193 protein-coding genes, 5 tRNA genes, 1 other RNA gene and 1 pseudogene (2 of these 200 only partly in view) are annotated in these 230686 nt (G+C 34.3%); 121 read left to right on the top strand and 79 right to left on the bottom strand.

Annotated features, from left to right (window positions below):
• Window positions 1-76, bottom strand: the 5' portion of a protein-coding gene (locus P178_RS0119940) for a hypothetical protein (protein ID WP_027067892.1). It extends 317 nt beyond the left edge of the window; the window shows 76 of its 393 coding nt (coding positions 1-76); it begins with the start codon at window positions 74-76; its stop codon lies beyond the left edge, outside the window.
• A gap of 2 nt (window positions 77-78) precedes the next feature.
• A complete protein-coding gene (gene pyrE, locus P178_RS0119935; RefSeq protein ID WP_027067891.1) occupies window positions 79-723 on the bottom strand; it encodes an orotate phosphoribosyltransferase in 645 nt (214 codons plus the stop codon).
• Between the two features lie 7 nt (window positions 724-730).
• Between pyrE and P178_RS0119930 the strand changes: the two genes are divergently transcribed.
• Window positions 731-1321, top strand: a complete 591-nt coding sequence (locus P178_RS0119930; RefSeq protein WP_027067890.1) for an NUDIX hydrolase — start codon at window positions 731-733, stop codon at window positions 1319-1321.
• 2 nt (window positions 1322-1323) lie between these two features.
• Here P178_RS0119930 and P178_RS0119925 read toward each other — a convergent pair whose 3' ends face one another.
• The 6 genes from P178_RS0119925 to P178_RS0119900 form a co-directional block, all read right to left on the bottom strand.
• The gene (locus tag P178_RS0119925; protein ID WP_027067889.1) at window positions 1324-3066 is read right to left on the bottom strand and encodes a M14 family metallopeptidase; all 1743 of its coding nucleotides are present in this window, start codon (window positions 3064-3066) and stop codon (window positions 1324-1326) included.
• 65 nt (window positions 3067-3131) lie between these two features.
• Window positions 3132-3536: a response regulator gene (locus P178_RS0119920; protein WP_027067888.1), complete on the bottom strand. Its 405-nt coding sequence runs from the start codon at window positions 3534-3536 to the stop codon at window positions 3132-3134.
• A complete protein-coding gene (locus tag P178_RS22810) occupies window positions 3523-5376 on the bottom strand; it encodes a PAS domain-containing protein (RefSeq protein WP_027067887.1) in 1854 nt (617 codons plus the stop codon). Before P178_RS22810 ends, P178_RS0119920 begins: the two co-directional genes overlap by 14 nt.
• 114 nt (window positions 5377-5490) lie before the next feature.
• Window positions 5491-7332, bottom strand: a complete 1842-nt coding sequence (locus tag P178_RS0119910; protein WP_197026825.1) for a PAS domain S-box protein — start codon at window positions 7330-7332, stop codon at window positions 5491-5493.
• Between the two features lie 123 nt (window positions 7333-7455).
• Window positions 7456-7908 carry a pantetheine-phosphate adenylyltransferase gene (gene coaD, locus P178_RS0119905; protein ID WP_027067885.1) on the bottom strand — a complete coding sequence of 151 codons (453 nt, stop codon included), beginning with the start codon at window positions 7906-7908 and terminating at the stop codon, window positions 7456-7458.
• Window positions 7909-7939: 31 nt separating this feature from the next.
• Complete coding sequence (locus P178_RS0119900; protein ID WP_027067884.1) at window positions 7940-8914, bottom strand: D-alanine--D-alanine ligase; 975 nt, start codon at window positions 8912-8914, stop codon at window positions 7940-7942.
• 172 nt (window positions 8915-9086) lie between these two features.
• On the opposite strand from P178_RS0119900, the gene P178_RS0119895 reads away from it, so the two are divergent.
• The 4 genes from P178_RS0119895 (at window position 9087) to P178_RS0119880 (ending at window position 11968) form a co-directional block, all read left to right on the top strand.
• Window positions 9087-9677 (top strand): PASTA domain-containing protein, encoded by a 591-nt coding sequence (locus P178_RS0119895; RefSeq protein ID WP_027067883.1) that lies wholly within the window; start codon window positions 9087-9089, stop codon window positions 9675-9677.
• Window positions 9678-10706, top strand: a complete 1029-nt coding sequence (locus tag P178_RS0119890) for an RluA family pseudouridine synthase (RefSeq protein ID WP_027067882.1) — start codon at window positions 9678-9680, stop codon at window positions 10704-10706.
• Between the two features lie 90 nt (window positions 10707-10796).
• Window positions 10797-11558 carry a peroxide stress protein YaaA gene (gene yaaA / locus P178_RS0119885; protein WP_027067881.1) on the top strand — a complete coding sequence of 254 codons (762 nt, stop codon included), beginning with the start codon at window positions 10797-10799 and terminating at the stop codon, window positions 11556-11558.
• 47 nt (window positions 11559-11605) lie between these two features.
• The gene (locus P178_RS0119880; RefSeq protein WP_027067880.1) at window positions 11606-11968 is read left to right on the top strand and encodes a hypothetical protein; all 363 of its coding nucleotides are present in this window, start codon (window positions 11606-11608) and stop codon (window positions 11966-11968) included.
• Window positions 11969-11972: 4 nt separating this feature from the next.
• Here the strand turns inward: P178_RS0119880 and P178_RS22995 are convergent, their stop codons facing one another.
• Window positions 11973-12101: a 30S ribosomal protein THX gene (locus tag P178_RS22995; protein ID WP_081819477.1), complete on the bottom strand. Its 129-nt coding sequence runs from the start codon at window positions 12099-12101 to the stop codon at window positions 11973-11975.
• An 83-nt stretch (window positions 12102-12184) separates the two neighbouring features.
• Here P178_RS22995 and P178_RS22445 point away from each other — a divergent pair.
• Window positions 12185-12852 (top strand): annotated as a pseudogene (locus tag P178_RS22445) (uracil-DNA glycosylase family protein).
• Window positions 12853-13136: 284 nt separating this feature from the next.
• On the top strand, window positions 13137-15683 hold the full coding sequence (locus P178_RS0119865; RefSeq protein ID WP_027067879.1) for a phosphoenolpyruvate carboxylase: 2547 nt from the start codon (window positions 13137-13139) through the stop codon (window positions 15681-15683).
• Window positions 15684-15822: 139 nt separating this feature from the next.
• On the opposite strand, the gene P178_RS0119860 is transcribed toward P178_RS0119865, so the two are convergent.
• Entirely contained in the window at window positions 15823-17319 is a 1497-nt protein-coding gene (locus P178_RS0119860; RefSeq protein ID WP_027067878.1) for a M20/M25/M40 family metallo-hydrolase, read from the bottom strand.
• A gap of 197 nt (window positions 17320-17516) precedes the next feature.
• On the opposite strand from P178_RS0119860, the gene P178_RS0119855 reads away from it, so the two are divergent.
• Entirely contained in the window at window positions 17517-19256 is a 1740-nt protein-coding gene (locus P178_RS0119855; RefSeq protein ID WP_027067877.1) for a RagB/SusD family nutrient uptake outer membrane protein, read from the top strand.
• A gap of 8 nt (window positions 19257-19264) precedes the next feature.
• On the opposite strand, the gene trpA is transcribed toward P178_RS0119855, so the two are convergent.
• The 10 genes from trpA to P178_RS0119805 form a co-directional block, all read right to left on the bottom strand.
• Complete coding sequence (trpA, locus tag P178_RS0119850) at window positions 19265-20029, bottom strand: tryptophan synthase subunit alpha (protein ID WP_027067876.1); 765 nt, start codon at window positions 20027-20029, stop codon at window positions 19265-19267.
• 7 nt (window positions 20030-20036) lie between these two features.
• Entirely contained in the window at window positions 20037-21221 is a 1185-nt protein-coding gene (gene trpB, locus P178_RS0119845; RefSeq protein ID WP_027067875.1) for a tryptophan synthase subunit beta, read from the bottom strand.
• A complete protein-coding gene (locus P178_RS0119840; RefSeq protein WP_027067874.1) occupies window positions 21218-21844 on the bottom strand; it encodes a phosphoribosylanthranilate isomerase in 627 nt (208 codons plus the stop codon). Before P178_RS0119840 ends, trpB begins: the two co-directional genes overlap by 4 nt.
• On the bottom strand, window positions 21844-22629 hold the full coding sequence (trpC, locus tag P178_RS0119835; RefSeq protein WP_027067873.1) for an indole-3-glycerol phosphate synthase TrpC: 786 nt from the start codon (window positions 22627-22629) through the stop codon (window positions 21844-21846). Before trpC ends, P178_RS0119840 begins: the two co-directional genes overlap by 1 nt.
• A gap of 51 nt (window positions 22630-22680) precedes the next feature.
• Window positions 22681-23676: an anthranilate phosphoribosyltransferase gene (trpD, locus tag P178_RS0119830; protein ID WP_027067872.1), complete on the bottom strand. Its 996-nt coding sequence runs from the start codon at window positions 23674-23676 to the stop codon at window positions 22681-22683.
• Between the two features lie 52 nt (window positions 23677-23728).
• Window positions 23729-24292, bottom strand: coding sequence for an anthranilate synthase component II (locus P178_RS0119825; RefSeq protein WP_027067871.1), 564 nt, complete (start codon window positions 24290-24292; stop codon window positions 23729-23731).
• Window position 24293: 1 nt separating this feature from the next.
• Complete coding sequence (locus P178_RS0119820; protein ID WP_027067870.1) at window positions 24294-25691, bottom strand: anthranilate synthase component I family protein; 1398 nt, start codon at window positions 25689-25691, stop codon at window positions 24294-24296.
• A gap of 252 nt (window positions 25692-25943) precedes the next feature.
• Complete coding sequence (locus P178_RS0119815; protein ID WP_027067869.1) at window positions 25944-26525, bottom strand: YceI family protein; 582 nt, start codon at window positions 26523-26525, stop codon at window positions 25944-25946.
• A 31-nt stretch (window positions 26526-26556) separates the two neighbouring features.
• Window positions 26557-27189, bottom strand: a complete 633-nt coding sequence (locus tag P178_RS0119810; RefSeq protein WP_027067868.1) for an NAD(P)H-dependent oxidoreductase — start codon at window positions 27187-27189, stop codon at window positions 26557-26559.
• Window positions 27190-27200: 11 nt separating this feature from the next.
• Window positions 27201-27647: a MarR family winged helix-turn-helix transcriptional regulator gene (locus P178_RS0119805; protein ID WP_027067867.1), complete on the bottom strand. Its 447-nt coding sequence runs from the start codon at window positions 27645-27647 to the stop codon at window positions 27201-27203.
• A 139-nt stretch (window positions 27648-27786) separates the two neighbouring features.
• Here P178_RS0119805 and P178_RS0119800 point away from each other — a divergent pair, with 139 nt between their 5' ends.
• The 25 genes from P178_RS0119800 (at window position 27787) to P178_RS0119685 (ending at window position 49708) form a co-directional block, all read left to right on the top strand.
• Window positions 27787-28095 carry a rhodanese-like domain-containing protein gene (locus tag P178_RS0119800; protein ID WP_027067866.1) on the top strand — a complete coding sequence of 103 codons (309 nt, stop codon included), beginning with the start codon at window positions 27787-27789 and terminating at the stop codon, window positions 28093-28095.
• A 57-nt stretch (window positions 28096-28152) separates the two neighbouring features.
• Window positions 28153-29430, top strand: a complete 1278-nt coding sequence (locus tag P178_RS0119795) for a DUF2851 family protein (protein WP_027067865.1) — start codon at window positions 28153-28155, stop codon at window positions 29428-29430.
• 11 nt (window positions 29431-29441) lie between these two features.
• Window positions 29442-29669, top strand: a complete 228-nt coding sequence (locus P178_RS0119790; protein WP_027067864.1) for a PspC domain-containing protein — start codon at window positions 29442-29444, stop codon at window positions 29667-29669.
• A gap of 3 nt (window positions 29670-29672) precedes the next feature.
• Window positions 29673-30680, top strand: coding sequence for a potassium channel family protein (locus P178_RS0119785; RefSeq protein ID WP_027067863.1), 1008 nt, complete (start codon window positions 29673-29675; stop codon window positions 30678-30680).
• A gap of 88 nt (window positions 30681-30768) precedes the next feature.
• Window positions 30769-32379: an alanine/glycine:cation symporter family protein gene (locus P178_RS0119780; RefSeq protein WP_027067862.1), complete on the top strand. Its 1611-nt coding sequence runs from the start codon at window positions 30769-30771 to the stop codon at window positions 32377-32379.
• Between the two features lie 12 nt (window positions 32380-32391).
• On the top strand, window positions 32392-33270 hold the full coding sequence (locus tag P178_RS0119775; protein ID WP_027067861.1) for a ComEA family DNA-binding protein: 879 nt from the start codon (window positions 32392-32394) through the stop codon (window positions 33268-33270).
• Window positions 33271-33280: 10 nt separating this feature from the next.
• Window positions 33281-34450, top strand: a complete 1170-nt coding sequence (locus tag P178_RS0119770; protein ID WP_027067860.1) for an acyl-CoA dehydrogenase family protein — start codon at window positions 33281-33283, stop codon at window positions 34448-34450.
• Window positions 34451-34550: 100 nt separating this feature from the next.
• Window positions 34551-34745 carry a 30S ribosomal protein S21 gene (gene rpsU / locus P178_RS0119765; protein ID WP_027067859.1) on the top strand — a complete coding sequence of 65 codons (195 nt, stop codon included), beginning with the start codon at window positions 34551-34553 and terminating at the stop codon, window positions 34743-34745.
• Window positions 34746-34834: 89 nt separating this feature from the next.
• Window positions 34835-35725 carry a tyrosine-type recombinase/integrase gene (locus tag P178_RS0119760; protein WP_027067858.1) on the top strand — a complete coding sequence of 297 codons (891 nt, stop codon included), beginning with the start codon at window positions 34835-34837 and terminating at the stop codon, window positions 35723-35725.
• A 46-nt stretch (window positions 35726-35771) separates the two neighbouring features.
• Complete coding sequence (hpf, locus tag P178_RS0119755; RefSeq protein WP_027067857.1) at window positions 35772-36074, top strand: ribosome hibernation-promoting factor, HPF/YfiA family; 303 nt, start codon at window positions 35772-35774, stop codon at window positions 36072-36074.
• Window positions 36075-36177: 103 nt separating this feature from the next.
• Window positions 36178-36251, top strand: a tRNA-Thr gene (locus tag P178_RS0119750).
• 27 nt (window positions 36252-36278) lie between these two features.
• Window positions 36279-36360: transfer RNA gene (locus tag P178_RS0119745), tRNA-Tyr, on the top strand.
• Between the two features lie 47 nt (window positions 36361-36407).
• Window positions 36408-36480 (top strand) — tRNA-Gly (locus P178_RS0119740).
• A 70-nt stretch (window positions 36481-36550) separates the two neighbouring features.
• Window positions 36551-36622, top strand: a tRNA-Thr gene (locus tag P178_RS0119735).
• Between the two features lie 55 nt (window positions 36623-36677).
• Window positions 36678-37865, top strand: a complete 1188-nt coding sequence (gene tuf, locus P178_RS0119730; RefSeq protein ID WP_027067856.1) for an elongation factor Tu — start codon at window positions 36678-36680, stop codon at window positions 37863-37865.
• A gap of 98 nt (window positions 37866-37963) precedes the next feature.
• Window positions 37964-38039: transfer RNA gene (locus tag P178_RS0119725), tRNA-Trp, on the top strand.
• A gap of 55 nt (window positions 38040-38094) precedes the next feature.
• Window positions 38095-38283 (top strand): preprotein translocase subunit SecE, encoded by a 189-nt coding sequence (gene secE, locus P178_RS22990; RefSeq protein WP_081819476.1) that lies wholly within the window; start codon window positions 38095-38097, stop codon window positions 38281-38283.
• Window positions 38284-38291: 8 nt separating this feature from the next.
• Window positions 38292-38843 carry a transcription termination/antitermination protein NusG gene (gene nusG, locus P178_RS0119720; RefSeq protein ID WP_027067855.1) on the top strand — a complete coding sequence of 184 codons (552 nt, stop codon included), beginning with the start codon at window positions 38292-38294 and terminating at the stop codon, window positions 38841-38843.
• 78 nt (window positions 38844-38921) lie between these two features.
• Window positions 38922-39359 (top strand): 50S ribosomal protein L11, encoded by a 438-nt coding sequence (rplK, locus tag P178_RS0119715; protein ID WP_027067854.1) that lies wholly within the window; start codon window positions 38922-38924, stop codon window positions 39357-39359.
• 18 nt (window positions 39360-39377) lie between these two features.
• Window positions 39378-40067 carry a 50S ribosomal protein L1 gene (gene rplA / locus P178_RS0119710; protein WP_027067853.1) on the top strand — a complete coding sequence of 230 codons (690 nt, stop codon included), beginning with the start codon at window positions 39378-39380 and terminating at the stop codon, window positions 40065-40067.
• A gap of 25 nt (window positions 40068-40092) precedes the next feature.
• Window positions 40093-40608: a 50S ribosomal protein L10 gene (rplJ, locus tag P178_RS0119705; protein ID WP_027067852.1), complete on the top strand. Its 516-nt coding sequence runs from the start codon at window positions 40093-40095 to the stop codon at window positions 40606-40608.
• A gap of 51 nt (window positions 40609-40659) precedes the next feature.
• Entirely contained in the window at window positions 40660-41034 is a 375-nt protein-coding gene (gene rplL / locus P178_RS0119700) for a 50S ribosomal protein L7/L12 (RefSeq protein ID WP_027067851.1), read from the top strand.
• A 132-nt stretch (window positions 41035-41166) separates the two neighbouring features.
• Window positions 41167-44976, top strand: a complete 3810-nt coding sequence (rpoB, locus tag P178_RS0119695; protein ID WP_027067850.1) for a DNA-directed RNA polymerase subunit beta — start codon at window positions 41167-41169, stop codon at window positions 44974-44976.
• A gap of 62 nt (window positions 44977-45038) precedes the next feature.
• Window positions 45039-49337 (top strand): DNA-directed RNA polymerase subunit beta', encoded by a 4299-nt coding sequence (gene rpoC, locus P178_RS0119690; RefSeq protein WP_027067849.1) that lies wholly within the window; start codon window positions 45039-45041, stop codon window positions 49335-49337.
• Window positions 49338-49393: 56 nt separating this feature from the next.
• Window positions 49394-49708 carry a DUF3467 domain-containing protein gene (locus tag P178_RS0119685; RefSeq protein WP_027067848.1) on the top strand — a complete coding sequence of 105 codons (315 nt, stop codon included), beginning with the start codon at window positions 49394-49396 and terminating at the stop codon, window positions 49706-49708.
• Between the two features lie 30 nt (window positions 49709-49738).
• Here the strand turns inward: P178_RS0119685 and P178_RS0119680 are convergent, their stop codons facing one another.
• Window positions 49739-51328, bottom strand: coding sequence for a peptide chain release factor 3 (locus P178_RS0119680; RefSeq protein ID WP_027067847.1), 1590 nt, complete (start codon window positions 51326-51328; stop codon window positions 49739-49741).
• Window positions 51329-51839: 511 nt separating this feature from the next.
• Between P178_RS0119680 and P178_RS22805 the strand changes: the two genes are divergently transcribed.
• The 12 genes from P178_RS22805 (at window position 51840) to P178_RS0119620 (ending at window position 85075) form a co-directional block, all read left to right on the top strand.
• Window positions 51840-55169 carry an Ig-like domain-containing protein gene (locus tag P178_RS22805; RefSeq protein ID WP_155941674.1) on the top strand — a complete coding sequence of 1110 codons (3330 nt, stop codon included), beginning with the start codon at window positions 51840-51842 and terminating at the stop codon, window positions 55167-55169.
• A 13-nt stretch (window positions 55170-55182) separates the two neighbouring features.
• A complete protein-coding gene (locus P178_RS0119670; RefSeq protein ID WP_036147216.1) occupies window positions 55183-56136 on the top strand; it encodes a type IX secretion system membrane protein PorP/SprF in 954 nt (317 codons plus the stop codon).
• Between the two features lie 15 nt (window positions 56137-56151).
• On the top strand, window positions 56152-58092 hold the full coding sequence (locus tag P178_RS0119665) for an OmpA family protein (protein WP_027067844.1): 1941 nt from the start codon (window positions 56152-56154) through the stop codon (window positions 58090-58092).
• Between the two features lie 327 nt (window positions 58093-58419).
• Window positions 58420-62877, top strand: a complete 4458-nt coding sequence (locus tag P178_RS0119660) for a Calx-beta domain-containing protein (RefSeq protein WP_027067843.1) — start codon at window positions 58420-58422, stop codon at window positions 62875-62877.
• Between the two features lie 239 nt (window positions 62878-63116).
• The gene (locus tag P178_RS0119655; RefSeq protein ID WP_197026824.1) at window positions 63117-68153 is read left to right on the top strand and encodes an FG-GAP-like repeat-containing protein; all 5037 of its coding nucleotides are present in this window, start codon (window positions 63117-63119) and stop codon (window positions 68151-68153) included.
• 390 nt (window positions 68154-68543) lie between these two features.
• Window positions 68544-79685, top strand: a complete 11142-nt coding sequence (locus P178_RS0119650; protein WP_027067841.1) for a beta strand repeat-containing protein — start codon at window positions 68544-68546, stop codon at window positions 79683-79685.
• A 32-nt stretch (window positions 79686-79717) separates the two neighbouring features.
• Window positions 79718-81739, top strand: coding sequence for a gliding motility-associated C-terminal domain-containing protein (locus P178_RS0119645; protein ID WP_231500575.1), 2022 nt, complete (start codon window positions 79718-79720; stop codon window positions 81737-81739).
• 5 nt (window positions 81740-81744) lie between these two features.
• Window positions 81745-82698, top strand: a complete 954-nt coding sequence (locus tag P178_RS0119640; protein ID WP_036147213.1) for a type IX secretion system membrane protein PorP/SprF — start codon at window positions 81745-81747, stop codon at window positions 82696-82698.
• A gap of 70 nt (window positions 82699-82768) precedes the next feature.
• Window positions 82769-83299, top strand: a complete 531-nt coding sequence (gene idi / locus P178_RS0119635; protein ID WP_027067838.1) for an isopentenyl-diphosphate Delta-isomerase — start codon at window positions 82769-82771, stop codon at window positions 83297-83299.
• On the top strand, window positions 83299-83706 hold the full coding sequence (locus P178_RS0119630) for a 6-pyruvoyl trahydropterin synthase family protein (protein ID WP_027067837.1): 408 nt from the start codon (window positions 83299-83301) through the stop codon (window positions 83704-83706). The genes idi and P178_RS0119630 overlap by 1 nt, the downstream gene beginning before the upstream one ends.
• A gap of 79 nt (window positions 83707-83785) precedes the next feature.
• Window positions 83786-84748 carry a type I phosphomannose isomerase catalytic subunit gene (locus P178_RS0119625; RefSeq protein WP_027067836.1) on the top strand — a complete coding sequence of 321 codons (963 nt, stop codon included), beginning with the start codon at window positions 83786-83788 and terminating at the stop codon, window positions 84746-84748.
• Between the two features lie 57 nt (window positions 84749-84805).
• Complete coding sequence (locus tag P178_RS0119620) at window positions 84806-85075, top strand: hypothetical protein (protein WP_027067835.1); 270 nt, start codon at window positions 84806-84808, stop codon at window positions 85073-85075.
• A 79-nt stretch (window positions 85076-85154) separates the two neighbouring features.
• Here P178_RS0119620 and P178_RS0119615 read toward each other — a convergent pair whose 3' ends face one another.
• The 7 genes from P178_RS0119615 to P178_RS0119585 form a co-directional block, all read right to left on the bottom strand.
• Entirely contained in the window at window positions 85155-85850 is a 696-nt protein-coding gene (locus P178_RS0119615) for a DUF4369 domain-containing protein (RefSeq protein ID WP_027067834.1), read from the bottom strand.
• A gap of 81 nt (window positions 85851-85931) precedes the next feature.
• Complete coding sequence (locus P178_RS0119610) at window positions 85932-87206, bottom strand: DUF819 domain-containing protein (protein WP_027067833.1); 1275 nt, start codon at window positions 87204-87206, stop codon at window positions 85932-85934.
• A 34-nt stretch (window positions 87207-87240) separates the two neighbouring features.
• A complete protein-coding gene (locus P178_RS0119605; protein ID WP_027067832.1) occupies window positions 87241-88044 on the bottom strand; it encodes a Cof-type HAD-IIB family hydrolase in 804 nt (267 codons plus the stop codon).
• Window position 88045: 1 nt separating this feature from the next.
• Complete coding sequence (locus P178_RS0119600) at window positions 88046-90244, bottom strand: DUF5916 domain-containing protein (protein WP_027067831.1); 2199 nt, start codon at window positions 90242-90244, stop codon at window positions 88046-88048.
• A 62-nt stretch (window positions 90245-90306) separates the two neighbouring features.
• Window positions 90307-90474 carry an Arc family DNA-binding protein gene (locus P178_RS22985; protein ID WP_081819475.1) on the bottom strand — a complete coding sequence of 56 codons (168 nt, stop codon included), beginning with the start codon at window positions 90472-90474 and terminating at the stop codon, window positions 90307-90309.
• Between the two features lie 57 nt (window positions 90475-90531).
• Window positions 90532-91383, bottom strand: a complete 852-nt coding sequence (locus P178_RS0119590; protein WP_027067830.1) for an SPFH domain-containing protein — start codon at window positions 91381-91383, stop codon at window positions 90532-90534.
• An 85-nt stretch (window positions 91384-91468) separates the two neighbouring features.
• A complete protein-coding gene (locus tag P178_RS0119585; protein ID WP_036147508.1) occupies window positions 91469-93730 on the bottom strand; it encodes a transglycosylase domain-containing protein in 2262 nt (753 codons plus the stop codon).
• An 88-nt stretch (window positions 93731-93818) separates the two neighbouring features.
• Here P178_RS0119585 and P178_RS0119580 point away from each other — a divergent pair, with 88 nt between their 5' ends.
• Window positions 93819-94592, top strand: coding sequence for a S1/P1 nuclease (locus P178_RS0119580; protein WP_027067828.1), 774 nt, complete (start codon window positions 93819-93821; stop codon window positions 94590-94592).
• Between the two features lie 7 nt (window positions 94593-94599).
• On the opposite strand, the gene P178_RS0119575 is transcribed toward P178_RS0119580, so the two are convergent.
• Window positions 94600-94878, bottom strand: coding sequence for a TIGR03643 family protein (locus P178_RS0119575; protein WP_027067827.1), 279 nt, complete (start codon window positions 94876-94878; stop codon window positions 94600-94602).
• Window positions 94879-95020: 142 nt separating this feature from the next.
• Window positions 95021-95893 (bottom strand): AraC family transcriptional regulator, encoded by an 873-nt coding sequence (locus P178_RS0119570; RefSeq protein WP_027067826.1) that lies wholly within the window; start codon window positions 95891-95893, stop codon window positions 95021-95023.
• A 214-nt stretch (window positions 95894-96107) separates the two neighbouring features.
• Here P178_RS0119570 and P178_RS0119565 point away from each other — a divergent pair, with 214 nt between their 5' ends.
• The gene (locus P178_RS0119565) at window positions 96108-96692 is read left to right on the top strand and encodes a hypothetical protein (protein WP_027067825.1); all 585 of its coding nucleotides are present in this window, start codon (window positions 96108-96110) and stop codon (window positions 96690-96692) included.
• A 43-nt stretch (window positions 96693-96735) separates the two neighbouring features.
• Here the strand turns inward: P178_RS0119565 and P178_RS0119560 are convergent, their stop codons facing one another.
• The 5 genes from P178_RS0119560 to htpG form a co-directional block, all read right to left on the bottom strand.
• Entirely contained in the window at window positions 96736-97095 is a 360-nt protein-coding gene (locus P178_RS0119560; protein ID WP_027067824.1) for a MauE/DoxX family redox-associated membrane protein, read from the bottom strand.
• Window positions 97096-97118: 23 nt separating this feature from the next.
• Window positions 97119-98912: a DUF885 domain-containing protein gene (locus P178_RS0119555; RefSeq protein ID WP_027067823.1), complete on the bottom strand. Its 1794-nt coding sequence runs from the start codon at window positions 98910-98912 to the stop codon at window positions 97119-97121.
• A 17-nt stretch (window positions 98913-98929) separates the two neighbouring features.
• Entirely contained in the window at window positions 98930-99565 is a 636-nt protein-coding gene (locus P178_RS0119550) for an MOSC domain-containing protein (RefSeq protein WP_027067822.1), read from the bottom strand.
• A 163-nt stretch (window positions 99566-99728) separates the two neighbouring features.
• Window positions 99729-101138, bottom strand: a complete 1410-nt coding sequence (locus P178_RS0119545) for a hypothetical protein (RefSeq protein WP_027067821.1) — start codon at window positions 101136-101138, stop codon at window positions 99729-99731.
• A gap of 97 nt (window positions 101139-101235) precedes the next feature.
• Window positions 101236-103125: a molecular chaperone HtpG gene (htpG, locus tag P178_RS0119540; protein WP_027067820.1), complete on the bottom strand. Its 1890-nt coding sequence runs from the start codon at window positions 103123-103125 to the stop codon at window positions 101236-101238.
• Window positions 103126-103495: 370 nt separating this feature from the next.
• On the opposite strand from htpG, the gene P178_RS0119535 reads away from it, so the two are divergent.
• The 4 genes from P178_RS0119535 (at window position 103496) to P178_RS0119520 (ending at window position 107359) form a co-directional block, all read left to right on the top strand.
• Window positions 103496-104149: a TetR family transcriptional regulator C-terminal domain-containing protein gene (locus tag P178_RS0119535; protein WP_027067819.1), complete on the top strand. Its 654-nt coding sequence runs from the start codon at window positions 103496-103498 to the stop codon at window positions 104147-104149.
• A gap of 15 nt (window positions 104150-104164) precedes the next feature.
• Window positions 104165-105475 carry an ABC1 kinase family protein gene (locus P178_RS0119530; protein ID WP_027067818.1) on the top strand — a complete coding sequence of 437 codons (1311 nt, stop codon included), beginning with the start codon at window positions 104165-104167 and terminating at the stop codon, window positions 105473-105475.
• A 117-nt stretch (window positions 105476-105592) separates the two neighbouring features.
• Entirely contained in the window at window positions 105593-106603 is a 1011-nt protein-coding gene (locus P178_RS0119525; RefSeq protein WP_027067817.1) for a 3-oxoacyl-ACP synthase III family protein, read from the top strand.
• Between the two features lie 396 nt (window positions 106604-106999).
• Entirely contained in the window at window positions 107000-107359 is a 360-nt protein-coding gene (locus P178_RS0119520) for a CoA-binding protein (RefSeq protein ID WP_027067816.1), read from the top strand.
• Here the strand turns inward: P178_RS0119520 and P178_RS0119515 are convergent.
• A complete protein-coding gene (locus P178_RS0119515) occupies window positions 107356-108843 on the bottom strand; it encodes a sodium:solute symporter (protein WP_027067815.1) in 1488 nt (495 codons plus the stop codon). The two genes, P178_RS0119520 and P178_RS0119515, sit on opposite strands and share 4 nt — an antisense overlap.
• A 173-nt stretch (window positions 108844-109016) precedes the next feature.
• Between P178_RS0119515 and P178_RS0119510 the strand changes: the two genes are divergently transcribed.
• From P178_RS0119510 to P178_RS0119440, 15 genes are all read left to right on the top strand, one after another.
• Window positions 109017-110327, top strand: coding sequence for a M20/M25/M40 family metallo-hydrolase (locus P178_RS0119510; protein ID WP_051638374.1), 1311 nt, complete (start codon window positions 109017-109019; stop codon window positions 110325-110327).
• Between the two features lie 155 nt (window positions 110328-110482).
• Window positions 110483-111103 (top strand): recombination mediator RecR, encoded by a 621-nt coding sequence (recR, locus tag P178_RS0119505; RefSeq protein WP_027067813.1) that lies wholly within the window; start codon window positions 110483-110485, stop codon window positions 111101-111103.
• A gap of 90 nt (window positions 111104-111193) precedes the next feature.
• A complete protein-coding gene (locus tag P178_RS0119500) occupies window positions 111194-112576 on the top strand; it encodes a dihydrolipoamide acetyltransferase family protein (protein WP_027067812.1) in 1383 nt (460 codons plus the stop codon).
• Between the two features lie 226 nt (window positions 112577-112802).
• Entirely contained in the window at window positions 112803-113579 is a 777-nt protein-coding gene (locus P178_RS0119495; protein ID WP_027067811.1) for a 3'-5' exonuclease, read from the top strand.
• 3 nt (window positions 113580-113582) lie between these two features.
• Complete coding sequence (locus P178_RS0119490; RefSeq protein ID WP_027067810.1) at window positions 113583-114497, top strand: carboxypeptidase-like regulatory domain-containing protein; 915 nt, start codon at window positions 113583-113585, stop codon at window positions 114495-114497.
• Window positions 114498-114504: 7 nt separating this feature from the next.
• Window positions 114505-115116: a fumarylacetoacetate hydrolase family protein gene (locus tag P178_RS0119485; RefSeq protein ID WP_027067809.1), complete on the top strand. Its 612-nt coding sequence runs from the start codon at window positions 114505-114507 to the stop codon at window positions 115114-115116.
• Complete coding sequence (locus tag P178_RS0119480) at window positions 115116-115454, top strand: Hpt domain-containing protein (protein WP_027067808.1); 339 nt, start codon at window positions 115116-115118, stop codon at window positions 115452-115454. Before P178_RS0119485 ends, P178_RS0119480 begins: the two co-directional genes overlap by 1 nt.
• Window positions 115454-116704, top strand: a complete 1251-nt coding sequence (locus tag P178_RS0119475; protein ID WP_027067807.1) for a competence/damage-inducible protein A — start codon at window positions 115454-115456, stop codon at window positions 116702-116704. The genes P178_RS0119480 and P178_RS0119475 overlap by 1 nt, the downstream gene beginning before the upstream one ends.
• Window positions 116705-116773: 69 nt before the next feature.
• Entirely contained in the window at window positions 116774-117013 is a 240-nt protein-coding gene (gene rpmB / locus P178_RS0119470; RefSeq protein WP_027067806.1) for a 50S ribosomal protein L28, read from the top strand.
• Between the two features lie 21 nt (window positions 117014-117034).
• Window positions 117035-117217, top strand: coding sequence for a 50S ribosomal protein L33 (gene rpmG, locus P178_RS0119465; protein ID WP_027067805.1), 183 nt, complete (start codon window positions 117035-117037; stop codon window positions 117215-117217).
• A gap of 36 nt (window positions 117218-117253) precedes the next feature.
• Entirely contained in the window at window positions 117254-117406 is a 153-nt protein-coding gene (locus tag P178_RS22980; protein WP_071340023.1) for a DUF4295 domain-containing protein, read from the top strand.
• Between the two features lie 86 nt (window positions 117407-117492).
• Entirely contained in the window at window positions 117493-118449 is a 957-nt protein-coding gene (ftsY, locus tag P178_RS0119455; RefSeq protein ID WP_027067804.1) for a signal recognition particle-docking protein FtsY, read from the top strand.
• A 2-nt stretch (window positions 118450-118451) separates the two neighbouring features.
• Window positions 118452-119333, top strand: coding sequence for a DUF2911 domain-containing protein (locus tag P178_RS0119450; RefSeq protein WP_036147206.1), 882 nt, complete (start codon window positions 118452-118454; stop codon window positions 119331-119333).
• Between the two features lie 5 nt (window positions 119334-119338).
• On the top strand, window positions 119339-121018 hold the full coding sequence (locus tag P178_RS0119445; protein WP_027067802.1) for an amidase family protein: 1680 nt from the start codon (window positions 119339-119341) through the stop codon (window positions 121016-121018).
• Between the two features lie 14 nt (window positions 121019-121032).
• Window positions 121033-121878, top strand: coding sequence for a metallophosphoesterase (locus P178_RS0119440; protein ID WP_027067801.1), 846 nt, complete (start codon window positions 121033-121035; stop codon window positions 121876-121878).
• 11 nt (window positions 121879-121889) lie between these two features.
• On the opposite strand, the gene P178_RS0119435 is transcribed toward P178_RS0119440, so the two are convergent.
• Both P178_RS0119435 and P178_RS0119430 read right to left on the bottom strand, forming a co-directional pair.
• Window positions 121890-122492 carry an NAD(P)H-dependent oxidoreductase gene (locus tag P178_RS0119435; RefSeq protein WP_027067800.1) on the bottom strand — a complete coding sequence of 201 codons (603 nt, stop codon included), beginning with the start codon at window positions 122490-122492 and terminating at the stop codon, window positions 121890-121892.
• A 77-nt stretch (window positions 122493-122569) separates the two neighbouring features.
• Window positions 122570-123760, bottom strand: a complete 1191-nt coding sequence (locus tag P178_RS0119430; RefSeq protein WP_231500574.1) for a serine hydrolase domain-containing protein — start codon at window positions 123758-123760, stop codon at window positions 122570-122572.
• A gap of 51 nt (window positions 123761-123811) precedes the next feature.
• On the opposite strand from P178_RS0119430, the gene rimO reads away from it, so the two are divergent.
• Window positions 123812-125113 (top strand): 30S ribosomal protein S12 methylthiotransferase RimO, encoded by a 1302-nt coding sequence (gene rimO, locus P178_RS0119425; RefSeq protein ID WP_027067798.1) that lies wholly within the window; start codon window positions 123812-123814, stop codon window positions 125111-125113.
• Between the two features lie 51 nt (window positions 125114-125164).
• Here the strand turns inward: rimO and P178_RS0119420 are convergent, their stop codons facing one another.
• The 4 genes from P178_RS0119420 to P178_RS0119405 form a co-directional block, all read right to left on the bottom strand.
• The gene (locus tag P178_RS0119420) at window positions 125165-126391 is read right to left on the bottom strand and encodes a DUF3999 family protein (protein WP_027067797.1); all 1227 of its coding nucleotides are present in this window, start codon (window positions 126389-126391) and stop codon (window positions 125165-125167) included.
• The gene (locus tag P178_RS0119415; protein ID WP_027067796.1) at window positions 126375-128738 is read right to left on the bottom strand and encodes a DUF2339 domain-containing protein; all 2364 of its coding nucleotides are present in this window, start codon (window positions 128736-128738) and stop codon (window positions 126375-126377) included. Before P178_RS0119415 ends, P178_RS0119420 begins: the two co-directional genes overlap by 17 nt.
• Before the next feature lie 171 nt (window positions 128739-128909).
• A complete protein-coding gene (locus P178_RS0119410; RefSeq protein WP_027067795.1) occupies window positions 128910-129104 on the bottom strand; it encodes a DUF4177 domain-containing protein in 195 nt (64 codons plus the stop codon).
• Between the two features lie 8 nt (window positions 129105-129112).
• Entirely contained in the window at window positions 129113-131566 is a 2454-nt protein-coding gene (locus P178_RS0119405) for a M14 family metallopeptidase (RefSeq protein ID WP_027067794.1), read from the bottom strand.
• Between the two features lie 171 nt (window positions 131567-131737).
• On the opposite strand from P178_RS0119405, the gene bshC reads away from it, so the two are divergent.
• Entirely contained in the window at window positions 131738-133342 is a 1605-nt protein-coding gene (gene bshC / locus P178_RS0119400) for a bacillithiol biosynthesis cysteine-adding enzyme BshC (RefSeq protein ID WP_027067793.1), read from the top strand.
• A gap of 2 nt (window positions 133343-133344) precedes the next feature.
• Window positions 133345-134718 (top strand): ArnT family glycosyltransferase, encoded by a 1374-nt coding sequence (locus P178_RS0119395; protein ID WP_027067792.1) that lies wholly within the window; start codon window positions 133345-133347, stop codon window positions 134716-134718.
• Here P178_RS0119395 and P178_RS0119390 read toward each other — a convergent pair.
• Entirely contained in the window at window positions 134715-135260 is a 546-nt protein-coding gene (locus P178_RS0119390) for a pyridoxamine 5'-phosphate oxidase family protein (RefSeq protein WP_027067791.1), read from the bottom strand. The two genes, P178_RS0119395 and P178_RS0119390, sit on opposite strands and share 4 nt — an antisense overlap.
• 408 nt (window positions 135261-135668) lie before the next feature.
• Window positions 135669-136394 carry an SIMPL domain-containing protein gene (locus P178_RS0119385; RefSeq protein WP_027067790.1) on the bottom strand — a complete coding sequence of 242 codons (726 nt, stop codon included), beginning with the start codon at window positions 136392-136394 and terminating at the stop codon, window positions 135669-135671.
• A 73-nt stretch (window positions 136395-136467) separates the two neighbouring features.
• On the opposite strand from P178_RS0119385, the gene guaA reads away from it, so the two are divergent.
• Genes guaA through P178_RS0119365 form a run of 4 tightly spaced genes read left to right on the top strand, consistent with a single transcriptional unit; the run spans window position 136468 to window position 141115 of the window.
• Window positions 136468-138000: a glutamine-hydrolyzing GMP synthase gene (gene guaA / locus P178_RS0119380; RefSeq protein WP_027067789.1), complete on the top strand. Its 1533-nt coding sequence runs from the start codon at window positions 136468-136470 to the stop codon at window positions 137998-138000.
• Between the two features lies 1 nt (window position 138001).
• A complete protein-coding gene (locus P178_RS0119375) occupies window positions 138002-140188 on the top strand; it encodes a LysM peptidoglycan-binding domain-containing protein (RefSeq protein ID WP_027067788.1) in 2187 nt (728 codons plus the stop codon).
• Window position 140189: 1 nt separating this feature from the next.
• A complete protein-coding gene (locus P178_RS0119370) occupies window positions 140190-140594 on the top strand; it encodes an OsmC family protein (RefSeq protein WP_027067787.1) in 405 nt (134 codons plus the stop codon).
• On the top strand, window positions 140582-141115 hold the full coding sequence (locus P178_RS0119365) for a DUF922 domain-containing protein (protein WP_231500573.1): 534 nt from the start codon (window positions 140582-140584) through the stop codon (window positions 141113-141115). The genes P178_RS0119370 and P178_RS0119365 overlap by 13 nt, the downstream gene beginning before the upstream one ends.
• A 72-nt stretch (window positions 141116-141187) precedes the next feature.
• On the opposite strand, the gene P178_RS0119360 is transcribed toward P178_RS0119365, so the two are convergent.
• The gene (locus tag P178_RS0119360) at window positions 141188-142057 is read right to left on the bottom strand and encodes a hydroxypyruvate isomerase family protein (protein ID WP_027067785.1); all 870 of its coding nucleotides are present in this window, start codon (window positions 142055-142057) and stop codon (window positions 141188-141190) included.
• Window positions 142058-142105: 48 nt separating this feature from the next.
• Here P178_RS0119360 and P178_RS0119355 point away from each other — a divergent pair, with 48 nt between their 5' ends.
• The 3 genes from P178_RS0119355 (at window position 142106) to yidC (ending at window position 145958) form a co-directional block, all read left to right on the top strand.
• Window positions 142106-142339 carry a DUF3820 family protein gene (locus P178_RS0119355; protein ID WP_027067784.1) on the top strand — a complete coding sequence of 78 codons (234 nt, stop codon included), beginning with the start codon at window positions 142106-142108 and terminating at the stop codon, window positions 142337-142339.
• 59 nt (window positions 142340-142398) lie between these two features.
• Window positions 142399-144036, top strand: a complete 1638-nt coding sequence (locus P178_RS0119350; RefSeq protein WP_027067783.1) for a CTP synthase — start codon at window positions 142399-142401, stop codon at window positions 144034-144036.
• Between the two features lie 68 nt (window positions 144037-144104).
• On the top strand, window positions 144105-145958 hold the full coding sequence (gene yidC / locus P178_RS0119345) for a membrane protein insertase YidC (protein WP_027067782.1): 1854 nt from the start codon (window positions 144105-144107) through the stop codon (window positions 145956-145958).
• A 541-nt stretch (window positions 145959-146499) separates the two neighbouring features.
• Here the strand turns inward: yidC and P178_RS0119340 are convergent.
• Window positions 146500-148371 (bottom strand): fasciclin domain-containing protein, encoded by a 1872-nt coding sequence (locus tag P178_RS0119340; protein WP_027067781.1) that lies wholly within the window; start codon window positions 148369-148371, stop codon window positions 146500-146502.
• Between the two features lie 343 nt (window positions 148372-148714).
• Here P178_RS0119340 and mnmA point away from each other — a divergent pair, with 343 nt between their 5' ends.
• Window positions 148715-149905 (top strand): tRNA 2-thiouridine(34) synthase MnmA, encoded by a 1191-nt coding sequence (gene mnmA / locus P178_RS0119335; RefSeq protein ID WP_027067780.1) that lies wholly within the window; start codon window positions 148715-148717, stop codon window positions 149903-149905.
• Window positions 149906-149967: 62 nt separating this feature from the next.
• Entirely contained in the window at window positions 149968-150909 is a 942-nt protein-coding gene (locus tag P178_RS0119330; RefSeq protein WP_027067779.1) for an NAD(P)H-dependent flavin oxidoreductase, read from the top strand.
• Here the strand turns inward: P178_RS0119330 and P178_RS22435 are convergent.
• Window positions 150904-154332, bottom strand: coding sequence for a HEAT repeat domain-containing protein (locus P178_RS22435; RefSeq protein WP_051638372.1), 3429 nt, complete (start codon window positions 154330-154332; stop codon window positions 150904-150906). The two genes, P178_RS0119330 and P178_RS22435, sit on opposite strands and share 6 nt — an antisense overlap.
• Before the next feature lie 195 nt (window positions 154333-154527).
• Between P178_RS22435 and P178_RS0119320 the strand changes: the two genes are divergently transcribed.
• Entirely contained in the window at window positions 154528-155463 is a 936-nt protein-coding gene (locus P178_RS0119320; RefSeq protein ID WP_027067778.1) for a DUF1080 domain-containing protein, read from the top strand.
• 56 nt (window positions 155464-155519) lie between these two features.
• Here the strand turns inward: P178_RS0119320 and P178_RS0119315 are convergent, their stop codons facing one another.
• From P178_RS0119315 to P178_RS0119295, 5 genes are all read right to left on the bottom strand, one after another.
• A complete protein-coding gene (locus P178_RS0119315; RefSeq protein WP_036147200.1) occupies window positions 155520-155738 on the bottom strand; it encodes a DUF2007 domain-containing protein in 219 nt (72 codons plus the stop codon).
• A 5-nt stretch (window positions 155739-155743) separates the two neighbouring features.
• Window positions 155744-157936 carry a transferrin receptor-like dimerization domain-containing protein gene (locus P178_RS22430; protein ID WP_036147197.1) on the bottom strand — a complete coding sequence of 731 codons (2193 nt, stop codon included), beginning with the start codon at window positions 157934-157936 and terminating at the stop codon, window positions 155744-155746.
• A gap of 24 nt (window positions 157937-157960) precedes the next feature.
• Window positions 157961-159061 (bottom strand): Gfo/Idh/MocA family protein, encoded by a 1101-nt coding sequence (locus P178_RS0119305; RefSeq protein ID WP_027067776.1) that lies wholly within the window; start codon window positions 159059-159061, stop codon window positions 157961-157963.
• 45 nt (window positions 159062-159106) lie between these two features.
• A complete protein-coding gene (locus tag P178_RS22800; protein ID WP_027067775.1) occupies window positions 159107-160423 on the bottom strand; it encodes a sensor histidine kinase in 1317 nt (438 codons plus the stop codon).
• Between the two features lie 246 nt (window positions 160424-160669).
• Window positions 160670-161383, bottom strand: coding sequence for a pirin family protein (locus P178_RS0119295; RefSeq protein ID WP_027067774.1), 714 nt, complete (start codon window positions 161381-161383; stop codon window positions 160670-160672).
• Window positions 161384-161577: 194 nt separating this feature from the next.
• Between P178_RS0119295 and P178_RS22420 the strand changes: the two genes are divergently transcribed.
• Window positions 161578-162039, top strand: coding sequence for a hypothetical protein (locus P178_RS22420; protein WP_051638371.1), 462 nt, complete (start codon window positions 161578-161580; stop codon window positions 162037-162039).
• A 4-nt stretch (window positions 162040-162043) separates the two neighbouring features.
• Here P178_RS22420 and P178_RS0119285 read toward each other — a convergent pair whose 3' ends face one another.
• From P178_RS0119285 to P178_RS0119260, 6 genes are read right to left on the bottom strand one after another with little or no spacing between them, the layout of a single operon-like run.
• Complete coding sequence (locus P178_RS0119285; RefSeq protein ID WP_027067773.1) at window positions 162044-163378, bottom strand: DUF58 domain-containing protein; 1335 nt, start codon at window positions 163376-163378, stop codon at window positions 162044-162046.
• 6 nt (window positions 163379-163384) lie between these two features.
• Window positions 163385-164383: an AAA family ATPase gene (locus tag P178_RS0119280; RefSeq protein ID WP_027067772.1), complete on the bottom strand. Its 999-nt coding sequence runs from the start codon at window positions 164381-164383 to the stop codon at window positions 163385-163387.
• Window positions 164373-165593 carry a DUF4350 domain-containing protein gene (locus P178_RS0119275; protein WP_027067771.1) on the bottom strand — a complete coding sequence of 407 codons (1221 nt, stop codon included), beginning with the start codon at window positions 165591-165593 and terminating at the stop codon, window positions 164373-164375. Before P178_RS0119275 ends, P178_RS0119280 begins: the two co-directional genes overlap by 11 nt.
• Window position 165594: 1 nt before the next feature.
• Window positions 165595-166317 (bottom strand): hypothetical protein, encoded by a 723-nt coding sequence (locus tag P178_RS0119270; RefSeq protein WP_027067770.1) that lies wholly within the window; start codon window positions 166315-166317, stop codon window positions 165595-165597.
• A 1-nt stretch (window position 166318) separates the two neighbouring features.
• Window positions 166319-167257, bottom strand: a complete 939-nt coding sequence (locus P178_RS0119265; RefSeq protein ID WP_027067769.1) for a hypothetical protein — start codon at window positions 167255-167257, stop codon at window positions 166319-166321.
• On the bottom strand, window positions 167220-168206 hold the full coding sequence (locus P178_RS0119260; RefSeq protein ID WP_027067768.1) for a stage II sporulation protein M: 987 nt from the start codon (window positions 168204-168206) through the stop codon (window positions 167220-167222). The genes P178_RS0119265 and P178_RS0119260 overlap by 38 nt, the downstream gene beginning before the upstream one ends.
• Before the next feature lie 33 nt (window positions 168207-168239).
• Here P178_RS0119260 and P178_RS0119255 point away from each other — a divergent pair, with 33 nt between their 5' ends.
• Window positions 168240-168965: an RDD family protein gene (locus tag P178_RS0119255; protein WP_027067767.1), complete on the top strand. Its 726-nt coding sequence runs from the start codon at window positions 168240-168242 to the stop codon at window positions 168963-168965.
• A 3-nt stretch (window positions 168966-168968) separates the two neighbouring features.
• Window positions 168969-169580 carry a trimeric intracellular cation channel family protein gene (locus tag P178_RS0119250; protein ID WP_027067766.1) on the top strand — a complete coding sequence of 204 codons (612 nt, stop codon included), beginning with the start codon at window positions 168969-168971 and terminating at the stop codon, window positions 169578-169580.
• Between the two features lie 19 nt (window positions 169581-169599).
• Here the strand turns inward: P178_RS0119250 and P178_RS0119245 are convergent, their stop codons facing one another.
• Window positions 169600-170319 (bottom strand): peptidylprolyl isomerase, encoded by a 720-nt coding sequence (locus P178_RS0119245; protein WP_027067765.1) that lies wholly within the window; start codon window positions 170317-170319, stop codon window positions 169600-169602.
• On the opposite strand from P178_RS0119245, the gene P178_RS0119240 reads away from it, so the two are divergent.
• Both P178_RS0119240 and P178_RS0119235 read left to right on the top strand, forming a co-directional pair.
• Window positions 170318-170959 carry an NUDIX hydrolase gene (locus tag P178_RS0119240; protein ID WP_027067764.1) on the top strand — a complete coding sequence of 214 codons (642 nt, stop codon included), beginning with the start codon at window positions 170318-170320 and terminating at the stop codon, window positions 170957-170959. The two genes, P178_RS0119245 and P178_RS0119240, sit on opposite strands and share 2 nt — an antisense overlap.
• 26 nt (window positions 170960-170985) lie before the next feature.
• On the top strand, window positions 170986-171792 hold the full coding sequence (locus P178_RS0119235; RefSeq protein WP_027067763.1) for a lysophospholipid acyltransferase family protein: 807 nt from the start codon (window positions 170986-170988) through the stop codon (window positions 171790-171792).
• Here P178_RS0119235 and P178_RS0119230 read toward each other — a convergent pair.
• From P178_RS0119230 to P178_RS0119220, 3 genes are all read right to left on the bottom strand, one after another.
• On the bottom strand, window positions 171789-172439 hold the full coding sequence (locus tag P178_RS0119230) for a hypothetical protein (protein ID WP_027067762.1): 651 nt from the start codon (window positions 172437-172439) through the stop codon (window positions 171789-171791). The genes P178_RS0119235 and P178_RS0119230 overlap by 4 nt on opposite strands.
• A 4-nt stretch (window positions 172440-172443) precedes the next feature.
• Window positions 172444-172938 carry an RNA polymerase sigma factor gene (locus P178_RS0119225; protein ID WP_027067761.1) on the bottom strand — a complete coding sequence of 165 codons (495 nt, stop codon included), beginning with the start codon at window positions 172936-172938 and terminating at the stop codon, window positions 172444-172446.
• 125 nt (window positions 172939-173063) lie between these two features.
• Window positions 173064-174491, bottom strand: a complete 1428-nt coding sequence (locus tag P178_RS0119220) for an amidohydrolase (protein WP_027067760.1) — start codon at window positions 174489-174491, stop codon at window positions 173064-173066.
• A gap of 99 nt (window positions 174492-174590) precedes the next feature.
• Here P178_RS0119220 and P178_RS0119215 point away from each other — a divergent pair, with 99 nt between their 5' ends.
• Window positions 174591-175883 carry an NAD(P)/FAD-dependent oxidoreductase gene (locus P178_RS0119215; RefSeq protein WP_036147192.1) on the top strand — a complete coding sequence of 431 codons (1293 nt, stop codon included), beginning with the start codon at window positions 174591-174593 and terminating at the stop codon, window positions 175881-175883.
• A gap of 135 nt (window positions 175884-176018) precedes the next feature.
• Window positions 176019-176534 (top strand): hypothetical protein, encoded by a 516-nt coding sequence (locus P178_RS0119210; RefSeq protein ID WP_027067758.1) that lies wholly within the window; start codon window positions 176019-176021, stop codon window positions 176532-176534.
• Here the strand turns inward: P178_RS0119210 and xerD are convergent.
• Window positions 176531-177433 carry a site-specific tyrosine recombinase XerD gene (gene xerD / locus P178_RS0119205; protein ID WP_027067757.1) on the bottom strand — a complete coding sequence of 301 codons (903 nt, stop codon included), beginning with the start codon at window positions 177431-177433 and terminating at the stop codon, window positions 176531-176533. The genes P178_RS0119210 and xerD overlap by 4 nt on opposite strands.
• Before the next feature lie 209 nt (window positions 177434-177642).
• On the opposite strand from xerD, the gene P178_RS0119200 reads away from it, so the two are divergent.
• Window positions 177643-178161, top strand: coding sequence for an outer membrane beta-barrel protein (locus tag P178_RS0119200; protein WP_027067756.1), 519 nt, complete (start codon window positions 177643-177645; stop codon window positions 178159-178161).
• 81 nt (window positions 178162-178242) lie between these two features.
• Window positions 178243-178659: a type II 3-dehydroquinate dehydratase gene (aroQ, locus tag P178_RS0119195; RefSeq protein ID WP_027067755.1), complete on the top strand. Its 417-nt coding sequence runs from the start codon at window positions 178243-178245 to the stop codon at window positions 178657-178659.
• Window positions 178660-178771: 112 nt separating this feature from the next.
• On the opposite strand, the gene P178_RS0119190 is transcribed toward aroQ, so the two are convergent.
• From P178_RS0119190 to P178_RS0119175, 4 genes are all read right to left on the bottom strand, one after another.
• Complete coding sequence (locus tag P178_RS0119190; RefSeq protein ID WP_027067754.1) at window positions 178772-179059, bottom strand: DUF3817 domain-containing protein; 288 nt, start codon at window positions 179057-179059, stop codon at window positions 178772-178774.
• Window positions 179060-179080: 21 nt separating this feature from the next.
• On the bottom strand, window positions 179081-180472 hold the full coding sequence (lpdA, locus tag P178_RS0119185) for a dihydrolipoyl dehydrogenase (protein ID WP_036147187.1): 1392 nt from the start codon (window positions 180470-180472) through the stop codon (window positions 179081-179083).
• 196 nt (window positions 180473-180668) lie between these two features.
• Complete coding sequence (gene msrB / locus P178_RS0119180; RefSeq protein ID WP_027067752.1) at window positions 180669-181166, bottom strand: peptide-methionine (R)-S-oxide reductase MsrB; 498 nt, start codon at window positions 181164-181166, stop codon at window positions 180669-180671.
• Window positions 181167-181317: 151 nt separating this feature from the next.
• Window positions 181318-181905, bottom strand: a complete 588-nt coding sequence (locus P178_RS0119175; RefSeq protein ID WP_027067751.1) for a collagen-like protein — start codon at window positions 181903-181905, stop codon at window positions 181318-181320.
• A gap of 172 nt (window positions 181906-182077) precedes the next feature.
• On the opposite strand from P178_RS0119175, the gene glgB reads away from it, so the two are divergent.
• The 4 genes from glgB (at window position 182078) to P178_RS0119155 (ending at window position 188708) form a co-directional block, all read left to right on the top strand.
• Window positions 182078-183973, top strand: coding sequence for a 1,4-alpha-glucan branching protein GlgB (gene glgB / locus P178_RS0119170; protein WP_027067750.1), 1896 nt, complete (start codon window positions 182078-182080; stop codon window positions 183971-183973).
• A gap of 84 nt (window positions 183974-184057) precedes the next feature.
• Window positions 184058-186460, top strand: a complete 2403-nt coding sequence (locus P178_RS0119165) for a glycoside hydrolase family 31 protein (protein WP_027067749.1) — start codon at window positions 184058-184060, stop codon at window positions 186458-186460.
• Window positions 186461-186496: 36 nt separating this feature from the next.
• Complete coding sequence (locus P178_RS0119160) at window positions 186497-187306, top strand: M48 family metallopeptidase (protein ID WP_027067748.1); 810 nt, start codon at window positions 186497-186499, stop codon at window positions 187304-187306.
• A 61-nt stretch (window positions 187307-187367) separates the two neighbouring features.
• The gene (locus P178_RS0119155; protein ID WP_027067747.1) at window positions 187368-188708 is read left to right on the top strand and encodes an MFS transporter; all 1341 of its coding nucleotides are present in this window, start codon (window positions 187368-187370) and stop codon (window positions 188706-188708) included.
• Between the two features lie 45 nt (window positions 188709-188753).
• On the opposite strand, the gene P178_RS0119150 is transcribed toward P178_RS0119155, so the two are convergent.
• Genes P178_RS0119150 through P178_RS0119135 form a run of 4 tightly spaced genes read right to left on the bottom strand, consistent with a single transcriptional unit; the run spans window position 188754 to window position 191696 of the window.
• Window positions 188754-189479, bottom strand: coding sequence for a head GIN domain-containing protein (locus tag P178_RS0119150; RefSeq protein WP_027067746.1), 726 nt, complete (start codon window positions 189477-189479; stop codon window positions 188754-188756).
• Window positions 189480-189506: 27 nt separating this feature from the next.
• Entirely contained in the window at window positions 189507-190598 is a 1092-nt protein-coding gene (locus tag P178_RS0119145; protein WP_027067745.1) for a hypothetical protein, read from the bottom strand.
• A complete protein-coding gene (locus tag P178_RS0119140) occupies window positions 190579-191142 on the bottom strand; it encodes a hypothetical protein (protein WP_027067744.1) in 564 nt (187 codons plus the stop codon). Before P178_RS0119140 ends, P178_RS0119145 begins: the two co-directional genes overlap by 20 nt.
• Window positions 191142-191696: an RNA polymerase sigma factor gene (locus P178_RS0119135; RefSeq protein ID WP_027067743.1), complete on the bottom strand. Its 555-nt coding sequence runs from the start codon at window positions 191694-191696 to the stop codon at window positions 191142-191144. Before P178_RS0119135 ends, P178_RS0119140 begins: the two co-directional genes overlap by 1 nt.
• Window positions 191697-191959: 263 nt before the next feature.
• Here P178_RS0119135 and lon point away from each other — a divergent pair, with 263 nt between their 5' ends.
• Together lon and cmk are read left to right on the top strand one after the other, a co-directional pair.
• Entirely contained in the window at window positions 191960-194410 is a 2451-nt protein-coding gene (gene lon / locus P178_RS0119125; RefSeq protein WP_027067742.1) for an endopeptidase La, read from the top strand.
• Between the two features lie 28 nt (window positions 194411-194438).
• On the top strand, window positions 194439-195134 hold the full coding sequence (gene cmk / locus P178_RS0119120) for a (d)CMP kinase (RefSeq protein ID WP_027067741.1): 696 nt from the start codon (window positions 194439-194441) through the stop codon (window positions 195132-195134).
• Between the two features lie 50 nt (window positions 195135-195184).
• On the opposite strand, the gene P178_RS0119115 is transcribed toward cmk, so the two are convergent.
• Window positions 195185-195565: a LysM peptidoglycan-binding domain-containing protein gene (locus P178_RS0119115; RefSeq protein WP_027067740.1), complete on the bottom strand. Its 381-nt coding sequence runs from the start codon at window positions 195563-195565 to the stop codon at window positions 195185-195187.
• A 262-nt stretch (window positions 195566-195827) separates the two neighbouring features.
• Between P178_RS0119115 and rpsA the strand changes: the two genes are divergently transcribed.
• Window positions 195828-197663 (top strand): 30S ribosomal protein S1, encoded by a 1836-nt coding sequence (gene rpsA / locus P178_RS0119110; protein ID WP_027067739.1) that lies wholly within the window; start codon window positions 195828-195830, stop codon window positions 197661-197663.
• 169 nt (window positions 197664-197832) lie between these two features.
• Here rpsA and P178_RS0119105 read toward each other — a convergent pair whose 3' ends face one another.
• Together P178_RS0119105 and P178_RS0119100 are read right to left on the bottom strand one after the other, a co-directional pair.
• Window positions 197833-199086, bottom strand: coding sequence for an OmpP1/FadL family transporter (locus P178_RS0119105; protein WP_027067738.1), 1254 nt, complete (start codon window positions 199084-199086; stop codon window positions 197833-197835).
• Window positions 199076-200416, bottom strand: a complete 1341-nt coding sequence (locus tag P178_RS0119100; RefSeq protein WP_081819474.1) for a DUF4270 family protein — start codon at window positions 200414-200416, stop codon at window positions 199076-199078. Before P178_RS0119100 ends, P178_RS0119105 begins: the two co-directional genes overlap by 11 nt.
• A gap of 239 nt (window positions 200417-200655) precedes the next feature.
• Here P178_RS0119100 and P178_RS0119090 point away from each other — a divergent pair, with 239 nt between their 5' ends.
• The 11 genes from P178_RS0119090 (at window position 200656) to ppk1 (ending at window position 209981) form a co-directional block, all read left to right on the top strand.
• Entirely contained in the window at window positions 200656-201648 is a 993-nt protein-coding gene (locus P178_RS0119090) for a Kelch repeat-containing protein (protein WP_036147183.1), read from the top strand.
• A gap of 74 nt (window positions 201649-201722) precedes the next feature.
• On the top strand, window positions 201723-202064 hold the full coding sequence (locus P178_RS22790; protein ID WP_051638368.1) for a DUF4907 domain-containing protein: 342 nt from the start codon (window positions 201723-201725) through the stop codon (window positions 202062-202064).
• A gap of 7 nt (window positions 202065-202071) precedes the next feature.
• On the top strand, window positions 202072-203106 hold the full coding sequence (locus tag P178_RS0119080; RefSeq protein ID WP_027067735.1) for a sensor histidine kinase: 1035 nt from the start codon (window positions 202072-202074) through the stop codon (window positions 203104-203106).
• Window positions 203103-203831: a LytR/AlgR family response regulator transcription factor gene (locus tag P178_RS0119075; protein WP_027067734.1), complete on the top strand. Its 729-nt coding sequence runs from the start codon at window positions 203103-203105 to the stop codon at window positions 203829-203831. The genes P178_RS0119080 and P178_RS0119075 overlap by 4 nt, the downstream gene beginning before the upstream one ends.
• Window positions 203832-203942: 111 nt before the next feature.
• Complete coding sequence (gene pyrR, locus P178_RS0119070) at window positions 203943-204482, top strand: bifunctional pyr operon transcriptional regulator/uracil phosphoribosyltransferase PyrR (protein WP_027067733.1); 540 nt, start codon at window positions 203943-203945, stop codon at window positions 204480-204482.
• A gap of 4 nt (window positions 204483-204486) precedes the next feature.
• On the top strand, window positions 204487-205413 hold the full coding sequence (locus P178_RS0119065) for an aspartate carbamoyltransferase catalytic subunit (RefSeq protein WP_027067732.1): 927 nt from the start codon (window positions 204487-204489) through the stop codon (window positions 205411-205413).
• A 1-nt stretch (window position 205414) separates the two neighbouring features.
• Window positions 205415-205747 carry a hypothetical protein gene (locus P178_RS0119060; protein ID WP_027067731.1) on the top strand — a complete coding sequence of 111 codons (333 nt, stop codon included), beginning with the start codon at window positions 205415-205417 and terminating at the stop codon, window positions 205745-205747.
• A gap of 35 nt (window positions 205748-205782) precedes the next feature.
• Entirely contained in the window at window positions 205783-206688 is a 906-nt protein-coding gene (locus P178_RS0119055) for a ribonuclease Z (RefSeq protein WP_027067730.1), read from the top strand.
• Window positions 206689-206766: 78 nt separating this feature from the next.
• Window positions 206767-207414, top strand: a complete 648-nt coding sequence (gene pdxH, locus P178_RS0119050) for a pyridoxamine 5'-phosphate oxidase (protein ID WP_027067729.1) — start codon at window positions 206767-206769, stop codon at window positions 207412-207414.
• A gap of 9 nt (window positions 207415-207423) precedes the next feature.
• On the top strand, window positions 207424-207912 hold the full coding sequence (locus P178_RS0119045; RefSeq protein ID WP_027067728.1) for a SixA phosphatase family protein: 489 nt from the start codon (window positions 207424-207426) through the stop codon (window positions 207910-207912).
• Window positions 207909-209981 (top strand): polyphosphate kinase 1, encoded by a 2073-nt coding sequence (gene ppk1 / locus P178_RS0119040; RefSeq protein WP_027067727.1) that lies wholly within the window; start codon window positions 207909-207911, stop codon window positions 209979-209981. The genes P178_RS0119045 and ppk1 overlap by 4 nt, the downstream gene beginning before the upstream one ends.
• Before the next feature lies 1 nt (window position 209982).
• Here ppk1 and P178_RS0119035 read toward each other — a convergent pair whose 3' ends face one another.
• Window positions 209983-210564, bottom strand: a complete 582-nt coding sequence (locus P178_RS0119035; protein ID WP_027067726.1) for a tRNA-(ms[2]io[6]A)-hydroxylase — start codon at window positions 210562-210564, stop codon at window positions 209983-209985.
• A gap of 120 nt (window positions 210565-210684) precedes the next feature.
• Here P178_RS0119035 and P178_RS0119030 point away from each other — a divergent pair, with 120 nt between their 5' ends.
• Genes P178_RS0119030 through P178_RS0119000 form a run of 7 tightly spaced genes read left to right on the top strand, consistent with a single transcriptional unit; the run spans window position 210685 to window position 217447 of the window.
• Window positions 210685-211533 (top strand): EboA domain-containing protein, encoded by an 849-nt coding sequence (locus P178_RS0119030; protein WP_051638367.1) that lies wholly within the window; start codon window positions 210685-210687, stop codon window positions 211531-211533.
• 4 nt (window positions 211534-211537) lie between these two features.
• Entirely contained in the window at window positions 211538-212446 is a 909-nt protein-coding gene (locus P178_RS0119025; protein ID WP_027067724.1) for a TatD family hydrolase, read from the top strand.
• A gap of 1 nt (window position 212447) precedes the next feature.
• Window positions 212448-213347, top strand: a complete 900-nt coding sequence (eboC, locus tag P178_RS0119020) for a UbiA-like protein EboC (RefSeq protein WP_027067723.1) — start codon at window positions 212448-212450, stop codon at window positions 213345-213347.
• 6 nt (window positions 213348-213353) lie between these two features.
• A complete protein-coding gene (locus P178_RS0119015; RefSeq protein WP_027067722.1) occupies window positions 213354-214514 on the top strand; it encodes a 3-dehydroquinate synthase in 1161 nt (386 codons plus the stop codon).
• Between the two features lie 4 nt (window positions 214515-214518).
• Complete coding sequence (gene eboE, locus P178_RS0119010; RefSeq protein WP_027067721.1) at window positions 214519-215712, top strand: metabolite traffic protein EboE; 1194 nt, start codon at window positions 214519-214521, stop codon at window positions 215710-215712.
• 1 nt (window position 215713) lies between these two features.
• Window positions 215714-217087 carry an alkaline phosphatase family protein gene (locus tag P178_RS0119005; protein ID WP_027067720.1) on the top strand — a complete coding sequence of 458 codons (1374 nt, stop codon included), beginning with the start codon at window positions 215714-215716 and terminating at the stop codon, window positions 217085-217087.
• A gap of 6 nt (window positions 217088-217093) precedes the next feature.
• Window positions 217094-217447: a transmembrane 220 family protein gene (locus P178_RS0119000; protein WP_027067719.1), complete on the top strand. Its 354-nt coding sequence runs from the start codon at window positions 217094-217096 to the stop codon at window positions 217445-217447.
• Here P178_RS0119000 and P178_RS0118995 read toward each other — a convergent pair.
• Window positions 217436-219298, bottom strand: a complete 1863-nt coding sequence (locus tag P178_RS0118995) for a DNA polymerase III subunit gamma/tau (protein ID WP_027067718.1) — start codon at window positions 219296-219298, stop codon at window positions 217436-217438. The genes P178_RS0119000 and P178_RS0118995 overlap by 12 nt on opposite strands.
• A 109-nt stretch (window positions 219299-219407) precedes the next feature.
• Here P178_RS0118995 and rnpB point away from each other — a divergent pair.
• An RNA gene (rnpB, locus tag P178_RS22835) (RNase P RNA component class A) lies at window positions 219408-219715 on the top strand.
• An 84-nt stretch (window positions 219716-219799) separates the two neighbouring features.
• On the opposite strand, the gene P178_RS0118990 is transcribed toward rnpB, so the two are convergent.
• Genes P178_RS0118990 through P178_RS0118980 form a run of 3 tightly spaced genes read right to left on the bottom strand, consistent with a single transcriptional unit; the run spans window position 219800 to window position 221800 of the window.
• Complete coding sequence (locus P178_RS0118990; protein WP_027067717.1) at window positions 219800-220336, bottom strand: RsmD family RNA methyltransferase; 537 nt, start codon at window positions 220334-220336, stop codon at window positions 219800-219802.
• Window positions 220336-221172 carry a DUF3822 family protein gene (locus P178_RS0118985; RefSeq protein ID WP_036147178.1) on the bottom strand — a complete coding sequence of 279 codons (837 nt, stop codon included), beginning with the start codon at window positions 221170-221172 and terminating at the stop codon, window positions 220336-220338. The genes P178_RS0118990 and P178_RS0118985 overlap by 1 nt, the downstream gene beginning before the upstream one ends.
• Window positions 221150-221800, bottom strand: a complete 651-nt coding sequence (locus P178_RS0118980) for a hypothetical protein (protein ID WP_027067715.1) — start codon at window positions 221798-221800, stop codon at window positions 221150-221152. Before P178_RS0118980 ends, P178_RS0118985 begins: the two co-directional genes overlap by 23 nt.
• Before the next feature lie 101 nt (window positions 221801-221901).
• Here P178_RS0118980 and P178_RS0118975 point away from each other — a divergent pair, with 101 nt between their 5' ends.
• The 7 genes from P178_RS0118975 to P178_RS0118945 form a co-directional block, all read left to right on the top strand.
• The gene (locus P178_RS0118975; protein WP_027067714.1) at window positions 221902-223335 is read left to right on the top strand and encodes an ATP-dependent RecD-like DNA helicase; all 1434 of its coding nucleotides are present in this window, start codon (window positions 221902-221904) and stop codon (window positions 223333-223335) included.
• 61 nt (window positions 223336-223396) lie between these two features.
• Window positions 223397-223966 carry a DUF4126 domain-containing protein gene (locus P178_RS0118970; RefSeq protein ID WP_027067713.1) on the top strand — a complete coding sequence of 190 codons (570 nt, stop codon included), beginning with the start codon at window positions 223397-223399 and terminating at the stop codon, window positions 223964-223966.
• Window positions 223967-223992: 26 nt separating this feature from the next.
• A complete protein-coding gene (gene kdsB, locus P178_RS0118965; RefSeq protein ID WP_027067712.1) occupies window positions 223993-224706 on the top strand; it encodes a 3-deoxy-manno-octulosonate cytidylyltransferase in 714 nt (237 codons plus the stop codon).
• A complete protein-coding gene (locus P178_RS0118960) occupies window positions 224697-225395 on the top strand; it encodes an HAD family hydrolase (protein ID WP_027067711.1) in 699 nt (232 codons plus the stop codon). The genes kdsB and P178_RS0118960 overlap by 10 nt, the downstream gene beginning before the upstream one ends.
• Before the next feature lie 23 nt (window positions 225396-225418).
• Window positions 225419-226528 carry an iron-containing alcohol dehydrogenase family protein gene (locus P178_RS0118955; protein WP_051638366.1) on the top strand — a complete coding sequence of 370 codons (1110 nt, stop codon included), beginning with the start codon at window positions 225419-225421 and terminating at the stop codon, window positions 226526-226528.
• 51 nt (window positions 226529-226579) lie between these two features.
• Window positions 226580-227110, top strand: a complete 531-nt coding sequence (locus P178_RS0118950; protein ID WP_027067709.1) for a 1-acyl-sn-glycerol-3-phosphate acyltransferase — start codon at window positions 226580-226582, stop codon at window positions 227108-227110.
• Between the two features lie 239 nt (window positions 227111-227349).
• Window positions 227350-230686, top strand: the 5' portion of a protein-coding gene (locus P178_RS0118945) for a PQQ-dependent sugar dehydrogenase (RefSeq protein ID WP_197026823.1). Its footprint extends 1514 nt past the window's final position; 3337 of the gene's 4851 nt are visible here — the first part of the coding sequence; the start codon lies at window positions 227350-227352; the stop codon falls past the right edge of the window.

Here is a 230686-nt window from a genome sequence, read left to right as displayed (position 1 = left end):
TAGATAGGTCATTTAAAAAATTAAATGTTTCCTCTTTACTTTTTGATACTTGTGCTTTTGGCGTTTCTATAAGCATAACTATTTATTTGTCCATTGAGATGGATCTTTTCTCCACTCCATTAATGTTAATAATTGCTCTTCTTTTACATAGCCGGTATCTGAAGCTTGTTCAATTAAATACTCATAACTACTTAAGGTGTGCAATTCTGTATTTTTTTCTTTAAAATTTTTGGTTGCAGTTTCAAAACCATAGGTAAATACTGCCAACATGCCTTTTACATTGGCATCGATTGCTCTTAAAGCATCAACAGCATTTAAACTACTTTTTCCTGTGCTTATCAAATCTTCAATAACAACCACTGTTTGGTTTGCTTCAAGATGACCTTCTATTTGATTTTGTCGACCATGAGATTTAGGTTCGGGTCTAACATAAACAAATGGTAGATTAAGTTTATCGGCGACCAAAGCGCCTATTCCTATTGCTCCTGTAGCCACACCAACAATGCAATCTGGCTTGCCATATAATTGTTCTACCTGCTTTGCCATTTCATCTCGAATGTAGTTTCTAATGATAGGATAAGAAAGTAAAATTCTATTATCGCAATATATTGGAGATTTCCAACCGGAAGCCCATGTAAAAGGATTTTCCGGTTTCAATTTTATTGCATTAATTTGCAGGAGAAGCTCTGCTGTTTTTTTTGCAGTGTTTTTGTCTAAAACCATGACGCAAATGTATAAAGTTTTTGTTAATGAATTGCCTTTGATTTTAACAAATAAACTCTCTGATACTACAAACGGAGAGTATTTTTCGCTAAAAAAGGAATCTGTACAAGAGGCAATAAGTTCTTTGAAGAAGGGGAAGTTGGAAGAAGCGTTCATTTACCACCCAAACGGCAGCGAGATTTTAGATAAGTTTACTAAAGAAATTCCTTTGGTTAGTGCCGCCGGCGGTGTGGTAACCAATAAAGAAGGAAAAGTCCTTTTTATTTATAGAAATGACAAATGGGATTTACCTAAGGGGAAGCTAGATAAAGGCGAAACTATAGAGGAATGTGCTATGCGTGAGGTTGAGGAAGAAACGGGAGTAACGGGTCTTAAAATCGATAATTATCTACAAACTACTTATCACGTTTTTAAGCATAACGGTATTAATAAACTTAAGCAAGTTCATTGGTATGCAATGAGTACCGAATTTGATGGCAAATTAAAACCAGAAAAGAAAGAAGGCATTTTCAAAGTTAAATGGAAAGGTCCTGCTAAGATTAAGAAAGCCCTTCAAAATTCATATATAAATATTAAGATTTTGTTTCACGAAGCATAGTCTTAATTCATGATTCTAAAGACTGGGTATTGCAAATGAGCTTCTTCGTATAGCGAACTTCGTTTAAAAAGCCAGTCTAACTGTTGATACCAGTTATCATTAAAATCTGAATTCAGTTTCTTTTCATTTTCAAATTCTTTTTTTAAAATAGAATCGTTTTTCAGCATTTCAAGAGCCGTGTCTTCAAAAACATAAGGGGAAAAACCTTCTTTTTGTTGAAGTATAGTGTCAAAGAAATTCCAGTTAAAAAACGAATCTACTGCCGCTGGTTCTAAAGTTTCTAAGAGATATCTAAAACCAGGTTGATTTACAGGTATTATAATATCACCAGCCTTGAACTCCTTTGTAATGTTTTTTGCATTTACGGTAGTATTGTAATGAGGGTAGTGCCCTTCGTAAGGTGAACTATACGTTTGGTAATTATCTATTTTATAGGATTCTATATTGAATACGGAGTCTTTTTTAAGCGTAGTATAAGTGATATTGTTTATATCAAGTTTGTTGATTATATTTTCCCACTGCTTACCAATAACGTATGCTTTTGGAACTTTAACAGAATCTGACGGGGTATAAAAATCTTTATATGCTACTTTTGTTTCTATTGGTATCTCTCGGTTATATTTTAAGCGTGTAAGACCTGTTACTTCACTAGTTATAGTATCTGCTTTATATCCTTTAAATAGATAATTAGTAGCCTTGGTAGAATCTATTTTCCAAGCTGTAGTATAATATTCTTTAGTGTTTATAGATGCAAAAGCAGTATCTCGCATAGTTCTAATTTCATTTCCATCTTTTTCGGCAATTGCAATCATTTTATGCAGGAGCTCGTAAGTACCTTCAACGCGTTTATCATAAGGTTTTAGCATATGTGTTTCTACCATCATCCCAACAGTATTCCACAATGTGGTGTAACCAGTAGAATATCTAGGGTGATCCATAAATTGCTGAAAACCATTTTCAGGAGGGGAGTTAAATACATTTACATAAGGTGTAATATCCCAACCAGAATTGAAGAGTGAATCATGTAGTTGAGGCATTAATGCTTCATGAACATATTCTCCTAATTCTCCACCTAGTTTATTATGTTGTGTAAAAAGGTGTGTTAGCGTATACTGGTAATCGGCACCATTACTAACATGGTTGTCAATAAATACATCGGGATTTATGAGATGAAAAATTTCAGCAAAGGTTATAGCGTTTTTGGTATCGGTTTTAATGAAATCCCTGTTAAGATCATAATTTTTAGCATTACCTCTAAAACCATATTCGAGAGGTCCATTTTGGTTAGCTCTAGAAGTACTATTTCTGTTTAATGCGCCACCAATATTGTATATGGGTATAGTACAAATTATGGTTTCATTGGGTGAGTCTATTTCATTGCTTGCTAAATCACGAAAAAGCAACATGGTAGCATCTATTCCATCACTTTCTCCAGGATGAATACCGTTGTTGATCAACATCATGGTATTATCCTTGCCTAATTTTTTAAAATCAAAATCACCTTTTGCGCTATAGGTTACCACATGAAGTGGTTTGCCGCTGTCTGTGGATCCAATGGTTTGAATATTAATCGTAGAAAATTCTTTAGACAGTTTTATGTAAAAGTCAATTACTTGATCGTAAGTGGCGGTTTCTGTTTTGTTGGATATTTCAAAAGGAGTGGGGAAATCGGTTTTAGTATTTTCAACTTTATCTTGACAAGATATTAATAGAAGTACCGATAATAACAGGAATGGCGTTTTCATTTACAAACAATTATGGTGGCTATTGTTGCCAGAATTGATTGTAAAAATAATGATTACTTCAAAGCTTACGCTACTTTGGTAATTTCTGTTATTGTATTTCTATCAATAGGTTTCTGATTGAAGGTTATTAAGTGATGACTTTTGCTTTTAAAATATTCCCATTGTTTTTGATCACGAGGGTCAATAGAAGAGGTTACTATATTTATTCTAATCTTTTCTGTAATTGGAAGTTCAAGAAATGCCTCTAAAAATTCCCACCCATCCATAATTGGCATATTAATATCCAAGAATATAATTTGTGGTATTTGATGATCATTGTTATAGAAATCTGTTAGTGCATCTATGGCAATCTTGCCATTAGCATAAGCTTCAATTGAGTTACACTCAATACTAGAAGATATTAATTTACGTAGACCGAACACTGTAATAGCATCGTCATCAATTATAGTGATGTCACTAATTTTTTTCATTAAAGAAAATTTTAAATTCTGTTCCTTTTCCTATTTCACTGGTTACTTCAACCTTGCCGTTCATGGCATCAATTTGATTTTTAGTAAGATATAAACCAATACCTCTTGCATCTTTATGGTCATGGAAGGTTTTATACATGCCAAATAATTTTTCACCATATTTCTCCAAGTCTATACCAAGACCATTATCCGTAATGGTTAAAATAGAATAATCACCTTTCTTTTCGGCACTAAGTACTACTAATGATTCCCGTTCAGGATCTCTATACTTTACAGCGTTAGTAATAAAGTTCGTTAAAATACTATCTAAATATGCAGGAACGGACTTTACGCTGAAATCTACCGGAATGTTGTTCTTAACTTTAGCTTTACTGTTAGAAATAAAGGCTGATAGGTTTTTAGTTGCATCAACTACTTTATCATTTAAATTAATCTCTTTAATTTCTATGTTTGTGTTGGTATTGATAGATACCACTTCATTTAAATTATCTAATGTTTCTAATAAGTTATTTGAAGCTTGAGTTAGCATACCTATAATATTCTTCTTTTCATTTTCATCCTTTTCACTTTCTAAAAAGTTTAAAAGCATAGAAAAATTTGCGGAATGTGAACGTAGATTGTGAGAAACAATATGGGCAAAGTTCAAAAGTTTTTTGTTTTGAACCGATGCAATATTTATAATATTTCTAAGCTCTTTTTCTTTTTCCTTTAATTTAGAAATATCTAAACTTATACCGACTAGGCCATATGCAATGCCTTTATTGTTTAGTAAAGGTATTTTAGAGCTAAGAAAAGAGGTTTCTTTACCGTTTAATCTAGTATTAACTGTTTCTTTTCCTATTACTGGTTTTAAAGTGGTCATTACCCTTAAATCTTCAGCTCTAGATTTTTCGGCAGATTCGTATGGGTAAAGTTCAAAGTCGGTTTTACCTATTATTTCTTTTGGATCTTTAACACCCAAATATTCACACTCGGCTTTGTTTATAAGAACCTTTCTAGATTCTGTATCTTTTATATATACATTAACTGGTAAATTATCAATTAACGTTCTTAATAGTTTTTCGTTATCAACGGTTTTAATACTGGCTTCTACTTGCTCATGTATATCTTGAAAGGTACCAATTAAACCAACCATTTCCCCTTTATTGTATATAGGTTTACCCCCGGCCATTACCCATTTTTCTTTACCGGTATCTGTAATTATTTGCAACTTTAAGTTGCTATAGGCCTTTCCATTATTTTGAGCTTCAAAAAGTGCCATGGATATTGCATTTCTGCTATGCCCTTCCTTAAAATAATAGATGGCATTTTCAATATCTGGAGAAAAATGTTCAGGTACTTCATGAATAGCCTTTGTTGTTGAACACCAAAAAAGTTGGTTGTCAACTATATTATATTCCCATCTACCAATTTTGGTAATTTCAGTCTGCTGTTGAAGCAGTAAATTTTTCTTATTAAGTTCTAATTCATTATTAACGGCATCGGTAATATTGCTTAATTGTATAATAGCCCCAATGATGTTCTCATTAGTGTCATACCATGGTGCATTTGTCCATTCAAACCAAAGCTCTTGACCCCTCGTATCAATAACTTGGTGTATGCCCATAGGTTGTGGATTGCCGTTAAAACAATTATCTAATACCATTTTCCATTTATGGCTTAATTTTGGAAAAACAGCAAATAAACTTTTAGATTTATAACTCTCGCCATTTTTATTAAAAATACTCGTCCAAGTGTCAGATGTCTGAACAATATTATGATCAGTGTCTATAAAAGCCGTTGGTGTTGGCAATTGTCTAATTATGTACGAGGTATTGGATACTAGGGGAACTTTTATCATACCGATGTAATTTCTTACGAATTTAGCGGGATTGCTGTATTTTACTACAAAATTGTTGTGAATGTTATCATTTACGTTGTAAAAGATTCAAAAAGCTACTTTATCAATTATTTTCTACTTCTTATTGAAATGAAACCTGAAAGTAGTTCCTTGGTTAGGTGTGCTTTCTACTGTAATTTTACCCTTCATAGCATCCATCTGGTTTTTAGTAATGTAAAGACCAATTCCTCTAGAATCTTTATGTCTATGAAAAGTTCTATAAAGACCAAAAAGCTGCTTGCCAAATCTATCTAAATCAATACCTAAACCATTATCTTCTATACTTAATATGGTGTAGTTCTTATCTTCTTCCACACTTAAAATGATAATTGGCTTTTTATCTTCGCTTCTGTATTTAATTGAATTGGTAATGCAATTTGTTAAGATGCTATTTAGATAGGCGGGTAATGCTTTTACTACTGTCGTATCGGGAATTTCGTTTATAATTTTTCCGTTCGTTTCCTTTAGAAGTCCGGCAATATTTTGTTCAACAACAAATAAGCTTTCATTTAAAGAAAGTGGTTTCTTTTCTTCGTTAATACTAGATTTTACAGCAACAATTTCTCTTAAACCTTTTATAGTTTCAGATAAATTATCTGAGGCACTGAACAACATGCTCATGAATTTATTTCGCTGTACTTTACCCGTTTCGTCATTTAAGAAGTTAAGCAATAGCGAAAAATTGGTTGCATGCGTTTTTAGATTGTGAGAAACCATGTGTGCAAAATTTAATAGTTGCTCATTTTTCTCTCTTGATGATGATATAGTGTCTTTCAAGTTTCGCTCTAACTTAGCTTGTGTCGTAATATTCTCTACGGTGCATAAAAGACCTTTAACACCATCTTTATTTTCAATTAAAGTACCTGTTATTTTAATATTTAAATTATGATTTTTCTGATTTGTATAAGTACATTTTATAGGTTTAAAAGAACCATGTTCTGTTAATTGCGCTTTTAAATCAGCAATTTTATTTTTGATTTGACCATTAATAAATTTTTTATAATTATGTCCTAAAAAATGCTCTTTATTATAACATGTAAGCTTACTGAAGTTTTGGTTGACATCTATAAATTTACCTGTGGTCATATCTATAATTGCCATACCTAATGGCACTTTTTCAAATAATGGATACTCAGATGAAATCTCGTTTACATTATTCTCTTTCTTTAATCTACTTTCATTAATGTTTTGAATTGTACCAATAATTCTAGTGCATTTACTCCCTTTAAATTTTGGTCTACCAATGGTATTTACCCATATAACCTCTCCATCAGATTTTTTTAACTGTAATTTTTCATTCCAAGGTTTGCCAGAATTTATTGCTTCGGAAACTAGTTTTTTGATAATTTCTTGAGATTCTTCTACATAGAAATTAATAGAATTTTCTAGTGTAGGTTTAAAATCTGAAGACAGCCCATAAATTTTGTTAACGATCGGTGTCCAATTTAAAGTTTCATTTTGCACATCATAATCCCAACTTCCAATTTTTGCGACAGAACTTTTTTGATTTAGTATAAGTTTTGTCTTATGAAGTTCAATTTCAAGTTCTTGAGTTTTAGAAATAGGTTCTACTTTAATAATGACTCCTATAATATTTCCGTAACCATCTTTCCATGGGTTTAAATGCCAGATAGAATCTTTAGAAGAATATTGACAGTTTTTTGCATTGTATTTGAACTTAATATCTCGTAATCCGTCTAAACTATATTTTAAACGGGCTTGTAAATCTTGTGATAATTCAGGGAACAAATCAATGAAATTCTTACCTTCTATATCGTTTAATTCAAGTCGATAATTAGCCTGCCATCTTGGAGATGCACTAATTAGATTAAAATTTGTATCAATAATTACAATAGATGATGGAATTTGATTAATCCAATCTAATGAAAAAGACGAGTTATTTTGTGATTTAAACATAGGTAGAAAGAATTTTCCTACGAATTTATAGGAATATTCCATCTTACGTATACAAATTGTTGTGATTTTGCGAAAATGTGTTGTTGAAATGGCCAAAGTTGTTGTGTGGCCGATGAACTACATCTATTTTCTTACAGAATCTGGTACTAAGCCCGTATAATCACCGCCATTGCGAATTACGTCTCTTACAATAGAGGAACTTATATATGATTTACCCGATGAGGTCAATAAAAACACGGTTTCTATCTCAGATAATTTTCTATTTGTATGGGCAATTGCCTTCTCAAATTCAAAATCTCCTGGGTTTCTTAATCCTCTTAAAATAAAGTTTGCGTCTACTTTCTTACAAAAATCCACTGTAAGGCCTTCATATGACTTTACAGATATGGAAGGTACATCTTTAAAAGACTCTTCTATAAAAGCAATACGCTTTTCAAGACTGAACATGTATTTTTTGTCGGCATTTTTACCTATTGCAATAATTATTTCATCGAACAGCGTTATACCACGCATAATAATATCATGATGACCTAAGGTTAAAGGATCAAAAGAACCTGGAAATATTGCACGTCTCATAGATGGGTTTTACTTTTTAAATATAGGTATTTTAAGACAATGCCTCTGTAATTGCATGCTCAAATAACATACTTAGTTCAATGCCAGCTTCTTTAGCTTGTTGTGGTAATATACTCGCTGTAGTTAAACCAGGTGTTGTATTCATTTCTAATAAGAAAGGCTCATCGCCAATAAATATAAATTCGCTTCTAGAAAAGCCGGTCATCTTTAATACATCGTATATTTTTTTTGCTGCGATGGTGACGTTCTTTAATTGAATAGGGTTTATTCTAGCAGGAGTTATTTCTTGAGATTTTCCTTCATATTTAGCTTCGTAATCAAAGAAGTCGTTTTCGGTAACTATTTCTGTAATAGGTAAAACAGTAGTGATTCCTTTTAATTTTAAAACACCAACAGAAACTTCGGTTCCTTCGAGGAAGCCTTCAATTATAATTTCATCATCTTCTTTATAAGCGGTTTCAATGGCACCCTTTAGTTCAGAAGACTTATATACTTTAGTGATACCATAGCTGCTTCCAGATTTGTTTGCTTTAACGAAACAGGGGAGTTTTACTTTATCTATAATTTCTATTTCATTGATAGTATCACCCAAATTTAGATAGTAAGATGGTGCAGCTTTAATTCCGTAAGGTTTTAAAACACTTAGTAAATCTCTTTTATTGAAAGTTAGCGCTGCTTGGTAGAAATTACAAGTAGTATGCCTTATTCCTAATAATTCAAAATAAGCTTGCATTAGTCCATCTTCACCAGGAGAACCATGTATGGCATTAAAAACACAATCAAATGTTATTGAATTACCATCTTTAGGTATTGAGAAATCGTTTCGATCTATAGGGGTTTCATTATCTGCATCATCAACATAAACCCATTTGTTTTTGAAAATATGTATTCTATATAGATTAAATTTTTCTTTGTTCAGGTAATTATAGACCACATTACCACTTTTAAGCGATATTTTATATTCACTAGAATAACCGCCCATTATAATTGCTATATTTTTTTTCATTTATGGTCTATTAAGAATGTAAAAGCAAAGATGAAGCATTGAAATAAAATAAAAAAGAAAACAATCAGCATTAATACAAATAGAATTAATTTTTAAGGATGAAGTAACTATAAACCGAAGCCGTAGAATGGTATGGGGGCATTTACTATATTTGTCGGGTCAAATAATAAGTATGAAGAATTTTTTCAATTTTTTAAAAAGTAAAACCTTTTTTATTCAATTAGGTCTTGCGTTGTTGGTGTTGATTGTTGTGATTTTTGTCACATTAAGATACCTGAACAGTACCACCAACCACGGTGAGTTCGTAGAAGTGCCAGATTTTTCAAAAAAATCGGTTATGGATATGAGAAAATCAATTGAAGAAGCCGGCTTAAGATATGAAGTATTGGATTCTGCGAATTATAACCCAGACTACCCAAGATTTTCTATTATTGAACAAAACCCTTCTGCAGGATCAAAAGTAAAAGAAAATAGAAAAATATATTTTACGGTTAATCCATCCGGATATAAAAAAGTTACCGTTCCAAAAATCATTCAGGTTACCAAGCGTAATGCCTCTTCAATGTTAAAAGCTGTAGGTTTAGATGTGCAAAGGGTAACCTATGTAGATGAATTAGGAAAGGATATGGTATACCAAATAAAATACAAAGGCAAGTATATTAAGCCTGGCGATAAATTACCTAAAACATCCAAAATAGAATTGATCTGTGGTAATGGTAGTATTACGGAAAGAGCAGTAATTAAATCGGAATCTGAAGATTAGATGGAGAATATTGAGCAGCCAGAGAATGAAGATGGAGAGCTTTTTGAGCATCATAAAATAGTAGCATCAAAAGGTCAAGAACCGTTAAGGGTAGATAAATTTTTAATGAATTTCATTGAAAATGCTACTCGAAATAAAATACAACAATCTGCAAAAAACGGACATGTTTGGGTCAATGATCAGATTGTGAAATCTAATTATAAGGTAAAAGCAGGTGATGAGGTTAAGGTGTTATTTGAACATCCGCCACATGAATTTTTATTAGTACCAGAAGATATTCCTTTAGATATCGTCTATGAAGACGATGTTTTGTTAATTGTGAATAAACCCGCTGGGATGGTAGTACACCCTGGTCATGGAAATTATTCTGGGACATTGATAAACGCACTTATTTTTCATACCGATAATTTACCATCTAACAGTAATGAGAGACCAGGTTTGGTTCATCGTATAGATAAAGATACTTCAGGCCTTTTAGTAGTGGCAAAGACAGAAGCCGCTATGACGCATTTGGCAAAGCAATTTTTTGATAAAACTTCTGAACGTGAATATATAGCTCTGGTTTGGGGAAATATTGAAGAAGACGAAGGTACAGTTGTAGGTAATGTGGGTAGAAACCCAAAGAACCGTCTACAAATGCATGTTTTTCCAGATGGTGAAGAAGGTAAAGAAGCGGTTACACATTTTAAGGTTTTGGAAAGGTTGGGTTATGTTACTCTAGTGTCTTGTAAATTAGAGACAGGTAGAACCCACCAAATTCGTGTGCATATGAAATACATAGGGCATACGTTGTTTAATGATGAGCGTTATGGAGGTGAAAAAATCTTAAAAGGAACAACATTTACAAAATACAAGCAATTTGTAGATAATACCTTTAAGTTACTGCCAAGACAAGCATTACACGCCAAGACATTGGGCTTTATACACCCTGTAACCGGAGAGCATATGAGTTTTGATTCAGAAGTGCCAGAAGACATGACAAATGCTATTGAAAAATGGCGTAGTTACAGTAAAAATAGCACAGAATAAGATTTCTCAATACCGCTATTTAAACTCTTTTTTATCTTTTGTAGGTCTTCCAATTTATCCTTTTTATTTTTGGGCTATTAAAATTGCACTATGAAAATTGTTATTTCTCCGGCTAAGTCATTGAATTATGAAGCTGAGCTTCCTACAGCAACATATACCTCTCCAAAATTTATAGAGGATGCGGAAAAACTGAATAAGATATTAAAGAAAAAGAAGCCTAAAGCTCTTTCAGAATTAATGTCCATCTCAGATAATCTTGCACAATTGAACTGGCAAAGAAATCAAGATTTTAGTATTCCGTTTACACCGGAAAATTCAAGACCTGCAATTTTTGCGTTTAGCGGAGATGTGTATCAAGGTCTAGATGCCTATACGTTATCTGAAAATAAAATTGATAAACTTCAACAAACGCTTCGTATTTTATCCGGTCAATATGGTATTTTAAAACCGTTGGATTTAATGCAGCCCTATCGTTTGGAAATGGGCACTTCCTTAAAAATTGGTAGAAATAAAAATCTATATGAATATTGGGGCAGTAGGCTTACCGATCATTTAAATAATGAAATGGTTGAGGGTGAGTTGTTGGTTAATTTAGCAAGTAATGAATACTATAGTGCTTTGCAGCCAAAGAATATCAAAGCAGAAATTATTACACCAATTTTTAAAGATTGGAAGAATGATAAATTAAAGATAATCAGTTTTTTTGCAAAAAAAGCTAGAGGAGCTATGGTAAGGTATATTATTGACGCCGATGCAAAAACACTGTCAGATATAAAAGGGTTTAATTTAGATGATTATGAATTTAGTCAAGAGCATACCCTAAAAGAAAATCAACCCGTCTTTATAAGATAAAATATTATCTACTCTTTTTCGTTCTTAAGTATATATAAAATACGTTTATGAAAAGGGTTCTTTTACTTGCAGTTATTTGTGTTGTAACGTTATTATCTTGTACAGATAGAGATGATGAATTTAACTTTGTAAATATTCGCATTCAGAATAGTACAGAGCTCTTATTCACAGAAGTGCGTATTGCGCAGAAAGATACTGTTTTTGAAAATGTTGAGGCAGGTAAATTCTCTGAATATATGGAATTTGAAACTGCATCTTCAAATATGGCAATAAGTATTCAGACAGATTCTACCAGCTTAAATTATGTTCCAACTGAAGTTGCTTATGACTCATTGCCAATGGGTTTTTATACTTATGAAATTTCTTTAGATGAAGAAAATCAAGTAGACGTCATTTTTAGGATTGACTAAATGATTATTTCTTTTTATTAATTTTTATTTTTTCTTCAATTGTAGGTCTTTTTTTGATTTTACGAGGTCTTCTTGCTCCGTAAGAATTGTTTGATATTTTCCCTTTTTTCGATTTCTTATCTCCCTTACCCATATCTCTATTTCTTTACTTTCTTTTAAAGTTAGTAATTTAGTAACGATTTGTCTACTGAATGGGCTCAAGAGAATTAAACTATAATGCAAAACGTTTTTGAACACACTCACCCATACACTCCATTTATTGATAACACTACCTTAAAGCTTATTGTTGGCACCTTACCACCGCCACGTTTTACAACAGGAGAATTGAAGGATGGCGATGTTAATTTTTGTTATGGTAGTAGAGATGGGCAGTTGTGGCCAATTTTAGATAAGATTTTCAATTTAAATCTTAAGTATGAAACAACAGCAAGCGCAATAGAGCAGCGCAAAGCTTTTTTAAAATCTAGACGTATAGGTGTCTGTGATATTGTAGCTTCGGCAGAACGCCATAAAATGGACGCATCTGATATTGGAATGCAGAATGTAGTTTTAAGAAATGTATTATGTTATTTAGAAAAATACCCTAATGTAAATACACTTCTTTTTACAGGAGGAAACAGCAAGAACGGACCTGAGTATTTTTTAGAAAACACTTGAAGGAAAATTCTGTTACACTAAAGAACGTTTCTAATGTTGTACCTAGAATTCATGAATTTACTCATCCTTCTACAGATAAAATAATAAAAACAGTATCTTTAATTGCACCCTCAGGTGCGGCAAATAGAGCAGTGGGTAGTCTAGAAAGTTATAAGAAAATGAAAAAAGAAAACCCTACTTTTAACACAGTAGATTTCAGGGTACTTCAGTATAGCGCTTATTTCTAGTCTTTAAAACCTTTATAAACTAAAAAGAGTCTTGTTTTTAAACAAGACTCTTTTACGAGAACACTATATGAAAATGAAAAAATTTATTATTTACTAACATTGTAAATGTAGATAGCTTTAGGTGTTTTGCGGAATATTTGTTGCCAATACAGAGAATTTTGTGGTATACTTCGTTGAATATGATATTTCACAAAAATGATTCTCTAAGTTCCCTAGGATTAGCGATATTTATGTTCGAATTTTATCGAGTTAACCATAATGGTACGCTCAAAAGTTTTTGATATATGCAACAACAAGAAAGATTGGCGGAGTTTAAGAAATCTGTCCAAAATAAATTTAATGTCTATAACAGTCTATTTCTTAATCTTCCCTACGAGAACATTGAAAATGTAGGCATGTTAATTCCATTATTGCTTAATCAATCTGAAAAGGGATTGAGCAACGGTCTTAACCCGAAGGAGATTCTTGAGAATTTTTTCGAGAATTTTGTAGAAATAAAATCTGAAAAGGAACAAATAGATTTTATGTTCCGTATCATACAATACGTAGAGCGCCAAGTAGTTCTTTATGATAGTGTAGAAGATGCGGCATTTCCAAAATTGCACAAACATTCTAGTTCATTGTCTTTGAAAGATTATTTTCAATTAGTTGAAAAGAATAATTCATGGGATACAATTTGGGATAAGCTAAGCAACTTTAGTGCAAGGATAGTTTTAACCGCACACCCAACACAATTCTACACACCAGCTGTTTTAGATATTATTACGAACTTAAGAACATTGATTCTAGAAGATAAGATTGATGAAATTGATGTAGGGTTACAGCAGTTGGGCTTAACATCTTTAGTCAATGCAAAAAAACCTACACCATTAGATGAAGCTAAGAATATAATCTACACACTAAGACATGTGTATTATGACGCTATTGGCGAGATGTATGCATATATTAAGGGCAGCGTAGGTTCTAAGCAGTTTGAAAACCATGATATTGTAAAGTTAGGATTTTGGCCTGGAGGTGATCGTGATGGAAACCCATTTGTAACTGCCGATATTACTAGAGATGTAATGAACGAGTTACGTTTAACTTTAATGAAATGTTATTATAATGACCTTAAAGGTCTTGTGCATAAACTGACTTTTAAAGACGTACAAGAACCGTTGCAAAAATTGCGCTCAAACTTGTATACGGCTATGTTTGATAGTTCTAAGGATATTGGATATGAAGATTTAATCTTACCGTTAGAGGAGATTAGGTTAATACTTATTGAAAAATATCAAGGACTTTACTTAAAAGACTTAGAGAAATTTATTGATAAAGTAAAGATTTTTAAAGTCCATTTTGCTACCATAGATATAAGACAAGACCATAGTATGCACACTAAGGTAATGGTAGAGGTTTTGAAAAAGAACTCTTTAATAAAAGAAGACCTAAGTGAATTAACCGAAGAGCGATTAATTGATATTCTTTTACATGAGAATTTACAGTTAAATGCAAATGATTATGAAGAGGAAATTGTAAAGGATACTATCAAGAATATTCTTCAATTACAGACTATACAGGATAAAAATGGTGAAGAAGGTTGTAATAGGTATATCATTAGTAATTCAGAAGATATATTTTCTATCCTCTTTGTTTACGCATTGTTTAGATGGTGTGGTTGGGCAGATAAAGAAATAACCTTTGACATTGTACCATTGTTTGAAACCATGAACGGTATGGATAATGCGCAGGCTACAATGCAATTCTTATTTAATTTACCAGAATATAAAGCACATTTAGAGAGCAGAAATAAAAAACAGACCATTATGCTAGGTTTTTCTGACGGAACCAAAGATGGTGGCTATTTAAAAGCAAACTGGTCTATTTTGAAAACCAAAGAAGAATTATCAGAGGTTTGTGATGAACATGATATTGCAGCTGTGTTCTTTGACGGTAGAGGAGGACCACCAGCAAGAGGAGGTGGTAAAACACACCGTTTTTATGCAGCACAGACTAATAAGGTTGCAAATAATGAAATTCAATTAACAATACAAGGTCAGACCATTACCAGTACCTACGGAACAAAAGAGCAGTTCATTTATAATAGTGAACAGTTGTTAACGGCAGGTTTGTCTAATACTATTTTAGATAAGGAAATTGTTATTTCTGATGCGGATAGAGATTTAATAGAAGAATTATCTGAATTAAGTTTTAAGAAGTATGATGATTTAAAACATCATGATAAGTTTATGCCGTACTTAGAAAATATGAGTACGCTAAAGTATTACACTAAAGCCAATATTGGTAGTAGACCAGGTAAGAGAGGTAATAAGGCTAAATTAGAATTATCAGATTTAAGGGCAATTTCTTTTGTAGGTTCTTGGAGTCAATTGAAGCAAAATGTGCCAGGTTATTATGGTATAGGTACTGCTTTAAAGAAAATGGAAGATGACGGGCGTTTTGCAGAGGCACAACGATTGTATGAGGAAGTACCATTTTTTCAAGCTTTAATGATGAATAGTATGATGAGTCTTTCTAAATGTTATTTTGAACTGACAAGTTATATGAAGGAGAACGAAGAGTATGGTGCTTTTTGGGAAATTCTACATGCAGAATACAAGCTGTCAACCGCAATGCTTTTGAAGTTATCAGGAATGGAGTTTTTAATGCAGAAAGAAGCTATCTCTAGAGAGTCTATTAAAATTCGTGAGAACATTGTGTTGCCATTATTGGTGATTCAACAATACGCACTTCAAAGAATAGGTGAAGGTACCGAGTATAAAGAGTTGTATGAGAAAATTGTAACAAGGTCTCTTTATGGTAATATTAATGCAAGTAGAAATTCTGCTTAATAGTTAATGATTTTAATGTAAAATGGCTCTGTAAATTATATACAGAGCCATTTTCTATTTTAGGGTTTATTTTTTGCCTTATGTGGAATAACTAGCAAGAACATTAATTCTATATCTTATTCATGTTGTTTTGGCTAGTTTATTCTTTTGAGGTACTTAAAATGGCATAAAATGTTTCAATACCATAAGCTATTTGCCCAATTTTTAAATTCTCATTAGGGCTATGTTGATTGTTGTCAGGGTTAACCATAGGAACGATAAATGCCGGAATTTTCAATTCATTGATGAAAGGAGATATAGGAACTGTACCACCCATAATTCTAATTTGTACAGGCTTTTCTCCAAATTTATTTTCCATAGTTTTTACAATACTATTTCCAAAAGGGTTATTTAAATCTGTGCGGAAAGCATCGGTAACAGAACCTTCTTTAATAGTAACAATTCTGTCATATTTTAAACGGTCTTCTTTGGTAGGCTCAGTAGCCATAACATGATAACCTTGATTTTTAATATGGTCTTTTACTAAGTTTTTAAGTCTGGTACCATCAGATTCTGGTACTAATCTTAAATCTAATTCTGCAGTAGCCGTTGCCGGTACTATTGTTCTTGCTTTCTCGCCAATCCATGCAGATCCTAATCCCCTAATGTTTAAGGAAGGATACTGTAAAGCTTCTTGATAAAAGCTACCTACTTTCTCAGGATTGGCAATTGCTAGGTTGGTGTTGATTTCTTCCACATTGTCTGGTACACTTTTTAATATTTCTAGTGTAGCTTCATCTAAAGTAATACCGTCATAATATCCTTTAACTAAAACTCTACCATCAACATCTTTCATGGTGGCTAGTAATTGAGCTAATTGAAAACCAGGGTTTGGTGCATAGTTGCCATAATGACCACTGTGCTGAGGTTTTATTGGACCGTAAGTAGTTATAGATAATGTTGTGATACCTCTACAGCCATACACGATAGTCGGTTTCCCAGACACATGTACGGGTCCGTCATTAATAACTAGAAAATCTGCCTTAAGTAAATCTTTATAGGTACGCACAGCTTTTGGTAATGGTGCGCTACTCTTTTCTTCTTCACTATCTAAAATAACTTTTACATTATAAGGTAAGTCTACTTTGTCTTTTTTAAGCGCATCTATAGCATTTAGGAACATCACAATAGGTCCTTTATCATCAGATGTTGACCTTCCAAATAGTCTCCAATCATAATTAATATCATCGGTTAAATCTGAAAAGGATTCTTTTTTCCAACCATCTTCGGTTTTAGATTTCAATTCTATTTTGTATGGATCTGATTGGTCCCATTTTGTAACATCTACAGATTGCCCATCTAAATGCATATAAAATAGAATCGTTGGTTTATTGTCATCTATTGGTAAGTTGGCAAAAAATAGGGGTAAACCTTCGGTTTCAAGAATGGTGCTATTGAATCCTCTCTCAGTAAACTTTTTTCTAAGCCAATACAAGTTTGTGTCTATATCATCTGCATTTAAAGCATCATTTGGTATGGCTACAAATTCTCTTAGTTCAGTTATTGCATTTGCAACCTTAGATTTTATAAGAACTGAATCTTGTGAGTAGGCAGAATAAAGTGATAAGAATAATAGAAGGGTAAGAAATTTTTTCATTTTCGTTCTCGTGAATATATTCTTTAAATGTAAGGAAAATAGAGTAAAAAATACGCATTAGGGACAATAACGTAAATTATGGCAAGTCATAAACTTTAATATAAAAATAGATACATAATATTATTATTTATTGATGCGAATTTTAATTTTTGAATTAAAAAATTCTATTACTTTGATAGGTTTATAAATTGTAAAAAATGAAAAATTATATTCAATATTTCTTGTTGTTTTTTGTGCTTTATTCATGTTCTGATGATAATACAATTTCTGAGGTTGAAGAGATTGATTCTGGAAATATTGAAGTTACTGTTTTACTGGGGTCTGAAGCTGCAATTGGTGCAGTGGTGACTACAAATCCAGAAACTAGAACATTGGTAGTTGGAGAATCTGGTGTAGTGGTTTTTAATACTATTGATTCAGGTAATTATGTAGTCAACGTGGTGTTGAACCAAAATCCTGATTTTGTATATTTTCAAGAAATTGTACTTACTAAAAATGAAACTGAAAAGATTATTTTCAATATCCCTGAAATACCAGTTGTAACTGAGCAAGAATTGGATGTTGATTTTTTATTAAATGCATCATATGATAATTTGCGATCAATATTTAATGCAGATGCATATTTATCATATTGGGGAGATACTGGTACGGATATATTAAAAGCTAATCCAAATTTTGATAGTAATCTGGTTGATTTAGATGCCTATTCTTTCAATGCTCAATCTACTATAGTAAATCAGGTTTGGACAGAACATTATATTCAAATAAGGGGCGTGAATTTGGGTATTGACTATTTATTGGACTCTTCAAACGTTGTAACAAGTGAGATTGACAGAAAAGAATTAGAAGCGAATTTTAAATTTTTAAGAAGTTTATTGTATTTCAATCTAATTAAAATTTATGGTAATCCGCTTTTAAGTATAACAGCCGAAATAGATTTAAGCGGTCCGCCAAACTATCCTCAAAATCCAAATACCACCTTTGCTCAAATAGAAGACGATTTGCTTTATGCAATTGAAAATTTACCAGTTTCAAATAGTAATGAGCGTGGCAATCAGTTGAGTGCAAGATTGTTATTGGCCAAGGTCTATATGACCATGGCCGGCTTTCCTTTAAATGAATCCAGTAAATACAGTAATGCTTTAGAACAGTTAAAAGTACTTCAAGGTCAATATGAATTAATGGTAGGTTATAATTCTATTTTTAACGAAGAAAATGAATCTTCTAATAGTGAAATTATATTTAAAATTACTTTTGATGGAGGTGAAAATTCTAAAAGTTCTTTTAACGATTATTGGGGCCCCTTGGGTATTTCTTCGAAAGATGCTTTGTTACTTGTTTCTGGTTTTGAAAATTCATTCAATAAAGCATTATCATTTGAGAACCCTGTAAGTTTTCCGATAGAAATTGAAGACAATCGGTTTAAAAATACAATAGCGACATTCTCTATATCTGGGGGTAGTATTGTTAATGAAGAAGATCCAAAGAATTGGAGACCTTTAAAATGGTATAATGGAGAATTACCAGATGCAAATTTTGAGTCTATATCGTTTGACTATCCTCTTTTAAGATATGCTGATGTATTGTTGTTATTAGCTGAAGCTGAGAATGAAGTAAATGGGCCAACTCCTTTAGCTTATGCAGCAATCAATCAAGTTCGGGAAAGAGCATTTGGGAATACCGAGAACAATGTTCCCGGTAATCTTAATAAAGAACAATTCTTTAATATAATTTATTTAGAGCGAAAATTAGAATTATGTTTTGAAGGCTATAGACGAGATGACTTAGTTAGATGGAATAAGCTTCAAGATGTTATCGATAATTTTAACTCTACTAATGACTTTTCTAAAGACTACCAACCGCATGAGTACATTTGGCCTATACCGCAATCGGAAATAGACTTAAATCCAAATGCAATACAAAATCCAGGTTATTAGAAGGTTGATCATCGAATTGTCTTAACAAACTCAGCAACAGCGTTAGGTCCATTAGTCGTCAAATGTTTAATAAAAGCCGAACCAATTATAGCGCCTTTCGCAGTTTTTGTAGCTTGTTGAAATGTTTCTTCGTCTTTAATACCAAAGCCTACAATTTGCGGGTTTTTTAAATTCATGGCTGAAATACGCTCAAAATAGTTTTCTTGTTCTTGACCAAAACCAGATTTAGAACCTGTAACACTTGCTGAACTAACCATGTAGATAAATCCGTCAGAAGCACTGTCGATCTGATCAATACGTTCATCACTAGTTTGTGGTGTAATCAAGAATACATTTATGAGTCCGTATTTTTTAAATGTGGCTTCGTAATCTTCTTGATAAACATCTAGTGGAAGATCAGGTAAAATGAGTCCATCAATACCAATTTCTTGACATTTTTTACAGAATGCCTCAACACCATACTGTAGAACAGGATTAAAGTATCCCATAATAATTAAAGGTATCGAAACAGATTTACGAATATCTTTTATTTGATTGAATAGTATTTCTGTAGTCATTCCATTTTTCAGTGCAGCTGTAGAGCTTTCTTGAATTGTTGGTCCGTCGGCTAATGGGTCACTAAATGGTAAACCTATTTCAATCATATCAACCCCATTCTTTTCCAAATCTTGAATAATTTGTACAGTGTCTTTCAGTGAAGGGTAACCGGCGGTAAAATATATAGAAAGAAGTTTTTTATCCTCTTTTAATTTCGATGTAATTCTATTGCTCATAATAAGGTTATGCTAACTTAAAGTAATCAATATAAGTGTTCAAATCTTTATCTCCACGACCAGAAAGACTAATAACGACAACATCGTCTTTTTTGAATTTCTTATGTTCAAAAATGGCAAATGCATGTCCTGTTTCTATAGCCGGAATAATACCTTCTAATTGAGAAAGCTCTAATCCTGCAGCCATAGCTTCATCATCTGTTGCCGAATAAAACTCTGCACGACCAGATTTAAATAAATGGGAGTGCATTGGTCCTACGCCGGGGTAATCTAACCCTGCAGAAATAGAATATGGTTCTGTAATTTGACCATCAGTAGTTTGCATCAACATGGTTTTACAACCGTGAATAATACCTACTTTTCCAAGAGCGGAGGTAGCTGCGCTTTCTCCAGAATTAACACCTTTACCTGCAGCTTCAACAGCAATAATGCCAACTTCAGGCTCGTGTAGAAAATGGTAGTATGTACCGGCGGCATTACTGCCACCACCAATACAAGCTATTACATAATCAGGATTTTCGCGACCTTCCTTCTCTTTTAATTGCCATTTTATTTCCTCGGAAATAACAGATTGAAAACGAGTAACCATATCAGGGTAGGGGTGTGGTCCAATAGCTGAACCAATAATATAATGTGTGTCTACCGGATTGTTGATCCAATCTCTAATTGCTTCGTTTGTAGCATCTTTTAAAGTTCTACTACCAGATTTAGCAGGGCGTACTTCGGCACCTAGCATTTTCATACGAGCGACATTTGGAGCCTGGCGGGCAATGTCAATTTCACCCATGTAAACGATGCATTCCATTCCCATTAATGCACAAACAGTAGCAGTGGCAACACCATGCTGACCTGCACCTGTTTCGGCAATAATTCTAGTCTTGCCTAATTTTTGAGCCATTAGAATTTGACCTATGGTGTTGTTTACCTTGTGCGCACCAGTATGGTTAAGATCTTCTCTTTTTAGATAAATTTTACATCCGTGCTTTTCAGAAAGGCGTTTAGCAAAATATAGGGGAGAAGGTCTACCAACATAGTCTTTTAAAAGCTGATTAAATTCTTTCTGAAAAGAATCTTCATACATCAGTTTTAAATAATTCTGTCGTAGCTCTTCTACATTTGGGTACAACATTTCAGGTATAAAGGCACCACCAAATTCTCCGTAGTATCCTTTTTCATCAGCATTATAATTCATAGCGCTTCTTTAAACTTTTGTAGTTCATCAATATTTTTTAATCCTGGTTCCAATTCAAACTGGCTATTTACATCAATAGCATAACAATATTTAGATTCAGGCAACTTCATGAATTCAGTAATCTTATCAAGATTGTTTAATCCAATACCTCCGCTTAAAAAATAAGGTTTGGTAGAAGGGTAATTTTTTAAAACGGACCAATCAAAAGTATAGCCATTGCCACCAGGTAGTTTCCCTTTAGTGTCAAAAAGGAAGTAATTGCAAACACCTTCATAAGGTTTTAAAATTCCGAAATCAAATTCCTCTTTAATAGAGAAAACTTTTATGATATCAACTTTCTGATTTTCTTTCTTAAGGTCAAAAGCAATCATAGTACAGTATTCTGGACTTTCGTGACCGTGTAATTGTAATCCCTGCAATTGATGCTGTTTTACCATCTCAACAACATAAGTATGGTCAGCATCAACAAATACTCCTACTTTACTAATTGTATGTGGAAGGTTTGGCATTTCACCTTCAAAAAATCTTGAAGAATGTTCCCAAAATATAAAGCCTAAATAGTCTGGTCGCAATTGTGCAACTTCAGTCGTATTCAGTTTCATTCCACAAATTTTAAGCTTCATTAGTTCTTTAGGTTTTTAATGAATTCAATTGCACTCTCACCAGGGTTGTTCGTTTTCATAAAATTCTCCCCAATTAAAAAGCCTTCATAACCATATGGTTTTAATTCTTTAATAGCCTCTACAGAACTAATACCACTTTCAGAAACTTTGACGAAATCATTGGGAATCAGTTTTGATAACTTTTTACTAGTTTCTAAACTAACCTCAAAAGTCTTTAGATTTCTATTGTTTACACCAAGCATATCTAAACTGGGCATAATAGATTTATGTAGTTCATCTTCGTTATGTACTTCTAACAATACATCTAAACCTAAACTTTTAGCAAGCTCTGAAAAGGTTTTTATTTCTTGTTTTGTTAAAATAGCGGCAATTAATAGAATTACGTCAGCACCATATGCTTTAGCCTCAATTATTTGATATTCACTGACAATAAATTCTTTTCGTAATAATGGTAACTGTACAGATGCTCTTGCTAATATTAAATCCTCAATAGAACCACCAAAATATTTAATGTCGGTTAAAACACTCATGCCACATACACCAGCTTTCTCATAACCTTTAGCCACCTGACCTACGTTTGCATTTTGGTTGATGCTTTCTTTGGACGGAGACCTACGTTTAAATTCGGAAATAATTCCCGTATCACTATTTCTTAGTGCTTGAGCTAAAGAAAAAGTATCCCTTTCAAAAAGTATAGAATGTTCAAATTGAGAAGGAGGAAAAATCAATTTTTTTAAATCGACTTCCTTACGTTTATCGGCTACTATTTTATCTAGAATATTCATATACTATATGTTCTTTATAATCTCGTTATAGCGAGATACGAAGCATTCTCTTTAATTTTTACTTAGTTCCTGTATTTTCTTCAATGCTATCAATCCTTTTCCACTTAGCAAAGATTCTTTAGCTCTTTCAAAACCTTGAAGTGGTGTCAAATCTTCTACCGTTGCAATAGCAATACCTGCATTGGCACACACCACATTATTTTGGGCTTCGCTACCTTTGCCTTGTAAGACGTTTAAGAAAATTTGAGCAGAAGTATCAATAGAATCTCCTCCAATAATATCACTTTGCTTAATTTGTTTCACACCAAAATCTGATGGTTTTAGCATACTCTCTGTATGGTTAGAAATAGTTTTGGTATTTCCTGTCAAAGAAATTTCATCATAACCATCTAATGCATGAAGTACAGTGAAATTTTTATCGGTCTTTTGATATAAGTATCCGTACATACGTGCCAGTTCTAAGTTGAAAACACCAACCATTTGGTTCTTTGGAAATGCAGGATTAACCATAGGACCTAACATATTAAAGAATGTTTTAACGCCTAAATCTTTTCTGATCGGAGCAACATTTTTCATGGCAGGATGAAATAAGGGAGCATGTAAAACACATATACCAGCTTCATCAATGCATTTTTCTAAAAAGCCAGCATCATTACTGAATTTTATTCCAAGAAACTCCATTACGTTGCTACTACCACATTTAGAAGAAACTCCGTAATTACCATGCTTAGTAACTTTTACGCCTGCACCTGCAGTGACAAATGATGCTAGTGTAGAAATATTAAAAGTATCTTTACCATCACCACCAGTACCACAAAGGTCAATAGGGTTGTAGGCAGATAGATCTACCGCCAAACATAAATCTAGCAAAGCATCTCTAAAACCTTCTAATTCTTCAATGGTAATACTACGCATCATGTATACGGTTAAAAAGGCCGCTATTTGACTAGTGTTGTATTCACCTTTTGCAATATTCACGAGAATACGTTTTGCATCTTCCTTTGAAAGTATTTCGTGATTTATAAGTTTATTTAGTGTCTCTTTCATTCTCTAAGTTGTATTACATAAAACCTTAAGCCTTATTATATGATAATTAAGCTTAAGCGTTTAACCAATTTTCTAACATCTTTTTCCCTTGCGGTGTTAGAACAGATTCTGGGTGAAATTGAACAGCTCGAACATCGTACGTTTTATGTCTTAGCGACATTATCTGTCCATTTTTATCAACGGAGGTAGCTTCTAAACTATCTGGTAAATTTGGGTTCACCACCCATGAATGGTAACGACCAACTTCAATTTCATTTGGAATACCTAAAAATAAAACATCTTCTTTTGTGATATTTATTTTCGTTGCAATACCATGATAAACTTCATCTAAATTTATGAGAGATCCACCAAATACTTCTGCAATGGCTTGTTGACCAAGGCATACACCAAAGATACTTTTGGTAGGTGCATACTTTTCTATAATTTGTTTCAGTAAACCAGCTTCGTCAGGTATACCAGGACCGGGTGAGAGTACAATTTTATCAAATGCATCAACCTCTTCTAATGTAAGTTGGTCGTTTCGTTTTACAATAACCTCGCAACCTAATTCCTCTAAATAATGCACTAGATTGTAGGTGAAACTATCGTAATTATCTATGACTAATATTTTCTTCATTTTAAATATCTTCAGCTATTTCTAATGCTTTGGTCAATGCGCCCAATTTATTAAATGTCTCTTGTAATTCACTTTCTGGATCAGATGCAGCAACTAAGCCGGCACCCGCTTGGTAATGTAATTTGTGATTTTTACTTAAAAAAGTTCTAATCATTATGGCATGGTTAAAGTTTCCTGTAAAATCCATGAAACCAATAGCGCCACCGTAATAACCGCGACTTGTTTTTTCATATTTTTCAATAAGCTGCATGGCCATATGTTTTGGTGCACCACTTAATGTACCTGCGGGGAAAGTATCTGCTACCACTTTCATAGTAGGGATATCACTTTTCTTCAATCCCGTAACCTTAGAAACTAGGTGAATAACATGCGAGAAAAACTGCACTTCTCTATAGTTTTCAACTTGTACAACACTACCATTTCTACTAAGGTCGTTACGTGCAAGATCTACCAACATAACATGCTCGCTATTTTCTTTATCGTCTGTTTTTAATTCTTTTGCCAGTTGCGCGTCTTGTTCGTCATTACCCGTTCTTTTGAATGTACCTGCAATAGGATGTATTTCTGCTTTACCATCACTGACAATTAATTGTGCTTCTGGAGAACTACCGAATATTTTAAAATCGCCATAGTCAAAATAGAATAAATAAGGAGAAGGATTTACTGATCGTAAAGCTCTATATACATTAAACTCATCGCCTTTAAAACCTTGAGAAAAACGTCTACTTAGCACAAGTTGAAATACATCTCCGCGTTGGCAATGTTTCTTAGCTAGAGCAACATGCGCTCTATATTCTTCATCCTCTAAATTAGACTCTCTTTCACCATCAATTTTAAAATTGTAAGTTGCAAAATTTCTAATATTTAATAGCTGTTCTAATTCTGGAATATTGTTTTCAGTTTCATAACAATGAGCAAAAAGATATGCTTCATTTTTGAAATGATTTATGGCTATAATGTTTTGATATACCGCATAGTAAATATCTGGAATTTGAATAGAATCATCTTTTACAGATAATTTTACATCCTCAAAATAACGAACGGCGTCATACGCCATGTACCCGAACAACCCGTTGTTAATAAATTTATAGTCATTGTCATCAGCTTTAAAAGCCTTGCTGAAAGAATCTATAATGTCAACAACGTTTGTTTGTGGGGTAATTTGTATTTCTTCAGTAACACCATCTGGAAATTGCTTGGTAATAACTTCGTTTTCTACTTTAATTGACGCAATAGGGTTGCAGCAGATATATGAAAAGCTATTATTGTTGGCGTGATAGTCACTACTTTCTAATAAAATACTGTTTGGAAAACGGTCTCTTATTTTTAAATAAACACTTACCGGCGTAACAGTGTCGGCAAGAATTTTTTTATGATATGTCTTAAATTGATAGGTCATAGGTACTTTTATAAAATAAAGAAGGCTTGTCGTGATGACAAGCCTTTATATAGTTTTACTACAATGATGCTTTGCTCACGATGTTTTTCGTAAGTTGTTCCACCACCAAGTATTTACATTTAAATTTTTCATTGAGCTCAAATATAAAAAGGAAATTTAAACTATCAAACTTTACCTTGTCAAAAATAAAAATCCCTTTGTATTTATATCAAAGGGATTTTAAATTGTTGTAATATGAATGTTTTAAAACAATTATAGTGCTAAATCAACCACTAAGTCAAAATCATCATAGATTGCTTTATCTCCAAGATTGTCAAAAAAGCTTCCAGAACCATATTTAATATCAAATTTAGTTCTATCTACTTTCATAGTTGCTGAAGCTTTGTTTTCAAACATAGATACTACTAAAGTTACTGGTTTTGTAATTCCTTTTATAGTTAAATCTCCAGTAACTGTGTATGAGTTATTGTTCATTGCCTTAACAGAAGTAAAAACCAATTTAGAAGTTGGGTTACTTTCTACGCCAAAGAAATCAGCAGATTTCAAATGACCCTCAAGTTTTTCTTTTCCTTTTCCTGCTTCTAGGTCATTACACGAAATTGATGTCATATCTATAACAAATTCACCACCTGTTAATTTCTTGCCGTTCATTTCTAAATGACCAGATTTTAGATTAATGTTACCATTGTGTTCTCCTGTAACCTTGTAACCTTTCCAAGTAACTGTGCTTTCGCTAACTTTTATTTGTTTTTTTTCTCCATCAATTGGTGTAGATGCTGTTGCGCTAAAACCGAATATAGCTACGAATGCTAAACTTAATAATGACTTCTTCATGTTCTTTAATTTTAAAATGATTGTGTTTAATTTATATATGGGTAATAATTTGTTCTTTAGAATATCTAACCTTAGGGTAGTGCTGTGTTGTGTCGTCAGCAGATCTATAACCAACTGCCAAAACTACGGCAGCATTTAAATCTTTGTCGGTTAGACCTAAAATTTCATTGTATTTAGCTTTATCGAAACCTTCCATTGGGCAGGTGTCAATTTTCATTTCAGAAGCTACGGTCATTAAATTCCCTAAAACAATGTACGCTTGGTTAGATGTCCAAGTATTCTTATATGCATCGGGTAAAACTAAAAGTGTAGATTTCATAGTTTGAGAAAAGCCTTCAAGGTCTTCTTTTGAAACTCCACGTATAGCCATAATATTAGCTATGTAATCGTCGATTATGGTTTCATTAAAAGTTGGTTTATTTGCAAGTACTATTAAATAAGATGCATCTGTTATTTGAGGCTGGTCATAAGAAGCTTTTCTTAGTTTTTGTCGTACGTCTGTATCTTCAATAACATAAATTTCATATGGTTGTAAACCATAAGAAGAGGCAGTTAATCTTGCAGCTTCTAAAAGAGTTTCTAAATCTTTTTCGCTTACCTTTTTTGAGCTATCAAATTTTTTGGTGGCATAACGCCAATTCAATTTATCTACTATTGAGTTCATTTATTTTTAACTTAAAATTTATTTAATAATTCATTTAGTTCATGTAATTCTGCATCGCTAAAGTTTTTAAGTATTTTCTTCTCAGCTTCAAAAAGTATTCCATCAATTTCATTTAGAAAATTTAAGCCAGCTTCAGTGATGACAATTTCAACCTTTCTTCTGTTTTTTAAACAGATTGTTCTGTTGACGAAATTTTTTAAAATTAGTTTATCGACTAATCGTGTAGTGTTGCTCATTTTGGTAACCATTCTATCATTTATGGTAGAAAGATTGGCAGGTTTACCATTTTGACCCCTTAAAATTCTTAAAACATTAAACTGTTGTATAGAAATATCATAAGGTTTAAGAACCGCAGATACTTCCTCATCTAGTTTATTGGCAACTAATGCTACATGTATTAATGTCCGTTTTACCAACGGCATTTTTTTATTTGTTTTAATAACTTCCTCTACATTCATGTCGATACAATAATTGTATATACAAATGTATGTTTAATACATGGTTTAAAATTATCTTTAAGATTAATTATTTGTTAAAATTATCGGAGACCAACAATTACAGAAAAATCAATTATTTTTACCATATATAATTTATACTATGGCAGATTTATCACAACAAGATTGGGAAGAGCAGTTAGCGAAAGATTCTAATGCTATCATACTCGATGTAAGAACAGAAGAAGAAATAGAAGAAGGTATCATTCCAAATTCTATTAACATTGATATTTATAAGGGTCAAGAGTTTGTAGAAGAAATTGAGAAATTGGACAAAACTAAAAATTATTACGTTTACTGTAGGTCAGGTAATAGAAGTGGACAAGCTTGTGCAATAATGAAAAACCTAGGGTTTGATACTGCATATAATCTTCAAGGAGGTTTTATGAACTGGGAAGGAGAAACAGCTTAATTTTTATTTATTTCAGAAAATATGCCCGCTTTACAGCGGGTTTTTTATTTTTATAAAATGAAGGAAGACTTGCTTCATTTTATCTGGAAGTTTAAAAAATACCCCATTAATGGACTTGTGACCACATCTGGCGAAGCTATTAACGTGGTATCTACAGGAATACATAATCATTTAAGTGGACCGGATTTTTTTAATGCTCAATTAGAATTGAATCAACAATTATGGGCAGGAAATGTTGAAATTCATATAAAATCTTCTGACTGGTATGCTCATAATCATCAAGAAGATTCAAATTATGATAATGTAATACTGCATGTTGTCTGGGAAGATGATTTATCGGTCTTCAGAAAAGATGGTAGTCAAATACCTACATTAGCTTTAAAAGAATATATTCCATTAAAAATTTTAGATACCTATCAAAATCTCTTTGACGCCAGAAACTATAAATTCATTAATTGTGAAAATGAGTTTATTAAAGTAGATGAATTTATTAAGGATAATTGGATGGATCGGTTGTTTGTAGAACGGTTAGAACAAAAGAACGTCATAATAAATAAGTTGCTCGAAGAAACAAATAATAACTGGGAACATGTTTTGTTTCTAATGCTGTTAAAAACCTTTGGCTCTAAAATTAATGGAGAAACTTTCGTGGAAATAGGAAAATCTATTAATTTTTCAATCATTAGAAAGTTATATAACAAACCACTGGAAATGGAAAGTTTGCTTTTTGGGCAAGCCAATTTGTTAAATGGCGCAGATGAAGGTGACAAGTATTTTAATGATTTAAAAAAAGAGTATGCATATTTCAAGCATAAGTATAATTTAAACTCGGTTTTTAAGTCTCCAGAATTTTTTAGACTAAGACCTTCAAATTTTCCTACCATTCGTATAGCGCAACTAAGTGCCATTTATGTTAAGAATAATAATTTGTTTCATTTATTAATAGAGAAAGATGAGCCTAATGTTTCTGGGGTATTAAATGCAGAAATAAGCGAGTATTGGGAAGACCATTTCAATTTTGGTAAAACTTCTAAAAAAAGTAAAAAGAGAGTTACTGATTCTTTTTTAGATTTACTTATGATCAATACCATAATACCTTTAAAATTTGCCTTTCAACGTTATAAGGGCAGTGTAGATAATGATGCATTGTTAAAATTAATGAAAGATATCAAAAAGGAGGAAAATAATTTAATATCTAAATTTGGAAAATTAGGCGTGATAGTTAAAAGCGCTAAAGATTCTCAAACATATTTACAATTGTATAATAATTACTGTAGTAAAGACAAATGTTTAGATTGTGCTATAGGGGCATCTTTAATGAATATAAAAGTCTAATTTTATACTAAATGAATGTATTCTATAAATTATTACTCTATTTTCAGAAAAGAGGGTTTGAGGTTTGTGGTAGAATTGCCGAGCGTTTGGGTATAAGGGCTAGGGTGGTTAGAACCTCTTTTATTTACCTCACTTTTGTTACTGTTGGTTTTGGATTTGCATTATATCTATTTTTAGCATTCTGGCTAAGAATAAAAGATTTAATTTATACAAAACGGAATTCTGTTTTTGATTTATAAAGTATGATACAATTATTTAAATCTAAAATTTATTTAGCATTGACATTAATGCTAATGGTTTTAGCTTTTGGTGTGCTTGGGTATCGATTTGTTGCAGATTATTCGTGGGTTGATGCTCTTTATATGACCATTATTACGGTCACCACTGTTGGCTTTTCTGAAGTAAGACCAATGGGTCCCGAAGGGAAAATATTTACAATTATCCTTATAGTTACTAGCGTATTTATAGTTGGTTTTGCCATATCTATAGTTACGGAATACCTACTCTCCAGAAATTCAGTAGAACTGCTAAAAAAGAAGAAGATGAAGAATGCAATTGAAAATTTAAATCAACATGTTGTTGTTTGTGGCTTTGGACGTAATGGTATGCAGGCAGCAGAAAAATTGAAAGCATACAAGCGCCCATTTGTAGTTATTGAAAAAGAAAAAGAAGTAATAGAGAGGTTTAGTGAAGATATTTTGTTTGTTGAAGGCGATGCTAACGACGATGATGTATTGTTAGAAGCAGGTATTGAAAGAGCACAATACCTTATTGCTACTTTGCCAGATGATGCAGCAAACTTGTTTGTGGTTTTATCTGCTAGGCAAATGAAAAAAAATCTATTTATAATAAGTAGGGCATCTTTGGTTAACTCTCAAAAAAAGTTGTTTTTAGCCGGTGCCAATAAAGTTATTATGCCAGATAAAATTGGAGGTGATCACATGGCTTCGTTAGTGGTGATGCCAGACCTGATTACTTTTATGGATAAGCTCTCGATGGAAGGTGAGAATACCACAAACTTGGAAGAGGTAGCTATAGAGGATTTTGCAAATCAAATTGATTGTAATTCGTTGAGAGATTTAGATTTACGAAGAAAAACAGGTTGTACCATAATAGGGTATATCTCTCCAGATGGTGATTATACCATAAACCCCGAAGCAGATATGAAACTACAGCCAAAAAGTAAGGTTATAGTATTAGGTAGACCGGAACAAATAAAGAAATTAAATGAAATGTTCAATATAGAATAATCATCTTTCTGTCATATATATTTGATTGCATCCATTATTTTTAGGATATTGCTAGATTAACTAACTAATTCAAAAAAAATTTAAACTTATGAAGTATAAACTTCTAACTCTATTAACACTGTTAATACCGTTTTTAACCATTGCTCAAGAAAAAGGTTTGGATGAAATAGTAAATGATGCTTTTATGCCCTTTGCAACTTGGTGGGAAGCAACTGTTTTGACATCCGTTCCAATAGCTGGTTACAACATTCCAATAGTTTTAATATTGTTGATAGCAGGGGCAACTTTCTTTACCATTTATTTCAAATTCCCTGGTATTACTAAATTTCCTTTGGCTATTAATGTAGTTAGGGGTAAATATGAGGAAATTGAAAAGTACGGACTTGAAAAAGTTCAGTTACACATGACCGATGATGGAGATATTCCTGATACAATTAGAGATGAGAGTGAAGAAGGAGAAGTAAGTCACTTCCAAGCTTTGGCTACAGCCGTTTCAGGTACAGTTGGTTTAGGTAATATAGCAGGTGTTGCAGTAGCTATTGCATTAGGTGGTCCTGGGGCAACCTTTTGGATGATTGTATGTGGATTAATTGGTATGTCAACAAAGTTTGTTGAATGTACGTTAGGTGTAAAATATAGAGATGTAGGTCCTGATGGAACAGTATACGGTGGACCAATGTATTACCTGTCAAGAGGTCTAAGTGAGAGTAATTTTAAAATTTTAGGAAAAATTCTAGCAGGTGTTTTTGCTGTTCTTTGCGTAGGGGCATCATTCGGTGGTGGTAATGCATTTCAATCTAACCAAGCTGCTGTTCAGTTAACTTCTATGTTCAATTTAGAAGGCGGTGCAACTGGAGTTATTATAGGTGTTATTCTTGCGATTCTAGTAGGGATTGTTATTATTGGTGGAATTAAAAAAATTGCAAGTGTTACAGAAAAGATAGTTCCGTTTATGGCGGGTATTTATGTTTTAGCTTCTTTAGTTATCATTTTTGCTAATATTAAATATATAGGTGATGCCTTCGGTATGATTTTTTCTGGTGCATTTTCACCAGATGCTGCTCTTGGTGGTGTTATTGGTGTTATAATTGTTGGTTTCCAAAGAGCTGCATTCTCTAATGAGGCTGGTGCTGGATCTGCTGCAATTGCGCACTCGGCAGTAAAAACAAGATACCCTGCAAGTGAAGGTATCGTAGCATTACTAGAGCCTTTTATTGATACTGTTGTTATTTGTACTATGACAGCCTTGGTTATTATATTCTTTAATATGGATGCAGGCGCTTTTGAGTATGGTAATGGTGTTGGTAGTACCGTAATGTTAAATGAAACTGGTGCTTATATTGGTGGTGTAGATTTAACTTCTATGGCATATGATTCTGTAATACCTGGTTTTAGATATGTATTAACAATTGCAATTATATTGTTTGCTTTTTCTACAATGATTTCTTGGTCTTATTACGGACTTCAATCTTGGAAATATTTATTTGGTAGAGGTAAAACTGCAGATATCGCTTACAAAGTATTGTTTTTAATGTTTGTTGTAATTGGTGCGGCAGCTACGTTAGATGCTGTTATTAAATTTTCAGATGCGATGATTTTAGCATTGGTTTTTCCAAACATGATAGGTCTTCTAATTCTTTTTCCTAAAGTGAAGAAAAGTTTGGTTAGATACTTAAATGCTATTAAAGAGGTATACTAATAAATTTAGATTTTGATAAATTTTAAATCCCACTTCAAGTTCAATAAACAAGAACGAAGTGGGATTTTCTTTTTATTATTTTTTATCATAATTATTCAGTTAGGGTATTATGCATATGAATCTAATGCTGTTAGTCAGCCATATCCTTTAGTGGTTGATAATGATGAGCAAATCAAAATTGATTCATTAAAGAACATTACTGCTACAAAAGATACGGTAACTTCCTATCCGTTCAACCCTAATTTCATTACAGATTATAAAGGCTATACTCTAGGGATGTCGGTAAATGAGATAGATAGGTTGCATAGTTTTAGAGATGAAAATAAATATGTGAATTCTGCTAAAGAATTTCAAAATGTAACTAATGTTTCAGATTCGTTATTAAATGCGATTTCTCCAAATTTTAAGTTTCCGGCTTGGACTCAAAACAAAGAGAAAAATTCATCTAAAAAAACAAACATATATGTAGTTAAACCTGAGAACAGTAAAATCGTCTACAAAGATTTAAATACAACTACGGCAGAAGAATTACAAGAGATTAATGGAATTGGAGAGAAATTATCTGCTAGAATTATAAAATTTCGAGATAGGTTAGGGGGCTTTGTAATAGATGATCAATTATTTGATGTCTATGGTCTTGAAAAAGAAGTTGTAAATAAGACTTTGAGGAAATTTAAAGTGATTTCTAAACCAGAAATTATAAAAATAAATGTAAATACAGCAACTGCTGCAGAATTGTCTAAATTGATATATCTTCAAAAACACGTAGCTCAGAGCATAGTAAATTATCGTAATCTCAACGGAAGTATCAATTCTTTGAACGAATTATTAAAAATAGAGGATTTTCCGGCAGAGCGTATTAATAGAATTACTTTATATTTGTCATTATAAAAAAAACGCTATGCAAAGTATGTACTTCACTGAAGAACATCAATTATTTAGGGCCAGCCTAAAGGATTTTTTACAAAAAGAAGTTGTTCCTCATATAGATAAATGGGAGGAAACTGGAACAATTGAAAGATTCATATGGAAGAAATTTGGAGATATGGGTTATTTCGGTTTGTTAACTCCAGAAGTAGATGGTGGTCTTGGTCTTGATCTTTTTTATACAATTATTCTACTAGAAGAATTACAAAAAGTTAATTCTGGCGGATTTGCAGCTGCAATTTGGGCACATGCCTATTTGGCTATGACGCATTTAAATAAGGAAGCAGATTCATTTCTAAAAGAAAAGTATTTGAGACCTAGTGTTGATGGCGATAAAATTGGTTGTCTTTGTATATCAGAACCTTTTGGAGGAAGTGATGTGGCCGCAATGAGAACAACTGCAGTTAAACAAGGTTACCATTATATTTTGAATGGTTCGAAGACCTTTATTACAAATGGTGTATATGCTGATTATATGATCGTAGCGGCAAAAACTAAACCTGAGCTAGGTAATAAGGGTATTAGTATTTTTGCTGTTGATAGAAAGAGTGAAGGCGTTACGGCTAGTAAATTAAATAAATTAGGTTGGAGAGCTTCAGATACCGCAGAATTGGCATTTGATAATGTAAAAATACCTGTGGAAAATTTAATGGGTGAAGAAAACATGGGCTTTTCATATATAATGGAGCACTTTTCATTGGAAAGATTGATAATGGGAGTTAATGCTCATGCACGATCAGAGCATGTTTTAGATTATGCTTTAAATTACATGTCAGAAAGAGAAGCTTTTGGGAAGTCAATCAACCAGTTTCAGGCTTTGAGGCATAGAATTGTTGATCTTCATGCAGATATAGATATGTGTAAAGAGTATAACTATTCTGTTGCTTATCGTTTAGATAAGGGGCAGTACGTGGTTAAAGAAGCTACGATCTCTAAATTAAAATCAACAAAGGTTGCAGACGAGGTTGCTTATGAGTGTTTACAATTTTTAGGGGGCTACGGGTATATAGAAGATTATCCTATGGCACGTAACTTTAGAGATAGTAGATTGGGGCCTATTGGTGGAGGAACGTCAGAAATATTAAGAGAAATAATTTCTAAAATTATCATCGATAAGAAAGAATATAAGCCGGCTACAGTATAGTTTGGAATATAAAAAGTTTTAAAAACACATTATAGGTTGCCTATTTAAATATAGTTAGTATATTTGCAGCCTTAATCACAAAAGAGAGGAGGTTTAGCCCATGTTAATAATACCAGTAAAAGAAGGAGAAAACATCGATAGAGCTTTAAAGCGTTTCAAACGTAAGTTCGATAAGACAGGTACAATGAGACAGTTACGTAAGCGTCAACAGTTTAATAAGCCGTCGGTTGTTCGAAGAGCACAGATACAAAAAGCAGAATATATTCAAGGTCTTAGAGATCAAGAAGAAATCTAAACTTTGTTTTGATAAATTTAAAATCCCGCTATTTGCGGGATTTTTTTTGCTCAAATTTCAACTAGTTTTAAACTTTAATATCTTAGTGTATGTTTTTAACTGAATTTATATCATATCTAGCTCTAGAGAAAAATTATTCTGCGCACACAATAAAAGCGTATGAGAATGATATTTTAGAGTTTAGCGGATTTTGTAAATCTAATTATGATATTGAAAGTATTGATAGTGTAGAGTACAGTGTTGTGAGGTTATGGGTGGTAGATTTGTCTGAAAGACAAATAAATAATCGTTCTATTAATAGAAAAATATCTTCTTTAAAAGCTTATTTTAAATTCCTAAAGAAATTAGGTGTGTCCCAAATTAATCCATTGGTAAAACATAAAGCGTTAAAAACCGCAAAAAAAATTGAAATACCATTTTCAGAATTAGAAATGGAAAATGTATTGTCTAAAATTGAATATGCAAATGATTTTGAGGGTGTTAGAGATGAGTTGTTAATTCATGTGTTGTATGTTACGGGTATAAGAAGGGCAGAGTTGATTGAGTTGAAAGTTTTAGATGTGGATTTTGAGAACATGACTTTAAAAGTATTGGGAAAGAGAAACAAGGAGAGGGTCATACCTATGTTGGCTGAAACTAAAGAAAAATTTAATAGATATCTCAGCTTTAGAGAAGGGCTACCTGAGATAATAGATGAAAGAAATATATTCTTAACAAAGTCTGGTAATAAATTATACGAAACACTTGTTTATAGGTTAATAAAAAAGTACTTTAGAGAGGTTTCCTCAAAGGTAAAGACGAGTCCTCATATTTTAAGGCACACCTTTGCCACGCATCTTCTAAATAAGGGTGCAGATTTAAATGCGGTCAAAGAGTTGCTTGGTCATTCCAGTTTAGCTTCTACGCAAGTATATACGCATAATAGTATAGCGGAGTTAAAAAAGGTTCATGCAAAGGCTCATCCAAGAGGAGGAAAATAATAATTGTATAATCTGGCTAAGTAAATAAGCCATAAATTTTCTGACTATGAAGGTAAATACACAATCGGTGAATTTTAATGCGAATAGTAAATTGATTAATTTTCTTCAGAATAGACTTGATAAGGTGGAAACCTTTTATTCTAAGGTAATTAGCTCTGATGTTTATATGAAGGTTGAGAATACAAGTGCAAAAGAAAATAAGATAGTTGAAATAAAAATTACGATACCTAAAGATAAATTTGTTGTTAAAAAACAATGTAAATCATTTGAAGAGGCTGTGGACTCAGCCTGTAGTTCGCTGGAACGTAGGCTAATAAAGCAAAAAGAGAAATTAAGATTACAAGCTTGATTAAAAATTTTTAAAAATTTGTTTTGAATAAACAAAAAATACTATACATTTGCAGTCCGTTAGAAATAGCGGGCTTTTTTATGACAGAAAAGTCGTGAAATAAGCCGATGTAGCTCAGCTGGCTAGAGCAGCTGATTTGTAATCAGCAGGTCGTGGGTTCGAGTCCCTCCATCGGCTCTTAAGTTCTTTAAAATATTAGTTTGAGGGGAGATACTCAAGCGGCCAACGAGGGCAGACTGTAAATCTGCTGACTACGTCTTCGCAGGTTCGAATCCTGCTCTCCCCACAAAACTATTTAGAAAAGAATTTTATTGAAATATTGTAATATTATAAGCGGGAGTAGCTCAGTTGGTAGAGCGTCAGCCTTCCAAGCTGAATGTCGCCGGTTCGAACCCGGTCTCCCGCTCTATAAATTTGACAGAAATGTCATTCCTGCGAAGGCAGGAATCTATCCTTGGGTAGATTCAACACTTTACGCCGGTGTAGCTCAGGGGTAGAGCGTTTCCTTGGTAAGGAAGAGGTCACGAGTTCAATTCTCGTCATTGGCTCAATTAAGGTATAAATTTGTACACTAATATAAACTAAGAATAAAATACATTAAACATGGCAAAGGAAACTTTCGATCGTTCCAAACCGCACTTAAATATAGGTACTATTGGACACGTGGATCACGGTAAAACTACATTGACTGCTGCTATTACTACTGTTTTGGCAAATGCAGGTCTTTCTGAATTGAGAAGTTTCGATTCTATCGATAACGCTCCTGAGGAAAAAGAAAGAGGTATTACAATTAACACTTCACACGTAGAGTATTCTACAGCTAATCGTCACTACGCACACGTTGACTGTCCTGGTCACGCGGATTACGTAAAGAACATGGTTACTGGTGCTGCTCAAATGGATGGTGCTATATTAGTTGTTGCTGCTACGGATGGTCCTATGCCACAAACTCGTGAGCATATCCTTTTAGGTCGTCAGGTTGGTATTCCAAGAATAGTTGTATTCATGAATAAAGTGGATATGGTTGATGATGAGGAATTGATCGAGCTTGTTGAAATGGAAGTAAGAGAATTGCTTTCTTTCTATGAGTATGATGGTGATAATGGTCCTGTAATCGCTGGTTCTGCTTTAGGTGCATTGAACGGTGAGCAAAAATGGGTTGATACTGTTATGGAGTTGATGGATGCTGTTGATGCGTGGATCGAACTACCTAAAAGAGATGTTGAAAAGGATTTCTTAATGCCTGTTGAAGATGTATTTACTATTACAGGTCGTGGTACTGTTGCAACTGGTCGTATAGAAACTGGTATTGCAAATACGGGTGATCCAGTTGAGATCATTGGTATGGGTGCTGAAAAATTAAACTCTACTATTACTGGGGTTGAAATGTTCCGTAAGATTTTGGATAGAGGTGAGGCTGGAGATAACGTAGGTATCTTGTTAAGAGGTATTGAAAAATCTCAAATTAGCCGTGGAATGGTAATCTGTAAGCCAGGTTCTGTTAAGCCACACGCTAAATTTGAAGCTGAGGTTTATGTATTGAAAAAAGAAGAAGGTGGTCGTCATACGCCATTCCATAATAACTATCGTCCTCAGTTTTATGTAAGAACAACTGACGTAACAGGTAACATTGCACTTCCTTCAGGAGTTGAAATGGTTATGCCTGGTGATAACCTTACTATTACGGTTGAGTTGATTCAGCCAATCGCATTAAGCGTAGGTCTTCGTTTCGCTATCCGTGAAGGTGGTAGAACAGTGGGTGCTGGTCAGGTAACTAAGATTATAGATTAATTTCAATCTAATAAGAGTATTGTATTTAAGGGTGTCTCGCTCAAGCGGGACACCTTTACATGCAAAAAATAGAATTGGTGATTAAGTTCATCGTTCATACGGGTGTAGCTCAGTTGGTAGAGCACTGGTCTCCAAAACCAGGTGTCGGGAGTTCGAGTCTCTCCTCCCGTGCCATAATAGAATTTGGATTAATTATCCTACTTTGTTGAAATTGTAAAATAGAATTTAAATGTTCACATATATAAAAGAATCCGTTGAAGAGTTAAGGAATAATGTTACTCTTCCTTCACGTGCAGAGTCATCTAATTTGATGGTTATTGTAGCTGTGTTTTCTATCCTTTTCGCTTTAGCGACATGGGGTGTGGATACGGTCTTTAGTAAAGTGATTAAATCATATTTCAACTACGTTTTAAACTAATAAGGACTATGTCAGAGGTATTGGAAAAGAAATGGTACGTTGTCAGAGCTGTCAGTGGTCAGGAGAATAAAATCAAGGGATACATAGAGAGTGAGGTAGAGCGTCATGGTTTTTCAGACTATTTAGAAGATGTTCTTGTTCCTACCGAGAAGGTTGTTCAAATCAGAAATGGAAAGAAAATAAACAAAGAAAGAGTTTATTTTCCTGGTTATATTATGATTAAAGCCAATTTAGGTGGTGAAATGGTTCACATTGTTAGGTCTATAACTAATGTTATAGGATTTTTAGGGGAAACTAAAGGGGGTGACCCGGTTCCTTTAAGAAAAAATGAAGTGAATAGAATGCTAGGTAAAGTAGATGAGCTAGCTGTTAATACTGATAGTGTAGCAATTCCATTTGTATTTGGTGAAACGGTTAAAGTTATTGATGGTCCTTTTAATGGCTTCAATGGTACTGTTGAGAAGATTAATGAAGAAAAGCGTAAGCTTGAAGTTATGGTTAAGATTTTCGGAAGAAAAACTCCGTTAGAGCTTAGCTATATGCAAGTAGAAAAAGTATAAATATTATAATAAGTGTTACATACATATAATTAAAGTAGTGTTGCTTCCGTAAACACACTTTCAATTTAATTTTAAACAATGGCAAAAGAAATAGGTAAAGTAGTTAAACTACAAGTTAAGGGAGGTGCAGCGAATCCATCGCCACCGGTTGGACCTGCCTTAGGTGCTGCTGGTGTTAACATAATGGAGTTCTGTAAGCAGTTCAATGCTCGTACACAGGATAAACCAGGTAAGATATTACCAGTTGTTATCACCGTTTACAAAGATAAGTCTTTCGACTTCGTTGTAAAAACACCACCGGCGGCAATTCAGCTATTGGAAGCGGCTAAGATTAAGAAAGGATCTGGCGAACCTAACCGAGTAAAATTAGGTAGTGTTACTTGGGACCAAATCAAGGCTATAGCCGAAGATAAAATGGTTGACCTTAATGCGTTTACAGTAGAATCAGCTATGAGTATGATAGCGGGTACTGCACGTTCTATGGGTATGAAGGTAGCAGGAAAGAAACCTTTTTAAAATCTTAAAAGTAATTAAATGGCAAAGTTAACTAAGAAGCAAAAGGAAGCGCATTCTAAAATAGAGAAAGATAAATTATACTCTGTTACAGAAGCTTCAGCTTTAATAAAAGAGATAACCAATACAAAATTCGATGCATCTGTTGATTTAGCAGTTCGTTTGGGTGTAGATCCAAGAAAAGCTAATCAAATGGTTCGTGGTGTGGTAACATTACCTCATGGAACTGGTAAAGATGTTAAAGTTTTGGCTTTGGTAACACCAGACAAGGAAGCAGAAGCTCAAGAAGCGGGTGCTGACTATGTTGGTTTAGATGAGTATTTGGAAAAAATCAAAAACGGTTGGACGGATGTTGATGTTATCATCACTATGCCAAGTGTAATGGGTAAATTAGGTCCTTTAGGTCGAGTATTGGGGCCAAGAGGTTTAATGCCGAATCCAAAGACAGGAACTGTAACTATGGATGTAGCTAAGGCTGTATCTGAAGTTAAGGCAGGTAAAATAGATTTCAAAGTTGATAAAACAGGTATCGTACATGCTGCGATAGGTAAAGCTTCTTTTTCTGCAGATAAAATTGCAGATAATGCTAAGGAGTTGTTGGATACTTTGAATAAGATGAAGCCAACTGCGGCAAAAGGTGTTTACATGAAATCAATTTTCATGTCTAGTACTATGAGTCCTAGTTTGCAATTAGATCCAAAGTCAGTTTAACAGCTGGTAGTTAAAAATTAAAAGTATGACAAGAGAAGAAAAAGCAACGGTTATAAAAGATTTGACTACGCAGTTGGCAGATAGTACCACTATTTATGTGGCAGATATCTCAGGTTTAGATGCAGGTACAACTTCTGATTTAAGAAGAGCTTGCTTTAAAGCTAATATAAGACTGGCTGTAGTTAAGAATACTTTGCTTGCAAAAGCAATGGAAGCTTCGGAAAAAGAATTTGGTGAATTACCAGAAACATTGAAAGGGAATACTTCTCTTATGTTTTCTGATGTTGCCAATGCTCCTGCAAAATTAATAAAGAATTTTAGAAAAAAATCTAATAAGCCTTTATTGAAAGGAGCTTTTGTAGAAGAAGCAATTTACATAGGTGATGAAAATTTAGATGCTTTAGTTAGCATTAAGTCTAAAGAAGAAATGATTGGTGAAATTATTGGATTGTTACAATCTCCAGCCAAGAATGTTATTTCTGGACTTAAATCTGGTGGTGGTAAACTAGCAGGTATTCTAAAAACATTATCTGAAAGATAAGTACGCACAATTAACTAAGTATATTTTAAAAATTTTATTAAACGATAGAAAATGGCAGATTTAAAAGATTTCGCAGAGCAATTGGTTAACCTTACTGTAAAAGAAGTAAATGAGTTAGCTGATATATTAAAAGATGAGTACGGTATCGAGCCTGCAGCAGCAGCAGTTGCAGTAGCAGCTGGTGGTGGTGAAGCTGGTGAAGCAGTTGAAGAGAAAACTGAATTCGATGTAATTTTGAAAGCAGCAGGTGCTTCTAAATTAGCTGTAGTTAAATTAGTAAAAGAATTAACTGGTTTAGGTTTGAAAGATGCGAAAGATATCGTTGATAGCGCGCCAAAAGCTGTTAAAGAAGCAGTTTCTAAAGATGAAGCTGAAGGTATTAAAAAATCATTGGAAGAAGCTGGAGCAGAAGTTGAGCTTAAATAATAGCAACAACCATATTACTTTTGGTTTAGGTCTTTTCGCTTTTGGCGGTTAGACCTAAGCCATTTTATAGATTTAGGTATATTAAGATGTATACTACTCATTTAGTACTCACGATCAAAACACTGTCCGTAGATGTTCACAAATAATACTGAAAGAATAAGCTTCGCTTCCGCAAGAAACACACCGGATTACCCGGATTTCTTAGATATTCAGATTAAATCTTTCCAAGACTTTTTTCAACTAGAGACTAAATCAGATGAAAGAGGTAATGAAGGTCTTTATAATACCTTCATGGAAAATTTCCCAATTACTGATACAAGAAATCAGTTTGTATTGGAATTCCTTGATTATTTTATAGACCCACCAAGATATTCTATACAAGAATGTATTGAACGTGGTCTTACTTATAGCGTCCCTTTAAAAGCACGTTTAAAATTATATTGTACTGATCCAGAACATGAAGATTTTGAAACGATTGTACAGGATGTGTATTTAGGTACAATTCCATATATGACTCCAAGTGGTACTTTTGTGATCAATGGTGCAGAGAGAGTTGTGGTTTCTCAGTTGCATAGATCTCCAGGGGTATTCTTTGGTCAATCTTTCCATGCAAACGGAACAAAATTATATTCTGCTAGGGTAATTCCTTTTAAAGGTTCTTGGATAGAATTTGCTACCGATATTAATGGCGTTATGTATGCTTATATCGATAGAAAGAAAAAATTACCGGTTACAACTTTATTCAGAGCTATTGGTTTTGAGCGTGATAAGGATATTTTAGAAATTTTCGATCTTTCTGAAGAAGTGAAAGTTTCTAATGCCGGATTAAAAAAAGTTCTTGGTCGTAAATTAGCGGCAAGAGTATTGAACACTTGGCATGAGGATTTTGTTGATGAGGATACTGGTGAAGTTGTATCAATAGAACGTAATGAGATTGTTTTAGATAGAGATACTATTCTTGAAAAAGATCATATTACTGAAATTATAGATGCTGATGTAAAAACTATTCTTTTACATAAAGAAAATAATGCGCAATCTGATTACGCAATTATTCATAATACATTACAAAAGGATCCAACGAACTCTGAAAAAGAAGCCGTTGAACATATCTATCGTCAATTACGTAATGCTGAGCCGCCAGATGAGGAAACAGCACGTGGTATTATTGATAAATTATTCTTTTCTGATCAACGTTACAACTTAGGTGAAGTTGGTCGTTATAGAATGAATAAGAAATTACAGTTGGATATTGGAATGGATAAGCAGGTATTAACCAAAGAGGATATCATAACTATAATAAAATATTTAATTGAGTTAATTAACTCTAAGGCGGAGATTGATGATATTGACCACTTATCTAACCGTCGTGTTAGAACAGTAGGGGAACAGTTATCATCTCAGTTTGGTGTTGGTCTTGCTCGTATGGCAAGAACAATTCGTGAACGTATGAATGTTCGTGATAATGAAGTATTTACACCTATAGATTTAATTAATGCGAAGACATTGTCTTCTGTTATTAATTCTTTCTTCGGAACAAATCAGTTGTCTCAGTTTATGGATCAAACGAATCCATTAGCTGAAATTACGCACAAAAGAAGATTGTCTGCATTAGGGCCAGGTGGTTTATCAAGAGAGCGTGCTGGTTTCGAAGTACGTGATGTTCACTATACACACTATGGTCGTTTATGTCCTATTGAAACTCCAGAAGGTCCAAACATTGGTTTGATTTCTTCATTATCTGTGTTTGCTAAAGTAAATCCAATGGGGTTCTTAGAAACACCATATAGAAAGGTTACTAATTCTGTTGTTGATTATAAAAATTTCACTTATTTAAGTGCTGAAGAAGAAGAAGGAATGAAAATTGCGCAAGCAAACATTCCAATGAAAGAAGATGGTACTATTGATGCTGAAAAGGTTATTGCTAGAGAAGAAGGTGATTTCCCAGTTGTAGATCCATCAGAAATTCAGTATACGGATGTAGCTCCTAATCAAATTGCATCTATTTCTGCATCTTTGATTCCATTCTTGGAACATGATGATGCGAACAGGGCTTTGATGGGATCTAACATGATGCGTCAGGCAGTTCCTTTATTGAAACCACAATCACCGATTGTAGGAACAGGTTTAGAGCGTCAAGTGGCTTCTGATTCTAGAGTATTGATAAATGCTGAAGGTGATGGTGTTATTGAATATGTAGATGCTCAAAAAGTAACTATCAAATATGATAGAACTGATGAGGAGAGATTAATTAGTTTCGAGGAGGATAGTAAAACATATTTCTTAGTTAAGTTCAGAAAAACGAATCAAGGAACAAATATTAACCTTAAACCAATTGTACAAGTTGGTGATAGAGTTAAAAAAGGACAAGTTCTTTGTGAAGGTTATGCAACTGAAAAAGGGGAATTAGCATTAGGTAGAAACTTAACAGTGGCATTTATGCCGTGGAAGGGTTATAACTTTGAGGATGCAATTGTAATTTCTGAAAAGGTTGTTCGTGAAGATATTTTTACGTCTATTCATGTTGATGAATATTCTTTAGAAGTAAGAGATACAAAATTAGGTGCAGAAGAGCTTACTCATGACATACCTAACGTTTCAGAAGAGGCTACAAAAGACTTGGATGAAAATGGTATGATAAGAATTGGTGCCGAGGTTAAGCCTGGTGATATTCTTATTGGTAAGATTACACCAAAAGGTGAGTCTGATCCTACACCTGAAGAAAAATTATTACGTGCCATTTTTGGAGATAAAGCGGGTGATGTAAAAGATGCTTCTTTAAAAGCTTCACCTTCTCTTAGAGGTGTTGTAATTGAAAAGAAATTATTCTCAAGATCTGTAAAGGATAAGAGAAAACGTTCTGAAGATAAAGAAGAGCTTTCTAAGTTAGAATTGGAATACGAAGTAAAATTCCAAGAATTAAAAGATGTACTTGTAGAGAAATTATTTACAATAGTAAATGGTAAAACTTCTCAAGGTGTGCTTAATGATTTAGGAGAAGAAGTTTTACCTAAGGGTAAAAAGTATACCATGAAAATGTTAAACTCTGTTGATGATTTTGCACACCTAGTAGGTGGTAGCTGGACAACAGATAACGATACTAATGGATTGGTTGCTGATTTACTTCATAACTATAAAATTAAACTTAACGATTTACAAGGAAACTTGAGAAGAGATAAGTTTACAATTTCTGTAGGTGATGAATTACCTGCAGGTATTATGAAATTAGCTAAAGTTTATATTGCTAAGAAGCGTAAGCTGAAAGTTGGTGATAAAATGGCAGGTAGACACGGTAATAAAGGTATTGTATCTAGAATAGTACGTCATGAAGATATGCCGTTCTTGGAAGATGGAACTCCTGTTGATATCGTACTTAACCCACTGGGTGTACCATCGCGTATGAACATTGGACAGATTTATGAAACTGTATTAGGTTGGGCAGGTCTTAAACTTGGTAGAAAGTATGCAACTCCAATTTTTGATGGTGCTACATTGGATCAAATTAATGCTTATACTGACGAAGCAGGTATTCCAAGATTTGGACATACATACTTATATGATGGTGGAACAGGTCAGCGTTTTGATCAGCCTGCAACAGTAGGGGTGATTTATATGTTGAAACTTGGTCACATGGTAGATGATAAAATGCACGCACGTTCTATAGGACCATATTCATTAATTACACAACAACCTTTGGGTGGTAAAGCTCAATTTGGTGGTCAAAGATTTGGTGAGATGGAAGTTTGGGCACTTGAAGCATATGGTGCATCTGCAACTTTACGTGAGATTTTAACGGTTAAGTCTGATGATGTTATCGGAAGAGCTAAAACCTATGAATCAATTGTTAAAGGCGAAACAATGCCAGAACCTGGTTTACCAGAATCTTTCAACGTTTTAATGCACGAACTTAAGGGATTAGGTTTGGATATTAGACTTGAGGAATAGTTCAATATTTTATATTGAAAACTATTAAGTAAAACAAATTAAAACATTATCAGCACGCTATTATGGCTAGAATAAAAGATAATAACCCAATAAAAAGGTTCGATAAAATTTCAATAGGATTAGCTTCGCCAGAATCTATTTTGGCAGAGTCTAGAGGTGAAGTTTTAAAGCCCGAAACAATTAACTATAGAACTCACAAACCAGAACGTGATGGTTTGTTCTGTGAGCGTATTTTCGGTCCTGTAAAAGATTATGAATGTGCTTGTGGTAAATATAAGCGTATTCGTTACCGTGGTATCGTATGTGACCGTTGTGGAGTAGAAGTAACGGAGAAAAAAGTACGTAGAGACCGCGTAGGTCATATTAATTTGGTAGTACCAGTTGCTCATATATGGTATTTCCGTTCTTTACCTAACAAAATAGGTTACCTATTAGGTTTGCCGTCCAAGAAATTGGATATGATTATTTACTATGAACGTTATGTAGTAATTCAACCTGGTATAGCTAAAGGTCCTGAAGGTGAAGAAATCCAAAAAATGGATTTCTTAACTGAGGAAGAGTATTTGAATATTTTAGATACTATTCCACAAGAAAATCAATATTTAGAAGATTCTGACCCAAATAAGTTTATTGCTAAAATGGGAGCGGAGTGTTTAATTGATTTATTAGGTAGAATAAATCTTAAAGAACTTTCTTTTGAGCTTAGACATAAAGCAAATACAGAAACTTCAAAGCAACGTAAAACGGAAGCTTTAAAGCGTTTACAAGTTGTTGAAGCTTTAAGAGAATCTCAAGAAAATAGAGAAAATGAGCCGGAGTGGATGATAATGAAAGTAATTCCGGTTATACCACCAGAATTACGCCCATTAGTACCATTAGATGGTGGTCGATTTGCAACATCTGATTTAAATGATCTTTACAGAAGAGTAATTATTCGTAATAACCGTCTTAAAAGATTGGTAGAGATTAAAGCTCCAGAAGTTATTTTACGTAATGAAAAACGTATGCTTCAGGAAGCTGTTGATTCTTTATTCGATAACACGAGAAAAGCGTCAGCTGTAAAAACAGAATCTAACAGACCTTTGAAATCTCTTTCTGATTCATTGAAAGGTAAGCAAGGTCGTTTCCGTCAAAACTTACTTGGAAAGCGTGTTGATTATTCTGCACGTTCGGTAATTGTTGTTGGACCAGAATTGAATTTATTTGAATGTGGGCTTCCAAAAGACATGGCAGCTGAATTGTACAAACCATTTGTAATCAGAAAACTGATTGAAAGAGGTATTGTAAAAACAGTAAAGTCCGCTAAGAAGATTATAGATAAAAAAGAGCCTGTAGTTTGGGATATTTTGGAAAATGTATTGAAAGGTCACCCAGTATTATTGAACAGGGCACCTACTTTGCACCGTTTAGGTATCCAAGCATTCCAACCTAAATTAATAGAAGGTAAAGCGATTCGTCTTCACCCATTAGCATGTACTGCATTTAATGCGGATTTTGATGGGGATCAAATGGCGGTTCACTTACCATTAGGACCAGAGGCAATTTTAGAAGCTCAGTTATTAATGCTTGCTTCTCAAAACATATTAAACCCTGCGAATGGATCACCTATTACGGTACCATCACAGGATATGGTCTTGGGTCTGTATTACATGACCAAAGAGCGTAAATCAACACCAGAAGTTCCGGTGATTGGTGAAGGTTTAACTTTTTATTCGGCTGAAGAGGTAGAAATTGCTTTCAATGAAGGCATGGTAAATCTTAATGCAGGTATAAAAGTTAGAGCAAAAGATTTCAATGAAGAAGGTGAGTTGGTTTATAAAATTATACCTACTACTGTTGGTCGTGTATTATTTAATAATCACGTGCCAGAAGCTGCAGGTTATATTAACCAAGTTCTTAATAAGAAAGCCTTAAGAAATATCATTGGTGATATTTTAGCAGTTACAAGTGTTCCAGTAACGGCTGCTTTCTTGGATAAGATTAAAACCATGGGTTATGATTTTGCCTTTAAAGGCGGATTGTCATTCAGTTTAGGTGATATTATTATACCTGCTGAAAAAATGGATATGATCGGTGAGGCCAATGGTCAAGTTGATGGTATTATGGCTAACTACAACATGGGTCTTATTACCAATAACGAGAGATATAATCAGGTTATTGATGTTTGGACATCAACTAACGCTCAATTGACAGAGTTGGCTATGAAACGTATCCGTGAGGATCAGCAAGGTTTCAACTCAGTGTATATGATGCTTGATTCTGGTGCAAGGGGTTCTAAAGAGCAAATTCGTCAGTTAACTGGTATGCGTGGTTTGATGGCTAAGCCTAAAAAATCTACTGCCGGTGGTGGTGAAATTATTGAAAACCCAATTCTTTCTAACTTTAAGGAAGGTCTTTCTATCCTAGAATACTTTATTTCAACACACGGTGCTCGTAAGGGTCTTGCAGATACCGCTTTGAAAACAGCAGATGCTGGGTATTTAACAAGAAGATTGGTTGATGTGTCTCAAGATGTTATAATTAACACTGAGGATTGTGAAACTCTTAGAGGAGTTGAAGTACAGGCGCTTAAGAAGAATGAAGAGATTGTTGAAAGCTTAGGGGAAAGAATTTTAGGTCGTGTATCATTACATGATGTATATAACCCTATGACAGAAGAATTAGTTCTTCAGGCTGGTCAGCAAATCATGGAAGTTGATGTGAAGAGAGTTGAAGCTTCTCCGATAGAAAAAATCGAAGTACGTTCAGCACTTACATGTGAGGCGGATAAAGGAATATGTGCTAAATGTTATGGAAGAAACCTTTCTACCAATAAAATGGTACAAAGAGGTGAGGCTGTGGGTGTTGTTGCTGCGCAATCAATAGGTGAGCCAGGTACACAACTTACATTAAGAACATTCCACGTAGGTGGTATTGCAGGTAACATTTCTGAAGATAATAAGTTAGAGGTAAGATTCTCAGGTATAGCTGAAATTGAAGATTTAAGAACAGTAACAGGAGAAGGTTCAGATGGTAAACCAGCTGAAATTGTAATCTCTAGAACAAGTGAGATAAAAGTTGTTGATGGTAAAACAGGTATAACTTTAAGTACTAGTAACATACCTTACGGTTCTCAGTTATTTGTTGAGAATGGTGCTAAAGTTACTAAAGGAGATGTTATTTGTTCTTGGGATCCATATAACGGTGTAATTGTATCTGAATTCCCTGGTAAGATTGCTTATGAAAATATAGAGCAAGGTGTAACTTATCAAGTTGAAATAGATGAACAGACAGGTTTCCAGGAAAAAGTAATTTCTGAATCTAGAAACAAGAAGTTGATTCCAACTTTATTGATTCAAGATGCAAAAGGAGAAACTTTACGTTCTTACAACTTGCCGGTAGGTTCACACATTATGGTAGATGATGGTGACAAGATTAAGGAAGGTAAAATTTTAGTTAAGATTCCACGTAAGTCTGCTAAAGCAGGTGATATTACTGGTGGTCTTCCTAGAGTTACAGAATTATTCGAAGCAAGAAACCCATCTAATCCAGCTGTTGTTTCTGAAATTGACGGTGTTGTTTCTTTCGGTAAAATCAAAAGAGGAAATAGAGAAATCATCATAGAGTCGAAATTGGGCGAAGTGAAGAAATATCTTGTAAAGCTTTCTAATCAGATTTTAGTACAAGAAAATGATTATGTTAGAGCTGGTATGCCATTATCAGATGGTTCAATTACTCCAGAAGATATCTTGGCTATTAAAGGTCCGTCTGCTGTACAACAGTATTTGGTAAACGAAGTTCAAGAAGTTTATAGACTACAAGGTGTGAAAATTAATGATAAGCACTTCGAAGTAGTTGTTAGACAGATGATGCGTAAAGTAAGAATTCAAGATCCGGGTGATACCATCTTCCTAGAGAATCAATTGATTCACAAAGATGATTTCATAAAAGAGAATGATGAAATATTTGGTAAGAAAGTAGTAATGGAAGCAGGTGATTCTGATAACCTAAAACCAGGTCAAATTGTTACTCCTCGTGAGTTAAGGGATGAGAATTCTTTATTGAGACGTGGTGATAAGGCTTTGGTTGAAGCAAGAGATGCTGTATCGGCGACTGCAACTCCAATACTTCAGGGTATTACTAGAGCATCGTTACAGACGAAATCATTTATTTCTGCTGCATCTTTCCAAGAAACTACTAAAGTATTAAATGAAGCTGCTGTAAGTGGTAAGATTGATACGTTAGAAGGTCTTAAAGAAAATGTAATTGTTGGTCATAAGATTCCGGCTGGTACGGGTATGAGAGACTACGATAGTATTATCGTTGGTTCTAAAGAAGAATATGATGAAATTATGGCTCGTAAAGAGGCACTAAGATTCTAAATTTATTATAACCCTCAAATTCTATTTGAGGGTTATTTTTTTATAAAATTTTAAATATGAGTGACAGCAAAAATCCTAATCAAAAACAGATTAATATTGAGTTAGATGAAAAAATGGCAGAGGGTATATATTCTAACCTTGCAATTATAAATCATTCAGTATCTGAATTTGTAGTTGATTTTATAAGTATGATGCCAGGTGCACCAAAAGCAAAAGTGAAGAGTAGAATAATTTTAACTCCTCAACATGCTAAGAAATTTTTAAAAGCGCTAAACGATAACGTTCAGCGTTTTGAAAAAGCAAATGGTACTATAAAGGATTATGAACAACCATCCATACCAATTAATTTTGGTCCAACTGGAGAAGCATAAAAAAAGCCCAACTTTTAAGTTGGGCTTTTTTTATTCAAATTCAGAAGTGAAATGTAGTTTTACTGATGGATATTTTTGCTGTGTCATTTGAAGTGAGAATGAAGAATCTGCTAAAAATACCAATTGTCCCTTTTTATCCTTTGCTAAGAATTTTTGCTTTACACGTTCAAATTCTTTGAATTCATCCGTTTTTCTATTTTCGGTACCTACCCAACAAGCTTTGTATACATTAAAATTTTCATAGCTACATTTAGCTCCATATTCATGTTCAAGCCTATATTGTATAACTTCAAACTGGAGTGCTCCAACAGTTCCGATTACTTTACGTCCATTAAGTTCTAAAGTAAATAGCTGGGCAACACCTTCATCCATAAGTTGATCAATACCCTTGTTAAGTTGCTTAGACTTCATTGGGTCAGCATTGTTTATATATCTAAAATGCTCAGGGGAAAAGCTAGGTATACCTTTGTAATGTAAGCTTTCTCCTTGTGTAAGCGTGTCTCCAATTTTGAAATTACCTGTATCATGTAAACCAACAATGTCTCCGGGATATGAAATATCTACAATTTCTTTTTTCTCCGCAAAGAAGGCGTTCGGACTAGAAAATTTTAGATTCTTTCCTTGTCTAACATGTAAATAAGGTTTGTTTCTTTCAAAGGTACCGGATACAATTTTTATAAAAGCAAGTCGATCTCTGTGCTTAGGATCCATGTTGGCATGAATTTTAAAGACGAATCCTGTCATTTCTTTTTCATTTGCTTCAACTAATCGCTCTTCAGCTTTTTTAGAACGTGGAGTAGGGGCGATTTGAATAAAGCAATCAAGTAATTCTCTTACTCCGAAATTATTTAATGCGGAACCAAAGAAGACAGGTTGCTGATCTCCTTTTAAATATAATTCTTTGTTGAATGGAGGGTAAACGCCCCAAACTAATTCTAGATTATCTCTTAATTCGGAAGCAGCTTTGTTACCAATGATTTTATCTAATTCAGGATTGGTTACATCGTCAAAGGCAATCGTTTCTTCTATATTCTTTTTACTATCACCGCTAAATAGGTTGATGTTTTTTTCATAGATATTGTAAATTCCTTTAAAGTCGTATCCCATTCCAATAGGGAAACTTAGTGGAGTTACAGAAAGACCTAATTTTTGTTCTAATTCATCTAGTAGATCAAAAGCATCTTGACCTTCTCTATCTAGTTTATTAATGAATACCAGCATTGGTATTTTACGCATGCGGCAAACTTCAACTAGTTTTACGGTTTGTTCCTCCACACCTTTTGCAACATCTATAACGACTATTACGCTATCTACAGCTGTTAAAGTTCTAAAAGTATCTTCAGCGAAGTCCTTATGACCAGGAGTATCTAATATATTTATTTTTTTATCTTTATAAATAAATGCAAGAACTGAGGTCGCAACAGAAATACCTCTTTGTCTTTCAATCTCCATAAAATCACTTGTAGCTGTTTTTTTTATTTTATTATTCTTAACAGCTCCAGCTTCTTGTATGGCACCACCAAAAAGTAATAATTTTTCAGTTAATGTAGTTTTACCTGCATCTGGGTGAGAAATTATTCCAAAGGTTCTTCTGCGTTCTATTTCTTGCTTAAAGGTCATATACAAAATTTGTGCAAAAGTAAGATAATTTCAATTCTTAACATTTAAGATTACTAAATGATAGTTTTAGGTTTTCAATAGTTTTGAATGTTTCACATCAATTGAATGAATATTATTTTGAAATTAATAAGATATTTTTCAAGTAGAATGGTCTTTAAGTTCATAATTATCGTAGATAGTTCAAATGTTAAATATTATAAAGTAATTGACCTAATTTTTTAACCGATTGTCTTTTGAATTTGATGGTTAATCGAAAAAGAATTTGAGTTGATTCATTTATAATATATCTTAGCATCGTTTTAATAAGACTGCCCCACTTTCTTATATATTACAATAAAAACTCTACCCTTGTGCCATGGTGATTAGTAAAACACTAACACTTATGGGTAAAATTACTTTTATAAAAATTAACAGATTAATTTTAAATAGTTCTAACTATTTATTTTTTTGTTTCCTTGTATTTTTCTGTGGCCTAAATTTATTTGGTAGTCAAAACAAAGCGCTTAATGTATTGTCTGTCAAATCAATAGATGCTGAAGTTGATTGTACGGTTTATGATTCCAAAGAGATTCGTTCAGAAGATTTAGGTGTTCAGAATGGTGTTGATAATGGAACCCTAATTGTCAGCAATATAGATGTTAGTTATAAATGGGGATTGCCAGAAGGCAGTATTCTTGTTAGTATGACCGGTGGTAGTACGTTTAATTCTGGATTGTTCATGGTTCAGAATGATAAGAGAATAAATTTTTCTATAACAGGGTCGGTACCTGTTATAATCACGGCAAAACACTCTGAGTTGGTCGGTGGTAATAGTTCAGATGGTATAACTGCTTTAGATGGTGTTGTTTATAATTTTACGAATACCATACTTGCAGATGGCTTAACTTCAGGAACAAATGGTAATAATTATTTTGTACAGAATAGTAGCAATAGTTTAGTTGATGAACATGAAAGATTTACATGGGAATCTACAGAAGTAGCTAATCAAATTGAATTCTATACAACTTCGCATTTTAAAAGTGCTGTAATTTTATTTTTGAAGCCGATTGTTTGTCAAAATGAAATTGATACAGATGGTGACGGAGTTCCTGACAGTGCCGATCTAGATGATGATAATGATGGTATATTGGATACGGTTGAAGACCCGAACCTGGATGGTGACAACGACCCGTTGACCGATCCGTTGGATAGTGATAATGACGGTAAGCCAAACCATTTGGATATTGATTCGGATAACGATGGTATACCTGATAATGTAGAGGCACAGACCACATCGGGCTATATAGCTCCAAATGATGACGATGCCGCAACATATGCTTCCAACGATGGCGTTAACAGTGCATATCCTTCCGGACTTACACCTGTGAATACTGACGGTACGGATAATGTGGATTATTTGGACAATGACAGTGATAATGACTCCGTACCTGATAACAACGAGGGCAACGATTTCAATTTTGATGGTATTGCCGACCAGACCTATACAGGGATAGATACGGACGGAGATGGTCTTGACGATGGTTACGAAGGTTCGGATGTAAATGACGGATTCGACGTTAACGACGAGATCGACGACCCGGCGAACGATCTACCTGATACGGATGGCACCGAGGATGTGAACTATAGGGACCTGGACGATGACGGTGATGGAATAGAAACACCAGACGAGGATGCGAACAATGATGGCGATCCAACCAATGACGATAGTGATAACGATGGTACTCCGGATTATTTAGATCCTGATAGTGCTATTGAATTAGATGTACTTGATGATTTTGTATCCACTCCGGTTGATACACCTATAGATATCGATATATTAGAAAATGACCTTGGAGTTCCAAGTGATGGAACATTGACCGTAACGGACCCATCAAATGGAACGGTTGAAATCAATGATGGAGGTACACCTGACGATATTTCTGATGATACCATTATTTATACACCAAACGATGATTTTGAAGGAACTGAAGTAATAGAATATACGGTATGTGATGCAGAAGGTAACTGTGATACAGCGACTGTTACCATTACTGTAGGTGACCCAATAGCTTTAGATGTAGTTGATGATTTTGTCTCCACACCTATAGATACACCAATCAACATCGATATATTGGAAAATGACTTTGGAGTACCAAATGATGGGATATTGATCGTAACGGACTCATCAAATGGAACGGTTGAAATCAATGATGGCGGCACTCCTGAGGATATTTCTGATGATACTATTATTTACACTCCGAACGATAGTTTTGAAGGAATAGATATTATTGAGTATACTGTATGTGATGCAGAAGGTAACTGTGATACTGCGACTGTTACCATTACTGTAGGTGAACCAGTAGCTTTAGATGTTGTTGATGATTTTGTCTCTACACCAATTGATACACCAATCGATATCGATATTTTAGAAAATGATCTTGGAGTTCCAAATGATGGGACATTGACCGTAACTGACCCATCAAATGGAACAGTTGAAATCAATGATGGCGGCACACCCGACGATATTTCTGATGATACTATTATTTATACTCCGAACGATGGTTTTGAAGGAATAGATATTATTGATTATACTGTATGTGATGCAGAAGGTAACTGTGATACTGCGACTGTTACCATTACTGTAGGTGAACCAGTAGCTTTAGATGTTGTTGATGATTTTGTCTCTACACCAATTGATACACCAATCGATATCGATATTTTAGAAAATGATCTTGGAGTTCCAAATGATGGGACATTGACCGTAACTGACCCATCAAATGGAACAGTTGAAATCAATGATGGCGGCACACCTGACGATATTTCTGATGATACCATTATTTATACACCAAACGATGATTTTGAAGGAACTGAAGTAATAGAATATACGATATGTGATGCAGAAGGAAACTGTGATACTGCGACTGTTACCATTACTGTAGGTGACCCAGTAGCTTTAGATGTTGTTGATGATTTTGTGTCTACACCTATTGATACACCAATCGACATCGATATATTGGAAAATGACCTTGGAGTTACAAGTGATGGAATATTGACCGTAACGGACCCATCAAATGGTACAGTTGAAATCAATGATGGCGGTACACCTGACGATATTTCTGATGATACTATTATTTACACTCCGAACGATGGTTTTGAAGGAATAGATATTATTGAGTATACTGTATGTGATGCAGATGGTAATTGTGATACTGCGACCGTTACCATTACTGTAGGTGATCCAATAGCTTTAGATGTAGTTGATGATTTTGTGTCTACACCTATTGATACACCAATCGACATCGATATATTGGAAAATGACCTTGGAGTTCCAAATGAAGGGACATTAACTGTAACTGACCCATCAAATGGAACAGTTGAAATCAATGATGGCGGCACACCCGACGATATTTCTGATGATACTATTATTTATACTCCATACGATGGTTTTGAAGGAATAGATATTATTGAGTATACTGTATGTGATGCGTTTGATAATTGTGATTCTGCAACAGTTGAAATAACAGTTGTTGATAATGATTCTACAGATATTGACGACAATCCCATAGAGGTAAATCAAATGGTTACGCCGAACGGGGATGGTAGAAATGAATTCTTGTTTATAAGAGGAGTTGATAAAATTCGTAGCAGTACATTGAAAATTTTTAATAGATGGGGTGTAGCTGTATATGAAGGCGAGAATTATAATAATCAAAATAATGTATTTGATGGTCGATCAAGAGGTAGGTCTACATTAGGGGTAGATGAATATCTTCCTGCAGGAATATATTTCTATATTTTTGATTATACTACCTTTGAAGGAGAAAGCAAAGTTGATAGTGAATATCTTTATATTAGTAGATAATAGTTGATAAAATATGAATATTAAAAATAAGTTTTTAATCCTGTTTGGAGGTTTGTTGCTCGTTTGTAGTAGTGCCGTTGCCCAACAAGATGCTCAGTATACCCAATATATGTTTAACACAATGAGTGTAAACCCTGCTTACGCAGGATCAAGGGGGCAATTAAGTATCACCGGATTATATAGATCTCAATGGGTTGGCCTTGAAGGAGCTCCTAAAACCCAAACATTAAACATTCAATCCCCAATTAGAAATAGTAAGCTTGGGTATGGAGTTTCAATTGTAAATGATGAGATAGGTAACGGTGTTGTACAGGAAACATATTTCGATGCTGTTTTATCTTATACTATAGACGTTTCGGCAGAAGGTAAATTATCATTTGGATTAAAAGCAGGCGGGAATTTACTAAACCTTGATTTTAACCAACTACGTAATTTTGATTCGGAACCTGTAGATTCAGATAATATTGAAAATAAGTTTTCACCGAATGTAGGTGTTGGTCTGTATTATCATTCAAATGAATTTTACGCTGGTCTATCAGCTCCAAATTTATTTCAAACAGAGCATTTTGATAATTCTCAACAAAGTGCAAACAGTGTTAAGTTTTTATCTAAAGAAAGAATCAACTTTTATTTAATTACGGGATATGTTTTTGATTTAAACGGAAACTTGAAATTTAAACCCGCATTGCTAACGAAAGTTGTAGGAGGTGCTCCTTTACAGGTTGATGTATCTGCCAATTTTATGTTTAATGACAAATTTACTTTTGGAGCAGCGTACAGGTGGGATGCTGCTGTAAGTGCTATGGCCGGATTTCAAATCTCAGATCAATTCATGATAGGCTTAGCATATGATAGGGAAACAACAGATTTGGGAGGAACTCAGTTTAATGATGGGTCATTTGAAGTACTTTTAAGATATGAATTGGTAAAATCATTTCAAAGACTGGTTTCACCACGTTTTTTCTAAATGGCAAACTTATATATGAAACATAAAGTAAAGTTTATTTTAGTGATGTTATTGTTTGTTCATGGGTTGACAAAAGCCCAAGAACGCCTAATTCAAAAAGGGAATGAAAAGTTTGAATCATATTCTTTTAGTCCGGCAATCGATATTTATAAAAAGGTATTGGATAAGGGGTATGTATCAGCAGATTTGCTAAGAAAATTAGGTAATTCTTACTATTATAATGCTGATTACAAAGAAGCTGCTGAAACTTACAAACAACTCGTTACAGATTATTCGGAAGAAGTTACTGCCGAGGACTACTTTAAGTATGCTCAATCTCTTAAAACCTTGGGAGATTATGATGCTTCTAGTGGTGTAATGAACAAATTTATCGAGATAACTAAGAGTGATGGTCGTGCTACTGCATTTAATGATGATCGTAATTTTATGTCGGAAATTGAAGAAAATTCAGGAAGGTATAACTTAGGTTCTTTTGAATATAATTCGCCTTATTCCGATTTTGCACCTTCATTTTATAAAGAAGGATTAATATTTTCATCTGATAGAGATACTGGTAATTTCGCAAGATATCGTCATACCTGGAACGCAAAAGATTTTTTAGACCTGTATGAAGTTAACGCAGATAGTTCTTCTATAAATCATGTCAAAAAACTTGGAGAAAATGTAAATACTCGCTTTCATGAATCTACTTCAGTTATCACTAAGGATGGTCAGACCATGTATTTTACACGAAACAATTCTGAAAAAAGAAAAACAGTAAAAGATGATAAAGGTATTGTAAGACTAAAGATTTTAAGAGCTGTACTAACGGATAAAGGTATTTGGGGGGAAGTTGAAGAATTACCTTTTAATAATAATTCTTATTCTGTAGCTAACCCTGCTTTAAGTCCTGATGAGAAAACCTTATACTTTGTTTCAGATATGCCAGGTACATTTGGTGAATCAGATTTATTTAAAGTGTCTATCAATGAAGATCGTTCATTTGGAACTCCCGAAAATTTAGGTTCAAATATTAATACAGAAGCAAGAGAAACCTTTCCTTATATTACTAGTGAAGAGATATTGTATTTTTCTTCTGATGGTCATCCAGGGCTTGGTGGTTTGGATGTGTTTGCTACTAAAATTAAGAGGCAAGATTTTACTGGAAAAGTTTTAAATGTTGGTAAGCCAGTAAATAGTAACAGTGATGATTTTACTTTTATTTTTAATGAAGAGCTAAGAACTGGATATGTAGCATCAAATCGTGAAGAAGGTTTAGGCTTCGATGATATTTACAGCTTTACAGAAACGAAACCTTTGGTTTTTGACTGTCTTCAGAAAATAACTGGTACCGTAAGAGATAAAATTACTAATGAATTATTAGTTGGGGCTACTATTAAAGTCATTGATGAAAAGAATGAAGAATTATTATCTACAATAACTGACTCTGATGGTACGTATAGTTTGGAATTAGATTGTACTAAAGGTAATTTTGTCAGAGCTTTAATGGAAGGTTATGTTCCATTTGAAGAGTATATCGGAGTGTCTGATGGGAAGCCAAAGATTATTGATTTTTATTTGGAAAGGGATAATATAACTGCCGGTTTTGGTGATGATTTAGCAAAATTACTCCAATTGAGTACTATCTATTTTAATTTTGATAAATATGATATCCGAAAGGATTCTGAAGTAGAAATTGAAAAGGTTATTGCCGCTATGGAAAAATATCCAAGTTTAAAATTAAAAGTAAATTCTCATACAGATAGTAGAGGTCCAGCTGCTTATAATTTATGGCTATCACAAAAGAGAGCCGAATCTACTGTTAATTACATGATAAAAAAAGGAATATCTAAAGACAGACTGGTTAGTGAAGGTTTCGGTGAAACTAAATTGCTCAATGAGTGTTCTGATGGAGTTAAATGTTCAGCTGCTAAGCATGATATTAACAGGAGATCAGAGTTTATTATCCTAGAGTAATTTTAAAATAAATTTGTAATAAAAAAGCGACCAATTATATTGGTCGCTTTTTTTATTATGATAACGCAATGTATAAAAATTTATGATGTAATATATTTTAAAACTCTGATAGTGTCCTATTTTTAGGTGTACAATAGATGAAATGCAAGAAAAAAAAGCAATTTAAACAGTAATTTTAAAAGGCTAAACAGCAGTATTTTAAGCGTTCACTTGCTAATAGCCTTACTTCACAACAAATTTTAGGGATGACCTGAACTCCTAGCTATTTTTACAGATGATATGTAATGCAGAATTTTTTCTGTAAAGTTATATCACTTACATATATTTATGAGTTTAAAGCATTTCTGTTATTTATTAGTTCTAATGTGTGCCACAAGTTTCTATGCCCAAGAAACTTATTTGGATACGTTTACCAGTACTTTTTACGGTAGTAATGAAGGTACTCAAAATTTTAGTTCTGACTGGTTCGAAAGTGGTGACGACGGTAATGCTTGGGGAGGGAGAATACAAATCACTGGAGGTAGGTTGCGTTTCAGAAATCTTGATAACAGATATATTTATCGATTTGTTCCTTTAGCGGGAGCTTCATCCGCAACTTTGACATTGGATTACGATGCAAATTCTGCAGGGGGTGAGGCAATAGATGTGTACATATATAATGCAGATAATAACCAGTGGAATTTTGTAGAGAGAATAGATGGTGGAACTGGAACATTGACATATAATTTGACTAATGCACAAATAGATTCAAATCCTGCAGTTATTTTTTATCGAGGTGATACCAATTGGGGAAATAATGATACCATTTATATTGATAATGTACAATTCTCGGCAACATTTGGATCTGAAGTATTGGTAGATGATGTTACTGTAAACGAAAATGCTGGTACTGCAACCTTTACAGTAAGGCACAGTGGTAGTGCTGCGAGCGGACCTTATAGTGTTAATTATACAACTTCGAATATATCTGCGATTGCGGGCCAAGATTATACAGCATCAAGTGGAACTTTAAATTTTGACGGTACCATTTGGGATACCGAAACTATAACCGTTTTTATTACAGATGATACTATATTTGAAGGTGACGAAACCTTTAGTTTTTCCTTTGTTTCAACTACTGACCCTAATATAGATATTACAGATACAGCTACAGGTACCATCTTGGCAAATGACGCTTTGATTATAACTGATGGAGGCTCTGCAACTACCTGTGATGATATATTTTTAGATTCTGGAGGAATTAGTAATTATTCTGATAACGAAGACCTGGTTTATACTATTTGTCCAGATACAGCAAATAATTATACACAGGTAAATTTTGATCAGTTTGATGTAATTCCCGGTGATATATTATACGTATATGATGGTAACAGTACTGGTGCTACATTAATTGGGCAATATGATAATGATAATATACCTACCCAAATTTTTGCCACTAATACCAACGGTTGCTTAACTTTTAGGTTTACATCAAATAACAATACAACGGGTAACGGTTGGCAGGCTAGTGTTAGTTGTTCACCACCTGGACCTAAAATTGTTGTAAATGATGTGTACGTAGATGAAGATTCTGGTAGTGCAATTTTTACAGTAACACACGTACGTGATCGTCATGGATATAGCTGGTTATTTGGTTTTATTGAAACACCGTTTACCGTAGAGTATATGGTTAGCGATGGTACGGCTAATAATGGTAGTGATTATATATCAGTAAATGGTACACTTACTTTTACAGGTGAGGTGGGCAATGTTCAAACTTTTTCGGTACCTATTGTAGATGATGGAGTGCCTGAATTAGTGGAGTATTTTACAGTAGGGTTTTCAGATGCCACTGCTCAATATGCTTCGGTAGATTATAGTGATACGGCTAACGGTTACATAAATTCTCAAATTTTGGCAAATGACCCATTAACGCTTTTTCAAGAATTTGATGGGTATTACGATTATTCAACCACAGGAGGTTCTTTAAGAACAAATGATAATAATACCGATGCTTGTTCTATCACTACATCATCTTCAAATACGTTGATTGCACCAATACCAAATACAGGTACTATTAAAAAAGCATATTTATACTGGGCACATTCAAGTACAGTAGTTGATGGTACGGTCACTTTTGAAGGTCAGACTGTTAATGCAAACTATCAATATCAAACAACATTGACCAATAGGAATTTTTATGGTTATGTAAGTGATGTTACAGATATAGTGGCGGGTGTAGCAAATCCATCCACCAATGTTTTTGATTTTTCTGGATTGTCTATAGATAACTCAAATACGTATTGTTCATCGGCAACTGTATTAGGAGGTTGGACGCTTTTTGTCTTTTATGAAGATCCTAATCTTCCTGCAGTAAATATTAATTTATATCAAGGTTTTGATGGTTTAAGTAATGATGGAAATTCATTTACTTTAGATAGTTTTTATGCAATTGCAGGTGCAGGTGCAAAAGCATCATTTTTATCATGGGAAGGAGATTCCACCTTAGATGGTAATAGCTCTGGTACAACTAACCCTAACGGTGAACGACTCTCGATTACGAATCAGGCAAATCAAGATTTTACATTATCTGGAGATGGTGGTCAAACAGGAAATAATGCCTATAATTCAACTATGTATGATAATACCACAACACCAGATTATAATGTAAATACAACATATGGTGTAGATTTAGATACTTATGATATTTCTACTTATATCTCTCCTGGAGATTCTCAGGTAACGGCAAATGTAGATGTGGGTCAAGATTTCTTGATATCTGCAGCAGTGGTATTAAAGGTTCCTTCTAATCTAATTGCGGGTACCGTTTTTGAAGATGTTAATTATGGTGGTGGTCAAGGTAGAAATATGACCGATGCCAATGGTGTAGGTATATCTAGCGCTATTGTAGAATTATACGAAAGCGATGGCACCTTTGTAAGAAGAACGACTTCAAAAGTAAGTGGCGATTATAGTTTTGGTGGTATGGCAGATGGTGATTACTATGTTAAATTGGTGAATTCTACGGTTAGGTCTAATAGAGATAATGGTATTAACTGTACGACTTGTGTACCGATACAAACATTTAGAAGTTATGGTGATGTTACCAATACAATTGAAGTGTTGACCGAAATTGGGGGAACAGATCCAACAGCCTTTAGCGATTCGGCTTTAGGTGTTTTTGACGATTCACAAAGTTTATCATTGGTAAGTATAGCTAGTAGTGGTGTTGCTAATATAGATTTCGGATTCAATTTCAATACTATTGTAAATACAAATGAATTTGGTCAAGGTTCTCTCGAACAATTTATTTTGAACAGTAATACGCTAGGTGAAACTGGTCTTGATATTGAGGCTAATTCAATTTTTGACCCAGCAGTGGAAGAAGATGTATCTATTTTCATGATACCACCAACTGGTGATAGTTTTGGTAGAACGGCAGATGTAAATTATAATGCTGCAGGCTATTTTAATATTTTAATTGATGATTCAAATGAATTATCAACAATTACAGGTACAAATACAATAATAGATGGTAGAACCCAAGCAGCTTATTCTGGTGATGTTAATTCGGGTACAGTTGGTGCTGGTGGTACATCTGTTGGGGTTTCTAATATAGCATTGCCAAATTATGAGAGACCTGAAATACAGGTGCATAGAGACAAAGGTGATGTATTTATCTCAGAAGGGAATAATGTTACCATTAGAAATTTAAGTGTATTTGCAGATAAGAATTCAGCGATAGTAGCGGAACAAGGCTCTTTAAATGTTGTTCAAAACATAATAGGTGTTGATGCTACAGCTAACAATTCGGGCGATTTAAAAGTAGGAGTAGAAAATAAAGGAGCGGATATTAATGTAGATGGAAATTATCTTTCGACCATAACAGAGTCAGCTATTTTAATAGATGGTGGTAATTCAAGTATCATCCAGAATAATCATTTTATAAATAATGGTAGTACAGCTTGTGATGATTCTATTTTGCTTGCAGATGGTTCTGGTGTAATTATTAGGCAGAACTATATTGAAGCATCGGCATCCACTGCTATTGATGGTGAAGATAAAGTAGATAGCATTATTATTACTGAAAATTCTTTAACAACATCAGGGCAAGATGGTGGTAATTGTCAAGGAAATCCACAGCAAATGGCTGTGAAATTGGCTGGTAATGGTTCTTCGGTAACAAATAATAAAATATATCAAAATGGTGGGGCCGGTATTGCTATTGTTGACGGTTCATCAAACTTAATTAGTCAAAATTCTATTTATGCTAATGGAACGGTAATTCCAAGTTTAGGTATAGATTTGGATATGGATGGTGTAACTCTAAATGATACAGCAGATTCGGATTCAGGACCTAATAATTTAGAAAACTTCCCTGTTATTAATTCTGCATTTATTTCTGGAACCAATCTAGTAGTAACCGGGTGGACTTCACCAGGGTCAACCGTTGAGGTATTTTTTACTGATATAAATGAAGGCACAGCTACATTAGGTGATAATCAATTGGGGCTGACCCAAGATTATGGTGAAGGTCAAATTTATATAGGTACAGCGGTAGAAGGTAGTTCAGATGATCAAGATGCAACATCATCATCATTATATCTTGATAATGACGGAAATACTGATAATACAAATAAATATAAGTTCGTATTCCCTTTACCATCAGGTACGGCTGTAGGAGATCTAATAACCACCACAGGAACAAGGTCAAACTCAACGTCTGAATTCTCACCAGAAGTTGTAATTAAGACTTACACGGTAATTACTAATAGAAATATTACGTATCGTATAAAAAGTAATTAAAATTATTACAGATGATTCTTACAAAAAAAAAGCTTGTTAGCTCTGTGTTTTACTGGTGTTTAATGTTTAAACCACATTTTTTGATTAGTTAACCTTACCCTTGTCATTATTGGCAACATTAATTTCTTAGCCTTCTAAAATCAGCGGATTTTTATAATAAGAAATCATGCTAAATAATTCCCCCTTATTGGCATTATAAAAATTTTTCCATGGGGGTTTCTCTTATAAAGAGGATAAACTTGAGTTATATAGGCTTTATTGGTATAGCCTTATTATCAAGTTCAAAAATAATTTCACAAACAACTTTTACTGAAAGTGCAGCTTCGTTTGGTTTAAATTTAGGCCAACCAAAAGATGGTGGTCATGCTTGGTCAGATTTTGACAATGATGGAGACCTAGATGTTCTTGTTCTAGAGAATAACAATAGCCAAAACATAAAAAGTTTTTTAATGCGTAACAATGGTAACAACACGTTTACCAATGTACAACCAACCTTGGTACCTGGTATGCCAGGAGACTGGGCAGAAAGACAAGCCGTTTGGGGAGACATAAATAACGACGGCAAACCAGATTTTATGATTAACTCTTCTGGTAATACTAATTCTAGACATGCAATTCAAATTTTTATTCAGAACGCTAATGGTACCTTTGGTAATGGTATAGGTGGTACAGCTCCTATAACTATTGGTAGAACAGGTGCTACTATTAATGTGCCAAATGTAAATTCTGAAGGAACCGGGTTTTTCGATTTTGAAGGAGATGGTGATTTAGATATTTTCTTTGATAATCATGATATGGGTATAGAATTATTACGAAATAATTTTATTGATCATACAACCCATACAATAGCCAATCCAGCCCCTAATGTTTTATTTACTCATATTACAACAGGTAATGGAAGTGGGGTCACTGAGTTTGGGTTAAATCAATTTGCTACAGATGGTGATTATGGTACTGCGGCAGATGTTAACGATGACGGTTGGGTAGATATTTTTATGCGTAAGCGAGATGAGAACGATTTTTTCTTAAACCAAGGAGGGAATTTTTCTAATGGTGCAGATTTAGGGCAGGCAGCAAATAACAACAAAGGAGGTAATGGACTTTGGGATTTGGATAATGATGGAGATTTAGATGCGGTCTGGACAGAAAACGGTCAAACACAAATACACAGAAATGATGGAGGAGGGGTATTTACAGCCTTAGGTGCTTCATCTTTTCCAGGATTGCCGCAACCTGGTAATGTAAATAATGGTAGTTCTGGTGCTCGCATAGATGCTTTGGCTGGTGGAGATATAGATAATGATGGTGATATAGATATTATTCTTGTAGGTAACAGTAGAAGTTATTTATACATAAATCAATTGAACAGTCCCACACCGGCACCAGGTGTAATTGGCAGTGGATTAGCAATGAATTTCTCTTTAGATTCTCAACAGTTTAATACAGGTAGAGATGGTGAAGGTACTACCATGGTTGATATTGATGATGATGGGGATCTTGATATTTACATCAGTATTAATAATAATAGCAATCAACTTTACATAAATAATTTACCGGCAGCCAACCGAAATAATCACTTGTTAATAGATGTTACAGAAGATAGAGGTGCAGATGGTTCCACAGGCGGCTTTTTAGGGAGGGTCGCTATTGGTACTAACGTGTTAATTAGAGATTGTTCCGGTAATATAATTAGTGGACTAAGGCAGGTAAATGGAGTGTACGGGCATGGTACACAACAATCGGAAGAAGTGCATTTTGGTTTGCCCTTAGGAGAAAATGAAACCTATATTATAGAAGTTCATTATCCTAATTTCTATGATGCTTCTGAGCCAAGTGGTTATTCAAGGTTAATAGCAACGGCAATAGCGCAACCAAGTACAATTGCGGGTACAAATCACTATACTTTAACAACAACAGATGCAGAGTTAATCGAAAATCCTAATGCTCCAATTGCAGAGGATGATGAGGTGCGAGTGGCTTATGGAAATTCGGTTTCTGTTCAAATCCATTTATTTACTAACGATTCTGAACCAGATGGAGAAAATTTTTCAATAGAAAATGTTACTCAACCAGCTATTGGTACTGTTGTTATAGATGATGCTGAAAACGGAATTGTATCCTATACATATAGTGGCGCAACACCTTTTCCTGGTACAACATCTTTTGATTATACTATTACAGATTCTACAGATTCTCTTTGTCCCTCCTTGGGTAAAAGTGATACTGCTACTGTGCGTATTATTGAACGTTGTACAGATCCTTCTGGAATAAATACCGATGGTGATGGAATAAATGACGTTTGTGATGTTGATAATGACAACGATGGTATTCTTGATTACGATGAAGGTTGTGGTAATCTAATAATCAACCCTTCTTTTGAGATGCAAGATTTTACGGATCCGGCAACTTTTCCCGACGGATTTACAGATGGATCGGGAACGTTTATAGGAGCAACTTATAATTCAAATCAATTAACAGGTTGGAACTATACTACGAATTTAGATGGTTGGGTAGGTTTAGGAAGTCCATCTTGGACAACAGATATCTATGCGCCAGCATATCATGGAAATCAATATGTAGATATTACAGGAAATAATAACGTTACTGGAGGAGTGAACAATACGCTTTCTCAAGAAGTTAATACTGTAATAGGTGTTACCTATATGGTATCTTTTTATTGGGGAGAAGATATTGGTCATGAAGTTGGAGCACCGGTAATATTAGATATCGATATTATAGATGCAAGTAATAACCATCTTATTGATGAAACGCTAAACTTTACGGCAGAGGGGTTGGTAAGTGGTATAAGAGGACCTAAGCAGTGGTTTTATTACGAACGTAATTTTGTAGCAACCACTACCACCTCAACAATACAATTTTATGCCACTCCAGATGGCACGTCAAATGGTGCAGCTGTAGATTTGGTAAGTATAGCGGCCACTACACAATGCTTAGATACTGATGGTGACGGTACTCCAGATGCTTTAGATTTAGATAGCGATAATGATGGTTGTTTTGATGCTTTGGAAGGAGCAAGTAATTTAGGTTTTCCAGATCTAAATAGCGATGGTAGTATAGCAGGTGCTGTAGATGAAAATGGTGTGCCCATAGCAGTAAGTGGTGGACAAGGTAAAGGCAGTAGTGTAGATGATTCTGTTACTTCGGGTCTTTGTGATGATGACAATGATGGAGTAAATAATGCAAATGACAAATGTGAAGGATTTGATGATGCAATCGATAATGATAATGATGGAGTTCCTGATGGTTGCGATTTAGATAATGACAACGATGGTATTTTAGATACCATAGAATGCTCTAAATCTTCCGGTACGGTAAATAACTACGATTTTGGGTATTGGATATTTAACTCCCCCGGTTGGACAGGTTCTGGACAACAATGGAATAGAAATGCCAATAGAGCTTGGTTTCCAGAATGGAACGGAACTGGTACCGCAAGTTTTTATCAAACTATAAATGTAACATCAGGTGCGGTCAATACAATTACTTTTGATCTAGGAGCAGATAATAACTATGGTAAAGAAGTTACCCTAAATGTATTAATTGAAGGTGTTCAGCAATTTACGGAAACTTCAAATCAGATAGTAACAAATAACGGTGGTCGTTCTCAGAATGATAATGAAACATTGAACATGACTACACGGTCATTTTCATTTGTTCCAACTAGTAATACGGTAGAGCTTCGTTTTAACGGTGTTGCCATACAGACAAATCACGACAGAATGTACATTGATAATGTTACATTGAATACTGGTTGCGGCGATTTGGATGGTGATGGAACTTCAGATATTTATGATCTGGATAGTGATGGCGATGGTTGTTTTGATGCTCTGGAAGGAGCTGATAATTTAGATTTTTCAAATTTAAATGGTAATGGTAGTATTTCAGGCAGTGTTGATGTAAATGGAGTGCCCGTAATAGTAAACGGTGGTCAAGGAAAAGGAAGTAGTGCAGATTATACAGTTACTTCAGAGTTGTGTGATGATGATGGAGATGGTGTTAATAATGCAAATGACAAGTGTCCTTATTTTGATGATGCTATAGATAGTGATAATGACGGTGTACCAGATGGGTGTGATGTTGATGATGACAATGATGGGGTGTCAGATTGTGATGAATCTATAGATAGTGTAACCAATGAATTTGCATGGACGTTGAATACACCTGCAGGAAATTTAGAAATGGATACCGAATATGATTCAAAAATTGAAGATTGGGTATTAAGTGATACGGAGACTATGATAACGAATGGTTCTCAATTTTCGGTATCCGGTAGTAATATGAGAATAGAATCTTTTTCTTCTGAAACTAAAGAAGAGGCAGTTCAGAATGGAGATTATATTGAGATATCTTTTACAACCAGTTCAGTGGTTTCTTCTTTGGCTTTAAATGAAATACGTTCTGGTTGGTATAGACCAGACCTAGGTGATTCTTATTACTCTGCTACAGCTTTTACAAGAGCTGGTACTACTGTTTGGACCACGTTGTCAACAGATGTTTTTCATACCGATAATGGCGGTGTATATGCTACTTTTCAGCATTTAGCTAATGGTCCGGTTTATTTGGATGGGAATACGGAATATACATTTCGTTTTTATGTATACGGTCAAGTAAATGATTCATCTCAAGACTACTCAATAATTGATGATATTGCATTTGGTATTACTGCTTGTAGAACAGATGATTTAGATGGAAATGGAAACCCTAATCATTTAGATTATGATAGTGATGGCGATGGTTGTAATGATGCCGATGAAGCATATGCAGATAGAAATACAGACTTGGACAATAATGGAATGTATGGCTCAGGAGTACCAACGGTAAATACAGATGGGTCCGTGGTAGCAGCTTCTTACGCTGCACCGGCAGATGGTGATAGTAATGGCGATTATGATTTTTTACAAGTTACGGCCGCTCTAGTTATTACAGATCAGCCACAAGATCAAATGGTATTAACAGGTGATGATGCTACTTTTACAACGTCAGTTACAAATGCAGACACCTATCAATGGCAAGTGAGTGTAGATGGTGTAAGTTTTACTAATGTAGTTAACGATAGTGATCATACTGGAGCTCAAACAGCATCTTTGACAGTGTTGAATTCCCCAAAACAAAAAGAAGGATATTCGTATAGAGTATTGGTTTCAAATAGTAGTAACACGTGTACTGTGATAACTTCAAATGCAGCGTTACTCTCTATAAAAGTTAGAACTGTTATTACAAATAAACGAATTACATATCGTATAAAACCCAATTAATTATAGTTCGCTATTTTGAGTAATTATAATACAAAAATGCATGCTATCCGTGGGTTTAAATTATCAACGTAAGATTGAAAATATATAAAAAAACCAACATTTTAAGATGTTGGTTTTTTTATATATAATTTGAAAATTTTTTGGTTTTTTATAGTAGCAATAACTTCCCGTATAACAACGCATCTTCGACGAACAACAATCAAAATTTATAAATATTTAACAAACCCAAACCTCACCTTTATAGAAGTATATAGCGTAAATATTGGTCTACACAACATTTATTTTAGGGTGCAGTACTTATAATGAATATTTGTGTAATGTGAATACCAGTGATCCGTCTTGTTCAAAATAGATAGAATACTTCTGGAGCTAACATTTTGAAAAACCTATATGACCAACGAATTATTGAAGGTGGAATTGAATAATAAAAGTATGAAGAGTCAAACTACTACAAACCTAAGTAATGCCATTAAATTTATAATGGTACTATTTACTTTACTAATATCTGGTATCTCTATGGCACAGACAACTGTGACTTTAGAAGATCAATGTAATTGTGAAGTACTGCAAGGTACAGATGTTTCTGCACCAGGGGTAGGTACACCGGCAGGTGCCGATTTAGGAGATTTGTATGTTAATACAGATACCGGAACCATTTACTATTGGAATGGAACCACTTGGGAACTGACAACTACGGATGATCAGCAATTGCAAAATTTCACTTTTGATATATCTACAAATATTCTGTCATTAGAAATTGAAGATGGAAATATAGTTACAGTAGATTTAGCTTCTTTAGATAGAACTGCTGCTGAAATTGAATATGACAATTCCATATCGTTATTGACCGCAACAAATGTTCAGGATGCGATCGATGAGATCAATGCATCTGCAGGAACGGTTGCCTTGGTAGATAATTTGGACGGAACATATACGTTCACGAATGCTGCAGGTGTAGATACAACGATCAGCGATACTTCGATATCCACGATGTCACCAGCGGTTGACGGAGTATATACATATATGGATGAAACAGGTGCGGTACAAACCATCGACACGAACGCGAATGCAAATCCGTATGATAACTCCACATCGTTATTGACCGCAACGAACGTTCAGGATGCAATCGATGAGATCAATGCATCAGCAGGAACAGTTGCCTTGGTAGATAATTTGGACGGAACATATACGTTCACGAATGCTGCAGGTGTAGATACAACGATCAGCGATACATCTATATCCACGATGTCACCAGCGGTTGACGGCGTATATACATATATGGATGAAACGGGAGCGGTACAAACTATCGACACGAACGCGAATGCAAATCCGTATGATAACTCCACATCGTTATTGACCGCAACGAATGTTCAGGATGCGATCGATGAGATCAATGCATCAGCAGGAACGGTTGCCTTGGTAGATAATTTGGACGGAACATATACGTTCACGAATGCTGCAGGTGTAGATACAACGATCAGCGATACATCTATATCCACGATGTCACCAGCGGTTGACGGCGTATATACATATATGGATGAAACGGGAGCGGTACAAACTATCGATACGAACGCGAATGCAAATCCGTATGATAATTCCACATCGTTATTGACCGCAACGAATGTTCAGGATGCAATCGATGAGATCAATGCATCAGCAGGAACAGTTGCCTTGGTAGATAATTTGGACGGAACATATACGTTCACGAATGCTGCAGGTGTAGATACAACGATCAGCGATACATCTATATCCACGATGTCACCAGCGGTTGACGGAGTATATACATATATGGATGAAACAGGGGCGGTACAAACCATCGACACGAACGCGAATGCAAATCCGTATGACAATTCCACATCGTTATTGACCGCAACGAACGTTCAGGATGCGATCGATGAGATCAATGATGCGGCAGGAACAGTTGCCTTGGTAGATAATTTGGACGGAACATATACGTTCACGAATGCTGCAGGTGTAGATACAACGATCAGCGATACATCTATATCCACGATGTCACCAGCGGTTGACGGCGTATATACATATATGGATGAAACGGGAGCGGTACAAACTATCGACACGAACGCGAATGCAAATCCGTATGATAACTCCACATCGTTATTGACCGCAACGAATGTTCAGGATGCGATCGATGAGATCAATGCATCAGCAGGAACGGTTGCCTTGGTAGATAATTTGGACGGAACATATACGTTCACGAATGCTGCAGGTGTAGATACAACGATCAGCGATACATCTATATCCACGATGTCACCAGCGGTTGACGGCGTATATACATATATGGATGAAACGGGAGCGGTACAAACTATCGATACGAACGCGAATGCAAATCCGTATGATAATTCCACATCGTTATTGACCGCAACGAATGTTCAGGATGCGATCGATGAGATCAATGCATCTGCAGGAACAGTTGCCTTGGTAGATAATTTGGACGGAACATATACTTTTACGAATGCTGCAGGTGTAGATACAACGATCAGCGATACATCTATATCTACGATGTTAGATAATGGTAACGGAACTTATACGTATACCGATGAAGCTGGCGTTACAAGTATAATTAATACTAACGGTATAGTTGTTAGCAACCTAGTTGCAGGTAACAGAATAGCAACCTTAACGGAAGCAGATGGTACTTTTTCTGATATCAATGAAACGATAACAAGTATAGCAGATAATGGAGATGGTACAGTAACATTTACAAGAGAAGATACCAGTACACAAACTATTTCTAAATCTCAATTAACTGATAATGGAAATGGAACATTTACATTCAATAATGGCGATGGTACACCTGTATCTTTTGTAGGTACAGACGATCAAAATGCGGATGAAGTTAATTTAGCTACACCATTAGATGTTGACGGAGATGCTGTAAATGAAACAACTGTAGAAGAAGCTATTGCTGATATTGTTGCTAATAGTAGTGATAATCAAGATTTAACGGGAGCTAACTTAAATGGATCAAATCAACTTCAAATAGATATTCAAAGAGGAGCTTCTACGACAGTAGATTTATCTTCTTTGAGCGAAACAGTAATTGCTGGTTCAGGTGCTGTTACTGTTAATGATGATGGTAATGGAAACTATACGGTTAATTCTACAGATACAGATGAAGATGAAACCAACGAATTAGCGGTTTTGGCATCTGGAGCACCAAGCACAAACGGTGTTAACTCTGGTGATACTTATGTTGATACAGACAATGGTCAATTATATGCATGGGATGGAACAACTTGGCAACAGGTTGGTGGTAGCGCAGCACCAGATGCTGATCCAGATCCAGAAAATGAACTTTCAGATATATCATTAACAAATACTACGTTAGAACTTACTAACCCTGCACCTGGTGCAACAGGTGTAGATTTAAATAATACGTTCGCTACGGACACGGAATTATCAGATGCTATCACAGCAAGTGAGGCATTAGATTTAGATAAAGATGATCAGAACGAATTACAAGATTTAGAAGATGTATTAACTAGAGACCCTAGTGCAGGAGGTATTGTTATTACAGATGTAGGTACACCTGTAAATGCAAACGATGCTGTTAATAAGGCATATGTAGATAATCTTGCTGATGATGATGTTAGTGTAACTAACACGGCTGCGGGTAATAGAATTGCTACAATTTCTGAGCCAGGTATAACAGCTGTAGATATTAATGAATCGGTTACGACATTAAGCGATGCTGATGCTGATGGAATTTTCGAATATGTATCTGAAAACAATACCACCACTTCTTTTGATGGTACTGATGACCAAAATGCTACTGAAGTTAATTTAGCTAATCCATTAGATGTTGATGGAGATTTGGTTAATGAAACTACGGTAGAGGAAGCTATTGCTGATTTGGCGAATAATAGTAGCGACAATCAAGATTTGGAGCTAAATAGCAGTACAAATATTTTAAGTTTGACCAATGATGCTTCTACAGTTGATTTAACTCCATACGTAAACGATGATACTAACGAGATTCAAGATTTAGAATTAACTGGAGATAATCTTACGCTGACCAACGACCCAACTGCAACTGCAATTGACTTATCGAATTATAGTGAAACAGTAGTTGGAGCAAATGACATCACGGTAACCGATGATGGAAGTGGAAACTTTACCGTTGATTATTTAGACGGTGATAAGAGTGATACTAACGAAATTCAAAATGCGGCAGAAGTAAATTTAGCAACTCCTATTGACGTCGACGGAGATACTGTAAACGAAACAACAGTTGAAGAAGCTATTGCAGATTTAGCTAATAATAGTAGTGATAATCAGAATTTGACAGGAGCGACATTAAACGGGTCAAATCAACTACAAATAGATATAGATAGAGGAAGTTCTACAAATGTAGATTTATCATCACTTAGCGAAACAGTAGTTACAGGTACAGGAGCTGTAACCGTTGATGATGACGGTAACGGTAATTACACAGTGAACTCTACCGATACAGATGAAGATGAGACCAACGAGTTAGCGGTATTGGCATCAGGAGCACCTAGTACCAATGGTACAAATTCTGGTGACACTTATATTGATACGGATACTGGGCAACTTTATGCTTGGGATGGAACTATATGGCAACAAGTAGGGGGTAGCGCAATTCCTGGCGATGCAAGTGATACAAATGAGCTAATAACTTCTTTTGGAGTTGTGGGTACCAATCTTCGTATTACTGAAGCGGGTACTGATTTTGATGTTCCTTTGAGTGATTTAGGAACAGACAGTCAAGATCTTTCTTTAACTGGAGATGACCTAACATTAACAAATGACCCAACTGCCACTGCAATCGATTTATCTGATTATAGAGAAACAGTAGTAGGTACAAATGACATCTCGGTAACTGATGATGGAAGTGGAAACTTTACTGTTGATTATGTAGATGGAGATAAGAGCGATACCAATGAGATTCAGGATTTACAACTAACTGGAGATGACCTAACATTAACGAATGACCCAACTGCTGCTGCAATCGATTTATCAGATTATAGAGAAACAGTAGTAGGTGCAAATGACATCACGGTTACCGATGACGGTAGTGGAAACTTTACAGTTGATTATGTAGATGGAGATAAGAGTAATACCAATGAGATTCAAAATGCCGCACAAGTTGACATTGCGGATGGTGCAGATAATTTCACATCGACAGATGTAGAAGGGGCATTGGCAGAACTGGCTACAAAGACAGATGACGACATTACTGGTGCTGTATTAGACGGTAGTAACGAATTGACCATAAGTGAAGGAACTACAGATGTAACAGTTGATTTATCATCTTTAAATGAAACAGTAGTAGGTACAAATGACATCTCGGTAACTGATGATGGAAGTGGAAACTTTACAGTTGATTATATTGATGGTGATAAGAGCGATACCAATGAGATTCAAAATGCAGCTCAAGTTGACATTGCGGATGGTGCAAATAATTTCACATCAACAGATGTGGAAGGTGCTTTAGCGGAATTGGCATCAAACAGTACAGATAATCAAGATCTTTCTTTAACGGGAGATAACCTAACATTAACAAATGACCCAACTGCAACTGCAATCGATTTATCAGATTATAGAGAAACAGTAGTAGGTACAAATGATATTACGGTTACCGATGATGGTAGTGGAAACTTTACTGTTGATTATGTAGATGGAGATAAGAGTGATACCAATGAGATTCAAGATTTAGAATTAACGGGAGATAACCTTACACTGACCAACGACCCAACTGCAACTGCAATAGATTTATCCGATTATAGAGAAACGGTAGTCGGAACAAATGATATTTCTGTAAGTGATGATGGCAACGGTAATTATACAGTTGATTATGTTGACGGCGATAATGATTCCACAAACGAATTAACACAAAGAGGAACAGGTGGTCCAACAGGAACACCAGCTGAGGGTACAACCTATGTAGATACAGCAAGTGGTCAGTTATATGTTTATGATTCTGGAGCTTGGCAGCCGGTAGGTGGAAGTGCAGTACCTGGCGATGCAAGTGATACCAACGAGTTAATAACCTCTTTTGGAGTTGTAGGGTCGAACCTAAGAATTACTGAAGCCGGTAACGATTTTGATGTGCCGTTAAGTAGTTTAGGAACCGATGAACAAGATTTAGAATTGACAGGAGACAACCTTACATTAACAAATGATCCAACCGGTGCGGCGATAGATTTATCAGATTATAGAGAAACAGTGGTTGGTACAAATGACATTACCGTAACTGATGATGGTAGTGGGAACTTTACTGTTGATTATGTTGATGGAGATAAGAGTGATACTAATGAGATACAGGATTTAGAACTAACAGGAGATAATCTTACATTAACAAATGACCCAACTGCAACTGCAATCGATTTATCTGATTATAGAGAAACGGTAGTTGGAGCAAATGATATTACCGTAACCAATGATGGTAATGGAAATTACACTGTTGATTATGTTGATGGAGATAATGATTCAACGAACGAATTAACAGTAACTGGTTCAGGAGGTCCTTCAGGAACAGCAACAACTGGAACTACATATGTAGATACTGTTACAGGTCAATTATATGTTTATGATGGAACTTGGCAACAAGTTGGTGGTAGTGCTACTCCAGCTGCAGATATAGTAACAACATTATCTACAGCAGATAACATTACATACACATATATATCAGAGAATAATACATCGACATCTTTTGATGGTACTGATGACCAGAATGCAGCTCAAGTTGGCATTGCAGATGGAGCTAATAATTTTACATCAACAGATGTGGAAGGTGCTTTAGCGGAATTGGCAACAAACAGTACAGATAATCAAGATCTTTCTTTAACAGGAGATAATCTTACATTAACGGATGACCCAACAGCAACTGCAATCGATTTATCAGATTATAGAGAAACAGTAGTAGGTACAAATGATATTACGGTTACCGATGATGGTAGTGGAAACTTTACTGTTGATTATGTTGATGGAGATAAGAGTGATACCAATGAGATACAAAATGCAGCTCAAGTTGGCATTGCGGATGGTGCAAATAATTTCACATCAACAGATGTAGAAGGAGCATTGGCTGAACTTGCTACAAAGACAGATGACGATATTACTGGTGCTGTACTAGACGGCAGTAACGAATTAACCATAAGTGAAGGAACAACAGATGTAACAGTTGATTTATCTTCATTGAATGAAACAGTGGTTGGTACAAATGACATTACCGTAACTGATGATGGTAGTGGAAACTTTACTGTTGATTATGTTGATGGTGATAAGAGTGATACTAATGAGATACAGGATTTAGAACTAACAGGAGATAATCTTACATTAACAAATGACCCAACTGCAACTGCAATCGATTTATCTGATTATAGAGAAACAGTAGTAGGTACAAATGACATTACCGTAACTGATGATGGTAGTGGAAACTTTACTGTTGATTATGTTGATGGTGATAATGATTCCACAAACGAATTAACACAAAGAGGAACAGGTGGTCCAACAGGAACACCAGCTGAGGGTACAACCTATGTAGATACAGCAAGTGGTCAGTTATATGTTTATGATTCTGGAGCTTGGCAGCCGGTAGGTGGAAGTGCAATACCTGGCGATGCAAGTGATACCAACGAGTTAATAACCTCTTTTGGAGTTGTAGGGTCGAACCTAAGAATTACTGAAGCCGGTAACGATTTTGATGTGCCGTTAAGTAGTTTAGGAACCGATGAACAAGATTTAGAATTGACAGGAGACAACCTTACATTAACAAATGACCCAACTGCAACTGCAATCGATTTATCTGATTATAGAGAAACGGTAGTTGGAGCAAATGATATTACCGTAACCAATGATGGTAATGGAAATTACACTGTTGATTATGTTGATGGAGATAAGAGTGATACCAATGAGATACAAAATGCAGCTCAAGTTGGCATAGCAGATGGAGCCAATAATTTCACATCAACAGATGTAGAAGGAGCATTGGCTGAACTGGCTACAAAGACAGATGACGACATTACTGGTGCTGTAATAGACGGCAGTAACGAATTAACCATAAGTGAAGGAACAACAGATGTAACAGTTGATTTATCTTCATTGAATGAAACAGTAGTAGGTACAAATGACATTACCGTAACTGATGATGGTAGTGGAAACTTTACTGTTGATTATGTTGATGGAGATAAGAGTGATGCCAATGAGATACAGGATTTAGAACTAACAGGAGATAATCTTACATTAACAAATGACCCAACTGCAACTGCAATCGATTTATCTGATTATAGAGAAACGGTAGTAGGTGCAAATGATATTACCGTAACCAATGATGGTAATGGAAATTATACTGTTGATTATGTTGATGGAGATAATGATTCAACTAACGAATTAACTCAAACGGGTTCAGGAGGTCCTTCAGGAACAGCAACAACTGGAACTACATATGTAGATACGGATACAGGTCAAATGTATGTTTATGATGGTTCTTGGCAACCAGTAGGAGGAAGTGCTACTCCAGCGGCGGATACAGTGACAACATTATCTTCAGCAGATAATATTACATACACATATACATCAGAGAATAATACAACGACATCTTTTGATGGTACTGATGACCAGAATGCAGCTCAAGTTAGCATTGCAGATGGAGCCAATAATTTCACGTCGACAGATGTAGAAGGGGCATTAGCTGAATTAGCAGGAAATAGTACAGATAATCAAGATCTTACTTTAACGGGAGATAATCTTACTTTAACGAATGACCCTACTGCAACTGCAATTGATTTATCCGATTATAGAGAAACGGTGGTAGGTACAAATGATATTACTGTTACTAATGATTCAAATGGTAATTACACTGTTGATTATATAGACGGTGATAAGGATGATCAAAACGAAATAGAATTACCTACAGGTGGAAATAATGGTCAAGTACTTTCTACTGATGGTTCAGGGACATATACATGGGTTGACGCAGATTCTGGTCCAGCAGGTGCTGATGGTGCAGACGGAAACGGAATAGCCTCAACAACCGATAATGGAAACGGGACATTTACGTTGACTTACGATGACGGTTCTACATTTACGACATCAGATTTAACGGGTCCAACAGGAGCTAATGGCGCTGATGGAAATGATGGTACTAATGGAACAGATGGAGCAGACGGAAACGGAATAGCCTCAACAACCGATAATGGAAACGGGACATTTACGTTGACTTACGATGATGGTTCTACATTCACGACATCAGATTTAACGGGTCCAACAGGAGCTAATGGCGCTGATGGAAACGATGGAGCAGACGGAAACGGAATAGCCTCAACAACAGATAATGGAAATGGAACATTTACATTAACTTATGATGACGGAACAACATTTACGACATCCGATTTAACAGGTCCTCAGGGAACTGCCGGAACAAACGGTACTAATGGAACGAATGGTACTAATGGTACAGATGGAAACGATGGAGCAGACGGAAACGGAATAGCCTCAACAACCGATAATGGAAACGGGACATTTACGTTGACTTACGATGATGGTTCTACATTTACGACATCAGATTTAACGGGTCCAACAGGAGCTAATGGCGCTGATGGAAATGATGGTACTAATGGAACAGATGGAGCAGACGGAAACGGAATAGCTTCAACAACCGATAATGGAAACGGGACATTTACGTTGACTTACGATGACGGTTCTACATTTACGACATCAGATTTAACGGGTCCAACAGGAGCTAATGGCGCTGATGGAAATGATGGTACTAATGGAACAGATGGAGCAGACGGAAACGGAATAGCCTCAACAACCGATAATGGAAACGGGACATTTACGTTGACTTACGATGATGGTTCTACATTTACGACATCAGATTTAACGGGTCCAACAGGAGCTAATGGCGCTGATGGAAATGATGGTACTAATGGAACAGATGGAGCAGACGGAAACGGAATAGCTTCAACAACCGATAATGGAAACGGGACATTTACGTTGACTTACGATGACGGTTCTACATTTACGACATCAGATTTAACGGGTCCAACAGGAGCTAATGGCGCTGATGGAAATGATGGTACTAATGGAACAGATGGAGCAGACGGAAACGGAATAGCCTCAACAACCGATAATGGAAACGGGACATTTACGTTGACTTACGATGATGGTTCTACATTCACGACATCAGATTTAACGGGTCCAACAGGAGCTAATGGCGCTGATGGAAACGATGGAGCAGACGGAAACGGAATAGCCTCAACAACAGATAATGGAAATGGAACATTTACATTAACTTATGATGACGGAACAACATTTACGACATCCGATTTAACAGGTCCTCAGGGAACTGCCGGAACAAACGGTACTAATGGTACTAATGGTACAGATGGAAACGATGGCGCCGACGGAAACGGAATAGCCTCAACAACCGATAATGGAAACGGGACATTTACGTTGACTTACGATGACGGTTCTACATTTACGACATCAGATTTAACGGGTCCAACAGGAGCTAATGGCGCTGATGGAAACGATGGAGCAGACGGAAACGGAATGGCATCAACAACCGATAATGGAAATGGAACATTTACATTAACTTATGATGATGGTTCTACATTTACGACATCCGATTTAACAGGTCCAACAGGAGCTAATGGCGCTGATGGAAACGATGGTGCTGACGGAGCAGACGGAAACGATGGTGCTGACGGAGCGGACGGAAACGGAATAGCTTCAACAACCGATAATGGAAACGGGACATTTACGTTGACTTACGATGACGGTTCTACATTTACGACATCAGATTTAACGGGTCCAGCGGGTGCTCCAGGAGCAACAGGTCCTGCAGGTGATCCGGCAACGGATGATCAAACATTGGCAACAACTGGTGCTGCTGGCCAAATATCAATTACAGGAGGTAATGCTATTACTTTAAATGTAAATGATGCCGATTCAAATGCATCAAACGAGCTTCAAACACTATCTAAGTCAGGTACGAATATAACTTTGTCTAATGGTGGTGGTACAGTTTCTATTGCTGATAATGATAACAATTCTAATAATGAAATACAGACAATTACATCAACAGATGGTTCTGTAACAGTGACTCCAACAGGTATTAATTATAACTTATCTGTACCAACAGCAAACGGTGCAGAAACGATTGTAGAAGCTGCGCCAGACACAGATATTAGTGTAAGTGGTACAGGTACATCAGCTGATCCATATTTGATTGCTAATACAAGACCTGATATTTTCTATCCGCCTTCTATAGAGGTAGATGTGGCAACAACGGGTACTGGTAGAACAATAGATTTACATGCAGAATACTTATCTCAATATGGTACGCCTTCAGTAGTTAGTGCAGGAGCACCAGCAGCAATACCAACGTATGCCAATACTGAATTATATTATTATGTTACGTATTTTGATCCTACTGTTTTTGCTAACGTTAGTGTTGATGCATTAGGTGAAATGACTTATGATGTTATTGCTGCACCAACGGATTATAATACATTGATTAATGTAGTTTTTGTAGCCAAATAATTAGCTTAATAAAGCTTAGATCCCAAATCGATTTGAAAAAAACGCATATATATAAAACCATATTTCTCAGTATCGTTACTACGATACTGGGGGTATTGGTATCTAATGCCCAGTTCTTACTTCAGGCACCTACGGATAGTGATCAAAATAACTTTCGTTGGTATGAAGCTTCAGACACGGTAACGGTACTTGGTACAGATTCTTTTTACGAAGTAACCCAACCAGGTATTTATTTTGCAACATATGATGGTACCTTGTGTGGTTCTAATGCTACCGGTTATTTCATTGTAACGGATTGTAATAATCCAGACAATGAAGTAACGATGGATATTACTTCTAATGTGCCCAGTACAGCCTCGGTAAGCTGGAGTCCACCTTTAGTAGGTGATCAGCTAAGACCAATGGTCATTGCAACAGATGCTGTGGTAAAGTATACGGCACTTGTTACAAAAGCGGGTAATACGTTCAGTCTTCCTAATTTTACGGTAGTGTGTTTACCACAAGCGGCAGATTTAGAAGATGATTTGGTTACAACAGACGAAGAAGTTCCTGTCGTTATTGATATTTATGATAATGATGCAGATTTACCAGATGTAGGTGCTTTAACAACTACAGATCCAGCTAATGGTTCGGTAACAATTGATGATGGTGGTACACCAAACAATCCAATGGATGATATTGTTACTTATACTCCAGATGTAGATTTCAATGGTACTGATAGTTTTGACTATACTATTTGTAATGCCTACGGAGATTGTAGTACGGCAACCGTAACTATAGAAGTATTACCAATATTAGATACTAACGATGATTCAATTGCAATTGATATCAATGCAATTACAGCTATTGATACATGGCAAGTAAACGATAATGATTTACCTACAGATGGTACATTTAGCGTAACGCAACCAACAAATGGTTCGGTAACTGTTGATGATAATGGTACACCAAATGATCCATCTGACGATATTCCAACATACTTCCCTAATAATAATTACTTAGGCACAGATGCTTTTGATTATACGGTTTGTGATGCAGTTGGTAATTGTAGCACATCTACCATAACAATTCTTATTAATCCTTTAGGTGTTGATATGGATAGTGATGATGATGGTATCGTTGATAGTTTTGAAGATCTGAATTTAGATGGTGATAATGACCCATCTACCGACCCAACAGATTCTGATGGTGACGGCTTCCCAGATTATTTAGATATCGATGCTGACGGCGATGGTATACCAGATAATGTTGAAGCTCAGGCGACGGCAGATTACATTCCGCCTTCAGGGATCGACGCGAATACCAACGGGTTAGATGATGCGTATGAAGCTAATGGTTTAACTGGATTGTTTCCTGTGGATACAGACGGAGATAACCTACCTGATTATTTAGATGAGGATAGTGATAATGATAATGTATTGGATGCTATTGAAGCTCATGACTACAATCACGATGGTATTGCAGATGTAGTAAGAATAGGGTCTGATAAAGATAATGACGGACTTGATGACGGATATGAAGGTGCTATTTCAGTTGATATAGATGTCAATGATGAAATTGATGATCCTTACGCACAATTGCCAAATACCGATGGTGATGAGGAATCTGATTACAGGGATACCGATGATGACGATGATGGCATTGAGACCCGTGATGAGGATATTAACCTGAACGGTGACTATGTAGACGATGATTCTGATGGTGACGGCATACCTAACTACTTAGATTCAGATTTAGGTCAGCTAGAAGAAGAAATCGAAGTTTTCAACGTTATTACACCTAATGGTGATGGTATACACGATGTTCTAAGAATAGACGGATTACAGAACTATCCGAATAATACATTGAAAATCTATAACAGATGGGGTGTATCAGTCTATATGACAAGGGCGTATAATACAGAGGGTAATGTGTTTGACGGAACATCCGAAGGAAGAGTTACGGTAGATGTTGATCGTAAGTTACCAGTAGGTACATATTTCTATATTCTAGATTATGAACTACCTAATGGAGAAACAGAAACGCTTTCTGGTTACATATATATAAATAGATAAGAACAATGTTTTCAAAATATATATTCAATAATAAAATACAGGTACTTAAGCAAGTTGTCGCTATTGTGGCACTTTGCTTTGGGGTATTTTCTTATGGACAGCAAGACGCACAGTATACGCAGTACATGTATAACACCATAAGTGTAAACCCTGCTTATGCCGGTTCTAGAGGACATATTAGTATTGGTGCCTTACATAGATCGCAATGGGTAGGTTTAGATGGTGCGCCAACAACACAGACTTTTAATGCACACTCACCCATAGGGTATAGGGGGGTAGGTTTAGGTGTGTCTATAGTTAATGATGAAATAGGGCCAACATCAGAAACTAATTTTGATATTGATTTTTCTTATACCGTTTATACTTCAACGGAAGGCAGATTAAGTTTTGGTTTAAAAGCGAGTGCTAACTTGTTGGATGTTAGGTTTTCAGAATTAAATCAATATACTACAGATCCTACTTTGCAGCAAGATATAGATAACAGGCTTTCTCCTAACATTGGGGCTGGTGTATACTATCATACCGAAAGATTCTATTTAGGATTGTCAGTACCTCGTTTTTTAGAAACAACACATTTTCAAGAAACCAACCTCTCTACAGCTAAAGAACAAATGAACTTGTATTTAATTACGGGGTACGTTTGGGATTTAAATGAGTCTTTAAAATTTAAACCGGCACTACTTACCAAAGTGGTAAAAGGTGCACCGTTACAAGTCGACTTATCTGCAAATTTCATGTTTAATGATAAATTTATTTTAGGAGCAGCCTACAGATGGGATGCCGCTTTTAGTGGTATGGCAGGCTTTAATGTGTCCAATAAATTCTTAATTGGTATTGCTTACGACAAGGAAACTACCGAACTAGGTAATGCAGCTTTCAACGATGGTTCATTTGAAGTAATTTTCAGATATGATTTTATTACGACCAAGAACAACCTCAAATCTCCACGTTTCTTCTAATTTTTCCTATTAACGTATTATTATATGTTCTACTTTTCGTAAAATAAGTTAAACGCCTTATTTTTACCTAATGAAGGAAGAACAGGTAATTCTCGTAAACGAAAATAACGAGCAAATAGGAACTATGCCCAAAATGGAAGCCCATGAAAAGGCTGTCTTACATAGAGCATTTTCTGTATTCATAACCAATGATAAGGGTGAGATCATGTTACAACAACGTGCGGCATCTAAATATCATTCTCCATTATTATGGACAAATACATGTTGTAGTCATCAACGTGTTGGCGAATCTAATATTGAAGCCGGTAAAAGAAGACTGCAAGAAGAAATGGGTTTTCAAGCGGAGTTAAAAGAATTATTCTCCTTTATTTACAAAGCTCCTTTTGATAATGGATTAACCGAGCATGAATATGATCATGTTATGTTGGGTAGTTTTAATTCAGAACCAAATATAAATCCAGAAGAGGTAGAAGCTTGGAAATGGATGTCTCCGCAATTGGTTAAAGAAGATATTGCTAATAACCCTGATGATTACACAGCTTGGTTTAAAATTATATTTGAGAAATTTTACGAACACTTATTTAATATACCAGCGAAATAATGAAGGTAAAAGTTAGTAGGAAAGCACATTTTAATGCTGCCCACCGTTTGTATAGAAAAGATTGGGACGATAGTAAAAACACTGAAATATTTGGAAAATGTAACAATCCTAATTTTCATGGGCATAACTATGAATTGATAGTAAGTGTAACCGGAGAGATAGATCCTGAAACTGGTTTTGTTATGGATATGAAGGTGTTAAAAGATCTGATCAAATTAGAGATTGAAGACTATTTAGATCATAAAAATTTAAACATTGAGGTGGAGGAATTTAAAAGCTTAAACCCAACTGCAGAAAATATTGCCGTTATTATTTGGAAGAGATTAAGACAGCACATAACAAAGTCACATGATTTAGAAGTGGTGCTATATGAAACTCCAAGAAATTTTGTAACGTTCTCGGGATAAATTAATTACATTACTGAAAGAATAATCTCGAATTTACGTTTTTAACCTAATCAAATTGACCAATAAAAAATACACGATGATACATCCTTTAAAATTTAGACCAATCTTAAAAGAAAGACTTTGGGGAGGAACCAAGTTAAAAGAGGTTTTTGGTAAACCTATTGAAAGTGATATTACCGGAGAAAGCTGGGAATTGTCTACTGTTAAAGGAGACATTTCTGTAATTGCAAATGGTAGCTTAGAAGGCAAATCACTCCAAGAACTTATAGATTCTAATGCAGAAGAGTTATTGGGAAAAAGTGTTGTTGAGCGTTTTGGAAAGGAATTTCCGATTTTAATTAAGTTTATTGATGCTAAACAAGATTTATCTATACAACTACACCCAAATGATGCGTTGGCAAAAGAGCGTCATGATTCTTTTGGTAAAACGGAGATGTGGTATATTATGGATGCAGATCCTAAAGCTGAACTAATTGTTGGTTTTAACAAAGATGTTACCAAAGAAGAATATGCTGAAAGTATTGCTAATGATACTTTGCTTGATCTTCTTAATTATGAGCAAGTTAAAGAAGGAGATACTTTTTTTATAAATACAGGTAAAATTCATGCTATTGGAGCAGGGGTAATGTTAGCAGAAATTCAACAGACTTCAGATGTTACTTACCGTGTTTTTGATTTTAATAGAAAGGATAAAGATGGTAATCTTCGTGAATTGCATACTGAGTTAGCTTTGGATGCAGTCGATTATGAAAAGAAAGATGATTTTAAAGTCTCTTATGGTCATAATAAGAATGAGGTAAATACAATGGTGGATTGCCCATACTTTAAAACAAACTTCATAGAACTTACAGAAAATTTAGAATTAGATACAACGCAAAGAGATTCTTTTACCATATTTATGTGCGTTGGTGGTGAAGCGTCAATTCATACAGCAGAAGGGGAAGTATCTATTAAAAGTGGTGAAACAGCCTTGTTACCGGCTTCTACCAATAAAATAACATTACAATCTACGGGAGCTAAACTGTTAGAAGTTACTATTTAAGGCTTAATTAACCGTATGGCAATTCAAAAATTGTATTTTTGCAAAAAATAATTAGAGATGGCAAGTATTAAAAATTTAAAGAAAGATATTAATAATGTTCTTGGTGACATTATAGAAGGTGTTTATATAGTTGAGGCTGCCAATGGTACTACTCATTCAAAAGAAGGTACTGCTATCATAGATGAGGCAATTGTTTCATTTGATGAGTTAGTAGCTAAAGTCAACAAAAATGATGTTGAGAATAAAAAAGCACATTTTAAAGAAGTAAGAATGGACTTAGAGAAAAAAGCAACTAAATTGGTTGAAGACCTAAACAAGTTAGCTTAGTCTTAAGACTATTTAAAAACTAAAAAAGCATCCTAAGTTTAGGATGCTTTTTTTATTGTAACAAAGTGGTCTTCTCTATTTAATTCTTCTTTAATAGCGTAGCCAATTCCTTACCATATTTAGACGCTGCTACCTCTGGTGATAAAACACTGTAGATTGAATCTAAGTATTTAACATTTGCATCCGGTATTTCTTTTAAAGCAATATATGGTGCTATGAAAGATGATTTATTGTTAAGTGCAAAGTTGATGGCAAAAGCATAACCACGTTGTGTATTTCTATTACTAATATTTTGTAAAGAATCTATGCTCACTTGGCTAAGTTGATTTTCTGACTGAGCGGCTTTCATCATTATTTCAATATTTCTCTTATTGATCCCAGTCATGTTCTTTCTAAATTCCTCAAGTTTTTCTTGAGTTTCAGAGCCACTAATTTCCGCTGTAGTATCAAAAGTGTTCCAATCGGTATTGATAGTTATGGTTCCTGGTTCGGCAAAAAAAGTAATACGGTCGTTAATATCGTTGTTATCCTTTTTATTTAAGTATAAGTAAAATACCTCAGGACTCAATAATTTGGTTTTGAAAGAAAAATTACCATCTCCATTTATAGCAACAGAATCAACGGTAACTAAAACACTGTCAGGCACATGCTGTAAATAAAGCATTCCTTTTTTTAGACCTTTTACTTTTCCGTTTACAATTAATGTTTCATCTGGGTTATCGCCGCAAGAACTTAATGCCAATAATGCAGTAACAACAAATAATATTTTTTTCATTCTTTTTATTTAGGGCGCAAATATCTATAAAATTTGATAATAAAGAACGCCAAGCCTTATTTTCTTAGTAACAATGAATACTTATAGACTTGAAGCTACTTCCATTAGGTAAGCACAAAGTAATGCTCCACCGGTACCTACAACGTAGCCTAATACCGCTAAAAGTACTCCCACAGATGTTAATGATGGGTGAAATTCAGCAGCCACTACTGGAGCTGATGCGGCACCACCAACATTGGCTTGGCTACCTACCGCTAAAAAGAAGTAAGGTGCTTTAATAAGTTTAGCCACTAATATCATTAAACCTGCATGTATGGTAATCCAAATAAATCCTACGGCTATCAATCCTGGATTTTCTAGTACTTTTCCTAAATCCATTTTCATACCTATTGTGGCAACTAAAATATAAATGAACATTCCGCCAATTTTACTGGCGCCTGCACCTTCATAATTTTTTGCTTTGGTAAAAGAAAGTGCTATCCCTAAACATGTAGCAATAACAACCATCCAAAAGAAAGCAGAACCTAAGAAGGAAAGGAAACTTTTTTGATCACTTACCGCGTCAAATGTACTGGTAAGAAATGTACTGATATGGTCGCCAAAAAAATGCGCTAATCCTACGGCGGCAAAAGCTAATGACAACATTATCATATAATCATTTAACGTAGGTACACGTGTAATTTTATCAGTAAACTTGGTTACTTTTATTTTTAAGGTTTCAATGGCAGAGGTATCTGCTTTCAACCATTTATCAATCTGTTTTGTTTTACCTACACCTAATAATACTATGGCCATCCAAACATTAGCTACAACGATATCAATTAATACCATGCCACCATATTTTTCAGGATTGTATTGAAAAATTTCTAACATAGCAGCTTGGTTTGCTCCACCACCGATCCAGCTTCCTGCAATAGTAGATAACCCTCTCCAAATAGCATCAAAATCATTACCGCCTACAGTATCGGGAGAAAAAATAGATACAATTAATATAGCTATAGGTCCACCTATGATTATACCCATACTACCTGTCAAAAACATGATAATTGCTTTTGAACCTAAATTAGAAATGGCCTTAATATCTATGCTAAGTGTCATTAGAACTAGGGCAGCTGGCAGTAAGTACCTGCTAGCCATAAAATACAGATTAGATATTTCATCAGAAATAATACCTGTACTGGTTAGTATGGCAGGTAGTAAGTAACACATAAGTACTGCAGGTACAATAGCGTAAAATTTACTCCAAAATCCGGTTTTTAAACTTGATGTATAAAAGATGAATCCTAAACAAAGAGCTAACAGTCCAAAGACTACCGTATCATTTGAAATTAATGGTTGTACAAAAAGGTATGGCATAAATATTTTGATAAGTTGCTAATTTCAAATATAGTTAAATAACCAAGTTTTCTGCAATATAATGGGCTACACCATCTTTTGTATTTTCTAGAGTGATGTAATTAGAAATGGCTTTTACTTCTTCTCTAGCATTGGCAACGGCAACTCCGAAGCCAACATTTTCAAGCATTTCAATATCATTGTAATTGTCGCCAAAAGCGATAATATCATTTAAAGTCTCATCTTCTTTCATCAGCGCTTTAATTGCCGAGAGTTTTGATACCGATTTTGGTGCGATTTCAATAAGCGTATCATTAGAGCGATATAGGTTGAGAGCTACACCTAATTCCTTTTGAAGAGCAGGCATTAAACTATCGGCACTTGCTTTGGTACACATGAGCATAATTTTATGGGCACCTATGTTACGTTTTTCCCAATTACTTAATGTATGCTCGGTATCTTGAAATACAGGCGTAGATTTTGTGTATTTGATTTCTTTTTCAACCCTTAAAGAAGTTTTTGGTACATACCATTCATTATTGAAGTATAATCCTAAATCCGCTTCAAGTTCGCTGCACAGCTTGTAAATTTCTTTTAAAATATCCGTAGGAATAAAAACTGAAGTGAGTTCTGTGTTTCCAGATAAGACTAGAGCTCCATTGTAACAAATAATAGGTTGTTCGGTAATACCTAAGTCTTCTTGAATATACCGCATACCACTTGGCATTCTAGCAGAAACAAGTATGATCTTAGTCTCGTTTTTTATTTTATTAATTTGTTCAATTGCATTTTTAGAAACATCACTTTTAGTAGAAAGTAAAGTTCCGTCTAAATCTGAACACAAAATTTTATACTTCATTCTAGATATTTAACCAGTAGGTGAGTTTTAAATTTATGGAACGATATTTTGGCTCAAATGAGTTGACGAAATAATTATCATTATACACGATAAATAAATCGGATAGGGGAGCAAAACGCCATTGTAGACGAGAGTTGAACCCTAAATTATCTCTTTGATTACTATACTGTACCAGTGTAGACCAAAATATAGATTTGCTAAAGGTAACATCTATTTTTGGGCTAATAAGCCAAATATCGGTGCTTGAATATGGTTGCGGTAGTGATATTCTGTCATAATTCATAGCTAGAGATAAAAATACCTTTGGTTGAAACCTTAGAAACATTTCAGCACTTAATGAAAATCTATCGCCATTATAAAAACTACCCATGGTGGGCGCAACAGAATATGCAAACCTTTTTCTACTGTCTGATTGATATTCTAATGAAACATAGTTATAATGGTAACCTAATAGACCAGGTAACGGTATAGCATCATCCAAATCTGTTGGGTCAAATTCTTCAAAGAGATAGGTGTATGAATGTGTGAAGGAAACATTGATTTCTGACTGATCATTGAATTTAGATTCCCAAGCACCCATTAAATCATAATCTGTATGTAAAAAGTCATTTTCCGGACTCCATGTCATAACTGGGAAAAATTGAAAACTATGACTTTGTAGAGCACTATCTTCCGGCCAAAATACACGTTCTGCCATGGTGGCTGCTTTAAAAATATCGGTTCTACGAATAAAACCAAGATCAGATCTAAAATCTTCACCAATATACACCATGTCTTCAAAAAAGTTCCAGTTTCTAGAGTTGTATTGCATAAACGCCCCGGATGAAAGATTTGCTTTTCCTGCATTATGGGCAAATGATTTATGCAGATAGAATTTACTGTTCCAAATATTGTTATTTGAAATTAGATTGTAATCTATACCAGCTACTCTATTATATCGGTCTTCGGGATCTTGAAATTCGTAATCTCCAAAAGTTTGTCTATTAATAAAGAACATACCAATGTTAGAACGACCAAAGATAGATTGCTGTAGAGCTAGCATGGTATTGTTGTTGGAGGCAATATTTTCCTCTAGGTCTTCACCAGTTTGCAGGTTTAGAAAGCCTAGTCTTAGGCTCTTGGTGACTTTACCACTTAAACGAACACCACCAATAATTTTGTTCTCAATAGAATTGTCGGCTGTATCTTTAGCAATTCCTATACGCCTAGAGAAAAAAGGATTGGCATCTCTACCGCCACCAAAACTGCCAAATAGGTCGCTATTATCGATAAAAAATTGTCTTTTCTCAGGAAGAGAAACCTCAAAACGCGTTAAGTTAGTTATTTGGTCATCTACTTCTACCTGAGAAAAATCTGGGTTGACCGTAATATCTAAGTTCATACTATTACCAATAGCAACCTTGGCATCTCCACCAGCTTTTATATTGGTGTTGCCATCGTTTAATTCATAATCTTTTTGGGAAATCATATTCACATAAGGAATAACGGTTAGGGGAGTACTGTATTTTCCTAAAGGCTTTTCAAAAACCATATCTCCCATGAAGGTTAGACCATAGATATTCTGGTTTTGAGGAATATTCATCCAAGTACTGTTCTCGTTAGATTGGGTGTCAAATCTATAGCTATTAAATCTCCACTTTTTTTCACCTTCTTTGAATTTGAAAGCAGTTAAGGGTATAACCATTTCCGCGGTGTAGTAATCATCATAAATTTTAGAATCCCCACGCCATTTTACATCCCATGAGATAGTAAATCCGTTTAAATTTAATCCACCACCAGAAACAAGACCTTCACGGCGAACTCCGTATGGGTTTATACCAAAAAGAAAAGCATTGTTACCATCATTAAACGTGTCGAAAAGTAACGTAATGTTATCACTGTTACCAGCTCTAAAATCTCGCTTTAAAGATTGAATGGAATAATCTTTACCAGCTGTATAGACAGTAATGCCAACATAAAGGTTGTCATCATCATACAACATTTTAATTTCAGTCTGTTTTTTGGACTGTACGGTGTCTAAGGGAAAGTATTGCCAAAAATCATTAGCCTGATCTGCTGTAGACCAACTCTGTTCATCTAAGATTCCGTCTGGTGTTATTTCAACATTAACTTTTTTAACAACGAATGATTTATTTTTCGTTTGGGTATGTGCAGAAAAGCAAAGAAGCACAAGTACAAGTGTACTTAAATATTTGGTCATTTTGGTCATAGTCTGGTAGTTGACCAAATTTAACATTTTGTTTGATTAAATACGTGCTAAACTCATTTTGGTTTATTTTGCTTAGGTTCTCTCTTTGCTTCTTTTAAAGTTTTCATCAACATCCATTCAATTTGCCCATTAGTGCTACGAAATTCATCTGCAGCCCATTTCTCAATAGCTTGCAGCATCTCTTCGTTAACACGTAATGCAAAAGGTTTTTTCTTACTCATTTAGAAATTAAACTTTTCAATATTATTAATTCGGAACAATTAGGTTAAGAAATCTGATCAATGATTTAAAGTCCCAGTATTAACAATAGGAGCTACATCTTTATCAGAACAAAGAACAACCATTAGGTTACTAACCATCGCAGATTTTCTTTCATCGTCTAAAGCTACCAAATTTTTCTTGCTCAATTCTTCTAAAGCCATTTCTACCATACTTACGGCTCCTTCAACAATTTTGTGTCTTGCGGCAACTATAGCGGTAGCTTGTTGTCTACGTAACATGGCATTTGCAATCTCTTGAGCATATGCTAAATATCCTATTCTAGCTTCCAAAACTTCTATGCCGGCCATCGATAAACGTTCTTGTACTTCTTGTTCTAATGCTTCGCTTACTTCATTAACACTTGATCTTAAGGTTATATCTTCATCTAAACCTTCATCGGCAAAATTATCATAAGGGTACATGCTCGCTAATTTACGCACAGCTGCATCTGTTTGTACGCGAACGAAATTTTGGTAATCATCTACGTCAAAGGCAGCTTTATAGGTATCGGTAACACGCCAAACCAATATAGTACTTATCATTATTGGGTTACCTAACTTGTCGTTTACTTTTAGGCGCTCACTATCAAAGTTACTTGCCCTCAAAGAAATTCTTCTTTTAGTATATAGAGGATTCGTCCAAAAAAGACCGTTTTCTTTTATTGTACCCACATATTTGCCAAATAATAGCAAAACTCTTGAGCTATTTGGATTTACCAATACAAAACCTGCACACATAATCAATGCGGCAACAATCATAAAGGCACCAACATAAATTCTTAATAGTGCTATTCCTCCAATTAATAATGCTAAAGCAACAAAAAGCATTAAGTAACCATTTTGAGCTTTGTGGGTTTTTTCTATTTTCATAATTTATGATATTAAATTGATATCATAAATATATCAAATTAAATAACACGAATTACAGTTTAATTGAAATTGATTAATAAATCGATCAACCATTAAACTTTTTACTTTTCTTTTTATTCGGATTTTTAAAGAGGCGTTTAAAGAATCCATCTCGTTTTACGGGGTCGCAATTCAATGATTCTAATACTGAAGATGATGGGTTTGGAAAATTAGATTTTGTATAGTTATAAAAATCTTTGTCTTTATTCAGTTCTTTCATCCAAAGTCCAAATAGGGGTAAGGCAGCATTTGCACCTTGTCCTATACTAGTATTACTAAATCCTATTTCGTGTTGATCCAAACCAACCCATGTTATATGCACTAGTTTAGGGGTAAGGGCTACAAACCACGCATCTTTATTATTTTGAGTTGTTCCGGTTTTACCGGCAATGTCATTTTTAAGTCCGTACGTAGTTCTTAGCCTAGATGCCGTACCATCATTAATTGTGGATTTCATCATTTCAATCATAATTTGACCAGTTTCTTTAGAAAAAGCGGATTTTTTACTCAATTCTGATTGAAATTCGACTAAAACTGAGTCCTTATGATTAGAAATACTCTTTATCAAATAGGGTTTAATGTGCTTGCCATTATTTGCATAGCTTGTGTATGCTTGGGCTAAATCGATAATTTTTATTTCTCCCGTACCTAAAGCAATAGACGCTTCGTTGGGTAATTTATCTTCAATACCCATTGCCGCTGCCATTTCTAAAACATTTCCAATACCGGCTTTTTCTAAAACTTTTACTGCAATGGTATTTATGGAATTACTAAGACCCTCTTCCATAGAATAGTTGAGGTAAGCTTCGTCTTTACTTCCAGAATTAGAAGGAGACCAACCTTTTAAATTATCATATTCAATTTCTTCTGCAGAAAAATATGTGCACGGAGAAACGCCTTGCTCTACGGCAGTGGTGTAAACGATTGGTTTAAACGTTGATCCAACCTGCCGTTTGCTTTGAGAAATATGGTCATATTTATATTGTTCAAAATTTATACCGCCAATCCAAACTAAGATGTCTCCATTTGTTGGGTCTACGGCTAAAGAACCTGTATTTAAGAATTTGGTATAGTGCTGTATACTGTCCATTGTGCTAGCAGTAACTTCTTCATCACCTTCCCAAGAATTAAAAGTTCTTTTTTTCTTGTCTTTAGATAAGCTGTCAATAATTTGTTCATGAGATAACCCAGATTCTTGCAATCTTTTGTAGGAAGGAGTTCGTTTGGCTATCTTTTGCATTAGGTTCTTATCTTTTAGCCAGGGCGCATTTTTACCATAACTCTTTTCAAAACTATTTTGCAATTTAGTCATATGGTCTACCATAACTTCTTCTGCCAGTTTTTGCATTTTATAGTTTAGGGAAGTGTAAATTTTTAATCCAGATGTATAGATATTGTAATCAGTATCATTTTCATTTTGTTCTTTGATCCAACGTAACATTTCTTTACGCACCTCTTCTCTAAAATATGGTGCAATACCCGCATTATAGTCAAACTCTCGGTAGTCAAGATTTAAATCTTCTTGAGAGAATTGAGCAACTTGCTCTTCTGAGATAAAGTTGTTGTTATACATTGCTCGTAGTACCAAATTACGTCTGCCCAAACTTTTATCCGGAAATACTCTGGGGTTATACCCATAAGTTGCTTTAAGCATGCCCACTAAGGTAGCAGCTTGTGGCGCGGAAATATCTGTAGTACGAGAATTAAAGAATTTTAAAGCGGCACTTTCAATACCAAAAGTATTATCGCCGAAAGAAACTGTATTTAGGTAATTGGTGAGAATTTCATCTTTTGTAAATATTTTCTCGAGCCTTTTGGCAATAATCATTTCCTTGATCTTATCTACAATGATATTTGTTTTGTTTCTTTCTTTCCTCGGATAAAGGTTCTTCGCCAATTGTTGGGTTAATGTACTACCGCCACCAGAAGAATTGTCTCCTAAAAGAATGGTTTTAAAGCCTACACGAATAAGACTTCTAATATCAATACCATTATGTTCATAGAAGCGTTCATCTTCAATAGCGATTAAAGCATGTTTTAAATGTTCAGGAAAATCATTGAAAGTAATTGGCTGTCTATCATATAAATAATACTTGCCAATAAGAACACTATCTGCAGTAAAAACCTCAGATGCCATTTGATATTGAAAGCTAGAGAGTTCTTTTTTAGATGGTATCTTTCCCCATAATCCGAGGTTTACACTACCAACAAAAATTAAAAATAGAGCAAATAGGCATAGTACTCCTATACCTAATACCTTAAAAATACTTCTTTTTCGTTTAGATGGTTTTCTCGTCTTCTTCTTCATATGTGCAAGTTCAGATATAAATTCAATCTTACCAAGTTTTAACAATAGCTTAAAATTTGTTGTACTATTTTTGGGCAAAATTTTAGAGATGAAGATTAGTATTATTTTATTGTTTTTAGTGACGAATTTTGCCTTTGCAAATGATATGTATTGGTCAAAGACAGGACATAGGGTAGTAGGGGAAGTTGCTGAACAGCATTTAAGTAAGAAAGCAAAACGTGCTATATCAGAGCTATTGGATGGAGAAAGCTTGGCTGCGGTTGCTAATTTTGGAGATGAAATAAAATCTGATCGTGCATATCGTAAGTTCAGCGCTTGGCACTATGTAAATATTCCTTTTGGTAAAACATACGCAGAAATAGAGAAGAACGAATATGGCGATTTGGTACAAGGCGTTAATACCTGTTTAGAAATTATAAAGGATAAAAATAGTAGTAAGGAGGATAAAGCTTTCTATTTGAAATTTCTAGTGCACTTAATTGGTGATTTACACCAGCCTATGCACGTAGGTAGGGAAGAAGATAAAGGCGGAAATGATATACAATTACAATGGTTTGGTAGTGGAACCAATTTGCATAGAGTTTGGGATTCTAACCTTATCAATGAAAACGGTATGAGTTTTACTGAACTTGCCTCAGAATATCCAAAAATGTCCAAGCAACAGATAAAATTTTTACAAGACGGCAGTTTATTGGACTGGGTGGAAGAGTCGCATTTATTGGCAGAAAAACTATATGCTTCAGTTGAGCCGGGCGAAAAATTGAGTTACCGTTATAGTTATGATTGGTGGGATACTGCTGCCAATCAATTGCAAAAAGGCGGAGTTCGTCTTGCAGCGGTACTAAACGAAGCATTTAAGTAATTCTCAATTACCGTTTAGAAATTTTATTGCCGCTTATATTTCGTTGTCTAGAACATCTAAAACGGTCCATTTCATCTGATCTAAGTTTGGCATGTTTAGTAGCACGGCCTTGAACGCGTTTACGCCACATTCTAAAACTACTTGGTTTCATTTCGCGACGCATGACTTCGATAGTCTCTTGTTCGCTAATACCAAATTGGAAAGTAATGGCTTCAAATGGTGTACGGTCTTCCCATGCCATTTCAATAATACGGTCTAATTCTCTTTCTGTAAATTCTTTAATCATAGCGATATAAAGGTACTAAATGAACATAAATAGGCAATAATACATATCAACTTTTTTGTACCTCAAAAAAAGCTTCTAATTAGTATGTGTAGATACCAACTAGAAGCTTACTATTGTTTAATGCTATATATAAGGTAAAAACTTATACCAATATAGTTTTTAGTTCATTTCTATATTCCGACGGATTTTGACCGGTAAATGCCTTGAACGATTTATTGAAGTGCGAAAAGTTATTGAATCCGCATTCAAAACAAACTTCTGTAATGCTCATTGGTTTTTCTGCCAAAAGTTTAGAGGCATGTACTAAACGATACTCGTTTACAAATTGTATAAAGGTTTTATTCGTCATTTTTTTAAAATATCTACAGAAAGACGGTATGGTCATACTTACCATAGTTGATATTTCTTCTAGCGTTAATTCTTCACGAAAGTTACTCTTTACGTGATTGAATACTATATTAATACGATCATTGTCTTTTACATCGGTAGTAAAAGAAAATCCTTCAGCATTCAATAAGCGCATATCATCAGAATTGCCCAGGTCATTTAATATATTAAGGATAGAAAGAAGACGTTGAAAATCTGTTTGATATTCTAACACTTCCATTTTATCGCCGATCTTTCTTTTCGTTTTACCAGAAAAGGCAATTCCGCCACTAGCTTTATTAAAAAGACTTTCAATTTTCCTCATTTCAGGAATCTTAAAGAAATCGGTGCCTAGAAAATCGGTTTTCATCTGTACAACAGTTTCACTGGTATTACCGGTAAGGGCATCAGTGAATCCGCAATGTGGAAGATTACTTCCTATTAATATAAGGTCTCCATTTGTATAATAAGATACATGACTACCAATTTGTCTTTTACCAGAACCACCATTTACATAAACCAATTCTAGTTCTGGGTGGTAATGCCAAAGATTATTTTTATTCAGTTTATGCTCATCAAATTTCTGATAAGTGAAAGAATGACCAAAGTCTGGCTCAATAGCTTCGAATGTAGGTTTATTTTTTAGCATAATACTTAGGGGTTACAGTATAAAATTAAACATCTAATTTTAGTTGTTCTTTGCAAAATTAACTAAAATCTATGTAATCTTAACATAGGGGTAAGAAAGGTTATGTGAAGTGGTTAAAATAGCACATAAATTGGGAAAATATGATGTAGTGAGAGCTTTACATCGGCTGTATGTTTGCAGTGTAAATTATCATTAACCCTTAAAATAATTTATTATGAAAAACCTAGTAAAATTCACAACAGTTGTTGCCTTTATGTTAGCTACAGTAGCAGGCATGGCAAGAGAGCCAAAATTAAACCTATTATCTGCAGGTAAAGCCAAAAGTGTGGTTTTAACAATGGATGCTTCAGTAAATGGCGTTCAGGTTAAGTTAATGGATTCTGATTTAAATGTTATTTATTCAGAAAAAATGAGCGAGGGACAATTTAGCAAGAAACTAAACCTTAAAGATTTAACAGATGGTGTTTATTTCCTATCTGCCGATAATAACATGACAGAATATTCATATACAATTGTTTTAGATAACAATGATGTGAGAATCGTAGAGTCTGATGAAGATATCAAGCCTTTCTTTAGAAAGACTGATAATATGATCTTCATGAACTACTTAAACTTAGATAAATCTAAATTGTCTATTAAGATATACGATACAGAAAGTAGAACAGTATTTACACAAGAAGTAGCAGATGAAATGATTGTTGAAAAAGCATTCAATTTCACAGATGCTTTTCCAGGAACTTACACAGTAACAGTGAAGTCTGCTGGTAAAACATATACTGAAGAGTTTGTTGTTAATTAAGTTGATTTTAAAAAGGGGACGGGAGCGTCCCCTTTTTTGTTTTCTATACTTTTAAATATATAAATGCCCAATACATAAGAGCAAACTGTAATGGTAGTCTTAGAAGTAAAACCCATTTTGGAAAACCTGCACCTGCTTTCTCACTAGACAACATATAAAAGTGTACTAATAAAAATACCGCGAGCATAGCTATAATACCATAAATGGAGAAGTCTTTAGTTACTTTGAAAAAAAGACCAAAACCCAAAATGATTTCTGCTAAACCGCTTAATAAGACTAAAGGTTTGTGAAAAGGCAGGTACTGTGGCATAATTCTTAAATATACCTTGGGTTTAATAAAATGCAAGATGCCGCCAATTATATAAATTGTGCCCATTAGATATAAATGCCAAGGATATGCCATAAGTTATTTTTGGAAAATGGAATTTAAGCTTTAGTGTTCGCTGAAATCCATTTCATTAATTGTTCTTCAAGTAGCGCTAATGGTACACAACCAAGTTCAAGTACTTTTTCGTGAAAAACCTTTATGTCAAAATCGCTACCTAAATTAGCTTCGGCTTTTGCGCGTAACTCCATAATTTTAAGTTGACCAATTTTATAGGATAACGCCTGACCTGGGTTTGCCATATATCTTTCTATTTCAGCAGTTATACTAGCTTCAGATTCTGCTTCGTTGTCTAAAGAATATTGAATAGCTTTTTCTCTAGACCATCCTTTAGAATGAAGACCTGTGTCAACAACCAAACGAACGGCACGATGCATTTCTGCACCCAACATTCCAAAATATTGGTAAGGATCTTTATAAAGACCTAATTCTTTACCTAAAGATTCTGTGTACAAAGCCCATCCTTCGCCATAAGCACTATACCATAAAGATTTTCTAAACTGTGGTAAATCTTCGTTCTCTTGAGTTAGGGAAATTTGAAAGTGATGTCCAGGAATTGCTTCATGTAAAAATAAGTCCTCATCAGAATAAGTGTTATACGAAGTAACATCTGGTATAGGAACATAAAAAATACCAGGTCTGGTACCGTCTAAGGAGCCGGGGTTATATTCTGCACTAGCAGAAGCTTCTCTAAAAGCTTCGGTACGTCTTACTTCGAAAGGCGTTTTAGGTTGTTTGCTGAATAGCGCATTTACCTTGGGCATCATTCTTTTATGAATATCATTGAAATTTGCAATAACCTGCTCTGGATCGGTAAAAGGCATTAGTTCTTTTTTATTGCGAACCTCCCCAAAAAATGCTTTCAAATCTCCTTTAAAACCAACTTGTTTTTTTACGGCTTCCATTTCAGCACTAATTCTTGCAACTTCTTTTAGTCCAATTTCATGAATTTCATCGGCAGACATAGTAGTTGTCGTATACAGTTTAATTTGGTGAGCGTAGAATGCATCGCCATTGGGTATACCTTGTATGCCACTGGTTTTTCTACCGGCATTAAGATATTCGGTAGCCATAAAATCATGAAGCTCTTTATATGCAGGAATAATTTTGTTGTTGATAATGTTCGTATAAACTTCTATCAATCTTAATTTATCTGATCCAGAAAACTCAGCAGGAAAGTTTTTAAGAGGAGAATAGAACAAGTTTTCTTCCAACTTAACGTCTGCCACACTTGCTAATTGCGGTAATACTTTTTTGATAAGAGATTTTGGAAGTACATTTTTAACTTTTATACCTTCTTGCATTTTAGTTTTTGCAGAATGTAACCAAACTACATAGTCTTCTAAACGCTTACTCCAGTTAACATAATCTTCTGTTGTATTAAATGGTTGAGCACTTGTACCACCAGCTAATTGACCCATCATCAAATTCATAGACCACATTTGGTCAATAGGAGTATATTGCTCAAAAGCAAGACCTTCTAAATTTACTTGACATTCCCATTTTAATATAGATTTGGACATTTGCTCACTTTCAGAAAGTTGGGCGTTGTCAAATTTTTCAGCTTTTTTTAAATAACTGGTGTAATAATTTTTCAGCTCTTTATTATAGTCATCTGAAAGAAAGTTAGGTAAGGTGTCATTGTAACTATTATTACCTTGAAAAGTGGCGATTAGGGGATTCAATTTTAATCCATCTTCATAATAATGCGCCAATAGCGTAATAAAGCCAATGTTATGAATAGTAGGGTTGGTAGTAACCTCAGAATTGGGTTTTAATTGCGCTTCGGTATTTAGCCCAGTAATTAAGGCAAATAATATAAATAGCTTTTTCATTAAATTATATATTAAAATTAAGATAGGTATTTTAAATATCTGTCCTTTTTGTATTGAGGGACAGATTCATTTGTCATGAACAAGTCTAGCAAGTCTTTAGATTTATCTTTTGCGAACATTAGTTCATAAAATTGCTGAGAAGTCAATGCATTTGTAGACCGCTCAACTAAAGTTATTTCATCGCCTGCGTTTACATGACCTTCTTCTAAAACTTTCACGTATGTGCCGGGGTGATTATGGGTAATAAATTCTTTAAGTATTTTCTGAGTGCCAAAACGGATGCCTAATTTATAACAAGGCTCACGGGGTTGCGATACTTGAACAAGTACGTTTCCGATTTTATAAATATCGCCTACGCGAATTTTAGATTCATCAAGACCTTCTACGGTTAGGTTTTCACCGAACATACCCCAATCCCATTCTAAATCTGGATATAAATTCTTCCAATAATCGTAATAATCGGCAGAAAATAAATAGCATGCTTTATTAACACCACCATGATGAACACGGTCAATTACAGTGTCATCTTTCACATCATTTTTGGTTAAGAATAAACCTTTAGAAGTAGGGTATTTGAAGATACCCGTTTGTTCTTTTTCACCGTTCCATTCAAAAGTTACAGCGTCCCCTATATTCGTTGAAATCACCTTCATATGGTGAAGATAAAAAAAGCACTAGTATTTTAAGTTATGGGTCTTACTAAAGTTGACCAAACTATTGTTAAATCGGTTAAAAATGTATGGTATTTATTAGTAACCTATGATTTATTCGTCTGTTTGTTACTTATTTCTAAATTCAGTAGTTAGCTTATGGGTCTTAGTTGGTTGTCAAGGTGTCTTGTAATACACCGTTATGTTGGTTAATTGATGAGGTTCTGTTTTCAGGAAAGTACCAGAATGGGATGGTAACTAGTACTTCTTCTTTAGTTTTAGATTTTGGGTCCATTTTATTTTCTTTAGTAGGACCGGTAATAGTCAAAATGTGTTTGCCTTCACTTAGATTTTTAATATTTAGATAGGTTTCAAAACCTATTCTCTCTTTGGCATTTGAGCTTATTATAAAATCACTTACATATTTCTTTGAATCTATTTTTAAAAGATAGATTTCATTAACAGTTTCAAGATATCCTTTTAAATTCATTACATTTTTCTTGCCAGAAGCATCGTCTAAACCTTTTTTGAAATCAACAGTTAAGGAAGATTTTATACCTCTTTTATCTTCTTCAGGTTTAAGGGTGTTGTTTTTATCAAAAATAAAGTCTTCCATTTCTTTATTATATAATAGAAAAATAGGAAGGTATTTAGTTTTAATAATTTTGGAAGGTATTGATGCTATACTAATGAACTTATCTTCTTCTGTTGATAAATTATCATAATGGTCACTTATTATTTGATACTCAGATGAGTCATTAGTAGAAATCAAATAATTTGAATTCTGATAATTTAAGGAAGAAATAATAGCAATTAAAATATAAATAGGTAGTAAGATAAAACTTAGGCGTTTTCCTAATTTATTATCTAGAAAGTTATATGCTAAAGGACGATATAAAAAGGATAACGTTAATTTACTAAATACCCAGTATATGGGGAAGTAAATAGTTGATATCCACTTTTTCTTTTTTAAGATACCTTGACCTAAAAAGTCAATGAACACAACAATTGAAGAAAGAAGAAACGGAATTACTAATGCAAGAATTATAATTCGTATTACCCATTTAGGAAGAAAAATTAATAGTTCGAAACTTTGAGTAATTAATATTAGACTGAAAATTACAGAGAAGAAACCAATAACATAGAAAATCATTAAAAATGAAACTGCAAATATGATACTACAATAGGTTTCGAGGTTGGCAATATATTGATCAAACGAACCAACTTTTCTTTTTAGGTACGAAGTAAATTTCTCGGAATAATTAAGAGTTGAGTAGTTAATATCACCAGATACATATCTTAAGCCTATTGCACCTATCCATAGCCCTCTTAATAGTACATGTACAACCAAGTTAAATGTGAATATTTGACAGCATATTAGAATAACTGCCCAAAATAATCCAAACTCATCCGTTCCAGCAACAGTACCCGCCGCAACTTTCAACTCTATTGGTTCATATGCAGCAAATAGACCGTAAATAGCAAAACCAGAAATAATTAATTCTAATTGCCAGCTTTCTTGCTGTAGCTTATCTAGTAATTTTTTAAAATTGACGCTTCTGTAGTTGGTGCTCATTTAATTCTTAGTTTCTCAACTGAAAGATAACCACATTTAACAAAAAAGCCACTACATTTTTTGTAGTGGCTTTTTAAAAGATTAGAGGAAATGTAATTTATTTTACCATCTCATAGCTACGTTTAATAAACTCCGTCAAAGCTTTACCTTTAAGTAAGCCTTTAGATAACTTCGCCAAGTCTAGTGATTGATTGATCAATCGCTCTTTTTTCTTCGCAGTTTTCGTGTTTAAGAATTCACTTACCAATGGGTGATTTGTATTTACAATTAAGTTGTACATATCTGGCATAGATCCCATACCAAACATACCACCGCCACCGCCGGTCTGTTGCATCTCTTTCATACGACGCATAAACTCAGGTTCTGTGATAGTAAATGGTGATGCATCGCTATCCATAGCTTCTAATTGTACAGTAAAGCTTTTGTCAGTGATTGCTTCTTCCAACTCTTTCTTTAAAGTCTCTTTTTCCTCATCAGATAATTTAGAGATTTGAGTTTCTTCTTTTTGTATTAACTTATCAATATGATCAGCATCAACACGTGCAAAAGAAATATTCTCTTTAGAACTTTCTAGCTTCTGCATTAGGTGACCAATGATTGGAGAGTCTAATAACAGAACTTCATATCCTTTAGCTTTAGCAGTTTCAATATAACTGTGCTGCGCTTCTTTATCAGATGCGTAAAGAATAACTGTCTTACCGTCTTTATCTGTTTGGGTGTCCTTAATTTTTTCCTGTAACTCACCAAAAGTAAAGTAACTACCGTCTACTGTTGGATAAAGAGCAAATTTGTCTGCCTTATCAAAGAACTTATCTTCAGAAAGCATACCGTACTCAATTACGATTTTAATATCGTTCCATTTCGCTTCAAATTCCTCACGGTTGTTCTTGAAAAGTGAGTTCATTTTATCGGCAACTTTTCTAGTGATGTAAGAAGAAATTTTCTTTACGGCACCATCTGCCTGTAAGTAAGAACGTGATACGTTCAATGGAATATCTGGAGAGTCAATAACCCCACGTAGCATCGTTAAGAATTCAGGTACTATACCTTCAACGTTATCTGTAACAAATACTTGATTTTGATATAATTGTATTCTATCTTTCTGCTGATTTAAATCGTTAGAAAGCTTTGGAAAATAAAGAATACCGGTAAGGTTAAAAGGATAATCTACATTTAAGTGAATATGAAATAAAGGCTCCTCAAACTGCATTGGATAAAGCTCTCTGTAAAAACTCTTGTAGTCTTCTGGCTTTAAATCTGCAGGTTGCTTTGTCCATGCCGGGTTTGGATTATTAATAATGTTATCTACCTCTTTAGTAGGTGCAGGATCTTCCTCTTTTGCGCCTTCTGGTTTTGGTAAGGTCTCAGTTTTCATTCCAAATTTAATTGGAATAGGCATAAACTTGTTGTACTTACTTAGTAGACTGTTTATTTTACCATCTTCTAAAAACTCTGTGGAATCATTTGCAATATGAAGAATGATTTCTGTACCACGAGTATCTTTTTCAGCAGGCTCCATGATAAATTCAGGAGAACCATCACAAGACCATTGTACAGCTGGCTCATCTTTGTAACTCTTGGTAATAATCTCAACTTTATGGGCTACCATAAATGCAGAATAGAAACCTAGACCAAAATGACCTATAATTCCTGAGTCTTTTGCAGAGTCTTCATATTTGTTCAAAAACTCTTCAGCACCAGAAAACGCTACTTCGTTAATGTATTTTTTAACTTCTTCTTCAGTCATACCAAGACCTTGATCAATGATATGAAGTTTTTTGCCTTCTTTATCTACCTTGATCTCAATGATAGGATTGCCATATTCAACCTTAGCCTCGCCAATAGTGGTCAAATGCTTCATTTTTAAGGTTGCATCTGTTGCATTCGAAATTAATTCTCTTAGAAAAATTTCATGGTCACTGTACAAGAATTTCTTGATCAGTGGAAAAATGTTGTCTACCGACACATTAATTTTACCTGTTGCCATTTTTTATATTTTTTACGCCACTTTTAGTGTGGCTATTGTTAATATGATTGTTTGTTGCTATTGGTCAAAAAAAATACCACAATAGGTTATCGTGACAAACTGACAGTTATCTGACTTTTTAAAGTTTAACATATATTTTTGTTTATGAATTATGTAAAAAAGTTAAACATAATGTATATTTGTATTGTGGTTATGAAAAAGTGCTATGAAAAAGAATTTTAAGCATAATCACATGTTGATTATTTATTGGTTAGGTTGTTTGAAAACGTGCTATTATTCAATAGCACGTTTTTACTAAATAAAAGCTAATGTTTTATAAAAACGGCTAACTATGAAATCTACATCGTACCTTTTTGTAAAATAAATTGTTATGTCTGCTAAAGCTAAAAAAGTAACTAAAGATTCAATTATTACCATGTTCATGGATTATGTTTTGGAGAATGAAAAACTACCCAAAACGGTCTATAAATTTTGTAAAGTAAATGCTATTGAAGAATCGGACTTTTATCTCTATTTCGGTTCTATAGAGGCATTAAAAAAAGGAATTTGGAATACCTTTTATGAGAATACGGTTAATGTTATTGAAAAGAATAAGGAATATCAGGATTTTACGAACAGAGATAAAATGCTCACATTCTTCTATACTTTTTTTGAGGTGCTAACATTAAATAGAAGCTATGTATTGTTTATAATGGAGAATGCCCCTAGTCCATTGAAAAATATGGAGCAATTAAAAGGGCTTCGAAAAAATATTAAAGAATTTGCGAAAGTATTGATTGCTAATGGTAATCAAAATAAAAGTTCAAAATTAACCAAACATAATCCACAGTTGTTTTCAGAAGGGGCTTGGTTACAGACCATGTTTTTATTGAACTTTTGGAAGTCTGATGATTCTGCCGGGTTTGAAAAAACAGATGTAGCTATTGAGAAATCGGTTAACACCATATTTGATGTCTTTGATAATACCCCTTTAGAGAATATTCTAGATTTCGGAAAATTTCTATATAAGGAAACCTTTGCCTAATCTAAATTCTGCAATTTGAAAACACTAGATAAAATACCTACAGGGAAAATAGAACGCGCAAGTAAGCTTGTGAAAACAGGCGCTAAAATTGGCGGTAATTATGCCAAATATTTTGGTAAAAAAATTATCAATCCAGATACTACTAAAGACGAGTTAAATGAAGATAATGCCACAGATATTTATGATGGGTTGAAGTCTTTAAAGGGTAGTGCGCTCAAAGTTGCCCAGATGTTAAGTATGGAAAAGAATCTACTACCCAATGCGTATGTAGAAAAATTCTCTCTATCTCAGTTTTCAGTTCCACCATTATCTGCACCTTTGGTGAGAAAAACATTTAAAAAATACTTAGATAAATATCCTGAAGAGGTTTTTGACACTTTTGACAAAGATTCTATAAATGCTGCTAGTATTGGGCAGGTTCATAAAGCAACAAAAAATGGAAAAAATTTAGCCGTTAAAATTCAGTATCCTGGGGTAGCACAAAGTATAAGTAGCGATTTGGCAATAGTAAAACCAATTGCCATTCGTATGTTCAATCTAAAAGGAAAAGATTCAGAAAAGTATTTTAAAGAGGTTGAGAATAAATTGGTTGAAGAAACAGACTACATTTTAGAAGTTGCCCAAAGCCAAGAGATTACTAAAGCTTGTAAAGTAATACCGAACATTAAATTTCCAGAGTACTATACTGAACTTTCAAGTGAGCGTATAATTACAATGGACTGGATGACCGGTATGCATTTAAGTGAATTTGCGAAAACTAATTTCTCGCAAGCCACTGGTGATAAGTTAGGTCAGGCGTTATGGGATTTTTACATGTTTCAAATTCATGGGTTACGTAAGGTGCATGCAGATCCACACCCAGGTAATTTTTTGGTTAACGATGATAATGAACTAATTGCAATAGATTTTGGGTGCATAAAAGAAGTACCAGACTCATTCTATGTTCCTTATTTTGAGTTGGCTAGACCTGAAATCATATCAGATGATGAGAAATTTACAGCTAAGTTATATGAACTTGAGATTTTAATGGATTCAGATACGCCAGAAGAAATTTTATTTTTTAAATCAATATTTCATCAATTGCTAAGTTTATTTACTTCACCATTTCATAATGAACGTTTTGATTTTGGCGATGAGGTGTTTTGGGGTAAAATTGCGGCGTTAGGAGAACAGTTTTCTTCAGATAAACAAATAAGAAAAATGAATGGTAATAGAGGTTCAAAGCACTTTTTGTATATGAACCGTACTTTTTTTGGTCTTTATAATCTTCTTCATGATTTAAAAGCTAATATTATAGTGAATGACTATAAGAAATATCTAGATTAAGTATGCAGCTATTATTCTTTTAGGTAGCCTATGTTACATTTTTAAATAGAATTCTTAATAGTTGTTTATATTGCAACACTAATTATACCTGAACTTTATCAGGGTTAAAATATTACTATGTATAATTCAAAAATAATTGGCTTAGGTCATTATGTACCTGATAACGTAGTGACAAACGATGATTTGTCAAAGGTGATGGATACAAATGATGCTTGGATCCAGGAACGTACCGGTATAAAAGAAAGAAGGCATGTAGTTAAAGGTGATGGTGATACAACTACGACCATGGGTGTAAAAGCCGCTAAAATTGCTATTGAAAGAGCAGGTATTGATAAAGATGATATTGATTTTATAGTATTTGCAACTTTGAGTCCAGATTATTATTTCCCTGGTCCTGGAGTTTTGGTTCAGAGAGATTTGGGAATTAAAACGGTAGGAGCATTAGATGTCCGTAATCAATGTTCTGGTTTTGTATATGCAATCTCAATTGCTGATCAGTATATTAAGACTGGTATGTATAAGAATGTACTTGTTATTGGTTCTGAACTTCATTCTCATGGTTTAGATATGACCACAAGAGGCAGGGGAGTTTCCGTAATTTTTGGTGATGGTGCCGGTGCGGCTGTTTTATCTAGAGAAGAAGATAATACAAAAGGTATATTATCTACTCATTTACATTCAGAAGGTCAGCATGCCGAAGAACTTTCTTTAATTGCTCCAGGTATGGGTAAAAGATGGGTTACAGATATCATTGAAGATAATGATCCTCAAGATGAATCTTACTTCCCGTATATGAATGGTCAATTTGTATTTAAGAATGCAGTTGTTCGTTTTAGTGAAGTTATTATTGAAGGTTTAGAAAAGAATAAACTGAAGTCTACTGATATTAATTTATTAGTGCCACATCAAGCCAATTTAAGAATATCTCAATTTATTCAAAAGAAATTTCAGTTGAGTGATGACCAAGTTTTCAATAATATTATGAAATATGGTAACACTACGGCAGCTTCTATTCCTATAGCACTTACAGAAGCCTGGGAAGCCGGTAAAGTAAAAAGCGGAGACTTAGTAGTTTTAGCTGCATTTGGTAGTGGTTTTACTTGGGGCAGTGTAATTATAAGATGGTAAAAATAAAGCACCCATAGTTTTTGCTATGGGTGCTATATAGTTTACCTAATAAGAAAAAACCAACCAATCTTCTATATCAAATATCACTATATAAAGTAATAGACGCAATTAAGTTCTTATTGTTACTTTAATGATTCAACTTTTGAATTATAAAGAAAAATTGTTGTGGAAGTAATGTCTTTTATAAAAAGCATAAAAAGAAGAAACCCGAACATTCCAAAATGAATTGGAAGTCGGGCTTCAAATGCTGATAGGCTATACTAAACACTAACCATTAACTATAAACATATAGCGTTACCAACAATATTTTTATACTCAGAGAGTATCTAACTTTACTAATAGACGAAATATTGCCTTATTAGTTACATGTTAGTGAACTTTTAACATTTATTTATCATGAAAAAGACCCTAGTATTTGGAGCCTCGTTAAAACCAAATCGATATAGTAACATAGCTATACATCGACTGGTAGATTCGGGGGTAGAAACTTTAGCCTTCGGGTTAAAGGAAGGAACGGTTTCTGGAGTCAATATCACTAATAGATTAAGCGAAATTAGTGATATTCACACAATAACCCTATATATAAATCCAAAAAGACAAGAAGAATATTATAATAGTATTATTTCTTTGTCTCCAAAACGTGTAATTTTTAATCCTGGTACTGAAAATCCTAATTTCTATAAATTATTGAAAAACAATGGCATAGAGGTAGAGGTAGCATGTACCTTAGTGTTGTTGAGCACCAGTCAATATTAAACAATATCTTTTTTGCCGGTTGAGGTGTTTTTCTTGCGAATGAGCCATAAACCTATAAAGGTCAATAACCCGTTTAACGGTAAAAGCTCATATCCAAAAATATAGCCACCTAAATATTCACTTGGTAGCTTCGCTAAAATTAGAATAAAGGACACACAAACAAGGGCGACAATCCATACATATTTATCCTTTACTTGATGTTTGGTGAATATGCCAAAAGAGAATAGTCCAAGTAAAGGACCGTAAGTATATGAGGCTACAGTTAAAAGACCGTCAATGACATTTCTATCTAGAATGTATTTAAAGGATATTACCACTAATATAAGTAGTATGCTCATACCAATATGTGTAACTCTACGAGTCTTCTTGGCTACATGCTCAGGTTTCTTTTCTGTATTAAGAAAATCTACACAGAATGATGTTGTTAAAGAGGTAAGAGCACTATCAGCACTACTATAAGCTGCAGCAATTAAGCCAAGCATAAAAGTAACGGCAACCGTTATACCCAAACCGCTATTTAAAGCAATTTCTGGAAACAATAAATCAGATTTTGGAGAACCGTCCATAAGAGGGATAGCGATATTGTGAGCATCTGCATAGATGAATAGTAATGCACCAAGTAGCATAAATACGAAAGTGACAATGACTAATACGATACTAAAACTGACCATATTCTTTTGAGCTTCCCCTAGATTTCTGCAAGTCAAGTTCTTTTGCATCATATCTTGATCAAGTCCCGTCATACAAATAGTAATGAACATTCCGCCTAAAAATGATTTTACCAAATGGTTTTTTGAAGAAAGGTCATCTGTAAAAAACGTTTTGCTGTACTGACTTAATTCTTGGGAGTTTAAAAATTCAATGAACGTCCAATCCATTTTATCCAATATAAAATAAATGGAAAGTCCTACGGATATCAGCATAAACAACGTTTGTAAAGTATCTGTCCATACAATTGTTTTAATACCACCTCTAAAGGTATACACCCATATAAGTAAAATAGAAAGAATAACGGTGATTTCAAAGGGAACGTTCCAAGCGTCGAATACAAATTGCTGAAGAACGATAGCTACTAAAAACAATCTAAAAGCTGCGCCAAGAACTCTTGATATAAAAAAGGAAATTGCCCCTACTTTATAACTTACAAAGCCAAACCTGTCGTCTAAGTATTCATATATAGAAGTTACATTTTGTTTGTAATAGATGGGAAGCAGAACGAAAGCAGTTACCATGTAACCTAAGAAATATCCAAAAACTACTTGCATGTAGCTAAACTCAGATGCTTCTACCCAACCAGGAACGGAGATGAACGTTACCCCGGATAAAGACGCGCCCACCATACCAAATGCAACCAAGTACCAAGGGGATTGTTTTCCTGCCTTGAAAAAATCTTCGTTAGAATCGTTTTTGCCGGTGAAATAGGAGATAATTAATAGCAAAACAAAGTAACCAGAAATTAATAGTAAAATATGAGAGGCGTTCATGTTGTAAAATTTGCGGCAAATTACAAAAAGTTATAGGAGGTAGAACGATTACTTAAAATCTTAGAGTTTAATTTGAGAATACTTTAATTAGTAATTGAAAAGCTAATAGAACATTTCTTTACCCATTAAAATTTGATACCTTTTCAGGTATTAAATTTTAAATAAAAATAATCATGCTACAAGAATTCCTCTTAAAGAATAGGGCTTTATTTCATTTAATGATAATTAGTTTATTGGTCAGTAATATATTGGTTGGTCAGGAAAGTCTAACTGCAGACAAGAAAATTAATAAAGAGGTTGGTAAACTTTTGAAAGATAAAAGTATTAAAACTGCTTTTGAATTTATAGATGAAATAGAAAATGAAACGGAGAGAGATCTAATTACGTTGACCGAAATACCAGCTCCGCCATTTATGGAAGCAGATAGAGCAGAGGCTCTTAAAAATATGTTTGTTAAAGCAGGTTTGGTAAACGTTTCTATAGATGAGGTTGGTAATGTTATTGGAATTAGAAAAGGAACAGAAGGAGGCATGGTAGTTGTTTTAGATGCGCACTTAGATACTGTATTTCCTGAAGGAACGGATGTAAAAGTGGTGAAAAAAGGTGATACTTTATTTGCGCCGGGCATTGGTGATGATACCAGAGGGCTTTCTATGTTGTTAGCTATTTTTAAGGCAATGAAAAAGGCTAATATAAAAACCAAAGCAGATGTTTGGTTCGTTGGTACAGTAGGTGAAGAAGGTATAGGAGATTTAAGAGGTGTTAAACATTTATTTAAAGATGGTGCACCAAAAATAGACTCTTGGATTTCCATTGATGGCGGTGCTATTGGCAGAGTAAATAATGCAGGATTAGGTTCTGTTAGGTATAAAGCTTTGTTTACGGGAAAAGGAGGTCACTCATGGGGAGCTTTCGGGTTGGCAAATCCTCATCATGCGCTTGGTTTTGCCATAAAAGAATTTACAGAGAATGCAAAAGCTTTTACAGACAAGGGTGCTAAAACAAGTTTTAATATAGGTAGAATGGGAGGTGGTACTTCTGTAAACTCAATACCTTTTGAGTCTTGGATGGAAGTTGATATGCGGTCTGTTGATAGTGGTAGATTAAAGGAGGTAGAAGCTATTTTTAAACAATCAATGCAAACGGCTTTAGAAGAGTATAATAATACAGGGGTAGACAATAAAATTTCATTAGAGCTAATAAAGATAGGGGACAGACCATCTGGAGAACTTTCGCTAGATACCCCGTTGGTACAGCGAGCTATTAGCGCCACTAATTTATTTGGATATGAACCTAGCCTTACTAGAGGATCTACAAATGGTAATATTCCTATTTCCTTAGGTGTTCCGGCAATAACAATTGGTAGAGGTGGTATTGGCGGTGGGGCGCATTCTCTTCATGAATGGTGGCTTAATGAAAATGGGGCAGAGGCTATTAAATTAGCAATGTTACTTACGGTTATTGAAGCTGGTCTTCATAAATAACTAATAAAGTTTTAGTTTGTCATATATAGTTAGCAGCCATGGTTGTTGGCGAAACGTAATTTTTTTTTCTAAACTTTTTAAATGTTAAATAATTTTGTGAAAACCGTGGGGCATGCTTTTCAAGTTTAGTTGTAAATTTATACCGAATAAAAGCTATGGATTTTTCATCTAAATTATTAGAAAACGCAGTGTACGAAGTCTCACAATTGCCAGGTATTGGCAAGCGTACGGCTTTGCGATTGGTACTTCATTTATTGAAGCAACCAGAACAGCGTACAGAAAACCTTTCTACATCATTAGTAAATTTGCGGGGCAAAATTCAATTTTGTCAAAATTGCCATAATATTTCTGATACTACTATGTGCGAAATATGTGTCAATCCTAAAAGAGATGATGCTTTGGTTTGTGTAGTTGAAGATATTAGAGATGTAATGGCTATAGAAAATACAGGACAATTTAGAGGTAAGTATCATGTTCTTGGAGGTAAAATTTCTCCTATGGAAGGCATAGGTCCTCAAAATTTGAAAATTGGAACCTTAGTGGATAAAGTGAGAAAAGGCGTAATAAAGGAATTAATTTTTGCGTTGAGTTCTACCATGGAGGGCGATACTACCAATTTTTATATTTTCAGACAAATAGAAGGATTGGAAGTCAAGACCTCTACAATTGCAAGAGGAATAGCGGTAGGCGATGAACTGGAATACGCTGATGAAGTCACTTTAGGTAGAAGTATTTTAAATAGAGTACCGTTTGAAGGTTCTTTGCGTCAAGATTAGTTATTGTATTTAAGGTAAATATCAATAAAAAGGTATTTATTTTATTATTTTTGCAAAAAATATAAATAAAACAAGCTTTAAATTATCGATATGTCAAAATTTGAATTAAAACTACCACGTATGGGAGAGAGTGTTGCGGAAGCAACATTAACGTCATGGTTGAAAGAGGTAGGTGATACAATTGAGATGGACGAAGCCATTTTTGAAATTGCTACAGATAAGGTTGATAGTGAAGTGCCAAGTGAGGTAGATGGTATTCTACTGGAGAAATGCTATAATGTTGATGATGTTGTCAAAGTTGGTCAGACTGTGGCTATCATTCAAGTTGGAGATGATGTTGATGTTAGTGAAACTTCAAATACCCAAAATGATGTTGTAGAAGAAGAGCCTGTTCTTGAGGAAATGGTTTCTGCGGCAGAATCTGCTGTGGTACATGCGAAAGCAGAAACATCTTCGGTTCATGTAAATGGAAGTTCAGACAGATTCTATTCTCCTTTAGTTAAAAATATAGCCAAAGAAGAAGGTATTTCTTTTGAGGTGCTGGATCAAATTGCTGGTACGGGAAAAGATGGAAGAGTAACCAAAGATGATATCTTAAGTTATGTAAAAAACGGAGTATATGAACCTGTTGCTAAAGAAGTTGCTTCAAAAACGGTACAACCAGTACAAAAAGTGGAAAGTTCAGAAGACGCTTCGCAGGAAAAAGTGAAAGAGGAAACTACGAATACAGCGGTTGCCGAAAAACCTAAAATGCAGGTTGCTCGTGGAGACGAGGTTATTCCAATGACAAGAATGGGCAAGTTGATTGCCAAGCATATGACAGATAGTGTTTCTACTTCTGCTCATGTACAGAGTTTTATAGAAGTTGATGTTACTAATATTGTTAAATGGCGTAATAAAATAAAAGATGGGTTCTTTAAAAGAGAAGGTGAGAAATTTACCTTTACACCAATTTTTATGGAAGCCGTAGCGAAAGCATTGAAGAAATATCCTATGATGAATATTTCAGTAGAAGGTGATACTGTTGTTAAGAAGAAAAACATCAATATTGGTATGGCAGCTGCATTGCCAGACGGTAATCTTATTGTTCCAGTAATTAAGAATGCAGATCAATTGAATTTAATGGGTATCGCTAAAGTTGTAAACGACTTGGCAGACCGTTCTAGAAATAATGCATTAAAACCAGATGAGGTTCAAGGTGGAACATATACAGTAACCAATGTTGGTACATTTGGCAGTGTATTTGGTACTCCTATTATTAATCAACCACAAGTAGGTATTATGGCGTTAGGTGCAATACGTAAAATTCCTTCTGTAATAGAAACATCTGAAGGAGATGTAATAGCTATTCGAAGTAAAATGTATTTATCTCATAGCTATGATCACAGAGTGGTTAATGGTGCTTTGGGTAGTATGTTTGCAAAAGCTGTTGCAGATTATCTTGAAGGATGGGATGTTAACCGAGAGGTGTAAATTCAAAAAAATAAAATTACCAGATACCCCATAATACTTTAAGTATTAATGGGGTATTTTTTTTGTTGCATTTTGATTTGCAGTTATTTAACTGTGACATATTTTTTGTTCCAGTAATTAATTTGTTTCATAATTTTTCAAATTTCTGTCCTTTGAATAAATTAAACAAGGGTAACTTTGTGCGTCTAAAAAACGAAAAGGTATCTTTGTTAAAAGTAGAACACGTATGGAATTAAAGCTTACCAGACCTATTTGCTTCTTTGATTTAGAAACAACTGGCATCAATGTAGCAAAGGATCGTATTGTAGAAATAGCAATACTTAAGGTATATCCTAATGGAAACAAGGAAAGTAAAACATGGCTTGTTAATCCTGAAATGGTAATACCAGAAGAGGTAATTGCAGTGCATGGTATTACCAATGAAAAGGTAGCGAACGAACCTACATTTAAAGAACTTTCTAAAGAAATTTATAAGATAATAAAGGATAGTGATTTGGGTGGTTTTAATTCTGATCGATTTGATATTCCTTTATTGGCTGAAGAATTATTACGTGCCGATATTGATTTTGATATGAAAAATACAGTGTCTGTTGATGTGCAAACAATTTTTCATAAGATGGAAAAACGGACGCTAGAAGCTGCATATAAATTTTATTGTGATAAAGATTTAACCGATGCCCATAGCGCAGCTGCAGATACAAATGCAACCTATGAAGTGTTGCTTTCGCAATTAGATAGGTATCCTGATTTAGAAAACAATATTAAAAAGCTATCTGAATTTTCCAGAAGAAAACAATCCGTTGATTTTGCAGGCTTTATTGCATTGGATGAAGAAGGTGAAGAGGTGTTCTCATTTGGTAAGCATAAAGGGAAAAAGGTACATGCGGTTTTAGAAAAAGAACCAGGTTATTTTGGTTGGATGCTTAATGCCGATTTTCCATTGTACACAAAAAAGATTCTTACTCAAATTAAATTGAGCAAACTCAATAATAAACTTGGTTAATAAATGCGCATTTTTTTAGTAATATTTTTTTTGATAGTAGGGGTAGGGCATGCTCAAGAGGTTTTGGTAGAGGGGCATGTGTTCGATGAAAAATCAAAGACATCTGTACCATATGCAAATATTAGTTTTCTAAAAACCCTTAAAGGTACTTCAAGTGATGAGGACGGTTATTTTTATATAGATGTTCCAGAATCATATTTAGAAAGAGACGTTCATATTTCAGCATTGGGTTTTAAAGACACTATAATGTCAGCCAAAGTTATTTCTGAAAATAAAAAGATATACTTAAAAGAAGAGTCTTTTGAGCTTGAGGAGGTTGTGGTATCTCATAGTTTAGGAGATTCACAAGTATTAAATCCAATAAGTTCTTATAGTATTAAAAGCGGATTTTCATCGGCAGAAACCCCTTGGGTATTGGCTTTGTACTTCCCTAACATTGGAGCGGCAAAAAAGTATTTGGAGAGAATTACCATCTATGTGCAAAAAAATAGCAAATTCAAAAGAGAGTCATCTAAATTTAGACTTCGGTTGTATGATGTGGATAAAAATACCCGAAAACCAAATCACGATTTAATTCGCAAGAGCATTATTTTAGAGAGCTCTAAGACCGAGGATTTTGTTTCTATTGATTTGTCTAGCATGGGTATAAGAATTCCGGAAGAAGGTATTTACGTAGGCTTAGAGTGGCTCTTTCTTCCTTATAATTGGTATACAAATACCTATAAGCATGCTATTACCAACAAGAAAGTTATAGAAGATAGGTTTGCACCCACCTTTGCTGCCGTTTATCAAAAAAACCAAAATTTTAAAACGATGGTTTATGGAATGGGAGAATGGAGTGATTTTGCTATAAAGGCACCGGGAAATAATGAGAACTTAATACCTGCCATAAGTTTGAAAATGTCTAAGAAAAGATAAAATCAATATGAAGATTATATGTATTGGCAGAAATTATACTGCACATATCGATGAACTTAAGAACGAAAGACCAGAAGAACCAGTTGTTTTTATAAAACCAGATTCTTCGGTGCTGCCGAAACAACAAGATTTTTATATACCAGAATTCTCGAACGACATACATTATGAAGTTGAGGTTTTAGTGAAAATAAAAAAAGTAGGTAAGCATATTAGCGAAGAATTTGCACATACATACTATGATGAAATTGGACTCGGTATAGATTTTACTGCAAGAGATTTGCAATCAAAATTGAAAGAAAAAGGATTACCTTGGGAAAAAGCCAAAGGGTTTGATGGTGCTGCTGTAATAGGTGAGTGGCTTCCTAAAACCGATTTTAAAGATATTAATGACCTAAATTTTAAGTTGTTAAAAAATGACGAGGTGGTTCAAAATGGTAACACTAGTTTAATGCTTTGGAAAATTGATGAAATTATAGCCTATGTTTCAACTTTTTTCATGTTAAAAAAAGGAGATATTATTTTTACAGGAACTCCTGCCGGTGTTGGGAAAATAAGTCCAAATGACTATCTTTCGGGGAGTTTGGAAGATAAAGAGCTTTTTACCTTAAAAATTAAATAATGATTTATAACCTGGATAAGATTAACGAGATGGCAGAGGGGGATCAGGATTTTATAAATTCTGTAATATCTGTTTTTTTGGAAGAAGTGCCTGAAGATCTAGATGCTTTAGAAAAAGCCCTGTTGGCAAAAGACCATGATCAAGTATACAAACTTGCCCATAAAATAAAGCCTAATGTTGATTTGTTGGGTATGGAACAAACACGAGCCATTGCTTTAGAATTGGAAACATTGGGTAAGCAAGAGGCGAATATGGCAGAAATAGAGGAGAAATTTCCAATGCTAAAAACCGATATAAATCAGGTTGTGGCAGAATTGAAAAATGATTTCCATTTATAATGCTTGCAGAAATAATTACCATTGGCGATGAAATCCTCATCGGTCAGGTCATTGATACCAATTCCGCATTTATAGCCAAAGAACTTAATAAGATAGGTGTCTCTGTATATCAGATTACATCTATACAAGATGAGCGAGTTCATTTATTAAATGCTTTTAAAGAAGCGTCAGATCGTGTAGACGTTGTATTGATAACTGGCGGGCTAGGTCCTACAAAAGACGATATTACCAAACATACGTTGTGCGAATATTTCAATGATGAACTTGTGGAAAATGCAGAGGTTCTCGCTCATGTGGAAGAATTATTTGCGAAGTATATTAGTAATACACCTATATCGGATATTAATAGAATGCAAGCCTTGGTGCCTAGTAAGGCAGAGGTCTTACATAACGCAAACGGTACAGCGCCCGGTATGTTGATTAGGCAGGGTGAAGTTACTTTTATTTCCATGCCTGGCGTCCCTTTTGAGATGAAGCATTTAATGACGGATTCTGTAATTCCAAAATTAGCGGCTTACTATAAACGCCCTCATATTATTCATAAGACCATAGTAACTTATGGTATGGGAGAAAGTGCTATAGCGAAACGTATTGAAACTTGGGAAGATGAACTGCCTTCAAATATTAAACTGGCGTACCTCCCTAATTTAGGGAAAGTAAGATTACGGCTGTCTGCAAAAGGATCCAATTATGATGAATTAGCAAGTGCAATGGAAGCGGAATCTGAAAAGCTATATCCACTAATTAATGATATAGTTTTTGGTTTAGAGGATGATGAAAGTTTAGAAGAGATTGTTGCTAAATTATTGACCAGTAAAAATTTAACCTTATCTACTGCCGAAAGTTTTACAGGGGGTAAAATTGCTGAAAGAATAACTTCTGTACCTGGTGCCTCTAGCTATTTTAAGGGTAGTGTGGTAAGTTATGCAACAGAAGCTAAAATTAATGTTTTAAAGGTGCCTGAAGAGCTGGTTGAAAAGTATTCAGTAGTAAGTGCAGAAGTTGCTACGGCTATGGCAAAAGGCGCAAGAGAGTTGATGAAAACCGATTTTGCAATTGCTACTACAGGTAATGCGGGACCTACAAAAGGAGACTCAAATGCAGAAGTAGGAACAGTGTTTATTGCAATTGAAGGAACCACGTCGCATTTTGTACAAGAATTTCAGATGGGAAGCACCCGTGAGCGTGTTGTGGAAAAGTCTGTAAATAAGGCTTTTGAGCTTCTTCAAAAAGAAATTTTAAAAATGTGATCTTTATTGTTGTTGGAACGATAAAAAAGATATAAATTTGCACCCTGTTTAAAAGAAAAAGTCAGCACGATGTCAAAAGTATGTGAAATTACGGGGAAGAAGGCGATGTTTGGAAACAATGTTTCGTTTTCAATAAATAAAACGAGAAGAAGATTTGATGTAAATCTATCTAAAAAACGTTTCTACATTCCTGAAGAAGACCGTTGGATTACTATTAAAGTTTCTACAAGAGCTTTAAAGAGTATCAATAAAAAAGGAATATCTGCTGTTTTGAAAGAAGCAAAAGCAAAAGGATTCGTTATTAAGTAATCTGGAAAATAGAGCATTAAGATGGCAAAGAAAGGTAATAGAATACAAGTTATATTAGAGTGCACAGAGCATAAAGAATCTGGTCAACCAGGTACTTCAAGATATATCACAACAAAAAATAAGAAGAACACTCCTGAGAGATTGGAAATTAAAAAATTCAATCCTATTCTTAAGAGAATGACCCTTCATAAAGAAATTAAATAGATTCTTACTTTAAGAGAATCACAAAAAACATAAGACATGGCTAAGAAGACCGTAGCAAGTTTACAGACAAGTTCTAAAAGATTGACAAAAGCTATAAAAATGGTTAAGTCACCAAAATCAGGTGCTTACGTTTTTGTAGAGCAAGTTATGCCACCAGAATTGGTAGATGCTTGGATTGCCAAGAAATAAGAATTATAACTTTTAATAGTTATTGAGCCCCTTTCCTACGAAAGGGGCTTTTTAATTTTTATATTTGAATAACCATATGATTAACAATGAGCTTATTTAAAAAAATATTTTCTTCCCAGAAAAAAGAAACCTTAGATAAAGGTTTGGAAAAAACCAAGACCAACTTTTTTTCTAAGTTAGGAAAAGCGGTTGCCGGTAAGTCTAAAGTAGATGATGATGTACTAGATAATTTAGAAGAGGTTTTGGTTTCTTCTGATGTTGGTGTAGACACTACTTTGAAAATTATTCAAAGAATTGAAGCCAGGGTTGCTAAAGATAAGTACGTAGGTACAGACGAACTCAATGCTATATTAAGAGCTGAGATTGCCGGTCTATTATCTGAAACAAATGATAGCGATGATGCCGATATTCAGATACCTAAAGATAAAAAGCCGTATGTAATTATGGTTGTTGGGGTGAACGGTGTAGGTAAAACAACTACAATTGGTAAATTGGCATATAGATTTAAAAATCAAGGCTTAAAAGTTGTCTTAGGTGCTGCAGATACCTTCAGGGCTGCCGCGATAGATCAGTTACAAGTTTGGGCGGATCGTGTAGATGTGCCAATAGTTAAACAACAAATGGGTAGTGATCCTGCTTCTGTTGCTTTTGATACATTAAGCTCGGCGGTTACTCAAGATGCCGATGTTGTGATAATTGATACTGCTGGGCGATTACATAATAAAGTTAATTTGATGAACGAATTGACCAAAGTAAAACGTGTAATGCAAAAGGTAGTTGAAAACACACCGCATGAAGTTCTTTTAGTGCTAGATGGTTCTACGGGTCAGAATGCATTTGAGCAGGCCAAACAATTCACTAAAGCTACAGAGGTTACTGCTTTGGCAATTACCAAATTAGATGGTACTGCAAAAGGTGGGGTAGTAATAGGTATTTCAGATCAATTTAAAATACCGGTTAAGTATATTGGTGTTGGTGAGGGTATTGAAGATTTACAGGCATTTAATAAACACGAATTCGTAGATTCATTCTTTAAAATTTAAAATTGAAGTATAGCTGGTTCATTTTATCCTTTATAATTTATAATATAAGTTGGGGACAAATGAGTCACCCTAAAGCTAGTCCGTTTTCTAGGATAGAGCAAGAAGTGGGGCTTTCAAAAATTTCCATTGAATATTCAAGACCATCGGCTAGAGGACGAATATTGTTCGGAAATCAAGAAAATGGTGAACCTGGGTTGGTACCTTATGGTCGCATTTGGCGAGTTGGCGCTAATGAATCCACGAAAATTTCTTTTGATTCTGACGTTGTAATTGATGGACAAGAATTAAAAAATGGAACTTATGCTCTATATGCTTTTCCTGAAGAGAATAAATGGCAAATAGTATTTCATAACAATAGCACACATTGGGGTGATGGCAGAACAAATTATAATCCTGAAGAGGATGCACTTCGTATTTTAGTTCTACCTACCAAAACACATGATTTTCAAGAGAGTTTTCTAATTTCATTTGATAATTTAGACCATAATAGTGTATCGATGATTTGGAATTGGGGGAATACTCAGATTTCTACGCCCATTCAATTTGATACAAAATCTATTATGCAAAGGCAGATAGATAAAGAATTATCAAAGACTCCTACACCACAAACATTTTATGAAGCTGCACGATATTATCAAGAGCAAGGTATTTACTTGATAAAAGCGCTTAGTTATGTAGATTTAGCAATTGAGAAAGGTGGCGACACTTATTATTATCACAGAGTACGGTCTTTAATCTTAGCGGATTTAAATAGATATGCTGAAGCAATTAAAGAAGCTAAACTATCTTTAAAACTAGCAAAAAAAGAGGATAAAGATGAGTTTGTACGCTTAAATGAAGATAATATCAGAAAATGGAAAACCTTGTTGTTTCAAAATAAATAACAGTTATGATAAAGCATGTTTTATTAATATTTGTGATTTTGTTAAGTGCATGTAAGAACGAGCAGGAATCAAAAAAAGAAGAAGTAATTCTTTGGACACCCTATAATGATTCTATTGAAGTTGCAGACAATACCGATCATGAAAATGGTCGTATGCAATACAGGTTAATTCAATCAAAAGTTCTTGATAAAAATGAAGTGTTTGTGCCTTTATATGATGAAGTTTCAAAACTTACTAAATCTGAATATGAGAAGTTGGTTCCTTTAATATTGGAACAAGATATTTTTACAATTAGAAATCATATAAAAGAAGATAGGCTCACGTATGAAAATCTTGTGTTATTTTATTTGTACCGTATTTATAAATATGAGTTGAATAATGCTACTACTCTAAATACCATTATAGCACTTAATAAAGATGTAGTTGAACAGGCGAGAGAATTAGATAAGCAGAATCAAATGGGTGTGGCAACTCAAATTCAGCATCCAATTTATGGCATGCCAATTTTGTTAAAAGACAATATTAATGCATTAGGCATGAAAACGACCGCTGGGTCAATAGCATTAATGAATAATGAAGTAGACGATTCCTTTATTGTTCAGCAATTAAAAAAGAATGGAGCTTTAATTTTAGGAAAAGTAAATTTAAGCGAATGGGCATATTTTCTATGTACGGGCTGTCCGGTTGGGTATAGTGCATATGGTGGTCAAACACTGAATCCTTATGGTCGTAGAATATTTGAAACGGGAGGTTCAAGCTCCGGCAGTGGAACAGCTGTTGCTGCCAATTATGCTGTTGCTGCAGTAGGTACGGAGACATCTGGCTCTATTTTGTCTCCTAGTAGTCAAAACTCAGTCGTTGGTTTAAAACCGACAATAGGCTTGTTAAGTAGAACAGGTATTGTGCCCATTTCAAGCACTTTAGATACTCCTGGACCTATGACTAAAAATGTAAAGGATAATGCAATTTTATTATCTGCAATGCTAGGGTTTGATGAATTTGATGCAGCGTCTGTAGAAGATAATTATCCAGGTATATTGTCTTCAGGCTTGCATCCAAAAGATTTTTCGGAAATTAGATTGGGTGCTATTAAAGATTTATTGGAAACTGATAGTATTTATAAACAAACAGTTGAAAATTTTAGTGAGGCAGGTGCAACCATAATTGAATTTACACCACCAGAAGTATCCATGGATGGGTTTTTGAGTATATTAAATATTGATATGCGTAACGATTTAAAGGCATACCTAAAAGAGTATGCAAATCCAGATGTTATAAAAATTACCTCAATTGAAGATGCAGTAGCATTTAATAATGCAGATTCATTGATTAGAATTCCGTACGGGCAAGCATTGTTTGAAGGCATGTTATCAGATACTACCACAACTACAGAGTTAGAAGAAATAAAAGCTAATCTTGAAAAAAATGGACGCGCTTTCTTCGATACAGCGATGGATAAGTACAAACTAGATGCTGTTTTATCTATTAATAATTACCACGCTGGTTATGCTGCAGTAGCTAAATATCCTGCTTTGACAATACCTATGGGGTATAAAGCATCTGGTGAGCCGTTAAGTTTGACATTTATTGGAAAACAATTCTCAGAAGCTAATTTATTGCAAATAGGAAAAGCTTATGAAGAAAAATTTCCTAACCGGGCAATACCTTCAGATTATCGGAATTAATAAGTTTGGCTAAAATGAAAAGAAGAAGCTTTGTAAAAAGAACTTTTCAGTGGGGAGCTGGGTTGGGTTTGTTGATTGGACTATATAGTTGGCAAATTGAACCGTTTTGGATGGAATTTGTTCGTTTAAAAATGCAATTAAGAAATTTACCAGAAGGGCTAATTGGTAAAACGGTAATGCAAATCAGTGACATTCACATAGGAAATTCATTTGACTATCAATATATAATAGATTCATTTAAAGAAGCTCAAGAATTAAAACCTGATTTCGTTGTCTATACCGGCGACTATGTAACCTATGAAGACAATGAACAATTAAATCAATTGCAAGAGGTTTTAAAGTTTGTAGTTAAAGGTGCTATGGGTACCATTGGCATATTGGGAAATCATGATTACGGAATTGATTTTGTCGAAGATGAAGTCGCACAAAAAATCACGAAGAGTTTAGAAGAAGTAGGGGTGACCATGTTACGAAATGATGCCGTGGAAATTAACGGACTCAATTTTTTAGGAATGGACGATTTTTGGGGAAGTAATTTTTATCCTGAAAAAGCTACAGCAAAATATAATTCTGATAAAGCAAATATTACCCTATGTCACAATCCGGATGTATGCGATCTGCCAGTCTGGAATAATTTTAAAGGCTGGATACTTTCCGGTCATACACATGGTGGACAAGTAAAACCACCATTTTTGCCTGCACCTTTATTACCAGTAAAAAATAAAAATTACGATGCTGGTATAAAAGATTTAAAAGATGGTAGAACTCTTTATATCAATAGGGCATTAGGCTGTCTACGTCAAGTACGTTTTAATGTAAGACCAGAAATTACGGTTTTTGAACTTACTAGAGAGGTTTAAGTTATAAGTGCCTAGTCAATAGATTGAATCACTTTATTAGCTGATAACCTAGATTTTCCGATTATATTAGGTTGAGTATTATCCTCGGAATGTCGGTAACCAATAGCGACTGAAAATAGTACTTTGTGGTCATTGATTTTAAGAATATCCTTATATTTTTCAGGTTCTATGCCTTCCATAGGTGTAGAGTCAATTTCCATAGCAGCACAAGCGGCTAAAAAGAATCCAAGGGTAATATATACTTGTTGAGATAACCAGTTAATAGTTTTTTCCGCTGGTTGCGGTTTTACAAATTGCTTGAAATATCTTATTGCTCCTTCGTTCAAATTTTCTTCAACACGTTTTTCAAACTCTATTAGATTGTCCATAACACTGAATACAACCAAATGACTAGCATCTTTTATTTTGGTAGCATTAAAATATGAAGCGTCAGCTAAATCATTTTTAACTTGTTCATTTGATACAAATGTGAAAAGCCACGGTTGGCTATTAATAGAGGACGGACTAAGTTTAAGAATATCTTTTAAATCTTGAATATCAGAATCCAAAACCTTTCGGGTAGTATTATATTTTTTAGTGGTATATCTGTTTTCTGCAAATTGCTTAAAGTTCATATTGTATTAATTTAACTATTCTCGGTTTTATAGTCTCTATAACTAATAAGAAGAATTTTTATTATTATCGATAAATTTTAATTTTCTATAATAGCATTGATCAATCCCCAAATTTCATTATCGAAACTTGAAGGACCTAAAAGGTCTTCATTACTTGCCCCGCCCATGCGTACAATAACCAAATCTAAACTTGGCACCATGTATAATTTTTGGTCATTTAAGCCTAAACCAGCATAAAGATCAGCTGGAGCATTAGGTATTAAACTACCTGTAAATTCATCTTCAGAATTAGGTAATCTAAAACTGCTTTTACCATTTAACCAATACAGATATCCATAAGCAAGATTATAGTTTTGAGATGAGTTCGTCATGGCATTAAAATAATTTTGATCAGAGAGAATAGATAAACCATCCCAATTTCCTTGGTTTAAGTTTAAAATTCCAAAGCGGGCCATACTTCTGGCGGAACTATAAAATACATTGTTATAGCCTACTTTAATAAATAAGCCTTGCATTCCTATTGGTTCTTTAATTTTTTCAGAGAAATACGAATTAAAATCTTGTTGTGTAGCAAAGGCAATTACATCGTCCAATAAAGTGTACGGTGCGTTATGATAATACCAAAAAGTACCAGGTTCGTTTAAATAAGTTAAACAATTGGGGTCTGTACAGAAAATATTTTCAACAGTATAATCTAAACCAGTAGTCATAGTAAGCTGGTTTTCTATCGTAATATTAAGTTCTTTTTCACTCGGTAAACTTGACCAACCTTCACCTAAGTAGTTTGATGTTGTATCGGTTATTTTAAGAAATTCTTCTTCCTGAGCAATACCGGTAAGCATTGCAGTTAAATTCTTTCCGGCAGAATTCCATGCATGGTTATCATCTGAGGTAAAATCGCCAAAATATTTTTCTATTACCATGCGCCCGTCTTTTAAAACGATAAATGCATCGGTGTTGTTATCCTCTAAAAAATTATAAAGATTATCTACTTGATCTTCGTTCCATCCCAAGGTTTCCATTGATATAGTTTCCCATTCATTGGTTCTGGAAATAGGAGGGAAGTAGGTATCCGTAGGTATAGGAGCCAATGCTGGTGGAGTCCCGCTCTTATCGGTTTCTGAAGTAGGTTCAGAATCACTTGAGCATGAGATGAGAATAGATAGTATGGCAAGCAGGCTGAAATATTGGGAGAATTTCATGGTTAATTTAAGGTTTGGGTATTTATAAACAGTAATCAAATAAAGATTACGAGTAAATTTGTCCATATCTAACGTTTTTAAATACCCAAATCGTATTTTTGCACCCCAATTTAAATTATGAGGACAAAAACCCTTAAGAAGAACAAAATCAATGTGGTAACTCTAGGTTGCTCAAAGAATGTTTATGATTCTGAAGTACTCATGGGCCAGTTAAAGGCCAATGACAAAGAAGTTGTACATGAAGAAGAAGGAAACATTGTTGTTATTAACACTTGTGGCTTTATTGCTAATGCAAAAGAAGAAAGTGTTAATACCATTTTAGAATATGTTCAAAAGAAAGAAGACGGCGTTGTAGATAAAGTTTTTGTTACAGGATGTCTTAGTGAACGTTACAAGCCAGATTTACAAAAAGAGATTCCTAATGTAGATGAGTATTTTGGTACAAGTGAATTACCCGGATTATTAAAAGCTTTAGGGGCAGATTATAAGCATGAATTAATAGGAGAGCGTTTAACTACAACTCCTAAGAATTATGCTTATTTAAAAATTGCAGAAGGTTGCGATAGACCTTGCTCTTTCTGTGCAATTCCATTAATGCGAGGTAAGCATAAGAGTACTCCTATAGAAGACTTGGTAACCGAAGCTGAAAAATTGGCTTCTAAAGGAGTAAAAGAGCTTATTTTAATTGCTCAAGATCTTACCTACTACGGGTTAGATTTGTATAAGAAAAGAAATCTTGCAGAGCTATTAGAAGCTTTGGTTAAGGTAGAGGGTATTGAATGGATAAGATTGCATTATGCGTTTCCTGCTGGTTTTCCAATGGATGTATTGGATGTGATGAACAGAGAACCAAAGGTTTGTAATTATTTAGATATTCCGTTACAACATATTTCTGACAGTATTCTTAAAAGTATGCGTCGAGGAACTACAGAAGCCAAAACGACCAAATTACTAAAGGAGTTTAGGGCTGCGGTACCAGAAATGACCATTAGAACAACTCTTATTGTTGGTTACCCTGGTGAAACAGAAGAAGACTTTGAAATTCTTAAAAACTGGGTTGTTGCCATGCGCTTTGAAAGACTAGGATGTTTTACATATAGTCATGAAGAAAATACACATGCGTATTCTTTGATTGATGATGTTCCAGAAGAAACAAAGCAAGAGCGTGCTAATATTATAATGGAAATACAGTCTCAGATTTCTTGGGAATTGAACCAGAAAAAAGTAGGTGAGGTTTTTCGTTGTATTATTGATCGTAAAGAAGGTAACTACTTTATAGGTAGAACAGAATTTGATTCTCCGGATGTAGATAATGAGGTTTTAATAGATGCAACTAAGCACTATGTAAAGCAAGGTGAGTTTGTAAATATAAAGATTACAGAAGCAGCTGATTTTGACCTTTATGGTGAGCCGGTATAAAGAATAATGGATTCTCAAATTGTATTTGAGAATCCATTGTTTTTATCTTTTTTAAAGTTCCTTTTTCATCATACTTATTGTAAAATATCCTAATAGACCTATTACAATAGCTATAATAGCCCATAGCCACCATTTATTTTCGAAAAGAGGTGCGGTAGTTTGTATTTCTTCTTTAGGTAGCTCGGTAACTTTACCAAAACTCAAATTAGAAATGCTTTCTGGTAATGATACTCTTGTTTTAGTGATATCATAATTAGGTCTCCTTGCATTTTTCTTACCATAAACTAGAAAGTAATCTGCAGGTTGAGTAAAACGCGTGGTTAGCGTATGTATATATCCCTTCAACCTAACATCAGAAATTTTTAAAGGTTGATTATCGTTGTTTAAAATTATGATACGAATCTTTTGGGCCAAGGTGCCTGGTAATTGAAAACTATTATCTTCAATAGAGGAAAGCGTTTTTGTAGCCATTGGTCTAAAATTGTAGTGATACCCCTTTTCAGTTTTAACACTATCAGCTAAATATTGAATAGAAATAGATCTGTAATAATCAATTTTGTCATCGACCGTAAGTTCTAATAAATTAAGAGGTACGCGATTATTTAAATCAACATCTATAATAGTTTTTTTGTCCTCTTTAGAAACTTCAAAAGAGCGTACTTTATAATCACGATATGCTGCTATTTTTTTTGCCTTTTTTAGAATCTGTACTGAAGTTAAATTCGGTTTTTCTGGACTCTTTATCAATAACCTATAAAATTTGAAGTTTGCATCTGGAAACTTCAATGTGGTAAAGGAATAATCGGTTTGGTCATTATTTATAGATAGGATACGATAATCTTCTAAAAGATTAAACCATTCATTCTGGTTCTGACTTCCTTCAAGCGTAATTAGCCAATTAAAATTAATGTCTTGTATGTTTAACTTAATTTCATTGATTAATTCTTTCTGAGGAACTTCATATGTATAGAAAAATCCTTTAGAATTATTAACGGTATTTAGAAGGTTAAAAGAAATCTCTGAATTGGCATGCTCTGCTTTTGAAACCCTGTGTAAATAAGGGGCTTCAACTGTGTCTGTAGCGGTTACGCCATAAATACGAATATCTGCCATGTTGGTATTTAAATCTCCAAATACCTCGTTAGGCACTTCAATGTTGTGCCAAAGACTATCTACTCCTATTAAGTTTATTTTCTTAGAGTAAGAGTTCATCTGTGCATTACAGAATGATATTGCCAATAAAGTAAGAATTACAAGTAGATTAATTTTTGGTTTCATCAGAAATAATGTGTTTGTATTTATTGTATAGAAATGATATTATTAATAATAAGATACCCAATGAGACAAATACGATTGTCTTAGATATGGTATTCAATGATGAAATATCATAGAAGAACAATTTAATTAACGTGAGGGAGAAAAGAAAAATGGCACCAATACGTAAGTGTTTTTTCTTTTTCCAAATACCTATTGCAATTAATAAAAGAGCATAAAGTCCCCAAAGAATACTAAGTCCTAATTTGTAAGATTGATCAGATCCAGATAAATCCATCCAGTTTAGTAATTCACTACTGGTAATCCAAATTATAGATACATGTAGTAGAATTTCAAACGAAATTTTGTAATTGATTTTTAAATAATCTTGTTGTGCTGATTTATAAATAGTAAACAATAAGAATGCAAAAAATGCAAAGGAGATGTACCTAAGGTAAATATTAAAAGTTCCAATAATATAAAATTCAGTAAGCTCTTGGAAAATGAAATTTTCGCGTAGCTCACTTAATATATAAAGACCAATTGTTAAGAATGCAAGGGTTGTTAATAATGCTGCAACAATTGATACAATACCTAAAACCTTGTCTTTAATTTTATAGGTGTTTACTAGGCTTACAATGCTAACGAAAAACATGGTATAGAGTATTTTCCAAATAGATTCAAGGTCTTTGAGATTAAAATTGTATTCTGGGTAATAACCAGACTCACCAGATATTTCTATTTTAGATGCCTCAAAGGCATTATTCCAATACTGTTCAATTTCAAGATAAAAGGCAAAATAAAGAGTACTTACAAATAAAAGAGGGACCCCAATCCCCATTATTTTTTGAACTACAGATTGTTTCTCTGAGACGAATTTTATTTGAATCCAATTTATAAACCCAAAGACCGCAGCACATAATATAGAAGTCAAGAAAGTGGTATTTAATAGAAGGCTCCATTCTTCTGTGGTATTTAGATAAGAGTAGCTCTGTGCCCAATCCATCGTTAAACTTAAGAACGCTAAAGCAGCCATGATATATGAAAGGTATTCATAGAAAACAACTTTTTTGGTACGACCTATCCAAAAAAGCAGTGCAGCTTCTAAAGCCCAAATTAGTGTTACCCAGTTACCATCTAATTGAACAGGTACGGCGATGGTGATAAATGTGAGTACAAAACCTGCAGTTAAAAAGAACAGTTTACGATCTGCTAATTTCCTTTTAAAAATTAATACGGTGATTCCAAAATGTATTAATGCGTTAAGAAGCGTAAATAGTCCTAAATAAAGTTCTCCTCCTTCATAATCATACTGCCAAGCAATTCCAAAACCATAAAATAGGAATGAGTTTAATAGAATCAGAATGATGTCGCCAACCTTAAATTGTTCAGATTTGATTAATTTAAAAGCGAGGAACGTAGCATAAAAAAGAAAGAAGAAAATACTGAGGAATAAAAATCCCATAGCGAAATCTTCATCATAGCTAGAAAAAGAATACCACGTGCCATAAATTAACCAAGTAAAGGTGAATGAAACATAATAGAGGGCTTTCCAATACTTCTTAAAGGAAATAACCAATAGACCAATATTAATTAAGGCTATGTAGCTAAATAGCCCTGTAAAGTTACCTGAGTCATTGCTTAATAAAAATGGTACCGCGTAAGCACCAACAAGGCCTATGTGCGCAATAACTTGTTTATTATAGCTTAATGCAGATACTACTCCAAACACGGTACATAACAGCATAATGCCGAATGCCATTAGTTGTGGGAACAACCCGTAGAGGTCGTACGCGGCAAAGGTGATGAAGTATAAAATAGCTAATGCGCCACTTACTAAAACAGCACTATAATTCTCATATTTTGCTTTTAATTTAAAGCCAAAACCAATTAGACCCAAACCTACCAAATAACCTAGGATTATTCTGGTGAGAGGACTTATTAAGTTATTTTCAATAGAGTATTTTGCACCGATAACAACACCAATTACGGTAATTAATATTCCTATTTTGTTAATAAGGTTTTCACCGATGAATTTCTCAAGATTTGATTTTCTTTTTGGAAAAATCTGTTTCTTTTCAAGAGTAGGTATAGGTTCTTCTTTAATTTCAACTGGTTCTACCTGTGTTTGATTAGTAGTCTCAATAACAACCGGCTCAGTAATGGTAATAGATTCTTTTTCAAATATTGCCTCTTTTGGTGTATTTGGTTGTTCTTTAGAATCTTGATTGAATTTTAAAGCTTGTGTATTTCGAAGTATTTGAATATCTCTACGAATTTCATTTACCTCAATATTAAAATCTTGCTGCTTTTTTAGAAGTGATTCTAACTTCTGCAACAAGACGCTTATTTGTTCTTGGTCGGTAGCCATAGGCGTTGGTTTTAACCCTTACTTAAAAGGATCTTCTAGTTTAAACGTAAAAGATGTGAATATGTTGGAAAGAAATTTCTGTACGTTAAAATAAAATATCCCTGAAACGATTATAATTGTTTCAGGGATATAAAAAATATTCATTTTTAAGCGAAAATCTATAAAAGATAGTTACCGCTCAAAATATAAATATATATACATTGCCGCACCAAAATTGGAGGCATCTGTTGAGACTAAACGCCATCCCTCTTTTGCATAACTATCTAGCTTTTCTTGAATTTCCTTGTTTGAAGTATCAACAATATGAAATTTATCAAAGGTTAGTTTTGAATAGTATATTAAGGTTTCAACTTTATATTCTTTCATGATATTATCTATTTAACCATGAATAATGCGTTGGCAAAAAATAATTTCCCATTTTCCCAGAAACCTCTAAAAAGCGGATTGTCTACCATGTAAATTACTTGTCCACGCCCCATTTCTTCGGTTCCGAAAATTAATGTTTCTGCTATTTTTTTCTTTGCCTCACTTCCCGCGAAACCAGATATTGGTTCGTTATCTCCCTCACTTAAATATACAGCACTACCGTTATCTAAGTACTTATAAGAACGCGCGCCCAATTTTAAAGTAAAGTAGGTGTCGTCGTAACCATAAGCTAGTGGGTTGGTGTTATCTACTGTCGCTTTAAAAATAGCTCCAGTAATTGTAGATTTTATCTGCTCTCTTTCAGAAATTTCAAAAGATCCAATGGTATCTGAGGAGTCTTTTTTTATTTCTTTTTCCTTCAAATCAAAATCATCGTCAGATGCGGTAATACCATCAATTGCGCCACCCATGGCAATTAGCTTACCTCCATGTTTTACCCAATCTTTAATTTTTTCTTTAGTGTAAGTGGTTAAAAAACTATTGTACCCTCTACCATCAGGTAAAATCAATATATCATATTTGGCAAGGTCAACTCTCGCAAAATAATCTTCATCCAATACAGAAATAGGGTAGTCTAATTGTTGTTCAAAGAAGTTCCATATTTCACCAAAACGAAGGGTAGAGGTCGGCTCTCCAGAAAGTACTGCAATATTTAAACTTTGAATAACATCAACATAACTAGAGCCAAAATCTTTTCCACTTTCAACAAAACCGGTGTTGGTAGAGATAAGATTTTTATTATGATTCTTAGAGGCTGTACTTAAAATTTTGTTGAAATTTTTAAGGTTTTTGTTGTCGCTTTTAGTGATAATTAATGTGCCACGTTCATGAGCAATTCCATCTACTGTGAATGGTTTATGAGCATAACGCACACGTACTTTATTGCGTAATAATTCAGCTAAGAATCTGGCATCTTTCATGCTGTTCCAGTCTGCTAAATAAGCATAACTATTTGCTGCTACACCTTTAAGTTCTGGTTTGCTGTTTACAGCAGTTGTTCCATTAAAACTACTTTCACTAGCAATTGCATTAACTCCGTAAGCATAGGGCAGAGACCATGCTGTAATGTCATAAGTAACAGAGTCGCTTAGTTTTGCCATTGGCTCAAACAATACCTTAACCAATGTGCCCTTTGCCTGATCTGTTGAAATGACAATACTTTTGTCGCTTGTTTTCAAAGAGCTAATTTTTCCTGTAGCATAGTTGTAACCTTTTACGGAACTATTACTGCCAGCTTTGTATTCAATTTCGTGCTTGCTTAACAGGTTGGTCAATAATTCTAGCTTATCAGGATTACCGTTAAGGACATAGCTTTTATATTTGAAATCTTTTTTAAGATGAAATTTTTTAAACTCATCATTTAATTTGTTCACATTGTTTGCCGCTACCTCTACAGTAGATAAACCTGTAGTATGGTGATGCGCAATTCTATCTTTTAATGTAAGTGTGTCGCCAATACTGGTTATAATGCCTAAACCTGCACGACCACTACCACCTTGTTCGTAGGTCATACCGATACCACCGTTGTAAGTAGGGTAGGTGTCACCATAACTTGGATAAAGTAGGTCAAATACTTCTTTAGTAAAATAAAACCAACCGTTTTCATCAAAATATTTGGCATGATTTTTACCGATAGTTTTTTGAAATTCTCTTTGAAAATCGGTTACAACCTCATGAAATGGCTCTGCGGCAGGAGCAAAATAATATGGATTATCTACGCCTTGTTCGTGAAAATCTACGTGTACGTGAGGCAACCATTTATTAAACTGCTTTAAACGTTGTTGACTTTCAACTTGTGTTAACCAGGCCCAATCTCTATTTAAATCGAACATGTAGTGGTTGCTACGGCCGCTCCACCAGTTTTCATGATGCTCCTTGCTATTAGGGTCTACTTGGTTAGGTGAATTTTTAAATTGATTGTACCAGTTAACGTAACGATCCCGTCCGTCAGGGTTAATACATGGGTCAATTAAAACTACAATGTTTTCTAGGTAACTACTTTTGCTTGTAAATAAATCATAAATGGTTTGCATTGAAGCCTCTGTACTAACACTCTCATTACCATGAACATTATAGCTAAGCCATACAATTGCCTTGTCTGGTGTGCCCTCGCCATTTAATCCTTTCATATGCTCTTCCCTAATTTTGTCAAGGTTTTGCATATTTTCTTTGGTAGAAATAGTAGCCAATAATAAAGGCCTGCGTTCATTGGTTTTACCGTATTCAATAAGCTTCATACGTTGAGGTTCAGCTTCTGCTAAATATTGATAATAATCAACGACCTCATGGTGTCTTGTAAATTGTGTTCCTAGTTCGTACCCTAAAAACTCCGACGGAGATTTTAACTGAGCTAAACCTAAAAGTGGCATTAAAAGTAATGCGTAGCGTAAAATTAGTTTCATATAGTTATTTGTGTTCTGAGTCATCCAAATCTATTAAAATAATTATAAAATGACATTGATTTGTGATGTATTTCGCCGAGTAATTGGGTTTTTAATACTAGTGGTAATTAACTTATATTTAGGAAATGTAAAACGAAAGGGTTTTATATTTACCACGTATTTACTTTTTATATGGATATTGATTGTTTGCCCATTGCAAAAACGGGCTATTTTTCGAAATTAATTTGCGACTACATTGCTAAGGATGCTAAACTTAAACCATTATATAATCGGTTTCCCGATGTTGAAGGTTTCAAAGGGCAATTAGAAGAAAAAGGGAAGCATTTTTCCCAAGTCCAGCGAAATGTGCTGCATGCTTCTATGCAAAAGCAATATAAGAATACCGATACTTCTGAAGGTACGGCTACCAATATTGAGCTATTAAAAGAGAAAAATACGTTTACCATAGTTACGGGGCACCAATTAAATCTATTTACCGGTCCGTTGTACTTTCTTTATAAGATTATTTCCACTATCAATTTAACAACACAATTAAAAAAGGAATATCCAAATTCTAAATTTGTGCCTGTTTATTGGATGGCTACAGAGGATCATGATTTTGATGAAATAAATTATTTCAATTTTAAAGGATTGAAATTTCAATGGAATAAAGAAGCTTCGGGTGCTGTTGGTCATTTGACTACAGAAGGTTTAGATGAGGTTTTTACGCTATTTGCAAAGTCAATAGGAGATAGTAAAAATGCAAATGTATTAAAGCAACTTTTCGAAGAAGCTTACTTAAAGCATAATAACTTAACGGATGCAACTCGTTATTTAGCGAATGAAATCTTTAAGGACTACGGATTAGTAATTGTAGATGGTGATGATATCGACTTAAAAAAGTCGCTTGTTCCATATATGAAGAAAGATATTTTTGAGCAAACCGCTTTTGATAAAGTTTCGGAGACAATTAAGGAAATAGAGCAGATTTCTACAGATTATCCTGTTCAAGTAAATCCTCGTGAAATCAATTATTTCTATTTAAAAGAAGGAATTCGTGAACGTATTATAGAGAGTAAAGGAGCGTATGTTGTAAACGACACCAACATTTCTTTTACAAAAGAAGAATTGATTTATGAGATGGATACACATCCAGAACGGTTTTCACCTAATGTAATCGCCAGACCTTTATATCAAGAAGTTATTTTGCCTAACCTATGTTATATAGGCGGAGGCGGAGAAATAGCCTATTGGTTAGAATTGAAAACTGCTTTTGAAGCCATGAATGTTCCGTTTCCAATTTTATTGGTTCGAAATTCAGCCTTGATTATAACTGGAAAGCAAGCGGACAAGCTAGAGCGAATGAATATCTCAAAATCAGATATATTTTTAAAGCAAAATAGCTTGATCAATAAGAAGATTAGAGAGATATCAAATATTGACATTGACTTTTCTCCACAAAAGAAATTATTAGAAGAGCAGTTTAAAGAAATGTATGCACTAGCCGAAAGGACAGATAAATCATTTATAGGTGCGGTAAAAGCCCAAGAAGTAAAGCAGAAAAAAGGTTTGGATGCTTTAGAGAAAAGACTACTGCAAGCACAAAAGAAAAAATTAAAAGACCATGTTGTTCGTATGACCGAACTACAGAACGAAATTTTTCCAAACCAATCTTTGCAGGAAAGACAATCAAATTTTTCTGAGTTTTATTTAGAATATGGTGAAGGTTTAGTGCCTATGTTATTTAATGCCTTAGAGCCATTAAATTTAAGTATCACGGTCATTACACAAGATTAAATATGGGCAAAAACGTGTTTCTAAATAAGATAACCGTACTTGCTATTTTTTCCTTTCTTGCCATAACTGGTATTACATTCTTTAAAAGTGCACTAGAGTTAGAAGATGCTGAGCAAGCGTACTATTCTCAATGGCTTCGCTGGGGTTATGATGATCAACCACCGCTATACACATGGTTGCAGTATGGCTTTAATTCTATATTTGGTGTTAGTAAAATTTCTTTTTCAATTTTAAGAGGGCTTTTATTTGCGTCTACATTGTTGCTGATGTATCGGTTTTCAAAGTTTAGAATACAAAATGAAGATCAATCTAAACTAGCTGTTTTAGCCTTGGCTTTAGTACCTGTGTTTATCGATTTTACTTTCCGTAGACTTTCTCATACAAGCTTATTGTGCCTTTGCATAGTAGCCTCTTACTATTCTTTGCAGCTTTTAGTAGAGCGTAAGTCAGTATTAAACTATTTGTTTTTAGGTTTAATAGTAGGTGTAGGGTTACTTTCCAAATATAACTATGCATTTTTTCTAGTAACCTTTGCTCTGGTTGCTTTGTGGGATAAGGAATTGAGAGCTATAGTTTTCAATACAAAAATACTGGTATCAATTTTCGTTTCTGTTTTATTGATAGCCCCACATGTTTATTGGTTACTGGGTCCTGACGAATTTCAAACTTTTTTGACCTCTAGTGTAGAAGAGAAAATAGGAATGGAAGATTCGGAATCGGTTTTTTCGTTACTACCTATTTTAATTTATTTAAAAGGCTTGTTTGCTTTATTGTTCCCTATTCTTGTAGTTATTGGTATAGGCTATTTCTTAAAAAACGCGAGTTTCAATAGGTTAAAAATAAACTGGTTTATGAAAATGTTCTTTGCGCAATTACTGGTCTTAGGGGTGTTTTTTTTCATTTTTAAAAGTCAGAAAGTAGAGACTAGGTGGTTGCTGCCGCTCTTTATTCCTTTTGTAGTTCTGTTGATAGAAACAGTTAATTTTAAGAATAACACGAAATTAGTTGCTGTTGGGTATTGGGTTTTTATTGCTGTAATAGCTGTTCAAACCATTAGAACGCCAATAGAAAAGGTATTGAACATACCTTCATCTGTACATTTTGGATTTGAGCCAGTTGCCAGTAAATTGCAGCAGAATTATGATGAATATCAATGGGTGCTTCCAAATGTGACCTATGCCGGTAATGTGCGTTTGTTAAATACTGACAGAATAATACTTTCTGCAGACGATTATTCATTAACAGCATTAAAAATAAAACATAAAAGGGAAATTGAAATAACCATTAATCCATCAGTAGTAAAGCAGACCACGGCTATAGATAGTCTAATTGTTTTTGGTAAGGATATGGAAAATCTATATTTCTATAAAAATTAAGGAACTAAAAATTCCCCATTCCATTTATCATTGGTTTTTACAAAAAGAACTCTAATATGATTGGGTCTTTGAAGTTTTAAATATTCAATTTTAGTAGGCGTAATATCTAAAATAGTAAAGTAATTTTGGTCTTCTAAATATTCTACATGCTCAGGGTTTTTAATAAAACTACCTGGACTATTATCCGTTATGTAATCTTTTCTACTATTTGGCTGAATATTGTTCCAAGTAGCAGTAAGCCTTTTGGTATCTGTTACTATGTTGGCTATACCTTCTACTTTCAATTGCAACATTTTTTCTGGGTGGTAAAGTAAAAAGCTAACTAAATTGTTCATTTTAATATGCTGTATTTTCTCGGTACGGTTATCTGTGTAAACACTTAAGATTAATTCTTTTGAGACCTCTCGCAAAACAACCGTGCGTAGACGGGCTACAGGCTCATTCCCCACAGTTGCCATAGTAATAAATCTAAAAGGATGCTCTTTTTCGGTTACGCCCTTTTTAATTTCATTATTTAATTCTTCAAAAAATGAATCAATCAAATTACTAATTTATATTAAGGTAAAAATAAATGGATTTATGGGTAGGATAATTGATCAGTTGGTTGTTATATAGATGATAGCTGTGAAAAGAAATTGATTAGGTTCAATTTAAGGCTTTTGGTTTAAATTTGGTTTTTAATTTAGTTGAAAGCTCGGGGTGGTTCCTGGGCTTTTACTTTTTTAAAATAATATTGTAAGGATATTTATTTGATACCGACTTAGGTGTAGAATACAAATTGTTATGAAAAAGATTTTTTAAAGTATTCGATTTGATGATTGGTTGAATTAAAAGCCCGGGTGATTACCGGGCTTTTGTATGTAATATGTTTATCTTATATATAGGGAGTAGATATGTTCTTAATTTATTCTTTCCCAGATCAGTAAATGCTATTGATCAAAGTAGTACTATCACTTGACCTTATATTCTAAGCGCATGGTAATTGATGCTGTTTTGTTTTTAGATGAGGTATTGTAAGCACCGCCCCAGCTATAATCTTCACCAGAATTTTGCCCTGTTATTTGAAATACCCCCATATTGGCAGATACTAGGTCGCCTAAATTACTTCCTGCATTTTCTGCAATTTTTTCAGCGCGTATTCTTGCATCTTCAGTAGCTTTTGAAATCATTTCAATTTTTAAATCGGCTAATTTGGTATAATAATATCTTGGTGGTGATGAGTTAAATTGCACACCTTTATTTAATAGCTCTGTTATTTCTCTAGATACGCCTTCAATCAAAGCAACGTCTTCAGATTCTATTTTTAAAGTCTGCATTAATTGATAACCTCTAAATATGCTACCTATATAATTACCGTTTTCATATTGGTTGTCGCGCATTTCAGTGGTCTGAACACTATTGAATATTATGCTGCTTGCATCTATACCTTTAGAGATTAAATATTGACGAACAATCTCTTTATCCCCGTTTAGTTGGTCAAAAGCAGTTTTAAGAACTGTACTGGAAGTAGAAAATTGACCTTCCCAAACAATTAGATCAGAGGTAAAATTTTCGTTACCTAAGCCCGTAACGGATATCATTTGTGGAGGGTTTGCCCTTTGAATATAAGCGTTGCCCAAAAAATAAGCAGCTATGATAATAGCCGCTCCAAAAATAAATGCACTAAGGTGTTTCATAAAAAATATTTAAATCGAATCTAAATATAACAAAAGATCCTTTTCAAGAACGGTCAATTTGCTATTTTTGCCCATGCAAAATAAAGTCCTGATACTAGATTTCGGTTCACAGTATACCCAATTGATTGGAAGACGCGTACGTGAGCTTAATATTTTCTCTGAAATTAAACCTTATAATAAACTACCTGAAGATCTTTCTGAGTATACAGCGGTAATCCTTTCTGGATCTCCTTTGTCAGTTAGAGGTGAAGATGCCGTTCACCCAGACTTGTCTGAAATTCGTGGTAAAAAACCATTATTAGGCGTTTGTTATGGCGCGCAGTATTTGGCACATTTTCATGGTGGTAGTGTAGAAAAATCTAATACAAGAGAATATGGTCGTGCTAACCTTAGCTTTATTAAGGAAAACGAACCATTTTTTGATAAAGTAAGCACAGGTAGCCAAGTATGGATGAGTCATGCCGATACTATTAAGCATCTGCCAGAGAACACAACGTTGTTGGCAAGCACACATGACGTAGAGAATGCTGCTTTTAAGTTTGAAGGTGAAGAAACCTATGCTATACAGTTTCATCCGGAAGTGTATCATTCTAAAGATGGCAAACAAGTTTTAGAGAACTTTTTGGTGAATATTGCTGGAATGGAGCAAACTTGGACTCCAGATGCTTTTGTAGATAAAACAGTAGCGGAGTTAAAAGAAAAGATTGGCGATGAAAAGGTGATTTTAGGATTGTCTGGTGGAGTAGATTCTTCTGTGGCAGCTGTTCTATTACATAAGGCAATTGGAAAAAATCTTCACTGTATTTTCGTAAATAATGGTCTTTTAAGAAAGAATGAGTACGCTGACGTATTAAAGCAATACGAGGGTATGGGGTTAAATGTAAAAGGAGTTGATGCTTCGGCACGTTTTTTGGATGATTTAGCAGGAGAGAGTGATCCAGAAACAAAAAGAAAAACCATAGGTCGTGTATTTATAGAAGTTTTTGATGATGAATCTCATTTAGTCGAAAATGCAAAATGGTTGGCTCAGGGTACTATTTATCCAGATGTTATAGAATCGGTTTCTGCAACTGGTGGTCCGTCACAAACTATAAAGAGTCATCACAATGTTGGTGGTTTACCAGATTTCATGAAATTGAAAGTAGTGGAGCCATTAAAAATGTTGTTTAAAGATGAGGTAAGAAGAGTAGGAGCTAGCTTAGGTATAGATAAAGCTTTGTTGGGTAGACATCCATTTCCAGGTCCAGGTTTGGCTATTCGTATTTTAGGTGATATAACCCCAGAGAAGGTGGCTATTTTACAAGAAGTAGATGCAATTTTTATTGATGGTTTAAAGAAGTGGGATTTATATGATAAGGTATGGCAGGCAGGTGCTATGTTATTACCTGTAAATAGTGTTGGTGTAATGGGTGACGAGCGTACATATGAGAAATGTGTAGCACTTAGAGCTGTAGAAAGTACCGATGGTATGACTGCGGATTGGGTGAATTTACCGTACGAGTTTCTACAGAAAACATCAAATGATATTATTAATAAAGTCCCTGGGGTGAATCGTGTCGTATATGATATAAGTTCAAAGCCACCAGCAACAATAGAATGGGAATAGTATGAAATATATATTTAATCAAGTTTACATCATTTGGGCATTTTGTGTTTTGGTCTCTTGTACTGCAATGGCTCAAAAATTCAATACCCATGAAGTTAAAAGAGGAGAGACTTTAGAGAGTATTTCTAAACTGTATGGCGTTTCTACGGCAAGCATTTTACAATACAATAAGGAAATAAAGTCTGGGCAAGATTTAAGGGCTAATACAATTTTGGTAGTTCCGGGAGCTAAGATTGCTGCAAAGCCTTCCAATTCTACTAGTGGTCTTGGTAAAAATGTAATTCAAGATTCTGTTGCAGATAGGGAGCCCATTGGTTTTACCGAACATAGGGTTAAGAAGAGAGAAACAATTTTTGGTATTTCACAAATGTATAATATTACCGAAGATGAGTTAAAAAAATACAATCCTACATTGTATGCTTCTCCACTTCAAAAGAAGATGGATTTGCGTATACCAAAATATAGAGCTCCAAAATTAGAAGAGGTAGGTATTAATGAAGACAATTTTGAGAAGTATATAGTTGCGCCAAAGGAAACAAGGTGGAGTATAGCTCATAAATACGGTATCACTATAGACAGTATGTTGGTATTAAACCCTGGTTTGTCAAAGTCCAATAATTATTTATCTGAAGGCTATGAATTGTTGATGCCGAAAATTGCAGGTAGTACTGTAAAGAATCAAGTAACTCAATTATATACTTCATATACCGTACCTGCCAAAATGAACTTCTACCGTTTAGAAAAAGAATTTGGTGTTAAGTCAGACGAAATAGTACGCCTTAATCCAGAAATCACGGAACGTGGTGGGTTAAAAGAGGGTATGGTAATTCGTATTCCAGAGCAAAAGGTAGAAGCAGGGGTAATAAATACGGATAATTACATCTTTTATGAGGTTAAACCAAAGCAAAATGAATTTAGATTAACTAGAAAATTTGGAATGACTTGGGCAGAATTGGTTCAGTTGAATCCAGATTTAAAGGATGGTTTAAAGGCGGGAATGGTTCTTAAATTACCAAAAGATAAAGTAGGTGATTTTGAAGTTAGAAATGCGCTGGTATTGGATAAGGTTAATTTATTAGACAGTATAAATGTAGCAGTTGTTCCTAAAGTCTTATTTCTATTGCCATTTAGGTTAGATAAATTAGACTTGAACAATAAAGAGGAAACCGAAAAAATTATTGATAATAGAAATAGTTTAAAATACAGTTTAGGGCTTTATTCTGGAGCATTGATTGCAATAGATTCTATGAAATCTTTAGGTGTATCTATAGATGTGAAAACATTTGATAACCAATTAGATTTGGTGAAGACTAAACAAATATTACAGGGAGAGCAGTTAGGTAGTTATAGTGCAGTTTTTGGTCCGTTAGATATGGCTTCATTAAAGGAGACGGCAGTGCAAGCATCTAAGTTTAATGTACCTGTTGTAGCTCCGGTTCCTGCTAAAAGCGATATAAGTTTAGATAATGTATTCTTCTCATATACTGATGAAGAGGTATTGTGGAAGCATATGTTAGATTATGTAGAAACCAATCATAAAGACGAAACTCTTTTGATCATTGCAGATGAGGATAACAAAAAAGAGAAAGATGCTATTCTTAAACGTTTTCCAACAGCTAAAGTGGTTGTAGTAAAAGAAGAAGAAAAGAATATAGGTATAAATAGAGATAAATTACAAACCTTACTTTCAGATGACGTAGCAAATTGGGTTTTTGTAGAGTCAGATAATTATAAGCTGATTTCCAGTGTTGTTTCTATCTTAAATTCCTTCAATAACACAGCATTTGATCCTGTATTGGGGAAGGATAAGGTTAATGTGCGCATGTTTACAACAGATATGAATTCTGCATTTGAAAATGATGTGATATCAAATACACATTTATCTAATTTGAAGTTTACGTATCCTTCTGTAAATCGTCAAGTGTCTAATAATTCCTTTGTTGAGCGTTATAGAACACGTTTTGGAGATGATCCAGATAAGTATGCCGTAAGAGGCTTTGATCTTACTTATGATATGTTGTTAAAATTGGCTTATAAGAACAATTTGGTTGACGTTTCTAGAATTATAGGAGAAACAGAGTATAGCGGTAATAAGTTCAATTACGAAAGAAAAGGTGTATCAGGATACTATAATCAGTCGTCATATATAATGATGATGGATGATTTAAGAATTAAAACAATAGAGTAGCATGACATCAAAAGTTACATACAACGGAGCGTTAAGAACAGAATGTGTTCATTTGAAATCTAATGATTCATTTGTAACAGATGCACCAGTAGATAATAATGGTTTAGGTCATGCATTCTCGCCTACAGATACGGTAGCTACAGGTTTGGCTAGTTGTATGTTAACAATGATGGGTATTAAGGCAAACGGATTGGAAGTGGACTTAAAAGGCACTACAGCATCAGTTACCAAGCATATGGCAGCTTCTCCAAGAAGAATATCTAAAATTGAGGTTGAGGTACATTTGCCAAAAGAAATATCAGATAAGAATAGAAAAATTTTAGTGCACACTGCTAATACTTGTCCTGTGCACTATAGTTTACATCCAGATATAGAGAAAGTAATCACTTATAATTGGGACTTATAAAAAAGGCGCATTTAATTCTAGTTTTATTGGCAACGCTGACCATCCCATATGTTCAGTGTCAAGAAGTAGTGTCTTGGGAACCTGATTTTAGATTTACTTGGAACGATTTTAAAGGCGATGTGCCAATAACATCTGGCGCGGCAGCGACCACAGCAAGTGGTATAACATATCGCTTTTCTACATATTACGAAAATGATGAATTAAAGATTGATTATAACGTATATGCCTATTTTTATCCTACAAAATCTTGGTATAAACCTAAGTTGTGTAATGAGGTTACTTTACTCCATGAGCAATTACATTTTGATATTACCGAGCTCTACGCACGTAAAATGCGTAAGCAATTAGCCGAGACAAAATTTACCAAAAACATAAAAGAGGAGATTAAAAAAATCTATAAAGCAACAATTCGCCAGCTGAATGATTTTCAAAATAAATACGATTCAGAAACCAATTACTCTAGAAACTTACCTGTTCAAGAACGTTGGGTAAAAGAGATAGAGGCGGCTTTAAAAAAATAAAATTTTTAGTAATCCATAAATAAAAAAGCACCTCTAATTGTGGTGCTTTTTTATTTTAAAGATGCTCACGCGTTAAACATCACAAATGTTAACCCCTTGCTTTAATGCAGCTAATTTATCATCCCAACTTGGTACAAATTCTTGAGCTACGTGCCCAGTATAGCCAGTTTTTAAGATAGCCTTCATTACGGCAGGGTAAAAAATTTCTTGAGTTTCATCAATCTCATGTCTACCTGGGTTACCGCCTGTATGGTAGTGCCCGTAGTATTGATGATAGTCTTGTATATTTCTTATAATATCACCTTCCATAATTTGCATGTGGTAAATATCATATAGTAATTTAAAGTTTTCAGAACCTATGGTCTCACAAAGAGATACACCCCATTCAGAAGTGTCGCACATATAGTCCTTATGATTTACTTTACTATTTAAAAGCTCCATTTGTAGAACTACACCGTGTTTTTCTGCTAATGGCATTAATTGTCTTAGTCCTTTGGCGCAATTTCTTAACCCTACCAAATCATCCATTCCATTTCTATTACCACTAAAACAAATTAGATTAGTATATCCGGCTTCGGCAACTAAGGGTATTACTCTTTCGTAATCTGCAATTAACTCTTCATGTAAAGAGAGGTCGTTCCATCCTTTTTCAATGCCCATGCCAGCACCCCAGCACATAGATGCGTGAATGTTATATTTTTTGAGAAGAGGAAATTCATCAGGTCCTACCAAATCAATAGACCGAATATCAAGTTCCACTAAATTTTTTAAAAAATCTTCAAAAGGGATGGTTCCATAGCACCAATAACAAACGCTATGATTAATATTGTACTTTAATTTAGCTGTAGTATCGGTTTTTCTATTGTTCGCTATTGCAGCTGAAGTAGTTAAGAATCCCACAGAAGCAGCTGCTGAGGTTCCAATAAAATTTCTTCTTTTCATGTTGTGTGAGTTGTTGATTCCTTAAAGATAATTTTTTTAGTTTTAAAAATGGAAATAAAACCTGATAAGGAAAAGTTGATAGAATTAGCCCATTACCGTATGCCGTTCGGTAAGTATAAGGGTAGATATTTGATAGATTTACCAGAATACTATTTAGTATGGTTTCAACAAAAAGGATTTCCTGATGGTAAATTAGGAGATTTGTTGCGTTCTGCGCTAGAAATCCGAACAAATGGGCTAGAATCCATAATTCGAAAAATACAAAAACATTTTCCTAAGTAAACCCTTTAAGTTCTAACCTCAATTTGTAACTTTGTGTCCCGTAACATAGAATTCGATACATGGCACAAACCAAATACATCTTCGTTACGGGAGGCGTTACTTCATCATTAGGAAAAGGCATCATTGCTGCATCTTTGGCGAAATTACTGCAATCTCGCGGCTACAAAACTACCATTCAAAAGCTGGACCCTTATATTAATGTAGATCCAGGAACACTAAACCCTTATGAGCATGGCGAATGTTATGTTACGGATGATGGTGCAGAAACCGATTTAGACCTTGGTCATTATGAGCGTTTTTTAAATGTTAGAACCTCACAAGCTAATAATGTTACCACCGGAAGAATTTACCAAAGCGTAATTGAAAAAGAGCGTAGAGGAGAATTTTTAGGTAAGACGGTACAAGTAGTTCCCCATATAACTAACGAAATTAAAGAACGTGTTCAGTTGCTAGGTAATAGTGGTGAATATGATATTATTATCACCGAAATTGGTGGTACTGTAGGGGATATAGAGTCGCTACCTTATATAGAAGCGGTTCGTCAATTACTTTGGGAGTTAGGTGATAATAACGCAATTGTTATTCATTTGACCTTGGTGCCTTATTTATCTGCAGCGGGTGAATTAAAAACAAAACCAACCCAACACTCTGTAAAAACTTTAATGGAAAGCGGTATAAAAGCCGATATTCTTGTATGCAGAACAGAGCATGAAATTTCTAACGAGATAAAGGATAAATTGGCGCTTTTCTGTAATGTTAAGCGAGAAGCTGTTATACAGAGTATTGATGCATCTACCATTTATGATGTACCATTGTTAATGCAAGAAGAAGGTCTTGATACTGTTACATTGCAGAAATTGGCATTACCAAATACGGTAGAACCGGATTTAACGCGCTGGAACGAATTTTTGGTAAGACACAAGAACCCAAAGAACGAAGTTACTATTGGTTTGGTAGGTAAATATGTGGAGCTTCAAGATTCATATAAATCTATTTTAGAGGCATTTATACATGCAGGAGCTTCTAACGAAGTGAAGGTGAATGTAAAATCTGTTCATTCAGAATATATAACTGCCGATAATTACGAAAATAAATTAAAAGGCTTAGACGCTATTTTGGTTGCTCCAGGTTTTGGTGAGCGTGGTATTGAAGGTAAAGTGAAAGCTGTAGAATATGCACGTGTTAATAATATTCCTTTTTTAGGTATCTGTTTAGGTATGCAAATGGCGGTAATAGAATATGCACGTAATGTGTTAGGTCTTGCCCAAGCAAACTCTACCGAGATGGATGATAAGACTCCTGATCCGGTAATAAGTATTATGGAAGAGCAAAAGAGTATTACCGATAAAGGAGGTACTATGCGTTTAGGGGCTTGGGACTGTGAATTAAAAGATGATAGCTTAGTTAAGAAAATGTATAATGGAGATTCTCAAATATCTGAGCGTCATCGTCATAGGTATGAATTTAATAATGCTTATTTAGAGCAATTAGAAAATGCAGGCTTATATGCAACTGGCTTTAATAAGGAAACCAATTTGGTTGAAATTGTTGAGTTAAAAGATCATCCTTGGTTTATTGGCGTACAATATCATCCAGAGTATAAAAGTACCGTAGCTAATCCGCATCCTTTATTTGTAGGCTTAGTTAAGGCAGCTTTAGAGTACAAAAAGAGACAAACTAATGCCACAATGGCATAAACATCATATTTGGACATATATTTGCTTTCTTAAAAATTCAAATATTCCCAATTAATTAGAAATACCACATGGAAGAAAAGAAATTTGATGTACAATCCATAATAGGCTTCGTGCTTATTTTCGGAATACTCATCTTCATGTTTTACCAAAATCAACCTACTCCAGAAGAGTTGGAGGCAGAAAAGGCAAAGCAAGAACAAGTAGAGGCTGCAAAAGCATCAGTAAATTCAGAAACAGAAACTGTTATTAATGATGTTCCTCAGTTAGATTTACAAGATTCAACTGCAGTTGCTAATTACCAAGGTAAACTTGGTGCTTTTGGTTTTACAAAACCTTCTAATGCAACAACAACTATAGAGAATGAAGTTCTTTTATTGAAAATCAGTAATAAAGGTGGACAGATTGTAGAAGCGAAAATGAAACAATTCGTTACTTATGATTCTGTTCCTGTTTATTTGATTAAAGATGGTAATGCTTCATTTGGATTAGATTTTTCTACATCTGATAATAGAGTGTTGAATACTCAAGATTTATTTTTTGAGCCTTCAATAACAAAAGACAATGGTAATCAAGTATTGTCATTAAAAGCCAAGACTTCTAGTAATCAATATTTAGAATATAAATATGTAATGAAGCCAAATGATTATTTGGTAGATTTTACTATTAAATCTAAAGGATTGGATAACGTAATAAGCTCTAGCAAGCCAGTGCAATTAGACTGGAAATTAAAGGGTATACGTCATTCTAAAAGTATAGAGTACGAAAATCGTTATACACGTTTAACGTATAATCATGAAGATGGTAAAATTAGTAAACTGTCAGAGGGTAGTGATGATGAAGAAACGGAAGAAGATGTAAAATGGATTTCTTACAGACAGCATTTCTTTAGTAGTATTCTAGCTGCTGATCAACCATTTAAAAGTGGCGATTTAACTTCGGTTAATTTAGTGGAAGAAGAAAGTAGAACTTTTGGTTTTACAAAAGAATATGCTTCTAAACTACCAGTAGATTTAGAAGGTGGTGAAATTGCAAAAGATTTACATTGGTATTTTGGTCCAACAGATGTTGAAACATTATCCAAATATGAAGATTTAGGTTTGGTTGATTCCATTCCTTTTGGATGGGGAATATTTGGTTGGATCAACCGCTATGTATTTACACCTTTCTACTCTTTAATTAGTACTTATTTTCCTTATGGTATTGCTATTATTATAATGACAATTTTAGTTCGTTTAGCAATGTCACCGGTTACGTATAAGTCTTACTTGTCTCAAGCGAAAATGAAGGTGTTGAAGCCGGAGATTACAGAGTTAGGAGAGAAGTACAAAGACAATGCTATGAAAAAGCAGCAAGAAACCATGAAATTATATGGTAAGGCTGGTGTAAGTCCTATGAGTGGTTGTATACCTGCAGTCATACAAATGCCTATATTCTATGCATTGTTCATGTTCTTCCCAACATCATTTGCATTACGTCAGAAATCATTTTTATGGGCAGATGACCTTTCATCTTTTGATACTATATATCAATTTCCTGAAGGATTCTCTATTCCGTTTTACGGAGATCACGTTAGTTTGTTTCCAATTTTGGCATCCATAGCAATCTTTTTCTATATGATGATGACTACAGGACAAAACATGCCAACACAACCAGGTATGCCTAACATGAAATTTATCATGTACCTAATGCCATTTATGATGTTGATTTTCTTCAATAATTATGCGAGTGGTTTAAGTTTGTATTACTTTGTTTCTAATACTATTACTATTGGTATTATGCTAGTGATTAAGAATTTTATTCTCGATAATGATAAAATTCATGCCCAAATACAAGAGAATAAAAAGAAACCTAAGAAAGAGAACAAGTTTCAAAAGAAAATGCGTGAAATGATGGAACAGGCAGAAGCGCAGAAAAAGAATTAAAAATTATACGTTATTATATAAAAGAAAAGCCCTTTCAAATTTGAAAGGGCTTTTACCATTTGTTAAGGTTGGTTTGGTAAGATTTGGGATGGTAAATATGTGATTTATTTTAAGTTCTATAAAAAGTTAGTTGTCAAGGGTGACATATTGTATGTTAAAGGAGTATATGCTGTTGTTAGCAATTTTTAGGCATAAAGAAAACGAGTAAGAGTATAGGTTATTTCATGTTCATTGAATTTAATAGGATGTAGTAAAGAATTGAATATATCTTATAATTGTATGGTATTAATTTTAAGGGATTAAGACTTTTTAATAAGTTGTTAAAGAATAGTATATTGAATTAGGAGTATTTCTATATGATTGTAATTGAGGTAGGATCAAACATTTAAACCATATTTAGAACATAGTATTTCGTTTGATAAATTAAAGAATGTACATTTAGTATGAATCTCTTACTTATCAAGTTTTTAAAATACAACGATATAAAATGTAAAAAAAGCCGCATTATGCGGCTTTTTGAGTTTTGAATAAAAGGTATAGATTAGTTTGTTGTATCTGGTATCATTACTGTGTCAATGGCATGTATAACACCATTATTAGCTTGAACATCAACAGCAATAATTCCAATTTCAGAATTACCTGAACCATCTGTTATGGTAACAATATTGTCACCATCTATTGTAAAAGTTAAGGTGTCGCCTTCTAATGTGGCAGGCGATGTTAATCCGTTGCTTAAATCTCCAGACACGATATTAGCACCTGCGATAACATGATGATTTAAAACAGCAGTTAAAGCATCTCCACTAGGTACTTCTGCTAAATTGGCAAATGCTCCGTTAGTAGGCGCAAATACGGTGAAAGGTGCTGGGTCAGTACCGTTAGGCGTTCTTAAAACACTAACAAAATCTGGTTGATCTACAGCTGTCAACGCTCCTACAAGTGAACTAAAGTTAGGATCTGCGGTTGCGAAAGTAACTACTGTTGGTAAATCAATTACTGTATTTACAGCATGGATGATTCCGTTAGTTGCAATAATATCGGCAGCAACTACAGTGCTTGTTCCGTTTAGAGTAACTCCATCATCAATGTTTACGTAAATACTTAAATTATCTCCATCAGCATTCATAGCTGCAGTATTGAAATATGTATTCGTAAGACTTTCTGCATTAGCTGCTGCACCAGATATAACATGATAAGCTAAAATTGAATTTAAGTCGTTGTCCGAAGGGTTTGTAAAACTTTCAAAAGCTGTGTTCAAAGGAGCGAATACGGTGAAATCAGTTTCTGAATCAGTTAATAAAGTAGTGAACGTTGTATTATTGTCAGCAGTCAATGCACCAACTAAAGATGTCAAATTAGGATTAGCTATTGCATGATCTACAATATTTGGAAGTCCAATTACGGCATCAACAACATGTACAACACCATTTATTGCTTTATTATCCGCTGCGGTAACTGTAGAATTTCCGTTTAATGTTACACCGTCTTTTGTATTAATGAACATGCTTAGATTAGCATCGTTTGCACCTGCAGTAGAAAGTGTAGAAACATAACCGCTGCTTAAATCCGTAGATAAATTAGTACCAGCCACTACATGGTTCAGTAATACTTGTGTAAGTATCTCTGTTGGGATGTCATCCAGACTATTAAAATCATTAGCCATTAAAAATGCTTCAAATGCATCATTTGTTGGGGCAAATACGGTAAAAGGACCATCATTTGCTAGTACTGTTGGTAAGTCTCCATCAGCTGCAACTAATGCATCTACCAAAATACTTAGGCTGGGTACAGAAACCGCTAAATCTGTAATAGATACTAATAATACATTACTTAATGCATCTAAAGCAGCTTGTGGAATTAATACTTTATCAATAATATGTACAACGCCGTTTTCTGTTTCTACATCAGCTGTAGTTACCGTGGCTATTTCTCCAGCAGCATCTGTAAAGGTTACGCCATCTGTTAAGCTTACAGTTAGGTTTTCGCCCTGTAGTGTAGTAATAGATTGTCCTGCGGTTAATTCACTAGAACTTACTGCTGTACCAGGTACAACGTGATAGGTTAGAATAGTCGCTAACAAATCTTGTAACTGTTCGTTATTAAAATCGTCTAAAGAATCAAATCCATCCAAACGAGCTAATAAATCTGTAAAGGCTTCATTTGTTGGAGCTAATACTGTAAAAGGACCTTCACTACTTAAAGCGGTAATTAAGTCGTTATTTGTACTTTCATCAGCTTTCGATAGAGCCGCAACTAAAGAACTTAAAGAACTTGTTTTTTGAGCAGCTTCAACAATATTATCGTCATCTTCGATAATTATAGGATTTTCGTTGTCATCATCGCTACATGATGCAGCAAAGATAAGTAGCATTACTAATGCCGTAAATTTTAGAATTTTACCAAGAATTTTCATGTTATATAGGTTTATTGTTTAACAATTATTAATCAAACTTAAACAAAATAATAATTTAAAAAATTAATGATATGTTAAAAAATTATGGCAAATTATATTTTATTATTGTTTTATGGGCTTTAAAGTATTGATTTTATAATATGTTCTGGATGTTTAATGTTACTTTTTGTTTATAATTATTTTAGAAAAGTTTAACAAATAATTTATTATTTAAATAGGTAGATTAGAATTTTATTCAAATTATTAAGGAGAAGATGGTTACATCTTATAAAGAATCTTGTTACTTATAAAAAAGTCTTTCTGAAATGAAATTTTGTAATTTTGTTACGACGAAGTAGAAGAGATGAAAAAAGTAGTAATAGGACTTTCTGGAGGAGTAGACTCAAGCGTAGCGGCATACTTGCTAAAAGAGCAAGGTTATGAGGTTATTGGCTTATTTATGAAGAATTGGCACGATGATTCGGTTACGATATCAGAAGAATGTCCGTGGTTAGAGGATAGTAATGATGCACTTATTGTCGCTGAGAAATTGGGTATTCCATTTCAAACAGTAGATTTAAGTGCTGAATATAAAGAGCGTATAGTTGATTATATGTTCAAGGAATACGAAATGGGGCGTACCCCAAACCCAGATGTGCTTTGTAATAGAGAGATAAAGTTTGATGTCTTTATGAAAATTGCAATGCAGTTAGGTGCAGATTATGTAGCTACAGGTCATTATTGTAGAAAAGGAACTTTACAAAATTCTGACGGTACAGAGACTTATCAATTACTGGCAGGTAAGGATGGAAATAAAGATCAATCTTACTTTTTATGTCAATTATCGCAGGAGCAATTATCAAAAACTTTGTTCCCAATAGGGGAGTTGACCAAGCCACAGGTAAGGGAAATTGCTGCGAAAATGAATTTAATTACTGCAGATAAAAAAGATTCACAAGGTTTGTGTTTTATAGGTAAGGTAAGATTGCCAGAATTTTTACAACAGCAATTAAAACCTAAAACGGGTAAAATAGTAGAGGTGCCTGCAGCTTTTGACACATACGACAGAGAAACACCCAATTTTTCAGATAAAAAGTCTGAATTAGAGTTTTATGCGGAGAAACCAGTCTATCATTTAACTGATGGTAAAGTTGTTGGTGAACATCAAGGTGCACATTATTTCACCAAAGGGCAACGTAAAGGGTTGCATGTAGGAGGTACTAAAGAACCATTGTTTGTAATAGATACTGATGTTAACGAAAATATCATTTATACCGGTCAAGGTAAAGCGCACCCCGGATTGTACAGACGAACATTATTTGTAAACGATGATGAAATACATTGGGTACGTCAAGATTTGGCATTGAAAATTGATGAAAAGTTAGCGGTAAAAGCAAGAATTAGATACCGTCAAGAATTACAAGAAGCAACAATTTATAGGGTTGAAGGTGGTATGTATGTTGATTTTAAAGAGATGCAATCTGCAATTACCGAAGGTCAGTTTGTAGCTTGGTATTTAGAAGATGATCTTATTGGTTCGGGCGTAATTTCTTAAATTAGAGGTATCTTTTTTTAGGTGAATAGACACTTTAAGAATGACAGTCTTAAATATCTCTTATGCAAAATAGAATTACCGAGCTCTTCAAAATTGAATTTCCTATAATACAAGGAGGAATGGTATGGACCAGCGGTTGGCGATTAGCTAGTGCCGTCTCTAATGCCGGAGGTTTGGGTGTTATTGGTTCTGGTAGTATGTATCCAGATGTATTGAGAGAACATATTCAAAAATGCAAACGAGCGACTCAAAAACCATTTGCAGTCAATGTACCAATGTTGTATCCCGATATTGATAAATTGATGGATATTATCTTAGAAGAAGGGGTAAAGATTGTTTTTACTTCTGCAGGAAATCCAAAGACTTGGACATCGTTTCTAAAAGAAAAAGGAATTACGGTAGTTCATGTGGTCAGTAGCCTAAAGTTTGCATTGAAAGCACAAGAGGCTGGTGTAGATGCTATTGTTGCTGAAGGATTTGAAGCTGGTGGACATAATGGGCGAGATGAAACTACTACCCTAGTTTTAGTCCCTGCAGTACGAGAACAGATTACTATTCCGTTAATTGCCGCAGGTGGTATTGCCACTGGAAAAGCAATGTTAGCGGCAATGGTCTTAGGAGCTGACGGAGTGCAAGTGGGTAGTAGGTTTGTAGCAAGTGAAGAAGCATCAAACCATATCAAGTTTAAAGAAGTTGTGGTCAATGCCAAAGAAGGAGATACTCAATTAACATTAAAGGAATTGGCTCCTGTTCGTTTAATCAAGAATAAGTTCTATCAAGAAGTTCAAAAAGCATATGCTGAAGGCGTAACTACTGAAGAATTGAAGATGTTATTGGGTAGAGGTCGTGCCAAAAAAGGCATGTTCTTAGGTGATTTAGAAGATGGTGAGCTAGAAATTGGTCAGGTATCTGCTTTGATACATGACATAAAACCAGCTGGTGAGATTATAAAAGATTTAATGAACGAATTTTATAAGAGGAAAGCAGAACTTTCCTCATTATAATTTATCTTCCCCTTCAATAATTCGCTCTTTATTTTTTAAAGACGAAAGATATTCCATAAGGTCACGGAGTTCTCTTCTAGAGATCATACGACCCATGGCGGGCATTGCAGACATGGAGTTTTCTCTTCTTGAAATTCTTTTTAAAGGAATTTTTAAAGGTTCAGCTTCAGATGTTCTAAGTAATAATTGTGTATTGTTTTCTTCAATTAAAACACCTTGCACTTTCTGCCCGTCATTCAATGTCAACGTAACGGTGCCATAGCCTGGTGCTAATCTTACACTTGGTTCTATAAGTGCCTCTAACAATTGTTCTCTACTTAAAACATTAGCTATATTATCTAATGCCGGACCAACTTCTCCACCAGCACCATTTACGGAATGACAACGAACACATTGCGCTGTAGGATTATTGTTAAAAACAGATCTACCTGTCCACCAGTTACCTCCGTAAAGTGTTTCTTGAAACGAATCGGCAGAATAGCCTGCCTTGTTCAATTTGTCTAATTGTGCAATTAATGCAGGATTTTCAGTCGCATTTACAGATTCCATTAAATCAAGTAAAATACCTTGTTTTAATTGATTTTTACTGGCTTTATCAATTAGGCTCGTAAGTATGGCGTTGCTATTTGCGTCAGGTAAATCACCTAAGACGTTTAACATTCTTTGTTGCTCAGAGATAGACCCTTTTTTAAATATAGGGTCAACAATTGCAGGTAATTTTTCTTTCGGTAAGTTCAGTTGACCTAAAAGGCCTACTGCTGCAGTTCTTACTTCTTCATTTTTATCTTGCATGCCAATAGACATGGCGCTTTCCATTCTATTATATTTTAATTGACCCAAGGCAGTTAAAACAGCAGCTCTTACTTCAGGTGATCTATTCGACTTAAAAATATAAAATAGCTCATCATTATAAGAGTTAATACCAACTGCGCTTATAGTTTTAGAAATACCTATTAATATTTCAGGTTGGCGCTCTTTAAGAAATGACGGAATATCTTTTTTAATTTTCTCTTCTAACTGACCGTTCTCTCTTAATATTTCGCCTCTGTATCTACCATCTACGCGATCTAAAAGAGAAGGATTGTTCCATGTACCTAAGGCAGCAAGAGCTTCCCCACGTAAATCACTAGACACATTTGTTCTTTTTGCAAAATTGATAAGCATATCTAACTGCTCATCACCACCCACGCGTAAAGCGGCATTAATAGCTCTACGTAACAAGGGTTCAGATTTTAATTTTTCATTATTTAGCGTTGCTGCTAATGCTGGTAATGCAGCCGCAATAGAAAGGTCATCATTGATTGCACGAGCGGTTTCAGTAATAATGTATTCATCTTCATCAGATAAGAATACAGAGATTTTAGGCTCTTGTAATTTTCTTAAAACAAGAACAGCTGCGATACGCAAACTTTTATTATCGCTATTGGCAAGAGCTAAAAGTGGTTCGGCATTTCCTATTCTTGAAAGTGCTAAAACTGCGGCATGTCTTAAATAAAGATCCTGATCATTATTCGCTTCGATCATAGCTATTAATGCTTCGGTCGCATTTTCATACTTCATACGCCCAAGTGCCTGTGCAGCAAAAAACTTTACCCTATCATTTTCATGAGTAGTAAGCGATATTAAACTGTCGGCAGCTTTCTCATATCTAACATCTCCTAAAACTTTTGCACTTTGCGCTATAATTTCGGGGTCATCGTCTTGTAATAAATTCAAAAGTGGCTTAGCATCATCCTTATCATTTGCGGCTATTTGCCCAATACCCCAAATGGCATGAATGCGTGCAAATTGGTTTTCATCTTCTTTTATAACTTTTTCTAAGGCTCTATAACCCCAAAAGGTTCTTTTAGCAAGTTCAAATTGTGCTTTTTGGCGAATTCGCATATCGCCATATGATAATAATTTCACTAAATTATCTGTCTTATCATCTTCATAATCATGAGTCATTAGTCGTTGTGTTTCCAACCGTTCTTGTTCTAAGTCATTGGTTTCTTTATTAACGTCTAATTTCCATACTCGACCATAGTTTTTGCTACCCCATCCATTAACCCAATCGGCAAGATACAAAGCACCATCAGGTCCAAAATCTATACCTGTAGGTAATACTCCAGATAAAATAGATTCATCTGAATTAAGCTCAAAAGAGGCGCCTTTTGGCTTTAAATCGAACGACCAAATATGAGATCTACTGGGGTCACCTACAAATTCTACCAAGAAGAATTTATTCAACCATTTTGTCCCTAGCGCAGTACCTGGGTTATATCTCATACCTGTGGGACCATTATGAAAATTCTGTATAGGTGGCATGATATATGCAGCCTGCCCATCCCAACGAGGTGTAAAAAGCTTTTCATCCATCCAAACATTGTAGCCATTGTTCTTTGGGTCTGTGTATTTACCATACTGCCAATTAGCTCTCCAACCTGCATCTGAACCTTCAACTATATGCACTAATCTTTCACTTTCTCCTTTATGGTCACCATCATTATCAGAAGAAATTATATTTCCGTAGGCATCAAAAACAAACTCGTGGGTGTTTCTTAGTCCGTGTGCAAATACTTCAAAATCAGTCCCATCAGGGTTACTTCTAACAATAACGCCTTCATTTGGGTATTTATGGTTCTCACCATCAACCGTAGTAATATTTGCGCCAATATCTCCAATTCCCCAATAGATTTTACCATCTGGTCCTTCAACAGCACCAGACATACCATGACCGCTGAAACCAATATGCACGGCAAAACCAGTAGCAATACTGGTCTTCTCATCTAAAATCTTATCACCATTAGTATCAGTTAGCCGATACATGCCTGGACCAATACCTACAAAAACATCATTGTCCCTAACTAAAAGCGCACCAGCTTGATCATTGATTTCATCATTAAAGTCATTCATGATTTGGGTGGAAACATCGGCTATACCATCCTTATCCAAATCTTGTATCATCCAAATTTCATCTTGTTCAACAGTAAGGTCTTGCCAATCATGAATACTATCGTTATTTAAATCTGGAAACCATTCGTTCTCCTTACTAAGTTCTGGAGCAAAGGTTTTATGAAGAAACGCACGTCTATCCTCCACAGATTCTAGGGCTATTGATTCTGTCATCCAATCTCTATGGCTACGAATATCAAATTCTGAATTTTTATTTCTGTTAGAACGTGTAATGTAGACGTTGCCTTCGTTGTCAATATCCATAGCTATTGGATCTGGCGCTAAAGAATCAGAAGCCCAAAGACTTAATTCTAAACCATCTGCTACCTTTGCGGTAATGGTTTCTCTAGCTTTTTTTGCCATCTCAATAAGGTCCGTACTATCTTGTTGAATGGTTAATGGAATTTCAGTAGGATTTCTATTTATACAAGAAGTGCACAAGAATACAAGGCATATTGCCCCAAGTAGAAGCTTTTTAAAAAATGTCATTGTTGATTGGTTGAATTGAAGTTTAAATGTAGCAAATAATGTAATTAATAAATAATGAAATTAATGTCAAGTTAAATTACTAACATCATAAGTAAAGCTTGTCTTTTTTTTGAATTTGAGAATATTTAGTTCTATGTTGGGAAGCTGTATTTAAAAGTTCTTTTATATTTGATTACTTATCAAACCTAAAATAATATGAATACTATTAAAACAGTTGCTTTCTTCTTTCTGTTGACTTTTAGTTTTACCACATTAAAAGCACAAGAAGGTCACCCGTTAGAAGGAAAATGGAATTTAACCATTGATCAAGAAGGAGAAAAACTACCATCTTGGTTAGAAATTAGACACTCAGGTACCAACACGTTGATCGGAAGATTTACATACGCATTTGGAAGTGCAAGACCAGTAGCAGAAATAGAAAAGCATGGAGATTTATTCTCTTTTGAAATTCCGCCACAATGGGAGCCTGGTGCTGCTAATATGGAATTTGAAGGAAAAATAGTTGGCGAAGGTTTAGCCGGAACTATGATTTATGTAGATGGCAAGACCTATAATTGGACAGCTACCAAATCTCCTAAACTACCATATTATAGCAATGCTAAAAAGGGAAAAACAATATCGCTCTTTAACGGAAAGAATTTAAATGGTTGGGAGATGAAACCAAATAACCAATGGGCGGTTAAAGATGGTTTACTTACAAGCGAAAAACCTGGTGTTAATTTAATCTCTGAAGAAAAGTTTAAAGATTTTCAATTACATGCAGAGTTTAGATATCCAGAAGGTAGCAATAGCGGTCTATATTTAAGAGGGCGTTATGAGGTGCAAATAGCTGATAATATTGGCTTAGATGCATCTTCAATTTACTTTGGTGGAATTTATGGTCTATTAACACCAAATGAAAATGTAGCCATGAAAGCAGGGGAGTGGCAAACATTTGATATTACTTTAATTGGTAGACGTGTTACAATTGTAGCTAATGGTAAAACGATTATTTCAAACCAAAATATAGATTCTATGACAGGTGGTGCTTTAGATAATAATGAGGCAGCAGCTGGACCTATTATGATTCAAGGAGATCATGGTCCTGTAGAATTTAGAAAACTAGAAATTACACCATTGAGTAAAGGGTAGTATTATAGAATACTTGTAAAAAAAAGCCTCCATTATTGGAGGCTTTTTTATTGATTTTAATTAAGCTCGTTAATTAAAGCTAATGCTTTTTCTTCTTGATCTTTATGAACATAGATTTCTACTAACTCTGGTAAAGGAGTGCCAAAACCTGCAAGACGTGCGGATTCTGTTTCATCTTTAAGAATTGGTTCTATGTTATTCTCTTTTAATGCGAGTTCTATGCGATGTGCAACTATGCTATTGCCACCGAACACTTTTATATAATTTGAGTCCATAATAATTATTTTAAATTTTTAGTTACGTCTTTAATATACGTATTGAAATTTTTAAATGTTGTTGTCAAGATTTCAATTTGTTCTTGTGCCTCTACCCAATTTTTTTGTTCGATAGCCTCTCTTACCCCAGGTAAAGTTTTTACGCCGTAACCGGTATAAAAACCAGGAGCATAAATTTGGTGTTTAAACCATGGTCTACGTGGTAATCCTTTTTCAGAGGTAAGCATTTGTTCCGCTTTCATTAAACTCTTGTTTAAACCATCAATAGATTTTTTTGAAAGAGTAGCGGTATTAATTTTTTCAAACTCGGTAATAGTAGCTTCAAGTGCTACAAGTTCATTTTGTAAAGGTGAAAAATCAATATAAGGTATAAGTTCTTTTTTCGTCGGAGTTTTAACCTTTTTGGTTGGATCTGCTGCTAATTGATATGTATTTAAATCAATCATTTTATTATGCTTCAATACCTCTTTTCGCATACTTTCAGTCTCATCGATAATTTCTGTAAGGTAATTTGAAACAGTAGATTTCCATTGCGAGAAGTTTAAAGGAATAACATCGGCATTTGCTAAACGTAGGGTAATAAGACCGGCAGTATTTGCTAAAGCAACACCATAAGCAAATTCTGGATCCTTAAATCTTTTGTAATGTGGGTAAGTATCATAAATAGTGTGATATTCACCACCTCCATTTTCACCGCCAAAACCTAGGTTTAAAGCAGCAATACCGGCATGTTGAATAAACGGAGTGTAATCTGATCCAGAGCCCAATGCATATAATTTAAAAGAGTCATCGCCACCATTAACCATATTCGCTGCAATTCTACGTTCTTTAACAGAGACATTTGTTTGTGGGTCAACAACAGTGCTTGCCACTTCACTTACCATAGCTTGTAAAGAGTGCGATCCGCCAGCACCTAAAAAGCCACGTCCGTTACCGTCGGTGTTAATATATGCAACAACTTTTTCTTGAAGTTCTTTTTTATGGTCTTCAACCCATTCTGTAGATCCAATTAATCCTGGTTCTTCGGCATCCCAAGCACAAAATACCAAGGTACGCTTTGGTTTTTGACCTTTTTTTGCAAGTTCGCCAATAACTTTTGCTTCTTCCATAAGGGCGACCATTCCACTAATTGGGTCATTGGCACCATGTACCCATGCATCATGATGATTACCACGCATTACCCACTGATCAGGAAATTCTGTTCCTTTTAGGGTTGCAATAACATTATGGGCAGGTACCAGTTTCCAATCGAATGTAAGTTTTAAATGAACCTTTGCTGGTCCAGGACCAATATGATATGTAATTGGCAATCCACCTCGCCAAGATTCTGGTGCAACAGTACCATCTAAAGCTGATAAAAGCGGAAGTGCATCTTCGTAAGAAATTGGTAGTACAGGAATTTTTGTAATCGTCGGGGCATCTTTTCTTTCTAATCTTTTAGCGTCTTTTGTAGCTCCGTATCCAGGAGTTAATACATCTCCAGGATATGTAGGCATATCCATAACCGAACCACGCTGTACCCCAGTTTTATTCTTGTAGGCTCCTTTTGGATAAACATCACCTTGGCCATACCCATCATCTTCTGGGTCAGAGTAGATGATACAACCAATAGCTCCTTTTTCGGCGGCTAGTTTCGGTTTTATACCTCGCCATGAGCCTTGATATTTAGCAATAACTATTTTACCTTTTACGCTAATGCCAAGCTTTTCTAATTCTTCGTAATCTTTCGGTATTCCGTAATTAACAAAGACCAATTCAGCCTCTACATCCCCGTCAATAGAGAATGCGTTATAGCTAGGTAGCAATGCATCACCTTGTGCTGTAAAAGGGTCGCCTTCTACAGGTACTGCCGTTAATTTGGCTTTGTATTGCGTAGGTCCTGTTAATTCTAAAACCCTTTCTGTTGGATAAGGAAATAGAATTTGGTAGGTTTCTATTTTTGCATCATAACCCCAAGATTCAAATTGATTTTTAATCCATTTTGCATTCTCTTCTCCAAATTTGGTACCAACCCAATGAGGTTCTGCAGCCATTTTTTGCATCCAAGTATCAAGATTTGTTGCGTTTAATTTTTCTTCAAAGCTTTTTTCTAGCTGTAATTGTTTATTGGTATTCTCTGGAGTAAAACCAATAATTGAAGTTTGAGAGTATCCATTGAGAAAAATAATTAGAAATAGGGTGGTGAGTAAATTTTTCATAATACAAAGTGTAGTTATTTAGGTTTAATTAGTTTCTAGTTTTATGGTAGTTCCACTTTTGGCACTGTTAATAGCCGCTTGTAGAATTTGCATGGTTATAAGGTTATTTTCTAATGAGTATACATTAAAAGGTTCTAAAATAAGATTGCCATTGATGACATTGGCAAAAACGGAAAAAGGATCATCATAAGGTTTGTCACGTTCCGGTAAAAGAAATGTTTCTTCTGTATAGTCACTATATCCTTTTGATAACCTTAATCTTAATTGCGTAGGATTGTCAGAATAAACAGCGCCTTTTGTGCCATAAAGTTCCATGTCTTTTCTTCCTATTGGCCAATTCCAAGAAGGTTCTAAAATTGCCATTTTATTGTCATAGGTTAAAATAATAGTGGCGTCATCATCAACATCAGGGTTGTTTTCTGGTTGTAGATGTTGTGTGACAGCGGTAACACTGTTAGGTATTTGGCCCTTGGTAATCCAAGTCATTAAATTAGCTCCGTAACAACCAAAATCTGTAATGGCACCACCACCATTTAATTCAGGGTCTGTTAACCATTCTAAGAATTCATTTGAAACGCCAATTTTTTTTGGAGCTTTATGACCATCTCTAATAATTACTTTTCTTAATTCTCCAATAGTCCCTTGTTCTAATAAACTGTTGGCCTTAACATTAGTTTCGTACCAAGAGGTTTCATAATTTGTTAATACTTGAATATTATGTTTTTTAGCGAGATTGTTAATTTTAAGAGCATCTTCTAATGTAGTAGCCAATGGTTTTTCAACCATTACATGAATACCTTTTGGTGCAGCTGCTTGAACTATAATTAAATGATCTTTAATATTGCCAAATGCTGCTATGGCGTCTGGTTTTACGGCTTTTATCATTTCATCCATAGAACTAAAAACGATATCCATTGAAAAACCAAATTCTTCAGAAAGTCTTTTTGCTAGTTCTGTATTGGTTTCAACAATACCGACCATATTGATATCTGACTGAACCTCTCTACTTAAAATCCATCCAACATGACCATGGGTAAGACCTGCAACACCAAGTTTCAAAGGCGGGTCTTGGGAATAACCAATACTCATAAAGAACAATATTAACAGTGTAATTAATTTCTTCATCGAATTATAATTTGGTTAAATTTTTTTTTTTAAATGCTCCTATTTTTAACTAGATTCTAATAAATTATCATGTATAGTAAAGTAAAAGGTGCTACCAACATTCTCTTCTGATACAACCCATATTTTACCAAGATGATGGTCTATTATTTTCTTGCTTCCATAAAGTCCGATACCCGATCCTTCAAATTTAGACTGGTTATGTAATTTATGAAACGCATTAAATATATTGTCTTTATGTTCTTTTGGAATTCCAATACCATTATCTGCAACACTAAATAAATACTCATTAGACTTTTTTTCAGAAGAAATGGTGATTACGGGTGCTTTGTCGGAAGTTTTAAATTTTAACGCATTGTGAATTAAGTTCTGGAACAACATGCGTATATCGTTAGGTCTTGCCGTAAGTACTGGCATTTCGCCTAAATGAATGGTAGCATTGGTTTCTTTAATTCTTTCAGAAAGATCATCTAAAGCAAGTTGAATTATCTCAGTAATATTTACGTTTTCCATTCCGCTGGAATTTCCAATTTCAGCATACTTTAAAAGTCCTTCAACTAAATTTGTTAATCTAGTAGAACTGCCTTGTAAATGTTTTAGATAGCTATCAAAATTGGCATAATTACTAGCTTGGTATTGCTTTTCTAATTCTTTGGCAATGACATTAATGTTATTTAAAGGACCTCTTAAATCATGGGTTACAATAAAAGTGAATTCCTCAATATGGGTATTCTTTAATTTTAACTCATTATTTAAAACAGCCAACCTATTGTTTTGAAATTTTAGGTCATCTTGAGCTTTTTTTAAATTTAGTTCACTCTCTTTTAATGCTGTAATATGATTTTCTAAATCTGTAGTATACGTTTTGGTCTTATTCTCATCATATATTCTAAACGTTAGTGATAACCAACCCAAGCAGGCTAAGAAGGCAAAAACTTCATCAAATGGTACATCAATAGTACCCAAAATGGGTTCATGAATAGAAATGTAAATGGTAGGGATAATAAATGCAAGAATATCAAAAGTTATAATTAGGTTTCGTAACCTAGGGTTTCTACGATACCCTATATATGCTAAAAACCCCATTGTGGCAAAGGCCACAGCTTGACCAAAAAAACCGCCAATTAAAAATATCAAACTCATGAACATGACTGGGGGAAACAAGGTCATGTAAATTCTGGTAGCTTTATGATAACCTAAGCGATTTAAAATAAAACCAATACCGAAACCTAGGGCAACAACAAATGACAGTATTTGTTCTATATAAGAATGAAAAATTAGGGCGTATATAAATACTGCAAATGTAAAAATTGAAGATATAATGGTTATTAAACCAAATTCATCTAAGAATTTACTACTCTTCAAAGGTTTTTTTATTGATGTCGTTATATGTTCAGACAAACTATTTTTTTTAATATATGTTATTTTTTGGAAGGTTAAATGAGTGCGTATTTATATTAAATCTCAAAAAGTAAAATATGAAGAATTGGGGGAGTTTTTAACGTTATCATATTTTACTTAAATATAAGAAAGTAGTGGTATTAAAAATTAAAAAGACACCTTTTTTTGATGTCTTTTTAAACTTGAATCTTCATTTAAACAATTTACTAATTAAAAGCTCATAGGAACCTCTATTACTAATATTTTCGAATTGCCATTCGTTTTAAAATTAATAGTATCGATATCCCAAATTCCTAATCCGTCACGTTTGCTTAGTTTTTGATTTTCCAATTCAAATTCTCCTTCCAAAACAAATATGTAGATTCCGTTGCCTTTCTGTTTTAAAGTGTATGAATCTGTTGTTTCAGATTCGTATTCACCAAGATGAAACCAGGCATTTTGATGAATCCACACACCGGAATCATCCGGGTTTGGAGAAAGAATTTGATACAAACTATTTTTCGTTGCAATATCTTTAATTGAGATTTGATCATAACGCGGAGTAACATTTTCTTTGTTAGGAATAATCCAAATCTGTAAAAATTTAACTGGCTGATCTTTATTCTTGTTATACTCGCTGTGGGAAACACCGGTACCTGCACTCATAACCTGAACATCACCAGCTTTAATAACTGTTGAGTTGCCTATATCGTCCATATGTTGAAGGTCACCCTCTAACGGAATTGAAATAATTTCCATGTTGCTATGAGGGTGTGTGCCAAATCCTCTCCCGGCAGCTACCGTGTCATCATTTAGTACTCTTAATACTCCGAAATTCATTCGTTCAGCATCGTGATAGTTAGCGAAACTAAAACTATGGTATGAATTTAACCAACCATGATCAGCATGACCTCTGGTATCAGATTTATGTAATGTAGTTTTCATTTTCATCTATTTTTAAATTACAAGTTAGTCGAAAATTTTGGTAAAAGTTTACATTGTAAAATTCTGTGGCGCACAGATTGAACCTACTGAAATTGGTATTTAATCTAATAAAAATGTTAATAGGCAAATTAATATATTTATATAATTTAATTTGTTGAAATTCGTTATAGAATTAAAATGCCAAATCCCCTATAATGAAATTAATTATACTTGTTTTTGCTATAACCATTATCACCAAAATAAATGCGCAAGACCCTAGCGATGCAGCAAAACATATTGGAGCAGGTATTGTTATTGGTGTTGCGGGTGGTTACTCCGCACATAAAATAACTAACGGTCAACGTGGGTGGAAATGGGCAGGCGCAGTTGGTAGTAGCCTGGCTGCTGGTCTTGCAAAGGAAACTCTTTATGACAAGCCCAAGGGATACGAGTGGGAAACAAAAGATGTGTTGTACACAACCTTAGGCGGTATACTGTCTGGTATGGCTTTAGATATATTGACTAGCAATACTAGAAGAAGAAATGGTGGAGGTAAAAATTGTGGTTGTTTGGTTATAAATCTAGATACTGAAAATAAATTAGACTTGCCATTGTTCGTTGATAATGGCACTGGTGATATAAACTCTGAACTACAAGCTGCTTACCTACTTAGATAATTATTTATAACAGTCCTTTAGCTTTTATCTCTAAGTATTTATTAATTGTATTAATGGTTAAATCTTCAGGTTTGGTCAAAATTGTTTGTATCCCATACTTACGTAGTTCATTAACGACCAATTGCTTTTCATATATGAATTTTTCGGCAATGGCTTGTTCAAAAACGGCTAATGTGCTATTGGGTTTCTCTTTAGCATAAGATATTAGCTCAGAATTCTCAAAGAATATTACCACCAATAAATGTTGTTTAGCAATTGCCTGTAAATAGGGTAATTGCCTGTGTAATGCATCTAATGTTTCAAAATTAGTATATAATAGTAATAAGCTTCTTTGGGGTAGATTTCTTTTTGTATCAATATACAATCTACTAAAATCACTCTCCACGAAATTAGTGTTCAGATTATATAGCGTCTCTAGAATTAGATTCATTTGCGAGCTTCTACGTTCTGCAACAACTCTATTCTCTATTTTATTACTAAAGGAGAACATACCCGCTTTATCATTCTTTTTGAGAGCAATGCTACTGATGACCAATGTAGCGTTAATGGCGTAATCTAATAAAGTTAGGGCGTTAAAAGGCATTTTCATCACCCTCCCTTTGTCTATAATAGAATAAATGGGTTGAGATTTTTCATCTTGAAACTGATTGACCATAAACTGACCTCTTTTGGCTGTGGCTTTCCAGTTTATATTTCTAATATCATCACCTTGAATATAATCCTTGATTTGTTCAAACTCCATCGTATGCCCTATGCGACGAATTTTTTTAATACCAAATTCTAGTAGTCGGTTGCTAAATGCCAAAAGGTCATATTTACGAAGTTGCAAGAAAGAAGGATATACGGGTACTTCTTTATTATGACTAAACGTATACTTATTAGCTAAAAACCCAATAGGAGAGGAAGCGAAAATATTTAAATCACCAAAACTATAAACACCTCTTTCTACGGGTCTAATGGTATAGGAATAAAATTTTTGTTCCCCAGATTTTAATATACCCAGAAAACTAAAATCACGCTTCTGAAATTGAAATGGAAGCTCATCAATTATGTTGACATTACATGAAAATAAATATTGATTGGTTACCTTGATTTTGATACTGTTTTCATCTCCGTTAGAGAGTTTGTCAGGTACTATTCTATCAGCTATTATATTGCCTTTAGAAAAAAATAATAATACTGTATCTACCAAGATTAATATTAAGAATAGAAAGAAAAATATCTTGGCAATGAAAATAAAATTCTCAAAAATATAGGATACCAAAAAGCTAAAAATCACCCCTGTTAAAACAAGGAAGAACCTCTTTTGAAGAAATATATTTTTAAAAATTTTTTTCACAGAATTTTATCTTGGAATTTCTATAGTTTGAATGAGGTCTTTAATCATTTTTTCTGCAGTATAACCTTCCATTTCACGCTCAGGTGTAAGTATTATTCTATGACATAAAATAGGACCTACTACCTTCTTTATATCATCTGGAGTTATAAAATCTCTACCATTAATAGCAGCGACTGCTTTTGATGCTTCTAAAATTGCAATAGATGCCCTAGGGGAAGCCCCTAAATATAAATTGGCATTGGTTCGTGTATTATTGACGATTGCTGCTATATATTTCAACAGATTATCTTCTACGATAATATCCTTAATAACTTGTTGGTAAGATGCAATTTGTTCCGCAGAAAGAACGGAATCTATTAATGCTTCTACATTTATATTTTTCTGTTGGTGCTTATTCTCTAAAATCTGAATTTCCTCTTCTAAAGTAGGGTAGTTGACATTTATTTTAAATAAAAAACGGTCTAATTGAGCTTCAGGTAATCTGTATGTTCCTTCTTGTTCTATAGGATTCTGAGTGGCAAAAACTAAAAACGGAGGTTGCATTTCAAATTCATTACCGTCAATAGTAATTTGTCTTTCTGCCATTGCTTCAAAAAGAGCGGCTTGTGTTTTTGCTGGAGCTCTGTTTATTTCATCTATCAGTATTATATTAGAAAAAATAGGACCTTTCTTAAATTCGAATTCAGAAGTCTTTACGTTGAAAATAGAAGTTCCTAAAATATCGCTCGGCATTAAGTCTGGCGTAAACTGAATTCGGCTAAAATCTACATTCATTGTTTTTGCTAAAAGCTTAGCGGTAACCGTTTTGGCTACACCTGGTACACCTTCTATAAGCGAGTGCCCGTTTGCCAAAATAGAAACGATTAATAATTCGATCATTTCTTGTTGACCAATAATAACCTTACCTAATTCTAATTTTACTTTTTCTACAGAATCTTGGAGCTTGGTAAGATCAATTCGAGAATTAAATTCTACGTTATTTTCATCTTGTATATTATCTTCCATAAGATTGTTTAAATGTATTTATTTTCTGAGCAAGGTTTAAAGCATCTTGTTCAGTATGTATGGGTTTATTTTTAAGACTAAGTATGAGTTCAATAATACTTTTAGTTTCTTCTTTTGGTTTTCCTGCTTTGGCAGTTAATTGAGTAATTAATTTTTTATCTAAAACAGTGGTGTCTACGTAATATCTATTTCTAATATAAGTTAAGAAGTAGGTGATTTTTTTATCGTTTAAATTCTTGTAATCTCTGTGTTGATGATAGAGAGACCCAACTGTTTTTGCAAATTCTACAGAAGAGTTTTCAAGCGGTTTTATAATTGGTATTATGCGTTGTTCTCGCTTGGCTTTAAAAATGACAAAAAGTAATAATCCAACAATCAATAAATAATAGCTCCATTTTAGGGCAGGCTGATTCAGTATAAATCGCATTGGCGAAGTAATAACTTTACGACCAGATTTTTTATAGTCGTCCCAATATAAAAGATGGTCTTCTAAGTAAGAGAAACTTTGTGCACTGTAGTTACTATTTTCGCCTAAAAGATAATAGTTAGAGTATGCAATGGGTAAAGTGTTTATGATAAAACTTCCTTTACCAAAAGATGTTTTTATAAAGTTGGCTCTTGTTTTTAATTTTTCCGTCTCGTTTTCTAAAAACGTTGAGGTTTTAAACTGAATGTATCCAAGTATTTCTGTGTTAACAGTGTCAACACTTGTAAAATAAGCTGGATTGACACCTCTTGTAAAATAGAAATGTTCCTGTTTAAAACTTTGATTAGAAAATGATGTCTTTACAGAGTCTTCTTGAATATCATATTGTTGGGTAATTTGAATATTTAAAGTGTCCGCCAATTGCCCTGTAAAATTGCTGCTGGCAATGAAAACCTGATTTCCATTTTCGACATATTTTAAAACCTGGTTAGTTTCTTGCTCATCTAAATAGATGAAGTCATTAATCATTATATAATTGGAAGTGATCGTAGAATCATTTTCAATAAGAAGATCATACACGCTTTTTTCTACTTTCTCTATATCACTATTTGGAAATATGGAAGGGAGTTCATTAAATAAAACAAAACAACCAAATGGTATTTTAGAAATAGAAGTATATGAGGGTCGCCAATTAATTGGTCTAGGGCGCACAATTTCCGTTACAATGATGCCAATAAGCACAGTAACCAAAAGCCCAAGTATTATTTTAGAACGTTTCCCCAATTTATGGTTTTATTAGTTGGTTTATCGATTCGAAATCTAAAATCGATTTACTGTATTTAATTTCATCTATTGGCTGCTCACCATACCATATATAGTCGTACAGGTAGGTTATTTTTTTAAATCCATTTTGAAGTTGGGGCTGTTTAATTTCGCTTAAATAATCCGAATTAGTTTTATCAAAATGCCATTCAACAATATCATTTACAGATAATTTCTGTAACGTTAGTAGAAACTGATATCGTATTGCAAGTCTATAATTTTTATCGTTTAATGCTGTATTAAGAAGCGTATTAATATCAATACTTTCTATGTGTTCTTCCGTTAGGTTTATATCATTTATTGCCTTGGCTTTTTTCTGAAAAATAGAATTGAAACTTTCGTTGATTAGTACTTTTACAATTAGATATATAGCCAGAATCACTAGCAAAAAGTATATAAAATATTCAATAATCTGAAGTACTTGTGGGGATAGTGTTATGCCAAATACGTTATATAAACCTTGACCTATCCAATTTATAAATCGAGCTAAAATATTTTGAGATTCACCTGTTTTAAAGGTATAATTAAACTCATCTCCCGTATACTTTTTAGAAAGGTCTTCTTCAATATTTCTAGATGTCAATATTGAAGATGAGTCAATTTTTATGATGCTATCATTCTTCTCCTGTGCAAAAGAGCAAAGGGTTATTAGTTGAAAGAATATGAGAAAAATAAAATATTTCAAATTAATCGTTTTGGCCTATCTGATCAATGGTAGCCCTAGTGTTTTCGTTGTATGTTTTTTCGTGCAAAGCATAATATAAAATACCATTAACGAACTGAGTAAGACACTGCCCGTACACTGCAATAATAAGTATAAGACATGTACTTAAAGTATATATAATTGTAGAAACGATAGAGTGGGAGTAATCTACATCGTTTTCAACTACATGAAATGTATAGACACCGATGATAATACCAGGTACAATTAAAGCGATCATTAGTAAAAGACCTAATAACAATCCCATAATAAAATTGACACCTACAGATTTCCAAAAGTTAGAGGTTACTAATTTCCAGCCTTCGCCTAGTGCTTCTGTAACACCTTTTTTCTTTTCTAACATATCAAAGAATGAAACACCTATCCATGCTGTTAAGAAAAATTGAACAATGTATTGGGCAAAAAATCCTACCAATGGTATTATAGCCAATATAATTGCTGCAATTATAAATGCTATATAAATAGGTATCAATAAAAGAACGAAGAGGGCAATATTTCCAAATTGGTTTTTTACCAAGTTCCAAACCTCTTTTTTATCTACATTGTTATCCCTGGTCTCTACATATTTTATCATATAACTAGTGGATAACGAGTAGTTAAGAAAAGCAACACCTAAAAAGATGATGGCAAATAAAAACCCTCCAATTCCTAAGTATATATAATAGTCTTGCTCAAAATCATTACCACCAACAAAAGAATTCTGACCCGTTTCTTGTGCAATCATTCCTAAAAAACCAGATACTAATAAGTAGCTAGTTATTAAAAGTCCTATTAAGAAAACGCCGTTATAGCTTATAAAAACATTGGTAAAGTTTTTAATGTTTTGTTTAAAATAGTCAAAATAAACAGAAATAATTCCGCCAAAATCACGGTTTACCCGTAACGGTATGTAATTGTCTTTCATGTTGGTTATTTAGTAAAATGGGGTATACTATGTAATAAAATATGATTAGAAATAATGAAGCACCAATTATTAGAAAAGCTAACCAATTTGGCATGCTTGTATATCGTGTTATAAAACCTTCAATAAACCCAGCAAGGATAAAAAAGGGAATTGTACTAATAACAACCTTTAGGCCATCTTTAGCCCCTTTCATAAATGATACGCGTCTAGAATAGGTTTTTGGGAAAAGAATACTATTGCCCATAATTAAACCGGCACAACCAGCTATGATTATTACGGAAATCTCAATGGTTCCATGCAACCAAATTTGTTTATTAGCTTCAAAGAATACACCTTTTGTATAAAAAAAAGTAATGAATGCTCCGAGCATTACTCCATTGCTAAAAAGAATGTAAGCAGTTCCAATACTGGTGATAACACCAAAAGCAAAGGCAAGAAATGCGACTCTAATATTATTTATGGTAATCCCTAAAAAAGAACCAATTTCACTACCGCCTTTATAAATTGCAGCTGGATCTCCGTTAGCAATGTTATTAAGGGTTTCATTAACATAGGCATCACCCAATATTAAACGTACAAAAGTTGCATCGTTTAAAGCTGAAAGCGAGCCAATGGCAGAGGCTATAACAAAAATTAAAAATGCTACCCCTAGCGTATTATGGTTTTGCTTAAAGAAAAGTGGAAATTCCGTCTTCCAGAAACTGAAAATCCTGTTTCTACTCTCCTTTTTATTCTTATAAATTTTTTGGTGCGCTTGTGATGCTAATCCGTTTAAATACAATAAAGTCTTACTTTCTGCGTAATACGTTTGCGCATAAGCTAAATCATTGGTCAGTTGAATGTAGCCATTGGCAAGTTCATCTGGGTTTGTAGTAGCACCTAGGTTGATAGCCTTTTCAAATGCTATCCATTTTTCCTTATTTTGCCTTACAAAAGCAGCTTCGCGCATAAACTATTTTTACCTTGTTAAATTTAAGACTTAATGAATAACCTCCAAATCAATACAACGCAAAATGTTAATCTTAATTATACTATTGTTGGTATAGGTGAAAGAATTGTAGCATTTTGTATCGACGCTTTTATACTATATCTCTATTATGCTTTGGTAAATTTAATAGGTGATGCCATTGGTTATATCTATGATGATGGTTGGACACAAAGAGGAATAGTTGCTTTAATTACATTACCTGCAATGTTTTACAGTTTACTGATGCATATTATCTTTAATGGTAGAACTGTAGGTAAAATGCTTATGAAAATGAGGGTGGTAAAAGTTGATGGTTCACCAGTACACTGGAGCAATTTTTTAATTAGATGGATGCTACGTTTGGTTGATATCTGGATTTTTGTAGGATCAATAGGGATACTTACTATTTTGTTTTCTGAAAAAAGACAACGTTTAGGTGATGCGGCCGCAGGTACCGTAGTAATCAGTACTAAGAATAAAACAACTGTTTCACATACCATACTTGAAGAAGTTGAAGATACTTATGTGCCTCAATTCATGAATGTTACCTTGTTGACGGATAAGGATGTAAGACTGATCAAAGAAACCTTTAGTATAGCCAAAAAAAGTAACGATTTTAAGACATTAAAAGCGCTTAGGGATAAAGTAGATAGTATCTTGCAGACCAATTCAGAATTATATGATATTGCATATTTAAATACTGTTTTGAAGGACTATAATTACTTTACTCAAAAGCTGTAGATAATGTTTTATTTCATCATTGATATTTTAGGAACCATTGCATTTGCAATATCCGGAGTTTTGGTTGCAATGGATAAAAGACTAGATGTATTTGGTGTGCTAATCATTGCTTTTGTAACAGCAGTTGGTGGTGGTACTTTAAGAGATCTTTTAATAGGGATAAAACCTGTAGGATGGCTGAATGCACCAATGCATCTAATGATAATAGTAGTTACCGTATTATTGGCGATTATTTTTGTAAAGCAGTTAAAGTATGTAAGAAAATCATTATTTCTATTTGATACTATTGGTATAGGGTTATATACCATGGTAGGTATAGAAAAGGGTTTAGCTGCAGATTTGTCTCCGGTAATGTGTATCGCTTTAGGTACAATTACAGCGTGTTTTGGCGGTGTAATACGTGATATTTTATGTAATGAAATTCCGGTGATATTTAGAAAAGAAATTTATGCAACCGTATGTATTTTGGGCGGTTTGGTATATTTTCTTTTAATTCAATTCCCAATTGAAAACATAATTGCCTATTCTATGGCAATTGTAACCATAATAATCATGCGTGTATTGGCGGTACAATTTAAAATTTCGTTACCGAACATCTATCGGGAAATAACTTAATTCATCAGAAAGGCAAGAATTATTTAAGTACTTCCGCTTTTTCAATGTAAATATTTTGCAAAGGCCAATCTCCTTTTTCAACAGGCTGATTATTAATTTTGTCAACTACATCCATACCTTCAATTACTCTTCCAAATGGGGTGTATTCATTGTCTAAATGATAAGAGCCAGGATCGGTAACTACTATGAAAAACTCAAAAGGGGAGGCTAACATATGTGGGTTATCCATTTCGCTACTAGGCATAGAAATAGTACTTCTATGGTGTTTATGGCCTTTTCTAGTATCGGGTGGTAATAAATACCTGCCTATTTTTGTTCTTTTTTTACCAGTTCTTTCGTCATCAGAATTACCACCTTGAATTATAAAGTTTTTCACCACTCTATGAAATTGGGTATAGTCGAAATATCCTTTTTCTGTTAGGTAGATGAAGTTAGCCCTGTGGTAGGGGACATTATCATACAACTCAACAATAAAGCTACCAAGGTTGGTAGTAATTTTAACTTTGTTAGAAGTTAAAGTCTTTTCATAATTGAAAAAGAAATCGATGGCATTGTCTTCGTTAAGTTCAAAGGTTTCCTCTTGTTTTTCATCACCTACTTTATTTTCGGTAATTTTAGTTGAATCTATAACTACTTCTACTGTTGTAGTTGTATCATCAACTTTCTTAGAAGTATCTTTGCAGCTGGTTAAAGCGAGAATGGCAGCGCAGAAATATGAATAGTATTTAAGTAAACGCATGGATTTCAATTTTTTTGAACAACGAATATCAAAAATAAAGGATCTACCGCTACCGGGAGAGGCTTCGCAATATAAAATGGCTCCAGAAAGTCGGTTAGAAGATTTAAAACAAATCAATATTGCTAAGAAAAATCCACGGAAGGCAGCTGTTATGGCATTGTTTTATCCAACGGTAAATCAAAATACAAACTTGTTGTTGATATTGCGTAAAACCTATAAAGGAATACACTCTAATCAAGTTGGTTTTCCAGGGGGAAAGGCAGAAAAGTCTGATGATGGATTATTGACCACCGCATTACGAGAAACACATGAAGAAGTAGGTGTACTACCTAATGATGTTACTTTGGTAAAAGAAATTTCAGAGATTTTTATACCACCAAGTAATTTTATGGTGCAACCATATATAGGTTTGTATAAAAACCCGAAACCTTTTGTAAAACAAGATACTGAGGTAGAATTAATTCTAGAAGTGCCGATAGTGGACTTTTTAGATGAGAATAAAGTTATTTCTAAAAAATTAACGACATCATACGCGGAAGATATTGAAGTACCAGCCTTTGAATTAAACGGTTATATCGTTTGGGGGGCAACCGCAATGATGTTGAATGAGATTAAAGAGTTATTAAAGCAGGTGTTGTAAGGCATATTTAATTATTTTAGCATTCTATGGGATTATTTGATAAAAACCCTTTTGGGCATAATTTATATATTAAAAAGTGGCTAATTCGTATTTTGGCCTTACTGTCGCATCAACGCTATAAGGGATTTAATACATTAGAAATTGAAGGTTCTGATATTATCAGAAATCTGCCAGACAGAAATGTGCTGTTTGTAAGCAATCACCAAACTTATTTTGCAGATGTAGTGGCTATGTTTCACGTGTTCAATGCTAGTTTAAGTGGGCGAGAGGATTCCATTAAAAATTTAGGGTACATATGGCAACCTAAATTGAACATGTATTATGTTGCTGCAGCGGAAACGATGAGGAAAAGTCTGTTGACCAAAATAATGGCCTATGCAGGTTCTGTTAGTGTTGAAAGAACGTGGCGTTCTGAAGGTAAAGATGTTAAGCGTCAAGTGAAAATGAGCGATATATCTAGTATAGGTAAAGCCTTAAATGATGGTTGGGTAATTACGTTTCCCCAAGGAACAACCACACCATGGAAACCTTTACGAAAAGGAACGGCGCATATAATCAAGAAGTACAAACCTGTAGTAGTACCAGTTGTTATAGATGGTTTTAGACGTTCTTTTGATAAAAAAGGGCTCCGTGTAAAGAAAAAAGGTATTCTTCAATCTATGGTTATTAAAGAACCATTACAGATAGATTATGATAATGAAACTTCTGAATCTATTATAGAAAAATTAGAGTATGCAATTGAACAACATCCTTCATTTTTAAAGGTGATTTCAAAAGCGGATCTTTTGGCATATGAAGAAGAGAATAAGCAGCGTAAGTGGAAAAATTCTTAAACTGCTAAATGTCTTAATTCACTATAATTCTGTTTTAATTTTCTAAGTAAAAGTCCGTAAAGTAGAAAGTATATTCCACCCATAGCTAAAGTTAGTATGACGCCGAAAATTCCAATGGAAAGCATTATAGTTATTTTTAGCTTTTCTTGTGATATGTTTTCTAGACTATCTTTTAATTCAGGAAAGGCAAGGGTGATATTATCGTTTAGGTAAACACCAATTATCATCATAATGATAGTAACCATTATCATTGATAAAGAAAAGATGACATAATGCTTTACTGTTTTTCTAGTTTTAATTATTTTCTTCATCAAGTTCTTAGAGTTATCTAAAACCGATATTTCCTTGAATCTTTTATAGAATTGAAATATAAAGTAGAACGCTACTAAATAGGTGAAACCAGATAAAAATAGCAGGTACTTCGATATTCCTATTTTATCATATATTTCCATTCCCTCGCGCATTGAAGGTAAAAGATATAATAGGTGAGGCACTGTAAATTCTAATATGCTTATTATGAGTATCCATTTAACAATAGAAGAAGATTTCTTCCAAATCATTTTATGTATCTCATCATAGCTTAGTTTAGGAACATCAAATTCCTTCTTCTGCCAGTCTCTCTTTAATAATTCCAGTTCATCCGTCATACGCTTATGGATTCAAAATGGTTCTTAATTTTGTTTTGATACGATTCATTTTCACTCTTGCATTTACCTCGGTAATACCTAAGGTTTCCGATATTTCAGCATAATTTTTATCCTCAAGATATAAAAATACTAAAGCCTTATCAACATCATTTAATTGCTTTACTGCTTTGTACATCAGTTTCAATTGCAATTCTTCGGTCTCATCATATACTTCGGCCTTAATTTTAAAAATTATAGACTCATAGTCGGCAGTATCAATTCTTCTTTTACGCTTTCTATACAATGTTATGGCAGTATTCAGTGCTACCCGATACATCCATGTACTAAACTTGGCATCGCCCCTAAATTTTGGATATGCCTTCCACAATTGAATAGTGATTTCTTGAAAAAGGTCATTGTGAGAGTCACGGTCATTTGTATACAGGGTACACACCTTATGGACAATATTTTGATTGTCCTGTAACTCGGTCACAAATTTGTGTTCAAGGTCTTTATTCACTATTAGTTGGCTGTTCTTACGGTGTTAGTCTATGTTTGGTTTCATTTGTTACAATAAATCTGCAAATACGTAAAAAAAAGTGCCAAGGTCAACTTGGCACTTTTCTATTCTATATTAATGCTAGACTATTTTCTATAATCCAAAGCAGGTGCTCTATCACCTAGAAGAGGGATATATTTAAAATCTGCACCTCTCTTTTCTATGAACTCAGCTTTAGCAGTCTCAATCAATTTTTTATCCTTGAATAAGTCTATAGCTGTCATAGTTAATGTTTTCGCAGCAATCATCATTCCTTTATTACCAATTGAAGTACCACCTGCTGCAACAGCTTGCCAGCTATGAGCCGCAGTGCCAGGTACCCATGTAGCCGTGCTAAAACCTACAGTAGGTACAGTGAAACTTACATCTCCAACATCAGTAGAGCCAAAAGCTCTCGCTTCGGTTTTATAAGGCTGTACATTTTTTGCTGTAGCAAGGTCCGCTTTTTCCTGACCTAAAGATTTTGCAATTTTATCTGCAAATGCTTTTTCTTCAGTACTATATTCCATTCCACCTACTTCAGATAAGTTATCATGCATTACTTTTTGTAAGGTAAGATTTGGTAGTAACTCATGTGTACCACCAATCATTTCGTAATCCATTGTAGTGCCGGTACCTAAAGCAGCGCCTTCAGCGGCTTTTACCATACGGTCAAAAATATCTATTACAACATCACGTCTATTATGGCGAGCATAATAATATACTTCAGCAAAATCCGGCACAACATTAGGAGCTTTACCGCCGGCAGTAATCACGTAATGAATTCTAGCTTCTTGTGGTATATGCTCTCGCATCATATTTATCATCATGTTCATAGCTTCTACACCGTCTAAAGCAGAACGTCCTTTTTCTGGTGATGCGGCAGCATGTGCAGAAACACCATAAAATCTAAATTTGGCAGACTTGTTTGCTAAAGCGGCTCCGGCACTTGCAGCATTCTGTGCACCTGGGTGCCAATGTAGAGCAATATCAACATCATTGAACAAACCTTCACGAACCATAAATACCTTACCAGAACCACCTTCCTCAGCAGGTGTACCGTAAAAACGAATAGTACCTTTAGATTTATTGGCTTCTAGCCATTCTTTAGTTGAAATTGCGGCAGCTGTAGAGGCTGTACCAAATAAATGATGACCACATGCATGACCGGCAGCAGCACCTGCAGATTCTTTTTCTGCAACCGCTTTCTGAGATAAACCAGGTAAAGCATCATATTCACCCATAATTGCAATTACAGGACTTCCACTACCATATTCCGCAATGAATGCTGTTGGTATACCGGCAACACCTTTTTTAATGGTAAACCCAGCATCTTGTAAGGTCTTTTGTAACAAACCAGAGCTTTGTTCTTCTTGGTAACCCATTTCTGCGAATTCCCAAATATTTTGAGCTATATTTCCGTAATCGGCACTTTTTTGATCTAATTTTTTAATAATATCTTTTTCGCTCTTTTGAGCATTCATCGAAAAAATGGAAGTACTTAGTACTACCAATAAAATAAGGGTTTTACGCATTTTGGTGTTTGTTTGAGTTAGAGCTTAAAGATACTAAAAACACATTATTATTTTAAAGTGGAAGTCCATTTGTTTAATTTTGCATTTAAGTACTATACTATGAACATACCACTTTCAAGCTATCCTAGAATTGTAATTATAGGTGGTGGTTTTGGCGGAGTTTCTCTAGCTAAAAAATTAAGTAAAAAAGAAGTACAAGTCGTTCTTATAGATAAGAACAATTACCATACTTTTCAGCCTTTATTATATCAAGTATCTACAGGTGGTCTTGAACCCGATTCCATTGCATACCCATTGCGTAAGGTGTTAATCGGATACGATAATTTTTATTTCCGTTTAGCGGAAGTGGAGAACATTGATACTGCTGGTAAAAAGTTAAATACTAACATTGGTGATATAACTTATGACTATTTAGTTGTTGCCACAGGTTCAGAGACAAACTTTTTTGGTAATGAGGAGATAGAAAAGAATGCAATGTCGATGAAGTCGATACCGCAATCTTTAAATCTTCGGAGTTTAATATTAGAAAATTTTGAACAGGCACTTCTTACAGATGATTACCATGAACGAGATGCTCTAATGAATTTTGTGATTGTTGGTGGTGGTCCAACAGGGGTAGAGCTTGCTGGTGCTTTAGCTGAAATTAAAAAAGGAATACTTCCAAAAGATTATCCTGATTTGGATACTAGAAGAGCACAGATAAATATTGTGCAAGGTGGCGATTGCTTATTGCCGGGCTTTAGTGCGCAGGCCTCAAAAAAAGCAGAGGACTTTTTAGAGAAATTAGGGGTACAAGTTTGGAAAGGTGTTCGTGTTACGGGTTACAATGGTAAAACCGTTACTACTAAAACAGATTTGAAATTCGATTCCGCAGCAGTAGTTTGGGCTGCTGGTGTAAAAGGTGCAATTATTCCAGGTTTAGAAGGTGAAGGCGTTGCCGCTGGTGGTAATAGAATAAACGTAAACGAGTTTAATCAGGTAATTGGTCATCCAGAAATATTCGCTATTGGAGATATTGCTTGTATGGCTACAGTAGATAATCCCCGAGGACATCCTATGGTTGCACAACCCGCAATTCAACAAGGAAAGTTATTAGGAGAAAACTTAATTAAGCTAGTAGAGCATAAAGCTATGAAGCCTTTTATCTATAACGATAAAGGTAGTATGGCTACTATTGGTAGAAATAAGGCTGTTTGCGATATTAACAAATTTAGGTTTCAAGGGGTTTTTGCCTGGTTTGTTTGGATGTTCGTTCATTTATTTTTTCTTATAGGTTTTAGAAACAGAATGGTAGTTTTTATCAATTGGGTATACAACTACATTAGGTTTGATAGAGAAGCTAGATTGATTATCCGTCCGTTTAAAAGAGATTACAGTCAATTTAAAGATTAGTCAACTTAATAAGTGGTTTAATTCGTAATAGTTTAAATACTTGGCAGTTAAAGTTTTGCTAAGTGTTTCGTTGGCTCTATTTTTTAAAATATCTTTTGTAGGAATTTATTTTCAATTACTTAAGATATCCAACCTATGAAAGTATTTATGAGTAGTTTTCTATTCTTGTTTGTCATAGTATCTAAAGGGCAAGTAAAAGAAAATCCACCAGTATCAAATTTACCTTCGTCATTAATTGGATTGTCAATAACTGGACATGCTTACCCTGATTCTGCACTTGGTGATGTTCATAAATCATTCCTGGTACAATACGGATTATCTAAATCAACAAAAATTGAACTTCAAGGTTTTTATGATACTTATCTTTTAACCGAAAGGTTTAGGTCTAGTTTATTAGCTAAAGTGTATTTAAGTGAGCGATTATATCTGCTTGGTGGGTTAGAGGCAGAGGTGGCTACTGAAAATGCAGGAATTGGAAGTACGCCTTATCGTATTGGTTTTGTGGCAGGATTGGGATATGATGTTGATGAAAATTTGATGATAGAGGTAAAGGCTAATATTCAATTAAATGATCCAAATTTCGGGGCATATGGTGAAAAACATGTCGTTATGCCTGCTGCATTTGTATTAGGAAGTAAATGGAAATTTTAATAACTTTTTCTGGGGTGATAAGTATTCATGACCTCGGCTAAGTGGGATCTATCCACATGCATGTAAATTTCTGTTGTAGTTATGCTTTCATGCCCTAACATTTGCTGAATAGAGCGTAAATCGGCTCCGTTTTCTAATAAATGCGTGGCAAAAGAATGTCTGAATGTATGTGGACTAATATTTTTTTTTAAGCCGATGGTTATGGCTAAATTTTTTACAATGGTAAAAATCATAGCCCTAGTAAGTTGTTTTCCTCGTCGGTTAAGAAAAAGAATATCTTGAAACCCTTCTTGAATATTTAGGTGAACCCTTATTTCATTTCTGTAAATATTAATATACTTTTTATTTACAGGGCTTATAGGAACAAAACGTTGCTTATCTCCTTTACCGGTAACTTTAATAAAATCTTCTTCAAAAAATAAATCAGATATTTTTAAGCCAATAAGTTCAGAAACTCTTAATCCGCAGCCATATAGTGTTTCAAGTATAGCTCTATTTCTCTCCCCTTCGGCAGAGCTTAAATCAATACCGCGTATTAAATTATCAATTTCGTTCTCAGATAAAGTGTCGGGTAATTTCCTGCCTAATTTAGGAGATTCAATTAAATCCAACGGATTGTCTTTTCGATAATCCTCAAAAATAAGATAGTTAAAGAAACTTTTAAGTCCCGATATAATTCGTGCTTGAGATCGGGGGTTAATCACTTTCGCAATTTCATAGATAAATTGTTGAACTGTGTCTTTATCAATAAGAATAGGAGTAACGTTAATATCATGGGTTTCAAGAAAAGACATTAGCTTTTCAATATCCATAGTATAGCTCTGAATAGAGTTTTTTGATAAACCGCGTTCAAGCTTTAAGTAAGTGGTGTAATCTTTCAGCGCATGTTTCCATTTCATGGTTTAAAGATAAAGAATACATTAATCAGTAGTTTATAAAGTATAGTCTATAGCCATGTAAAATGGTATTATATAGCGTAAATTCTCTAAATTAAATATTTTATAACCTACCTAATTGTATGATGTACAACTACTTTTATGGTGTTCACAACAAAGATGCCTGTAAGCTTACTCTTACCTTTATTTTTGTTAGAATAAACCAATCAACCATGAATAAGTATTTTATTTTATTATTAGCCTTATGTCTTTCAACCGGAATTTTCGCTCAAGAAGGATTTAAATTCGGGATACAGGCAGGAATACCTTTAGATGATTATAATGAAGCGGTAAGTGTTGTACTTGGAGCGGATTTCTCATACATGTATCCGTTAGGTGAAGTAGTAGATATAGGGCCTGCTGTAGGTTATATTCATGGTTTTGCAGAAACCTTTCAAACAACGATTATTAGGGAAGAACAAGAAGCTGTTCAGTTTTTGCCATTATCTGCAGGCGTTCGTTTTTGGACATCAAATTATTTTTCATTTGGTGGTAATGTAGGTTATGCTATGGGTATTAGTGACGGTAATGAAGGTGGTCTATATTATAGACCTACAATTGCTTATTTAATGAGTTCAAGTGTGGAGGTTAATTTATCCTATACTGGTATTGATGTTGAAGAAACTACATGGTCTACGGTGACCTTAGGAATTGTCTATAATTTTGAGCCTAAATATAGAACACGTCGCTAGTGAAATACTTTAGTTAAGCAAGTTTAATTTACTTCTTGTGTTTCTAATTCATTGTACGGCAACATTCATTATTTTTGATGTATGAAGATTATCATAATTAATGGTCCCAACTTAAATCTTTTAGGAAAAAGGGAACCAGATGTATACGGAGCCGAAACTTTTGAAAATTACTTCTCAAAGCTACAATTCAAATTTAAAAACGTTGAATTAGAGTATTTTCAATCTAATATAGAAGGGGAGCTTATTTCTAAAATTCAGGAAAAGGGTTTTAGCTATGATGGTATTGTATTAAATGCTGCGGCATATACGCATACATCTGTAGGTATTGGAGATGCTGTAAAAGCAGTAGAAACTCCCGTTATAGAAGTGCACATATCAAATACTCACAAGCGTGAAGAATTTAGGCATGTGTCTTATATTTCACCAGCTGCAAGTGGTGTAATACTAGGCTTTGGTCTTAAAAGTTATGATTTGGCCATAGAGAGCTTTTTGGTTTAGAAGGTAAAACCTTTACGTTATTCAAAGCACTCTTTTTCAGATAATATAAAATATATAGCTATTTTTTTGATGGTAGTGTGTATAAACTAACTACCGTAACTGAAGAATCACCTTAATCGGCTTTTTCAGTTCTTAAGTATTTTTCTTCTACATAAAAAGTTGCGAAGGGTAGAAGTGATGCTATCCCAAATATAAATACTTTTTTAAAACTCCATTTGTGTTTGAAACCTACGATTAGAGTAAGTGCAATAAAGGCAATAAAAAGCGCACCATGTGCATAACCTACCCATTTATTGGGTTCAGGTATTTCTGCCCAATATTTTAAAGGCATGGTTATCCCGAACAACGCCAAATAGGAGATTCCTTCTAAAATTGCCGTTGCTCGAAATAATTTTAACATGCTATATAAAATTGTAATTAATTATAAATGAATAACCTCGTCATATGCTGCTGCAACTGCTTCCATAACAGCTTCGCTCATAGTTGGGTGTGGGTGAATTGTTTTAAGTACTTCATGCCCCGTGGTTTCTAATTTGCGACCAAGAACAGCTTCAGCAATCATATCTGTAACACCTGCGCCGATCATATGGCAACCTAACCATTCACCGTACTTAGCATCAAAAATAACTTTTACGAATCCGTCAGAAGCACCAGAAGCTTTTGCTTTACCACTTGCAGAGAATGGGAATTTCCCTACTTTAATATCAATACCTTTTTCTCTTGCTTGTTTTTCGGTTAAACCAACAGAAGCAATTTCAGGAGAACAATAAGTACAGCCAGGTATGTTACCATAATCTAATGGCTCAACATGCATTTCTGCTAACTTTTCAACACATAAAATACCTTCTGCAGATGCAACATGTGCAAGAGCCGGTCCTGGTGTAACATCACCAATAGCATAGTAGCCAGGTATATTTGTTTGGTAATAATCGTTAACCAAAATTTTATCACGATCGGTAGCGATACCTACATCTTCTAAACCTATATTTTCAATGTTGGTTTTGATACCTACAGCAGATAATACGATATCAGCTTCTAAAACTTGTTCGCCTTTAGCGGTTTTTACGGTTGCTTTTACACCATCACCAGATGTATCAACAGATGTAACTTCTGCAGAAGTCATAATCTTAACGCCCGCTTTTTTGAAACTTCTTTCTAATTGCTTAGAAATATCTTCGTCTTCAACAGGTACTATGTTTGGTAAATATTCAACAACGGTAACTTCAGTTCCCATTGAATTGTAGAAGTAAGCGAATTCAATACCTATTGCGCCACTACCAACAACAATCATTTTTTTAGGTTGCTTTTCTAAGGTCATTGCCTCTCTGTAACCTATTATTTTTTTGCCATCTTGTGGTAAGCTTGGTAATTCACGACTTCTAGCCCCAGTTGCAATAATGATATTATTTGCACTGTATTCAGTAGTAGTACCATCTTCAGCCTTAACGGAAACTTTCTTACCAGCTTTTAAAGTTCCGTAGCCTTTAATAACTTCAATTTTATTCTTCTTCATTAGAAACTGAACACCTTTGCTCATTCCTTCAGCAACGCCACGACTTCTTTTTACTACAGCATCAAAATCCTTATCGGCACCGTTAACTGTTAAACCGTAGTCTTCTGCATGCTTTAAGTATTCAAATACTTGTGCAGATTTCAATAAGGCTTTAGTAGGTATACAACCCCAATTTAAGCAAACGCCTCCTAAACTTTCTTTTTCAATAACGGCAGTCTTAAAGCCTAATTGTGCAGCCCTAATAGCGGTAACATATCCACCAGGACCACTACCTAAAACAATAATATCGAAAGTGCTCATATTTTGATTTTTTGTAGTTTGAATTGAGGTGCAAAAATACAAAACCTAATTGAAATTGATTGTAGGTTTTTAAAATATGACCTTTAATAAGAAATTGTGATATTTTGAAAAGTTTCTAGATGACCGATTATGAAACTATTAGAAAAAAACAAGAGGTCTATTTAGACCTCTTGTTTTTTAAAATGCTAACATGGATTTATTCTGCAGGAACAAAATCTAATGCAACACCGTTAATACAATGCCTTAAGCCAGTAGGATTAGGACCGTCTTCAAAAACGTGGCCTAAATGACCGCCACATGTAGCACAGTGCTCTTCTGTTCTCTTGTAACCGATTTTATAATCAACATCATACGCTACATTACCTTTAATTTCTTCATAAAAGCTAGGCCATCCGGTACCAGAGTCAAACTTGGTGTAGCTTTTAAAAAGAGGAGTTGCACATGCTGCGCAAACATAAGTACCTTTTTCTTTGTTCTTTAAAAGTTCGCTCGTAAAAGGGTTTTCTGTAGCAGCTTCACGCAATACATAATATTGAGAATCGGTTAACTCTTTTTTCCATTCGCTATTTGTCTTTTGAACGGCAAATTCTTTTTTCTGGCTGGGTTTAGTTTCCTTAGCCATTTCTTTTTCTTGTGAAGTACCCTTGCAACTAACAAAAAGTACTAAAAGTGCAATTGCTATTTTAAATTTCATTTTTCAATTTTTTATTTCTGTCGATAAAATTATGTGTTCCTTTCAATGTACTGTATTTACGTAACTTTTAGGTTAAGGTTTTAAATAATATAAATAAAAAAAGTCTTTGATTATCAATCAAAGACTTTAAATAGGTTAACCACATGGGGTGTTAATCTAATGTTACTTTTTGAATGCTTTCTTCGGTTATACCTAAATGTGCCATTACAGAATTAATGTTTGAAGTGTCTAATTTGCCGGTTGTTGCAATTTCTCCAGGAATAATTACTACACGTAAAATTTGATTATCTGTAAAATCTGTACTTAAAGTACTTAAATCAAAATTGCCATCTATGAAAACTTGTGCGTCGAATAATGTATGTGAAAAAACATATTGTATTATCCCTTCATCAAAAAAATAATTTTGAGGTAATAACCCCCATGAATCTTCAACAGCTCCGTCACCAAATTCCACTGGTCCATCGTATCGATATATTAAAACCACATCTTCTTTAAAAGTCTCAAAACTGGTAAAATCTGAAAATGTAATTAAATAGTCATAAAGATTATCCGTAGCATCATACATGAAATTAACACCTTCTAATTCAAATACCTGTGCCTGAATTGCATCTACGCCATCTTGACCGGCAGGTCCTCTTTCGCCATCAAACCCGTTAAATCCCGGTGGTCCTTGTGGTCCTTCACATGATATAAAAAATATAGTAATTAGTGCTCCTAAAAATAAATTCAGTTTTTTCATAATGTTATAATTTTTCGGTTTGAGTTTTTATTTTGAATAGTTGTTTCAAAAAGCGTTCCATTTTTGGTTTTTAGATATTTAAATCGGATATTAACTGCTATATTTTCAACAAAAATGAATTGAAGTCGACCGTCTTTAAAAGATGATTAGCTTTACCAAAATAACCTTTTATATGCCTAACGTAATAGTTCACTCATTATTCACTGATTTTGATATCAATCTTTTTAAGGGAGGTAAGCATTATCGACTCTATGAAAAACTGGGTTCGCATTTAGTTGAAGTGGATGGCGTAAAAGGAACTTATTTTGCCGTTTGGGCTCCATCAGCGAAAACAGTTTCTGTTGTAGGTAATTTTAATTCTTGGGATGTTCAAGAGCATCAACTAAATGTTCGCTGGGATTCTAGTGGTATTTGGGAAGGCTTTATTCCTAATATTGGAAAAGGTGAAATCTATAAGTATAAGATACAATCTAACAATAATGATATTTGGACAGAAAAAGCAGATCCTTTTGCTAAATATTGCGAACATCCACCAAATACAGCGTCTATTATATGGACTTCTGAGCATGATTGGAAGGATGATGCTTGGATGGGTTATCGAAAAGACAAAAATGGTTTAGATAAACCTTACTCCGTTTATGAGGTGCATTTAGGTTCATGGAAGAAAAATGCGGAGAATAAATTTTTAACCTACAAAGAGTTTGCAATAGACCTAGTTGATTATGTGAAGGAAATGGGGTATACCCATGTAGAATTCATGCCAATTATGGAGTATCCTTATGATCCGTCTTGGGGATATCAATTAACAGGATATTTTGCGCCTACATCAAGGTTTGGATCACCAGAAGATTTTAAAATGTTGGTAGATACTTTTCATCAAAATGACATTGGTGTAATTTTAGATTGGGTACCATCTCATTTTCCAGAAGATGCTCACGGACTTGGTTTCTTTGATGGTTCTAATTTATATGAACACCCAGATAGAAGAAAAGGCTACCATACAGATTGGAAGAGTCTCATTTTTAATTATGGAAGAAATGAAGTTAGGGCATTCTTAATAAGCAATGCTATCTTTTGGTTGGATCAATTTCATGTAGATGGTTTACGAGTAGATGCAGTTGCATCTATGTTGTATTTAGATTACTCTAGAGAAGAGGGGGAGTGGGAGCCAAATATATATGGTAATAATGAAAATTTAGAGGCAATATCTTTTATTAGAGAATTGAATGAGGCGGTGTATACCAATTTTGATGGTGTACAGACAATTGCCGAAGAATCCACTGCTTTTTCTGGAGTATCTAAACCTGTAGCACATGGCGGGTTAGGCTTTGGAATGAAATGGATGATGGGCTGGATGCATGATACGTTACAGTTTTTTCAAAAAGAACCAATATATAGAAAGCATCATCAGAATGATTTGACCTTCAGTATGACCTATGCTTTTACAGAGAACTTTATGTTGCCGTTTTCCCATGATGAGGTGGTTTACGGAAAGCAGTCATTAGTATATAGAATGCCGGGTGATGAATGGCAGCGATTTGCAAATTTGAGGTTGTTATTCGGGTACATGTTTACCCACCCAGGAACTAAATTAATGTTTATGGGCGGCGAATTTGGACAAACTGCAGAGTGGAATTTTGAAACAAGTTTAGATTGGCATTTATTACAATATGATGGTCATAAAGGCATACAAGATTTTGTAAAAGATCTAAATCATTTGTACAAAGGGTCTCCTGCATTATATGAAAAGCAGTTTAGTCCAGAAGGTTTTCAATGGATAGATTATAGTGATCATGAAAATTCTGTATTGTGCTATGTTCGTAAAGGGCATGATGATAAAAACGATTTAATTATAGCATGTAACTTTACACCTATACCAAGAGAAAATTATAGAATAGGTAATCCTAAAAAAGGAAAACTTAAAGAGGTTTTAAATAGTGATAACGCCAAGTATGGTGGAGTCGGAAATGTGAATAATAAAATAAAGAGCTCTACCAAGCCTTTTCACGGACATGAGAAATCGATTGAAATAACGATTCCGCCTTTAGGAATTGTGATACTGAAATAACTTGTAATAAATAGGTCTTCATTTAGACCACTACAAGGTATTTCTGTAGTACTATTAATTTGATATTTTTTAATTCATAAGTTAATGATTACAAATACAGAGCTTGAATATAAAGGTAATTTATATCCAAACCACATCGTTGAATTTTCACAAGACTCAGATAAAATATACTTCACGACAGACAACGGTGTTGTCTTACAAATAACAATTTTAAGGGGTAGTATAATACGTTTTAGATACGCTACCAATTATAACTTTGAGCCAGATTTTTCTTATGGTATTGACCCAGACGCCACTATGGGTTATAGTAAGTTAGAGGTAGTGGAGAATGATACAGAATATATAATATCTACTGCAAGGCTAAATATACTGGTAGATAAAAAAACATTACGTACTCAAATTTCAGATTTAGAAGGTACTATTATAAATGAAGATGAACTAGGTTTTCACTGGGAAGAAAACTACGAGTATGGTGGTAATACTGTAAAGCTTAGTAAAATAACGCAATCTGGAGAAAGTTTTTACGGCATGGGAGATAAAGCCATGCATAGTAATTTAAAAGGAAAAAGAGTAGAAAATTGGGTAACCGATCAATTTGCTTTTGCTAAAGAGCAAGACCCATTATATAAAGCAATTCCGTTTTACGTAGGCTTAAATAAAGGTAAAGCTTACGGTATTTATTTTGATAACAGTTTTAGAACTGGTTTTGATTTTTCACAAGAACGTAGAAACATAACTAATTTTTGGGCAGACGGTGGCGAGATGAATTATTATTTCATTTTTGGTCCAGATATGTCAAAAGTGGTAAGCTCTTATTCTAGTCTTACCGGTACTCCAGAATTGCCTCCAATGTGGGCATTAGGTTTTCATCAGTCTAAATGGAGCTATTATCCAGAAAGTAATGTAAAAGAAATAGCTAGTGATTTTAGAAAACATCGAATTCCGTGTGATGCCATTTATTTGGATATAGATTACATGGATGGGTTTAGATGTTTTACATGGGATAAGAACCATTTTCCAGATCCTAAAAGGATGATAAGCGAATTGGAGGAAGATGGCTTTAAAACCGTAGTAATGATTGATCCAGGTATAAAAGTGGATCGAGATTATTGGATTTATAATGAAGCTTTAGAGAACGATTATTTTTGTAAAAGGGGAGATGGCCCCTTAATGCATGGTAAGGTGTGGCCTGGAGAATGTAATTTTCCTGATTTCACCAACCCTGCAGTCAGAGAATGGTGGGCAGAATTATATAAAGAATTTATGTCTGACCTAGGTGTACATGCCGTCTGGAATGATATGAACGAGCCAGCGGTAATGGAGGTACCTACAAAAACGGCCCCTTTAGATACAAGACATAATTATGATGGTCACCCTTGTACGCATAGAAAAGCGCACAATGTATATGGAATGCAAATGGTTAGGGCTACTTATGAAGGGGTTAAAAAATATGTATATCCAAAAAGACCATTCGTAATAACAAGAGCTGCATTTGCAGGAACACAAAGATATTCTTCTACGTGGACAGGAGATAATGTGGCTACATGGGAACATTTATGGATTGCCAATGTACAAGTGCAACGCATGTGTTTAAGTGGCTATTCTTTTGTTGGGTCTGATATTGGTGGATTTGCAGAACAACCAGATGGCGAACTATTTGCTAGATGGGTACAATTAGGAATATTCCATCCATTTTGTAGGGTACATTCAAGTGGAGATCATGGTGATCAAGAACCATGGTCGTTCGGTTCTGAAATTACTGATATCGTAAGAAAATATGTGGAACTACGGTATCAATTATTACCTTACTTATATACTATGTTCTATAAGTATACGAAAGAGAACATTCCAATGGTGCAGTCTTTAGTGTTTTTTGACCAAGAAGATAGTCAGACGCATTTTAGAACAGATGAGTTCATTTTTGGTGAAAAAATATTGGTGTGTCCAATACAAGAGCCCAACGCGCAAGGTCGTAGAATGTATATACCACGTGGAGATTGGTATGATTTTTGGACTAACGAACATGTAACAGGAGGCAAAGAAAAATGGGTGGCTGCAGAGATAGACATGCTTCCAATTTTTGTAAAAGCCGGAGCTATAATTCCTAAATATCCTGTTCAGCAATATGTAGGGGAAAAGAAAATTGAAGAATTAGTTTTAGAAGTATATTATAAAGAAGGTACAGAAGCTTCTGAGGTATATGAAGATGCAAATAATGGTTATGATTACAAAAAGGGTAGGTATTCTTTAAGTAATTATAAATTGACGGGTAAAGAGAATTCCCTGACCATTCAGTTGTTTAAAGACGGTACTTTTGATACTGAATATGAGATGGTAAGGTTAAGTTTTCATGGTTTGTCTTTTGAGATTGTGAATGTTATGGTTGATAATGAGGAAATCTCAATAGAGAGTTTATCTGTAAATGATAGTGATGATTTACGAATAAACAAAAACTTTACTTTATTGCATTTATCAGGAAAACAATAACTTTGTAGCTTATACCATTAACTTTAAATTAAGGACATGAAAAAATTATTATTAATAGTACTAGTCTTTATAGGCGTTTCAGCCTGTAAAGTAAACCCTTTTACAGGGCAGAAAACTTTGAACTTTTATCCAAACAGTCAAGTGTTTCCATCTGCATTCGCACAATATGATCAGTTTTTAACTGAAAATAAAGTAGTAACAGGTACAAGCGATGCTCAAATGATTACAAGGGTAGGGCAACGTATTTCTTCTGCGGCAGAGCGTTGGTTAACTGCAAATGGTTACCCAGGTTATTTAAAAGATTATTCTTGGGAATACAATTTAGTAAACGATGAGACTGTAAATGCTTGGTGTATGCCAGGTGGTAAAATTGTATTTTATACAGGAATATTACCTATTACCCAAACTGAAACAGGTGTTGCGGTAGTTATGGGGCACGAAGTTGCACATGCTTTAGCAGACCATGGAGCACAACGCATGAGTGCTGGTACTTTACAACAAGTAGGAGCTGTTGCCGGTAATGTAGCAATTAAAAATCAACAAACTTTAGGCTTATTTAATCAGGCTTATGGTGTGGGTACACAGTATTTAGGTATGTTACCTTTTAGTAGAGGTCACGAAACTGAAGCAGATAGAATTGGATTACAAATTATGGCCATTGCAGGTTACGATCCTTACGAAGCAGCAGAATTGTGGAAACGCATGAAGGCAAACAGCGGGGGCCAAGCACCACCAGAATTTATGAGTACGCACCCTTCTAATGATACAAGAATTAATAATCTAACAGCTTGGGCACCAGATGCCGCGGCAGAAGCAGCTAAATTTGGAGTGACTAAATTCCAATAAAACGTTAAGGATTATTGTATATTGAAGCCGTTCAGAAATGAACGGCTTTTATTTTTTATATATGGGAGAAACATTAGATCTAAAAGGGAGTAAAAAATTATTGAATGCATGGGCCTTTTATGATTGGGCTAATTCGGTTTATACATTAACTATAGCATCTTCAATTTTTCCTATCTATTATTCTACACTATTCTCGACTAAAGATGAATTGGTTACTGCATTTGGTTTTGATATGAAGCAGACCGTTCTCATTTCAATAGTTACTGCTTTCACCTTTCTTGTTGTAGCATTTTTGTCGCCTGTATTATCTGGTATAGCAGATTATGTTGGCAATAAGAAAATGTTCATGAAGTTTTTTTGCTATACAGGTAGTTTGGGTTGTATTGGGTTGTATTGGTTTGATCTAGAGCATATTCATCTTAGTCTGTTGTTCTATTTTATGGGATTAATAGGGTATTGGGGGAGTCTAGTTTTTTACAATTCGTATTTGCCAGATATTGCGTTTGAAGATCAACAAGATAGTATTAGCGCAAAAGGATTTTCATTAGGTTATTTTGGGAGTGTTCTATTGTTGTTATTGAATTTGGCAATGGTCATGAAACCAGAGTTGTTTGGGTTTGATATTGGTGAAACTGAAGATTCACTAAACTTGGCTAAGGTAGAAGCGATGAGAATATCATTCATAACAGTCGGATTATGGTGGTTGATTTTTAGTCAATATACATTTTGGGTGCTGCCAAAGGGAGTAGGTAAAGGGCACCAAATAACTAAAGATATTGTGTTTAATGGGTTAAAGGAACTTAAAGTTGTCTGGGGTCAATTGAAAGAAAATGAAAGACTAAAACGTTATCTAAACGCTTTTTTTGTGTTTAGTATGGCTGTACAAACAATTATGCTAGTCGCAGTATATTTCGGAGAAAAAGAAATTGCATGGGTTTCTGCAAGTGAAAAGACTACAGGTTTAATTATTAGTGTATTGGTTATACAATTGGTAGCCATAATTGGTGCTGTTATTACCTCCAAAGCATCAGAAAAATATGGTAATATTAAAACGCTAATAGTTGTAAATGCTATTTGGATGCTATTATGTGTTTATGCTTACTTTATGGTAACACCTATTCAGTTTTATATTGCAGCCGGTTTTGTCGGTTTGGTAATGGGAGGTGTACAATCTTTAGGGAGATCAACATATTCAAAATTTTTACCGGAAACAGAAGATACTACATCGTATTTTAGTTTTTATGATGTAGCTGAAAAAATAGGTATTGTTATAGGTATGGCACTCTTTGCTATAATAGATCAAGTAAGCAATATGAGATATGCCATTCTATTTTTGTTCGTATTCTTTTTAGGCGGTATTATATTGCTATTTAGGGTTAATGAAACAAAAAAGCCCCTTTAAAAGAGGCTTAATTGAATTGATTGTTCGCTATTTTGATTTTATACTTTACCCTTTAGAGATATCTCCTGAACCAGAGGTTTTTGTATTTACTTTTTCAGGATTGCCTCTATAAGAGATGTCACCCGATCCAGATACACGCGCTTTTATAGATTTATTTGCGGTTACTTGTATGTCTGCAGATCCAGAAACGGTTGCCTCAACATTATCAGCCTCAAGGCCATATGCTTCAATATCCCCACTACCTGATATAGTTGCTTCAAAATCAGTAGTGTTACCGCTAAGGGTAATATCCCCTGAACCTGACATTGTAGCTGATATAGTGTTAGTGTCGATATCTAACGTAATATCACCAGAACCAGACATTGCCGTACTGAATTTGTCTGTTTTAATTTTTGTTTTACCAACAATATCTCCAGATCCTGACATGGCCACAGAACTTATAGATTCTATCGGCACTGTAATATGAATTCCAGACTTCCAGTTACTAGATTTAAGATTTACACCTTTTTCCGTTTTAATAACCAATTTGCCATCTTTAACTTCGGTAATGATATATTCTAATAGATTCTCTTCACCTTCTAGCGTAATCTCACCTTCACTACCTGCAACCAAATCTATATCAAACCAGCCAGAAACCGCTACGCCGTCATAATCTCCGGTGCTTCTTTCTATGGTTACATTATTTCCATTTCCTTTAATTGTTTTTCCCCATTGGGCAGAACAAGATAAGGATAGTAGACCTGCACATACTAATACACTTAATTTTCTCATGATTTTCATATTTAATTGATTGATTGATTATTTTTTGGTAAAACTGATTCCGCCATAGTCACTTGATAGCGTTATTTTATTTCCACTTCCTTTAGACCCATAAAAACCTTCATAGTGTTTGTCCGAAGATTTTTCTGTACTGATGTTTATGGTAAAGTCATCTTTTCCACTAACTCCTGCATAACTGGTCGAAATATCGAAATCGAAATGGTATTCACTATGATATCCAATTTTGATTCCGGTATAGTCAGTTCTAATATTTACATCGCCAGCATCAGCGGCAAGTTCTTCTATTCTTATAGATCCATAGTCGGCAACAATAGAAACATCACCATGTACGGTACCTAATTTTACAGTAATATAATCGCCGTTACCATCAATACTCTTTAATTCGTCAATATCCATATTGCCGTAATCACTCGTATACTCTAAGTTATCCATAATGCCAATACTAGCGTTGGTATAGTCTGCATTAATAGCAAGATTTCCTGCTTTTTCTATAGTGAAACCAGAGTAGTCAGCTCTTATTTCTCCACTATTGATATATCCAATTGTAGACTTAGAAGTATAATCGAAGTTTAAACGGTTGTTTCGACCTCTAAGTTCACCCAACTCTAGTCTACCATAGTCACAATTAATTCTAGCATGACCGTCAATTCTATCAAGAATAATGTTGCCATAATCATTACTAAGATCAACATTGTTTTTTACAGGAACTTTTATGGTGTAGTTGATCTGCATGTTAACATTGTTGTTGTTTCCCCAGCTCCATCCCCAGCCATTACTACTTTTATTGAAAATAGTTTCTGCAGAAACACGTTCGCTACTGGCTTCAAAATCAATTGAAATTTCATCTAGTTTTTTCTGAACCTTTTCTTCGTTATTACCATTGGTTTTAATATGAACTTCGATAACGACCCTATTCTCGTTCCAAGAAGTGATATTTAAATTACCGTATGAGTTGTTGATTTTTAGCAATGCATTAGCATTGACATTAAATTCTTTTTTAATGGTCTTTTCTCTAGTATGCTTGCCATTAAAATCAGTATCGTTGGCATTGGCTACAGTGGTAAATGCTAATAATAATAGCCAGGTATATTTATATAGTATAGTTTTCATCATTCGATTTTTTAATTGATTTAATATTTTCAATTTGTATCATTACCTCGTTTAAAAGGTCTATTCTGGTTTGGAAATTGGTAATCATAGCACTTAATATAAGTTTACTATTACCACCGTTTAAAAGATCCTGTTCCATTTTGGTGTAATTCAATTGAAGCTTTTTCAATTGGGTCATGGTGTCATTAATTATTTTTTCTGTTTCTGGTGATTTTTCAGAATTCAGTTCGTTGATTTGCTCTTCGATTAAATTGGCGAAATAAAATTGGGTCTTAGAAGCTTCAGGTGAAATTTCGGCAACCTTATCATCAATGCTACTAGCAGTATTAAGTTGAAATATGCCTACAGATAATAAAATAGCGATTGATGCGGCAACAGATAAAAATAGTAACCAAGAATTATTTTTCTTTGGTGTAAGTTTTGTTGCTCCTTTAGATTCATTTAATTTTTCTAAAAAACGTTGCTGGTGCCCATTTGTGGGTTCCGCATAATCTATAATATCCTGTAGCTTGTTAAAAAGCTCGTCAATAGTATCTTTCTTCATTAGACTGCGAGTATTAATTTCTTTCTTAAACTTTCTTTAGCTCGTGAAACAGTAGTTCTGCAATTGGCATAACTAATGTTCATGATTTCGCTGATTTCATCATAATCAAACCCTTCAATTAGATGTAAGGTCAAAGAAATTCTGTAATTGTCTTTTAAATCTTTCATGGTTTCCATCACTTTTTGAGCCTTTAGTTCTGTAAACACATTGTCAGATGCAATTCCGTCATTATCTTCGACCTTGTACAATACTTCATCTAAAGCAACTTCATTCTTTTTTTGTTGCTTTCTATATTGATGTATGCTGTTGTTAATAACAATGCGTTTTAACCAGGATCCAAAAGTTACTTCACCTTTAAAAGTATGCAGTTTCGTAAATGCGCTTAAAAACGATTCTTGCATAATGTCTTCTGCTTGGGCAGTGTCCTTTACGATTCTGATTGATGTGTTGAACATAGCCTTGTAATACCTGTTATACACTTCTAGCTGTGCACTCTGTTTACCGGCCATGCACAATTGCACTAGCTCATCAATATGTTCTCTTTGTTGGCTCAAAAAGTGATTGGTTTTATTGAAAGATGATTCAATTTACGGTTTGTTACAGTTTGTTAGAATTAATATGATATTATTCTTTATTTCTATTCTGTTTAATTTTTAAAATGATTCTTTTCACTTGGCACAAGAATTGAAATACATAGGTGCAAATGAAGGTGTTAAAAGCTATAATAGCTTAGTTTTCATTGCATTTACGGCATTTATGTATAATTTATAAAAATAAAATTCTGTTGGTTTAATGACAGAATGACCGATATATGAGTATGGGAGATTCTAAATTTTCAAATTTTGACAACATGTCCTTACAGGGAATCGATCAAGATTCTGAGCTTATACCACTATTGACCCCAGAAGATGAGGAACAAATGAATAGTGAAACGCTACCAGAAACCTTACCGATTTTGCCTTTAAGAAATACAGTTCTTTTTCCTGGTGTAGTAATACCTATTACTGCAGGAAGGGATAAGAGTATTCGTTTAATAAAAGATGCCAATAATGGTTCTAAAGTAATTGGCGTAGTATCTCAAAAAAACGAGGAAACTGAAAATCCTGATGTACAGGATATTAATACTTTGGGTACAGTCGCAAAAATTTTGCGTGTTCTACAAATGCCAGATGGTAATACAACTGTAATCATTCAAGGTAAAAAACGTTTTGAGGTTGCAGAGGTGTTAACTAAAAAGCCTTATTTAACAGCTACAGTAAGGGAGACTAAAGAGATAAGACCTGAAAAGAACGATAAAGAGTTCTTGGCTATTATTGAGTCGATCAAAGAATTGGCGCTGAAAATAATTAGGGATAACCCTAATATTCCTAGTGAGGCTTCATTTGCTATTAAAAACATTCAAAGCGATTCATTCCTTATAAACTTTGTTTCTTCTAATTTAAATTTAGATGTAAAAGCAAAACAAGATTTACTAGAAATAGGAAGCTTGCAAGAAAGAGCATTGGCAACATTGAAATATATGAATGTTGAAATGCAGAAATTAGAGCTTAAGAATGATATTCAGTCTAAGGTTAGAAATGACCTGGACCAGCAGCAAAGAGAGTACTTTCTGCATCAGCAAATGAAAACCATTCAAGAAGAATTAGGTGGGGTTTCTTATGATGAGGAATTAGAGGAGATGAAAGTCAAATCTAAAAAGAAGAAATGGGGCAAAAAGGTAAGAGAGCATTTTGAGAAAGAACTATCAAAAATGAAGCGGATGAATCCGCAAGTGGCTGAATATTCAATCCAAAGAAACTATCTAGATTTATTATTGGATTTACCTTGGAAATCGTATTCAAAAGATAAATTCGATTTAAAACGAGCACAAAGAATTCTAGATCGTGATCATTCTGGTTTAGAAGATGTTAAAAAGAGAATCATTGAATATTTAGCGGTATTGAAACTGCGAAACGATATGAAATCTCCAATTTTATGCCTGTACGGACCTCCGGGTGTTGGTAAAACTTCATTGGGAAAATCTATTGCAGAGGCATTAGGTAGAGAGTACGTTAGAATGTCATTAGGTGGTTTACGTGATGAAGCTGAAATTAGAGGGCATAGAAAAACCTATATTGGTGCTATGCCAGGTAGAATAATTCAAAGTCTTAAAAAGGCAGGTACATCAAATCCGGTTTTTATACTAGATGAGATAGATAAATTATCTAATAGTAATCAAGGTGATCCATCTTCTGCAATGTTAGAAGTGTTAGATCCTGAGCAGAATAGCGATTTTCACGATAATTTTTTAGAGTTAGGTTATGACCTTTCTAAAGTGATGTTCGTTGCTACAGCCAATAATTTAGGTAGTATACAACCAGCATTGAGAGATCGTATGGAGATTATTCATGTAAGTGGATATACCATTGAGGAAAAGGTAGAAATAGCTAAAAAGCATTTATTGCCAAAACAATTGACTGAGCATGGTTTAGATACTAGCCATTTAAAAATTGGCAAACCACAATTAGAAAAAATTGTGGAGGGTTATACCCGTGAATCTGGAGTTCGTTCTTTAGAGAAGCAGATTGCTAAAATGGTACGTTATGCAGCTAAATCTATTGCTACAGAGGAAGAATATGATATTAAGGTAAGCAACGAAGATATTATTGAAATTTTGGGAGCACCCAAAATGGAACGAGACAAATATGAAAATAATGAAGTTGCAGGTGTTGTAACAGGTCTTGCGTGGACAAGTGTAGGTGGTGATATTCTGTTTATAGAATCGATACTTTCAAAAGGTAAAGGAACTATGAGTATTACCGGTAACCTTGGTAAGGTGATGAAAGAGTCGGCTACCATTGCAATGGAATATATAAAGTCTAATGCAGAAAGGTTTAATATTAATCCTACTGTATTTGAAAATTACAATGTACATATTCACGTGCCAGAAGGAGCAACGCCAAAAGATGGGCCAAGTGCCGGTATAACCATGTTGACATCATTGGTTTCTTTATTTACTCAGAAACGTATTAAAAAGAGCTTGGCTATGACGGGTGAAATTACGTTACGTGGAAAGGTATTACCTGTAGGTGGAATCAAAGAGAAGATTCTAGCTGCTAAACGAGCCCGTATAAAGGAAATTATTCTTTGTGCCGACAATGAGCGCGATATTAAGGAGATTAAAGAATCATACTTAAAAGGACTTATTTTTCATTATGTAAAAGAAATGTCTGAGGTTATAGATATTGCAATTACAGATGTTAAAGTAAAAAACGCCAAGGAGTTATAAATTCTCTTTTCTTTATATTTATGTTAGAATGAAAAAAATAACAATAGCAATTGACGGTTTCTCTTCTACAGGCAAGAGCACTTTAGCTAAACAATTAGCTAAGAAGTTACATTATATATATGTAGATACAGGTGCAATGTACCGCGCCGTAACCTTGTTTGCTATGAGGTCCGGGTTTATAGAGGAAGATAAAATTGATGAAGATTCATTGATTAAAACTTTAGATGATATAGACTTAAAATTTGTTTTTAATTCAAATTTAGGTTTTGCCGAAATGTATTTGAATGGCGAAAATGTAGAGAAGGAAATAAGAACTATGCCTGTGTCAAAAAATGTGAGTCAGGTTTCTGTTATCGCAGCTGTGCGAGAGAAATTGGTAGCTATGCAACAAGCAATGGGTGTTGATAAAGGTATTGTTATGGATGGCAGGGATATTGGCACAGTGGTATTCCCAGATGCTGAACTTAAAATTTTTATGACAGCATCACCAGAGAAACGTGCGGTAAGGAGATATAAAGAATTATTGGATAGAGGGGAGGATGTTGTTTATGCAGATATTCTGGAGAATGTTCAAAAACGAGATCATATTGATAGTAATCGTGCAATATCACCTTTAAAAAGAGCTGAAGACGCTATAGAGTTTGATAATAGTGATTTAGGTTTAGAAGATCAATTTCAAAGAATGTATGAACATTCCCTTCGAGTTATAGAAAGTCAAGCATAAAAAAAAGAGGTTAGCATTGCTAACCTCTTTTTAAATATATATTATATATACTAGTTGTTTGGAATAACCAATACTTGATCTGGATGAATAACATCTGGGTTTTTCAAAACACCAGTGTTAGCTTCAAATATAGCTTTGTACTTCATAGGATCACCATAGTAATGCTTAGCTATCTTACTTAAAGACTCACCACCCTTAACAACGTGTCTGTGATATACAGATTCATCTTCAACAGTAATATTAGCTTTTATATCAGAAGGACTTTCGCCACCTATTTGCTTAATTTTATCCCACATTAGGTCTTTTTCATAAGGAGTTTTTGCTTGTCCTTTTATTTTAAGAACATCACCTTCAACAGTAACGTTACCGTCCTTTATACCTAATTGCTCACCTAAGTCTAAAAGACCTTGATACTTCGCTTTAACACTCATAATTATAATTTTTAATGGTTAATTTTATGCTTCTAAGTTACGCATATTTATAATATTTTATTCCAAAATCGTGCCATAATCGATAAATGAATGAAACATAATTAGTTGAGTTGTCTAATTTAAATAAAATGATTATTTTTGCACACCTTTTTCGCAAGGAAGTCAAGAGAGAAGGGATTAGATAAACAAATAATTATAACAACTTTCATAGTCGTTGCCTAAGTCTTGATAAGGTTATGAAATACAAATTATTAATCAGCAAATGGCTGAAGAAAAAACAAACGCAGAGGTAGAAGCTACTACTGAAGCAACACAACAAGCTGTTGAAACTCCACAGCAAGATCCACAAGAATTTTTAGAAAACTTTAATTGGGAAAAATACGAGCAAGGAATTGAGCGTGTTGATGATTCTAAATTAAAGGAATTTGAAAGTTTAGTAGCCGAAAATTTCGTTGATACTGCCGATGAGGAAGTAGTTGAGGGAACGGTAGTTTATATCACAGATAGAGAAGCTATTATTGATATCAACGCAAAATCTGAAGGTGTAATTTCGTTAAACGAATTTCGTTACAACCCAGGTTTAAAAGTTGGTGACAAAGTAGAGGTATTGATCGATATTCGTGAGGATAAAAGTGGTCAACTAGTATTATCTCACAGAAAGGCGAGAACTATTATGGCTTGGGACCGTGTAAATGCGGCTCATGACAAAGAAGAAATCGTTAGTGGTTTTGTTAAATGCAGAACTAAAGGTGGTATGATCGTTGACGTATTTGGTATTGAAGCTTTCTTACCAGGTTCTCAAATTGATGTTAAGCCTATTCGTGATTATGATCAGTATGTTAACAAAACAATGGAATTCAAGGTTGTAAAGATCAACCACGAATTTAAAAACGTTGTTGTTTCTCATAAAGCTCTTATTGAAGCTGATATTGAAGAACAGAAGAAAGAAATCATTAGCCAACTTGAAAAAGGACAAGTATTAGAAGGTGTTGTTAAAAACATTACTTCTTACGGTGTCTTTATTGATCTTGGTGGTGTTGATGGTTTAGTTCACATTACTGACCTTTCTTGGAGCAGAATCAACCACCCGAACGAGGTTGTTGAATTGGATCAGAAATTAAATGTTGTAATTCTTGATTTTGATGAAAACAAATCTAGAATACAATTAGGTCTTAAGCAATTAGAGAAGCATCCTTGGGAAGCTTTATCTGATGAAATTAAGATTGGTGATAAAGTAAAAGGTAAAGTAGTTGTTATAGCTGATTATGGCGCATTCATCGAAGTTGTTGAAGGTGTTGAAGGTCTTATCCACGTTTCTGAAATGTCTTGGTCTACGCACTTGCGTTCTGCACAAGATTTCGTAAATGTTGGTGATGAGGTTGAAGCGGTTGTATTGACATTGGATCGTGAAGATCGTAAAATGTCTCTTGGTATCAAGCAATTGACTCCAGACCCTTGGACTGATATTACAACTAAATATCCTGTAGCTTCTAAACATAAAGGTATTGTAAGAAACTTTACAAACTTTGGTGTTTTTGTTGAGCTAGAAGAAGGTATTGACGGTTTAATTTACATCTCTGATCTTTCTTGGACTAAGAAAATCAAGCATCCATCTGAGTTTACTAACGTAGGCGATACTTTAGAAGTTGAAGTATTAGAATTAGATGTTGAAGGTCGTAAGTTAAGTTTAGGTCATAAACAAACTACTGAAAACCCTTGGGATAAATATGAAACTGAATTCGCTTTGGGTACGGTTCATACGGCAACCATTTCTGATGTAGTTGATAAAGGTGCAACAATTGAATTTAACGAAGATATTACTGCATTCATTCCTCAACGTCATTTAGAGAAAGAAGATGGTAAGAAACTAGGTAAAGGCGATGAAGCTGAATTCAAGATTATTGAGTTCAATAAAGACTTCAAGCGTGTTGTAGCTAGTCATACTGCTATTTTCCGTGAAGAAGAACAACGTAATGTTAAGGCAGCTGTCAAAAGACAAGCGGCTAGCGCAGATGAAGCTAAGCCTACTTTAGGTGATGCTAACGATGCACTACAAGCGTTGAAAGATAAGATGGAAGCTGATTCTAAGAAGAAGTAATTTCTTATTATAGATCCTGATAAAGGATTAAAAGTAAAAGCCCGGATATATATCCGGGCTTTTTTAGTTTTCATTTAATCGGTTCCTATTAGGGTTCTAAGAAAATGAATTACTAGTGGAGAATTTAAAATGAATAGGACTTTGTATAATTTCTATTCGCTGTCTTTTACTAATTGATTTTTCTCTTCACAAACCATAAATCTTCTAAGCTTAGGTTTAATGTAATAAGGTGGTAGTTTTCTTTGACTAGAACGTTTTGTAATAATCCTTTAGAGCCATAACTATATGATAGGTTAATCATTGAATGCGTGCCTCTGCTTGTAGGTATACCAACACCTGCAGTAAAATTGTAACCTTCTACTTTACTATCGCCAATGGCTAAATATCCATTATCATAATTGTAGCCCAATCTGTAGCTTATTCTTTGACCATACTTATAACTAGAAGGGTCTTGAAGGTATTCTAATCCAAATGCATAAATATCTTGGTCTTGATAGTTGCCAATATTTTCAGATTGATCGGTGTCTGTCCAGAAGTTTTTCTTGTAATCTGCACTAAAAGTTATCTCTTCTATAGGTTTTATACTCATCCCAAACCCAAGTTCTAAGGGTAGTTTAAAATCTGAAACATAATCAGAACTTTCATCTTCAACTGAAATATCTATTCCAGAAAGGGATTTATTTACAGATCTTTTAAGGTTACCATTTAAACTTGTTGGTAATTGTGCAGTACCACCAATAGTAATTCTGTCATTGATGTCATATTGAAATCCAAAGCCTAGTCTCGCCCCACTATAGTTGGTTTTTTCTATAGATTCAAATGTGGTGGAACTGTAAATAAAAGATTCGGTTTCTTCAATATTTCCAAATAAAAACGAAGCACTTAAGCCAAGTCTTAGTTTAGGTGTAAGTGAGTAACCAACATTAAGTTTAATTTCGTTTAGACCGCCCAATCCTGTAATGTTACTTTCAAAACTTTCTGTTGAACCTTCTATATTACTGCTAACTCCCAGAATAGAGTATCCAACGTCACTATAGGGTGTCATCGTAATACCTGCGCCTAAATTTTCCATTACTCTAAATCCGAATGCAAGATTTGAGAAATTGACATTCGATTTTCCTTCGGAGGCAGATGAATTACTGTAATTATTATATTCACCTGTTACCCCAATATCATATAAAAATGAATTCTGTGGAACCAATGCGTAGTTAGCAGGATTTAAGTTATTAAGTTCATAGGGCGATTTTATCCCAATACCGCTGTAGCCCAAACTATTGAATTTGCCAATGCTGGTTTGGTTAATAACCCCTAAACCATATAATGAATATGGAGAACTCGTTAATGCCTCGGACTGGGCAAAAATATATTGAGAGCCTATTACTAATAAGGTGATTGTACTAAATATAATTTGATTAATCTTCATCGTATATACCGTATGTTAATTCTAAAATTGTTTCGTTTTCGCCATTTCCATTTCCACTCATAATAAATCGATCAACAGAAGAATTATAATCTATAGGAAGTAATATTAATGCATCATCTATATCTCTGTCTTTTAATTGTAATTCTTCCAAATAATAAGCCAGCGATATTTCATAATAGATGTCATTGAATTCTTGATTGTCTCTGTTAAGAATGGCGTAAGATGTAGAGGTTAAGGTTTCCGTCAAATTATTGTTCTGGTCAACAACGTATACGGCAAGCGTGTCTCTAAGCTTTAAATGGTCGTCATAAGACTGTGCAACAGGTTTTATTTTAAGAACGCCATCCAGTATTGTTCCATTACCAGGTATGTCATAAAGGCTGTTAATATGTGGAAACTGTACACGCATGGCTATACCTATACCAGATTCTATAAAGCTTTGGTTGTTAGAGTCGGCACTTTCTAAATTTACTTTGCTATTGGTAAGCGTTTGCAGAGGGGCAATAGGATCATCTGCCGTAATTTTATTAAAAAATGGAATAGGGGATGTTGTTGCATTTATTTGAATGTCCATATATTCTTGCACAGATTCATCTGCTGTATCTGTACTAAAATATAAACGTAGATAAGTGTTTTCGGAAGATTTAGAAAAGCCAATAATAGAACCATTATCGGTGTCATCTGGTACAATACCAATTCCTTTAAAGTAATCTCTATACTCATCAGAATTTACAATGTTTTTTTCTTGTAGTCTAGAGAATACATCTGTACCAAAATCATCAACAAGGGTAATAGTAATTGAATCTCCAGCCAATGGTCTTGGGTAGTATTCTAAAAAACCTAAATCATCTTCATCATAGCCAATGTTACTAGTATTGTAGAAGTAATCATCGCTTTCAGGCTTTAAGTTTTCGTTTATTTTTTTAATGTGTATTGTGTTCTTCTGTAGTGTGTCATTGTAATAATACTTATCATACCCTAATACCATAACAATACTATCAAATTCGGCTTCACTGTCAATAGTGTAGGTTTCTGGTAAAAACTGCATGTAGCTAGATGCTGTTATGGATCCAAAAACGGAGTCTGTGTATTTACCAGTAAGTATTCTAGTAGATTCAGAAGTGGTAATACTATCAAACTTCATGGTAGAAGTACTGACCGTCAATGTATCAACCAGTATAAGACGAATATTACTGTCTGTAAACGTTTCACCAGCTACAAATTCTGAATCATTATATATTTCACTGCTACAAGATATTACAGCAATAGAGAGGAAACCGCCAAACATTATGATGTAGAGCGCACGTACTTTGTTTAGGAACACCTTCATTTAGAATTTAATTTTTATCAAAACTAAATACCAAGTACGGTTGTAAAAACCTGAATAGACGAATCCCCAATGTTAAGGGATGAACTCAGTTATTTAAACTATTAATGAAATGTTTGTGTTGGTAGATGAAAAACTGGGTTTGGTATGTTAAAAACCAACCTTAATCTATTGTGTTTTTTGGACACTAAGGTCTCTAGTAGATTTGAACCAGAAAAGAAAGAACCTTTAAACAAAAAATAATGAATAAAAGAAAATCGTATGTGTACAAGATTACTGGAATGGCATTAATGGCCATGGTAATTACAAGTTGTTCAAGTGATGATGACGATGACGATTTAGGCAACTGGGTAGATAAGTCTGTTTTTGATGGCAGTGCTAGAAGTAGTGTTTCTGGATTTACTATTGACAATGTTGGTTACATGGGAGTAGGTTATGACGGGGATGATTATTTAGCTTCATTTTGGGCTTATGATATAGAGGGAGACTACTGGTCACAGAAAGCGGATTTTCCTGGTGTTGCCAGAAACGCAGCGGTAGGTTTTGAAGTAGATGGTACTGGTTATATAGGTTCTGGTTATGACGGTGTTGATGAATTAACTGATTTCTATAGTTATAATACGGCAACCAACACATGGACCGAGATTGCTTCTTTACCAACAGCAAGAAGAAGTGCGGTTGGTTTTGGTGCAAATGGTTTTGGCTTTGTGGGAACTGGTTATGATGGTGAGAATGATAGAAAAGATTTCTGGAAATATAACCCTGCAAATGATACATGGGTAGAATTAGTAGGTTTTGGGGGAAACAAACGAAGATCGGCAACCACATTTACAATAGATGGTTTGGTGTATTTGGGTACCGGTGTTTCTAACGGAGTTTACTTAGATGATTTTTGGGTATTTGACCCTACAACAGAAAGCTGGACAAAGAAGTTAGACTTGGATGAGGAAGATCAGTATGCTGTAGAAAGAAGCAACGCTGTAGGATTTACGGTAAACGGATACGGTTATATAGCCTGTGGTGAATTAGGCGGTGCAACTAACACTGTATGGGAATACGACCCTTCTTCAGATGAATGGGATCAAAAAACTTCGTTTGAAGGGGCTACAAGACAAGATGCGATTGCTTTTTCTAATGGTAGTCGTGTGTTTATAGGTATGGGTAGAACAGGTACTTTATACTTAGATGATTTAGATGAATTCTTTCCTCTTGATGAATACGAAGAGGAAGATTAATTTTTCATAGTGAGTGCAATTGTTAATTTTTTGGGTCAATCTGTGTGGATTGGCCCATTTTTAAACATTTATTTATGATTTCTACTGCAAAATATTGGGTTGTTATTGTGTTATTTTTGGCACTAGGCTTTGGGTACTCAATTTATAATCAGCCATTAACTAATAATGATCACACATTTCATAGTCAGATTGTAGATTTAAATGATGGTTATGGTTATCAGATTATGAAAGGAGAGAAAATAGTGATTTTACAAAAGTTTATCCCTGGTTTTCCTGGTAAACAGAAGTTTGTTACCAAAAAGGAAGCTCTTAAAACGGCAGGTTTAGTAATCTCAAAATTGGAAGATGGAAAGTCGCCAGTTTTATTGCCGTCAGATTTAGCAGAATTGAATATTTCTACTGCAGTAAGTCACTAATTTCTATATGAAATCAATTATTAAAAATAGAGTTCAAATAGTAGTTCATATAAGTATATGGATTTTGTTATACGGGCTAACTTTTTATCCTATTTTAAATAATGAAAGACCAATTCCTTCAGATGTTTTTCCAAAGTTACTTGTTATCCTTGTTCTTTTTTATTTCAATTATTTCTATTTAGTGCCCGTATATTTATTGCGAAAGAGTGTTTTTATATACTTAATGGTTTCGTTGGGTTTATTGATAATATCAGTAGTAGCGTTAAATCATTTCTATGAGCCAAAATTTCCAGAAAATTTTTTTTTAGGTAGAAAACCTCCGAGAGATTTTGGGTATATACCAATTTATAGGTCATTTGTAAGTCTTGGTATACCTTATGTCATTAGTGCTATTTTAAAAATGTATGTAGAGTGGAAAAGAAATGAGAATTTACGATTATCGGTTGAGAAGGAAAATATTAAATCTGAATTACAATTTTTAAAAGCACAACTAAATCCTCATTTTTTATTTAATACTCTTAATACCATTTATGCACTTTCGGTAAAAAAATCACCCGATACTTCAGAAGCTATAGTTGATTTGTCTGAGTTAATGAGGTATATGATTTACGAGGCAGACAAAGATTTGGTGCCTCTAAATAAAGAGATAGACTATATTAAAAGTTACATTCAGTTACAGCGTTTACGTTTATCTGATAGTGAGAATGTTTGCTTAAAAATAACAGGTGAAGATAGGGGTAGGGCAGTTCCACCACTATTGTTTATTTCCTTTATAGAAAATGCATTTAAATATGGTACCGACTATAAAGGGAAAACCTATGTGAAAATTACCCTGACCATTACGGATACTTCTGTTTTTTTGAACGTAAAAAATAAAATTGGAATTTTTAGAGAACCTACAAAAAATTCTGGAATTGGTTTGGAGAATATTAGAAACCAGTTAGAGTTAATCTACCCTGGGTTGCATAATCTTGAAGTTGATAACGATGGAAAAGATTACGAAGTATCATTAACTATTTATCAAAAACAATCTAGCTTATGAAATGTATTATTATAGATGATGAGCCATTAGCGATCGAAATACTATCGGGATACTGCGAAAAGTTAGATTTTATAGAATTGGTAAACACATATACCAATCCGTTAGATGCTATTACAGAAATAAAAGAGAAGAAAATCGATTTAATATTCTGTGATATAGAGATGCCTCAAATAAACGGAATAGATTTTATGGGCACTTTAGATAACAAACCTTTGTTCATATTTACAACGGCATATTCTCAATACGCTGTAGATGGGTTTGAGTTAAACGCTGTAGATTATTTAGTAAAACCAATACCGTACCATCGTTTTATAAAATCGGTGTCTAGAGTACAAGATTTAATTTCTAAAAAACAAACACCTATTATGGAAGCAAACGTATTCTCATCGACCGGCGATAATTCAGTAGAAAAAAAGTTCATTTTTGTTAAGGCTGAATACGAAAGTATTAAAATAGATCTTGACCAGATTGAATATGTACAGGGGTTAAAAGATTATTTAAAGATTCATATAGCCAATACCAATAAAACCATTTTAACGTTAATGAGCTTTAAGGAGATTATGAGCAAATTACCTGCAAACCAATTTCTTAGAGTGCATAAGTCTTACGTTGTTAATGTAAATTATATTAAGACCGTTCAACGTAATAGAATTGTCATTAATGATATGCGCATACCTATAGGTGAAAGTCATAAAGAGGCATTTTTCTCCATTTTAGGATTGTAGTAGCGCATTTAAAAACTTGAATTATATTTTTCAGGTTTACTTCCTGATTTTACCTGTCATAGTTTAGATAGAATTATCTATTTTTGTTAAGCTAAAGCACGGGTGCCTATTATGAGCGAAAAAGTTTTACTCTCTTCCAAAGAAATAAATATCATCCTGCATCGTTTGGCTTGTCAGCTTCTTGAAACCCATTTGAATTTTGATAATACGGTTTTAATAGGTATACAGCCAAGAGGTAAATTTCTTGCACAGCGCTTAACCAAAATTCTTAAAGAAGAATATAAGGTAAAGCATATAGATGTTGGTTTCTTGGATATTACTTTTTATAGAGACGATTTTAGAAGAGGTGATAGAACCTTAGAGGCTACAAAAACAAAAATTGATTTTTTAGTAGAAGATAAGAATGTGGTCTTAATTGATGATGTTCTATATACCGGTAGAAGTATAAATGCTGCATTAACAGCCTTACAATCTTTTGGTAGGCCTAAAGATGTAGAGTTATTATGCTTAATAGACCGCAGATTTAGTAGACATTTACCAATACAACCAAATTATAGAGGGCGCCAGGTAGATGCTATAAATGATGAAAAGGTAAAGGTGATGTGGAAAGAAAATGATGGAGAAGATATTATATATTTAGTAAATAGATAAGAAAATGAGCGAACTGAGTGTGAAACACTTATTGGGAATTAAGTATCTAAAGGAAACCGATATTCAGCTTATTTTTGAAACTGCCGATCATTTTAAGGAAGTGATCAATCGTTCGATTAAAAAAGTTCCTTCGCTACGAGATATTACAATTGCCAATATATTTTTTGAAAACAGTACAAGAACTAAATTATCGTTTGAGCTAGCTGAAAAACGACTCTCTGCAGATGTACTTAATTTTTCCGCCAGTCAATCTTCTGTAAAGAAAGGTGAAACATTGATAGATACCGTAAATAACATTTTGTCTATGAAAGTAGATATGGTTGTTATGCGGCATCCAAATCCTGGAGCAGGTATATTTCTATCTAAACATGTAAACGCGTCTATTGTAAATGCAGGTGATGGAGCTCATGAGCATCCAACACAGGCGTTATTAGATTCATATTCCATTCGAGAGAAACTAGGAGATGTTGCTGGTAAAAACGTGGTAATTGTGGGAGATATTCTTCACTCAAGAGTAGCGCTGTCAAATATTTTCGCCTTAAAATTACAAGGAGCAAATGTTAAAGTATGCGGTCCTAAAACATTATTGCCTAAATATATAGATTCTTTAGGCGTAGGCGTGGAGACTGATCTTAGAAAAGCCTTAGAATGGTGCGATGTGGCTAATATGTTACGTATACAAAACGAAAGATTGGATATTAGTTATTTTCCAACTACCAGAGAATATACCCAACAATTTGGAGTAAATAAAAAGCTATTGGATAGCTTGGATAAAGAAATTGTAATCATGCACCCAGGTCCTATAAACAGGGGCGTTGAAATTACGAGTGATGTTGCAGATTCGAAACAATCTATAATTTTGAATCAAGTTGAAAACGGTGTCGCGATACGTATGGCGGTTATTTATTTGTTAGCATCTAAAATTAAATGATATGATTTTTACTAAAGAAGGGTCGTTGATTATAGTTTCTCATGAAGAAATTTCAATTGAACGTTTTTTGCTGAATTTGGAAAACGAATACGCTAAGTTGAAGAACGATAACTTGGTGTTAGATTTGTTGGGTTTCTCTAAATTAACTCCATACAATGTTATTTCATTTTTAGAAATATCTAGAAAACATAAAAAGAATGAACAGTCATTTGTTTTGGTGTCCGATAAGGTATCTTACGATGATGTGCCAGAAGAAATCAATTTAGTGCCTACACTTCAAGAAGCTAGGGATTTAATTGAAATGGAAGAAATAGAACGTGATTTAGGTCTGTAATTGTATAGACTTAAATAATTTAGAACTTAGATAATATGCGCCTTACTGTATTGGGTTGCTATGCTGCAACACCAAGAACACTTACGAATCCTACATCTCAAGTTCTTGAAATTAATAACCACATTGTATTAATTGATTGTGGAGAAGGTACGCAAGTAGAATTAAGACGGCATAAAATTAAGTTCTCTAGAATTAACCACATTTTTATTTCTCATCTTCATGGAGATCATTTTTTTGGTCTTCCAGGTTTTATTTCCACCATGCGGTTGTTGGGTAGGGAAAAGGAACTTCATGTTTATGGGCCTAAGGGAATAAAAGAGGCAATTACATTTCTTCTAAAATTAGGAGATTCTTGGACTAATTATCCGTTACTTTTTCATGAATTGTCCAGCAAAGAATCTGAGCTTATTTTCGAAGACGAAAAGATATCTGTAACTACTATTCCATTAGATCATAGGGTGTATACAAACGGTTTTTTGTTTAGAGAAAAAATAGGTAAAAGAAAGTTGAATATTGATGCGGCAGAGGCGTACGGAATAGACAAAGCTTATTATCATAACATAAAGAATGGAAAGAACATAACTTTAGATAATGGTAAGGTAGTTGATAATAAGGAATTGACTTTTGATCCGCCAGCACCAAAATCATATGCCTTTTGTAGTGATACTATTTATGATGAAAGTTTAGCAGCTAAAATTAAGGATGTTGATATTTTGTATCATGAGTCCACCTTTTTAGAGTCAGAGGTAGATTTAGCGACTAAAACAAAGCATGCCACAGCTAAACAAGCTGCAAAAGTAGCTAAAGATGCTAACGTAAAAACCTTAGTGTTAGGTCATTATTCTACGCGTTATAAATCTATAGAACTTTTTAAAGAAGAAGCGTCTACTGTTTTTCCAAATGTTCTGCTTGCCGATGACGGAAAGACTTTCGATTTTTAGATGTTTTAATCCATTTTTATACCATTTATTTTCCTTTCTTTTTAGAACTTTGTTTATCTTGTTTTTAACACGAAAATGATGCAGAAAGATTTAGGTGATTACAGAAAATCATACGAGAAAAGTGCGTTGATGGAAGACAGTATATCTGACAATCCTATTCAGCTATTCCAGACTTGGTTTTACGAGGTCGAAAAATCAGATGGAGTAGATGAACCTAACGCCATGACGGTTTCAACTGTAGGTTTAGATGGTTTTCCAAAAAGTAGAGTAGTTCTTCTTAAAAAGTATACCCATGAAGGTTTTATATTTTACACTAATTACAACAGTGAAAAAGGAAGGGCGTTAAGTGAATACCCTAAAATTTGTCTCTCATTTTTTTGGCCGAGTTTAGAACGCCAAATTATAATAAAAGGTACTGCTGAAAAGTTAGCAAAAAATCTGTCTGATGGTTATTTTGAATCTAGACCAGACGGAAGTAAGTTAGGTGCATTAGTTTCTGACCAAAGTACGGTCATAGAATCAAGAGGCGTTTTAGAAGACAAACTTTCACAATTAGAAAAAGAGTATAACGGAAAAGAAATTGAAAGACCAGAACATTGGGGTGGTTATTTGGTAAGACCGGTTTCAATGGAGTTTTGGCAGGGAAGACCAAATAGGTTGCATGACCGTATTCGTTATACATTAACCGAAGATTTTGACTGGAAAATGGATCGTTTGGCTCCTTAAATATACAATATGAAGAATCTATTTTTAATGCGCCATGGTAAATCTTCATGGGAACTTAATGTAAGTGATCAAGATAGGGCATTATTACAAAGAGGTATCATTGATGCCCAATTAGTGGGTAATGAGCTTAAAAGTAAAAACTTAAAAATAGATCGTGTTTTCACGAGTCCGGCAAATAGGGCTTTTCACACTTGTATGATATGTTTAAGAGCATTAAATTATCCTTTAGAAAATTGTAGTATAGTAGAAGATTTATATGATTTTTCTGGAGAAAAAGTGCTTGAATTTATTCAGGGTTTAGATAATAAATTAGAGAATGTACTTTTATTCGGTCACAATCATACCTTTACCTATTTAGCTAATTCATTAGGTAACAAGCATATAGATAATGTACCTACAAGTGGGTTGGTGCATATAAAATTTAACGAAGATTCTTGGGCTTCCATTTCAAAAGGCTCAACAATACAAACCATTTTTCCGAAGCAACTAAAAGCATGATAAAAAATAACAATCAATACGTAAATAGAGAAATAAGTTGGTTATGGTTTAATGAGCGTGTTTTACAAGAAAGCGCAGATAAGAACGTGCCTTTAATTGAAAGACTTCGTTTTTTAGGTATTTTCTCTAACAACCTAGATGAATTTTTTAAAGTGCGTTATGCAACTGTAAAGCGTATTGTAGAGGCTGGTAAAACAGGAAAGAGCGTTTTGGGTGGTGAGAAGGCTAAAGATCTTTTAGAGGAGATTACGAATATTGTCATTGAGCAGCAAACCAAGAGTTTAACCATACTTAGAAGAATAGAGCATGAACTTGAGGGTAAGAACATTTTTATCATCAAGGAAACAGAACTGAACGAAAACCAAAAGGAATTTGTGAAGGCATATTTCTTAAAAGAGGTTAGTCCACAGTTGATGACCATTATATTAAATGATCTTACCCGTTTTCCGACCTTAAAAGATACTGCCGCATATTTAGCAGTTAAAATGGTTATTAAAAGTGAAGAAAGTGAAAAGGAGAAACGATATGCTTTAATTGAAATTCCTAAGGGAATAGACCGTTTTGTTGTATTACCAGACGAAGGTGATAAGAGCTTTATCATCATCTTAGATGACTTAATTAGATATTGCTTGGACAATATTTTTACCATGTTCGAATACGATTCGATATCTGCTCACATGATTAAGATTACTAGAGATGCAGAACTTGATATTGATAATGATCTAAGTAAGAGTTTTATTGAGAAAATATCTTCTAGTGTAGAGCATAGAAAAACGGGTGATCCGGTACGTTTTGTATATGATAAAAGTATCAGTAGAGATACATTGACTTTTCTAAAGGAAAAAATGAATATTGAAGATACGGATAGTGTAATACCAGGTGGTAGATATCATAACCGTAGAGATTATATGGGGTTTCCTAGTTTAGGAAGAAAAGACTTATTGTATGATAAAATAACAGCGTTACCTGTAAAAGGTTTAAGTGTCGAAGGAAGTATTTTAGAAAGCATTGCAAAAAAAGATTATCTGCAATACACTCCATACCACACCTTTACCTATATTTTAAAATTTTTACGAGAAGCGGCACTTGATCCTAAGGTGCGTACAATTAAAATTACGGTTTATAGACTGGCAAGTAATTCTCAAATAGCGGCATCATTGATTAATGCAGTTAAAAATGGTAAGCAGGTTACGGTACAAATTGAGTTACAAGCTCGTTTTGATGAGCAAGCAAACATTGAATATGCCGAACAACTTCAAGCTGAAGGGGTAAAGTTGATTTTTGGTGTACCGGGTTTAAAAGTGCATAGTAAGATATGTTTAATTGAGCGTGAAGAAGGCGACTCATTAAAGCGATATGGTTTTGTAAGTACTGGTAATTTTAATGAATCTACAGCAAGAATTTATACGGATTATACCTTGTTTACAGCGTATGATCCAATTTTAAAGGAATTGAACAAAGTATTTGATTTCTTTGAAACAACGTACAAAATCAATAAATACAAGCATCTTATAGTTTCTCCGCATTACACTAAAAATGCATTTATAAAATTAATAGATAATGAAATCGCTAATGCTAAGCAGGGCAAAGAAGCTTACATTAAAATAAAAATGAACAGTTTCACCTCTTACAAGATGGTAGATAAGTTGTATGAAGCTAGTAGGGCGGGGGTAAAGATCCAGTTGATCATAAGAGGTATATGTTGCTTAATACCAGGTGTTGAGGGCATGAGTGAAAACATAGAAGCGATTAGTGTTGTTGACAAATTTTTAGAACATACAAGGTTGTTTGCTTTTGCAAATGGTGGTGATCCAAAAATATATATATCATCTGCAGATTGGATGACAAGAAATCTAGATTATAGGGTAGAAGTAGGTTGTCCAATTTATGATGAGGATATTAAAAAGGAATTAATGGAAACTTATGATATCTGTTGGAGGGATAATACAAAGGCTCGTGTTTTTAATATGGCGCAAGACAATGCATACCGTAAAACATCGATACCTAAAATACGATCACAATTTGAGACCTATAATTATTACTTAAAAAGTTTAGAATCCAATGAATAGGTTAACCGTGAATAGATTCTTTTGTACCTAAATTTTTCATGATTTGGGCTTCATATTCCAAAAGACTGTTCCATTTCTTATTAACCTCTTCTAATTCCCCATATTTACGGGCAAATTTTAAGAACATAGTATAATGGCCGGCTTCACTTATCATTAATTTATGATAGAAGTCGGCTAATTTTTTGTCTTCCAATTCTTCAGAAAGTAATCTAAAACGTTCACAGCTGCGTGCCTCAATTAAACCGGCATATAATAATCTATGAACCAATTGTGTAGTTCTGCTACCACCTTTAGGAAAAAATTTAATTAGTTCAATAACGTAATCATCCTTACGGTCTCTTCCTAATGTATTTCCGCGTTTTAGAATAAGGTCATGTACCATTTTAAAGTGCCCCATTTCCTCTCTTGATAAAGCTACCATTTCCTCAACAAGTTCAGTATATTCAGGAAAAGATACAATCAAAGAGATAGCTGTACTAGCAGCTTTTTGTTCACAATAAGCATGGTCTGTAAGTATTTCATCAATATTTTTCTCAACAATATTTACCCATCTTGGATCAGTTGGTAATTTTAAGCCTAGCATAGTTTACTTTTTTTCAAAATTAGAAAGATTTTGAAGACCTCACCAATTATAATTAAGAACCTGCACAACTTACTGATGAATAATAATTATTTTTGAAGTAAAGTCAATCTTTATTATAAAATGCACAATCGAGAAGATATCCAGAATATAGTAATCAAATACGGAAAGCCAGAAAGTGTTGCTTGGTTGAAAGATAAAATTGAAAAGATGGCAGGGAATAAATCGTCAAAAGATTTATTTATGACCTATAGTCTTTTGAATGTGAAATTTAGTGCATTAAAGCCTATATCGTTCGAAGATTTAGATAATGATAGCTCACGCTATTTTAATGCACATAAAGCAAATATTCTACAGGTGGCACGTATATTTCTATTGTCAGAAGTTCTAAGCCAAGACATAGAATTTTATACACCTAAGGTGGCTAATATTATTCAGGTAGCTGATACTGGTGAATTGGAAACATTTTTGAAATATTTGGTTTTATTACCAAACCCTGAAGCCTATAAGCAAACTGCAGTAGAGGCATTACGTACCAATATTGCAATAATTTTTGATGCAATTTCGTTGAATAATACATATCCGGCAAAATACTTTAATGATCAACAGTGGAATCAAATGTATTTAAAGGCTGCATTTATGGAGCGCGATCTTTCGCAAATAGAGTCTGTTGATGAAAGGGCAAATGAAGATCTTACTAGAATTATATCAGATTATGCTCATGAAAAATGGGCGGCCTCTAGAAAAATAGATCCGATGTTTTGGCGACCTGTTTCAAAATTTTTGAATGAAGAACTTTTAAATGACATGAATACGCTTCTTGAAAGTGAAGATGTGATTGAGAATAAATCAGGTGCGTTATGTTGTTATTATTCAGAAAATGATAAAGCAATAGCACTTTTAAATAATAAGCCGGAGTTGAAACATAAAGTGGCAGACGGGCAAATTAATTGGAATACGATTAAACAATAATAGAATGGAAGATAAAATGATGATTATTGACCCGCATGTACACATGACGTCAAGAACCACGGATGATTATGAAGCAATGGCAGCGGCGGGGGTAGTAGCAATAATAGAACCTTCTTTTTGGTTAGGTCAGCCTAGAACCCAAGTAGGTTCTTTTCAAGATTACTTTAGTAGTCTAGTAGGTTGGGAACCTTTTAGAGCTAGTCAATTTGGTATAAAGCACTATTGTACAATAGGTTTAAATTCTAAAGAAGCCAATAATGAAGCATTGGCAGAGCAAGTAATTGAGCTGTTGCCGCTATACTTACATAAAGAAAATGTTGTAGCTATAGGGGAGATAGGATATGACGACCAAACGCCTGCAGAAGATAAGTTTTTTAGAATGCAGTTGGATATGGCGAAAGAATTGGATATGACCGTACAAGTTCATACTCCGCACCGAGATAAAAAAGCCGGAACTATCAAAAGCATGGAAGTTTGCTTAGAACATGGTTTAGACCCTGCAAATGTAATTATAGATCATAATAACGAAGAAACGGTTAAAGAAGTTTTAGATCGTGGATTTATAGCTGCATTTACAATTTACCCTAAAACTAAAATGGGAAATGAACGTATGGTTGAGGTTGTTAAAAAATATGGAAGCTCTAATATAATTGTAGATAGTTCAGCAGATTGGGGCGTTAGTGATCCTTTGGCTGTGCCAAAAACAGCTTCTTTGATGTTGAAAAGAGGTATTTCAATGGAAGATGTAAGAAAGACTTGTTATCAAAATGCCTTAGATGCTTTTAGTAAGAATGGAAAAATGAAAGAGGCACATTGGCTACAACCAGATAGCATTAATCAATCGCAATTATTTAATGATAATAGTGTTTTAAGAGGTCAGAAACCACGAATAGACGAAGACCAAATTACTTAGAATGAAGGAGAAATTAATGGGTTTTGCTCGTTTGGCAAGACCCGCAAATTTGCCAACTGCAGCGGCAGATATTTTGGCAGGTGTTGCTATAGCTTTATATCTTAAAAATATTGAAGTACTTAAATTTCTTGGAGATCAGAGTGCTGATATTTTGTCATTGGTGTTCTCTTCTATAGCACTCTATGCTGGTGGTGTTGTATTCAATGATGTTTTCGATGCAGAGTTAGATGCTGTTGAAAGACCGGAAAGGGCAATACCTAGCGGACTTGTTCCTAAGAGGGAAGCGGTTTATTTTGGAATTATTTTAATGCTAATAGGTATTACATTGGCTTTTAAATGTAGTCTGTTGTCGGGACTAATATCAATTGCTTTGACCATTGCGATATTAACTTACGATGCATACTTTAAACAATTTTCATTTTCAGGTCCTTTAAATATGGGAATCTGTCGTGGATTGAATTTGCTAATGGGTATGTCTATTTTAGGAATGCTCTCTCATTGGTACATTTCAATTGTTCCGGTAGTATATATTTTTGCTATTACTTTAATAAGCAGAGGAGAAGTTCATGGAAACAATAAAAAACACATTGTTTGCGCAGGTATTTTGTATGCAATAGTTATACTGTCTATTGCGTTAGTTGTAATGCAACAGAAAGACAATCTAATAGTGTTATTACCGTTTCTAATATTGTTCGGATTTTTAATTTTCAAGCCATTAGTAAAGGCTTTTAAAGAAAATTCACCAAGCAATATCAAAAAAGCAGTTATGTCTGGTGTTTTGTCACTTGTTGTCATGAACGCATGCTGGGTAGCTGGTTTTTCAGATTGGTACTTAGCATTGGCAGTTTTGTTGCTTTTACCATTATCAATGCTTTTGTCTAAATTATTTGCAGTAACATAAATTCATATGCAATTACAACCTATAAAACAGTCTTTTAAAGTTCAATATGATTATCAATTGTATTTTACTTCTGGATTATTTTCTTTGGAGAATCCTTTATTTGAAAAATTAATAGCGGATTACAAAGATTTTGAACCCGTAAAATTACTTTTCGTTATAGATGATGGGGTAAAAAATCATCACCCAGCTTTAATAAATCAAATTTCGGCATATTGTAAAAAACATCAACAGACTATAAAGTATACAAATACTTTGGTGTTACCTGGTGGAGAGCAAGTTAAGAATAGTGATGAAGCTGTTGAATCCGTTTTAAAGGGAGTAAATGATAACAAAATCTGTCGTCATTCATTTGTTGTAGTAATAGGAGGTGGTGCAGTGATTGATATGGTTGGTTATGCTGCTGCAATTGCACATAGAGGCGTTAAATTGATTAGAATACCTACAACAGTGCTATCCCAGAATGATTCTGCGGTTGGGGTAAAGAATAGCGTAAATGCTTTTAAAAAGAAAAATTTCTTAGGAACATTTGCACCGCCATACGCGATTATAAATGATAGCAATTTTTTAGAAACTTTAGAGCAACGTGATTGGATTTCAGGTATTTCTGAAGCAATAAAGGTTGCGTTGATAAAAGATAAATCGTTCTTTGAGTATATTTCTGACAATGCTACAAAGCTAAAGCATAGGGAAATGGAGCCAATGCAATATGTAATTTATAAATGTGCAGAAATGCATATGCAGCATATTGCCCAAGGTGGTGACCCTTTTGAATCTGGTTCATCTAGACCTTTAGATTTTGGACATTGGGCTGCCCACAAAATGGAATTCATGACTAATTATGAATTACGACATGGTGAAGCGGTAGCAAAAGGAATTGCCCTAGATGTAACCTATGCCCAATTAACAGGTTTAATTTCAGAGGCAGATTTACAACATATTTTAGATGTAATGATTTCTATAGGTTTTGATCTCACACTCCCTGTTGAAAGTTCTAACGAGATTCAATCCTTGTTAGATGGTATAGAGGAGTTTAGAGAGCATTTAGGTGGTCAATTGACAATTACCTTAATTTCTGATTTAGGTGTTAAGCACGATGTTCATACTATTGATATGGAGCTGATGGCTAAGGCTGTTTTAAAATTGAATCATCAATTCGCATTAAATTAAAACAATGCAAATAAAGGAGAATCTTCACTTAACTTATTGTACCAATATTCATCCTGGTCAAGATTGGAAAAGTACTTTTGATAGTATAAAAAAACATGTACCCGCTATAAAGCATAAGGTTTCAAAAGATCAACCATTTGGTCTAGGGCTACGTTTATCCAATAAGGCTAGTGAAGAACTAGAAATTGGGGATAACTTGTTCAATTTCAAAAAGTGGCTATCAGAAAATAATGTATACGTTTTTACCATGAACGGATTTCCTTATGGTAATTTTCATGATGAACGTGTAAAAGACATGGTACATGCTCCTGATTGGACAACAGATAAACGTCTGACATATACAAAACGATTGTTTCGTCAATTATCAGAATTATTGCCTGATGGATTGAATGGTGGAATTTCAACCTCACCAATTACCTATAAATATTGGCATGAGACGGAAAAAGATACTCAAAATGCATTTGAGACTGGTGCTAAGAATATGTTAGAAGTTGCTAAACAATTACTTGAATTAGAGAAAAGTACCGGAAAATATTTACATCTAGATATAGAACCTGAGCCAGATGGTTTGCTAGAAAATAGTGATGAATTAGTATCTTTTTATACAAACTATTTACTGCCTTTAGGGGTTGAGTATTTTAAGAAAGAACTGGGTTTAGGGCAAGAAGAAGCTGAAGCGGTAATTAAAAAGTATCTGACCGTTTGTTATGACATTTGCCATTTTTCTTTAGCATATGAAGAGCCGGAAGATACGTTTGCGAAGTTTAAAAAAGAAAATATAAGAGTTGGTAAAATTCAAGTAAGTGCAGCTCTTAAAATTCTATTTAATGGGAAGGACAATGAGCGTATTTGGAAAGAATTATCTCAATTTAATGAGCCTACTTATTTACACCAAGTCACTGAGAAAATAGATGGTAAAGTAAAAACATACAGTGATTTGCCATTAGTTTTAGATGGAGAAAGAAATCATAAAGAACTTCGAGCGCATTATCATGTTCCCATTTTCTTGGAAAAATATGGAGAGTTGTTTTCAACACAAGATCATATTTTAAAGACGATAGATTTCATTAAATCTAATTCGGTATCTGAACATTTAGAAATCGAAACTTATACGTGGGATGTTTTGCCTACAGATTTGAAACAAGATTTAACAGTATCCATAATAAGAGAAATAGAGTGGTTTAAATCACACATGTAGCATGAAAAAAACGGTAGTCATAAATGTAGTTGGGTTAACGAAACGGTTGATAGGTGAGCATACTCCGTTTATAAAATCGTTTTTAGAAAAAGGTGAAGCTGCTTATATTGAGCCTGTATTGCCAGGGGTTACCTGCGCAGTGCAATCTACATATGTTACAGGTAAATGGCCAGCGGAACATGGTATTGTGGGAAATGGCTGGTATTTTAAAGATGAATGTGAAGTTAAGTTTTGGCGACAGTCCAATAAATTGGTACAGCAACCTAAACTTTGGGATGATCTAAAGGAAAAGTATCCTGATTTTACTTGTGCAAATCATTTTTGGTGGTACAATATGTATTCTAATGTAGATTTTAGCATTACCCCAAGACCAAATTATTTGGCAGACGGAAGAAAAATTCCTGATGTTTATTCATATCCTCCACAATTACGAGATGATATGCAAAAAGCCTTGGGTACGTTTCCTTTGTTCGAATTTTGGGGACCTAAAACAACTATCAATTCCTCTAAATGGATAGCCGATGCCGCTTTGTTGACAGACAAAAAGCATAATCCAGATTTGACATTGATTTACCTTCCTCACTTAGATTATAATTTGCAGCGATATGGTCTTGATTTTGAAATCATTTCAAAAGACCTTCAAGAAATAGATACTGTTGTTGAGCAATTAGTAAAGCATTATGAAGCATTGAATGCTAGGGTAATTTTGCTTTCGGAATACGGAATTACAAATGTAAACAGACCTGTTCATCTTAATAGAGTATTAAGAAGAGAAGGTATGATTGCCGTGCGTGAAGAAAGAGGCTTAGAGCTCTTGGATGCTGGTGAGAGTGATGCTTTTGCAGTTGCAGACCATCAAATAGCACATGTATATTGCAAAGATTCAAAAGACATTGCACGTGTAGCGAAAATTATAAAATCAGTTGAAGGTGTTGAAAAAGTTCTTTATGGTGATGATTTAAAAAACTATCATATAAATCATGAACGCTGTGGAGATATTGTGGTAGTTGCAGATAAAGATTCATGGTTTACATACTACTTTTGGTTAGATGATTCAAAAGCTCCCGACTATGCACGAATGGTAGACATTCATAAAAAGCCTGGATATGATCCTGTTGAAATGATGACAGATCCAAAAGATAAATTGGTGATGGCGAAAGTGGTGGGTAAACTTCTTAAAAAGAAAATGGGCTTTAGAACTGTGATGGATATAATTCCTATTGATGCAACTTTAATAAAAGGTTCTCATGGGAGATTAACTGAAGATATTGAGGATTTCCCCATTTTCATTAGTAATCATGTAACGGGTGATAATCATCAGAAAATTACGGCAATACAAGTGCGTGATCTTATTGAAGATCACTTATTAAACTAATTTCAAATGAATAAATTATTTAAGGTTTTAGGTTATCTTTTTGCGGTTTTATTTACAATTAGTGCTGTATTACAATACAATGATCCCGATTCTCTACATTGGATAATTATATACGGAATTGCTGCATTAGTATCTCTTTTATTCGCTTTGAATAAAATAGGATTTTTAGTACCGTTAGTTTTAGGAGTGTTAGCTTTTATAAATTTTGTGTATTTATATCCGTCAGATTTTCAAGGTTTTGATTTAAACGATGGAGATATAGAAACTGTAGAGTTAGGTAGAGAGGCATTTGGATCCTTAATAATTTCCATAACACTTTTAGTGTTTGCCTTTAGAATAAAAAGAAAACTAAAGGTATAAGTCGAATTCTGTTCTTAATAAATCAATAACTGGATTCTTCTTCCTTAATTTTTCATACTTTTCTTCGGGAGTAAATGCAAATTTTGTTACTGTAGTTTCATTTACCGTAATTTCTAAATGAACAAAGTGATTATTCAACTTAGTTCGTAGATACTCCATCAATTCAAACTGCTCACGCTCAATTTCTTTCTTCATAGTTCCGTTAGGAAGCTCTAAGTGAATAGCGAAATTCTCTTTTAATTTAGGAATATCTGAATGTAGGTTAGAAGCTAGAATTTTTTGCCCTTTCTTATCTATGATTTCTATAAAATCTGCCCAGTGCTTACGCAATTCTTCTTCTGTAAATGGGTCTTTAGGTAAGTTGTTCTCATCTATTACAACTTCAATTTTATTGAGCTCATGTTGTTTTTTTGCATTAAGACTAGATATGGACAAACCAGAAACCCTTTTTGTAGGGCGATTAATAGTCAGTTTTTTTGCAATTTCCTTTACTTCTGGGCTTGAATTATTTGGATTGGCTACTTGCTCTGGTTCTTTAGTCTTTAAAGAAACTTGCTCTTGCTCAGTTTTTGCAGCTATTTTAACATCGGTTGGCGCTTCTGGTTGTTTAGGACTACCATTTTCATGTGTGGCTTTAGCTTGAATTTTTTGATTGCTTACTTCTTTAGAAACAGTAGTATTATTTTCAGAAACTTTTGCAGGTGCTTTAGGTAGTTGCTTGTAAAAAGCAGAAGGAGCAATAAAATCAATAGTCTTATTCTGTAATGCTACAGATTCAGGATTTTTTTTTTCTCCATCAAAATTGATAGAGGCAAGCTTCATAAGAGTTAGTTCAACTAGCAAGCGTTGGTTCTTACTTGTTTTATATTTTAGATCACAGTCATTTGCGATATCTAAACCTTGCAATAAAAATGAAGGAGATGTTCTTTTACTTTGGTCTCTATATAATTGCTGCGCTGCTTCACCAACTTCAAGTAAGGTAATAGTGTCTGGATGTTGGCATACCATTAAATCTCTAAAATGCGAAGCTAGACCAGATATAAAGTGGTGACCATCAAAACCAAGTGACAATGTCTTATTGAAAAGTAATAGAAGATTTGGAATGTTATGTTCCAAAATTAAATCTGTTGCTTCAAAATAAGTGTCGTAGTCTAATACATTCAAGTTTTCTGTGACTGCTTTACGTGTAAGTTCAGCGCCTGAAAAACTAACGACCCTATCAAATATAGATAAGGCATCACGCATAGCACCATCAGCCTTTTGGGCAATGATATGAAGAGCATCGTCCTCGGCATTTATACCTTGGTTTTCAGCAATATATTTTAAATACTCAGCAGCATCTTTGACCGTAATTCTTTTAAAATCAAATATTTGACATCTAGAAAGAATGGTAGGTATAATCTTATGTTTCTCTGTAGTTGCTAATATGAAAATAGCATGCTTTGGCGGTTCTTCTAAGGTTTTTAGAAAAGCATTAAAAGCAGATTGAGATAACATATGTACCTCATCGATAATATAAACCTTGTATTTACCAACTTGTGGTGGTATACGTACTTGATCTATAAGATTTCGAATGTCGTCTACAGAGTTGTTAGATGCGGCATCTAATTCAAAAATATTGAAAGCAAAATCTTCATTTTCTTGCTCCGTGCCATCAGAATTTATCTGTTTTGCCAAAATACGAGCACAAGTAGTTTTACCAACACCTCTAGGTCCACAAAATAATAGTGCTTGGGCTAGGTGATTTTGGTCTATTGCATTTTGTAACGTATTGGTAATAGATTGTTGACCTACAACATCTTTAAATGTTTGAGGTCTATACTTTCTGGCCGATACGATAAATGGTTCCAAAATTCTGTCTCTGATTAAACTTGTACAAATATAAATATAGCAGTGAATACTAACGAGAATTAAGAATAGAGATCATCCATAGTTATCAACAATTGCAGTACATTTGCGCAAAGCAGGCCACCTTATCGCTGCCAAGTAATTGGGAGAGGAAAGTCCGGACACCATAGTGCAGTATAGCGGGTAACGCCCGTCCGCTGAAAAGTGAGGACAAGTGCAACAGAAAGCAAGTACAGTTCGGCTGTAGTGAAACCAGGTAAACTCTATACGGTGAAACGTCATGTAAATCGGTGTTTAAGGGCTGCACGCTCAAGCCGAAGGGTAGGCGGTTAGAGCACTGGGGTAACCCATTGCCTAGATAAATGATAAGGAATTCTAATTTTTTAGTCTACAGAATCCGGCTTATGGCCTGCTTTTTTAAAAACTTAAGTATTGAGTTTGAAACCTTACTGATGCTTTGAAATCTAGTTGCTTGTTTTGTGTGCAGAAGTGTAATGGAAAGTTTTATTTCTCAAAAAAACTAAAAACACTACCACCATATTTTCTAGAGTTTTTGTAGTGTGGAAATTCGGCTAAGCTGGTACGGTTAGAATGTTCAATGATTAAAACCCCGTCTTCTAATAATAAATCATTCTCAAAAACTAGTTGAGGTAGTTTCTCAAAATTGGTCAAATCCATATCATAAAATGGATCAGCAAAAATAATGTCGAATTTTTCGGTATTTCGCTTTAAAAATGAAAAAACGTCACTTTTTAGAGTACGAATATTCATGTCTAAAAGCGTTACAGTCTTATCAATAAAATCTACGCATCCTGAGTGTGCATCTATTGCAAGAACATCGTCAACTCCTCTAGATGAGAATTCATAGCTTATGTTTCCTGTACCTGCAAATAAGTCAAGTATTTTTAAATCAGGAAAATAATAGTTATTGCTCAAAATATTGAACAAACTTTCTTTGGCCATATCTTTAGTAGGCCTTACAGGTAAATTTTTTGGTGCGGTTAAATTACGTCCTTTATGTTTTCCTGAAATGATGCGCATTATATCGTATTAATAAGTGTGAAATCTAAAGAGGATGCTGTTGGTTCTCCAAGCTTTATCAACTGTGGTGTTGATGGAGCAAAGATGCTGATATTTTGAATGTAATTATAACATAATTGATAAATGTCATCATCCTCTTCTATAGCACCAAATAACTTAACTGTAACTGTTTTAGGGTCTAATTCTAATTGTTCTATTACAAATAAAAGATAATATGCAAAGTCTTCTTTAGTATGGTATTTAAAACTATTGTAGAGTAGCAGCTTGCGCTGGTTTAAAACGGTAATATCTAGTTGGTTTTTATTTACATGGGCAAAACATGTGGTTTCTAAGCTTTGCGATTGATTATTCATTAATGACTGTAATAAAACGGTGCCATTATGCATGAAATTAAACTCGCCAAATAAATCGTATATGTAATTATTGATATTTACATAAGGTACATAGACATTTACTAAATCATGATTTTCTACCTCGTCAAAAGCTAAAACATCGGTGGCTAAAACTTTCGTATTAAATTTAAGGTATTCGTTTAAATTGTCTGATTGGAATAGGGATTTAGGTACAAGTCCAAAAAGGGTATTTCTGTGAACAACTACAACTTCATCAAATTGCATTTCTTCAATATCATGTTGTTGAAATAGATTTTCCAATTCATTCTTAATCTCCATAGGATTTTTCTCATCTGAAAAATCAACCCTATCAGAAATCAAGATTTTTTGTGAGACAGTATCTGCCACACAAAAAGAAAGTCCATTCAAGCTAACCTGAATGGACAATTTCTTAAAATTTTTATCCGCTATATTTAAGCTACTATTTTTTTTCTTTTTTGTCATAAATAGCAGGCCAGTTACCAGTTGTGCTAACATCGTCTAAAGAACCTACTTTAATAGATGGTCCATTAACTTCTTCTACACTTAATGCAGCTTTTTCACGAGATAAAAGATCTTTTGGTTGATCATAAAGAACTACCTCTTTATCAACTTTTACTTCAAAAACAGGAGCTTTATATCCACTTTTCTCAACAAATCCAGCTTTCATCTCAAATTTTTCGCCATTTGCAGCTGTAGGTACTTCCATTAAGCTTTTATATCTACCATCACTTTTAAAAAGTGAATCTTTTACAGAAACAAAACCCAACGTGTCGATAATTTTCATTTCTTTCAACATATCAATTCCATATGCTTTATCGAATTCCATGAAAGACGAATCTCTCTGTTGTGTAATTACATATTTACCAGTATCAATAAAACGAATAAGACTGTTAAAGTCATTTGCATATTTACCGTTTACTGTTTTGTAAGCTTCTTGAGAATTTTTAATATCTTTTAATTTGGCAATAACTTGAGAAAAACGTTCCTCTTTTACCTCTTTAAATTTGATTGGTCCAGTTATGGAGTTGTAAATAAAGTATCCTAAAGCGATACATCCAATCCAAAGTACAATTTGTATAATGGTCTTCATTTCGTATGTGTTATTTTTATTTAGTGGTCTTCACAAATCTACAATTTTTTTTTAATGGTAAAAGTTTTTAGCCTAAAAATCATCTTTATCTTTGAGGGCTCATGAAACCAACAACTCCCGCATCATTCTATAGTATACTAGAAAGTAAATTTCCACATACACCAACTGCCACACAATCAGTGGCTTTGCAAAAGTTAGCGGAATTTACATTGTCAACAGTTAAAGATGAAGTTTTTTTATTAAAAGGTTATGCCGGTACTGGTAAAACGACCTTAATAGGGACTTTAGTTAACAGTTTATGGAAGGTTCAGAAGAAAGCAGTACTTATGGCACCTACTGGTAGGGCGGCAAAAGTGATGTCTAATTATTCAAAAACGCAGGCTTTTACAATTCATAGAAAAATTTATTTTCCTAAAAAACAAAGTGGTGGTGGAGTGCAATTTGTTTTAGCGCCAAATAAGCACAGAGATACATTATTTATTGTTGATGAGGCCTCTATGATACCAGATACTGCTGCAGATTCAAAATTATTTGAAAACGGTTCTTTATTAGATGATTTAATGATGTTTGTGTATTCAGGTCATAAATGTAAATTACTTCTAATTGGGGATACTGCTCAATTACCACCAGTACATTTAGTGTTGAGTCCGGCGTTGGATGGGGATAAGCTGTCTTTAAACTACAATAAGGAAGTTGTTCGTTTAGAGTTGAATGAAGTTGTACGGCAAGCGGGCGATTCGGGGATATTGGCTAATGCAACTTTGTTAAGAGAACAATTACAAAGTAATTTCTTTGAAGATTTTAAATTTGATGTAGACCCTTTTACGGATATTATACGTTTAATAGATGGCAATGAAATTCAAGAGGCAATAGATAGTTCTTATTCAGAAAATGGTAAAGAAGAAACTGCATTTATAGTCCGATCTAATAAACGTGCAAATCTTTACAATCAGAATATAAGAGAGCGAATTTTATTTTTAGAGAATGATATTGCTGTAGGCGATTTTATGATGGTGGTTAAGAATAACTACTATTGGTTAAAACCAAGCACGGAAGCCGGTTTTATTGCAAACGGTGATATTATAGAGGTTTTAGAAATATATGATATTAAGGAAATTTACACTTTCAAATTTGCTGAGGTTAAGGTAAAAATGGTTGATTATCCAAATATGCCTCCGTTTGAAACAGTTTTGTTATTAGACACCATAGCAGCGGAATCTCCCTCTTTATCATATGAAGATGGTAATAGACTTTACCAAGAAGTAATGAAAGATTTTGCCCATGAGAGCTCTAAGTACAAGAAGTTTCTAGGTGTAAAGAACAATAAATATTTTAACGGGTTACAAGTTAAATTTTCTTACGCCATAACATGTCATAAGTCTCAGGGTGGACAATGGGATACCGTTTTTATAGAGCAACCTTACTTACCTAACGGTATAGATAAAGAATATTTAAGATGGCTATATACCGCAGTTACAAGAGCAAAAAATAAATTGTACCTTATTGGGTTTAAGGATGATTTTTTTCTTGATTAAGAAAAGATTATTTTAGTGATTATTGATATAATAAAATATACTTTTTAATAGTAGATTTAATATGACGACCGATACAGTTTTAAGTATATTTTTAGGAATAGGATTAGCGGCTTCTGTGGGTTTTAGGGTGTTTTTACCCTTATTTGCATTAAGTCTGGCCTCTTATTTTGGAGTTTGGGAATTAAATGATAATTGGGAATGGATTGGAAGTTTGGTAGCTGTTTTAACCTTAGGTGTTGCTACATTTTTAGAAATATTCGCTTATTTCATTCCTTGGTTCGATAATTTACTGGACAGTATTTCCGTGCCTTTAGCTGCAATAGCCGGTACTGCAGTTATGGTATCAACCGTTGCAGATTTAGATCCCGTAATAACTTGGTCTCTTGCAATAATTGCAGGTGGAGGAACTGCTACTGCGATAAAGGGTGCAGGAGCAACCGGTAGATTGGCGTCTACAGCAACAACCGGTGGTTTAGCAAACCCTGTATTAACGACTGTTGAAACAGGGGCAGCTGCAGTAGTATCTGTGGCTTCTATATTTGCACCGATACTTGCTGCCGTTTTGGTTATTATTATTTTGGTAATAATCTTTAGAATTTATAGAAGCTTAAGACCAAAAGCAAAAACTTAAATTAGATTTAGTTGAAGAAAATAGCAATGATTCCTGCCCGTTATGCGGCATCGAGATTTCCTGCAAAATTAATGCAAGATTTGGCTGGTAAACCGGTCATTTTAAGAACTTATCAAGCAGCAGTACATACAAAGTTGTTCGATGAAGTGTATGTAGTCACCGATAGTGATATTATTTACGAAACCATCATAAAAGAGGGTGGTTTGGCTATCATGAGCAAAAAAGAACATGATTGTGGAAGCGATAGAATAGCTGAAGCGGTTATGCATATGGACGTGGATATTATTGTAAATGTACAAGGAGACGAACCTTTTACAGATAGAGAAAGCTTAGAAGGTGTCTTAAAAGTTTTTGAAGATGATGTGCATAAGGAGATTGATTTAGCTTCCTTGATGGTGAAAATTACAGATGAAGAGGAAATCAACAATCCAAATACTGTAAAGGTAATTGTGGATAATAGAAATTTTGCATTATATTTTTCAAGATCTCCAATACCTTATCCAAGAGCTAAAGATTCAAATACCACTTATTTTAAACATAAAGGTATATATGCATTTAGAAAAAGTGCGTTGGTAGATTTTCAACGGTTACCAATGTTGCAATTAGAGGCAACAGAAAAAATTGAAGCTATACGTTATTTAGAGTATGGCAAGAAGATTAAAATGGTAGAAACTGATGTTCAGGGAATAGAGATAGATACACCTGAAGACTTAAAGAAAGCCCAAGAAGCATGGAAATAAATTTTGACGGAATTAATGTAATCGGTTTCGATGCAGATGATACCCTGTGGGTGAACGAGACTTACTTTAGAGATACAGAAGATAAGTTCGCCAATTTATTGGAGAAGTACGAAACCAAGAATAAAATAGACCAAGAACTGTTTAGGACCGAAATCAAGAATTTAGATTTATATGGTTATGGTATTAAAGGGTTTATGCTTTCAATGATTGAATGTGCACTTGAACTATCTAATAATCAAGTTTCATCTAAAACAATTGGTGCATTATTAGATCTTGGTAAAGAAATGATTACTCAGCCTGTAGAATTGTTGGATGGAGTTGAAAATGTTTTAAAAAGTTTAAATGATAAGTATCGTTTAATTGTTTTGACAAAAGGAGATTTATTGGATCAAGAAAGAAAGTTAGACCGTTCTGGGCTATCAGAATATTTTCATCATGTAGAAGTATTGAGTGATAAAAAGGAAAAGAATTATACCGATCTACTAGAACATTTACAGATAGAGCCAAGTGAGTTTTTAATGATAGGTAATTCTTTAAAATCAGACGTTTTACCGCTAGTTGAAATAGGAGCGAGGGCAATACACGTACCATTTCATACCACGTGGGAACATGAAGAAGTGAAAGGACCGGTAGAGAATAAGGGATACATGACGATATCTACACTGACGGATATTTTGGAATATGTTTAATGTAAATCGAGGTGAATAAAAAAATGGCATTAAAGAAAATACCAACAAAAGCTTCAGAGGAGTTTAGAAATTTTCCGATGGTACCCAGAATAGTCTATGGTAAAGGAAGTTTCGATACTTTAGGTGAAATATTGATGCCAAAAAGGAAGCATTCAGAAGCACCGATGATTTATCTAGTGGATGATGTTTTTGAAGGAACGGAACTTTTAGATAGAATACCAAGTATATTTTGTGATCAAATAATATTGATTTCAGCAGATGAAGAGCCGAAAACAGAACAGGTAGATGCTCTTGTGAAGATGCTAAGGGGTAAGTATACAGAATTACCTTCAGGTGTTATTGGTATTGGTGGTGGCACATTGTTAGATTTAGCAAAAGCTGTAGCGATAATGCTCACCAATAAAGGTGATGCATCAGAATATCAAGGGTGGGATTTGGTAAATAAAAAATCTATTTATCATGTAGGTATACCTACTATTAGTGGTACGGGTGCAGAGGTCTCAAGAACAACAGTTTTGTTGGGACCTGAAAAAAAATTAGGTATTAATTCTGATTATACCACTTTTGACCAAGTACTACTTGATCCAGAATTAACTAAAGGCGTGCCAAAAGAACAATGGTTCTATACAGGTATGGATTGCTATATACATTGTATTGAATCACTTAACGGTACCTTTTTAAATGCCTTCAGTAAAAGCTATGGTGAAAAATCATTGGAGCTTTGCAAAGAAGTGTTTTTAGAAGATATAGAAGCATCTGAAAGTAGAGAAAAACTCATGATGGCATCATGGCATGGCGGTATGAGTATAGCCTATTCTCAAGTAGGGGTAGCGCATGCAATGAGTTATGGGCTTGGCTATGTTTTAGGGGTTAAGCACGGCATAGGAAATTGTCTAGTTTTTCAATATTTAGAAGAGTTTTATCCGGAAGGAGTAGCAGTGTTTAATAAAATGCTAGCAAAGCATAAAATAGTTTTGCCGAAAGGAGTATGTTCTAATTTGACTTCTTCTGAAATGGACAAAATGATTTCTGTAGCATTAGGTATGGCTCCATTATGGGAAAATGCACTAGGAGAAAATTGGCAGTCCATTATTTCACCTGAAAAGCTAAAAGCTATTTACAGAAAAATTTAATACAGTATCCATCCATCTAGATACTTAGCTGGTAATCACTTCAATTTTATGATGCAAAAAATAGCAAAATTCATCTATTTCAGATTATTAGGGTGGAAACTTAATGGCGAATTTCCTTCGTATTTAGATAAGTTCGTATCAATAGTGGTACCGCACACCAGTTGGTGGGATTTTCTCTTAGGGCTATTAATACGTGCTGTATGGCAAGAGGAAATAAATTTTGTTGGTAAAAAGAGTTTGTTTAAACCTCCATTTGGATGGTTTTTTAGGTGGACAGGTGGTGCACCAATAGATCGAACAAAAAACAATGATACGGTTAAGGCTACGGCTCAGATTTTTAGTGAAAGAAAAAAGTTCCGATTAGCACTATCTCCAGAAGGAACAAGAAAGAAGGTAGAGAAATGGAAGACAGGTTTTTATTTTATTGCTAAAACCGCTAATGTCCCCATTGTATTAGTTGCTTTTGATTATGGTAAGAAAGAAATTAAAATTTCAGAACCAATAATTCCTACGGATGACCAGGAAGCTGATTTTAAAAAATATCATGCTTTTTTTGATGGGGTGGAAGGGAAGCATAGATAGATATTAAATTTATTATTTTAGAAAAATTAATTTTCCTTATAAATCTGATCCATACTGCCGATCGTCGATTTTTTGAGTGTTTTATCTGGTAATTAGATGTTAATTTTCCGTTAATATAATACTGTCGTAGTTTTAATAGTGTCAATTAATTTATTGTTTTTCCCCTAATTTTTAATATCCCATATATTATTTATTAACAATCGATTATTGTTGATAGATAGATGTCTAAATATACCAATATGAAAATAAAAAGGGGCTTAAATGGATGGTTAAAAATAGTTGCTGGTTTCACGATAATTTCAATCTCAATGAGTTTTGGTTCAATGTTTTTTGGACCTGGTTATAATGATGTACAACCAATAGGACCATTTGTAAATTATAATTTTCCAGATGTTAATCTTAATCATGAACCTTACGAAATTGCATATTCCAATATACGATTTGACTGGCCTATAACCTATACCGCAATACCTAATCATAATCGAGTTCTAATTGGGCAATTAGATGGAAAGATTTATTGGATGGACGATAGCCAGGGAACTTTGAATAAAAATTTACTGGTTGATTTTACAAATGAGATAGGCGATGCTGTTTTGCCAAATATTGAAGTTTGGGACGGTGGACTTCTAGGATTGGAGGTTCATCCAGAATTTGGCGAAGTTGGCAAAAACTTCATTTTCATATATTATACTACTGAATCAGAGACAGGAGATGATACTTTAAATAGTGGTGGTAATGGCACTTTTGGCTGTGACTTAGCAAATTTTCATGGAAACTATATCCATTTGGATCGTTTTGAAATAAACCCTTCAAATATGTCATTTGTTGCAAATTCCAGAAAGCGTATGATGCGAAGGCGTATGTTGAACACTACGCATAGAGGTGGAGCAATGGAATTTGGAGATGACGGTTTTCTTTATATAGCTACAGGTGAACAAGGTAGAGCTGTTAGTGCGCAAAATTTGAGTGATAATTTAGATGGTGGAGTATTGCGCATAGATGTAGATATGAATTCAAATAAAAGTCATCCGCCAATTAGGATTATGCCTGATAATGCTGGGGAAACTGATGAATTTTCAGGTAGGTTTTATTGGATACCGAACGACAATCCTTTCTTAAGTGCTTCAGGTAATAATTTTGAGGAATATTATACTGTTGGCAATCGAAGTCCTCATAGAATGAGTAAAGATTCTCAAACAGGAAAACTATATATTGGAGAAGTTGGTCAAAGTACACATGACGAAATAAATGTTGTCTCCAAAGGTAAAAATTATGGCTGGCCAGTTTGGGAAGGTGAAATACCTGGTCCCTTCAACCAGTGTAATATTCAGATGTTAAATAATATGGAGCATGAAGTTCCATTAACATCATTTAATAGAGATGACGCTAAATCAATAATAGGGGGACAAGTTTATCGTGGGTCAGAATTTATATCCTATAAGGGAAAATATATTACTGCTGATTGGCTTACACAAAAGATATTTTCTGTCGATATCACTGATGGAAGTCATGTTGTTTTAGGAACTCTTCCTAAGAGACCAATTTCATTTGGGGAAGGAAAGGACGGTAGTATATATTATTTGTTACAGGGAAACAATGTACAATTACTTCGTTTCGTAGCCCCGGTATTATCATCTGGTATTCCACAATTACTTTCAGAGACTGGAGTATTTACAAATTTGGGCAATTTAACTGTGACCAATGGTTTTGTACCATATGATATGATTGATGCATTTTGGTCTGACCGAGCTGTTAAGAAACGTTGGATGGCAATTCCTAATGATGGAACACACGATTCTGTTGAGGAACAAATTCAATATTCAGAAAATAATAATTGGATTTTTCCGGTAGGTTCTGTTTTAGTGAAACATTTTGATTATCCTATAAGTGATAGTAATCCAGAGTTAACTGCAAAAATAGAGACGCGGATTTCAATTAAAAATAGTGATAATAATTGGACATTTTTATCGTATAAATGGAATTCTTCTCAGACAGATGCAGTCCTTGTAGATATGACTACGGGTGAAGAACGATCAATTGGTGTTGTTAAAACTGATGGGGGAACACGTACGGAAATTTGGCGCTATCCTTCGACAAATGAATGTTTAAATTGCCATAATGAATCTTCTCAAGGTACTTTAGGTCCAAGAACAAGGTATTTAAATATTGAGTATGATTACTCCACCCATATTAATGGAGGAATGGTAGCCAATCAATTAGTTACTTTAAGTCACTTGGGAATTTTAGATGAACAAATTATTGATTCTGATACACAAGATTTTTTGACCCATACCTCCATCGATGATCTCAATGCCACCTTAGAAGATAAAGCTCGTTCATATTTAGATTTGAACTGTGCTTATTGCCATTTGCCATCAAATGGACTACGAGCAGAGTTTGACTTAAGGTTAATAAATTCTTTGGAAGAAACTGGTCTTTTAACTGCTGGTATAGGTGAAGTTGTTGAAGGTATTGGAAATGATCAAAAAATTTTATACCCAGGTAATGCTGCAAAGTCACATATTTTTTACAGGGTAAACAGTACGGATTCAGGAATTATGATGCCTCCAATTGCTAAAAATAAAATAGATGAAAAAGGGGTTGAACTTTTACAGGAATGGATTAATCAACTAAATGTCGAGCCAAATACTGGTAAATTCAATGATCCTGATGCGAATATCAACCTAGGTCTTTTGGACGATGCGGTTCTCAGTGGTACTGTCGGTGATGGTAGGGGCACGATGGAGGCTATATTGTACGACCCCTTGTCTGACGGTTATTTCACACCTACACGTTTCAACGAGTACGGGGAGGACCGGTACGTTAATCTAGGTCGTCCCGTTGCGGATGACGGTTTCAGATGGCAGGTTGATTGGCCTACGCCCAAGCGTATCAACTATATTACTTTCGGGGGAACGTACCCTAACCAGCCCCAGCCAAATTCGATGTGGAGGATATCGTATCTGCACAACGGAAGTTGGGCCGTACTTGAAGAGGGCAAGGGCGGATGGATCGACTCCGGTATCTATGAATGGGGAGGGTCGACGCAGTACCCTATCGAGGCCGATGCGCTCCGGGTTCAGGTTTACAGCGATGGAAACAATGATCTTGTAAGCATCCATCTCCGGGGAAGGGGCGGAGTGTCCCAATATGTGGACGATAGCGCTATGGCGACCAAGGCCACGTTGATTCAATATCTGCCGGGAGAGCCGGCTCCGGACACTACTGCACCCGTTATAACGTTATTTGGACCCAACCCACAAGTGATAGAATTGGGCGTTGGCTATACCGAATTGGGTGCGACGACCGATGATGGTTCTTCCGTAACGATAGATACGGGAGCGTTCGTCGATGCCATCGGGAGCTATGATATAGTTTATAGTTCTAGCGACGGCATTAACGCCTCCGAGGAAGTTGTCAGGCGAGTCGATGTAGTGGAGCCTGTAACCGAATCATTCAATAATCCTGATGCGAATATCAACCTAGGTCTTTTGGACGATGCGGTTCTCAGTGGTACTGTCGGTGATGGTAGGGGCACGATGGAGGCTATATTGTACGACCCCTTGTCTGACGGTT

Origin of the sequence: Maribacter sp. Hel_I_7, assembly GCF_000688315.1 — a bacterium.
GTDB classification, from domain to species: domain Bacteria; phylum Bacteroidota; class Bacteroidia; order Flavobacteriales; family Flavobacteriaceae; genus Maribacter; species Maribacter stanieri.
The sequence above is the reverse complement of the archived record's forward strand: the minus strand, read 5'-3'. Positions and strand labels throughout refer to the sequence as shown.

Coding starts and splice junctions, on each gene's coding strand:
- P178_RS22430 (WP_036147197.1), bottom strand. CDS start 157,936: ATGAAAAATTTACTCACCACCCTATTTCTAATTATTTTTCTCAATGGA.
- P178_RS0119315 (WP_036147200.1), bottom strand. CDS start 155,738: ATGGACTCAAATTATATAAAAGTGTTCGGTGGCAATAGCATAGTTGCA.
- P178_RS22980 (WP_071340023.1), top strand. CDS start 117,254: ATGGCTAAGAAGACCGTAGCAAGTTTACAGACAAGTTCTAAAAGATTG.
- P178_RS0119200 (WP_027067756.1), top strand. CDS start 177,643: ATGAATAAGTATTTTATTTTATTATTAGCCTTATGTCTTTCAACCGGA.
- P178_RS0119780 (WP_027067862.1), top strand. CDS start 30,769: ATGAAGTATAAACTTCTAACTCTATTAACACTGTTAATACCGTTTTTA.
- P178_RS0119860 (WP_027067878.1), bottom strand. CDS start 17,319: ATGAAAAAATTTCTTACCCTTCTATTATTCTTATCACTTTATTCTGCC.
- aroQ (WP_027067755.1), top strand. CDS start 178,243: ATGAAGATTATCATAATTAATGGTCCCAACTTAAATCTTTTAGGAAAA.
- P178_RS0119570 (WP_027067826.1), bottom strand. CDS start 95,893: ATGCTAAAAAATAAACCTACATTCGAAGCTATTGAGCCAGACTTTGGT.
- P178_RS0119090 (WP_036147183.1), top strand. CDS start 200,656: ATGAATAAAAGAAAATCGTATGTGTACAAGATTACTGGAATGGCATTA.
- P178_RS0119165 (WP_027067749.1), top strand. CDS start 184,058: ATGATTACAAATACAGAGCTTGAATATAAAGGTAATTTATATCCAAAC.
- P178_RS0119895 (WP_027067883.1), top strand. CDS start 9,087: ATGAAGAATTTTTTCAATTTTTTAAAAAGTAAAACCTTTTTTATTCAA.
- lon (WP_027067742.1), top strand. CDS start 191,960: ATGGGAGATTCTAAATTTTCAAATTTTGACAACATGTCCTTACAGGGA.
- idi (WP_027067838.1), top strand. CDS start 82,769: ATGAAGGAAGAACAGGTAATTCTCGTAAACGAAAATAACGAGCAAATA.
- rplL (WP_027067851.1), top strand. CDS start 40,660: ATGGCAGATTTAAAAGATTTCGCAGAGCAATTGGTTAACCTTACTGTA.
- P178_RS0118955 (WP_051638366.1), top strand. CDS start 225,419: ATGGCATTAAAGAAAATACCAACAAAAGCTTCAGAGGAGTTTAGAAAT.
- P178_RS0118970 (WP_027067713.1), top strand. CDS start 223,397: ATGACGACCGATACAGTTTTAAGTATATTTTTAGGAATAGGATTAGCG.
- P178_RS0119520 (WP_027067816.1), top strand. CDS start 107,000: ATGAAAAAGACCCTAGTATTTGGAGCCTCGTTAAAACCAAATCGATAT.
- trpC (WP_027067873.1), bottom strand. CDS start 22,629: ATGAATATTCTAGATAAAATAGTAGCCGATAAACGTAAGGAAGTCGAT.
- P178_RS0119590 (WP_027067830.1), bottom strand. CDS start 91,383: ATGAAAATAGAAAAAACCCACAAAGCTCAAAATGGTTACTTAATGCTT.
- P178_RS0119150 (WP_027067746.1), bottom strand. CDS start 189,479: ATGAGAAAATTAAGTGTATTAGTATGTGCAGGTCTACTATCCTTATCT.
- P178_RS0119255 (WP_027067767.1), top strand. CDS start 168,240: ATGAATAACCTCCAAATCAATACAACGCAAAATGTTAATCTTAATTAT.
- glgB (WP_027067750.1), top strand. CDS start 182,078: ATGCCTAACGTAATAGTTCACTCATTATTCACTGATTTTGATATCAAT.
- P178_RS0119220 (WP_027067760.1), bottom strand. CDS start 174,491: ATGCGTAAAACCCTTATTTTATTGGTAGTACTAAGTACTTCCATTTTT.
- rpsA (WP_027067739.1), top strand. CDS start 195,828: ATGGCTGAAGAAAAAACAAACGCAGAGGTAGAAGCTACTACTGAAGCA.
- P178_RS0119515 (WP_027067815.1), bottom strand. CDS start 108,843: ATGAACGCCTCTCATATTTTACTATTAATTTCTGGTTACTTTGTTTTG.
- P178_RS0119600 (WP_027067831.1), bottom strand. CDS start 90,244: ATGACCAAATATTTAAGTACACTTGTACTTGTGCTTCTTTGCTTTTCT.
- P178_RS0119080 (WP_027067735.1), top strand. CDS start 202,072: ATGAAATCAATTATTAAAAATAGAGTTCAAATAGTAGTTCATATAAGT.
- P178_RS0119640 (WP_036147213.1), top strand. CDS start 81,745: ATGTTTTCAAAATATATATTCAATAATAAAATACAGGTACTTAAGCAA.
- P178_RS0119795 (WP_027067865.1), top strand. CDS start 28,153: ATGAAGGAAGACTTGCTTCATTTTATCTGGAAGTTTAAAAAATACCCC.
- P178_RS0119920 (WP_027067888.1), bottom strand. CDS start 3,536: ATGAAAAAAATTAGTGACATCACTATAATTGATGACGATGCTATTACA.
- P178_RS0119420 (WP_027067797.1), bottom strand. CDS start 126,391: ATGAAACCAAAAATTAATCTACTTGTAATTCTTACTTTATTGGCAATA.
- P178_RS0119650 (WP_027067841.1), top strand. CDS start 68,544: ATGACCAACGAATTATTGAAGGTGGAATTGAATAATAAAAGTATGAAG.
- P178_RS0119800 (WP_027067866.1), top strand. CDS start 27,787: ATGGCAGATTTATCACAACAAGATTGGGAAGAGCAGTTAGCGAAAGAT.
- tuf (WP_027067856.1), top strand. CDS start 36,678: ATGGCAAAGGAAACTTTCGATCGTTCCAAACCGCACTTAAATATAGGT.
- P178_RS0119445 (WP_027067802.1), top strand. CDS start 119,339: ATGATAAAGCATGTTTTATTAATATTTGTGATTTTGTTAAGTGCATGT.
- P178_RS0119055 (WP_027067730.1), top strand. CDS start 205,783: ATGCGCCTTACTGTATTGGGTTGCTATGCTGCAACACCAAGAACACTT.
- P178_RS0119375 (WP_027067788.1), top strand. CDS start 138,002: ATGAAATATATATTTAATCAAGTTTACATCATTTGGGCATTTTGTGTT.
- P178_RS0119785 (WP_027067863.1), top strand. CDS start 29,673: ATGATACAATTATTTAAATCTAAAATTTATTTAGCATTGACATTAATG.
- P178_RS0118975 (WP_027067714.1), top strand. CDS start 221,902: ATGAAACCAACAACTCCCGCATCATTCTATAGTATACTAGAAAGTAAA.
- P178_RS0119005 (WP_027067720.1), top strand. CDS start 215,714: ATGAAAAAAACGGTAGTCATAAATGTAGTTGGGTTAACGAAACGGTTG.
- P178_RS0119535 (WP_027067819.1), top strand. CDS start 103,496: ATGTCTGCTAAAGCTAAAAAAGTAACTAAAGATTCAATTATTACCATG.
- P178_RS0119670 (WP_036147216.1), top strand. CDS start 55,183: ATGAATATTAAAAATAAGTTTTTAATCCTGTTTGGAGGTTTGTTGCTC.
- rpoB (WP_027067850.1), top strand. CDS start 41,167: ATGTTCACAAATAATACTGAAAGAATAAGCTTCGCTTCCGCAAGAAAC.
- P178_RS0119105 (WP_027067738.1), bottom strand. CDS start 199,086: ATGAAGATTAATCAAATTATATTTAGTACAATCACCTTATTAGTAATA.
- P178_RS0119045 (WP_027067728.1), top strand. CDS start 207,424: ATGAAGAATCTATTTTTAATGCGCCATGGTAAATCTTCATGGGAACTT.
- P178_RS0119575 (WP_027067827.1), bottom strand. CDS start 94,878: ATGATTAAAGAATTTACAGAAAGAGAATTAGACCGTATTATTGAAATG.
- P178_RS22985 (WP_081819475.1), bottom strand. CDS start 90,474: ATGAGTAAGAAAAAACCTTTTGCATTACGTGTTAACGAAGAGATGCTG.
- P178_RS0119115 (WP_027067740.1), bottom strand. CDS start 195,565: ATGAGTGTTAAAGCGAAGTATCAAGGTCTTTTAGACTTAGGTGAGCAA.
- P178_RS0119030 (WP_051638367.1), top strand. CDS start 210,685: ATGCACAATCGAGAAGATATCCAGAATATAGTAATCAAATACGGAAAG.
- P178_RS0119665 (WP_027067844.1), top strand. CDS start 56,152: ATGAAACATAAAGTAAAGTTTATTTTAGTGATGTTATTGTTTGTTCAT.
- P178_RS0119485 (WP_027067809.1), top strand. CDS start 114,505: ATGAAGATTATATGTATTGGCAGAAATTATACTGCACATATCGATGAA.
- ppk1 (WP_027067727.1), top strand. CDS start 207,909: ATGATAAAAAATAACAATCAATACGTAAATAGAGAAATAAGTTGGTTA.
- P178_RS0119820 (WP_027067870.1), bottom strand. CDS start 25,691: ATGACCTATCAATTTAAGACATATCATAAAAAAATTCTTGCCGACACT.
- P178_RS0119565 (WP_027067825.1), top strand. CDS start 96,108: ATGAAAAACCTAGTAAAATTCACAACAGTTGTTGCCTTTATGTTAGCT.
- P178_RS0119630 (WP_027067837.1), top strand. CDS start 83,299: ATGAAGGTAAAAGTTAGTAGGAAAGCACATTTTAATGCTGCCCACCGT.
- P178_RS0118985 (WP_036147178.1), bottom strand. CDS start 221,172: ATGACAAAAAAGAAAAAAAATAGTAGCTTAAATATAGCGGATAAAAAT.
- yaaA (WP_027067881.1), top strand. CDS start 10,797: ATGAAAATTGTTATTTCTCCGGCTAAGTCATTGAATTATGAAGCTGAG.
- trpB (WP_027067875.1), bottom strand. CDS start 21,221: ATGAATTATAATGCTGATGAAAAAGGATACTACGGAGAATTTGGTGGT.
- P178_RS0119680 (WP_027067847.1), bottom strand. CDS start 51,328: ATGACCTTTAAGCAAGAAATAGAACGCAGAAGAACCTTTGGAATAATT.
- P178_RS0119925 (WP_027067889.1), bottom strand. CDS start 3,066: ATGAAAACGCCATTCCTGTTATTATCGGTACTTCTATTAATATCTTGT.
- P178_RS0119525 (WP_027067817.1), top strand. CDS start 105,593: ATGTATAATTCAAAAATAATTGGCTTAGGTCATTATGTACCTGATAAC.
- P178_RS0119395 (WP_027067792.1), top strand. CDS start 133,345: ATGGGCAAAAACGTGTTTCTAAATAAGATAACCGTACTTGCTATTTTT.
- P178_RS0119210 (WP_027067758.1), top strand. CDS start 176,019: ATGAAAGTATTTATGAGTAGTTTTCTATTCTTGTTTGTCATAGTATCT.
- P178_RS0119610 (WP_027067833.1), bottom strand. CDS start 87,206: ATGCCATACCTTTTTGTACAACCATTAATTTCAAATGATACGGTAGTC.
- P178_RS0119480 (WP_027067808.1), top strand. CDS start 115,116: ATGATTTATAACCTGGATAAGATTAACGAGATGGCAGAGGGGGATCAG.
- P178_RS0119815 (WP_027067869.1), bottom strand. CDS start 26,525: ATGAAGAAGTCATTATTAAGTTTAGCATTCGTAGCTATATTCGGTTTT.
- rplK (WP_027067854.1), top strand. CDS start 38,922: ATGGCAAAAGAAATAGGTAAAGTAGTTAAACTACAAGTTAAGGGAGGT.
- P178_RS0119035 (WP_027067726.1), bottom strand. CDS start 210,564: ATGCTAGGCTTAAAATTACCAACTGATCCAAGATGGGTAAATATTGTT.
- P178_RS0119280 (WP_027067772.1), bottom strand. CDS start 164,383: ATGGAAGATAATATACAAGATGAAAATAACGTAGAATTTAATTCTCGA.
- hpf (WP_027067857.1), top strand. CDS start 35,772: ATGAAGGTAAATACACAATCGGTGAATTTTAATGCGAATAGTAAATTG.
- trpA (WP_027067876.1), bottom strand. CDS start 20,029: ATGAGCAATAGAATTACATCGAAATTAAAAGAGGATAAAAAACTTCTT.
- P178_RS0119320 (WP_027067778.1), top strand. CDS start 154,528: ATGAATACTATTAAAACAGTTGCTTTCTTCTTTCTGTTGACTTTTAGT.
- P178_RS0119100 (WP_081819474.1), bottom strand. CDS start 200,416: ATGAAGGTGTTCCTAAACAAAGTACGTGCGCTCTACATCATAATGTTT.
- P178_RS0119550 (WP_027067822.1), bottom strand. CDS start 99,565: ATGAAGGTGATTTCAACGAATATAGGGGACGCTGTAACTTTTGAATGG.
- P178_RS0119140 (WP_027067744.1), bottom strand. CDS start 191,142: ATGAAGAAAGATACTATTGACGAGCTTTTTAACAAGCTACAGGATATT.
- P178_RS0119360 (WP_027067785.1), bottom strand. CDS start 142,057: ATGAAAAGAAGAAATTTTATTGGAACCTCAGCAGCTGCTTCTGTGGGA.
- P178_RS0119910 (WP_197026825.1), bottom strand. CDS start 7,332: ATGTTTAAATCACAAAATAACTCGTCTTTTTCATTAGATTGGATTAAT.
- P178_RS0119900 (WP_027067884.1), bottom strand. CDS start 8,914: ATGAAAAAAAATATAGCAATTATAATGGGCGGTTATTCTAGTGAATAT.
- P178_RS0119295 (WP_027067774.1), bottom strand. CDS start 161,383: ATGAAAACTACATTACATAAATCTGATACCAGAGGTCATGCTGATCAT.
- P178_RS0119175 (WP_027067751.1), bottom strand. CDS start 181,905: ATGAAAAAACTGAATTTATTTTTAGGAGCACTAATTACTATATTTTTT.
- rpoC (WP_027067849.1), top strand. CDS start 45,039: ATGGCTAGAATAAAAGATAATAACCCAATAAAAAGGTTCGATAAAATT.
- recR (WP_027067813.1), top strand. CDS start 110,483: ATGGATTTTTCATCTAAATTATTAGAAAACGCAGTGTACGAAGTCTCA.
- P178_RS0119215 (WP_036147192.1), top strand. CDS start 174,591: ATGAACATACCACTTTCAAGCTATCCTAGAATTGTAATTATAGGTGGT.
- trpD (WP_027067872.1), bottom strand. CDS start 23,676: ATGAAAGAGACACTAAATAAACTTATAAATCACGAAATACTTTCAAAG.
- P178_RS0119555 (WP_027067823.1), bottom strand. CDS start 98,912: ATGAAAAAGCTATTTATATTATTTGCCTTAATTACTGGGCTAAATACC.
- mnmA (WP_027067780.1), top strand. CDS start 148,715: ATGAAAAAAGTAGTAATAGGACTTTCTGGAGGAGTAGACTCAAGCGTA.
- pyrE (WP_027067891.1), bottom strand. CDS start 723: ATGGTTTTAGACAAAAACACTGCAAAAAAAACAGCAGAGCTTCTCCTG.
- P178_RS0119685 (WP_027067848.1), top strand. CDS start 49,394: ATGAGTGACAGCAAAAATCCTAATCAAAAACAGATTAATATTGAGTTA.
- P178_RS0118980 (WP_027067715.1), bottom strand. CDS start 221,800: ATGAAGACCATTATACAAATTGTACTTTGGATTGGATGTATCGCTTTA.
- P178_RS0119605 (WP_027067832.1), bottom strand. CDS start 88,044: ATGAAGTATAAAATTTTGTGTTCAGATTTAGACGGAACTTTACTTTCT.
- P178_RS0119230 (WP_027067762.1), bottom strand. CDS start 172,439: ATGACGGATGAACTGGAATTATTAAAGAGAGACTGGCAGAAGAAGGAA.
- P178_RS22995 (WP_081819477.1), bottom strand. CDS start 12,101: ATGGGTAAGGGAGATAAGAAATCGAAAAAAGGGAAAATATCAAACAAT.
- P178_RS0119015 (WP_027067722.1), top strand. CDS start 213,354: ATGCAATTACAACCTATAAAACAGTCTTTTAAAGTTCAATATGATTAT.
- P178_RS0119805 (WP_027067867.1), bottom strand. CDS start 27,647: ATGAATGTAGAGGAAGTTATTAAAACAAATAAAAAAATGCCGTTGGTA.
- rplA (WP_027067853.1), top strand. CDS start 39,378: ATGGCAAAGTTAACTAAGAAGCAAAAGGAAGCGCATTCTAAAATAGAG.
- P178_RS0119145 (WP_027067745.1), bottom strand. CDS start 190,598: ATGAAAACTATACTATATAAATATACCTGGCTATTATTATTAGCATTT.
- P178_RS0119855 (WP_027067877.1), top strand. CDS start 17,517: ATGAAAAATTATATTCAATATTTCTTGTTGTTTTTTGTGCTTTATTCA.
- P178_RS0119865 (WP_027067879.1), top strand. CDS start 13,137: ATGCAACAACAAGAAAGATTGGCGGAGTTTAAGAAATCTGTCCAAAAT.
- P178_RS0119245 (WP_027067765.1), bottom strand. CDS start 170,319: ATGCGTTTACTTAAATACTATTCATATTTCTGCGCTGCCATTCTCGCT.
- P178_RS0119340 (WP_027067781.1), bottom strand. CDS start 148,371: ATGAAAATTCTTGGTAAAATTCTAAAATTTACGGCATTAGTAATGCTA.
- P178_RS0119160 (WP_027067748.1), top strand. CDS start 186,497: ATGAAAAAATTATTATTAATAGTACTAGTCTTTATAGGCGTTTCAGCC.
- P178_RS0119000 (WP_027067719.1), top strand. CDS start 217,094: ATGAATAAATTATTTAAGGTTTTAGGTTATCTTTTTGCGGTTTTATTT.
- P178_RS0119415 (WP_027067796.1), bottom strand. CDS start 128,738: ATGGCTACCGACCAAGAACAAATAAGCGTCTTGTTGCAGAAGTTAGAA.
- P178_RS0119305 (WP_027067776.1), bottom strand. CDS start 159,061: ATGAAGAAATTAATTACACTGTTAATATTGTTCTTTATGAGTATTGGT.
- yidC (WP_027067782.1), top strand. CDS start 144,105: ATGGAAGAAAAGAAATTTGATGTACAATCCATAATAGGCTTCGTGCTT.
- P178_RS0119330 (WP_027067779.1), top strand. CDS start 149,968: ATGCAAAATAGAATTACCGAGCTCTTCAAAATTGAATTTCCTATAATA.
- P178_RS0119410 (WP_027067795.1), bottom strand. CDS start 129,104: ATGAAAGAATATAAAGTTGAAACCTTAATATACTATTCAAAACTAACC.
- P178_RS22420 (WP_051638371.1), top strand. CDS start 161,578: ATGAAATTAATTATACTTGTTTTTGCTATAACCATTATCACCAAAATA.
- rpsU (WP_027067859.1), top strand. CDS start 34,551: ATGTTAATAATACCAGTAAAAGAAGGAGAAAACATCGATAGAGCTTTA.
- P178_RS0119370 (WP_027067787.1), top strand. CDS start 140,190: ATGACATCAAAAGTTACATACAACGGAGCGTTAAGAACAGAATGTGTT.
- P178_RS0119840 (WP_027067874.1), bottom strand. CDS start 21,844: ATGAAGCTTAAAATTTGTGGAATGAAACTGAATACGACTGAAGTTGCA.
- cmk (WP_027067741.1), top strand. CDS start 194,439: ATGAAAAAAATAACAATAGCAATTGACGGTTTCTCTTCTACAGGCAAG.
- P178_RS0119235 (WP_027067763.1), top strand. CDS start 170,986: ATGGGATTATTTGATAAAAACCCTTTTGGGCATAATTTATATATTAAA.
- bshC (WP_027067793.1), top strand. CDS start 131,738: ATGGATATTGATTGTTTGCCCATTGCAAAAACGGGCTATTTTTCGAAA.
- secE (WP_081819476.1), top strand. CDS start 38,095: ATGTTCACATATATAAAAGAATCCGTTGAAGAGTTAAGGAATAATGTT.
- P178_RS0119760 (WP_027067858.1), top strand. CDS start 34,835: ATGTTTTTAACTGAATTTATATCATATCTAGCTCTAGAGAAAAATTAT.
- P178_RS0119890 (WP_027067882.1), top strand. CDS start 9,678: ATGGAGAATATTGAGCAGCCAGAGAATGAAGATGGAGAGCTTTTTGAG.
- P178_RS0119585 (WP_036147508.1), bottom strand. CDS start 93,730: ATGAAGAAGAAGACGAGAAAACCATCTAAACGAAAAAGAAGTATTTTT.
- P178_RS0119620 (WP_027067835.1), top strand. CDS start 84,806: ATGGCAAGTATTAAAAATTTAAAGAAAGATATTAATAATGTTCTTGGT.
- P178_RS0119770 (WP_027067860.1), top strand. CDS start 33,281: ATGCAAAGTATGTACTTCACTGAAGAACATCAATTATTTAGGGCCAGC.
- kdsB (WP_027067712.1), top strand. CDS start 223,993: ATGATTCCTGCCCGTTATGCGGCATCGAGATTTCCTGCAAAATTAATG.
- msrB (WP_027067752.1), bottom strand. CDS start 181,166: ATGAAATTTAAAATAGCAATTGCACTTTTAGTACTTTTTGTTAGTTGC.
- P178_RS0119880 (WP_027067880.1), top strand. CDS start 11,606: ATGAAAAGGGTTCTTTTACTTGCAGTTATTTGTGTTGTAACGTTATTA.
- rplJ (WP_027067852.1), top strand. CDS start 40,093: ATGACAAGAGAAGAAAAAGCAACGGTTATAAAAGATTTGACTACGCAG.
- P178_RS0118950 (WP_027067709.1), top strand. CDS start 226,580: ATGCAAAAAATAGCAAAATTCATCTATTTCAGATTATTAGGGTGGAAA.
- P178_RS0119250 (WP_027067766.1), top strand. CDS start 168,969: ATGTTTTATTTCATCATTGATATTTTAGGAACCATTGCATTTGCAATA.
- P178_RS0119065 (WP_027067732.1), top strand. CDS start 204,487: ATGAGCGAACTGAGTGTGAAACACTTATTGGGAATTAAGTATCTAAAG.
- P178_RS0119260 (WP_027067768.1), bottom strand. CDS start 168,206: ATGCGCGAAGCTGCTTTTGTAAGGCAAAATAAGGAAAAATGGATAGCA.
- rpmG (WP_027067805.1), top strand. CDS start 117,035: ATGGCAAAGAAAGGTAATAGAATACAAGTTATATTAGAGTGCACAGAG.
- P178_RS0119545 (WP_027067821.1), bottom strand. CDS start 101,138: ATGAGCACCAACTACAGAAGCGTCAATTTTAAAAAATTACTAGATAAG.
- P178_RS0119075 (WP_027067734.1), top strand. CDS start 203,103: ATGAAATGTATTATTATAGATGATGAGCCATTAGCGATCGAAATACTA.
- P178_RS0119440 (WP_027067801.1), top strand. CDS start 121,033: ATGAAAAGAAGAAGCTTTGTAAAAAGAACTTTTCAGTGGGGAGCTGGG.
- rimO (WP_027067798.1), top strand. CDS start 123,812: ATGAGGACAAAAACCCTTAAGAAGAACAAAATCAATGTGGTAACTCTA.
- P178_RS0119560 (WP_027067824.1), bottom strand. CDS start 97,095: ATGGCATATCCTTGGCATTTATATCTAATGGGCACAATTTATATAATT.
- P178_RS0118960 (WP_027067711.1), top strand. CDS start 224,697: ATGGAAATAAATTTTGACGGAATTAATGTAATCGGTTTCGATGCAGAT.
- P178_RS22435 (WP_051638372.1), bottom strand. CDS start 154,332: ATGACATTTTTTAAAAAGCTTCTACTTGGGGCAATATGCCTTGTATTC.
- P178_RS0119025 (WP_027067724.1), top strand. CDS start 211,538: ATGGAAGATAAAATGATGATTATTGACCCGCATGTACACATGACGTCA.
- P178_RS0119060 (WP_027067731.1), top strand. CDS start 205,415: ATGATTTTTACTAAAGAAGGGTCGTTGATTATAGTTTCTCATGAAGAA.
- lpdA (WP_036147187.1), bottom strand. CDS start 180,472: ATGAGCACTTTCGATATTATTGTTTTAGGTAGTGGTCCTGGTGGATAT.
- nusG (WP_027067855.1), top strand. CDS start 38,292: ATGTCAGAGGTATTGGAAAAGAAATGGTACGTTGTCAGAGCTGTCAGT.
- P178_RS0119435 (WP_027067800.1), bottom strand. CDS start 122,492: ATGAACTTTAAGCAATTTGCAGAAAACAGATATACCACTAAAAAATAT.
- P178_RS0119355 (WP_027067784.1), top strand. CDS start 142,106: ATGGAAATAAAACCTGATAAGGAAAAGTTGATAGAATTAGCCCATTAC.
- coaD (WP_027067885.1), bottom strand. CDS start 7,908: ATGAGACGTGCAATATTTCCAGGTTCTTTTGATCCTTTAACCTTAGGT.
- pyrR (WP_027067733.1), top strand. CDS start 203,943: ATGAGCGAAAAAGTTTTACTCTCTTCCAAAGAAATAAATATCATCCTG.
- eboE (WP_027067721.1), top strand. CDS start 214,519: ATGCAAATAAAGGAGAATCTTCACTTAACTTATTGTACCAATATTCAT.
- P178_RS0119810 (WP_027067868.1), bottom strand. CDS start 27,189: ATGAACTCAATAGTAGATAAATTGAATTGGCGTTATGCCACCAAAAAA.
- htpG (WP_027067820.1), bottom strand. CDS start 103,125: ATGGCAACAGGTAAAATTAATGTGTCGGTAGACAACATTTTTCCACTG.
- P178_RS0119240 (WP_027067764.1), top strand. CDS start 170,318: ATGGATTTCAATTTTTTTGAACAACGAATATCAAAAATAAAGGATCTA.
- P178_RS0119825 (WP_027067871.1), bottom strand. CDS start 24,292: ATGAAGAAAATATTAGTCATAGATAATTACGATAGTTTCACCTACAAT.
- pdxH (WP_027067729.1), top strand. CDS start 206,767: ATGCAGAAAGATTTAGGTGATTACAGAAAATCATACGAGAAAAGTGCG.
- guaA (WP_027067789.1), top strand. CDS start 136,468: ATGCAAAATAAAGTCCTGATACTAGATTTCGGTTCACAGTATACCCAA.
- rpmB (WP_027067806.1), top strand. CDS start 116,774: ATGTCAAAAGTATGTGAAATTACGGGGAAGAAGGCGATGTTTGGAAAC.
- P178_RS0119790 (WP_027067864.1), top strand. CDS start 29,442: ATGAATGTATTCTATAAATTATTACTCTATTTTCAGAAAAGAGGGTTT.
- P178_RS0119580 (WP_027067828.1), top strand. CDS start 93,819: ATGAAGATTAGTATTATTTTATTGTTTTTAGTGACGAATTTTGCCTTT.
- P178_RS22810 (WP_027067887.1), bottom strand. CDS start 5,376: ATGATAAAAGTTCCCCTAGTATCCAATACCTCGTACATAATTAGACAA.
- P178_RS0118990 (WP_027067717.1), bottom strand. CDS start 220,336: ATGCGCATCATTTCAGGAAAACATAAAGGACGTAATTTAACCGCACCA.
- ftsY (WP_027067804.1), top strand. CDS start 117,493: ATGAGCTTATTTAAAAAAATATTTTCTTCCCAGAAAAAAGAAACCTTA.
- P178_RS0119475 (WP_027067807.1), top strand. CDS start 115,454: ATGCTTGCAGAAATAATTACCATTGGCGATGAAATCCTCATCGGTCAG.
- P178_RS0119660 (WP_027067843.1), top strand. CDS start 58,420: ATGAGTTTAAAGCATTTCTGTTATTTATTAGTTCTAATGTGTGCCACA.
- P178_RS0119265 (WP_027067769.1), bottom strand. CDS start 167,257: ATGAAAGACAATTACATACCGTTACGGGTAAACCGTGATTTTGGCGGA.
- P178_RS0119510 (WP_051638374.1), top strand. CDS start 109,017: ATGCTACAAGAATTCCTCTTAAAGAATAGGGCTTTATTTCATTTAATG.
- P178_RS0119405 (WP_027067794.1), bottom strand. CDS start 131,566: ATGAAACTAATTTTACGCTACGCATTACTTTTAATGCCACTTTTAGGT.
- P178_RS0119495 (WP_027067811.1), top strand. CDS start 112,803: ATGGAATTAAAGCTTACCAGACCTATTTGCTTCTTTGATTTAGAAACA.
- P178_RS0119350 (WP_027067783.1), top strand. CDS start 142,399: ATGGCACAAACCAAATACATCTTCGTTACGGGAGGCGTTACTTCATCA.
- xerD (WP_027067757.1), bottom strand. CDS start 177,433: ATGAAATGGAAACATGCGCTGAAAGATTACACCACTTACTTAAAGCTT.
- P178_RS0119930 (WP_027067890.1), top strand. CDS start 731: ATGTATAAAGTTTTTGTTAATGAATTGCCTTTGATTTTAACAAATAAA.
- P178_RS0119615 (WP_027067834.1), bottom strand. CDS start 85,850: ATGAAAAAAATATTATTTGTTGTTACTGCATTATTGGCATTAAGTTCT.
- P178_RS0119155 (WP_027067747.1), top strand. CDS start 187,368: ATGGGAGAAACATTAGATCTAAAAGGGAGTAAAAAATTATTGAATGCA.
- P178_RS22790 (WP_051638368.1), top strand. CDS start 201,723: ATGATTTCTACTGCAAAATATTGGGTTGTTATTGTGTTATTTTTGGCA.
- P178_RS0119190 (WP_027067754.1), bottom strand. CDS start 179,059: ATGTTAAAATTATTTCGAGCAACGGCAATTTTAGAAGGAATCTCCTAT.
- P178_RS0119490 (WP_027067810.1), top strand. CDS start 113,583: ATGCGCATTTTTTTAGTAATATTTTTTTTGATAGTAGGGGTAGGGCAT.
- eboC (WP_027067723.1), top strand. CDS start 212,448: ATGAAGGAGAAATTAATGGGTTTTGCTCGTTTGGCAAGACCCGCAAAT.
- P178_RS0119500 (WP_027067812.1), top strand. CDS start 111,194: ATGTCAAAATTTGAATTAAAACTACCACGTATGGGAGAGAGTGTTGCG.
- P178_RS0119385 (WP_027067790.1), bottom strand. CDS start 136,394: ATGAAACACCTTAGTGCATTTATTTTTGGAGCGGCTATTATCATAGCT.
- P178_RS0119430 (WP_231500574.1), bottom strand. CDS start 123,760: ATGGACAAATTTACTCGTAATCTTTATTTGATTACTGTTTATAAATAC.